The following is a 223955-nucleotide window of genomic DNA, read 5'->3' as shown; positions in this document are numbered from 1 at the left end:
AGGATCGCATCTTTACCAATCTCTACGGCCTCAAGGACAAGTCCCTGAAGGGCGTGAGGGCGCGTGGCCACTGGGATGGCACCAAGCAGATCATCGAAAAGGGTCGTGACTGGATCATCAATGAGATGAAGGCTTCCGGCCTTCGCGGTCGCGGCGGCGCAGGCTTCCCGACGGGTCTCAAGTGGTCCTTCATGCCCAAGGAAAGCGACGGCCGTCCGCATTATCTCGTGGTCAACGCCGACGAATCCGAGCCCGGCACCTGCAAGGACCGCGAAATCCTGCGCAACGATCCGCATACGCTGATCGAAGGCTGCGTTATCGCCGGTTTCGCCATGGGTGCGCACACCGCCTATATCTACGTGCGCGGCGAATATATGCGCGAACGTGAGGCGCTTCAGGCCGCCATCGACGAATGTTACGATGCGGGCCTGCTCGGCAAGAACAACAAGAACGGCTGGGATTTCGACATCTACGTCCATCACGGCGCAGGTGCCTATATCTGCGGCGAAGAGACAGCACTGCTTGAAAGCCTCGAGGGCAAGAAGGGCCAGCCGCGCCTGAAGCCGCCGTTCCCGGCCAATATGGGTCTTTACGGTTGCCCGACGACCGTCAACAACGTCGAATCCATCGCCGTTGCTCCGACCATTCTGCGCCGAGGTGCGGCATGGTTCTCGTCTATCGGCCGTCCGAACAATGTCGGCACCAAGCTGTTCATGGTCTCCGGCCATGTCGAGCGTCCATGCACCTTCGAAGATGCGCTGGGCCTGTCCTTCCGTGAACTGATCGAACACCATTGCGGTGGCATTCGCGGCGGCTGGGACAATCTGCTTGGCGTCATCCCCGGCGGCGCATCCTGCCCCATCGTGCGCGGTGAGGACATGAAGGACGCCATCATGGACTTCGACGGCATGCGCGAAGTGAAGTCGTCCTTCGGCACCGGCGGCATGATCGTCATGGACAAGTCCACCGACGTCATCAAGGCGATCGCCCGCATCGCGGCCTTCTTCAAGCATGAAAGCTGCGGCCAGTGCACGCCGTGCCGTGAAGGCACCGGCTGGATGTGGCGCGTGCTGGAACGCATGGTGAAGGGCAACGCGCAGAAGCGCGAAATCGACATGCTGTTCGAAGTGACGAAGCAGATTGAAGGCCACACCATCTGTGCTCTCGGCGACGCCGCCGCATGGCCGGTACAGGCGCTGATCCGCAATTTCCGTCCGGAGATCGAAAAGCGCATCGACCAATATACCTACAGGGCCATGGATGATGGCGCTGTTCTGGAAGCTGCCGAATAAGCTTTTCGCAGTTTGCATGCGGCGCGGGGATGATCCCGGCGCCGGAAAACCATGAAGCGCCTGACCGACGAGATCAAGTGTCGGGCGCGATTAAGGATTTGTTGCGGACCGTGTGAGAGACACGGGACGAACAGGCAACAGGACGTAAGTAGAACCATGGCAAAGCTCAAGGTTGACGGTAAAGAGATCGAGGTTCCGGATCATTTCACGCTGTTGCAGGCGTGCGAGGAGGCTGGTGCTGAAGTTCCGCGCTTTTGTTTTCATGAGCGCTTGTCGGTCGCGGGTAACTGCCGCATGTGTCTCATCGAGGTGAAGGGCGGACCGCCCAAGCCCGCCGCATCCTGCGCCATGGGCGTGCGCGACGTTCGCGGCGGCCCGAATGGCGAATTGCCTGAAGTTTTCACCAACACGCCGATGGTCAAGAAGGCCCGCGAAGGCGTGATGGAGTTCCTTCTCATCAACCACCCGCTCGATTGCCCGATCTGCGACCAGGGCGGCGAATGCGACCTGCAGGACCAGGCTATGGCCTTCGGTATCGCCGGTTCGCGTTACGCGGAAAATAAGCGTGCGGTTGAAGACAAATATATCGGTCCGCTCGTCAAGACGGTGATGAACCGCTGCATCCACTGCACGCGCTGCGTCCGTTTCACCACGGAAGTTGCTGGCATCGCCGAACTCGGCCTCATCGGCCGCGGCGAGGACGCTGAAATCACCACCTATCTCGAGCAGGCAATGACCTCCGAGCTTCAGGGCAACGTCGTCGATCTTTGCCCGGTCGGTGCGCTCACCTCCAAGCCTTTCGCTTTCACTGCCCGTCCGTGGGAACTGAACAAGACCGAAACCATCGACGTGATGGACGCTCTCGGTTCGGCAATCCGCGTCGATACCCGTGGCCGCGAAGTCATGCGCGTCATGCCGCGTGTCAACGAGGCAATCAACGAAGAGTGGATTTCCGACAAGAGCCGCTTCATCTGGGACGGCCTGAAGACGCAGCGTCTCGACCGCCCTTACGTCCGCAAGGATGGCCGCTTGCAGCCCGCAAGCTGGGGCGAAGCCTTCGGCGCTATCAAGCAGGCGGTTGCCGCAACCAGCGGCAGCAAGATCGGCTCGATTGCCGGTGACCTTGCTTCCGTCGAGGAAATGTTCGCGCTGAAGTCGCTTCTGGCGTCGCTCGGCTCGGCCAATGTCGATTGCCGTCAGGATGGCGCAGCGCTTGATCCGTCTTTGGGTCGCGCCAGCTACCTGTTCAATTCCACAATCGAAGGCATTGAGCACGCGGATGCGCTGCTGATCGTCGGCGCCAACCCGCGTTATGAAGCGGCCGTGCTCAATGCACGTATCCGCAAGCGCTGGCGTCGCGGTGGTTTCCCGATCGGCGTGATCGGCGAAGCCGGTGAGCTGCGCTACAACTACGAATATCTAGGCTCCGGCGCGGAAACGCTTTCCGATCTCGCCAATGGCTCTCACAGTTTCATTGAGAAGCTGAAGTCCGCCAACAACCCGCTGATCATCATCGGCCAGGGCGCTCTGGCACGCGCCGATGGTGCAGCCGTTCTCGCGGCCGCTGCGAAGCTTGCCGTTTCGGTTGGCGCAATCAGCGAAGAGTGGAACGGTTTCTCGGTGCTTCACACCGCCGCTGCCCGCGTAGGTGGTCTCGACATCGGCTTCGTGCCGGGCGAGGGCGGTGTTGCTGCTGCCGAAATGGTAACGTCCATGGACGTTCTCTTCCTGCTCGGCGCTGATGAAATCGACCTGTCGAACAAGGGCGCCAAGTTCACCGTCTATATCGGCAGCCACGGCGATCATGGCGCGATGAACGCCGACGTCATCCTTCCGGGTGCGGCCTATACCGAAAAATCCGGTATCTGGGTCAACACCGAAGGCCGCGTTCAGGTGGGCAACCGCGCCGGTTTCGCACCAGGCGAGGCCCGTGAAGACTGGGCGATCCTGCGTGCGCTTTCCGACGTGCTCGGCAAGAAGCTGCCGTTCGATTCGCTGTCGGCGCTGCGCGGCCAGCTTTATGTCGCGCATCCGCATCTGGCGGAAACCGATGAGATCGTTGCCGGCAACGGCGCGGATGTCGAGGCACTTGCCGCTCGCGCGGGCAGCCTCAATAAGTCTGCGTTTGCCTCGCCGGTAAAAGACTTTTATTTGACGAACCCGATTGCGCGCGCATCCGCCGTCATGGCCGAGTGTTCCGCATTGGCCCGCAACAATTTCCAGGCTGCGGCAGAGTAAGGGTAGGGGATTATGGATTCGTTTTTCTGGAGCTACGTCTGGCCCGCGCTGATCATGGTCGGCCAGTCCCTGCTGCTTCTCGTTTGCCTTCTGGTGGCCATCGCCTTCCTTCTGCTTGCCGACCGTAAGGTCTGGGCAGCCGTGCAGTTGCGCCGTGGTCCCAACGTCGTCGGCCCCTTTGGTCTGTTCCAGTCCTTCGCCGACCTTTTGAAATTCATACTGAAGGAACCCGTCATTCCGGCGGGCGCCAACAAGGCGGTCTTCCTTCTGGCGCCGCTGGTTGCCGTAACGCTGGCGCTCGCCACCTACGCGGTCATCCCCTTCGCCGATGGCTGGGTCGTTGCCAATATCAATGTCGGCATTCTCTACATTTTCGCGATTTCCTCGCTTGAAGTGTACGGCATCATCATGGGCGGCTGGGCTTCGAACTCGAAGTACCCGTTCCTCGGCGCGCTTCGTTCGGCGGCGCAGATGGTGTCATACGAAGTGTCTATTGGCCTCGTCATCGTCACCGTGCTTCTGTGCGTCGGCTCGCTCAACCTCACGGATATCGTTCTGGCGCAGCGCACCGGCCTCGGCACGATGATCGGTCTGCCGGCCTCGTTCCTCGACTGGCACTGGCTGTCGCTGTTCCCGATGTTCATCGTGTTCTTCATCTCGGGTCTTGCCGAAACCAACCGTCCGCCCTTCGACCTTCCGGAAGCGGAATCGGAACTGGTGGCCGGTCACATGGTCGAATATGGCTCGACGCCTTACATGATGTTCATGCTCGGCGAATATGCTGCGATCGTCCTGATCTGCTGCCTGACGACGATCCTGTTCCTTGGTGGCTGGCTGCCGATCGTGGATGTGTGGTTCCTGAACTGGATTCCGGGCATTGTCTGGTTCGCGCTCAAGGGCTGCATGGTTTTCTTCATGATCGCTCTGGTGAAGGCCTTCGTTCCGCGTTACCGCTATGACCAGCTCATGCGCCTTGGCTGGAAGGTATTCCTGCCGCTGTCGCTCGCCATGGTCGTTATTGTTGCATTCGTATTGAAGCTGACGGGGTGGGCCGGTTGATGTCCGTACTCCTCGCTCAGAAATCTGGAGTTTGAGATGGCAAGCCTTTCCCAAGCCGTCAATTCACTGTTCCTCAAGGAGTTCGTCGGTGCGATCTTCCTGACGATGCGCCACTTCTTCAAGCAGAAGGCCACGGTGAATTATCCTTTCGAAAAGGGCCCGGTGTCTCCGCGCTTCCGCGGCGAGCATGCGCTGCGCCGTTATCCGAACGGTGAAGAGCGCTGCATCGCCTGCAAGCTGTGTGAGGCGATCTGTCCCGCTCAGGCGATCACCATCGAAGCCGGTCCGCGCCGCAATGACGGCACCCGCCGCACGGTGCGTTACGACATCGACATGGTGAAGTGCATCTATTGCGGTTTCTGCCAGGAAGCCTGCCCGGTGGATGCCATCGTCGAAGGCCCGAACTTCGAATTCGCGACGGAAACCCGCGAGGAGCTTTATTTCGACAAGCAAAGGCTTCTCGACAATGGCGACCGCTGGGAGCGTGAAATTGCGCGCAACCTCGCACTGGATGCGCCTTACCGTTAAGGCGCAACCGTCTTTCCGGGGGAGACCCCGGGAAGCGAAGAAAGAGTAAAAGAGCCTGCACGGTTATCGCCGGCAGGGACGAAACGGGTAGAGCGCGCGATTGCGCGGTCTTTGCCCGGATGAGGACAAGAAGGCACCAACATGGGTCTGCACGCTGTATTCTTTTATATATTCGCTTTCGTCGCCGTGGCGTCTGCGTTCATGGTCATCGCATCGAAGAACCCTGTTCATTCGGTGCTGTTTCTGATTTTGACCTTCTTCAACGCAGCCGCGCTGTTCCTGCTGACGGGGGCCGAATTCCTCGCCATGATCCTGCTCGTCGTTTATGTCGGTGCGGTGGCGGTGCTCTTCCTCTTCGTCGTCATGATGCTGGACGTGGATTTTGCGGAGCTGCGCTCCGGCGTGCTGCAATATGCGCCGATCGGTGCGCTGATCGGTATCATCCTCGCGGCTGAACTGATCGTCGTGGTCGGCGGCAGCGTGCTCAACCCGCAGGCGGCCAAATCGATTACCATGCCGATCCCGTCACCGGCCGTGCGCACCAATACGGCCGCGCTGGGCGACGTGCTCTATACCAATTACGTCTACTTCTTCCAGCTTGCCGGTCTCGTGCTGCTGGTGGCCATGATCGGCGCCATCGTGCTGACGCTGCGTCACCGCACCGACATCAAGCGGCAGAACATATCCACGCAGGTCGGACGTGACCCGAAGACCGCAGTCACCACGGTCAAGGTCAAGCCGGGCCAGGGCATCTGAAGGCGCGAACGGATCCAAGGAAACAGAATATGGAAATCGGTCTTTCCCACTACCTGACGGTCAGCGCGATCCTCTTCACGATCGGCATCTTCGGTATCTTCCTCAACCGGAAGAACGTCATCGTCATCCTCATGTCGATCGAGCTCATCCTGTTGGCGGTCAACATCAACATGGTGGCGTTCTCGGCTTTCCTGAACGACATCGTCGGCCAGGTCTTCGCACTGTTCATTCTGACCGTCGCAGCCGCCGAAGCGGCCATCGGTCTTGCAATACTCGTTGTCTTCTACCGCAACCGCGGATCGATCGCTGTCGAAGACGTCAATATGATGAAGGGCTGATAAGGCTATGATCTACAAGGCTATCGTCTTTCTTCCCCTGATCGGCTTCCTGATTGCCGGCCTGTTTGGCCGGTCGATCGGCGCCAAGGCTTCGGAATATGTCACCACCGGTCTGATGATCGTGGTTGCCGTCCTGTCGTGGATCGTCTTCTTCTCCGTCGCGCTTGCCCATGGCGAGCCGGGCGAGGTGATCAAGGTCACCGTGCTGCGCTGGATCCAGTCCGGCGGCATCGACGTTGAATGGGCGTTCCGCATCGACACGCTGACGGCTGTCATGTTCGTCGTCGTCAACACCGTCTCGACTCTGGTGCACCTCTATTCGATCGGATACATGCACCACGATCCGCATCGTCCGCGCTTCTTTGCCTATCTTTCGCTGTTCACCTTCGCCATGCTGATGCTGGTGACCTCCGACAACCTGCTGCAGATGTTCTTCGGCTGGGAAGGCGTTGGTCTGGCGTCGTACCTGCTGATCGGTTTCTGGTTCAAGAAGCCTTCGGCGTCTGCTGCTGCCATGAAGGCGTTCATCGTCAACCGTGTTGGCGACTTCGGCTTCATTCTCGGCATATCAGGCGTCTTCGTGCTGTTCGGCTCGATCAATTTCGAGACCATCTTCGCTGCCGCCAGCACCTATCTGCCGGCTGAAGGTGCAGCTTCCACCGAAACCGTCATCAACCTGTTCGGCATGCAGCTGGACAAGGCCAATGCGATGACGGGCGTCTGCCTGCTGCTCTTCATGGGCGCCATGGGTAAGTCGGCGCAGTTCCTGCTGCACACCTGGCTGCCGGACGCGATGGAAGGCCCGACCCCTGTGTCCGCCCTCATTCACGCCGCAACAATGGTCACCGCCGGTGTCTTCCTGGTTGCCCGCATGTCGCCGCTGTTCGAATTGTCGCATGATGCGCTCACCGTCGTGACGCTGGTCGGCGCCATCACCGCCTTCTTCGCAGCGACCGTCGGTCTCGTGCAGAACGATATCAAGCGCGTGATTGCCTATTCGACCTGCTCGCAGCTCGGTTACATGTTCGTGGCACTTGGCGTCGGCGCTTATGGCGCGGCCGTGTTCCACCTCTTCACGCATGCCTTCTTCAAGGCACTGCTGTTCTTGTGCGCCGGTTCGGTTATCCATGCCGTCGATGGCGAGCAGGACATGCGTTACATGGGCGGCCTGCGCAAGCATATCCCCATCACCTTCTGGACGATGACCGTCGGCACGCTGGCGCTGACAGGTGTAGGCATTCCGGGCACGATGATCGGCTTTGCCGGCTTCTTCTCGAAGGACGTGATCATCGAATCCGCTTATGCGTCCCATTCGGTGCTGTCAGGTTTCGCCTTCACGCTGCTGGTCATCGCCGCGCTGTTCACCAGCTTCTATTCCTGGCGTCTGGCGTTCATGACTTTCTTCGGAAAGCCGCGCGCTTCGGCTGACGTGATGCACCATGTGCATGAATCGCCGATGGTCATGCTGATCCCGCTCTTCATCCTCACCGTCGGCGCGATTTTCGCCGGTGTTGTCTTCGAAGGTTACTTCTTCGGCCATGAATATGCCGAGTTCTGGAAGGGTGCTCTCTTCACGCTTCCGGAAAATGAAATCCTTGACGAGTTCCACCATGTTCCGCTGTGGGTCAAGTGGAGCCCGTTCTTCGCCATGGCGCTTGGTTTTGTCACCGCATGGTACATGTATATCAAGTCGCCGGAGACGCCGAAGCGTCTGGCAGCGACCCATCGCGGCCTCTATCAGTTCCTCTTGAACAAGTGGTATTTCGACGAGCTTTACGACTTCCTGTTCGTGCGTTCCGCAAAGGCGCTTGGCCGCTTCCTGTGGAAGAAGGGCGACGTGGCCGTCATCGACCACTACGGACCGAACGGCATTGCAGCGCGTGTGGTTGACGTGACCAACCGCATGGTCCGCCTGCAATCCGGTTACCTTTATCACTATGCCTTTGCGATGCTGATCGGCATCGCGGCGCTTGTCACCTGGATGATGCTCGGGAGTGCGTTTTGATGACCGATTGGCCAATTCTTTCAACGGTCACCTTTCTGCCGCTCGTCGGCGTGGTGCTCTTGCTGCTGACCAATGAGAACGGCCCTTACGGTCGCCGCAATATTCTCAACGTCTCGCTGCTGACGACCGTTTTCACCTTTCTGGTTTCGCTGTTCGTCTGGATCGGCTTCGATAATTCGAACCCCGGTTTCCAAATGGTGGAAAAACACGCATGGTTCGGCAACATCGCCGCCTATCATCTGGGCGTCGACGGCATCTCCATGCTGTTCGTCATCCTCACCACCTTCCTCATGCCTTTCTGCGTGTTGGCAAGCTGGCAGTCGGTTGAAAAGCGCATCAAGGAATACATGATCGCCTTCCTGCTTCTGGAAGTTGTCATGATCGGCGTCTTCGTGGCGCTGGATACGGTTCTTTTCTACGTCTTCTTCGAAGCAACGCTGATCCCGATGTTCATCATCATCGGCGTCTGGGGCGGCAAGGATCGCGTCTACGCATCCTACAAGTTCTTCCTCTACACGCTGCTCGGCTCGGTTCTGACCATGCTCGCCATCATGGCGATGTACTGGCAGTCCGGCACAACAGACATGACCGAACTTCTGAAATACGGCTTCCCGGCCGGCATGCAAACCTGGCTATGGCTTGCCTGTTTCGCCGCCTTCTCGGTCAAGATGCCGATGTGGCCGGTACACACCTGGCTGCCGGATGCGCACGTGCAGGCGCCGACCGCGGGTTCCGTCATTCTGGCAGGCGTCATGCTGAAGCTTGGCGGTTACGGTTTCATCCGTTTCTCGCTGTCGATGTTCCCCTTGGCGTCGGACTATTTCGCTCCCTTCGTCTTCACGCTGTCGGTTCTCGCCATCATCTACACCTCGCTGGTGGCGATGATGCAAGACGACATCAAGAAGCTGATCGCCTATTCCTCCGTCGCGCACATGGGTTACGTGACCATGGGCATCTTCGCGGCCAATGTGCAGGGCGTGCAGGGCGCAATCTTCCAGATGCTGTCGCACGGCATCGTGTCGGGCGCGCTCTTCCTCTGCGTCGGCGTCGTTTACGATCGGCTGCATACCCGTGAGATCTCTGCCTATGGCGGTCTCGTGAACAACATGCCGAAATATGCCGTCGCCTTCATGATCTTCACCATGGCCAATGTCGGTCTGCCCGGCACCTCCGGCTTCGTTGGTGAATTCCTGACGCTGATCGGCGTATTCCGCGCCAACACGCTGGTCGCGCTGTTTGCGGCAACCGGCGTCATCCTCTCGGCCGCTTACGCGCTGTGGCTCTACCGCCGCGTGATTTTCGGTGCGCTTGAGAAGGAAAGCCTGAAATCGATGCTCGATCTGTCAACCCGCGAAAAGGTCATCCTTTATCCGCTGGTTGCGCTGACGATCTTCTTCGGCGTCTATCCGGCTCCGGTTTTCGATGCGACAGCCGCTTCGGTCGATCTTCTGGTAAACAACTATACGGCTGCATTGCAGGCGGCGCAAAATGTTGCGCTTTCTATGAATTGACGACAGGACCCGTTGGACATGACCGCTGAAATTCTTTTTGCCAGTCTGCACATCGCGACGCCCGAGCTGATCCTTGCGGTCGGCGCGCTGGCGCTGCTCATGATTGGCGTCTTCTCGGGCGACAAGTCGACAACGACGGTCACGGGCCTCTCCGTGGCCCTGCTGCTCGTCGTCGGTCTCTGGATCGTCTTTGCGCCCGCTTCGGGTGTGGCTTTCGGCGGCGTTTACGTCGCCGATGCCTTCGGCAACTTCATGAAGGTGCTGGCGCTGATCGGCTCGATCACCGCCATGATCCTTTCTGTCGGCCAGAGCCGTTTTGAGCCGGTCGGCCGGTTCGAATATCCGGTGCTTCTGGTTCTGGCGACGCTCGGCATCCTGCTGATGATTTCGGCCAACAACCTGATCTCGCTCTATATGGCGCTGGAGCTGCAGTCGCTTGCACTCTACGTTGTCTGCGCCATCAACCGGGAAAGCCTGCGCTCCACCGAAGCGGGCCTGAAATATTTCGTTCTCGGTGCGCTCTCCTCGGGCATGCTGCTTTACGGCATGTCGCTGGTTTACGGCTTTACCGGCAATACCGGCTTTACCGAAATCGCCCAGGTTCTGACGGCGGAGACCCGTTCGCTCGGCCTCGTCTTCGGTCTGGTTTTCGTTCTTGCCGGTCTGGCATTCAAGATTTCCGCCGTGCCGTTCCACATGTGGACGCCGGATGTTTATGAGGGTGCGCCGACACCGGTCACGGCCTTCCTGTCTGCCGCCCCCAAGATCGGTGCCATGGCGATCTTCGTTCGCATCGTTGTTGACGCTTTCCAGCCGGTCTTTGCCGACTGGCAGCAGATCGTCGTCTTCATCTCCATCGCCTCCATGCTGCTCGGCTCGTTCGCGGCAATCGGCCAGAAGAACATCAAGCGCCTGATGGCCTATTCTTCCATCGGTCACATGGGTTACGCGCTGGTTGGTCTTGCGGCGGGCACCGAGGCGGGTATCTCGGGCGTCATTCTCTACATGACCATCTACATGGTCATGACGCTCGGCACCTTCGCCTGCATTCTCTCCATGCGTCGCAAGGAAATCGGCAATGTCGAAAATGTCGAGGATCTGGCCGGGCTTTCGTCCACCAACCCCTTCATGGCAGTTGTTCTGACGATCCTGATGTTCTCGCTTGCCGGCATTCCGCCGCTTGCCGGATTCTTCGGCAAGTACTACGTCTTCCTTGCTGCCATTGAAGCCAAACTCTATCCGCTTGCCGTCATCGGTGTGATCGGCTCGGTTGTCGGTGCGTATTATTATATCCGCGTCGTCAAGGTCATGTGGTTCGATGAAGCCAAGGGCAGCTTCGAGCGTCCGGCTGGCGAACTGAAAATCGTTTATGCGCTCTCTGGACTGTTCGTCGTCGCCTTCATCGTCTTCGGTGGTGCGCTCGGCAATGCAGTCACGGTTGCGGCAAAGACGTTCTTTTGAGCAATACGCACAAGCATACGGGCCGGATGTCCATCGATGACTTCCGGCACGAGGCGTTGGCGGAAACGCCATCGACCAACATAGAATGTTTCGCCCGGGCAAGGGCAGGCGATGGCGGCAATCTGTGGATCACCGCCATCCGCCAGACTGGCGGGCGCGGTCGCCGCGGCCGGCCTTGGGTGTCTGAACCAGGCAATCTCTACGCTTCGCTTCTTCTCATCGATCCCGCGCCAATGGACCGCATCGGTTCATTGCCGCTTGCCTTTGCGCTCGCCGTCTACCGCGCCATTCGCGCTGTGTTACCGACGGGTGGCGAACCGCTAGAGATAAAATGGCCGAATGACGTGCTGATCGGGCGCCGGAAGACCTGCGGCATTCTGATGGAAGCCGAACTTCTGCCGGATGGACGCCGCGCCATCGTCATCGGCATCGGCATCAATATCGCCCACAAGCCTGAAAATCCGCTTTATCCCGTCACCATGCTGTCCGAACACGGGGCGTCGTGCTCCCCCGACGAGCTGTTCGCGCATCTCTTCCGCGAGACAGCGGATGTGCTGCAAAGCTGGGATGAGGGCAGGGGCGTTTCCGGTGTCATGGCCGGATGGCGGGCGGCTGCCTGCGGTATCGGCGAACATATCACCGTCAATTTTCCGGATCGCTCGATCGGCGGGCGTTTCGTTGGAATTGATGATAATGGTTATCTGCTGCTGGATGAGGATGAGGGCACAAGGCGCTCCATCGCCGCCGGCGACGTGTTTTTTGGATGAGGTGGACGGCGTGTCTTCAAAGACCCGCGCCGAACCTCTTCCCACAGGTTGGAGCTTTCCTGCTGCTCATGAAAAGCAGGGTGACAGACCGGCTCCGCATCGGCCCGGTCGATCATGATGTTTCATGTCCGATGCTGTTAAACGGGCGGCTGGGCGCGGCATATTGCCGTCGCCAGCGCGCTCTCGTGAGTGGATAAGAAGAACAATGACTAAACAGGACGAACTGGTATTTCTGCCGCTTGGCGGCGTCGGTGAAATCGGCATGAATCTGGCGCTGTACGGCTACGGTCCGGAAAGCAAGCGCCAATGGATCATGGTGGATTGCGGCGTTACCTTTGCCGGTCTCGATCTGCCTGGTGTCGATCTGGTTCTGCCCGATATCAGCTATATCGCCGAGCAGAAGAAGAACCTCAAAGGCATCATCATCACCCACGCCCATGAGGATCACTACGGCGCGCTGAACGATCTGTGGCCGGGCCTCAACGTACCCGTCTATGCCTCGGGTTTCACCGCCGGCATGCTGGAGGCAAAGCGCGCCTATGAGGGCAGCCGTGCCGAAATTCCAATCACCCCGTTCAAGGCGGGTGATCGCATCAATGTCGGCCCGTTCGAAATCGAGGCCGTCGGTGTCAACCATTCGATCCCCGAGCCGATGTCGCTGGTCATCCGCACGCCGCTTGGCAATGTCATCCACACGGGCGACTGGAAGATTGACGAGGCGCCGTCTCTCGGTCCGTTGACGGATGAGGCGCGTTTCCGCGCCATCGGCGAGGAGGGCGTGCTGGCGTTGATGTGCGACAGCACCAACTCGCTGCGTGACGGCGTATCGCCTTCGGAGCACGAAGTGTCTGAGGGGCTGCGCCAGATCATTGAAAATGCCGAGGGTCGCGTGGCCATCACCACCTTCTCCTCCAATGTCGGCCGTATCCGCTCCATCGCGCAGGCTGCGGAAGCTGCCGGACGCGAAGTGCTGCTGCTCGGCTCGTCGCTGAAGCGCGTCGTCAACGTTTCGCAGGATCTCGGCATCATGGAAGGTATCAAGCCGTTCCTGGCTGAAGACGAATACGGCTATATTCCGCGCAACAAGGTGGTCGTCATTCTCACCGGTTCGCAGGGCGAGCCGCGGGCAGCCCTTGCCAAGCTTTCGCGCGATGAGATGCGTAATGTAGCGCTGGCTGCCGGTGATACGGTAGTATTTTCCTCGCGCGCCATTCCCGGCAACGAAAAGGCGATCATCGAGATCAAGAACGGCCTGATAGAGCAGGGCATCCATATCGTTACCGACAATGAGGCTTTGGTGCATGTCTCCGGCCATCCCCGCCGTAACGAACTTCTGAGGATGTACGAATGGACCAAGCCGCAAATCCTGGTGCCGGTGCATGGCGAGGCGGCGCATCTGGTGGCGCAGAAGGAACTGGCTGAACAGGCCGGCATTTCTCAGGTGCCGAAGGTTCGTAACGGCAACATTCTGCGTCTGGCGCCTGGTCCTGCGGAAGTCATCAACGACGCACCGCACGGCCGCGTCTTCAAGGACGGCAACCTCATCGGTGACCTCGACGAGATGGGGATCAGCAATCGTCGCAAGCTTTCCTTCGCCGGCCATGTCTCCGTCAATGTGCTGCTGGACAGCCGCTACGACTTCCTCGGAGATCCCGATGTCGTACCTTTCGGCCTGCCGGAATTCGATGATGAGGGCGAGGACATGGAAGATACGCTCTATGACGCCGTACTCGGCGCCGTGGAAAGCATCCCTCGGGCCCGCCGCAAGGATCTTGCGCTGCTGCGCGAGTCAGTGCGCCGCGCCGTACGCGCCGCTGCCAATCAGGCATGGGGCAAGAAGCCGATCGTGACGGTTTTCGTCACCAAGGTCTGAACCGGAAAATCCCGGGTTTTCAAACCGTCACGCCCCGTCATGTCCGGGCCATCTCGGACATGACGCAATCGCCGTCCGCGATCGTTCCTTCTCCTCTCTTGCAGCTTTTTATACATCTTGCAGGGAAGTGATTCCGGTTCGCGGATGAATGCGTTACAAGGGGCGCATCACGCAGGAGGACGTCATGCCGCTTCTTTCGGTCTTCGCCATTTATTTCATCGTCTGGTGGACGGTGCTTTTCGTTGTGCTGCCGATTGGCCTTCGCACTCAGGAGGAAGACGGCGATGTGGCGATTGGCACGGTTGCAAGCGCCCCGTCAAGGTTCAGGGGCGGGCGCATCGTGTTGTGGACAACGCTGATATCGGCTTTGATCTGCGGGCTCTGGTACGGCGTAACCTGGTGGTTCGGCGTCAGCATGGACGACCTTCCGAGAATTATCCCGGTTTTCGACTGAAGCACTTCACCCACGCGCCAGGATTAAGCGCGCCGTAGATTTGCAGCGTGGTGGGCTTCGTGATGCGATTTAAGGCAACATAAGCTGTGCTGCCGTTTTATGAACGGTCGCTACAAGATGCGCCAGTGCTGTCACATGGATGTCATATCAGTCGTGCACACACCATGAGAGTGTCTGGCGGGCAATTCGCTGTCACAATTTTACCGAAATAACCATTCGGGGTTGTGAACTTCGCCGGAATCAAAAAAAAACAAGGCATTTCAGCCTTGTTTTTCAGGTTTCGCGTGATCTGTAACCGTTACCGGGGCAGCGACAAGCGCGCCTAAGATCGAATCCTCCCAAGACTGACCGCGAAAACGGCAAGAATTTAGACTTCCTGCCTCTTTTGTGAGCTAAAGTTAGCCCAATCACCCATGCTTGTCATCTCATTTTTTGCATATTTGTTACAGTCGGCAAAAAATTCCCTGTGGTGCAATTTGTCGCACCGGATCAAGAATAATATTCCGGCCAAAGCGTTTTGACGCGAATTAGCTATCGCGAAAATGCCACGAAATCGCCTGGGCAGGTCTTTGCATGGCGGGTTTTCTTCTTGGTCAGAAACAGCTATGTACGGCGCCAATATCCCTCTATTCGGGGCGATTCCCGCGCCTTTGCGTGTTGTTGCCCATACCAATGGAAGTCGTCATGCGTCTCAGCCGTTATTTCATGCCCATCCTGAAGGAAAACCCCAAGGAAGCGGAGATTGTCTCCCATCGCCTCATGCTGCGTGCGGGCATGATCCGGCAGCAATCGGCTGGCATCTATTCCTGGCTACCGCTCGGCAAGCGCGTTCTGGACAAGGTCAACAGGATCATCCGCGAGGAGCAGGATCGCTCGGGCGCGATCGAGCTTCTGATGCCGACGCTGCAGACGGCTGAGCTGTGGCAGGAGAGCGGCCGTTATGACGATTACGGCAAGGAAATGCTGCGCATCAAGGACCGTCAGGACCGCCAGATGCTGTATGGCCCCACTAACGAGGAGATGATCACTGACATCTTCCGGTCCTATGTGAAATCCTACAAGAACCTGCCGCTGAACCTCTATCATATTCAGCTGAAGTTCCGCGACGAGGTGCGCCCCCGTTTCGGAACCATGCGCTCGCGCGAGTTTCTTATGAAGGATGCCTATTCCTTCGATCTGACCAAGGAAGACGCGATCCACTCCTATAACAAGATGTTCGTGGCTTACCTGCGCACATTCGAACGGCTTGGCCTGCGCGCCATTCCCATGCGTGCCGATACCGGCCCGATTGGCGGCAATCACAGCCACGAATTCATCATTCTGGCCGATACTGGCGAATCCGAAGTCTTCTGCCACAAGAGCTTCCTCGACCGCGCCATCCCCGCCGATGATACCAACTTCGACGATGTCGCAGCCCTTCAGGGCGTTTTCGACGAATGGACGGCCGACTATGCCGCCACCTCGGAAATGCACGACGAAGCTGCTTATGACGCCATTCCCGATGGCCAGCGCCTTTCCGCGCGCGGCATCGAAGTCGGCCACATCTTCTATTTCGGCACCAAATATTCCGAGCCGATGGGCGCCAAGGTGCAGGGTGCTGATGGCAAGGAACACCCCGTTCACATGGGGTCCTACGGCATTGGCCCGACACGCCTTGTTCCCGCCATCATTGAAGCATCGCATGACGAGAACGGAATCATCTGGCCGGCTTCGGTCGCTCCTTTCGATGTCGTGATTATCAACATGAAGGCAGGTGACGCAGCCTGTGATGCGGCGTGCGAAAAGCTGTATTACTCGCTCTCCAATGCCGGCAAGGATGTTCTTTATGACGATACGGACGACCGCGCGGGCCAGAAGTTCGCGACTGCTGACCTGATCGGCGTGCCGATGCAGATCATCGTCGGCCCACGTTCGGCAGCGAACGGTGAAGTCGAGGTGAAGGATCGCAAGACCGGCGACCGTGAAACCGTCACAATCGAAGCGGCAATGAACAGGGTGCTTGGCTAAGCGCGAAATGGTGAAAGTGACGAGCGGTTTTCGCCTGAAATCCGCTCCAGCTTTATGAGATCAAGATCAGGGGTCGGTTTTTTGTGAAAACCGGCCTTTCAAGTTCAGATCAGGGAGACGACATGGCAAAAGCCGAGGCTGACAAGGGTGCGGCTCCTTCCGCCCGGGAAAGGACCGCCCGGCCGTTTTCTGCTTTCGAGCGCATGGTGGCCTGGCGCTATCTGCGGTCGCGGCGCAAGGAAGCGTTCATATCCGTCATCGCCGGCTTTTCCTTCGTCGGCATCATGCTGGGCGTCGCGACGCTTATCATCGTCATGGCTGTCATGAACGGTTTTCGCACCGAGCTGATTTCGCGCATTCTCGGCATCAACGGCCATATGATCGTCCAGCCGATCGACCAGCCCTTCAACAATTACGATGAGCTGGCGAAGAAGTTCTCCGCCATTCCGGGCGTGACGATGGCCCTGCCGCTGGTAGAGGGGCAGACATTGGCCTCCGGTCGCGGTGGCGCCGGCTCCGGTGCGCTCGTGCGCGGCGTTCGCCAGGACGATATCGACAAGATCAAGGAAGTCGCCACCAACGTCAAAACCGGCGATCTCGTCGGCTTCATGGCGGGCGACGGGGTTCTGGTTGGCTCAAGGCTTGCCGCACAGCTTGGCGTGACGGCGGGCGACGATATCACCCTCATTTCGCCTGAAGGCGATGTGACGCCGATGGGTGTCAACCCGCGCGTCAAATCCTACAAGATTTCGGGCGTCTTCGAGATCGGCATGTCGGAATATGATGCGTCGATGATCTATATGCCGCTGTCCGAAGCCCAGCTTTATTTCAATGCCGAAGGCCTGGTGCAATCCATCGAGCTTTACGTCAGTCGCCCAGACAATGTCGACGGCATCCGCCCGCTGGTGGAGCAGGCAGCTGAGCGGCAGATCTATATCACCGACTGGAGACAGCGTAACCAGACCTTCTTTTCCGCCCTGCAGGTGGAAAGAAACGTGATGTTCATGATACTGACGCTCATCGTTCTGGTGGCGGCGCTCAACATCATTTCCGGCCTCATCATGCTGGTTAAGGACAAGGGCAGCGATATCGCCATTCTGCGCACCATGGGCGCCAGTTCCGGCGCCGTCATGCGTATCTTCTTCATGACGGGAGCTGCCATCGGCACGGTGGGCACATTCGCCGGTGTGGCACTCGGCGTCATCGTCTGCCTCAATGTGGAATCGATCCGGCAGTTCTTCTCCTGGGTATCAGGCACGGTGCTGTTTGATCCGCAGCTCTATTTCCTCAGCCAGCTTCCGGCCGAAATGGATATCAGCGAGACCATTACCGTCGTCATCATGGCGCTGACGCTTTCTTTCCTGGCAACCATCTTTCCGGCATGGCGGGCTTCCAAGCTCGATCCGGTGCAGGCCCTGCGTTACGAATAAGGACCGCTTCACAATATGGCAAAAAAATCAGTGCTGCGGCTTACCGGCGTCGAGAGGACCTATGGTCAGGGCGAGACGTCGCTCTCCATTCTGCGCAAGGCCGATTTCGAGTTGAAGAGTGGTGAGATGGTGGCGCTTGTTGCCCCCTCGGGCACCGGAAAATCCACGCTGCTGCATCTCGCCGGGCTTCTCGAGCATCCGGATGCTGGCGAGGTCTTCATCAATGACGCGCCCTGCAATGGTCTGCCGGATGAAAAGCGCACGGCGATCCGCCGCAGCGACATCGGTTTTGTCTACCAGTTCCATCATCTGCTGCCGGAGTTCACGGCGGTGGAGAATGTGATGATGCCGCAGCTCATCGCCGGTTTGACGCAGGGCGAGGCCCGCAAGCGTGCGAGCGCGCTGCTCGATTACATGCGGGTCGGCCATCGCGGCGAACATCGCCCTGCTGAGCTTTCCGGCGGTGAACAGCAACGTGTGGCGATCGCGCGTGCCGTTGCCAACGCACCGCTCCTGCTTCTCGCCGACGAGCCGACCGGCAATCTCGATCCCGAGACCGCGCATTACGTGTTCGATGCGCTGGAAGCGCTGGTGCGCCAGTCCGGCCTTGCCGCACTGATCGCCACCCATAATCACGAGCTTGCCAACCGCATGGACCGCCGCGTGACGCTTGCAGACGGCAAGATCGTAGACTTCTGATCGTGATGCAGTAAGGCGACCATAGCGCCGCCTTTGCGATCTTTTCTGCGGCTGAGTCTGTCTACGTTCAGGTTTCCCGCGAAGCCACTCGTCCTTCCACAATTGAATTTTCACGAACCCGGAGGTGTTTTTGCCTCCGGGTTTTTTTGCTTTGGAGTCAGTGGCTTGCCATTCACGAAGGTGGAACCGCAGCCGATTCTGCCGCGTTAGCAAGGAGACTATCAATAAAAGCCTGTTGACAATCGAACAAAATGAGAACAAAGTTAGAACATAACGAGTAAGGAGAGACCAATGACTGATTTCATCCGTGACGTTGCCGCTTTCGCCTCCATCGCTGTGTTCGTCGCCAGCTTTTCGGTGATCCTCACTGCCCTGTGAAGGGCACACCGGCGCAGAAGCCTGTATAGACGCCGAAAGGCGGTGGACTTTGAAGGCCGAAAATCGGAAAATCGCCCCCTCGATTCAGAATGACAGGATGACGATATGGGCGAGACGGTTACGCGTGGAGAGACCTCTGGCGAAACGCTGAAAACACCCGGTTTCGTCCATCTGCGGGTTCACTCCGCTTACTCCCTGCTTGAGGGGGCTTTACCCCTCAAGAAAATTATGTCCAAGGCCGTTGCAGACGGCCAGCCGGCCATAGCCATTACCGACACCAACAATCTTTTCGTCGCACTGGAGTTTTCCGAAAAGGCGCGTGATGAGGGCTTGCAGCCGATTATCGGCTGTCAGGTGTCGATCGACATGCAGGATGCGGTGGATGATCGCCGCAATCACAACAGCCACCTTGCCAAGCTTCCAGCCATCGTGCTGCTCGCGGCTGATGCCGGAGGGTACGAGCGGCTGGTGGACCTTATCAGCCGCGCCTATCTGGAAGGCGAAAGCGGTGGCCAGTCCGTGCATATTACCCGTGCATGGCTGGAGGAAGCCTCCAATGCCGGGCTGATTGTGCTGACGGGTGCCTCCGGTGGTCCGGTGGATATGGCTCTGAAGGAAGGGCATGCGGCGCAGGCGAGAGAACGCCTGCTGGCGCTGAAATCACTCTTCGGTGACAAGCTTTATATCGAATTGCAGCGTCAGTCCGGTTTCGACCGCGTCCATGAGCGGCGTATGATTGGACTTGCTTATGAACATGATATTCCGCTGGTCGCCACCAACGAGGCGTTCTTCCCTTCGAGGGCCGATTATGAGGCGCATGACGCATTGATGGCGGTGGCGCATAACGCCATCGTTTCGGATGACAGCCGGTTCCGCCTGACCCCCGACCATTATATGAAAAGCCGTGAGGAGATGGCGGAGCTGTTTGCCGACCTTCCGGAGGCACTGGAAAACACCGTCGAAATCGCAATGCGTTGCTCGTATGTGCTGAAGAAGCGTGGGCCGATCCTGCCGCGCTTCACCGGTGCCAGCGACGATCCCGAAGCGGCGCAACGGGCAGAGGCCGAAGAGCTTCGCCGTCAGGCCGTCGAAGGTCTTGATCTTCGCCTTGCGGCCCTCGGCATGGCACCTGGCTACACAGAGCAGGAATATCGCGACAGGCTGGATTTCGAGCTTGGCGTTATCGAACGCATGGGTTTTCCAGGTTACTTCCTGATCGTTGCGGACTTCATCAAATGGGCCAAGCAGCAGGATATTCCGGTCGGCCCCGGCCGCGGTTCGGGTGCAGGCTCGCTCGTGGCCTATGCGCTGACCATCACCGATGTCGATCCCCTGCGCTTCTCGCTGCTGTTCGAGCGCTTCCTCAATCCCGAACGCGTGTCGATGCCCGACTTCGATATCGACTTCTGCCAGGACCGCCGCGAAGAGGTGATCCGCTACGTGCAGCGCAAATATGGCCGCGAGCAGGTGGCGCAGATCATTACCTTCGGTTCGTTGCAGGCTCGCGCGGCATTGCGCGACGTCGGCCGCGTGCTGGAAATGCCCTATGGGCAGGTGGACAAGATCTGCAAGCTGGTACCCAACAACCCGGCCAATCCGACGCCGCTGTCAAAAGCGATCGAGGAAGAGCCGCGTCTGCAGGAAGAGGCGGACAAGGAACCCGTCGTTGCCCGACTTCTGGATATCGCCCAGAAGATCGAGGGGCTTTACCGTCACGCCTCCACCCATGCTGCCGGTATCGTCATCGGTGACCGGCCGCTGTCGAAGCTGGTGCCGATGTATCGCGATCCGCGCTCCGACATGCCGGTTACCCAGTTCAACATGAAGTGGGTGGAAAGCGCAGGCCTCGTCAAATTCGACTTTCTCGGTCTGAAGACGCTGACGGTGCTGAAGGTTGCCGTCGATTTCGTTGCCAAACGCGGCATCAAGGTCGATCTCGCCGCAATTCCGCTGGACGACGCCAAAACCTACGAGATGTTGTCACGCGGTGAAACTATCGGCGTGTTCCAGGTGGAAAGTGCCGGCATGCGCAAGGCGCTTATCGGCATGCGCCCGGACTGCATCGAGGACATCATTGCGCTGGTGGCGCTTTATCGTCCGGGTCCGATGGAAAACATTCCGGTCTACAATGCCCGCAAGCATGGCGAGGAGGAACTGGAGTCGATCCACCCCACCATCGACCACCTCCTGAAGGAGACGCAGGGCGTTATCGTCTATCAGGAACAGGTGATGCAGATCGCCCAGGTTCTGTCAGGTTATTCGCTCGGCGAAGCCGATCTTCTGCGCCGCGCCATGGGCAAGAAGATCAAGGAGGAGATGGACCAGCAGCGCGAGCGCTTCGTCGACGGCGCGATCAGAAACAACGTGTCGAAGCCTCAGGCCAACACCATCTTCGACCTTCTGGCGAAATTTGCCAATTACGGCTTCAACAAGAGCCACGCCGCCGCTTACGCCATCGTGTCCTATCAGACCGCCTATATGAAGGCGCATTATCCGGTGGAGTTCCTCGCTGCCTCCATGACGCTGGATATGGCCAACACGGAAAAACTCAATGATTTCCGCCAGGATGCCAGCCGTCTCGGCATAGAGGTCGTGGCACCTTCGGTGCAGACGTCCTTCCGGCAGTTCGAGACGGGTGAGAACCGCATCTATTATTCGCTGGCCGCCATCAAGGGCGTGGGCGAGGGCGCGGTGGAACACATCGTTACCGTGCGCGACGGCAAGCCATTTGCAAGCCTGGAGGATTTCTGCCTGCGCATCGATCCGAAGCAGATCAACCGGCGTGTGCTCGAAAGCCTCATCAACGCTGGCGGTTTCGATTGTTTTGGCCGCGACCGCGCCGAGATGATCGGCGGGCTGGACCGTATCATCGGTTATTCGCAACGCGCGCAGGAAAGCCGCGTTACCGGCCAGTCGGACATGTTCGGCTCCGGCGGCGCAAGCGGTCCGGAAAAGCTCATCCTGCCTGCCTTCCAGCCGTGGCTCGCCTCGGAAAAACTGCTGCGCGAATATCAGGTGCTCGGTTTTTACCTGACCGCACATCCGCTCGATACCTACCGCCCCGTATTGGAAAAGTTGCGGGTGCAGAATTTCGCCGATTTTTCCGCCGCAGTGAAACAGGGTGCGACCGCCGGGCGTCTGGCCGGCACCGTCACCGGCAAGCAGGAGCGCAAGACCCGGACCGGAAACAAGATGGGTATCGTCACCTTCTCCGATGCCTCCGGCCAATATGAGGCGGTGTTGTTTTCCGAAGGGCTTGCCCAGTTTCGCGATCTGCTCGAGGTGGGCAAATCGCTTGTTATCACCGTGCAGGCGGAAGAGCGCCCGGAAGGCATCGGTCTTCGCATCCAGACGGCGCAATCGCTCGAGGAGAAATCCGTCCAAATGCAAAAGGCGTTGCGGGTTTATGTGCGCGATTCTGGCCCGCTGAAAACCGTCGCCCGCCACCTCAATACCAAAGGTGACGGATCGGTTTATTTCATCGTCATCAAGGACGAGGGGAGCCGTGAGATCGAGGTGGAGCTGACGGAGAAATACCGTATTTCCCCTGAGATCGCCGCCGCACTTCGCTCTGCCCCCGGCGTTGTTGATGTGGAGCTGGTGTGAGGCCTCAAGCCCTCAAACCGGCCCTTCCTTTGTCACGGTAATGAAGTCCGTCCCCACCCCTGTCTCCATCTGGTGACTGAGGTCGGAAACGGTAATCGAACTGCCGGTTGAAAGCTCTTTCTCGATTCGGGAGCGAATTTCAGCCGGTATTTCGAGGCGATCGAGCACGGCGCTTAGCTGGTCAAAGCCACCGGGCGCTTCGGTAACGGTGATGCCGAGCCGCTTGCGGGCTGCGGCCGGCAGATGGTTTTCCAGTGTTACGCCATTCCATTCGGCGGTTCCGGCTGCGCGGTTGACGGCAACGGCTTCGAAGAAATGCGTTCCGAGTGCCACCTCGGGATCCTTGATGTCGATCGCAGCCTCGAATAGCGGCTTGAAATCCTGTCGCACCATGATCTGGCCATTCGGTGGATGATCTTCGCCGGCGGATGCGTAAAGCGCAGCGACGAAATCGTCGGTCAGTAGCGGCCCGGTGGTTTTCAGCCCCTTCCAGCGCTTGAACCCGTTGACGGCGCTGATCGTCATTTCTCCGGTATAGCCGTCCGGTGCGCCGGCATCGAAGCCAAGGCGCGTCAGTACCGCCTGAATATCCATCACCTTTTCGCGCTCGCCGCGCCGGGTGATGAGGATGCGCAAGGGCGAGGGCTCCTTGCCTTTGGCCATCGGTTTGATGGCTTGCGTTTTTTCATTCACGGCCACCTCAACGGTGCCCAATACGGCGTCGAAGGTCGCGGGGCGCAGCTCGACGTCGGATAAAAGCAGCTTGCCGTCATCGGCATCGTCCCGCGGCTCAAACAGGGCTGAATGTTGTACGGAGCGCAGAGAAACCGGCCGGTCGGTGATGATGACATGCACGCCATAGCGGGTCTCGCCGAACAGCGACTGCGCGAATTTCGAAGGCAGGCGCACGCAGCCATGCGAGGCCGGGTAATTCGGCACCTTGCCTTCGTGCAACGCGATGCCCGACCATGTCAGTCGCTGCATGAAAGGCATGGGCGCGGCCGAGTAGATGTTCGATTCGTGGTATTTGCGTTTTTCCAGAATCGAAAAAATGCCGCTCGGCGTCTCATGCCCGGCCTTGCCGGTTGAGACCTTGGATGTAGCAACGATCTCGCCGTTCTCGTAAAGCGCCAGCGATTGATCGCTTTTCGAAACGACGATCTGCAGGGACTTGTTGTCGGCGGCAAGCGCCGGAAAGGCAAGAATGCTGGCCGACAGCATGCCGGTCAGAAGACGGAAGCGAAGGGACATGACGCAATACACCACATGCACAAAACTTCGTTTACTCAACCACGCGAAGTTTAATGAAGTTTAAGGATAGGGCGTCTGCCACATCACTAATTTGTGTAATATCTAAAATATGGGCGGGGTGTTGCAGGCCGCAGGGTTTCACGGCGTTTGCAAGCGGCATGGCCGCTATTTGCGTGTGCCGAAAGTGTAGCCGGTCTCGACGCTGCCCTTGCCGAACTTGTCGCGCAGCTTGTCCATTGCCGCTTCCGCCGCCGCCCGCCGTTCTGCCTGCCTGTCGACGAGATCGGGAGGATCGGCAAGGTCCGCATCGCGCAGATCACTGACACCTATGCCGATCAGGCGAAACTTGGTGCCGTCGGTTTCTTTCGCAAGCAGCGAAAGGCCGGTGCGGAATATGCGGTCGGCAAGCTGGGTCGGGTCATCAAGCTTGCGGTTGCGGGTGCGGAGTTTGAAATCGGCCGTCTTCATTTTCAGTACAACCGTCTGGCCGGAAATGCCGCTCTTCTTCAGGCGCCAGGCAACTTTTTCGGAAAGCGACCGCAGGATCGGTACGAGGTCCTCGTGGCGGGAAATATCGTTGAAGAAGGTGGTCTCGGAAGACACGCTTTTCACGGGGTCGTTATTGTGCACGTGCCGTTCATCGATACCGCGCGAAAGCCGGAACAGCCGTTGTCCCATCACGCCATAGCGGCGCATCAGGTCGCCTTCCTCCATCTCCTGCAACTGCGCGATCATGCGGATGCCGTCCGCCTCCAGCGTCGCCGCAAACGCCTTTCCAACGCCCCATATCGTCGTGACGGGCCGTGCTGCCAGAAAGGAAAGCGCTTCCGCTTCGCCGATCACCGAAAAGCCGCGCGGTTTTTTAAGGTCGGACGCGACCTTGGCCAGAAATTTGCAGTAGGACAGCCCGGCCGAGACGGTCACGCCCACTTCTTTTTCCACCCGTTTCACAAATTTCGCCAGAACCCGGGCAGGTGGATCGTGATGCAGCCTCTCCGTTCCGGAAAGATCGAGAAACGCCTCGTCTATGGATAGCGGCTGCACGAGCGGCGTCAAATCCTGCATCATGGTTCGGATCTGACGGCCGACGCGGCTATATTTTTCCATGTCGGGCTTGATGACCACGGCGTCCGGACAAGCTTCCAGCGCCTTGAACATCGGCATGGCGGAGCGCACGCCCTGGATGCGGGCAATGTAGCAGGCAGTGGAAACCACGCCGCGTTTTCCGCCGCCGATGATCAACGGCTTGTCGGCAAGCTCGGGATTGTCCCGTTTTTCAACGGAGGCGTAAAAGGCGTCGCAATCGATATGGGCGATGCTGAGGTCGTAGAGTTCGTCATGGTAGACGAGGCGGGGACTGCCACAGGCGCGACAACGCCTCAGGTCCGCTGGCTGGCCGGCCAGACAGTCGCGGCAAAAACCGGGATCATAAAGATGCGACGTGGACATGGGCCGAAAACAAAACCAGAACGTCGCCAACCATACTCCGGCCGTGACGGTGGCTCAAGGGGTGGTCTGTCAATACTCACCCGAATCCAGTCCCGGGCCGGAAAAATGGTGCCAGGCAGCGGCAACCGTTTCGGGGGATGTGTCGGTCGCCGCGCAGAAGGCCATGAGGTCTGGTTCGTGGCTCATCAGAAAATCGGTGAGCCCCGCCAGAAAGCCGGGATCGTGGGCGGCATGGCGCAGCATATTGGCCTGCAATCCGCTCAGCGCCAGAAAACGCCCGAGCATTTCCGGCTCGTTTGCCAGCCAGCCAAGTATGGCGGCTGCCGTTTCTTGCGGATCTTTTCCGCCATTGTCTTTGTTTTTTGTATCTCTCAGCATTTCTCTACCGAAGTTACCTATTTTGAAACCAAATCGTTCTAGCCTTGCGCAACAAATGGACGATGGAATCGGTTCTCTGGCACCCTATATGTCTGGGAGAAGGTTTCAAAGCGAAACGGGGACTGCCCACCATGCCCAAGCAGGTCATGATAGTCGAAGACAACGAGCTGAACATGAAGCTCTTTCGTGACCTGATCGAGGCGTCTGGCTATACGACGATCCAGACGCGCAATGGCATGGAAGCGCTGGATCTTGCCCGCAAGCATCGCCCCGACCTCATTCTCATGGATATTCAGCTGCCGGAGGTTTCCGGGCTGGAGGTGACGAAATGGCTGAAGGAGGATGATGAGCTGCACGTCATTCCGGTCATCGCGGTAACCGCCTTCGCCATGAAGGGGGATGAGGAGCGCATTCGTCAGGGCGGATGCGAGGCCTATGTGTCCAAGCCGATCTCCGTTCCGAAATTCATCGAAATCATCAAGACCTATCTAGGCGATGCGTAAGGCGGTTGGGGAACTGTTATGACGGCGAGAGTTCTGGTTGTTGACGACATACCCGCAAACGTAAAGCTTCTCGAAGCCCGGCTTGTCGCGGAATATTTTGACGTCGTAACCGCCGAGGATGGTTTCAAGGCGCTTGATATCTGCGACCAGGAACAGGTCGATATCATCCTGCTGGACATCATGATGCCTGGCATGGACGGTTTCGAGGTCTGCGAACGGCTGAAGGCCAATCCGAAAACGGCGCATATTCCTGTTGTCATGGTCACCGCACTCGATCAGCCCTCGGACCGCGTGCGCGGTCTGAAAGCCGGCGCCGATGATTTTCTGACCAAGCCCGTTAACGACCTTCAATTGATCGCCCGTGTCAAAAGCCTCGTGCGCCTCAAGGCCGTCAGTGACGAATTGCGGCTGCGGGCCGAGACCGCGCGCGAGATCGGCATCGAGGAGATGCTGCGCAGCGATGGCCTCATGCAGACGCCTGGCCGCGTTCTGGTGGCGGATGGCCGCGCCAGCTCGCAGGAACGCATCGTCAGGGCGCTGAAGCCGGTTGCCGAGGTCGATGCCGTCACGGAGCCTCAGGCGGCCCTGTTGAAGGCCGCGAGCAACCCCTTCGAGCTTGTCATCGTCAATTCCAATTTTGAGGATTACGATCCGCTGAGACTGTGTTCGCAGCTTCGTTCGCTGGAGCGTACCCGGTTCCTGCCGTTGCTTCTGGTAGCGGAACAGGGGGCGGACGACATGGTGGCGCGGGCGCTCGATCTTGGCGTGAACGATTATATTCTCCGCCCGATCGATCCCAACGAACTTGTCGCCCGGTCTCTGACGCAGATCCGGCGCAAGCGCTATAACGAGCATCTGCGGCTCAATCTCCAGCACACGATGGAGCTTGCTATCGTCGATGGGCTGACTGGTCTTAACAATCGCCGTTATCTCGACAATCATCTGAAGATACTTTTCGACCGCGCCGCCGTGCGTGGCCGCCCGATTTCCATTTGCATGACCGATATCGACCGCTTCAAGCTGGTCAACGATACCTATGGCCACGATGTCGGCGATGAGGTTCTGCGCGAGTTTGCAGCCCGCATCCGCAGCACGGTGCGCGGCGCCGATCTTGCCTGCCGTTATGGCGGGGAGGAATTCGTGGTTGTGATGCCCGACACGTCGATGGAGCTTGCCACAAGCGTTGCCGAGCGCCTGCGGGCAATCATCGAGGACAAGCCGTTTCACGTTCGTTCCATCGACCGCGAGTTGAGTATCACGGCTTCGCTCGGCATCGCCACCAGCAGCGGAGCATTCGGCGCGCCGGACGAGCTTCTGAAGCAGGCCGACAGGGCGCTCTATGAGGCGAAACACACAGGACGCAACCGCGTCGTGGCGGCCGCCGCCTAGAGGCGCAGACCCATGACGCTGAAAATCCGTGCCGCCTTTTGAGACTTTCGACGTTTACCGTTATCGATAGCCGCCCAAAGACCTGGCGGCAAACTGTGGCAAGCGCCAAGTCCCTGACCTTGCCAGTATTTTATCTTCTTGCAATGAGGGGGTGAAGTCTAACAGGATTAATAGAGTTCAAGTTGAAAAATACGTTGAATTCAATCGCTCACGGAACTATAGTGTGCCAGCGTTGTATATTTAACCATGTTTTCCAGGTGATGTATCTCTGGCTTAAGAATTTGTTGATTTTTATTTTACTTCTGCGCACACTCCCAATCGAGAATAACAGTTCTTCCGGCGGTTTTTCCGTCTAGTGATGAAGAAACGATGGCGGTTTACACCGCTGATGTTTCGGTCGTCAGGGGCTGGTATTGCGTAGTTTGAATGCCCCATGATGCTCAGGTCCGCCGCATCTCCTGGATCGTGGGGTCGGTCGGCTGACGATGTCCGAATCGGTTCCTCGTGCCGTGATCACATCGTTGGCCGACCGCCTTATCTCCGAAAATATTCTGTGCTTGTGCTGCCGCTTATAGCGCAGCACATCCGGCTGCGCGCGCAGGCAGCGCGCTGTCGCAGCGGTTGGCGCATTTGGCCGATGAGACGCTGATTAGGAGAGGCGCTGGTTAGGCGAGACGGTGATAAAGAGTTTTCCCGCCGTGCCGATAGCGCCGACTGGGTTCCAAACTCAAGAACCGCAACTAGGAAGGTTGCGATTCGTTGGCCCGTGGCGGGCCTTGCGAGGGCGCTGGCGCAAAGAATGCCGTTGGCGGCAATCCCTTTCCGTACAAACAAAAAACGCGCCCGTTGGGCGCGCTTTTGCCGGAGAACCCGATCAAGAATTACTTGATCTTGGTTTCCTTAAATTCAACGTGCTTGCGTACAACCGGGTCATACTTCGTCTTCGTCATCTTGTCCGTGAACGTACGGCTGTTCTTGGTGGTGACGTAGAAGGTACCGGTGTCGGCTGTCGACAGCAGCTTGATCTTGATTGTTGTAGCTTTCGCCATGGTCGTCCTGCCTTTAAACAAAAGAGAAGCCGCAGGCGCTTCTCACCTCGGCTAAATCTGGCGCGAAACTACGTATCGCGCCTGAAAAGTCAAGTCTGTTTTGCCCTGAAAACAAAACGGAAGGCATAAAGCACCACGTAAAGCCCGAAAAACACGGCAAGCGCCCAGGCGAAACCATCGGTACCCGCAACATCCATGGAAATGCCGACGGCCTGTGGTCCGGCTATTGTGCCCATGGCGTAGCAGAAGATGAAGGCGGCGTTGGCGGCCACCAGATCGGCCCCTTTGAGACGCGATCCCAGATGGGTGAGGCCGACGGTATACATGCCGGATACGAGGCCGCCCCAGAACAGCAGCAGGGCCGCTACGAGAATCCATCTATCCACCAGCAAGGGCAGCGCCAGCGTGCCGCAAACGCCCGCAAAGGCCATCAGCGCCAGCATTGTGCGCCGGTCCTTCATTCGGTCCGAAAGCAGGCCGATCGGTATCTGGAAGACCATGTTGCCGATGCCCATCACTGTCAGCAGAAGTGCCGCCTGCGATTCGTTGAAGCCTTCGCGGGTCGCATAGATGGGAAAGAGCGACAGACCGCCCGCTTGCACGGCGCCGAACACGAAGGCCGCCGCAGAAGCCATCGGCACCAGCCATATATAACGGGCGAAATGGTGGTTCGGCCTTTCGCTCAGCTCCGGGCTTTCGCCGCGCGCAAGGAAGATCGGGATCGCGGCAAGCAGTATGATTGCCGCCCCGACCAGAAATGGCAGGATGCCATCGCTGCCGACCACGGAAAACAATAACGGGCCAACCGCGAACCCAACCGCAAGTCCGGTGGCGTAGATGCCGAGAACCATGCCGCGTTTTTTCGGTGGCGCGGTCATGTTGATCCAGTATTCGGAGAGGATGAACAGCGTGGTGGTTGCGCCATGGAAGACGATTCGCAGCGGAAACCACATCCAGAAGGCGTCGGCGAAATAGAAACAGAGCGCACTCAGGGCCGACACGACAACGGCAAATAGCATCGTTCGCGCCACGCCGAAATCATGGGCGATCTTGGTGGTCACCGGCGCTGCCATCATCGCCGCAACGCCGGCCATTGCCGAATTTACCCCGATCATGGTGGAGGAGATGCCGCGCTTCTCAAGGATGATCGACAGGAGCGGCAGGCCAAGGCCGATGGCGACACCGACCGCACTGATGGCGGAGATGGCGGCGATCAGTGAGGGCCAGTGAATGGCGTCCGCTTCGCATTTCATTTGTGACATGACGGCCTTTATACAAAGTCTCGAATGAATCGGCCGTGGCGCGTGACATAGAGCCGCGCGGGGCTTTCAAAGGGCAGTGACGGATCACCTATCATGAGTTTTGTGACATCTTCGAGAACCGTGCGTGTGATTTTCGGCATGTTCAGACTGGAAAGCGCTGTCATGTCAAGCCATTGCACATTGTGCAGCTCATCTGAATCCCTGATTAGCCGGGTATCCAGCCGCAACTCGTCGGCGTAACAGCAAAAGAATCGCGTGTCGTAACGCCTGATATTGCCGGGCGGGGTGATTGCGCGCGCCACATATCGAAAACGCGAAAGATCCGGACCATCAGCGTCCATGCCCATATCGACGCCGGTTTCCTCCACGAGCTCGCGCGCGGCGGCAAGCGCCAGCGCCCGTGCCCCGGCAGCGCTCAGGCGGCGCGCGGCAGACGTGGTGAGGCTGCGCAGCACGGCGGGGTGCAGATCGCCGGAGAAGGGCAGGGCGTGGTCGCGTGGATCGCGTTTGCCACCGGGAAACACGTAAGCGCCGGGCATGAATATGTGGGCATTACTGCGCCGGCCCATCAGCACGCGAATAGCAGGGCCGGAACGATCAAACAGGATGATTGAGGCGGCATCGCGCGGCCGCAGTGGACCGCTCGCCGCCTGGGTGTTCGAGGGAAGCTCGGACACTTGCAAATTCCCGCCCGCCGTCAGTGGGAGGAGCCGTCTATCTGCACTTTTGGCTGTTTTCCGTCGAAGCCGTGCATTCTAAGTGCCCATTGCAGGCCGATGACGCCACCCTTGATCGGTTGCAGCGTCAGAAGCGCGGCCAGAATGGTGATAGGCACCCAGATGGCGAAGTGTACCCACATGGGAACGGAAAGCACGAGATCGGTCATCATGAAGCCGCCAACGGCGATATGGCCGATGATGACGATAGAAATATAGGGCGGCAGGTCGTCGGAGCGGTGATGATGCATTTCCTCGCCGCAGGCCGCGCAATTGTCCACCGGCTTCAGGAAGGCCCGAAACAGGCGACCGCTGCCACAGGCCGGGCAGCGATTGGCCATGCCCCGCATGATCGAGCGGCCAAGCGGACGCTCCGCGCTTCCATCTCCGAAGGTAACCGTTTCCGAGCCCTGATTTGCACTCATCCTGAAGTCCTTCTCCCGTTTGTCTTAACCGCTTGACGCGGTCTTGTTACCGACGTCCTCTCGGCGGCCTTGTTCCCGGCTTGGCGGAAGGACGTGATGTCCGCCGGCCTGCCTTGTGGAACGACCGCGAGCCGACCGGCATCTTGCGCCCCGGGCTCAGCATTTCAAACCGCAGCGCACCAGCCAAGGGTACCGCTTCTGCAAGCCGCACCTGAACCGTATCGCCGAGTTGATAACCGAGACCCGTCTTTTCCCCCGTCAGAGCCTGATGGGCTTCGTCGTAGAGGAAATAGTCGGTTCCAAGTGTAGATATAGGAACAAACCCGTCGGCGCCAAACTGCGGCAGCGCGACAAATAGTCCCGCCTTGGTGACACCCGCGACGCGGCCATCGAACTCCTCACCGACGCGCTCGGAAAGATGGTGCGCGATCAGCCGGTTGATGGTGTCGCGCTCTGCGGCCATGGCGCGGCGCTCGAAGGTCGAGATTTCGGCGGCTATATCGTCCAGCGTCGCCTCTTCCTGCGGGGTGATGCCGCCTTCGCCGAGGCCTAGCGATCCGACCAGCGCCCGATGTACGATCAGATCGGCATAACGGCGGATCGGTGAGGTGAAATGCGCGTACTTCATCAGGTTGAGGCCGAAATGGCCGATATTTTCCGGGCTGTAGATCGCCTGGCTCTGACTGCGCAGCACCATCTCGTTGACCATGATCTGGTGCGGCGTGTCGAGTGCGCGCGCCAGAATGCCGTTGAAGGAATTGGCGCGCATCGCGACACCCTTGGCCATGGAAATGCCGATGGTGCCGAGGAATTCGCGCAGCACTTCCTGCTTGGTAAGTGTGGGGGCGTCATGCACGCGGTAGACCAGCCGCTGCTTTTTCTTTTCCAGGGTCTCTGCGGCGGCGACGTTCGCCTGGATCATCATTTCCTCGATCAGCTTGTGCGCATCGAGGCGTTCGGGAATGACGACCTTGTCCACCGTGCCGTCGGGCCTGAGCTGGATCTTGCGCTCCGGCATGTCGAGTTCCAGCGGCTGGCGGCGATCGCGGCCGCGCTTCATCACGGCATAGGCGTGCCACAGCGGCTTCAGGATCGGCTCCAGCAGCGTGTCGGTCTTGTCGTCCGGGCGACCGTCGATGGCGGCCTGCGCCTGCTGGTAGGAGAGCTTGGCGGCACTCTTCATCATGATGCGATGGAAAGTGTGGCTCGCCTTGCGGCCTTCCTTCGAGAAGGTCATCCGCACAGCAAGGGCAGGGCGGTCGACGCCTTCCTTCAGCGAGCAGAGGTCGTTGGAGATGCGTTCCGGCAGCATCGGCACGACACGATCAGGGAAATAGACGGAGTTACCGCGCTTCAGCGCCTCGCGGTCGAGCGGTGCGCCTGATCGCACATACCAGGACACGTCGGCGATAGCGACGGTGACGATCACTCCATCAGGATTGTCGGGCGAGGGGTCGAGTTCGGCATAGACCGCGTCGTCATGGTCCTTTGCGTCGGCCGGATCGATCGTGATCAGCGGCAGGTCGCGCCAGTCTTCACGGTGAGACATGGTCGCGGGTTTTGCGGCATCCGCCTCGGCCAGAACATTCGGCGGGAAGATGTGCGGAATACCGTGGGCATGGATCGCGATCATCGAGATCGCCTTTTCCGAGGCGACTGAGCCGACGACCGAAAGAACCTTTGCGCGTGTCAGGCCGTAACGACCGCTGTTGCGCGAGGTTTCCACCTCGATCAGGTCGCCGTCCTTGGCATCGCCCACACCCTCGGGGTCGATGACCATTTCCTCGCCGCGCCGGTCGATCGGCATCAGGCGTCCGCCGCCGCCTTCCGTTTCCTTGAACACGCCAAGCAGCGCGTTCTGACGACGGTCGATCAGCTTGACGACGCGGGCCGTGTAGGCCGGGCCGACGCTGTCCTTTGAAGGGAATATTTTTGCCAGAATGCGATCGCCGAGACCGGCGGCAGGGGCTTTCTTACTGCGATCCTGCGAGGACTGGCGGATGAGCACGGCAGGGGCCGCGCCCTGATCTTCAGGCCATTCGGCAGGCCGGCCGATCAATTCGCCGTCCTTGTCGCGGGTGGTGATGTCGAGAACCGTCACCGGCGGCAGGCCACCCGGTCGCGTCAGCGTCTTGCGGCTCTTCTGCACCATGCCGTCGGTTTCAAGCTCCTTCAGCAGTGCCTTGAGCACAACGCGGTCGTCGCCTTTCAGCCCGAAAGCCTTGGCGATTTCGCGCTTGGAGGCCTGCTGCGGATGCTCGGCGATGAATTTCAGCAGCACTTCGCGGGAAGGCACCTCGCCATGGATGATGCCTTCACCTTCATTTGCCCGCTTGCCGCGCCCGGTACGTCCGAAGCCGTCGCTGGCGGAACCCTGTCTCTGACTCGGCGCCTTGCTCACGATTCTGCCTTCTTGGGTTTAGCTGCGGCCTTCGGCTTGGCAGCCGTCTTGCTTTTCGTTGCGGCCTTGGCTTTTGTCGCCTTCGGCTTTGCGGCTGTGTCGCCATCGGCCTTCTTGGCAGCAGTTTTCTTGGCCTTGGCGGGCTTGCCGCCGGTTCCTGTCTTGGCGATACGCTCGGCAATCAGCACCAGCGATTCGTCCAGCGTCACGGAGGTCGGATCCTGCCCCTTTGGAATGGTGGCGTTAACTTTGCCCCAGTTGACGTAAGCGCCGTAACGCCCGTCGCGGACGGTGATCGGGCCGCCATCGGGGTGATCACCCAGTTCCTTCAGCGCCGCAGGCGTGCCGTTGCGGCCGCGCCCCGGTCCCTTGCTCTGCTTCTCGGCAATGACGGTAACGGCACGGTTGAGGCCGATCGAGAACACGTCTTCGATGCTTTCGAGGTTCGCATAGGAACCGTCATGCAACAGAAAGGGTCCGTAGCGGCCAAGCCCGGCGGAAATCATCTTGCCGGTTTCGGGGTGCTTGCCGATATCGCGCGGCAGGTTGATGAGCGCCAGCGCCTTTTCGTGGTCGATGTCCTCAGGCTTCCAGCCCTTGGGCAGCGAGGAGCGCTTGGCTTCCTTGCCATCGCCGCGCTGGATGTACGGGCCGAAACGGCCAGACCGAAGCGTCAACTCCTCGCCGGTCATCGGATCGGCACCCAGCGCTTTCGGCTCGTTGGATACGGAAGCTTCGGCTTCCGAGCCATCGGACGTGAGCTGGCGGGTGAAGTTGCACTCCGGATAATTGGAGCAACCGACGAAAGCGCCATATTTGCCGAGCTTCAGCGAAAGGTTGCCGGTGCCGCAAACCTGACAGATGCGCGGATCGGAACCGTCCTCACGCTTGGGGAAGACCAGCGGGGCCAGAACTTCATTGAGCGCATCCAGCACGTTGGTAACGCGCAATTCCTTGGTATCTTCGATCTGCGCGAAGAAATCCTTCCAGAAATCGCGCAGCACCTGCTTCCAGTCCAGTTCGCCCGCGGAAATGCGGTCGAGCTTTTCTTCCAGATCGGCGGTGAAGTCGTATTCGACATATTTGGCAAAGAAGCTTTCGAGGAAAGCCGTCACCAGCCGTCCGCGCGAATGGGGAATGAGCTTGCGCTTGTCGATGATGATATATTCGCGGTCGCTTAGCGTCTTCAGTGTCGCCGCATAGGTGGAAGGACGGCCGATGCCGAGTTCTTCCATCTTCTTGATGAGCGATGCTTCCGAATAACGCGGCGGCGGCTCGGTGAAGTGCCGGCTGGCGTTGATCTTCTGCTTGGCGAGGTTCTCGCGCGCATTGATCTGCGGCAGGCGGCCTTCATCGTCACCGTCGTCGCTCTGCTCGCCATCTTCTTTCTGGTCGGTATAGGCGGCAATGAAGCCGTCGAAGCGGATGACGGAACCGACGGCACGAAGCCCGGCCTTTTCACCGTCCTTGTCGGCAAGGATTTCCACCGTGGTACGTTCGATTTCGGCAGATGCCATCTGGCTCGCAATGCCGCGCTTCCAGATCAGGTCGTAAAGACGCAACTGGTCGGCATCGAGGTAACGCTTCACCTGATCCGGTGTGCGGTTAAAATCGGTCGGACGGATAGCTTCGTGCGCTTCCTGCGCGTTCTTTGCCTTGGTCGAGTATAAGCGCGCCTTTTCCGGCACATAGCGGTCGCCGAACTGCTCGCCGATGGCGCGGCGTGCGGCATCGATCGCTTCCGGCGCCATCTGCACGCCGTCGGTACGCATATAGGTGATCAAACCAACGGTTTCGCCGCCGATGTCGATACCTTCATAAAGCTTCTGGGCCACCTGCATGGTGCGCGAGGCCGAAAAGCCCATGCGCGAGGAGGCAGCCTGCTGCAGCGTCGAGGTGGTGAAGGGCGGGCCGGGATTGCGCTTGACGGGTTTCGCCTCGACCGTATCGACAATATAGGTCGCGCCTTCCAGGAGCGCCTTCAGGCGGTTGGCGTCATCTCCTGTCTTGATCGAACGGCCTTGCAGCTTCTTGCCATCGGCGGAAACCAGCTTCGCCTCGAACTCGTCACCGCGCGGTGTCTTCAACAGCGCGCTGATGTTCCAGTATTCCTCGGAGACGAAACGCTCGATCTCGGCTTCGCGGTCGCAGACGAGACGCAGCGAAACGGACTGCACGCGGCCGGCGGAACGGGCGCCCGGCAGCTTGCGCCACAAAACCGGCGACAGGTTGAAACCGACGAGATAATCCAGCGCACGGCGGGCAAGATAGGCATCGACCAGCGGCACGTCGATGTCGCGCGGGTTCGCCATCGCGTCCAGTACCGCCTTTTTGGTGATGGCGTTGAAGACCACGCGCTTCACCGGCTTGTCGCCGAGAACGCGCTTCTTCTTCAAGAGATCAAGCACATGCCAGGAAATCGCTTCACCCTCGCGATCCGGGTCGGTTGCGAGAAACAGGCCGTCGGAGGATTTCACCGCGTCGGCAATGTCCTTCATGCGCTTGGCGGATGCGCTATCGACCTCCCAGGACATTTCGAAGTCCTGGTCGGGCAGCACAGATCCGTCCTTGGCGGGAAGGTCCCGGACGTGGCCAAAGGATGCAAGAACCTTGTAGCCCGGACCAAGATACTTGTTGATCGTCTTGGCTTTGGCAGGAGATTCTACGACGACGACATTCATATTGTTTTTCTCTGGAACTGGTCCGTTAACATAGCTGGATCACGGCATAATGCCGCAATTCGCCTTCTTTATAATTCGACATGGACAGGTAATGCGCGCGGGTCAAGAGGCAAGCCCGATTTTATCGCTCCAAGGCAATTGCAACCTATGGATAATCTGTCGTTGTATTGCAATCTTTGGTAAATTTGTTATAGTGACCAACATGATTTGAATTGACGTAATGATCTTTGTTTCAGGTTGAAATTCCAGGATAGATATATGGTCCCGAACGCAACAAACAATAATGCCGATAATGAAGGGACCAGAGAGAACTTGGCTTACATTCGCCAGATGCTCGCGGAACTGAGGCTCGTCGCCAATCGCGAGGGCGCCGACATGCTGTGCTATCTGATTGAAATGGCCTATGTGGAAGTCGGCGATATCCAGAGCGGGCGGCGCAAGCTTTCAATCCGCGAGGAGCGAAACCCGCCCCCCGGCGTGCCGGTTTAACCGACCGGCAATATCGAGTTCCAGCAGCACCATGTGAACCGTAGCCGCGGAAAAACCCGTGTGGCGAATGATATCGTCCGTTTCGACGGGTGAGTGCCCGAGAGCGGCGGCAACGATGCTGCGCTCGTCATCTCCGGGCGGTGACATTTCCTCATCGGATCGTGGTTCCTCGACCTTGCGGTCATAGGGCAATTGCGGTTCCATAAGCGGTCGTAGCGCATCGAGAATATCGGCCGCCCCCGTGGTCAGCATCGCGCCTTCCTTGATCAGCCGGTTGGTGCCTTCGCAGCGCGCATCGAGTGGGGAGCCTGGCACGGCGAAAACCAGCCGGCCTGCTTCGCCGGCAAGCCGCGCCGTGATCAGCGAACCGGATCGTTCCGCCGCTTCCACTATGACGACGCCGAGCGAGACGCCTGATATCAGCCGGTTGCGGCGGGGAAAATCCCGAGCACGTGGCTCCCAGCCGAAGGGCATTTCGCTGATCGTCGCGCCGCCCTGTTCGTAGATGTCCTGCAAGAGCCCGAAATTTTCCTGAGGGTAGGGACGGTCGAGACCGCCCGCCAGCATGGCCACCGTGCCGGTTGCAAGGCTGGCCCGGTGCGCTGCCGCATCGATGCCGCGCGCCAGCCCGGATGCGATCGTATAGCCCGCACGACCGCAATCGCGCGCCAGCATCGCGGCGAATTTCGCGCCGTTGATGGAGGCGTTGCGTGATCCGACGATGCCGACGCAAGGTCTTGTTGCGGTGGATGCTGATCCCTTCATGGCGATCAGTGGCGGCGCGCCGTCGAGCTGTCGCAGGGCAGGCGGATAGTCCGGCTCACCGATGCCGACGAAGCGAGCGCCGAATCTTTCAGCCGTTTCGATTTCGCCTTCCGCTTCCGCCTGTGTGGCAATGCGCGGGCTGCGCAATGAACCGCCGCGCCTTGAAAGCTCGGGCAGGGCAGAAAGCGCTTTTTCAGCGCTGCCAAAATGATTGATGAGTTCGCGGAAGGTGACGGGGCCGATATTGTCGCTGCGGATCAGCCGAAGCCATGCGACCCGCTGCCGCGCGGAAAGCTCTATGCCCTGCCGTGTCGTTTCCTCATGCGGCATGACGTATCCCTAAAGCTGGCCTTAGCCCTTTTGCCCGATCCTGCTTTCCGTGCCGGCCAGAAGCCGTGCGATGTTTTCCCGGTGTTTCCACCAGGAAATCACGCTCAGCAACGTTACCAGAAGCGCCGTCTTTTCAGGCCCGACTATCCATAGGGCGACCGGGATCACAAGCATGGCAACCAGCGCCGACAGCGAGGAATACCGGGTGATGAACGCGGTTGCGAGCCAGATCAGCGCAAAAGCCAGCATCATCAGGGGGGCAGCGCCTAAAAGCACGCCGATATAGGTCGCCACGCCCTTGCCGCCCTTGAAACCGAGCCACACCGGAAACAGATGGCCGAGAAAGGCAAAGAAACCGGCAACCAGCGACGCCTCGTAACCCCAGAGCGCATTGGCGACGAGCACTGCGGCGGTGCCCTTCAGCGCATCGAGCAGCAATGTCGCTGCGGCGAGCTTCTTGTTGCCGGTGCGCAGCACATTGGTGGCGCCAATATTGCCGGAACCAATCTTGCGCACATCGCCCAGCCCCGCCATGCGGGTAAGAAGCAGGCCGAAGGGTATCGAGCCGAATAGGTAGCCAATCAGCGCCGCAAGCGCGAGAAGGGCAGGCGCCGTCTGCCAGTCAGTCAAAGCACTCATTCAACGTTCCCTCTCGTCGCGCGCCTGCGTGATCCCATGCCCGTGATCTTATGCCAAGGAATGAACCGCTTTGCCAGCCACATAAGTGGCGACAGCGCGGCCGCTGAAACGGGCATCCTCAAACGGCGTATTCTTGGATTTCGACACCAGTTGATCTCTCGCAACCAGCCAAGGCTCGTCCAGGTCGATCAGCGTGATATCAGCCTTCGCGCCGGCATTAAGCGTTCCCGCATCCAGTCCGAAGATTTTCGCCGGGCGGGTGGAAAGCGCATCGATCAGCCGCATCAGCGGAACCTCGCCGCTATGGTGAAGGCGAAGCGCCGCCGCCAGCATGGTTTCCAGCCCCACCGCACCGCTTGCCGCATCCGAAAAGGGCAGGCGCTTGGTGTCCACGTCCTGCGGGTCGTGCGAGGAAACGATGATGTCGATCGTGCCATCCTTCAGCGCCTCGACCATGGCCTTGCGGTCGTCTTCGGCGCGCAAGGGAGGTGAGAGCTTGAAGAAGGTACGGTATTCGCCGATATCGTTCTCGTTCAGCGTCAGATGGTTGATCGAGATGCCGCAGGTCGCCTTGACGCCCCGCTGCCGGGCAAGACGGATCGCTTCTGCCGACTCCGGCACGGAAATCTTGGCGGCGTGATAGATCGCTTGCGTCAGACCGGCAATGCGCAGGTCGCGCTCCAGCGGAATGATCTCGGCTTCCTTGGGGATTCCGGACAGACCGAGCCAGCTTGCGAAAAGCCCCTCGTTCATGTCGCCGCCGCCGATATATTTGTCGCGGGTCTCAAGTGCAATCACCGCACCCAATTCGCGCGCATAGGTCATGGCGCGGCGCAGCACCAGCGTGTCGGAAAGCGCCCTGCGGCCATTGGTGAAGGCAACCGCACCGGCTTCCTTCAGCATGCCGATCTCGGTCATTTCCTCGCCGTTGAGGCCCTTGGTCAGGGCTGCGGCGGGATGCACATTGACGAGCGCCTTGTCGCGTGCCGCCTTTTTTACATATTCGACCAGCGCAATGTCGTCGATAACGGGGTCGGTGTCCGGCATGACGATGATGCTGGTGACGCCGCCGGCCGCTGCCGCGCGCGAAGCGGATTCGATCGTTTCACGGTGTTCGCCACCCGGCTCACCGACAAAGACGCGGGCATCCACCAGACCGGGAACGGCCAGCAGCCCCTTGCAGTCGCGAACCGTCGCACCCTCGGGCACACCCTGGTTGTGTGCCTGCCCGCCGGAGGCGAGGATCGTGCCATCGGCACCGATGACGATGCTGCCCACCTCGTCCAGATTGCGGGAGGGATCAACGATGCGAAGGTTTTTGAGAACGGTCACGGCACTCATACGCGCTCACCCTGATTTTGCGAGACAAGCAGGGTTTCCATGACAGCCATGCGCACGGCAACCCCCATTTCCACCTGGCTTTCGATGACGCTCTGCGGACCATCAGCCACTTCGGATGAGATTTCCACGCCACGGTTCATCGGGCCGGGATGCATGACCAGCGCATCTTCTTTCGCTGCCTTCAACTTTTCGGCATCGAGACCGTAATAGTGGAAATATTCGCGCACCGAAGGCACGAAGGAGCCGGACATGCGCTCGCGCTGCAGGCGCAGCATCATCACCACATCGGCGTTCTTCAGGCCTTCCTTCATGTCATGGAAGACCTCGACGCTCATGTCGCGGATACCGGAGGGAAGAAGCGTCGCGGGAGCCACGACGCGCACGCGCGCGCCCATCTGGTTGAGCAGGATGATGTTGGAGCGGGCAACGCGCGAATGCAGTACGTCGCCGCAGATCGCCACCGTTATTCCCGAAAGATCACCCTTGGCGCGGCGAATGGTCAGCGCGTCGAGAAGGGCCTGCGTCGGGTGTTCATGCTGGCCGTCGCCGGCATTGACCACAGAGCAGGCAACCTTCTGCGCGAGAAGGGCTGCGGCACCGGCCGAGGAGTGACGCACGATCAGCACATCGGGGCGCATGGCGTTCAGCGTCATCGCCGTGTCGATCAGAGTTTCGCCCTTCTTCACCGAGGAATTGCTGACCGACATGTTCATCACATCGGCGCCAAGCCGTTTTCCGGCAAGTTCGAAGGAGGATTGTGTCCGGGTCGAAGCTTCGAAGAACAGGTTGATCTGCGTGAGGCCCCGAAGCGTCGAGGTTTTTTTCTCGCGCTGACGGCTGATTTTCACCGCTTCGTCGGCCTTGTCGAGAAGCAGGGTTATATCCTGATGGGAAAGCCCCTTTATGCCGAGGAGATGGCGGTGGGGAAAATAGACCATGGAAATTGTCCTCCGGGTCGCAATAGTCAACGGGTCTATAAAGACAGGTGGCTTTGCGGGCAAGCATGCGATAAGCCGGGTTTTGGCATATACACGCAATAAAGCACGAATCCCGATAGAAGGATGCGAATGACAGGCATGAACCGGACAGAAGAATCGCTCGCCGAACTAAACCAGCCTAGCCTATGGTCCGGTATCAATGCCTATCGTTCCGATCCGCTGATCGTCGACCTCACATCCGGCCTGTCACGCAATCTGAGAGACGAGTTCGACCAGCTCGGCCGTTACGTCACCTCGCACGAAGCGCAGGAACTGGCGCGCATGGCCAATCAGGGCGTGCCGCAGCTGCACACGCATGGCCCGCGCGGCGAACGTCTCGATCAGGTTGAGTTCCATCCCGCATGGCACGCACTGATGCGCCGTTCCATGTCATCGGGTCTTCATTCCAGCGTCTGGGAAAATGCGGCTGAGACGCGCGGCAATGAACACAAGGCGCGCGCCACCAAATTTTATCTGACCTCGCAGCTCGAGGCCGGGCATCTGTGCCCGTTGACCATGACCAGCGCCTCCGTTGCCGCCATCATGACCTCGTCGCGTGTGCAGAAGGAATGGGTGCCGAAGATACTGTCGCGGAAATATGATTCCTCGCAGAAGCCGGCCTTGCAGAAAACCGCCGTCACCGTCGGCATGGGCATGACGGAAAAACAGGGCGGCACGGATGTGCGCGCCAACCGCAGCACGGCGGAGCGGGTGGGCGAGGGCATCTATCGCCTGTCCGGCCACAAATGGTTCCTCTCCGCGCCGATGAGCGACGGTTTCGTCATGCTGGCGCAGATGGGCGACGGCATGGGCTGTTTCCTGGTGCCGCGTTATCTGGAAGACGGTTCTGCCAACGGCCTGCATTTCCAGCGCCTGAAGGACAAGCTCGGCAACCGCTCCAACGCCTCCGCCGAAGTCGAGTTTACCGATGCTTTCGGTTATCTTCTGGGTGAGCCGGGCAGCGGTGTGCGCACCATTCTCGACATGGTGACGCTGACGCGGCTCGACTGCGCGCTGGCATCATCAGGCATGATGCGCGCTTCGCTCGCAGAAGCCGTGCATTTCGCACGCGGCCGTTCCGTCTTCGGCAAGACGCTGGTCAGCCAGCCGATCATGACGCGCGTTCTCGCCGATATGGCGCTGGATGTCGCAGCCGCGACGGCACTTTCCTTCCGGCTGGCATCGGCATTCGATGCCGCCCGCAACAATGCCGCCGAGGCGGCCTATGCGCGGGTGATGACGCCGATTGTGAAATACTGGTGCTGCAAGATCGCGCCGGCGTTGATCTACGAGGCGATGGAGTGCCTTGGCGGCAACGGATATGTGGAAGAACGGCCGATTGCCCGCCACTACCGCGAAGCGCCGGTCAATGCCATCTGGGAAGGCTCCGGCAACGTCATGGCGCTGGATGTGCTGCGTGTTCTTCAGCGCGGCAAGGATCTGTTCGATCTCGTTTTCCAGACGCTGGAGCGCGACCTCGGACCCGCCGGAAAAAAGACCACGGATGTGCTGCGCGCCGCAATCGCGCTTGCCGAACGCGATGAGGGTGCCGCCCGCCTGCTGGTGGAGCAATTCGCACTTGCTGCCGCTGCCGCCGAGCTTTGCCGGCTCGGTGCCGGCAAGATCGCAGACGCCTTCCTCGAAACCCGTCTGGCGGGTGGTTGGCGACATACTTACGGCATGCTCGATTCTCGCTTTGATCCGAATTATATAATCGATTTATTGTATCCGCCCGCGTCCTGACGGATAAAGGGTGGAAAGCTGTTGTTGCAGTCCCTGTGGGAGGGGTATCGGATTTGAGAAAAGGCGTTGGCGTGGGGCGTATTTCTGTCTTTCAGTCGTCGGGCGCGTGCGCGCGCATGGAGATGGAGGTCGATAGCAGATGCTGACCTTCCGCTCCGCCCGTCCTGAAGATGAAGAGGCGCTCTACGCCATCAGTCTTGCCACCGGCGATGCCGGGCAGGATGCCACCCCGCTTTATCGCGATGGCCGCATGGTGGGGCATATTTATTCCGTGCCTTATCTGCATCTGTGGCCCGATGCCGTTTTTGTGGCGGAAGACGAAGAGGGTGTCTGCGGCTACATCGCCGGCGCGCTCGATACCGCCTTGCATGATGAGCGGCTGGAGCGTGAGTGGTGGCCGCATCTGCGCGTCCTTTATCCCGACCCCGTTGGCGACCAGCAAACATGGGACGCCGATCAGCGCCGTGCACATTTCATCCACCACCCGCGCCACACGCCAACCTGGCTGACCGATCCGTTTCCGGCCCATATCCACCTGAACCTTCTGCCACGCACGCAGGGCAAGGGCGGCGGCACGCGGCTTTTGTCGCGCTGGCTGGATATGGCGAGACAAAACAACGTCTACGGCATCCACCTCGGCGCCAGCGAGCGCAACGAGGCGGGTATCCGCTTTTGGGAAACCCGCGGCTTCAAACGTCTCGAAACCCACGACACACCAGGCACCGTGTGGTTTGGAATGGCGCTGGAGTGATTATTTGCGGGGTACGGGTCCTCGATCTTCATTCATCCACAGGAACCTTCTCCCCAGCCGCTGCGCTGCATTGTCCTCGTCTTCATGCTTTGTTAACCCGTTGGGTCAGGCCTTTAAAAAGACGGGTAGGGAAGCATGCTGGCGACCGCAGAGGTGATTTCAGCCGACAAGCCGGAAAAGCGCATCAAGGATCGCGCTGCGACCGAAAAGGCGATTTTTGAGGCGGCCCGGTCGCTTCTGGCCGAAGAGGGCTTTCAGGGTTTTGGCATCAATGCCGTTGCCCGCCGCGCCGGATGCGACAAGCAGCTGATCTACCGTTATTTCGGTGGTCTGGAAGGGTTGATCGAGGCGATCGGCGAGGATCTCGGATCCTGGGTGAAGGACCGTATTCCTGAAGATACCGGCGGCATGTTCCTGTTGACCTATGGCGATCTCATGGAAAAGCTGGCGCTTTATTTCATGGATGCGCTGCGCAGCGATCCTCTCGTCTGCAAGATCATTGCCTGGGAAGTGTCGGATGGCTCGCCGCAGGTCAGGCAGCTTGCCGAAGCCCGTGCCAAATCGCTTGGCAAATGGCTGGAGCGCATGCGCGGATCGCTGGCAGCACCCAAGGGCGTAGATACCGCAGCCGTCAATGCCGTGTTGTTCGCCGCCATCCAGCATCTCGTGATTTCCGCCGCCACCAGCGGCCAGTTCGCCGGCGTGCCGTTGAAGTCGGACAAGGACTGGGACAAGATTGCAACCGCCGTCAAAAGACTGGTGCGCGGCGTTTACGGCTGAGCGCGGCGTAACGAGCCGGGCGAGACGGTCGCCTTAACAAAATCGGCCGTTATTTGACGAAAAATCAACCATGTTTTCAGTGGTCCGGCAACCTTGCGGCATCGCATGCCGTTGGCTTCGTGAGGGGTGTTTTCCACAGCCGGACCGGCCACCGTTAACCATACCGACAGCTTTCATTTGCTTAGCCATGGCTACCGGTCCAGTGTGAATTAACAAAATGTTAACCATGCGCAATGACTGCGTATAAGGGAGCCGCAAGTGAGCCGCTGGACAGCTTTGGGCGTCATGATGACGTTTTTTGCTATGCTGCCGTTGGATATTGACGCGCCAGCGTTTAACCTTTGCCTGATGGCTCTGGTGCGCTGGGCGGTGCTTGCTGGCATTCCCGATACGATTTTCACGCGGGAGCAGACTGCATGAAGTGGTTTTTGATCCTCTGGGCCGGTCCCGTTGCATTGCTCGGCAGCTGGTACTGGCTATCCTATTACGACTTGAGCTTCGGCTTCTTCATGCTGACGCGCCAGACGCATGATCTGGTATTCCAGATTTACGGCAATATCCTCGGCCTGCCGCCGGAAAGCCTGCCGCCGCTGGTCGCGCGCGCCATAGCGGTCGACAGCCTGATCGTTTTTGCGATCCTTGCTTTCCGCAAGCGAAAACAGATTGCCAATTGGTGGCAGGGACGTCAGCCCGTTGCGCGGGCGAGTGCCGAAAGCCTGTCCAGCGCGCCCTGAAGAATGAAGCTTGCGGCTGCCGAATCGATGCGTTCGGCCCGTTTGGCGCGTGAGACATCCATTTCCAGAAGCACACGTTCGGCGGCGACCGTTGAAAGCCGTTCATCCCAGAAAATGAAGGGCAGGGCGGTTTTTTCCCCCATGGTACGAACGAAGGCGCGAGTTGCCTGCGCGCGTGGTCCGGCCGATCCATCCATGTTTATGGGCAGGCCGATGATGAAAGCGGATACCTTTTCCTTTTCGGCAAAGGCCAGCAGCACCTCGGCATCCCTAGTGAATTTGACCCGTTTGATGACGGGGCGCGGCGTGGCGAAGCGCCGCGACAGGTCCGACATGGCAAGGCCGATGGTTTTCGTCCCAAGGTCGAGGCCCGCAATCGCCTGTGCCGGCTGAAGCGTTTCCGCGAGCTCCTCGATGGTAAGTATCGCCATGTCGTACGCTGTCCTTTATCTTTTGCGGACGAATTCGGTGCGCAGCACCAGACCCTTAACCGTCTCGTGCCTGCAATCGATTTCTTCCGGATTTCCGGTCAGGCGGATCGATTTGATGACAGTGCCCTGCTTGATGACCGTATTGGTGCCTTTGACCTTCAGATCCTTGATCAGCGTTACCTGGTCACCATCCGCAAGCACGTTGCCTGCCGCATCGCGCACTTCGTTCGCGCGCGAAGCTTCTGCGGCCAGCTCGGACGCAGGCCGCCATTCGCCGGTCGCCTCGTCATACACGTAATCGTCATTATCTGCGGCCATTGTCGCCTCTCTGAAATATCGGTAGTGCGGTTGTTCAAGCCGTCCTATGTCATAATATACGGGCAATACAAAGGAGAACTTCCCATGAAAATCACCTGGCTCGGCCATTCCGCCTTCCGCCTTGAAAACGGCAGCGCGAAGATCCTTATCGATCCGTTTTTCACCGGCAATCCCGGTTTTGCCGGACAGGATGCGAAAAGTGCGGCTGAAGGCATCACCCATATTCTCCTGACCCACGGCCACGGCGATCATGTGGGGGATACCGTCCAGCTTGCTCGCGAAACGGGCGCGACTGTGCTTGCCAATGCCGATCTCGCCGCCTGGCTTTCCACCAAGGGCGTGGCGAAGGTCGATATGGGTAATACCGGCGGCACGGTACATTTCGACGGTTTTTCCGTAACCTTCACCAATGCACTGCATTCATCCGCCCAGATCACCGAGGATGGCGTTTCCCATTCACTCGGCAACGCCAATGGACTGATGCTGCATTTCGAAGACGGTCCGACCGTCTATCATATGGGCGATACGGATATTTTCTCCGACATGAAGCTCATCAACGAATTGCACCAGCCGGATATCGGTCTCGTGCCAATCGGCGACCGCTTCACCATGGGTGGTGCGGTGGCTGCACTCGCCTGCCAGCGCTTTTTCAAATTCGCCAACGTCATTCCCTGCCACTACGGTTCCTTCCCGATCGTTGACCAGACGCCGGAGAAGTTCGTGGCCGGCATGGAAGGATCGGATGCGCGCGTCCACACGCCGAAGCCGGGCGAAATACTGTCCTTCTGACATTTTGCTGACGCATGTCGCTACAGCAAAACCGCTACACAGTTTTACGCGACATGCTTTCTACCGTTGCGAATGGCGGACATGGTGATTATAGCGGTTAGGAAAATTCTGACCGGAGTAGAACCATGTCCGTCGATCTCGCCACCGTAAAGCGCGTTGCGCGCCTTGCCCGTATCGCTGTTACTGAAGACGAAGCACAAAATATGCTTGGCCAGTTGAACGGCATACTCGGTTTCGTGGAGCAGCTTTCGGAAGTGAATGTTGACGGCGTCGAGCCGATGACCTCCGTTACCCCCGTGGATATGAAAAAGCGTGCCGACGTCGTGAGCGACGGCAACAAGGCGGAAGACATCGTCGCCAATGCGCCTGCGACCGACCGGGACTTCTTCATGGTTCCGAAAGTGGTCGAGTAATCCGACCGCCGTTTGCCGCCCGATTTTTCCAAGATTTCGAAAGCCGTTGCCGACCATGACCGACCTGACGAGCCTGACCATTGCCGAAGCCCGCGAAAAGCTGAAGGCGAAAGAGTTTTCCGCCCTTGAGCTGACCGACGCCTATATTGCCGCCATCGACGCCGCCAACGGCGCGCTGAACGCCTATGTTGCCTTGACGCCTGAAAAGGCGCGCGACATGGCGAAAGCCTCCGATGGCCGCATCGCCGCAGGCGCGGCGGGCGAGCTGGAAGGCGTTCCGCTTGGCGTGAAAGACCTTTTCGCCACCCGTGACGTGCACACGCAGGCGTGTTCGCATGTTCTCGATGGCTTCAAGCCGAAATACGAATCGACCGTCACCCAGAACCTTTGGGACCAGGGCGCCGTCATGCTCGGCAAGCTCAACATGGACGAGTTCGCCATGGGCTCGTCCAACGAAAGCTCCTGGTACGGTCCGGCCATCAATCCCTGGCGCGCCAATGGCTCCGAGCAGAAGCTGGTGCCCGGTGGTTCCTCCGGCGGTTCGGCCGCAGCCGTTGCCGCGCATCTGTGCGCCGGCGCCACGGCAACCGACACCGGCGGCTCCATCCGCCAGCCTGCGGCCTTTACCGGCACCGTCGGCATCAAGCCCACTTATGGCCGTTGCTCGCGTTACGGCATTGTTGCTTATGCTTCCTCGCTCGATCAGGCCGGCCCGATCGCCCGTGACGTGCGCGACGCCGCTATCCTGTTGAAGACGATGGCGAGCGTTGACGCAAAGGATACGACCTCCGTCGACCTGCCGGTGCCGGATTACGAAAAGGCCATCGGCCAGTCGCTCAAGGGCCTGAAGATCGGTATCCCCAGGGAATATCGCGTCGATGGCATGCCGGAAGAAATCGAAAAGCTCTGGGCAAAGGGCGTCGAATGGCTGCGCGATGCCGGTGCCGAAGTGGTGGATATCTCGCTGCCGCACACCAAATACGCGCTTCCGGCCTATTACATCGTCGCGCCCGCGGAAGCTTCGTCCAACCTCGCTCGTTATGACGGCGTACGTTACGGCCTGCGCGTCGACGGCAAGGACATTGCCGACATGTACGAGAAGAGCCGTGCAGCCGGTTTCGGCAAGGAAGTGCAGCGCCGTATCATGGTCGGCACCTACGTGCTTTCAGCCGGTTATTACGACGCCTATTACCTGAAGGCGCAAAAGGTCCGCACGCTGATCAAGCGCGATTTCGAAAACGTCTTCCATGAGGGCGTCGACGCCATTCTGGCGCCGATTACCCCGTCTTCCGCCTTCGCTGTCGGTGATGAGGAACTCGCTTCCGATCCCGTGAAGATGTACCTGCAGGACGTCTTCACCATCACGGTCAACATGGCCGGTCTTCCCGGCCTCTCGGTGCCTGCCGGCCTGGACGGCAAGGGCCTGCCGCTCGGCTTGCAGCTCATCGGCAAGCCTTTCGAAGAAGAGACGCTCTTCAAGACGGCGCATGCCATCGAGCAGGCTGCCGGCAAGTTCACGCCTGCAAAGTGGTGGTAAGCGGCTGAAAAAAAGCTCTATAATTGTCACGGGCGGCATCAAGTGCCGCCCGTTTGTTTTTATCGATTGTCCAGCTCACCCCGTACGAGTTCCAAGCCACGCGTCGTGATGCGGTAAGGCTTGCCGCCCGAGGAGGCGATGGCTCTCTTCCGTTTCAGTTTGCGGAAGGTGAGGAGATCGAGGCCGCTGAAAATCCAGCCGTCGCGCGTATAGAGCGCGAGTTTTTCGTCTCGAACGAGTTCGATGCTGCCGCCCTGGGCGAGCAGGTGAAGAATGCGCTGTTCGGCGCGGGAAATGTCCATTGTCGGAAATCCGGTCGGCGTCTTCTAGACGCATGAAAACAAGTCCGGGTGCCGTTAAGGCATCCAGGTCGGTTTCATCATGGCCCGGCGCGCAAGAAACTTGCGGGCAGGGCCGTTACCGGGACTCCGATTGAGCGAACATAAAAGCTCCTTGTTTGCTCTTTTTGGTTAGCGGGCGAGACCTGCGCGGTCAAGTCCCACGGGCATCACCCGACCGGGCGGGCAGGGCGGTGTGGAAACCGCACTGGCCGAATCGCACCGCCGGTGCTTTACTTCGTTGGGCCATGGAGGGCGCGGCTTGATCGTCATTCGCAATGCGCAGGAGCAGGAAGCGGAGGTTCTGGCAGCCATCGGCCTCAGGGCATGGCGGCAGGCCACAACGGCGCTCGGCATTACCGCGACGCTTTACGATAACGCAGCCAGTGCCTTTTCCAATTTCACCCGCTCGTCCTGGCTTGCCATCCGCGTGGCCGAGTTCGGCGGCGCGGTTGCCGGATGGGCGGCGCGGGAACATTTCAACGAGGCGATTTCCGATTTCTGGATCGATCCGGATTTTCAGCGCAGGGGTATAGGCAGCCTCCTGCTTGCGGATATCGAACGGCAGATATTGCAACGTGATTTCGAAACCATCCGGCTTGAAACCCATGCGCAGAACGAACCGGCGGTCGCCTTTTTCCGTCATCACGGTTACAGCGTCCACTGGCTCTCCGTCTCCTATGCGCCAAAGCTTGATCGCGACGTGCAATCCGTCGGCCTGCAAAAGCAGCTGGTCGAGGTCGAGAGCGGCCTTTATGGGCCGGGGTTCTGAGAGAGCGTCTGCAGGCCGGTTACAAGCCGTATCGGCCAGTCCGGCATGATGGCAAGGGACGCGACAAGGCCCACCTGTAAAATTACGATGGATATCAGGATGCTGCGGAAGGGTTCCTTGCGGGTTTTGTGGCGCAGCAGTTGTTGAGCCGAGACTGCGCCCAAGCTGCCGCCAATGAAAGCAAGCAATAACAGAGTACTTTCCCGAATGCGCCAGCCACCCTTTCTTGCGGCCTCCTTGTCCCACCAATAGACAAGAAAGACGAAAAGATTGAAGGCCATATAGGTCATGAAGCAGAGAGCGATCATGGTCATGACGTGAATAGAAACTGAGAACCGTAAAAAACGCGTATCCGGTTTCGGCGAAAATCCGGTGCCTGGCGCGACAGGGTGCAAGATGTCTTGCGCCCGCGCTCCATTTGTTCTACCCACCAAGGCCAAAGAACCCGTATATCGTGAGCTTCATATGACCCTTGTAGACGTGCGCACCCCCGACCCGAAACGCTTCATTCCCGGCGCCACCGGCGATTGGGAAATCGTGATCGGCCTGGAGGTGCATGCGCAGGTTCTCTCCAATTCCAAGCTGTTTTCCGGCGCTTCGACCACTTTCGGCAATGCGCCGAACTCCAACGTGTCGCTGGTGGACGCCGCCATGCCCGGCATGCTTCCCGTCATCAACGAGGAATGCGTCAAGCAGGCGGTGCGCACCGGTCTCGGCCTGAAGGCCAAGATCAACAACCGTTCGATCTTCGACCGCAAGAACTATTTCTATCCGGATTTGCCGCAGGGCTACCAGATTTCGCAGTTCAAGGACCCGATCGTCGGTGAGGGCATCATCACGATTTCGCTGGGTCCGGATCGTCAGGGCAATTTCGAGGATATCGAGATCGGCATCGAGCGCCTGCATCTGGAGCAGGACGCTGGCAAGTCCATGCACGACCAGCACCCGACCATGTCCTTCGTGGACCTGAACCGTTCGGGCGTGGCGCTGATGGAAATCGTCTCCAAGCCCGACATGCGCTCGTCAGATGAGGCAAAGGCCTATCTCACCAAGCTGCGGTCCATCGTGCGTTATCTCGGCACCTGCGACGGCAACATGGACGAAGGCTCGATGCGCGCCGACGTCAACGTCTCCGTGCGCCGTCCCGGCGAAGGTTTCGGCACGCGCTGCGAGATCAAGAACGTCAACTCCATCCGCTTCGTCGGCCAGGCCATCGAATATGAGGCGCGCCGCCAGATCGCCATTCTCGAAGACGGCGGTGTCATCGATCAGGAAACTCGCCTGTTCGATCCCGGCAAGGGCGAGACGCGTTCCATGCGCTCCAAGGAAGACGCGCATGACTATCGCTATTTCCCTGATCCGGACCTGCTGCCGCTGGAATTCGACGATGCTTTCGTCGAGGCGCTGAAGGTCGATCTGCCGGAACTGCCTGATGACAAGAAAGCCCGTTTCGTCGCCGATCTTGGCCTGTCGGTCTACGACGCCTCGATCCTCGTTTCGGAAAAGGCGATCGCCGATTATTACGAGTCGGTTGCTGCCGGCCGCGACCCGAAGGCCGCCGCCAACTGGGTCATCAATGATCTTCTCGGTGCGCTGAACAAATCAGGCAAGGACATCGAGACGACGCCGGTTTCTCCCGAACAGCTGGGCGGCATTATCGATCTCATCAAGGCAGAGACCATTTCCGGCAAGATCGCCAAGGATGTGTTCGAAATCGTCTGGAACGAGGGCGGCAACCCGGCCGAAATCGTCGAGACGCGCGGCATGAAGCAGGTGACGGATACCGGCGCCATCGAAAAGGCCGTGGACGAGATCATCGCCGCCAACCCAGATCAGGTCGAGAAGGTGAAGGCGAAGCCGGCGCTTGCCGGCTGGTTCGTCGGCCAGGTCATGAAGGCGACGGGCGGCAAGGCCAACCCGCAGGCCGTGCAGGCGCTGGTGAAGGCCAAGCTCGGCATCGAGGACGAGTAAGCGGACGCTGCTTCCCGTGCCTGTACAAAGGCATTGAAGTAGCAAGTTCTCATCCGTCATTCTCGGCATAAGCCCGAGGATGACGTCGAGCACTGGGACTGACATTGATTTATGCCGGGATCACGCCCGGCATTTCTGTTTCGAGACGGAGCAAACATCATGTTTTTTATACGCACGGCAAGCCAGCGCGATATCGAGCCGGTCCGGGCGCTTCTGGCTACCACCTGGCATGCGACCTATGACGCGATCTACGGCGCAGACAAGGTGAAGGAGCTGATTGCCGCATGGCATTCGCCACAGGCCATGAAGGACCGCATCGAGAAAAAGGGCGGCGAATTTCTGGTGGCCGATAATGGCCGGCAGATCGGCGGTATGGCATATGCTTCCATGTCTGCGAAGATGAGCAAGACGGCCCTGTTGCACCAGCTTTATGTCGGGCCCGAATTCCAGCGTCAGGGGGTCGGCCGCGATCTCTTCGCCGAGCTTGAAACCTGCTTTCCGGATGCGGAAATCATGCGTCTGGAAGTGGAGCCCAAAAATACTGTCGCAATAGCCTTTTATGAAGGCGTCGGATTTACCGAGGTTGACCGAATCGAGCGCATGGCGGGTATCGATGGTTTTCCCGGTATCGTCATGGAAAAGAGCCTGAAACGATGAATGCGACATTAGATACGCTGGTAATCCGCGCGGCACGGCAAGAGGATGTTCCCGCACTCGCGGCCATCTATGCCGCTGACGAAATCGGAGGCCACGGCGATACGACCGACGAATCGGCGCTGCCGGACTATCTCGCGGCCTTCCGCGATATCGAGGCGTCCCCCACCGAGACGCTTTACGTGGCGGAACTGGACGGCGAGATCGTCGGCACTTTCCAGACGGCCATCCTGACCAAGCTTATCGGGCGCGGCGCCAAATCCATGGTGATTGAAGCGGTGCAGACGCGGCCCGACATGCGCGGCCGTGGCATCGGCGCAGTCATGATCAACTATTGCCTTGATGAAGCGCGCGCCAGGGGCATGAAAGCCGTGCAGCTCACCTCCAACGTGGCGAGGCTCGATGCCCATCGCTTTTACGAGCGGCTGGGTTTCGAGAAGCGGCATTTCGGTTTCAGGATGAAGCTGAAATAGCGCGGATATATCGGGAAATACTGGACAATCGCCGTGAGGGGCGGCATAAGCTTGTCTTGTGCCGTGCACGGAAAATCGCTGCGGCGCATTCAAGCCCGAGGAACGCATAATGAAGACTCTCCTGACGCAAATCTTCACCTGGTGGAACGGCCAGACGATCGGAACGCGGTTTCACACCTGGCGTTTCGGCAAGAAGGTCGGACAGGACGAGTTGGGCAACACCTATTACGAAGGCGGCACCACCTCCTGGGGCATGCCGCGCCGTTGGGTGATCTATAACGGTTATGCCGAAGCTTCGGCCATTCCGCCCGGCTGGCATGGCTGGATGCACTACCGCACCGACGTGCCGCCGAGCCAGGAAACATACGTTCCGCGGGAATGGCAGAAGGCGCATCAGGCCAACCTCACCGGCACATCCAAGGCCTATCGCCCACAGGGATCGCTGGCGGTCGCAGGCGAGCGTCCACGCGTAACCGGCGACTACGACGCCTGGACCCCCGGCAACTGAGCAGGGGAAAAATGAGCATTGTGATGCGCGGTGTTGTGCAAAACGCCGCGCTTGGCACACGACCTCACCGGTTTTTGCCACATTCCGCCCTTACGCGTTGATCCGGTCGTCGTCCCGACACAGGCAATTTTTTGGAGACATATCGTATGAGGATATTCACGCGGGATCGTTCTTTGCGTGCGCTGACAGTCTCGCTGTTTGCAGCGGTCTCTGCTGTCATCCTCGTATCGCCCGTCTCCGCCGCCCGTCTCGAAAACCGCGTGGCAGTGTTTTCCGGCATCGACAAGATCACCGGCCGCATTACGTCTTTCGATGTCTATATCGACGAAACGGTTCAGTTCGGCGCACTCCAGGTGACGCCTAAGGTCTGTTACTCGCGCGACCAGACGGAAGCCCAGAAGATCGATGCTTTCATCGAGGTGGATGAAATCACTCTCGACCGCAAGATCAAGCGGATTTTCACCGGCTGGATGTTCGCCGACAGCCCCGGCCTCAATGCTGTCGAACACCCGATCTATGACGTATGGCTGACGGGCTGCAAGCAGGACTCCGAAGTTCCCGCTCCCTCAACGGCAAGCAAATAACGTAACGTTATGATTTTTAGAATTGCAGGTCTGGCTGGTTGACGGCCTGATCGAGCATTTTCGCATATTGCTGCTTCGGCACGTCGATCGCGCCGAATGTCTTCAGATGCTCGGTGGTGAATTGAGTGTCGAGCAACACGAAACCGCTTGCTCTCAGCCGCTCCACCAGATGCACGAGGCAAATTTTCGAGGCGTTGGTGCGGCGGGAAAACATGCTCTCGCCGAAGAATGCGGCCCCAAGCGATACGCCGTAAAGTCCGCCGACAAGTTCCTTGCCATCCCACGCCTCGACACTATGGGCATGGCCGATCTGGTGCAGTTCGGTGTAGAGTTTGCGAATTGTGGCGTTGATCCAAGTGCTCGGCCTGTCCGGCGCTTCGGCCGCACATCCTGCCATCACCGCTTCGAAAGCGGTATTGAAGCGTATCTCGAACGGCTTCTTGCGCATCGCCTTGGCGAGGCTTTTGGAAATGTGGAAATCGTTGAGCGGAATTATGCCGCGTATTTCCGGCTCGACCCAGAAAAGCTCGGGATCATCAGCCGAATCGGCCATCGGAAACAGGCCGGCGGAATAGGCGCGCAGCAATATATCGACGGTTATGCCGTTATTTTTGCTGCGCCGCCCAACCATATCTCTTAGTGAGACGCATCACCGGCCAGGTATTTTTCCAGCCAGTGAATGTCGTAATTGCCGCTGAGGATATCTTCGTTCTGAAGAAGATCCTGGAAAAGCGGGAGCGTGGTCTTGATGCCGTCGACGACGAACTCGTCCAGTGCCCGGCGCAGACGGCGGATGCATTCGTCACGGTCGCGACCGTGAACGATAAGCTTGCCGATCATGCTGTCGTAATAAGGCGGGATCTTGTAGCCCTGATAGGCACCCGAATCGACGCGCACGCCAAGGCCGCCCGGCGTATGGAAATAGGTCAACGTGCCGGGGGAGGGAACGAATGTGCGCGGGTCTTCGGCATTGATACGGCATTCGATGGCATGGCCATGGAATTCGATATCCGCCTGCGTCACCGACAGGCCCTGTCCCGAAGCAACCCTGATCTGTTCCTGCACGAGGTCCATGCCGGTGATCGCTTCCGTCACCGGATGTTCCACCTGAAGACGCGTGTTCATTTCAATGAAATAGAACTCGCCGTTTTCGTAAAGGAACTCGATGGTGCCTGCACCGCGATATTTCAGCTTGCGCATGGCGCTTGCACAAATTTCGCCGATCTTCATGCGCTGTTCAACGGTAAGGGCCGGGGAGTTCGCCTCTTCCAGCACCTTCTGGTGACGGCGCTGCAGCGAGCAATCGCGTTCGCCAAGATGAATGGCGTTGCCTTCGCCGTCGCCGAAAACCTGCACTTCGATATGGCGCGGCTTGCCGAGGTATTTTTCCATATAAACGGCGTCGTTGCCGAAGGCAGCTGCCGCTTCGGAGCGGGCCGTCGAGACCGCCTCGTCGAGATCCGCTTCCGTCTTCGCCACCTTCATGCCGCGACCGCCGCCACCTGCCGTCGCCTTGATCAGGACCGGGAAGCCGATCGTCCGGGCGATTTCGAGCGCATTCTCGGGCTTCACTTCGCCGTCGGAGCCGGGAACCACGGGAATACCGAGTTCCTGTGCCGTCTGCTTGGCGGTGATCTTGTCGCCCATAAGGCGGATATGCTCTGCGGTCGGTCCGATGAAGGTAATGCCGTGCGCGTCGAGGATATCGGCGAACTTGGCGTTTTCCGACAGGAAGCCGTAACCGGGGTGAACGGCGTCCGCACCGGTGATTTCGCAGGCCGCAACGATCTGGTGGATGTTGAGGTAGCTGTCACGCGAAGGCGGCGGGCCGATGCACACGCTTTCGTCGGCAAGGCGCACATGCATGGCGTCCGCGTCTGCGGTGGAATGCACGGCGACTGTCGGAATGCCAAGCTCCTTGGCAGCGCGCAGGACGCGCAGCGCAATCTCGCCGCGGTTGGCTATGAGGATCTTCGAAACCATGCTGAACCGCCTTTATTCGATGACCACGAGAGCTTCACCATACTCCACGGGCTGTGAGTCGTTGACGACGATTTCCACGACCTTGCCGGACTTCGGAGCCGGGATCTGGTTCATGGTCTTCATGGCTTCGACGATGAGGATGGTCTGGCCTTCCTTGACGGTCGCGCCCACTTCGACGAACGGACGTGCGCCCGGAGCAGGCGACAGGTAAACCGTGCCGACCATTGGCGAGGTAACGGTATTGGCCGGGTTGCGGGCAGGTGCTGCGGCGACCGCAGGTGCTGCCGGAGCGGCAACTGCCGCCGCTGCAGGGGCTGGCGCCGGTGCTGCGTAACCGGTGGGCGCTGCGGCATATACCGTGGTGGGCGGAGCGGCGCGGGAAACGCGGATGCGCAGGTCTTCCTGCTCCACTTCGATTTCCGAAAGGTCGGTATCGTTGAGGATATTCGCGAGCTCGCGGATCAGTTCCTTGTCGATACCCTGTTTCTTTTCAGACATGACAAACCCTATTCTTTGTTTCTTTTTATGCCGTGATGTTCTTCAGCGCGTGAAGCGCCATGATGTAGCCATATGGTCCGAAACCGCAGACCATGCCCTTCGCGGCGGGCGATACCATCGATTTGTGACGGAACTCTTCCCGCGCGTGGATGTTGGAAATATGCACTTCCACGACGGGCGTGGAAATCGCACGAATGGCGTCATGCAGCGCGATCGAGGTGTGGCTGTAGGCGCCGGGATTGATGACGACACCTGCCGCCCTCTCTCCCGCCTCATGCAACCAGTCCACGAGCACGCCTTCGTGGTTGGACTGGCGGAATTCCACAGCGAACCCGAGATCTGCACCAGCAGCAAGACAATCATTCTCGATGTCTTTCAGCGTCTTGCCACCATAGATACCCGGTTCCCTTTTTCCCAGCATGTTGAGATTGGGGCCGTTGATGACGATGATGATGTTGCCCATTCGTGTTTCCATAAGAAAATCAGCGACACCTATAGACTGCGCAGCCTTCAAGGAAAAGCCCCCGAAAGCCGTAAACAGCCGGCAGGCCCGGCATCCACAGGGAATGCAGCGGCTTTTTGCGGAATCAGGAGCAGGTGGCTTTTCCGCAGCTGCGCATATTGGCGATTTTTTCCTTCAACGGGTCCGCACCAACAGCGCCGAAAACGGCCTCGTTGCCGACGATATAGGACGGTGTTCCTGTTATGCCGAGGCTGTTGGCGAGCTTGTAGGTTTCCTGCACCTGCGCGTCGTTGGGATTTTCTGCCATCGATTTGCGGATGTCGGCTTCCTTGAGACCGAGCGACGTCGCGACTTCCATGGCGCTGTCTTCATTCGCCCGTCCGCGGCCGCCCAGCAAGGCGCGCTGGAATTCGGGATATTTGGCAGGCGCAAGCAGCTTGACGGCGTTGGAGACCCGATGCGCGGCGACCGATTCCGGCCCGAGGATCGGGAATTCCTTGAGCACGACGCGTACTTTCTTGTCCGTCTTCAGAATATTGTCCATGTCGCCCATGGCGCGTTTGCAATAACCACAATTGTAATCGAAGAACTCGACCAGCGTGACGTCGCCGTCCGGATTGCCGAGCGCCAGATCGTATTTCGATTCGAAGATGGTCTTCTGGTTGTCGGCCACGGCTTCCGCCGCCTTGGCGTTGCGGGTCGCATATTGCTTGCGTTCAAGCGCGTCCTGAACTTCAAGCATGATCTCGGGGTTCTCAATCAGATATTGCTTGATGAACTCACCCAATTCCTTCTTCTGCTTGTCATCGAGGGCATGGGCGGGCAGAGAAGCGAAAGCCATGGAAAGGGCCGTTACGCTGGCGAGAAGGGTTGAACGGAGAAGATGCGCCATATCGGTCCTCATACTGTGCGGCCAATGCCTCATGAATGTTATGATGCAATTACCTTACTTTAAGCCAAATGCCATACGCCAAAAATAGTTGTCCGCATTATGGTCGCACGATTGTGAAGCGTGTGATTCTGGGGCAAGTCTCTGAAATACGGTTCAGGAAAGAGCATGCCCTTGATAACGATGTCGAAGCGGAGCGCAGTCGAACCCTTTCACGCCATGGATATTCTGGCGGAGGCGAACCGGCGACGGCAGGCGGGACGCCCCGTCATTTCCATGGCGGTTGGCCAGCCTTCCCATCCCGCACCGAAAGCCTCTCTGGCGGCCGCGCAGGAGGCGCTGAAGCATGGGCGGATCGGCTATACCGATGCGCTGGGCCTGCGTGAACTGCGCGAAGCGATTGCCGGCCACTACCGGCTGCGCCACCAGGTTATCGTCGATCCGGCGCGCATTGCCGTTACCACAGGGTCTTCTGCCGCTTTCAACCTCGCCTTCCTCAGCCTTTTCGATGCCGGTGATCATGTCGCGATCGCAAGGCCCGGTTATCCCGCCTATCGCAATATCTTGAAAGCGCTTGGCCTCAATGTCGTGGAAGTGCCGGTAACGGCGGAAACCGGCTATACGCTGACGCCTGCCAGCCTCGAGCGGGCGGAAACCAGGGCGGGTTGCAAGTTGAAGGGCGTGCTCCTGGCAAGCCCGGCCAACCCAACTGGCACGGTCACTGGCCGCGAAGCGCTGAAACGGCTGGCAAACTATTGTGAAAGCCGGGATATCGCCTTCATTTCCGACGAGATCTACCACGGCCTGACTTTCGTCGGCGAGGAAACGAGCGCGCTCGAACTCACCGACAATGCCGTCGTCATCAATTCCTTCTCGAAATATTATTGCATGACCGGCTGGCGCATCGGCTGGATGGTCTTGCCGGAAAAACTCGTCCGTCCGGTCGAATGTCTTGCTCAGAGCCTGTATATTTCACCGCCGGAACTATCCCAGCTGGCGGCAACCGCAGCCTTTTCGGCGGCGGAGGAACTGGACGTCTACCGGGAAAGCTACCGCACCAACCGCGATTTCCTGATGACTCGCCTTCCGGAAATCGGCCTGCCGCTGGCGTCTCCCATGGATGGCGCATTTTACGCCTATGTCGATACCAGCCGCTTTTCCAATGACAGCATGGATTTCGCCAAACGCATGCTGGCGGAAATCGACGTGGCGGCGACGCCCGGCATGGATTTCGATCCAGAGGAGGGCCACAGGGCGCTGCGCATTTCCTATGCGGGTTCGGTGTCGGATATTGCCGAGGCCGTTGGGCGCATTGCTGGTTGGCTGAAATAAGCCCTCGGTTCTTCTCCCCTTGGCGGGGATCAGGCGGGCGAGCAACCAAAGGTGCTGGCAAAGGCCTTTTCACCCTTTGTGGTGAAGGTCAGCACGCGCCCGTTTCCTTGCCGCAGCCAGTCGCGCTGCTGCATGGCTTTAAGAAGCGATGCGCCGAGCCCGCCGCCGAGGTGGTGACGACGTTCGCTCCAGTCCAGGCAATGCAGGCAAACCGGGCGCCTTGCCTTTTCCAGCGGCGAAAGATCAATGCCGAAGCTCGAGAAGAAATCCCGCCCGCTATCCGTAAGTGCGGGATCGTCGCCTGACGTTACGAGACCTTTTGCGGTGATAGTCGAAAGCAGTGCCACGCCGCTTTCTCCGGCCAGATGATCGTAACAGATGCGCGCCTCGCGAAGCGCGGTGTCCTTTGGTCCGGTACGCACGCGCACGGCCCCGGTGCGCTGCGCAAGTCCCATCAGCGCTTCAAGAACCTGCGCCACATCCGCGTCGGAAAGCCGGAAATAGCGATGCCGCCCCTGTTTTTCCGCTTTGAGCAATTGGGCGTCGGAGAGTTTTGACAGATGCCCGCTGGCGGTCTGCAGGGTCACGCCGGCGGCTTCGGCAAGCTCGCTTGCCGTCAGCGCGCGTCCGTCCATCAGCGCCGTCAATATGTTGGCGCGGGCGGGGTCGCCGATCAGGGCGGCGACATTTGCGATCAAGGGTCCGTCTTTCATAGTTCGATGATAGCCGAAGCATTGATGTGAGGCAATGGCGTAGACAGGGAAGGCAGAACACGAGGAGACTGCCGATGCTGACCTGTTTCATCCGTTACGAGATCGACCCCTTCAAGGTCGATTCTTTCGATCAATATGCCCGCAACTGGGGTGAGGCGATACCGCGCTGCGGCGCCGATCTGATCGGCTATTACGCGCCGAAAGAGGGATCGAGCACTATTGCCTACGGCGTCTATAACATCGAAAACCTTGCCGCGTACGAAGCCTACCGGGCGCGACTTGCCGCCGACCCGGCAGGGCGGGAAAATTATGAATTCGCCCGGCGCGAGCAATTCATCCGCCGTGAGGACAGGCTGTTCCTGAGGCTGGCATCTGCGCCGCACGGCGGAGCCGGACGATGATCGCCGTCATATTCGAGGTCTGGCCGGCTGAGGGCGAAAAACAGCATTATCTCGATATTGCCGCCAGCCTGCGCGCCGAGCTCGAAACCATCGACGGCTTCCTGTCCGTCGAACGCTTTCAGAGCATCAGCAATCCCGACAAGATGCTTTCGCTGTCATTCTTCAGGGATGAGGAGGCGGTGAAGGCATGGCGCAACACCGCGCCGCATCGAGCAGCACAGTCGCTGGGACGGTCCGGCGTCTTTTGCAATTACCGCCTGCGTATCGCCACCGTGATGCGGGACTATGGTTTGAAGGAGAGGGAGGAGGCCCCGACCGACAGCAGACAGGTCCATGCGGCGGATGATCAAGTGCGGCGTTGACGGGCCTTCAAATCAGTTTTTCTGCAAGCCGGTCCAAGGCTTTCTGGTTCGAATTCGCTGCCAAAACCCGCTATAGATGGAGCGGGTTATGGATGGAGAAGGGCTGCCACGCGGCGGTCCGCCCGATTGGACATGGAGAGAAGAACGATGTCGGCAGAAAAAGTGGCGATTGTGACGGCAGGCGGCAGCGGCATGGGCGCGGCCGTGGCGAAACGTCTAAGCGCTGATGGTTACAAGCTCGCGATCCTGTCGTCCTCCGGCAAGGGAGAGGCGCTGGCGAAGGAACTGGGCGGCATCGGCGTCACCGGCTCCAACCAGTCCAACGACGATCTCAATCGACTGGTGGAGCTGACGCTCGAAAAATTCGGACGTATCGACGTTCTCGTGAACAGTGCAGGCCATGGCCCGCGCGCCTCCATCCTCGATATCACCGATGAGCAATGGCACACGGGTCTCGATGTCTACCTGATGAACGTCATCCGCCCGACACGGATTGTGGCTCCATTCATGGTGAAACAGAAAGCCGGGTCGATCGTCAACATCTCGACTGCCTGGGCTTTCGAGCCGAGCAGCATGTTCCCGACTTCTGCAGTGTTCCGCGCCGGCCTTGCTTCCTACACCAAGATTTTTTCCGATACCTATGCGGTCGACAATGTGCGCATGAACAATGTTCTGCCCGGTTGGATCGATAGCCTGCCAGCCACGGAAGAGCGCCGCCAGGCTGTGCCGATGCAGCGTTACGGAACGAGCGACGAGATAGCCGCAACCGTTGCCTTCCTCGCCTCGGAAGGTGCGGGTTACATCACCGGCCAGAACATCCGCGTCGATGGTGGTCTGACACGGTCTGTTTGACGATTGGCATATCGGGCTTCCGTCACCCCGGACTTGGTCCTTTGCCAACGCAGTCAAGTCCTTGATCGCGAGAGATTTCTTTCACGGCGCAGACGCGCCGTGGCTGGATGCCGGATTGATTACGGAATGAGATAAACCTAACATCCGCCAACAAAGCAAAACGCCCGCAACATGGTTGCGGGCGTTTTTCGTTTCAGTGTCTTCTATCAAAAGAAGCCTTTGCGCTGCCACCAGCCGCCCTTGCGCGGCTTCGGCTCGTCGCCGTCAGGGTTGGCGGGCGTGCCCGACGAGGTCACGACCGGCTCCGAATTCGAGACATTGCTGCCCCGGTTCGCGCGAACCTTTTCTTCCGCCGCGGGTGCTACGGCTTCCGAACCCAGATCGGCCGAGGCTTCACCCACTTCGTCGAGGGCGACATCGACGACGGTTTCCACAACGACTGCGGGCTCGATGATCACCGGCTCGACCGTTTCAACGGTTTTGGCCGCGACTTCAGCCTGCGGTGCCGCTTCAGCCGGCGGTACGTCTTCGGTCTTGGCCTTCGCCTTGCGGGTGCGGCGCGGTTTCTTCGGGGCTTCCGCGTCCACAACGTCCGCAACCACACCTTCCACCACTTCGGCAGCGGTCGGCTCTTCGGTTACGGATGCTGCGGCGGAAACCTCTTCGCTTTCGCCTTCCGTTTCGCCTTCTTCGCCGGACTCATTGCCTGCGGCATCGAGAGCCTCGTCTTCAGCACGGTTGCGACGGCCGCCACGCTTGCCACGACGGCGACGCTTGCGCTTGCCTTCTTCATCAGAGTTTGCAGCTTCGTTCACACCGTTTTCATCAGCGTCGTCTGCGGCTTCATCGGTTTCGACGCCATCTTCGTCGTCCGCATCATCAGCGCCGGTGTCATCGCCAGCCTGCGCATCAACTGCACCGTTCTGGTCGTTCTGTCCGCCCTTGCCACGACGGCGACGACGACGCTTGCGCTTGCGCTTGCCGTCTTCACCATTGTCGCCCTGCTGCTGTTGCTGGCGCGGCTCGCTGGCCTGCGCCTTGACGATTTCTTCCTCTTCTTCGTCCTCTTCCACCTCAACAACGAAATCGTCTTCCTCTTCCACGAAGCTCGGGAGCATCTGGATAAGGCTTTCGATCTTCACCGGATTTTCAACCGCTTCACCACGATCGATGGCGAAATGCTGCGCGCCGACGCCGGCATCGGCCGCAATGATGATCGCCACACCGAAGCGGCCTTCATAATCGACAATCGTGCCGCGCTTGTGGTTGAGCAGGTAGAGAGCCGTTTCCGGCGTGCAGCGCACGGTGATGTTGTGGGTCGTGTTGCGCAGCAGATATTCCTCAACGCCGCGCAGCACGTGCAGCGCGATGGAGGATTCGGAGCGAACGTGACCCGTGCCGCCGCAATGCTGGCAGACCTGCGTGGTCGATTCCAGCACCGAAGCGCGGATGCGCTGGCGCGACATTTCCAGAAGACCGAAATGCGAGATACGGCCGACCTGGATGCGCGCCCGGTCGTTTTTCAGGCAGTCCTTGAGCTTCTTCTCGACGGAGCGGTTGTTGCGCTTTTCTTCCATGTCGATGAAGTCGATGACAACAAGACCGGCAAGGTCGCGAAGACGCAGCTGGCGAGCCACTTCTTCCGCCGCTTCCAGATTGGTCGTCAGCGCCGTTTCTTCGATAGAATGCTCGCGGGTCGAACGACCGGAGTTCACGTCGATGGCAACCAGAGCTTCCGTCTGGTTGATGATGAGGTAACCGCCCGATTTCAGCGTAACCTGCGGCTGCAGCATGCGGTCGAGCTGGGCTTCGATGCCCGAGCGCGAGAAGATCGGGTGGATGTCGCGGTAAGGCTGAACCACCTTGGCGTGGCTCGGCATCAGCATCTTCATGAAGTCTTTTGCTTCACGGTAGCCTTCTTCGCCCGAAACGATGATCTCGCTGATATCCTTGTTATAGAGATCGCGGATCGAACGCTTGATGAGCGAGCCTTCCTCGTAAACGAGGCAGGGGGCCGTGGAGTTCAATGTCAGCGTGCGGACGTTTTCCCACAGGCGCATCAGATATTCGAAGTCGCGCTTGATCTCGACGCGGGTGCGATTGGCGCCTGCAGTACGCAGAATGACGCCCATGCCCTGCGGAACTTCCAGATCGCGCGCGATTTCCTTCAGGCGCTTGCGGTCGGTCGGCTGGGTGATCTTGCGGGAAATGCCACCGCCGCGTGCGGTATTCGGCATCAGCACGGAATAACGGCCGGCAAGCGACAGATAGGTGGTGAGTGCGGCACCCTTGTTGCCGCGTTCTTCCTTGGCAACCTGCACGAGAAGGATCTGGCGGCGCTTGATGACTTCCTGAATGCGGTACTGCTTGCGCGGCTTGCGGGCAACGCGATCGGGAACCTCTTCCATGGCGTCTTCGGCGCCGACGGATTCGATCACTTCCTTTTCGTGATGATCGTCATCATCGTCGTCGTCATCATCGTCATTGCCACGGCGAAGACCCTCGACTTCCTCGGAAATCGTATCTGTATCGACCATGGCAGCCATTTCGCCACCCGTGCTGCCGTCTTCTTCGGAAGAGGCCTCAACAGTGGTGTCGGAAACGGCTTCTTCTTCCGCTACCTTCTTCTTGGCGCGGGGGCGGCGGGTACGCTTCTTCGGTGCTTCTTCCGCAACGGCCTCGACGGCCACAGCAGTCACATCTTCGGATACCTCTTCGGCAGCGGCAGCGGCAACGGTTTCGTCCACGACCACGGCGTCAGTCGTCTCGCTGACGGCAACGATGCCGACATCCGGCTGGTCCGCCTGCGACAGATCGACAGCCGGTGCGCCGGGCTCGGGGGCGTCAGCCGATTCAAAGTCGTCGCTGCGGCGATGATCCTCGGCTTCCGCCTTGAGGAGCGCCTGACGGTCGGCGAGCGGGATCTGGTAATAGTCAGGGTGGATTTCCGCAAAAGCGAGAAACCCGTGGCGATTTCCACCGTAATCGACGAAGGCCGCCTGAAGGGAGGGCTCAACCCTCGTGACCTTGGCAAGGTAGATATTGCCGCGGATCTGTTTCTTGTGCTCCGATTCGAAGTCGAATTCCTCGATCCGGTTCCCACGGACAACGACTACGCGTGTCTCCTCTTCGTGGGAGGCGTCGATAAGCATTTTGTCTGCCATGTAAGCTGTGCTCCTCGGCGCAGCCTTGTTTTATACGAGAACAGGCCCGCCACACGGACGAGCCTTTCATATGAGTGCAAGGATGTGCCGGAAATGAAGTCTCCAGCCGGGCCTCTGTAAACTGGCAGCATCCGGACCGACGGCGAGGCGCTTGGCCTGCTCCTGGTATCCGGTTCATATGAAAACTGCTGCGACATCATTGGCCAGGCGGAACGACAATAATATATAGACCCCTTGGGGTCCGATGAATTTGCTCTCCTCAGAGCAGCGGTGGCATTGCCACCGGGTAGGTCTCCGGCCACGGCCGGAATTGATCCAGTTTCAGGATAAATGTAACGACGGCAGATGATTGCCCGTTTTGCAGCGCCAGCGTCTTTTTCGATTGGCAGCCGGCGGGCATCTATCCCGTCAACACTTTTAACCCTCATCCTTGTTGTATGTTTTCTCTGTCATAATAGCAATAGGCTGGCTAAATATGCCATATTGTTGGTGGAATTTCCGGGTTAACAATTGGTTCACCAACGCCTGCGATTGTGGGGCGCAAACGCACAAACACGCGTCCGGCGTGGCCGAAATTACGACGTTCCCGGCACTTTGCCGCACCATTTATGAAAAATGACTGAAATACGGAATTTCTTGAAGACCATGAATTTCACGCGCAGCGCAGCGATATTCGATGGGGCAGGGCCGCTTGGCGCGCGAATCGCGCGGCTTGCGGGTGCCCTTGTCTTGCCGGTTGTCTTTTCGGTCGCCGCATTCGTCTCCTGCGTTCCACAGGCCTTCGCCGTGGAGCCGCTCATCGCCAATCAGGCACGCATCATAGGCGACGAGGCGCGCACGCGCATCGTTCTCGATTTTGCCGAGGAGCCGGAATTCGACATTCACTATCTCGATTCGCCCGCCCGCATCGTCGTGGACTTTCCGGCGGTGAATTTTGCGTTCCCCGCATCGGCTCTGGCGCCAACCGGCCTTTTCTCGGACATTCGCTTCGGTAGCATGGGGCAAGACAGCGCCCGCATCGTGCTGACGGCAAAAAAACCGGTTCAGGTGGCGGTTGCCGAAACCAAGAAGGGCGAGGACGGCACATCGTTCCGTTTCGTCCTGGATGCGGAGATCACCACCAAGGCCAAATTCGCCGAACTGGTGAAAGAGCAGCAATGGCGCGCGCCGGCGCCGGTCTCGACAGCGGCGATCACGCCTGACGACAAGACATCGCGGCAAACGGATTTCGTCATCGCTGTTGATGCCGGCCATGGCGGCATCGATGCCGGCGCTTCCGGCGGCGTAACCGGCACGGAGGAAAAGGTCATCACGCTGACCTTTGCCAAGGAACTTGTGGAGCGGATGAACCGGGAGCCCGGCATCAAGGCGTTCCTGACGCGTGATTCCGACACGTTTCTCGCTCTGTCCGAACGGGTCACGATCGCCCGGCAGAACAACGCCAACCTGTTCATTTCATTGCACGCCGATACACTGAAGCAGAAGGGCATCCGGGGGGCGACCGTCTATACATTGTCAGACCGCGCCTCAGACCGCAGGGCGCAGGAGCTGGCCGAGCGCGAAAACAAGTCCGACCAGATTGCCGGTGTGGCAGCCTCCAGCGAGCCGCCTGAGGTGGCCGATATCCTTCTCGATTTCACCCGGCGCGAAACGCAGGCCTTTTCGGTGACGCTGGCAGAAAATATCGTATCGTCCTTCGAGGGACAGGTCGGCCTCATCAACAATCCGCATCGTTATGCCGGTTTCATGGTGCTGCGCGCCCATGACGTGCCATCGGTGTTGCTGGAACTCGGCTTTCTCTCCAATCCGGAAGATGAAAAACTCCTTCTTGATGCGGAATGGCGCAAGAAGGTCGCCGATACGCTAGCAACTGCGGTCGGACGATACCGCACCAAGGCCATGGCGAACGGCGGCTGAAGGCCCGGGCGGGCGAGCGGCGCCCCGTTGTCGCCGTGCCCCTTGCTGCCGAAAAGCTGTTCAATTCTTGGGCCTTGCGGACGATTAGGTTGGTGAAGCCCTATTTTACTCACATTCGCCGCGTTATTGCGGAAGCGGATTCTGTGGTGATCCGCCATTGCGGCTGGAACCGCAATTGCGGCAGTCGGCCCGGTAACATATCAGCGAATGCTGTCGTTCCGGCTTGTCATCGAAGGTATGGTGTGCAAAACGGCACGCGATATGCAAGGATGCGCCCGTATCATCGGGCGTTGATGGTTACGATTCGAATTATCGGTAGCTTGGTATGATCAGACTGATTGGATATTTTTTCGGCTTGGCCAGCGTGCTCTTCCTGTGCGCCGCCGCCGCCGGTGCAATTTATTTGCACGGCGTGACGAAGGACCTGCCGGATTACGCAGTTCTGAGCACTTATGAGCCGCCGGTGACGACCCGCGTGCACGCCGGCAACGGCGCGCTCATGGCGGAATACGCCCATGAAAAGCGCCTGTTCCTGCCGATCCAGGCTATCCCGGACCGTGTGAAGGCAGCTTTCCTTTCGGCGGAAGACAAGAATTTCTACAACCATCCGGGTGTGGACATCTGGGGTCTCGGCCGTGCCGTTCTCGTCAACCTCCAGAATATCGGCTCCGGCCGTCGTCCGGTCGGCGCGTCCACAATCACCCAGCAGGTGGCAAAGAACTTCCTGCTCACCAACGACCAGACCTTTGACCGCAAGCTCAAGGAAGCGCTTCTGTCCTTCCGCATCGAGCAGACCTATTCCAAGGACAAGATCCTCGAGCTTTATCTCAACGAGATCTTTTTCGGTCTGAATTCCTACGGTATCGCCGGTGCGGCACTCACCTATTTCAACAAATCGGTCACGGAACTGACGATCGCGGAAACCGCCTATCTCGCATCGCTGCCGAAGGGTCCGGCCAACTACCATCCGATCCGCCGCGAGAAGGCGGCGCTGGAGCGCCGCAACTGGGTGATCGACCGCATGGCCGAGAACGGCTACATCACGGTCGGCGATGCAGAGGATGCAAAGAAGCAGCCGCTTGGCGTCAATCTGCGCCGTGGCGGCGCGCATATCTTCGCGTCTGACTATTTCGCCGAGGAAGTCCGCCGCCAGATCGTCGAGAAATACGGCGAGCAGGCGCTTCTTGAAGGCGGTCTTTCGGTTCGCACCTCTTTCGATCCGCAGATCCAGATGGAGGCGCGCAAGGCGCTTCAGGACGGTCTGGTGCAATATGACGAGCGTCGCGGTTTCCGCGGACCCGTCGAAAAGATCGAGACAACCGGTGACTGGACTGCGGCGCTCGCCAAGGTAAAGGGCCTTCGCGACGTTCCCGAATGGAAGATCGCGGTTGTCCTCGCCGTTGCTGCCGATGGTATCGATATTGGCGTGCAGGTCGACCCCGATGCCGAGGATGGCGACAAGCGCACACGCGGCCATATCTCCGCTGAAAACATGCGTTGGGCCTATCGCGATGCCACAGGCAAAAAGCCGACGGCTAAGTCGCCGGTTGGCGTACTGGCTGTTGGTGACGTCGTTTACGCACAGCCGCTGTCCGGTTCCGGCAACGAATATCGTCTGCGCCAGCCCCCGAAGGTGCAGGGCGGCATGATGGTGATGGATCCGCACACTGGCCGCGTTCTGGCCATGGTCGGCGGCTTCTCCTACGCGCAGTCGGAATTCAACCGCGCCACGCAGGCGATGCGCCAGCCCGGCTCCTCCTTCAAGCCGTTCATCTATGCGGCTGCACTCGACAACGGCTATACCCCGGCCTCGGTCATTCTCGACGCGCCAATCGAGGTTGTTTCGGGCGGTCAGGTCTGGAAGCCGCAGAATTACGGCGGGGGTTCCGCCGGTCCTTCGACCCTGCGTCTCGGCATCGAAAAATCCCGTAACCTCATGACAGTGCGTCTGGCGCAGGACATGGGCATGAATCTGGTGGCTGAATATGCCGAACACTTCGGCATCTACGACAAGATGCCGCCGCTTCTGGCAATGTCGCTCGGTTCGGGTGAAACAACCATCATGCGCATGGTCTCGGCCTATTCTGTGATCGCCAATGGCGGCAAGCAGATCAAGCCGACGCTGATCGACCGCATCCAGGACCGTTACGGCAAGACGATCTTCCGGCATGAGGAGCGTGCCTGCGAGGGCTGCAACGCCACCAGCTGGCAAAATCAGGACGAGCCGGTCATCGTTGATAACCGCGAGCAGGTTCTCGACCCGATGACCGCTTACCAGACGACCTCCATGCTTGAAGGTGTCGTGCAGCGCGGCACGGCGGCGGGCAAGATCAAGGTCGATCTGCCGGTTGCTGGCAAGACGGGCACCACCAACGATGAAAAGGACGCCTGGTTCGTCGGTTACACGCCGGACATGGTTGCCGGTCTTTATATCGGCTTCGATTCGCCCGCACCGCTTGGGCGCGGCGGCACCGGTGGTTCGCTGTCGGCACCGATCTTCGGCGAGTTCATCGCCGATGCGGCCAAGCACCTGGAACCGAGCAAGTTCATCGTGCCTGAAGGCATGAAGTTCATCGCCGTCAACCGCAAGACCGGCATGGCCGCTTCGGAAGGCGAACCTGATACGATCATGGAAGCCTTCAAGCCGGGCACCGGCCCGGCCGATACCTTCTCGGTGATCGGCGCGGAAGGCATGTCGCAGGAGGATATTCTGAAGACCTCGCCACAGGCCCAGCAGGCCATCACCGGCGGTGGCGGCGGTCTTTATTGATACCAGTCTTATGTTTGGCGGGGGGCGCGGGTCTTTACATCCGCGCCCCCCGCATTTATTTGAGCTACCAGTTTAAATGAAGGCGAAGAACCAGCGAAATGCGCAATGAAATTGTGAACGTAGTCGACGAAATCAAGCAGGCCATAAGCCTGCTGAGGAGGCATCTTTGACTGGGACCAGGCGATAAGACGACTGGACTGGTTGAATAACAAGGCAGAGGACCCGACCCTCTGGAACGATGCCACCGAAGCGCAGAAACTGATGCGCGAGCGCCAGCAGCTGGATGACAGCATCAATGGCGTGAAGGCGCTTGAGCAGCAGCTCAAGGACAATGTCGAGCTGATCGAACTCGGCGAGATGGAAGGCGACGACGAGATCGTCAAGGACGCCGAAGATGCGCTGAAGGCGCTGAGGAGCGAGGCGAACCGCCGTCAGGTGGAAGCCATGCTTTCCGGTGAAGCTGATAGCAACGATACATATCTCGAAGTTCATTCCGGCGCTGGCGGTACGGAAAGCCAGGACTGGGCCAACATGCTGCTGCGCATGTATACCCGCTGGGCCGACCGCGAAGGCTTCAAGGTTGAAGTGCTGGAAGTTCATGACGGCGAAGAGGCCGGCATCAAGTCCGCGACGATCCTCGTCAAGGGCCACAATGCCTTCGGCTGGCTGAAGACGGAATCGGGCGTACACCGCCTCGTCCGCATCTCGCCCTATGACAGCAATGCGCGTCGCCACACATCGTTCTCCTCCGTTTGGGTTTACCCAGTGGTCGATGATTCGATCCAGATCGACATCAACGAGAGCGATTGCCGCATCGATACCTATCGTTCGTCCGGTGCAGGCGGCCAGCACGTCAACACCACCGATTCGGCCGTGCGTATTACCCACATACCGACCGGTATTGCCGTGGCCTGCCAGCAGGAGCGTTCCCAGCACAAGAACCGCGCCAAGGCGTGGGACATGCTGCGCGCCCGCCTTTACGAGGTGGAACTGCAAAAGCGGGAAGATGCGGCAAACGCTCAGGCCGCATCCAAGACGGATATCGGCTGGGGCCACCAGATCCGCTCCTACGTTCTGCAGCCCTACCAGTTGATCAAGGACCTGCGCACCGGCGTGGAAAGCACCGCACCCGGCAACGTGCTGGATGGCGATCTGAACCAGTTCATGGAAGCGGCCCTCGCGCACCGCATCAGCGGCGGCGCAGACGTGGAAGTGGCTGATATCGACTGACGCGTCACAGCGTCGCTTGAAAAAATCACCCCTCGCAAACCCATTGCGAGGGGTTTTTCGTTGGAGGAGATGGATGAAACAGGCGCTTTACATCGTCGACGTTCAGCCGAGCTTCAATCCGCCGGCTGCGCTTGTGGCGGACATATCCGCGCTGGCCGCCACCATGCCAAGCGTTGCCAGCGTCGAGCGCCATGATGAAAGCGTCACGCCTTTCGAGCGGCAACTCGGCTGGAAGCCGGGCAGGGACGACTGCTCGCTGGTTGCGGCGGACTGGATTTTCATAAAGCACGGCTACGCTCCGCCAAGGGCGGCTATCGACCACCTCCTGTCTCTAAAGCTCGACAGGGTGCTGGTCTGCGGCATTCAGGCCGATACCTGCGTGCTGGCTGCGGGTTTTGCCCTGTTTGATGCGGGGCTTCATCCCACGCTTCTGCCATGGCTGACGGTGGGCTCCAGCCTCGATCGCAGCGGCGAACTCGGCGCCAGACTATGGAAACATCATTTCGGTGCGGTTCTGGCCGGGCCGCATGAGCTTAACGCGTAGAGAGTTTCCAGTAAAACTGCGTATAATCCAGGAGGTAGAGAACCTCCAACGATTCCGTTCAAACCGACGTTCTCTCGCCCTCAGTTCGAGGCCTTTTCGATCTTCATCTCGCCGAGTTCGTCGATCAGGATCGTCCAGCTTTCCGCTTCCCTGATCTGCGGATCGGTTTTCAGATAGACGGTCACGAACAGGCCGGGCGAGGCCGACGCACCGTTTGAGCTTTCGGGCCGAATATCCGTGACGTAGGACTTCATCTGGCTGAACTCTTCCAGCTCGATGTTTTCGAGAAGGTTCGGTCCGTTTGCGGTAGTGGCGATGCGCTGCAGATAGACTTTAGCGGTGCCATCGCCCTGGCGGATTGCAACCACCTTGTAATAACCGCGCGAGGGTGTCGCTGGCGGCGGCCGCAACTGGCCGTCAGGACCTTTCACCGGCTCAAGATTATGCTCTTCCCACATGCCGCTGCTGACAACGAAGATCGCCGATACCGGCAAGTTGTCGATGGCCTCCGTTTGCGCCCGCATGGGAAGCGCTGTGGCGGCGAAAATGAGGGCGGCAAGAAGAGGTTTTTTCAGGGGCATGGCCATCATCAGTGGTTGGCGTCAATTGTTGAATTGTTCGGCGAGTACGCGGTCTGACCATGAACGGTCTGGGTCCGAGAGAATTCTGGCCGTCCTGTCCTGCGATTGCGCAATCCGCACATGCCGTACGGATTTCACCTCCGTATGGTCGGCGACCGCGTTCACCGGACGCTTGTCGCGCTCCAGAACGTGAATATCGACCGTCACCTTGTTGGGCAAAAGTGCGCCGCGCCAACGCCTTGGCCGGAAGGCGCTGACGGGTGTGAGCGCCAGAAGCGGAGATTCCAACGGCAGGATCGGTCCATGGGCTGAGAAGTTATAAGCTGTCGATCCTGCCGGTGTCGCAACCATCATGCCGTCGCAAATCAACTCTTCAAGCCGCGTCTTGCCGTCCACCTCGACACGAAGCTTGGCGGCCTGATGCGATTGCCGGAACAGGCTGACCTCGTTCATGGCAAGTGCCGTAAATTCATCGCCGTCGGAATCCGTCGTCGTCATGCGCAGCGGATGAAAATCATTGCCGGTCGCCACCGCAATACGCTCGACCAGGCCGTCTACCCGGTAGTCGTTCATCAGAAAGCCGACTGATCCCCGGTTCATGCCATAGACCCGCTTGCCGGAATTCATCGTTTCGTTGAGAATTTGCAGCATGAAGCCATCGCCGCCGAGCGCCACGATCACTTCCGCCTCGTCGAAGGGCGTGTTGCCGTAAGCGCCTTTCAGCTCCTCCAGCGCCCTCTGCGCCTCCTCGGTTGCGGAGGCCACGAAGGATAGTGAACAGTTAGAATGCGACATTCGCTTCCCTCGGCAACGACGCATACCGGAATCGATATGCGGACGATGCTGTAACCTGTTGAAGCAGCTCACAATCTCCAAACGTCGATAAAACGGTCGATCGCAAGCCACAAGACGCATCCTTGGTACATGAAGACGGCAGCAGGCGACAAGGCCTTTCCGGCGGACAGGCGTTCGCAGCAAGCGGGTTTGCCCGCGTGCGGTCCACAGCTTCTTGGTTTCCGGCCTTCGACAAGGGTTGCGATGCGGCGCGACGTGAGGCAACTTGCGCGAAACAAGCGGAACGGCGAGTGGCAGGAGACGGGCGTGGTGCTGAATTACAATATCTACGATGTCTTTACCGAGACCAAAATGGCGGGAAATCCGCTGGCAGTCATGTATGACGCGGATGGCCTCGACCAAGTGACGATGCAGGCGATAGCCAGAGAAATGAACCTCTCCGAGACCGTTTTCGTCAACCGCTCGGGCAACCCGGCCCACGCGGCTTCGTTGCGTATCTTCACGCCTTCAGGCGAGTTGCCTTTCGCTGGCCACCCGACTGTTGGCGCAGCGATCGCTATTGCCGAGCGCAATCGCAATGAAGGTGACGACGATATCGATATGGTCTGTGTGCTGGAGGAAAAGGTGGGGCCGGTCCGCTGTGCGGTGAAAATGCGCGCCGGTGCGGTCAGCTTCGCCGAATTCGACCTCCCGCGCAAATCGTCCCGCGTCACCCTGCCGCTCGATCATGCCGCACTTGCCGATGCGCTGGGCGTGAGCGAAGGCCATCTCGGCTTTGAGAACCACGTACCGTCGATCTGGACGGCCGGTGTGCCGTTCCTGCTCGTGCCGCTGCACAATATTGCCGCTATCAGCGAAATGGATTTCGACGCCAATCTCTGGCTGCGCACCGCACCGCTGGTGGAGGGGCGCCTTACGGCGGCTTATATCTACTGTCGCGGCGGCGTCTATCACGCAGCAAAGTTCCATGCCCGCATGTTTTCCCCGGAAATGGGGATTTCGGAAGACCCCGCCACCGGTTCCGCCGCCGCCGCCCTTTCCGGTGCAATCCATCATTTCGACGGCCTGACAGACGGTCACTATCCGCTCTTGATAGAGCAGGGCGTGGAGATGGAACGTCCTTCCCACATCCATCTGCGCATGGACATCAAGGACAACGAAATCGCCCGCGCCCGCATCGGTGGCCACGCGGTTCGTGTAGCATCGGGTACGTTCGAGATCTGATTTCAACGTGAGCGACTGAACTACAGTCGATAAGCTACCTGCCGACCAAAAAGAAAAACCCCGGCCATGACCGGGGTTTTATTGTTTCTGGTCTTAACCAGAGATCAGTTGAACCGACCCGCCGCATGGGCAAGCATCGTGTAGACCTTGCCGGTATCGGAGGTGAGGTAGGACTGGGTGACTGAACGGTCACGGTCCGTGCGGGCGACATCAGCGAGCAGCTTTTCGAAATCGGTGATGTAGCGGTCCACGGCGGTGCGGAATTCGGCCTCCCGCTCGTATTTGCGCTTGATCTCGTCAAACGTCGTCTGGCCCTTCAGCGTATAGAGGCGACGGGTGAAGACGTCACGTTCGCCGCGCTGGTACCGCCGCCACAGTTCCACCGACGCATCGTGGTCGATCGCGCGCGCGATGTCGACGGACAGCGAGTTCAGCGATTCCACCATGTGACGCGGATTGCGGGTATCGGCAGCACGGGTCGGCTGCTGATCGCCGCTTGCGCGGGGTGCGGAAGCGGCGGCTGATTCCTGCGAGGCACCGCGCAGAAGATCACTGATCCAGCCACCGCCTTCTTCGCGGCGTGCGGCAGGCGCTGCAGCCGCCTGGGACGGGGCAGGCGCCTGACGGTTTTCGACCTGGCGGTTCTCAAGCGGCAAGGTGCCACGCAAGGCGGGTGCGGCTGCCGGCTGCGGCTGAGCTGCGCGTGGTGGCTGTGCCGGCGTGGCTGCTGCCGGCTGCGGACGCGCTTCGACACGGCGTTCAGCGGCAGGCTGGGTCGCTGCAATGGCGCGGGCGACGGGTTCGGAAACTTCCATCTGTTGGGTCGAGCGACCGACAAGCTGGGAAATATCCTGCAGGGCCTTGATCTGCTCGGAAACGGCGCGGCGCATCGCTGCGGCGCTTTCCTTGGCCTCTTCCGGCAGGTCGAACGCGCCGCGCTTCAGTTCGGCACGGGTCGCATCCAGCTCGCGGCGGATATCGTGGCTGGAGCGGCGGATTTCGTCCGTCGCGCCGGCAAAACGGCTGACAGCTTCCTCAACTGCCTGACGCAGCGTTTCCTTGAGGTTGGCGGCGGCGGCATTGGATTTTTCCGAGGCACTGCCGAGCAGGTTGTCGACTTCCGAAAGCGAGGATTCGACACCGCCACGCAGGCGGTTGACCAGCTCGTCGGAATATTTCTGCGCGTCGGAAAGCGTGCTCTCGATCGAACGGCTGGCATCCTGACCAGCGGCGAGGAGGGCGCCCCGCATGGTCTGTGCTGCCGAGCGGGCGCGCTGTTCCGTCTCGTCGAGCGAACGGCCGATATCGGAGAAGGATGCCTGCAGATTGTCACGCAGGTTGCCGGCGACGTTCTGCGAACGCTCCTCGGCCTCGTTGAGCGTGGTTTCCACCACGCTGACGACGCCGCGCATGGCGGTTTCGATTTCCTCGGAACGCTTGACTAGTCCGACAGACAGGCTGCGAAGTGCATCCTGACGCTCTTCCAGCGTACCGACAAGGCTCGATTGCGCGGCATTGAGCAGTTCGGACGCCTGGCTGAGAACCTTCGAATGTTCCTCGAAACGTCCGACGATGCCGGCAACCTGCGCCAGTGTCTGGCCGGAAATATTCGACAGACGATCGATCTTTCCTTCGAGCAGACGGCTGGAGCTGGACACCATGTCGGCGGCCTGCGAGGCGGATTCGGAGAAGCGGGTGGCCGATGCGTTCAACGCTTCGTCGGCCGTGCCGAATTCCTGCGCGGCGCGCTCAACCGCAGAGTTGAAGTTGTTTGCCGACTTTTCGACGATTTCGGCCATGCTGTTATGGGTCTGCGACAGCATATCCGTGCTCTGGCGCGTGGCGGCGACAAGCTTGTTTGCCACATCGCTTCCCGTGCGGGTGTATTTGTCGATACCTTCTTCGACGGCGTCGGCCATGGCCGTATGCGTCTGCGACAGCATGTCCGTGCTCTGGCGGGTTGCCGCGACAAGCTTGCTTGCTGCCTCGCTTCCGGCATTGGCATAATCGCTGATCGCCTGTTCCACCATGCCGACCATGCCGCTGTTGCTCTGCGACAGAAGTTCGGCGCTCTGCTGGGCGGCGGAGACGATCTTTTCGGCGGCTTCGCGACCGATGGTGGCGTATTCGTCGACGACAGGCTTTGCCTTCTCTTCGATCAGGCGCGACAGTTCAGCAGAACGGCTGGCCAGCATCGAGTTGAGTTCGCGGGTGCGGTTGTCCAGCGCCGAGCGGATGGATTCGCCGCGTGCATCGAGAGCAGATTCGACACCGGTCAGGGTCTCGGAAATGACGCCCACCTGCGAGCGCACGACCGCTTCGGCCTCGGCAACCTTGTTGACGATGATGTTGCCCGCCTCAGAGAAGGTCTGGGCGACGGCTGCCGCCTGGCCGGACAGGCGTGTCTGTGCATCCGAGATGCGGTTGACGATCTCGCCGGAGCGTTCTTCGATCGCCTTGGTGAAGGCGTCGTTCTGGGCCTGTACCTGTTCGGCGAATTCCGAGCCGGTTTTCGCAAGCAGGGCGGTGGAACGAACTGCTTCCTCGTCGATGCTCTGGGTGGCGGAAATGACCGCCCCACGCAGGCCGACCGCGAGCTCGCTCGCCTTGCCTTCGATGGTGCGGTTGACGTTTTCGAGGCCGATCGTCAGCGCGCGGTCCATGGTGCCGAGGCGTTCATCGATGCGGGCCGAACCGGCATCGAAGGTTTCCGCCAGACGGCTGGTGCGGCTTTCGAAGGTGTCGGCAACCCGTATCGTCTGCTCGTCCAGAATGCCGGTGATACGTTGAGCCGCATCGTCGCTGGTGCGGGCGAAGGCGGCTGTCTTGTCTTCCAGCGCGTCGGCAAAGCGACGTCCGGCATCCTCGATCGACGTGTTGACGTTGCCGAGATCGCTCGACACACGCTCCTGCAGCGCTCCGAGCGAAGTCTCGATGCGGGTGCCGGTCTCGTCGAGCCTGCCCGTGACGCTTCCGATCGAGGTTTCGATCCGCGAGGAGAGAGCATCGGTCGCACCGCCGATTTCGCGGGCGGCCTCACCGATCTTGACGGCAATATCGCCGGCGCTGTTGCGAAGACGCTGTTCCAGCGTGGCTGCACTGCCGTCTATGGCCTTCTGCAACGTCTCCTGCTGGGTTTCGAGCGAGAGTTCGAGCATGCTGGCACTGGATGCAACGGTGGTGCCGATCATCATCGCCTGTTCGGAGAGCATGTCGCCCATCTGGGTCGTGGCTGAGCTCAACGTCGCGGCGATATCCGCCTGGCGCTGCTCGAGCGCGGTACGGATGTCTTCATGCGATTGCGAGAGGTTGTTCTCGAGGCGGGAGACGCCTTCTTCCACCGTCTGCGCAAAACGGCTGCTGCCGTCTTCCACGACGCTTTCGATGCGGCTGGCCGCGCCGGAGACGCTCTGCTCGATCAGGCCGCTATTGCGCTCAAGCGAACCGGCAATGCGTTCGGCCTGCGAACCGAGCATGGTCTCCAGCCGCTCGTGGCCGCTGGCAAGTGCGTTTTCAAGCGTGAAAGCCGTCGATTCCAGTCGCTGGCCGACACCTGCGGCCGCGAGCGACAGTGATGCGGTTCTGGCATCCATCGCCTCGGAGATACGCTCCTCAACGCCGGAAATCGTTATGTCGAGCGCCATGGTGCGGCTGTCGAGCGCGTCCGCGATGCGTTCTTCCGCACTGGAGACAATGCCGGAAAGGGCGGCAGTGCGGCTGTCCAGAGCATCGGCAATACGATCTTCGACCCCGGAAACCGCCGAGTGAAGCGCAGCAGTGCGTCCGTCGAGGATGTCGGCGATCTTTTCCTCGACACCGGAGAAGCTCATGTCGAGCGCCATGGTGCGGCTGTCGAGCACGTCCGTGATCCGCTCTTCCGCGCCGGATACGACATTTTTGAGCGAAGCCGTGCGGCTGTCAAGTGCGCTGGCAATGCGGGTCTCGGCACCGGCCACCAATTCGCCAAGAACGGCGGTGCGGGTATCGAGCGCTTCGGTAATTTTTTCCTCTGCGCCGGAAAACGCCATGTCAAATGCCATGGTGCGGCTGTCGAGTGCATCCGCAATGCGTTCTTCAACGCCGGAGACGACGGCGTTAAGCGCTGCCGTGCGGCCATCGAGCGTTTCCGCGATACGGGTCTCGGCACCGGCCACCAATTCGCCAAGGACGGCGGTGCGGGTATCGAGTGCTTCGGTAATTTTTTCCTCGGCGCCGGAAAACGCCATGTCGAGCGCCATGGTGCGGCTGTCGAGTGCATCCGCAATGCGTTCTTCAGCCCCCGAAACGACGGCGTTGAGTGCTGCCGTGCGACCATCAAGCGTTTCCGCGATACGGCTCTCGGCACCGGCAACCACGTCGCCGAAGGTGGACGTGCGGCTGTCGAGTGCGCCAGCAATCCTCTCTTCGGCACTTGCCACAATGCCGGACAGAGCGGAGGTACGTTTGTCGAGCGTTTCCGACAGCCTCTCCTCGACATTGGCGAAGGTCATGTCGAGCGACAGCGTGCGGCTGTCCATCGTGTCGGCGATGCGTTCCTCGACGCCGGAAATGGCGCTGGAAAGAGCGGCCGTGCGGCCATCCAGCGTCTCGGCAATACGGTTTTCCGCACCGGATACGACGTCGTGCAGGGCAGCCGTGCGGCTTTCCAGCGTATCGGAAATGCGGTCCTCGATGCCGGAAACGGCGCCGGTGATGGCGGCGGCGCGGGTTTCGAGCGTTTCCGAAAGACGGCGCTCGACATCGGCAACGACGCTGTTGATTGCGGCTGCACGCTCCTCAAGCATCGCGGCTAGACGTTCCGCCGTGCCGGAGACCGAGCCGGTAATTGCCAGCGAACGGCTTGCAAGCGCCTCGTCGAAACGGTCCTGGCTTGCCGAAAGCGCGCCAAACAGGGCATTGCTGCGCTCCGCCAGCACGCCGTCGATCTTCTCGTGCGAATTGGCGAAGGCATCGGTGATTTCAGCGGTGCGCTGGCCGATTGCGTCGCTGAACGCGCGGGTACGGGTCTCAAGCGCGCTTTCGAGCATTTCTTGGCCGGTGCCCAGTGCGGTTGCAAGAGCAAGCGACTGGTCGGTCATGGTGTTGCCGATGCGCTCAAGTCCGCTGGTCAGCATGGTGTCGAGGGCTTCGGAGCCGCCGGCAACCGTTTCGTTGATCCGGGCGAGGCTCTCCATCAGCTTGCTGTCGAGGCTGCCGGCGCGCTGGTCGAAGGCACTGGCGAAATCCGCCACATGTTCGTCGAAGGCGGAGTTGACCTGGCCGACCGTCGCCTGCAGGCGTTCTTCATAGAGGCCGGAGCGAAGATCGAGATCCATGATCGCGTCATCAGCCGTGCTTTGCAGGCTCTGGCGGAAGGACAGGCCTTTTTCTTCAAGCGTCGTGGACAGCTTGTCGAGCACGTTATCCAGCGAGCCGCCGATGATCTGCTGGCCGCGATCGATATTGCGGTTGAGTTCGAGCGTGCGGGTGGAAAGGGTCTCGTTGAGCTGGCGGGTGCGTTCCTCGAGTGCGCTGTTGAGGCTTTCCGCGCCGCTGTCCAGCGTCGAGGCGTGGATCGCGAAGCGTTCCAGCAGCACTTCGCCGCGCTCGTCCAGCGTCGAGGTGAGGTTGTGCAGACGCATGTCGAATTCGCTCGACAGCGTTGCGCCCGAGGAATTCAGTGCCTGAAGCAGGTTTTCGGTCTTGGCGGCAATCAGGCTGCCCATCGCTTCGGTCGAGGCGCGCGATTTTTCCAGCAGCGCGGCCGAGCGTGTGTCGATCATCGAGGCGAAGGCCTCGCCGGTGGTGGAAAGCCGCATCGAAAGCTCTTCGCCGACGATTGAAAGCTCTTCCTTGATCTGTTCTTGCGCGCCGACAATGGAGGAGCGGATGCGCTCCGCATGGTTGACGATGGCGTCGCGCTCGGCGCTCAGTTCCTGCACGAGGCTGCGCACGCGCAGTTCATTGTCTGCATAGCTGCGCTCAAGCGCGTTGACTTCAGAATGGACGAGCGTTTCGAGTTCCGTCGCGCGGGCAATGGTGCGCTCGATGCCATCGTTCATGGCCGAGACTTCTCGGCGAACCGCCTGGCCGACGGACATGATCCGGTCGGAGGCGACAGTTTCGGGTTCAGCAAGACGAAGGGCGACTTCTGCCATCGACCGGGCAGCGTTGCGCAGATCGCGGGCACGCGCCATCATGATCGCGAAGGCGAAGAACAGCATGATCGGAACGACGATGCCGACGACGATCGCCATCAGCCCAGGTATTGCGGCGAGATCGGCAACCGAGCCGATGTTCCAGAGTGCACTGCCGTAGATAAGATGCGCGATGCCGAGGCCGCCGAGCGCCCAGATCACCGACATGATCGTCGCGTTTCTGAGCGCGCCGCCGATGGAGCCGCCTTCGAGCGATTTCAGGATCATGGCCGGGCTGCGCTTGGAGCCGTCGTTGGCAGCTTCCAGATTGGGGGATCTGGGTGCCTGTTCGGCAGGCGCGCGCGCGGCCTCGGGAGCAGGGGTCTGTCTGCTTGCTTCCTTCAATCTGGCCTCCGGCTGCTTTGGCGCTGTCGTCTTCCGCGATTCCGGCTTGTCTTCGAAAGCACCAAGCTGCAGGGCGTCTTCCAACGCCTGAAATGCAGTCTCGTCGACAGAGTCGCTGATCTTGTTATTCGCCATGCGGTTACGCCTCGTTACACATACGCCCGGCTTCATGCCGTTTGACCATCTGCGACCCGCAAATGGACTGCCGCCATCATGCCAGCGGAACATTATCCCGTTAAAGAGAACAATTCCGCCATTACCAATCCCGAATTGCTGGTGGTCCAGCTTTCGGGCGAAATTACATCACTGTGCCGGAATAACAAAGCTTGAGCATAAGCCTCGTCGGAACGGCAGTACCGTAGTGACACATTTAGGTGTTCGAAACAATTAATGCGGGTTTGCCGCAGCAGCGAAGTGTCGGCTTTTTAACAGTTTTTAAACCTGAGTTTCACGCTGAACGCCTTGTTTCGCATAAGTTTAACATAAATTAACCATAGCAGAAGATTTTCGCCCGCGTCACGCCGTAATTTAAGCTGATAGCACCGGCTTCAATGCGTAAATACGACACAGATGTGACACGAAACAGGAAACGGCGAGACAAAGGAATTTCAGATATGGCAGCCGTCAGTATTGCTTTCGAAGCTCCGGATAATTTTGGTGGTGCGCCGGCCGCCGCGACAAGACCAATCGATTTCGAACATCTCGCCCGCCAGACGATGGGCGACAAGGAACTTGAAATCGAGGTGCTGCAACTCTTCAGCCGTAACGCCCGTGCTGCTCTGCATGAAATGGCCGGCGCTGACGACAAGACCGTCAAGGCAACTGCTCATCGTCTGAAGGGGGCCGCGCAGGCGGTTGGTGCCTCCACCGTTTCCACGGCGGCGGCGGCAGTGGAGGACAAGGGCAACGATAGCGCGGCCGTAGCCAGACTTGCGGCAGCGATTGTCGAAGCGGAAAATTTCATCCTCAAGCTCTGCCGTTAAGGCGAATCCAGTCTGTTTTACAGGGCCGGTTGCCCTTGGCGCCTGCGAGAAGCGGGTTGCCAAGGCGAACCGGCCTTTCTATGTGTTTGTTTAGAACAGTTCTTAGACACCATTTTGGATCTCCGGCATGACAAAACTGACCATTGTTGCCTTTGACGGCACGCCCCATGAACTCGACGTAAGCAACGGTTCCACCGTCATGGAGAATGCCGTGCGCAACTCCATACCCGGCATCGATGCGGAATGCGGCGGCGCCTGTGCCTGTGCGACCTGTCATGTCTATGTGGATGACGCATGGGCGGAGCGCGTCGGCGGACCCGAGCCGATGGAAGAGGACATGCTGGACTTCGCCTTCGAAGTACGCCCGACCTCGCGTCTTTCCTGTCAGATCAAGATGAAGGACGAGCTTGACGGCCTAGTCGTTCACGTTCCCGAACGTCAGGGCTGACGGCAAGCCGAATTATATGCCACAGAAAAAGCCCCGCTCACCTGTTAGCGGGGAGCGGGGCGAGGCGGGTACGCAGCATGCAAGCGAGGGAGGAAACACCTGCGAGCCTCAAGTGCGCACCGGGAGAACCGGAGGTGGTTTCGAACGCCGGACCCCTGCGGATCACCACCGTTAAAAACCATGTGAACAAGCTACAATGAGTCTCGTCGACCGCACCATGACGAGAAGTCACGGGTGATATCGAACATGACGTAACGTCATGTTAGCGTTGCGTTTCGCGTCCAGGAGAGTATGGGCGGAAAGGCGGCTCAGCGCCGGTTCTGGCCCTGTTCGATCCGGTTCTTCAAAAGCCGGGTCATGCGCGCGTCGAAGTTTTTCGATTCCACGATATCGAACCTCAACTGATCCTTGTCGTGCTCGTCCATGACGGTCTGGGTTATCTTGCCGACCATTGCCTGTAGCGTTTCACAGTCTTTTTGCGGACGAAGCGCCGTCAGTTGCCTTTCGAGCGAGCGGGCATGGGTGCGGGCGATTTCCGCGTGCCGTTCCTCGTGGCGCTTGATATCTGCAAGCAACGTATCCCAGATGAAGGCCAGTTCCGCCGTGGTGCGGCGGCGGTTTTTCCATTGCGGCAGGAGAATACGGGTGTTCAGCAACACCTTGGTGCTTCCAACGCTGCACATGCCGTTTTTCTCGACATAGGTGAGTTCGCCGCCGAATTTGATCTCGGTGGCACCGGGATGGCGTGCGCCGGTGTTGCGCGTCAGCGGGCCATGCTTGGAAAGCTGCTTGTCGAGGTCAGCGGCGGTTTTACCGCTGATCGAAAAATAGGAATAGGTCTTGCTGACGATGGTTTCGGAAAAGGCCGATCCGGGCATGGAAAGGGCTAATGCGCCAGCGAAAACGGCGCAAAGAGCACGTGAAGATATGGTCATAACCCGGCCTTCCGGTTGAACTTGAAAAACGTTTGCTGCATAGGCGGAGCGGAACTTATAAGAATTGGCATAACACTCCGTTATTCCCGAAAGGCGCGTGTTACGTGATAACAGCCGGCAGCAATGTGTGGCAAGCGGCCCATGGTCGCTCCCTGAAACTTGATGGACGTGGCCGTATTATGGCCATCGTCAATGCGACGCCCGATTCCTTTTCGGATGGCGGCCGTTATCTTGCCGTTGATGCGGCTTTTTCCCATGCCCTGACCTGTGTTGAGGAGGGGGCGGATATCATCGATATCGGCGGCGAATCCACCCGCCCGGGCGCGGCCGAGGTGACCGAGGGTGAGGAACAGGATCGCGTGCTGCCGGTTATCGAACGGGTTCGTCGCGAGACGGATGTTCTGATTTCCGTCGACACCTACCGCGCATCCACGGCAAGGCTGGCGATCGAGGCGGGCGCCCATATCGTCAACGATGTTTTCGGCCTGCAGAAGGACGGGAACATGGCGGGCGTGGTTGCCGCCACGCGCGCGGGTGTCTGCATCATGCATACCGGGCGCGACAGGCAGAAGCGCGCCGATGTTATCGAGGATCAGTTCGAATTCCTCAATCGTTCGCTTGAGATGGCGGAAGCTGCGGGAATTGCCCGCGACGCCATCGTGCTCGATCCCGGTTTCGGTTTTGCCAAGGACGAGCGTGAAAATGTCGAGCTGATGGCGCGCTTTGGCGAACTTGCCGCGTTTGACCTGCCTGTTCTGGCCGGGACGTCGCGCAAGCGGTTCATCGGGTCGCTGACGGGCAGGGATGCGGCCCACGAACGCGATATCGGAACAGCAGCGACGACAGTGATCCTCAGGCTGGCGGGTGCCGCGATTTTTCGCGTGCACAATGTCGCCGTAACACGCGATGCGCTGGCAATTGCCGACGCGGTTCTTGCCAAAGCGTCGGCAAGGCCCGATGCATAGATCAATAGATGCCGGAGTGCCGCATGCCTTAAAAGAGGCCGGCTATTCCGGTATAACCCCGCCATGGAGGCGATGCGATGAGCCGCTACACCATTATTCTGAAAAACTGTTCCTTTTTCGCCCGTCATGGCCTTCTCGAGCAGGAGGAGGTGCTGGGCCAGCGCTTTTTCGTCGATGCCGAGATGGAGGTTGAAGCGGGTAATGCGCTCGAAACCGACGATATCGAAAATACCGTCGATTATGGCGTCGCCTTCGCCGTTATCGAAAAGATCGTCGTCGGCCAGCGCCGTTACCTGATCGAGGCCCTCGCGAACGATATCGCCAAGGCCCTGCGCGCGCGTTATCCGCAGATTGTCTGGCTGCGTATCACGGTTCGCAAGCCCTCTGCGCCGGTTCCCGGCATTCTCGACTATGCGCAGGTGAGTGTTGAACACCGTGCCTGACAGGATGACAGTTGCCGCACTAGGCCTTGGCGGGAATATCGGTGACCCTGCGGCTGCAATGGCCAGAGCCTTGCGCGAATTGGATGCGCACGGCGATTGCCGGGTGCTGTTTGTCTCCGGGCTTTATCGCACGCCGCCCTGGGGTAAGACGGACCAGGCGGATTTTTTCAATTGCTGTGCGCTGGTCGAAACCTCGCTTTCAGCACCCGCGCTGCTGCAATTGTGCCTCGATATCGAAAAGGGCATGAAACGGGTCAGAACGGAGCGCTGGGGGCCGCGCACCATCGATATCGACGTACTGACCTATGGTAATGATGTTGTCGTTACGGAAAGCATTGAAGTGCCGCATCCGCGCATGACGGAGCGTGCTTTCGTGCTGATGCCGCTAGCCGATATCGCACCCGATCTCGAAGTCCGGGGCAAGCCCGTGCGGGAATGGCTGCGGCAGGCGGATAAAACCGGCATCATCAGCGCAAACGAAAAACGGGAGTGGTGGACACTCCCGCTTGGCGATGGCTGAAAAGGTCGCGGGTTTTACGGCTTGATCGAACCGACGGCGATCTGGTCGATGTCGCGCGCGAGTGTGACGCCGATAACCGGGATCATCTGGTCGGCGACCTTGACGGAAATGGTGATGTTCATCGAATTGTCGTTCGAGACGCGGGCGACCATGGCACCGTTGAGCTTGGCGCGATTGATGCCCACAACGACCTTGTCACCGCTGACCTGCCCGGAAATGATGTCCAGTCCCTTGCCTTCGGCGCCGTCGAGGAACTTGCCCTCGTAAGAGCCGCCCTTTTGGCTGATGACCGCGGACATGGGCTGGCTGAAGACGCCGACGCGGCAGGTGCCGGCGAGCTTGATGCCCGTCTGCTTGTCGTCGAGTGGCTCGCCCATCAGGTCGCAGGTGAACTTGGTACCCTTGTACTTGCCGGCGACGATTTCGCCCGGACCTTTCCAGCTTCCGGCAACGGAACGGAAAAACACGTCGTCGCGATCGCGCGATGCGGCATGGACGTCAGACAGGCCGAAGCTGCCGCTGACGGACAATATGGCGGCAAGTCCGCCCACAAGCGAAAAGAAGCGCGAATACATGATACTTTCCCCGGCGAAGAAGCCTGTTCGATAAGCGGCAATCTACCGGCGGAATGGTTAATGCTTGGTTTATTTCGGCTCTATTTACAGCTTCGACCGTAACCTTTTGAGCCGTACAAGTCCGGCTGATCAGGCTTTTTGACCGGTTTTTCCGCCACCAAGATCGGGCGTGAGGTCAGACATGAAATCACCTATGCCGGGTCGCTTTACCGCCTTGAAGGGTAGCGGGCGGCACAGATCCATCGCCGCAATGCCGATTCGCGCCGTCATCAGACCGTTGATGACACCTTCACCCAGGCGTGCGGAGAGTTTTGAGGCAAGCCCGTGACCGAGAACCTGCTGGGCAAGCCCATCACCGACGGCGATCGAACCTGTGACCGCGAGATGGGCGACGACGTCACGCAAAAGCCTGAGCATGCCGAGCGTGCCCGGCCGGCCGCCGTAAAGTTCCGCCATGGCGCGCACCAGCCTTGTCACCTCGAACAGCACATAGGCGAGATCGACCACGGCGCGTGGGCTGACGGCGGTAACGACGGAGACGCGTTTGGAGGAGTTGAGGATCAGCGCGCGCGCCTGCCGGTCGAGCGGCACCAGCAATTCGCGTTCGGCAAGCTCGATCAGATGCGGCCCGTCGATCACGTCGTTTTCGGTGTCCTTGAGTGCGGCGCGCCCCTTGGCCGTTTCGGCGCGGTGGGAGAGAACTGCATTGAGGCGGGTAACGATGGCGCGGGCGGGTTTCGGGCTCTTGTCGAGGCTGGCCGTCTCCGCATCGGCTTTCAGCGATTGGACGGCGTTCAGCCGCATGATGCCGAACACTTCTCGTCCGACCAGAACGAGGACGGCAAAAAGCGCAACAAGGAGCGCAATGCTCGCCGTGTAACCCAGCCAGTCGGAGCGGGAAAAGAGATTGCGGATAAGCTGATCCGCCCAGAGCCCGAAGGCCAGCGAGAACAGCACGCCGAGTGCACCAAGCGCGAGCTTGCCGAAGGAGAAGCGGCTTTTCTTCGGCACGGCCACCGGCAATGCGGCGGCATCCGTCTCTTCAGGTGCTAAAAATGGATCATCCTCATCGGGCGTCAGGGAAATGTCGGTGTCGAAGCTGCGCGGTGCGCGTTTTTGCGCGACGGTTGGGCTTGCCGTTTCTTCGGTTTCGAGCGTGAAAGCCGCCGGGCGGCGTGCCTGCGGATCGTTTGGTGTGGGAGCCTTCATGCGAGCTTGTCTCCAAACAGGAACTGCATGGCGCGGTCGAGCCTTATGTGGGGAACGGAAAGCCGGATGCCGCCGCTGCCCGGTTCATCGATATTGGGGGGGCGGAAACGCACGACATTGACGTCCGGCAACGTCGCCTTGTCGCCATCCCTGTCGATGCTGCGGAAAAGCGGCTCCGGGTCTTCGGGCAGGTCGCCGGGAAAGATCGCCGTTTTACGGTTGCCGTCAAATATCTCGCCGTTGATGGTTTCACCCGCCATCGGTGTGCCGACGATGACCGGAAGCTCGTGGCCGTCCTGTCTCACGCTTGCTTCCCGCGTAGCGCGCACGGAAGCCAGTGCCATGACCTCGATACCGGCACCATTCATGCCGATGGTGGTGATGGCGCGGTCCACCAGACGGCGGGTTAGCCGTTCCAGCCGGTCGTGGCTTTCATGATGCAGGTGGTCGGCCTTGGTAGCGGCAATCAAAACCTTGTCGATGCGCCGGCCTAGCAGCGATGACAAAAGACTGTTGGTGCCAGGGCGGAAACAGGCGAGAACATCGCCCAGCGCCCGTTCCAGATCCTGCACCGCCTCCGGGCCGCGATTGACCGCCTGAAGAGTGTCGATCAGCACGATCTGCCGGTCGAGGCGGGCGAAATGTTCGCGGAAGAAGGGTTTCACCACGATTGCCTTGTAGGCGTCGTAGCGCCGCTCCATCATGGCGCGCAGCGACCCCTTTGGTGCCTTGTCGTCTGTCAGGCCCGGCAGGGGCGCAAAGGTCAGCGCCGGTGATCCTTCGAGATCCCCCGGCATCAGCAGACGGCCCGGCGGCAAGGTGGAGAGCGACCGCTCGTCGGATTTGCAGGCTTTCAGATAGGCGGCGAAGCTTTCCGCGAGGCGTCGCGCCGTCATCTCGTCGGCGGGCGCATTGATGTCGAGCGAGGAGGCTATTGCCAACCATTCCTGCGCGAGTTCGGCGCGGATGCCATTTTGCGCCAGCGCGACGGTGCTGTCGCTGAAGCTCTTGTAGTCCTGCGAAAGCAGCGGCAGGTCGAGCAGCCATTCGCCGGGATAATCGACGATATCGATGGACAGCTTGCCCGCGGAAAACCAACGGCCCCAACCGCTGGCGCTCTGGTAGTCGAGCGTGATCCGCAATTCAGAGATTGCCCGTGTCGAATCCGGCCAGAGCCTGTCGCGTACCAGAGCCTGAATATGGTCCTCATACTGAAACCGGGGAATGGCATCGTCCGGTTGCGGCTCCAGACGCACATTCGAGACGCGCCCGGAACGCATGGCCTCAAACAGCGGCAGACGACCGCCATTCAGAAGATTGTGGACGAGCGAGGAGATGAAAACCGTCTTGCCCGCCCGCGAAAGACCGGTGACGCCAAGCCGCAATGTCGGATGTGTAAGGGTGCTCGCACGGTCGGCCAGATTATCGAATGCGATGAGCGCACTGTCTGTCAGGGACGTAAGAGAAGGCGGCAATGGCAGTTTCCCAGCTATTTTTCACGGTCACAGCTGCAATATAGGAAGGGGCGGTTGCCCAAAAAAGAAGCGCGCCAATGGATTTTCAACGGGTCCGGCTTCGGCAACGCATTGGTCGCACGCTGCTGCTGCTATTTTCCGGGCGACAGAAAATCGACCAGCCGCCAGCGATTTTTACCATTCCCGGCACTGTCGTCGTGATCGAGAACCGCAAGACCGGATGTCGGAAAACCGGAGGGCAGGGCGGCATGCAGCAGGTCCTCGCCTATCATCGCCTCCAGCGTCGCCTCCATTGTGGGGTTGTGCCCGACCAGCATCACGGACTGTGCGTCCGTTTGCGCGGCGATGAGAGAAAGATAGGTTTCGCTGCGCGCATTGTACATTTCGTCGATATAGACGATGTCGATGCCCTCGTTGAAGGCCCGCTGCCAGGCCTGCGTGGTCTGCCGGCAGCGCGTGGCCGTGGAAGACAAGAGCACGTCCGGGCGGTAGCGCCGGTCTGCGGCAAGGTCGGCGATGATCTCCGCCTCGGCAAAACCGGCCTCGTTCAATCCCCGGTCGAAATCGCGTTCTCCCGGTGCCGCCCAGGCGGCCTTGGCGTGGCGCAAAAGATACACTCGGCTCGGAGAAGATGCTGTCAAGGGCGGGGACCGACGTTCGAATGGGAGGCAATGGAGGAATGCTACAGGATAGGGTTGCATGACCGCAAGTCCTCTTTCCTGTTGGTAAGTCGCGTTTAAGTGATTTAAGAAGACATCGCTTGAATACGAATAAAGGATAAAAATTAGTCATTTAGATGATTTTTGTGTCAGTTTTAAAAATGCCTGAAAACTGATCTGTAGACTTGAATCAGCCTATATCATTGGAGTATACACCGCCGCATTGAGATGTTCTTCGAGGAGAATCGCGTTGAGTGAGAAGATCGATCTTAGCAAATATGTGCTCTCGGAAGACGACGAGTTCATGAATGCAAACCAGCGTGCCTACTTCCGCGCGAAGCTGGTGGCCTGGAGAAACGACATCCTGAGAGAAGCGCGCGAGACCCTCGGACATCTCGCCGAAGAAAGCGCCAACCATCCCGACCTAGCCGATCGGGCATCTTCGGAAACTGACCGGGCGATCGAACTTCGCGCCCGTGACCGCCAGCGCAAGTTGATCTCCAAGATCGACTCTGCCCTTCAGCGGATTGATGACGGCACTTACGGTTACTGTGAAGAAACGGGTGAGCCTATTGGCCTCAAGCGCCTCGACGCACGACCGATAGCGACCCTGTCCATCGAGGCGCAGGAACGTCACGAGCGTCGTGAAAAAGTCTACCGCGACGAATAAAGCCAGCGTTGTTCCGGGCGCTTCGGCGAGCCGGCCAATGAACAGAACCAAAATGACAAAGGGCACGGATTTGTTTCCGCGCCCTTTTTTTGTTTTGAATGTCTGTCCGCCGACAGATGTGAACCTGTCAGCGGTCGCGGGTAACGGAAAGTTCGCCGAAAATACGCGCCATTTCCTTCTGCATGTCGCCATCCGGCGTTGCACCGGTAACAGGCGGCGAGACGGGTTCGGTTTTTGGCTTTTCCGCAGCAGCGGCGACTGCCTGTTCGCTATCGGCATCCTTGCTCTTGGCGATCTCCGCCTCAAGAAAGCTCTCGAAATCGCTGGTAAGGTCATCGGAAAATTTCGGCTCGGCGTTAGCGGAGACGACGGGCGGATTTTCGGGCTTTGGCGCAAAGGGCGCAGGCGCATCTTGCCCCGGTTTCAGGCCGGGTAGAACGCGTTCGCGCGCGGCATCCAGAAAATCTGCGGCATTCGTTTGGTCGATGACCGGTTCGCGCGCGGCAAAAACCGGCGGGGCAACGACCGTCGGCCGTTCTTCAGGAACCGTTGCCTGGACAGGCGGTGCGGGCGGCGCCGAGGGTAGAGGAGCTGGCGCGAAGGGATCAGGGCGGCGCTGTTCCGGTCGCTCGGCGGGCATGTCGAGTGATGCGGCGGCGAGAGGCAGAACAGCGGCGGCCGGTGCCGCAATGACCGATGCCGGTGGTGGCGCAGGACGGGTAGCATCCCTTTCCGGGGCGGCAGGTCTTATCGGTGCAACGGGCTCGCGTGCCGTCATGGGCGTGGATACCGGTTGCGGCGGCGTAGACGGACGTGGTGGCAGAGATGCGGCCGGTGCAGGGGTGGGTGCTGGACGAGCAGCCGGGGCGGGCGGTTCCGGCCGCTGCGGCTGCTTTACGGGTTCTTCCGGCAAGGAGGCTGGAGATGTCGCTGCGATTGGCTGCTGTGGCAAAGCTGGGCGGCTTTCGCGAGGGATCGGCGGTTCAGCCCTTTTAGGTTCGCTGTCCTGACGCGGCAGCGCCTTGAGTTCCGCTTCCTGCGGTTCGCGCACTTCCCTGACGATTGGGATCGCGCCGATACCACTCTCGATGACGATATCGGTTGGACCGCCTATCATGACAAGATGCTCGACATTGTCTCGGCGCACCAGCACCAGACGGCGCCTGGCGTCCACCGCCGTCGCATCGAGAACCTGCAAGCGCGGCTGCCGGTTGCGACCGCCACGGATAAACGGGGCCGCCCCGCCGCGCCTGCGCAGTATCCAGAGAACAATTGCCAGAACAAGCAGGGCTAGACCGACACCGACGACGGCGACGATGAGATTGTTTCCATAGGTGCCGATAAAATCTTCCATCATGGAGATCATCCCTTCAGATTTTTCGTGCAATTAATATTGCCGTGGTTCTTATAATGTGAACGTCAAGCAGGAAAAGACGATTTTTTTAAGCGTGATACAAGGTTTATTCATTTCGTCCCCAGGATCGCTTCATAGGATCGTCTCGTCAGCCGGCCGTGCGCCTCCAAAGCGCCATATCTCCCTTCAATGCCGGGGAGCAATGAAGGTTGCAATTCTCTTCGAAGGAGCGATTGTAAATGCTTGCGAAATTGCTGGTTGACGGGTTTCCGGTAAGAGTTTTCTTTTTTCTTGTTTTATTTGGATTGCCGGGATTTGTTTTTCCCGCTCAGGCCGCGACGGCGGATGACAAGGCGTCCGAAAATCCTGCGAACATGATTGAGTTCGTAAGAGACAATCCATCCTGTATCGATTTCACGGATGGATGCTCGGTTTGCACGGTTGCGGATGGCAATATCGTCTGCTCCGCGCCGCGCATTCAATGCCAGGTTAAAGCGCTGACCTGCAGCCGCAAAATAGGCTTCTGAGGCATTTGCGCCTCTTTAGGGCCGTTTCTCTGTGCGATTTTAAGCCTTTGTGGTGCAGCGGAGCTTTTTGACGGTCAAGCGAGTTGCTACAAGAAATTCTACTGCCCGATTCCGTTGAGGAAATAGGGCTGACCGAATGACGACCTGCAGGACTGCGAGGCCAAGATGACACGGGTGCGCGAGACAAGCGACAACGACCTTCCGCTGGTGGACAGGCGTGCCCGTTCCGGCACGGTTCTGCGGATTCTGCTGCTGGCGCTGGTGCTCATCGCCGCCGCCGCTGCTTTCGTCTATTTCAAGGATTCGCTGGAAAACGAAATCGTGCTCGGCATTCTCGGCGTGCTGGCGATGATGGGTATCTTTTTTCTGGTGTCGTCGATCATCGGTTTCATCGAGGTCATGCCGCAGTCGCAATCGGACGGGCTGGCCCGCCGTTTCCTGTCGGCGCACCCGGACGGCACGCTGATCACCGATGCCAAGGGGCATATGGTCTACGCCAACGCCACCTATTGCAGGATGAGCGGCACCACGAAGGCGAGCGATATCCAGAGCCTGGAGACGCTGCTCTCGCGCAGCCGGGAATCGACCGAGGCGCTCTATCGCCTCATCAATGTTTTGCGGGAGGGGCGTGACGGTTACGAGGAGTTCCGTCTGCTCAAGCCGCTCGGGGAGGCCACTTCCGGCGGGCCGCACTGGTACCGGCTGAAAGGTCGGGTGCTGAAGGATGCGGGCGGCGAGGCGCTGCACGTCTTCCAGATCGCCGACATCACGCCTGAGCGGGAAGATCAGGAACGCTTCTTCCGCGAATTGCAGAACGCCATCGATTATCTCGACCACGCGCCGGCCGGTTTCTTTTCCGCAGGTCGCAAGGGTGAGATCGTTTATCTGAACGCCACCCTGTCCGAATGGCTCGGCATCGATCTCGCGCAATTTTCGCCCGGTTCGATGACTGTGTCGGACATCGTCGCCGGCGAGGGTATGGCGCTGATCGAATCCGTCCATCCGCAGGGTTCAGCCAAGCGCACCGAGATTCTCGATCTCGACATGCGCCGGGTCAACGGCCAGAGCATGCCGGCCCGCCTCGTGCATCAGGTTACCTCGAAGGACGGCGCGCCCGGCGAAAGCCGGACAATTGTTCTGATGCGTCCGAAAGGGCAGGAGGATACGGAATCCTCGTCCGCCATGCGCTTCACGCGTTTCTTCAACAATACGCCGATGGCGATTGCCTCGCTCGACGGCGAAGGCCGCATTCTTCGTATCAACGCGCCATTCCTCAAGCTGTTCTCCGGCGTCGTCGGGCGTGACGATATCGATCGCGGCGTTGCCCTCGAGGCCATCATCCACGACAATGAGAAACCCAGGCTTGAGCAGGCGCTGGCCGAGGCGAAGGACCGGCAGGGCGATATCGCCCCGTTCGATTCCCGCCATCCGAGCGACGAGGGCCGCCATTTCCGTTTCTACGTCAATGCCGTCATCGATCAGGACGACGAGGCGCCCGAAGAGGTGGCAATCGTTTATGCGATCGAGGTGACGGAGCAGAAGGCGCTCGAAACCCAGATGGCGCAGACACAGAAGATGAACGCCGTCGGCACGCTGGCAGGCGGCATCGCCCACGATTTCAACAATGTGCTGACTGCGATCCTGTTGTCATCAGACCATCTGCTGTTGCAGGCCCGGCCCGCAGACCCGAGCTTCGCCGACCTGATGGAGATCAAGCGCAACGCCAACCGCGCGGCGGTGCTTGTGCGACAGCTTCTCGCTTTCTCGCGCAAACAGACGATGCGCCCGGCGATCCTCAACCTGACCGACGTTATCGGCGACCTGCGCATGCTGGTGGACCGGTTGATTTCCGGCACCAATGTCAAGTTGGAAGTGGATTACGGCCGCGATCTCTGGCCGGTGAAGACCGACCTGTCGCAATTTGAGCAGGTGCTGATCAATCTTTGCGTCAACGCGCGCGATGCCATGCCCGATGGCGGCAAGATCACCATCCGCACGCGCAATGTGGATGCGGATGAAGCCGCAGCGCTCGGTCGGCCGGAAGTCCCGGCGGAAGACATGGTCATGGTGGAGGTCGCCGATAACGGAACCGGCATTCCGCCGGAGATCATGGACAAAATCTTCGAGCCGTTCTTCACCACCAAGGATGTCGGCAAGGGCACCGGTCTCGGCCTGTCGATGGTCTATGGCATCGTGAAGCAGTCCGGCGGTTACATCTATCCCGAATCGGAAGTGGGCAAAGGCACTGCGTTCCGCATCTATTTGCCGCGCCACGTGGTGGAAGTGGTGCACGTTCCGGGCCAGCAGCCCGGTGAAGCTGCACTTGCCCCTGTGGCTCTGCCCGAACCGGTGAAGGAAGAGCCGCTGGATCTGACCGGTAACTCCGCCGTCGTGCTTCTGGTGGAGGACGAGGAGGCAGTACGGCGCGGCGGCAAGCGCATGCTGGAAACCCGTGGTTACACCGTTCATGAGGCGGGTTCGGGTGTCGAGGCGCTGGAGGTGATGGAAGAGCTGGAAGGCAAGGTCGATATCGTCGTGTCCGACGTCGTCATGCCGGAGATGGACGGTCCTTCACTCCTGAGGGAATTGCGCAAATCCTATCCCGACCTGAAATTCATCTTCGTTTCTGGTTATGCCGAGGACGCGTTTGCTAAAAACCTTCCGGCGGATGCCAAGTTCGGCTTCCTGCCAAAACCCTTCTCGCTGAAACAGCTGGCGATCGCCGTTCGCGAAATGCTCGACAACAAGGAATGACGGCGGATGGCGCGGGCGTGAGATTAGGTCCGCTGTTGCTCGCGATTCCCTTGCAGGCGCTTGGCGTCAAGGCTGAAACCACGTCAGGAAAGGCGGATAGCACCGCGCTTTCCAGCAGTGCTATGGCAAGCCCCCTGTTTTTCCCAAGGTTTGCCTCTTCGCAAACGCAATAGTGATTGCACCGTTTCACAGGGGGCTTAAAATCCGATCTTAACGACCTAGATATGTGGAGGCGAAGTTCTCCCTCCTGGTGATGACTGCCGGTTTGAGAACGGTTTGGAGAATGATGAAAGATGATCGCTGAGCCGATCTACATGCAGGGCGAGGGCGACGGGGAAGACGGCGGTACGAACCGCGGAACGTCCGTTATAACCCGCGTCAAGCCAAAGACGAAAAGACCGAATTTGTACCGTGTTCTTTTACTGAATGACGATTACACTCCAATGGAGTTCGTCATTCATATTCTGGAGCGTTTTTTCCAGAAGGATCGCGAAGCGGCTACCCGCATCATGCTGCACGTGCACCAGCACGGCGTAGGAGAATGTGGGGTGTTTACATATGAGGTCGCAGAGACGAAAGTAAGCCAGGTCATGGATTTCGCCCGACAGCACCAGCATCCGCTGCAATGCGTCATGGAAAAGAAATGAGGATCGCAACGTGCCAACTTTTTCCCCAAGTCTCGAGAAGGCGCTGCACCAGGCACTGACCTTTGCAAATGAGCGTCACCATGAATATGCGACGCTGGAACATCTCCTTCTGGCGCTGATCGACGACGCGGATGCCGCTGCCGTGATGGGCGCCTGTAATGTCGATCTCGATGCGCTGCGCAAGACTGTCAGCGATTATGTCGACAACGAACTGACCAACCTAGTGACCGGTTATGACGAGGATTCCAAGCCCACATCTGGCTTCCAGCGGGTTATCCAGCGGGCTGTCATTCATGTTCAGTCGTCCGGCCGCGAGGAAGTGACAGGAGCAAACGTGCTTGTGGCCATTTTCGCCGAGCGCGAAAGCCACGCTGCCTATTTCCTGCAGGAGCAGGAAATGACCCGTTACGATGCGGTCAATTATATCTCCCACGGCATCGGCAAGCGTCCGGGCACATCGCAGACCCGCGCTCCGCGTGGCGCAGACGAGCCGGAGGCCGACCCCAAGGCTGCACGCAGCAATCCCGAGGAAGAAGGCTCATCCGCCAAGAAACAGCAGGATGCGCTGAAGGCCTATTGCGTCAACCTCAATGAAAAGGCGAAAAACGGCAAGATCGACCCGTTGATCGGCCGTCATGAGGAAGTCAACCGCACCATCCAGATCCTCTGCCGCCGCTCCAAGAACAACCCGCTGTATGTGGGCGATCCGGGCGTGGGCAAGACGGCGATCGCCGAAGGTTTGGCCAAGCGTATCGTTGAAGGCAAGGTGCCTGAAGCGCTGGCCAATGATACGATCTTCTCGCTCGACATGGGCACGCTTCTGGCCGGAACCCGCTATCGTGGTGATTTTGAGGAACGCCTGAAGCAGGTCGTCAAGGAGCTCGAGGAATATCCCGGCGCAGTCCTGTTTATCGACGAAATCCACACCGTCATCGGTGCGGGTGCGACGTCTGGCGGCGCAATGGATGCATCGAACCTGTTGAAGCCGGCGCTGTCGTCAGGCGCGATCCGCTGCATCGGTTCGACCACCTACAAGGAATATCGCCAGTTCTTCGAAAAGGACCGCGCGCTGGTGCGTCGCTTCCAGAAGATCGACGTCAACGAGCCGTCGATCGATGATGCTATCGCGATCATGAAGGGCCTGAAGCCCTACTTCGAGGATTATCATCACCTCAGATATTCCAACGAAGCGATCAAGGCTGCTGTCGAATTGTCGGCCCGCTACATTTCCGACCGCAAGCTGCCGGACAAGGCGATCGACGTAATCGACGAGACCGGTGCGGCGCAGATGTTGCTTCCGGCGTCCAAGCGCCGCAAGCTGATCACGGAACGGGAAATCGAAGCAACCATCGCGACGATGGCCCGCATTCCGCCGAAGACCGTTTCCAAGGATGACGAGATGGTTCTCGCCAACCTCGAAAAGGAACTGCGCTCGGTCGTTTATGGTCAGGACATCGCCATCGAGGCGCTGGCCACCGCCATCAAGCTGGCACGTGCCGGTCTGCGCGAACCGAACAAGCCGATCGGCTCATATGTCTTCTCCGGCCCGACCGGCGTGGGCAAGACCGAAGTGGCCAAGCAGCTCGCCGCCTCGCTCGGTGTCGAGATGCTGCGGTTCGACATGTCGGAATATATGGAGCGCCATACCGTTTCGCGTCTGCTCGGTGCACCTCCCGGTTATGTCGGCTTCGATCAGGGCGGTCTCTTGACCGATGGCGTCGATCAGCATCCGCATTCCGTGGTGTTGCTGGACGAGATCGAGAAGGCCCATCCGGACATCTACAACATCCTGTTGCAGGTGATGGACCATGGCTCGCTGACCGACCATAACGGCAAGAAGATCGACTTCCGCAACGTCATCCTCATCATGACGACCAATGCGGGCGCTTCCGAAATGGCGAAATCGGCCATCGGTTTCGGTTCTTCGCGACGCACGGGTGAGGATGAAGAGGCGATCAATCGCCTGTTCACACCGGAATTCCGCAACCGTCTGGATGCGATCATTCCGTTCTCGCCGCTGCCGACTGCCGTTATCCACAAGGTGGTACAGAAGTTCGTCATGCAGCTCGAGACGCAGCTCTCCGAGCGGAATGTCACCTTCGATCTGCACGAAGACGCGATCTCCTGGCTGGCGGAAAAGGGTTACGACGAAAAGATGGGCGCTCGCCCGCTGTCGCGCGTGATCCAGGAACACATCAAGAAGCCGCTCGCCAACGAAATCCTCTTTGGCAAGCTCAAGAAGGGCGGTGTCGTCAGCGTCACCGTCGGCAAGAAGGACGATGGTTCCGACGGCCTCAAGCTCGAGGTTCTGCCGGAAACAGCGCCGGTAAAGCCGAAGCCGGAAGCAGAGCTCAATGCTGCCAAGTCTCCGGGCAAGGCGTCTAAGGCCAAGGCGAAGCCCGCCTCGAAGGCAGCGATTGCCAATGAGGAAGCGGATGTTCTGGTTGCCGAGGCGAGCAAGCCCGACGAGGATAGCAAGCCGCGCCGCAAGGCGAATACGGTGCCGAAGGTGCCGAAGAAGAAATGATAACGGTCTTCCGACCGACAAACGGTGCCGGGCGAAAGCCCGGCATTTTCATGCCTGAAGCGCGTCGCATTTTACCGGATTCGTGAAGCGCGCTTTATTTTTCTCATCATTCCGAAACCGCTGCGCACTTTCGGACGACATGCATTAGTGGACCAGCAATGCAATCAGCAGACAGCGATACCATCCCCCTGCGCGGCTGGTTTTTCAGGGGAATGCGGGGCATATTCTCGCTGCCCTCGCTTATTCTCATGACATCCTTCGTCGGTTTCAGCGCCTTCGCGCTGGAATCGGGCGTTCAACGTGGGGAAGCGGTGTTTATGACGCTGGTTATCTGGGCTTTGCCGGCCAAGATGATCCTGATCGGCTCGATGGTCGGCGGCGCCAATCTTGCCGCGTGTTTTCTGGCGGTGACGCTGTCATCGGTGCGAATGATGCCCATGGTTGCCTCCATCGTTCCGGAGATGCGTGGCGCAAAAACGCCGACATGGATTTTGTTGTTCCTCTCCCACTTCGTGGCGATCACCGCCTGGGTCTTCGCCACGCAAAATCTTTCCAAGATACCGCGCGAAGCACGGGCTGCGTGGTTTGCCGGTTTCGGCATTACCCTTACCGTCGTCAACGCTATCATTGTCGGCCTTTGTTACGGCGTCGTCGCGGCTTTTCCACCGCTTGTCGCAGGCGTGCTGTTTTTTCTGACGCCTGTCTATTTCATAGCGTCGATCTGGGCGACCGCCCGCCATTCCGTCGTCAAGGTCGCCTTCATCATCGGTGTGATCGCGGGGCCGGTCTTTGCGTTAATCGCGCCGGAATTCGACATTCTCTATGCCGGGATCGGTGGCGGCACGGTGGCTTATCTGATCGACCGTTTCGTCTTTCGTCGAAAGATCGTTCCCGTCTCACCGGAGAGCGAACCATGATGACCGAACAGTGGTGGGCGCCCTATCTCTTCATCGCCATTGCTGGCTGGCTGGCGACCGATCTCTGGCGCTGGCTCGGCGTGCTCGCCGGCAACCGGCTGAAGGAGGATTCCGAGGCGCTATACTGGGTGAGGGCAGTCGCCACCGCGCTCGTGATGGCCGTCACCGCCAAGCTGATCGTCTTTCCAACCGGAACGCTTGAAGCTTCACCGCTATGGCTACGCATCGGCGCGGCAGCACTCGGTTTCACAGCGTTCCTGGCCGCCGGCCAGCGTGTCATTGTCGGCGTGGCTGTGCCCATCGCACTTTTGGCAGCCGGGTTGTTTGTGCTCGGTTTTTAGTACTCTTCTTATCCGAATATTAAGGCCAATGACCTAGATTTCCGCTGAAGGCGTCTGGGGTAAATTCTATGAAGTTATTTATAGCAGAACGTTTTGTACTGAATGTAATTTTTATATTATTTATTGTCGATGTTGCATTGATTATGACGAAGGGCATTGAGGTTGACTATACCGGATATTCTCTGTGCCTGGTGGCGGGTACCGGGGTTTTTCTTCTTGGTCAGTTCTACCGGATAAGCGAGCGTGATCTTCGCATAGCGGCTGCACTTGTTTCCGCTGGGCTGTTCATCCTTTTTTCGCTGGCGGGCTCTGTGTTTAACTACATGTTCCTGCCGGTTCAGTTTCCGGCGATCGATCCCCTGTTGTTGAGCGTGGATGCCGCGCTCGGCTATAACTGGCGGGATGTTGTCATCTGGGCTGCTACCCAACCGTGGATCGGCAAAACCTTGTTTTTTGTCTATGCGACGTCGCTGCCGCAACTGCTGTTGATCGTCATCATGCTGGGTTTTACCGGCAAGGATCGGATGCTGCACCATTTTCTGGTAACGGGTGTGCTTGGCGCTCTCGCCAGCATCGTTTTTTGGATATTTTTTCCAACTTACGGCGCTAAAGCCTATCTGGATCTGCCGCAATGGGTCACCGAGACAATTCCAATGGCGGTCGATCCTGCCTATGGACAGGAACTGATGCGATTGGGGCAGGAAGGCGTAAGCTATCTCACCCCTAAAAACGTGTTGGGATTGATCGGTTTCCCGTCGTTTCACATCTTCATGGCGGCGATGTCCGTCTGGTTCGTTCCGCGTCACTGGCTGGTGATGGCGGTGATTTTGCCGCTAAATCTTTTGATGCTGCCTGCCGTTCTCGTTCAGGGCGGACATCATCTCTCGGATATTTTTGGCGGCCTCTTCGCTTTTGTTATCGTTTGCGCAGCCTCGAGCCGTCTGCTCAACTGGCTGTCGGCAAAGGAACGGGCCGGCAAGGCGGCAGCAGTTCCTGCCCAAGTCTTCGCGGCGGAATAATCGCCCCGGTTTTCGTACTCGCGCGCCTCCGCAACAAGCCGTTCCGACAGAAGCCGGGGCGATGTGGTCATCTCGTGGAGGCATCGCTACTGTGGCTGCACATCGGAGCGGCGACATTCGGTTTCATCGCATTCCTGGCGACCGGCAATCGCTTTATCGCCGGCGTGGCCGCGCCGATCTGGCTCTCGGCCGGTGGGTTGTTTATAATACTTTCCTTATATGAATATTAAGCTAAATACCCTACTGTCCCGTCGATTGGAACCGGGGCGGCTATTCCATGCGACTCTTTGCGGCAGAGCGTTTTGTACTTGGCTTTATCACCATCTTATTCGTTATCGATACGGTACTGATCGCTGTCAAAGGCATCGGGGTTGACTACGCCGGATATTTATTATGCGGATCGATGGGCGCCGGCGTTTTTATTCTCGGTCAGTTCTATCGCAAAAGCGGGCGTGATCTTCGCATAGCTGCCGCGCTAATCGCAGGCGGACTGTTCATTCTTTTTACGCTTGTCGCGTCCGTCTTTAACTACATGTTCCTGCCTGTCGCGTTCCCGGCAATCGATCATGTGCTTTTCCGTGTGGATGCAGCCTTCGGTTATAGTTGGATGGGCATCGTCACTTGGGCGGCGACACATCCGTGGATCGGAACGATCCTGTTTTTCGTTTATGCGACGTCGCTGCCGCAGCTTCTGGTGATCGTTATTACGCTTGGTTTTACAGGCAAGGAGCGGATGTTGCACCACTTCCTTGTAACGGGAGTGCTGGGCGCTTTTGCAAGTATAATCTTCTGGATATTTTTCCCGTCATTTGGGCCATCCGCCTATGTGCAACTGCCGCAATGGGCTTCTCAGACCATCCCCTTGGCGGTTGATAATGCGTACGGGCAGGAGTTGAACCGCCTGATAACGGAAGGGGTTGTTCACCTTTCGCCCAAAAACGTGCTGGGACTAATAGGTTTCCCTTCGTTTCATATCTTAATGGCGGCGATGTCTGTATGGTTCGTTCCACGTCACTGGTTGGTGATGGCGGTGATCTTGCCGATCAATATCTTGATGTTGCCCGCCGTTCTCGTTCAAGGCGGTCATCATCTGTCTGATGTTTTCGGCGGTCTCGTCGCGTTTGCAATCGTCTGTGCAGCCTCAGCCTGGCTGCTCAAGTGGCTTTCGGTAAGGGAAAGAAACGGAGAGAAGGCTCGCGCTTCGACTCAAGTCGTCGCGGCGGAGTAATCGTCCCGGTTTTCGCTCTCGCGCGCCTCATCGACAAGCCAGTCCGACAGGAGTCGGGCCGATGCGGTCATCTCTTCTGCTTCAATCAACCAGTAATATTTGTCCGCATCGGCCGCCCGATCGAAAAGCACGGTCAATTGACCGTCGGCGATTTCGTCGCGAAGAAGCGCTGTCGGGCAAAGGCCGATGCCGTGTCCCGCCTTGAGAGCGGTCACGAGCAGATTGAAGTCGGCAAAGATTGGGCCAGTGCCCTGGAACAGGGATAGGCCAGCAGTCGCCAGCCAGTCCCGCCATGCCGTCTCGGTGGCGTCATGCAGCAATTCAGCCCGCCGCAGGCTTGATACATCGTCGAAGGGACCGGACTTCGTGGCGTAAGCGGGTGCGCATGTCGGGCGCGTCTCGGCACTGAAAAGCGCCACGGCTTTTTGCGCAGGGCGTGGGCCGTGGGTGATGCTGAGATCGGGCTGCGTGGTCTCATTCCTGCCGGAATAGCTGATTGACACCTGTATGTCTGGATAGAGCGCGCGGAAACGGGGCAGGCGGGGTGTCAGAAAATGCGCAACTACTGAAGGCAGGCTGGCCAGACGAACGGTGATGCGGTTTCGGCCCCGGCTGATCCGTTCCGCACCGGAAGCGATCTGCCCCAAGCCGGACGAAACCGTCATGCCGAATTCCTGACCCGCCGGTGTCAGTCTCACGCCTCTCGCATGGCGCTCGAAAAGCGGCGCGCCGAGCCATGTTTCCAGATTGCGCACATGCTGGCTTACGGCCGTCGCCGTCATGCCGAGTTCCTGCGCGGCCAGGGAAAAACTTGTCCTTCTGGCCGCAGCTTCAAACGCGCGGAGGGTGGCGAGCGGTGGCAGTTTCATGATGCTGCGAGGCTAAGTCAGACTTGCTCTGAGCGCAAGAAAAACCCGTCTTGTCATCACGCCATTCATACCGCAATTTCGCGTCACATTTTCATCCATCCGAGGATTTCATGACCCCCGTGTCCGCCGCCGAACCCATTGATGCCGCCGCGCGCCGCGCCGTCCGTCCCGTCGTCGTTTATCCGAACGGCACACTTCAGACACCGGACCTGGCGCGTCTTGAACAGGCTAAAAAAGCCATGGTGAAGATAGACGAAGTCATCGTGCCACCGCGCGAGGGCGGCACTTTCAATGTTCCGAAGGGACACTTTTTCCGCATCGTCAGCACCGAAGGCCCGCAGGTGGGGGATTTGAACCTCTGGAATGCCCATGATCTGACGGAGCGCTTTTTCAGCGGCAAAACCCGCGCCCTGCATGCGACCCATGTTTCCGTAGGCAACCACCTGTGGAGCAATCTGCCGTCCCTGCGACCGATGGCGACCATCACCCATGATACTTTGTCATGGTATGGCTGGGATGAAGATGGCGGTGGCGTGCATGATGTGATCGGCACCCGGTGCGATCCCTACACCAACAAGCTTTTGAGCGGCGGCGACTATCACCATTGCTGCCATTCGAACCTCACCAATGCCCTCGCCGCGGCCAAAGGCCTGTCATTCGGCGAGGCGGAACCGCATGTACACGATGTTCTGAACGTCTTTATGTGCACGGGTTTCACCCGCGATACGCATCAGTATTTCATGAAGGCAAGCCCGGTGCGGCCGGGCGACTATCTGGAACTCTTCGCGGAAATTGATCTCATCGGCGCGCTCTCCGCTTGCCCCGGCGGCGATTGTGGTGCCAGCCATTCGAGCGACGCGGTCCCGTGCTATCCCCTGAAGGTGGAGATATTCCGGCCGGATATGGCGGTGCTTGAAGGCTGGCCCTGGCCGGAGAGGAATGCCTACCGTCCCGTGGAATGATGATAAGCACCACGGTCGTCATGCCGGACTAGATCCGGCAACCAGCCAAGGCGCGTCTGCGCCGAGAGGAATATTGCGCGATCAAGGACTGGATCGCGCCGCACCCCGGATAAGCTCCGGGGTGACGGTGTGCGGATGCCGCCATTCTGCCAAACGCTTGGGCGTCTTGGCAAACATCACGAGGCAAGCGCTGCCTTTATCTTTTCCGCATGGGCCTTCAGCACTTCGCCATCGGCCATAGCGCCGGAATGCGGCTTCAGCGGCTCGCCTTCCTTGCGCGGAATGACGTGGAAATGCAGGTGGAACACGGTCTGGCCAGCCGCCGGTTCGTTGAACTGGGCGATAAAGACGCCGTCCGCGTCGAAGGCTTCCTTTGCTGCGACTGCCAGTTTCTGCACCACGGCAATGGTCTTTGCCAGCACCTGCGGGTCGGCATCGAGCAGATTGCGCGAGCCGGTTTTCGGAACGACCAGAAGATGGCCGGGTGCCTGCGGCATCACATCCATGAAAGCCAGCGTATGCTCGTCTTCATAGAGCTTGTGGCTCGGAATTTCGCCGCGCAGGATTTTCGCGAAGATATTGTTGGCATCATAGGCGCTGGCGGTCATCGGTGGTCTCTCCTCGTAACGGACTAAAGCATGTCGCCTAAAAGCGTGTAGCGGTTTTGCGATAACGACATGCGACGAAACAAAGGCATAAAGCGTGGGCAGCGAATCTGAAAGATCGCGACAGCTTTATGTATCCGGCTCGTGCTCCTGTCGCTCACCCTTGCGGAAGGGCGTGTGGTCTTCCAGATAGTCGCCAATATGTTCGACCTCTTCACGCTCGCGCTGAAGATAATCGGCAATGGCGCGGCGCAGACCCGGATGAACGATGAAATGCGCTGAATGGGTGGTGACCGGCACGTAACCGCGCGCCAGCTTGTGCTCACCCTGCGCACCCGCCTCCACCCGCTTCAAACCCTTCGACAGCGCGAAATCGATCGCCTGATGGTAACAGACCTCGAAATGCAGGAAGGGATGATCCTCGATACAGCCCCAGTGTCGGCCGTAAAGCGCATCCGAGCCAATGAAATTGATTGCACCGGCGATATAGCGTCCCTCGCGTCTGGCCATGACCAGCAGAACGTCGTCAGGCATGCGCTCGCCGATCAGCGAATAGAATTCCCGCGTCAGATAGGGCCGTCCCCATTTGCGGCTGCCGGTATCCATGTAGAAGGCGAAGAACTGGTCCCAGATCTCCTCTGTCAGGTCGCTTCCGGTCAACCAGTCGATCTCGATGCCATTTTCCAGCGCTGCCCGACGTTCCTTTTTCAGCCCCTTGCGCTTGCGCGATGAAAGGGCATCGAGAAAATCGTTGTGATCGCGATAGCCGTCATTGATGAAGTGGAACTGCTGATCGGTCCTGTGCAGGAAGTCCCGGGGCAGAAGCGCGGATAGGTCGGCGTCTTCCAGAAACGTGACATGCGCGGAAGAAACGCCGATCTTTTCCGTCACCTGGACAAGGCCGGATACCAGAAGCGGTTTGAAGCGCGTCTCGTCTTCGGTTTCGGATACCAGCAGCCGCGGCCCGCTCGCCGGCGTAAACGGCACCGAACATTGCAGCTTCGGATAATAATGGCCGCCGGCTCGCTCAAAGGCATCCGCCCAGCCATGGTCGAAGACATATTCGCCCTTGCTGTGGTTCTTCAGATAGGCCGGAACGGCTCCGACGAGTTCGCCCGACGCGTTTTCGAGAAGCAGATGGTGCCCAAGCCATCCGGTCTTGGCAGTGGCGGATCCGGAATCTTCCATCGAGGATAGAAATGCGTGGGAAATGAAAGGATTGTACGGTTTTCCTGACACATTGCGTGATGTTCCGGAAAGCCGTTTCCAGCTGTCCGGATCGATATCCCTCAGGGATTGCGCAACGCGTATGGAATAGTCTTCTGTCATGCCGTGGCGGAGGGGTTCTCTCTCGGGTCGAAACCTTCGAATGTCATCTGGTCTGCATATTTATAGGTAGTCTCGCGCGCATTTTCATCCCTGACAGTCCAGGTAATCACGGGAAGCCCAAGTTTTCTTTGCGCCTCGATGAAACTATTGGGCAAATGACCCCAATGATAGGAGATGAAATCAACACCGATCTGCATCGCCTCGTCGTGTTTGAAGAAGTCTTCCGGCTTGGCGCCTTCGGCGGTAAGGCCGAGCGGCCAGGGCGAACCTGCAGCCTTCAGGTCTCTGAGGAGGTGATGGTCGAAGCTCATCAGAGCCACCTGGCCCTTGTAGCCCTCGAGATCTTCCAGCACCGCTTCGGCAAACCCGTCATCGACGCCTTCGCCCTGACGTCCTTTCAGTTCGATCACCAGCGGCACCTTGCCGGCGCATAGCGTCAGAAGCTGTTTCAGCGTCGGTATGCGGTCCTTGGTCTGACCGACCGAAAGCAGAGACAATTCACTGGCGGTATGTTCGCGCACGTCGCCCTTGATACCCGTCAGCCGGGCCATGTCGTCGTCGTGAAAAATCACCGGCACGCTATCGGCGGCCAGCTGCACGTCGCATTCGATGGCAAAACCAGCGTCGATGGCGCGCGAAAATGCGGATAGCGTGTTTTCCCAGACCGCCTTGTTCAGGTCATGATAACCGCGATGGGCGACGGGCTGGGCGGTAAGCCAGGAAAGTTTAAGGGTCATACGTCGATTTCCACGATCGCGTCGATCTCGACGGCGGCATTGAAGGGCAGGCAGGCCATGCCGACGGCGGCGCGGGCGTGCTTGCCGGCATCACCCAGAACGTTGGCGAGGAGATTGGAGGCGCCGTTAATGACGAGATGCTGTTCAACGAACTCCGGAACCGAGGCAACGAAGCCGTTCAGCTTGAGGATACGACGGATTTTCGAGAGGTCGCCGTTCAAGGCAGCCTTGACCTGTGCGAGAATGTTGACGGCGCATAATTCGGCGGCGCGCTGGGCGGTTGCAACGTCAACATCGCGGCCAACGAGGCCAGTCACCGCAATCTTGCCTGATTCCATCGGCAGTTGACCCGATACATAAAGAAGATTGCCGCTGATGGTGAACGGAACGTAGTTTGCGGCAGGTGCTGCCGCTACGGGAAGAGTAAAGCCCAGTTCCTTGAGGCGGCCTTCGATGACATCAGACATTTTCGTCTCCGGTTTTGTTGTAAATCCTTCAAGAATCCGGCATTCAGAAGATGTTGATCCAAAAGCCGGGCGGTTGCTTGTACAATATGAGCAGCGAGTCCAACAGGAGATATTGAATGTTTGTCAGGACGCTTGGTTTCGTTGCCGCCACAGGGCTCATGACCGGCCTGTCGAACGGTGCCAATGCCTTGCCCGTCACGGTTCCGGACCTCATCGCCCATCGCGCCGTCTACGATCTCGAACTCAAGGACGCGACGGATCGTTCCGGTATCGAGGGCATGACGGGCCGCATGGTCTATGAATTCACCGGCTCTGCCTGTCAGGGTTACAAGACGGATTTCCGTTTCGTAACACAGATCAACACCGGCGACGCGGTCCGCATGACCGACCAGCAGACGACGACCTTCGAGGACCTGGCGGCCAAGAAGTTCACCTTCGAGACCAAGTCCTACACCGACGACAAGCTGGACAAGGAAGTGCAGGGCGCTGCAATCGACAACAAAGAGGGTGTGAAGGTTGATCTGACCCGCCCGGACCCCCGTCAGATCGATCTCGTGGCCAGCGAATTTCCGACCGAGCACATGTTTCAGGTCATTGAAAACGCCAAGCAGGGAAAGCGCATCTTCGAATCCCGTATTTTCGACGGCTCGGATGACGGCGATGAAAGCCTGATCACTTCGACGCTTGTCGGCAAGGCGCAGATGCCGAAGGACGGCGATGCCGAGGCAGGCAAGGCGGGCGAATTCGGCAAAGCCGCGTTCTGGCCGGTGACGATCGCTTATTACAACGACAAGACCGGCACCGACGCCCTGCCGATCTACCGCATGTCGTTCAAGCTTTACGATAACGGAATCACCCGCGATCTGACGATGGATTACGGCGATTTCGTTCTGACCGGCAAGCTCGCGAAGCTTGATATCCTCAAGCCGGAAACCTGCGAAAACAAGCCGGTTCGCTAAAAGACGGACCGTTTGCGCGGTTTTTTCGCAGAAATGCTTGCTTTTTATCTGAGGCGACTGTATGCGCCTCACCATTCCACACGCGAAGCTTGGGATGTTCCGGGAGAAATCCGGTCCGTTCCGCCCGGTGGTGTCGATGAAAATCGGCGCTGTTCGCTTCGCGGGGGTTAAACCGGAAAAGGAGTAACTAGGCATGGCATTGCCCGATTTTTCTATGCGTCAGCTTCTGGAAGCTGGTGTTCACTTTGGTCACCAGACGCATCGCTGGAACCCGAAGATGAAGCCGTACATCTTCGGCGACCGTAACAACATCCACATCATCGACCTGGCTCAGACCGTTCCGATGCTGTCGCGCGCCCTTCAGGTCGTGTCCGACACCGTTGCTCGTGGCGGCCGCGTTCTGTTCGTCGGCACCAAGCGTCAGGCGTCTGAAATCATCGCCGACAGCGCAAAGCGTTCGGCCCAGTATTACGTCAACTCCCGCTGGCTCGGCGGCATGATGACCAACTGGAAGACGATCTCCAACTCGATCCAGCGTCTGCGCAAGGTTGACGAGATTCTGAACTCGGAAGGCACCGGCTATTCCAAGAAAGAGCGTCTGACCCTCGAACGCGAACGCGAAAAGCTTGAAAAGGCTCTCGGCGGTATCCGCGATATGGGCGGCGTTCCGGACCTGATGTTCATCATCGACACCAACAAGGAAAAGATCGCGATCGAAGAAGCCAAGCGTCTTGGCATTCCGGTCGTTGCGATCATCGACTCCAACTGCGATCCGGATCACATCGACTATCCGATCCCGGGTAACGACGACGCATCGCGCGCCATCTCGCTCTATTGCGACCTGATCGCCCGCGCCGCCATCGACGGCATCCTGCGTCAGCAGGGTTCGTCCGGCCGCGACATCGGCGCTTCGGAAGAAGCTCCGATCGAGCCCGCGCTCGAAGACGAGGCTGGCGCCTGATATAGGCCCTGTCTGGCGGCGATTTCGTGTCGCCGTCTCCTCGACCAGGATATGACAAGGCCGTCAAAGACCTTAAATGGGTTGACGGCCTTGTTCGTTTCAAACCGCTCCGTCGGGGCTTCGGTGAAGTCTCTGGCGTTTTGATGCGGATGAAATCCGGTGGCAGCCTTCATAACGCTGTCACACTTGAGCGGCACCCATCGTTTCGATGTATGGAGACGCCGCAGCACTTGGGAATGCGCATGCCCCTTTCCTGAAATCGTCGCGGTTTCAAAGGGTGTGCGGCCGGGTACACTCATCACCCAGAACTTCGGCACGGCGAATTCAGCCGGCTGACCGATCGAACCGATAAGAGGCAAACTATGACCGAAATCACAGCCGCAATGGTGAAGGAACTGCGCGAGAAATCCGGCGCAGGCATGATGGACTGCAAGAAGGCTCTTGCTGAAACCAATGGCGACATGGAAGCGGCGATCGACTGGCTGCGCGCCAAGGGCATCGCAAAGGCCGACAAGAAGTCTGGCCGTACGGCTGCCGAAGGTCTGATCGGCGTCGCCACCATGGGTCACAAGGCTGTTGTTGTCGAACTCAACTCCGAAACCGACTTCGTTGCTCGCAACGACGCGTTCCAGGATCTCATTCGCGGCATTGCCCAGGTAGCGCTCTCCACCGACGGCACCGTTGAAGCAGTCAGCGCCGCCACCTATCCGGCAACCGGCAAGTCCGTTTCCGACAGCATCAAGGACGCGATCGCCACTATCGGCGAGAACATGACACTGCGCCGTTCGGCAGCACTCGAAGTCGAGCACGGCGTTGTCGCGACCTACATCCACAATGCTGCCGGCGAAGGCATCGGCAAGCTTGGCGTTCTCGTTGCCCTGAAGTCGGTCGGCGACAAGGCCGTTCTGAGCTCCATCGGCCGCCAGGTCGCCATGCACATCGCTGCAACCAACCCGCTCGCCATCCGCGCCGAGGAAGTTGACGCAGCCGTGGCCGAGCGCGAACGCAACGTCTTCATCGAGCAGGCCCGTGAATCCGGCAAGCCGGAAGCCATCATCGAAAAGATGGTTGATGGCCGCATGCGCAAGTTCTTCGAAGAAGTCGCTCTTCTGTCGCAGGCTTTCGTCATCAACCCCGACATCACTGTCGGCGCTGCCGTCAAGGAAGCTGAAAAGGAAGCCGGTGCTGCCATCGAAGTGACGGGCATGGTTCGCCTGCTGCTCGGCGAAGGCGTCGAAAAGGAAGAAAGCGATTTCGCAGCAGAAGTCGCCGCAGTCGCCAAGGGCTGATTATATTTACCCAATCTTGGGAAAACGGGAGGGCATCGCGTGACAACGCGGTGCCCTTCGTGTATCCGCGTTTCGGTTACATTTCCGAGGAGTCATGATGTCTTCCAAGCCGATCTACAAACGTGTTCTTCTCAAGGCTTCCGGCGAAGCTCTTATGGGCGATCAGGGTTTCGGTATCGATGTGGCGGTTGCAGACCGTATCGCCTCCGATATTGCCGAGGCGAGGGCGATGGGCGTTGAAGTCGGCGTTGTCGTCGGCGGTGGCAATATCTTCCGCGGCGTTGCCGTGGCGTCCAAGGGCGGTGATCGCGTTACCGGCGACCATATGGGCATGCTGGCCACCGTCATCAACGCGCTGGCGCTCGCAACCTCCCTTCGCAAGCTCAGCATTGACACCGTCGTTCTGTCCGCAATTGCGATGCCGGAAATCTGTGAGAGCTTCTCCCAGCGTGCAGCGCTCCACCATCTGGCGCAGGGCCGCGTGGTGATTTTTGCCGGCGGCACGGGCAACCCCTTCTTCACCACCGATTCCGCTGCAGCGCTGCGCGCCGCGGAAATGGGCGCGGAAGCGATCTTCAAGGGCACCCAGGTGGACGGCATCTATTCCGCCGATCCGAAAAAGGACCCGACAGCCACCCGTTTCGACGAGCTGACCCACAGCGAAGTGCTCGGCAAGGGACTGGCGGTCATGGATATTGCAGCTGTCGCGCTTGCCCGCGAGAATCACATCCCGATCATTGTTTTCTCGATCCACGAGAAGGGCGGTTTTGCGCAGATATTGACCGGCGGCGGCCGCAAGACCATCGTGCACGACAAATAATCAAAAAACGATGTCGCCCCTGTGGCGTATTCCGGCCGCCACGGCCGATAGAGATGGAGTATCAAGATGAGTGGTATTGACCTCAACGATATCAAGCGCCGCATGGATGGTGCCATCAATGCATTCAAAAGCGATATCGCATCGCTGCGCACCGGCCGCGCTTCGGCCAACATTCTCGATCCGGTGACCATCGAGGCCTATGGCTCGCGCGTTCCGCTAAACCAGGTCGCAAACATCACGGTTCCGGAGCCGCGCATGCTCGGCGTCAACATCTGGGACAAGTCGATGGTGAACGCCGTCGACCGTGCCATCCGCGAATCCAATCTCGGCCTCAACCCGATCGTTGATGGTCAGAACCTGCGTATCCCGTTGCCAGAACTCAACGAGGAGCGCCGCAAATCACTCGTCAAGGTAGCTCATGACTACGCCGAGAAGTCCAAGGTGGCGATTCGTCACGTGCGTCGCGATGGCATGGATGGTCTGAAAAAAGCCGAAAAAGACGGTGATATCGGTCAGGACGAAAGCCGTGGACAGTCGGAAAAAGTGCAGAAAATCACCGACGACACGATTTCGGAAATTGAGCGCTTGCTTGGCGAGAAGGAAAAGGAAATCATGCAGGTCTAGTATCGCTTGCGATAGACCTGTATTTTATTCGTTTTAATTCCGCGCTGCCTGTTACTGGATCGATATGCCGACGACGACACGTTCCTCAATACCCGAGCACGTCGCCATCATCATGGATGGAAATGGGCGATGGGCAAAACAGCGCGGTCTTCCGCGCGTGATGGGGCATCGCCGCGGGGTCGAGGCTGTGCGCGAAACGGTGCGTGCGGCCGGCGACTGCGGTGTCCGCTACCTCACACTTTTCGCGTTCTCGTCGGAAAACTGGCGCAGGCCCGAATCCGAGGTCAGCGACCTGATGGGGCTCTTGAAGGCTTTCATTAGGCGCGACCTTGCGGAACTGCACCGCGAAAACGTGCGTGTGCGCATCATCGGCGATAGGCAGGGACTGAAAAACGATATCCGCAGTCTTCTCGAAGAAGCGGAAAACATGACGGCTGACAACACCAGGCTGACGCTGGTGATTGCCTTCAATTACGGCAGCCGCGACGAGATTGCCCGCGCGACAATGGCTATTGCCCGCGATGTCGCCGAAGGCCGGCTGGATGCAGAATCGATCACGCCGGAGATTATTTCGGCAAGACTTGATACATCAGGCATACCGGATCCTGATCTGATCATCCGCACCAGCGGCGAGGAACGGCTGTCGAACTTCCTGCTCTGGCAGGCTGCCTATTCCGAGTTCCTGTTCGTTCCCGAATATTGGCCCGACTTCGACCGTCAGCGGTTTTTTTCCGCAATCGAGCAATATGCAACGCGTGATCGCCGTTTTGGCGCTCTGGCCGAGCAGGTTGCCGTGGCAGGCGCCTGATGAGCCGTGAACTCAGACTGCGGATCATATCCGCAATCGTCATGGCGGCGGTCATTTTGGCTGCGACCTGGTATGGCGGCATTCTGTTCCGCATCGTGGCCGGTCTGCTGGCGATCCTCATCTATTATGAATGGGCGACAATCACCCGCATGTCGGAAACCAATTCCACCGGCAATGCCTGGGGCTGGTTTGCGGTTGCCGTCATCGCCGGCAACACGATTTTCGGCGAACCTTCGCTCGACCTGCCCCTGCTCTCTGGCTTCACGCTAACGGCGGCACTTTTTCCTGTCTTGCGTGGCAGAAACTGGTGGCTGGTGGGCGGCATCGTTTATGCGGGTCTGAGCGGCATATCGCTGGCCGCCATTCGCGGCGATGAGCTGACCGGTTTCGTCGCCATCCTGTTCATTTTCGCGGTCGTCTGGTCAACGGATATTCTCGCTTATTTCGTCGGGCGCGCCATCGGCGGGCCAAAGCTTGCGCCGTCGATTTCACCGGGCAAGACTTGGTCAGGCGCTATCGGCGGAGCGGTGGCCGCATTGATCGGCGGCGGCGCGGTGTCTCTTGCCTATCACGGCAGGATCAGCCTGCTGCTGCTTGGGCTCGCTCTCATTCTTTCGGTGTTCAGCCAGATAGGCGATCTCTTCGAATCCTTCGTGAAACGGCGTTTTCAGGTCAAGGATTCGAGCCATCTCATTCCCGGCCATGGCGGCTTCATGGACCGGGTTGACGGTCTTGTTTTCGCCTGCTTTACGGTATTCCTCATTGCTTTCGTGCATGCGGCGGCAACCGGCGACGTGCCCGGATCGGGCGGCGGCCTGTTGCCGGGCTTTTAAGCGGCACGCAAGGTCATGAAATAAAGGGCAGATTGTCATGAACACAGTAATGGCGGCGACCGGTTTTCTGACCGGCTATATCGTGCCCTTCGTCCTCGTACTTTCCCTGCTCGTTTTCGTCCATGAAATGGGCCACTACCTTGTCGGCCGCTGGAGCGGCATTCGCTCCACGGCCTTTTCCATCGGTTTCGGCCCGGAGCTGATCGGCTTTACCGACAGGCACGGCACGCGCTGGAAGATTTCCGCCATACCGCTCGGCGGCTACGTAAAATTCTTCGGCGACGAGGATGCGTCCAGCAAGCCGGATAGTTCCGGCCTGTCGCACATGTCGCTTGAGGAGAGGGCGCAGACGCTTTCCGGCGCTAAGCTGTGGAAAAGGGCGGCGACGGTTGCTGCCGGACCTATTGCCAACTTCATTCTCGCCATTCTCATCTTCGCGGTCCTGTTCGGTGTCTATGGCCGTATGATTGCCGATCCGGTCGTGGCGGAAGTGCGTGAAAACAGCGCGGCTGCGGCCGCCGGCGTGCACCCCGGTGACCGCCTCGTTGCGATCGACGGTGAAAAGGTCAAGACGTTCGAGGACGTACGCCGTTATGTCGGCATCCGTCCGGGTACGCCGATCACCGTGACCGTCGAAAGGGCAGGCGAGGAGCTGAAGCTGCCGATGGTTCCGACCCGCACCGAAACTACGGACCAGTTCGGCAACAAGCTGGAAATGGGCATCATCGGCATTGTCACCGACCAGAACAGCGGCAATTTCCGCCACATCGAGTATTCGCCGTCTGAGGCGCTGCTTGAGGGCGTGCGTGAAACGGGCCACGTCATCACCGGTACTTTCAACTACATCGGTAACCTCGTGACCGGGCGCATGAACGCCGATCAACTGGGCGGTCCAGTCCGCGTCGCACAAGCTTCCGGTCAGATGGCGACGCTCGGTATTTCGGCCGTCATCCAGCTTGCAGCGGTTCTTTCCGTATCGATCGGTCTTTTGAACCTGATGCCTGTGCCGGTTCTGGACGGCGGACATCTGGTGTTTTATGCAATCGAGGCCATCCGCGGCAGACCGCTTGGTGCCGGTGCGCAGGAGGTTGCGTTCCGTATCGGCATGGTAATGATTTTGGGGCTTATGGTTTTTGCAACATGGAATGATATCAGCAGCTTGATTGGCTGAGGATAGTGTTTTAACGGTTTTGTTAGTCGATTGTTTACCCTGTTTTTATCCCGAAGTGGCGAATGCGCCACTCTGGATCACGAAGTAAACAGAATTTAACGTTCTGACTTGCTTGTAGGGGAAAAGCAGGTAAAACGACGCACATGGCCGGAGTCGGGTTCCGCCCGCTGAGGGACAACGTAAAAAGGTAAGAATTGAAATGAAGGCTGGTTCAAGATTTTTGAACGCGGTGTCGGCGGTTGCGCTGTCTGCTGGTGTTTCTTCGGTTGCGGGCCTCGGCGTGCTTGCCTCTGCTGGTGTTGCGAATGCAGCCGTCATCAGCAAGATTGATGTTCGCGGCGCTGAGAGATCCGGTGCGGACTCCGTACGCTCCAACATCACCATTGCGCCGGGTAAGAACTTTTCCAATTCGGACATCGATGAATCGGTGAAGCGTCTTTACGCCACCGGTTACTTCTCGAATGTCTCCATGCGCGTTTCCGGCAGCACGCTGGTTGTAACTGTCAACGAAAACCAGCTCGTCAATCAGGTGGTTTTCAACGGCAACCGCAAGATCAAGGACGACAAGCTCGCTGGCGTCGTGCAGACCCAGCCGCTCGGCCCGTTCAATCAGGCAATCGTTACTGCCGATATCGCGCGCATCAAGGAAGCCTATTCCGCGATCGGCCGCAGCGACGTCGAAATCACCACCCAGACCGTTTCCGTTGGTCAGGGCCGTGTGAACATCGCTTTCGTCATTAACGAAGGCGAGCGCACGAAGATCGGCCGCATCGATTTTGTCGGCAACAATTCCTATAGCGACGGTCGTCTGGCCGCTGTCATCAATACCAAGAAGTCCAACATGCTGTCGTTCCTGACACGCAAGGACGTCTATAACGAGGACAAGCTGCGCGCCGACGAAGAGGCGCTGCGCCAGTTCTACTACAACCGTGGTTATGCCGACTTCCGGGTCGTGTCGTCCGACGCGGTGCTTGATGAGTCCAAGAACGAATACACCATCTCCATCACGGTCGACGAAGGCAAGAAGTACGACTTCGGCAATGTCGCAGTCGAATCGACTGTTCCGGGTATTGACGGCTCCGAGCTTCAGGGTCTCGTGGAAACCCGCCAGGGCGCTAGCTACAGCGCCAAGGAAGTCCAGCAGAGCATGGAAGCGATTTCCAAGCGCGTTGCCGGTGAGGGGTATCCTTTCGCCCGTGTAACGCCGCGCGGCGACCGCGATATGTCTGGTAACACCATCGGTGTGACCTATATCGTCGATCAGGGCGAGCGCGCCTATGTCGAGCGTATCGAAATCCGTGGCAACACGCGTACGCGTGACTACGTCATTCGCCGCGAGTTCGATATTTCCGAAGGCGATGCTTTCAACCAGACGGTCATCACGGCTGCGAAGCGCCGCCTTGAAGCGCTCGGTTATTTCTCGAAGGTCAATGTCTCGACTGCCGGCGGCAGCGCGCCTGATCGCGTCGTCATCGTTGTCGACGTGGAAGATCAGTCGACAGGTTCGTTCGGTATCGGTGCGGGTTACTCGCAGAACGACGGTGTGCTGCTTGAAGCATCGATCGAAGAGAAGAACTTCCTCGGTCGTGGCCAGTACATTCGTCTCGCCGCCGGTGCGGGTGAAGACGATGCACGCAGCTACACGCTGTCCTTCACCGAGCCGTATTTCCTTGGTTACCGTCTGGCCGCAGGTTTCGACCTGTTCAAGAGCCAGAGCCGCAGCGAAGATTATTACGATTACGACGAGCAGGGCTTCGCACTGCGCGTGACGGCGCCGATCACCGAGAACCTCTCGACGACGTTCAAGTACACCTACAAGCAGCTCAACTACGACGGTGAGGGCGATTGGGAAACCGGCAGCAATCTTGCCGAGCCCTATAAGGCTCTGATCCGTGGCGGTGACTGGACACAGTCCATCATCTCCAACACGCTGAACTACAATACGCTCGACGACCGCAACATGCCGCGCGAAGGCTGGCAGGCTGCCTTGACGAACGAATTTGCAGGCCTCGGCGGCGATTCCGAATATTACAAGATCTACGCCAAGGCGCGCTTCTACTACACGCTTTCGGACGAGTACGATGTTATCGGCTCGCTCACCGGTCAGGCGGGTCACGTCGTTCCGACGGGCGACAATCTGCTGGTGTTCGATCAGTTCAAGTTCGGTGGTCGTCAGGTTCGCGGCTTCAAGAATGATGGTATTGGCCCGCGTATCGGTTCCGACTCCATCGGCGGCACGACCTACTTCGCGGCTTCTGCTGAAGTCACGGCTCCGATGCCAGGTGTTCCGGAAGATTTCGGCCTCCGTCTCGCCGGTTTCGTCGATGCCGGTACGCTGTACGGCAACAAGGTTGCCAACAGCGCAGGCGTGAAGGATGACAACTCCATCCGCGCATCCGCCGGTATCGGCGTGATGTGGGCATCGCCCTTCGGCCCGATCCGCGTCGACTATGCGGTTCCGATCGCCAAGGAAGACTACGACGAGGAACAGCGTTTCCGGTTTGGCATGTCAAACACTTTCTGATATCGGCAGTCCAGAACTGCAACTTTGAACGTTCTGGAGTGTCCGGCTAATGGAATACAACGCGTTTTTTCCGCCCCACGAGGGACTGCGATTGAAAGACATCGCAGACCGTTTTGGGGCGGAACTGTCTGATGAGGCGGCGGGAGAACGGATCATCAGGTCCGTTGCGCCGGTCTACCGGGCAAAACCCGACCAGCTCTGCTATATTCTTTCTCGCAAAAACCGCGATGAGTTGCCGACCTGTGAGGCTGGCGCCGTCATTTGTGACGCCGCACTTGCGGATATGCTGCCGTCTCACATCCCGGCGCTGATATCGAAAAACCCGCACACGCTTTTTGCGCAGGTAGGTGCCTTGTTGCATCCCGCCGCGATGCGTCCCGGTACGATTGTGGTGATGGAAGCTGAAGTTTCCCATACCGCGCATGTCGATCCGTCTGCAAAGCTGGAAGCTGGCGTGATTGTCGAGCCGCTCGCCGTGATTGGCGCTGGTGCCCATATCGGCGCCGGTACGCGGATCGGGCCTGGTGTCATCATCGGCGCGGATGTTCAGGTGGGGCGTGATTGCACGATTGCCGGCGGCGCGAGCATTCTTGCCGCTCTCATCGGCAACAATGTGATTATTCACAACGGAGCGCGCATCGGTCAGGACGGGTTCGGTTATGCGCCCGGTCCGCGCGGCATGCTGAAGATCGTGCAGATCGGCCGGGTTATCATTCAGGATAATGTTGAGATCGGCGCTAATACGACGATCGACCGTGGCACGATGGACGATACGGTCATCGGCGAAGGTACCAAGATCGACAATCAGGTTCAGATCGGCCACAACGTCCGCATCGGCCGCCATTGCGGCATCGTCAGCAAGGTCGGCATTGCGGGCAGCACCCGCATCGGCGATGGTGTGATGATCGGCGGCGCGGCGGGCATCAACGGCCATATCACTATTGGTGACGGCGTGCAGATTGCGGCGATGAGCGGTGTTGTCGCCGACGTTCCGGCCGGCGCCCGTTATGGTGGGACGCCAGCGCGTCCGATGAAGTATTTCCTGCGCGACATGGCCGATATTCTGGCGCGCGCTGAAGGGCGTGATAAAAAAACAGGAGAAAAAAACGATGGCTGAAGAAACCAAAACGACGCTCGCCGCGGCTGACATTCTGGAAGTCATGAAGCTTTTGCCGCATCGTTACCCGTTCTTGCTCATCGACAAGATCATCGAGATCGATGGTAATAATTCGGCGATTGGCATCAAGAACGTGACGGTCAACGAACCGCATTTCACCGGTCATTTCCCGGATCGCCCGATCATGCCGGGTGTTTTGATCGTCGAGGCCATGGCCCAGACGGCAGGTGCGATCTGCGCCCGCAGCCAGGGTGAGGGCGGTTATCTCGTCTATTTCATGACAATCGACAACGCGCGCTTCCGCAGACCCGTCGTTCCCGGCGATCGTCTGGAAATTCACGTGGTCAAGCAGCGCCAGCGGGGCAATGTCTTCAAATTTCATTGCGAGGCCAAGGTCGAAGGCGCGCTGGTGGCGGAAGCTGACGTCGGCGCGATGATGATCCCCGAGGACCAGCAATGAGCACTATCGCGGCTTCGGCAAAAATTCACCCGACCGCCGTTGTCGAAGACGGCGCGGTTATCGGTGAAAATGTCGTCATCGGTGCTCTGAGCTATGTCGGCGCGAAAGTCACGCTGCAAGACGAGGTCACGCTGCACAATCATGCCGTCGTCTCCGGTCTCACCGTCATTGGCCGTGGTTCGGTCATCCATCCAATGGCCGTTATTGGCGGTACACCGCAGGCAATTCGCCACGATGGCTCGGAAACGACGCTCGAGATCGGTGCGCGCTGCATCATGCGCGAAGGCGTTACGATGAATGCGGGCAGCTCCGATGGCAGCGGCAAGACGATTGTCGGCGATGACAACCTGTTCCTCGCCAATTCGCATGTGGCGCATGATTGTCGCCTCGGCAGCCATATCATCCTGTCGAACAATGTGATGCTCGCGGGACATGTCACCATCGAGGACCGCGCCATCCTGGGCGGCGGCTGTGCCGTGCATCAGTTCACCCGAATCGGTCGTCAGGCCTTTATCGGCGGGTTGTCGGCGGTCAATTATGACGTCATTCCCTATGGCATGCTGAACGGTAATCCCGGCATTCTCGGCGGGCTGAATGTCGTTGGCATGACGCGTTCCGGTATAGACCGCGCGGATATTCACAAGGTCAGGCGCGTCTTCAAGCAGATATTCGAAGGCGAAGGCGCCATCCGCAGCAATGCGGCTGCGATTGACCGCGCAGAATATCTCGATTGCCCCCAGGTCATCGAAATCCTCGATTTCATCGGTGCGGACAGCGACCGCGCGCTTTCTTCGCCAAACCGGGGCAAGTGAGCCGTGACAGGCGGCGGGCGTCTCGCCATCGTGGCCGGCAGCGGCCAGCTGCCGCTGCATGTCGCGGCGGCTGCGCGCGAGATGGGGGAGAACCCCTTCATTGTACAGCTGCGTGATGATTCCCAGTTTGACTGGAGCGGTTTCGACAATGCGGTGATTAGCGTCGGCGATGTCGCCGGGCTTGGTCGCCTGCTGCGCGAAAACCAGGTGGACCGCGTCGTGCTTTCCGGCGCCGTGGCGCGACGCCCTGAATGGCGGGAAATCCGCCCCACGATCGGCATATTGCTGAAACTGCCATCCATCGTCCGCACCCTGCTGTCGAGCGGCGATGACGCCGTTTTGCAGATGGTCATCAAGGTCATCGGCACGCTTGGGGCAAAAGTCATTGGCGCCCACGAGATCGCACCCGGTCTGCTTGCTACGACCGGCCCTTTCGGTGCGCATAAACCTGCTGAAGACGATCTGCGCGACATACGCAAGGCCGCGCAAGCCGCACTGGCACTCGGCACGCTTGATGTCGGGCAGGGTGCAGTCGCCGTTGGCGGCCGTATCGTTGCACTGGAGGGCGTCGAGGGCACAGACGCGATGCTGGCGCGTGTCGCGGCATTGCGCGCTGAGGGCCGCATCTCGACCCGTCGCAAGGGTGTTTTGGTGAAGCTCTGCAAGCCGCAGCAGGATATCCGCGCTGACCTGCCGACTATCGGCGTGGAAACGGTGGAGAACGCGCATAAGGCCGGGCTGGCGGGGATCGCCGTTGAAGCCGGGCGCGCGCTGGTACTTGATCGCGATGAGATGTTGAAGGCGGCAGATCAGGCCGGCATATTCGTCTGCGGTATCGATACGTCACTCGGTGAAGACATGATGGGCGGAGACATGGTGGGATGACGGCAACGTTGAAGGTGGCGGTTATAGCCGGCGAGGTATCGGGCGATCTTCTGGGTGCCGATCTCATCCGGTCCCTGAAAGGCCATTACTCGGGTTCTGTCGAGTTGATGGGCGTCGGCGGTGAGGCTCTGGAGGCGCAGGGGCTGGTTTCGCTGTTCGATTATTCAGAACTCTCCATCATGGGCTTTACGCAGGTTCTGAAGAAGCTGCCGAAGCTGATTTCGCGGATCAACCAGACCGCGCAGGCAATCATTGTCGCCAAGCCGGATATTCTGCTGATCATCGACAGCCCGGATTTCACCCATCGTGTTGCAAAAAAAGTCCGCAAACAATTGCCGCATCTGCCGGTCGTCAATTATGTCTGCCCCAGCGTCTGGGCGTGGAAGGAATATCGCGCCACTGCGATGTTGTCCTATGTCGATCACGTTCTGGCCCTGCTTCCATTCGAGCCGGAGGCGATGCGGCGTCTCGGCGGCCCACCGACAACCTTTGTCGGCCATCGCCTCAGCGTCGATCAAGACGTGCTCTCCGTGCGGCAGAGGCGGGCTGAGCGGCCCCTGCCTGCCAACGGCGAACCGAAAACCATTCTGCTCCTGCCGGGGTCACGTTCCACCGAAACGACCCGGTTGATGGAGCCGTTTCAAGAAGCGGCAAAAGCATATGTCGAGCGCAACGGCCCGACGAAGTTTCTGCTGCCGACAGTGCCGCGCCAGGAAAACCGCATCCGCGAACTGGCGGCAACATGGCCTCAGGATATCAGGCCCGAAATAGGCATCGATCCCGCCTTCAAGTGGAATGCATTTGCGCGCGCCGATGCGGCGATTGCCGCGTCCGGCACCGTTATTCTCGAACTCGCGCTCGTCGGCGTACCAACCATATCGGTCTACAAGACCGACTGGATTTTCACGATGCTGAGCAAGCGGGTGAAAACCTGGACAGGTGCGCTTCCGAACCTGATTGCCGACTATGTCGTGGTGCCGGAATATTTCAACGAGGTGGTACGGGCAGGGTCGATGTTGCGTTGGGCCGAGCGGCTCTCATCCGACACCACCGAACGGCGGGCGATGCTGGACGGCTATGCTCTGGTGCAGGAGCGTTTGCATACCGAAGTGCCTCCTGGCGAAACCGGTGCCCTTATCCTTCTCGATGTGCTGAACAGCCGCAAGTAACAAGGCTGAACCGGCAGCGATCCTGTCTGCTTCCTGGGGTCGGCAGGGCAGGTTTCGCTATTCTTATCGATGATCATATCCAACAAAAAAGCCGGCGGATAAAACCCGCCGGCTTTTTTATGTTGGTTGGTTTCCCGGCTTAACGCTTGGAAACCGGAACGTAGTCACGCTTGCCGGCGCCCGTGTAGAGCTGGCGCGGACGGCCGATGCGCTGCTGCGGATCCTCGATCATTTCGTTCCACTGCGCGATCCAGCCGACGGTGCGGGCCAGTGCGAACAGCACGGTAAACATGGTCGTGGGGAAGCCAAGCGCCTTCAGCGTGATACCCGAATAGAAGTCGACGTTCGGGTACAGCTTCTTCTCGACGAAATAAGGATCGGAAAGAGCGATCTTTTCGAGTTCGAGCGCGACCTGCATGATCGGATCGTCGGAGTTGCCGGTGGCTTCCAGCACTTCGTACATCGTCTTCTGCATGATCTTGGCGCGCGGGTCGTAGTTTTTGTACACGCGGTGGCCAAAGCCCATCAGGCGGAACGGATCGTTCTTGTCCTTGGCGCGTGCAATATATTCCGGAATGCGGTCAACCGTGCCGATTTCGTTGAGCATGTTGAGCGCCGCTTCGTTGGCGCCGCCATGTGCCGGACCCCAGAGGCAGGCGATGCCCGCTGCAATACAGGCGAACGGGTTTGCACCCGACGAACCGGCAAGACGCACCGTGGAGGTGGAAGCGTTCTGCTCGTGATCCGCATGCAGGATGAAGATGCGGTCCATGGCGCGAGCCAGAACCGGATCGACCTTGTACTCTTCGCAAGGCACGGCAAAGCACATGTGCAGGAAGTTGGAAGCGTAATCGAGGTCGTTCTTCGGGTAAACGAAGGGCTGGCCGATATGGTACTTGTAGGCCATGGCGGCGATCGTCGGCATTTTCGCGATCATCCGCAGCGAAGCGACCATGCGCTGGTGCGGATCCGTAATGTCCGTCGAGTCGTGATAGAAGGCCGAGAGCGCGCCGACCGTGCCGCACATGACAGCCATCGGATGTGCGTCGCGACGGTAGCCGGTGAAAAAGCGGCTCATCTGCTCGTGCACCATGGTGTGGCGCGTGACGCGGGTGTCGAAGTCCTTCTTCTGCGCAGCCGTCGGCAATTCGCCGTAAAGCAGCAGATAGCAGGTTTCCAGGAAGTCGCCCTGTTCGGCAAGCTGCTCGATCGGGAAGCCGCGGTGCAGAAGAACGCCTTCGTCACCATCGATATAGGTGATCTTGGATTCGCAGGAGGCTGTCGAGGTGAAGCCGGGGTCGTAGGTGAAGGAGCCCGTGTGCTTGTACAGCGTGGCGATATCGACGACGCTTGGTCCAATCGTGCCTTCCCTGACCGGGAGTTCGACCTGTTTTTCGCCAAGTGTCACTGTAGCGCTTTTTTCCGTCATACTGATCCTCCGAAAACATGCGGGTGGGGGCGTTGAGATACGCCCCGCGGTTAAGCGTCTACCGATTAGCTATATGATCCTTGCGCGGATGCCAAGCTATCCAAAGGTCAAATTGTGCATTGCGGCAAACGCAATCGCGTTGCTTCAGGCTTTCCCGGCAGCAGCAATTCAATCTCGGTCAACGCATCGTTAAAGTAAAGGATTGCAATCCCCAGCGCTGGTCTGCAAACCTGTTTTTGGTGCGGCAAGGGGCGGTGGGGATTGCTCGGTCAAGGGGAAAAACAGCATTTCGAATATGCTAAAACGATGCAGGGAGACTTGCCCGGCACACGGGAAATTCTGTTTCCTCTCCGCCGAAGCAGTGATGCGACAACATATGACACTCCCGCCATTATTCCCGAGATTAACCGCAACACTACCTTGGCCGAAAAAATCGCCACGTGCCTGGCCGAGGAGCGCGCATTCGGCCACGATTTTCTTTTCATTCCCGTTTCCATCGGCTGCGGCGCGGTATTTTGGTTTTCTCTAGATGCCACGCCTTCCCCGGTCATTTTGATTGCCACATTTCTTTTTGTCGCCGTTCTGGCGCTCTTTGTGAGATATAAAGCTGGCATTGCGGCGGCGGTTTGCGGCCCTTTCGCTTTTCTATTGCTCGGCATGCTTCTGGCCGATTTAGAAACCCGACGGGCAGGGACCGTGGTGCTGGATACCCCCGTCACCACCACCATCACCGGCACCGTGGCGCGCCGGGAGGTCGATGCACGCGGCTACTGGCGATATGTCGTCGATCTGACCGCAACAGCGGACCCGACATTGTCGCGTCCGCCGCAGAGGATATCGGTGCTTTCGCGTGGCGGAGGCGAGCCGATCGCACTCGGCGCAACCCTTCGCGGCAAGGTCCGCCTCTCGCCGCCATCCGGCCCGGCCTTGCCGGGACTGAACGACTTCGCCTTCACGTCCTATTTCAAAGGCATAGGCGCGACCGGTTTCTTTTATAAATCACCGGATGCGCTTGTATCACCCGTTGGTGACGCAAGGCCTGACAAGGGTTGGTTGGAATGGGCCGATATGCGGCTTTACGGCCTTCGCAGCGCAATTGCCGAACGCATCCGCACCACCATCGGCGGTGATGCCGGAGCCTTCGCCGCCTCCATCATCACCGATGAGAGACAGGCTATATCGGCGGAGACGATGGAGGCGTTGCGGCTCTCCGGCCTTGCCCATATCGTTGCCATATCCGGGCTCAACATGGCACTGGCCTCCGGCATATTCTTTGTTGGCTTGAGACTGGCTTTCAGCCTGTTTCCCGCCTTTGCGCAGCGCTGGCCGGTCAAGAAGATCGCGGCTTTCGCGGCACTGCTGATGACGCTCGCCTATTATCTGATTTCCGGTTTCGCCGTTTCCGCCGAGCGCGCCTGGCTGATGATGTCTGTGATGCTGATTGCGGTCCTTTTCGATCAGCCATCACTCAGCCTCAGAAACGTTGCCATTTCCGCCCTGATCATTCTGGCTTTCTCGCCCTCGGAAATCATGGGTCCCAGTTTTCAGATGTCATTTGCGGCCACCATAGCGCTTGTTTCCGCCTATGCCTTCTGGAGCCGTTGGCGCACGGACCGCGAACGGCTGTTCATCGGGCGCAAGCCCGCATGGCTGAAGGTGGCGGAAATGATGGGCGCGGTCATTGGCGGCGTTATCACGACGTCGTTGATCGGGGGCCTTTCGACGGCGATCTATTCGGCCGAACATTTTCACCGTGTCACCACCTATGGACTGTTCGCCAATCTGGCTGCAATGCCGCTCATGTCACTGATCGTCATGCCATTCGCTCTTATCGCCATGCTGCTGCTGCCCTTCGGGCTCGATGCGCCGTTCCTGAAGATCATGGGTTATGGCATGGCACTCGTCATCGAGGTTGCAAACGAGGTGGCCTCCTGGGGCGGCAGCGCAGCGACGGGGCGTCCGCATGGATGGTTTATCGGTTTGGCTTCGGTGGGTTTCCTGCTGCTGACATTGCTGCGAAGCAAGCTTGCGCTTCTTGGCATCCCGTTTCTGCTCTTCGCCTTCGGCGTGTCGGCAGTTACGGCCTATCGTGATCTGCCGGATCTATTGATTCACGAGGACGGCGACTTGGTAGCACTCCTGGAGGACGGCAAGGTCTCAACCACAAAAGCCCGTCCGCAGGGCTTCGTTTACGGACAGTGGCAAAGGGCGCTGCTGCTGCCGGAAAAAACCGTGCCGCCAGATTTTATAAATGGTGAGAGCATGGCAAATAATGCTGGTTCTGACTCGAGATCGAAACTGTCGCCGGAAGACATGGCTGTGGTGGTACGCGAGATGACGGCGGCGCTCAAAGGCGCCAAAGCTGGCGTCTTCACCTGCAGGAAAGACATATGGTGCGTAGCGAGCGCCGCAAGCGGAGAGTGGGTCGTCGTTCTGAAAGATGGCCGCTTCGCCGGAAAAGCCTGCGATATTGCCGATATCGTCGTTGTTTCCCGCAGAACCTCTTTTTCGCAGTGCCGCTCGGGTGCACTCCTGCTCAGCCGTGACATCTTGCGGCGTCTCGGTTCTGTGGAAATAGATTTTGCTGACAAGAGGGAGGAGGGTGTGGTGAGCGGGCTGCGCGCCGCAATCGCCGGAACGGACAGGCCCTGGAGCCAGCACCGTTATTACGACTGGAAAAGCGGACGTTTCGACCGTGATCTGCCGCAGCCCATCATCCGGCTGCTGGCGGCGTCGCAATGACTGCCGCCAGCATGGATCATCGGGCCTTGGCGCGCAAATCTTCAGTCAATTCGCCGATCCCGCCAACTTCCTCTTCATGACCAGCGTCGCGCCAGCTCTCCTTCAAACCGGCCTCGTACCATTCTTGCATGGCAGGCAGGGCGAGCAGCAGGTCGCAATAGGCTTTCGCTGCTGGCGAAAGATCCGCGCTGCCATAGGTCTGGAAACGGAATGCAACCGGGCAGAAGAAAGCATCGACCGCCGTGAACTTTTGACCGGCAAGATATGGCCCGCCGAATTTTGTAAGACCCTCGCTCCACAACGCATCGATCCGCTTTATATCGGCCTTAAGTCCGGCATCGCCGCCCCTGGGTTTGACCCGAATGCCCACCGACATGGGATAGAGATTGCGCAGCGAGGAAAAGCCGGCATGCATCTCACTTGCGGCCGAACGCGACCAGGCCCTCGCATGCTTGTCGCTTGCCCAGACACCCTGGTGTCTTTCGGCAAGATATTCGACGATCGAAAGCGTTTCCCAAACCGTCATACCCTCGTCGACCAGGCAGGGCACCTTGCCCGTCGGCGAAAAGGAGGAGAAAGAGACGCCTTCGCCGAACGGAATGAGCTTTTCATCGAAGGCGATACCGAGCGTGCGCATCAATACCCACGGCCGCAGCGACCATGAAGAATAGTTCTTGTTGGCTATATAAAGATCGTACATGGCGTATCTCCCGGATATGACGCGTATTTCTACACCTGCCAAGCGTTCACGGAATATCGAAAATTATCCATGGCTCCCATAAACGCCGTTGATGAATGGTGATGTGGGGCCGCTGAGAGCGCGCCTTGCGATAAGTCACCCTTTGGTGACGACTAAAACTGACTGTGCAACACGACAGAACAACGTCGCTAAAAAACAGCGGATGGGATCGCTTCGACAATTACAGCGAGCAGCCCATTCGCCACCACGCCTGTAGCGAAACCGAAGCATCTTTATGGAGCAGGAACTCAGTTTAGAAAGGGCAACGCGCATAGGCTGGATGGCGCATATCCTCGTGCACCCGCAAAAGCCCGCCACGTTTGGAAAAAGCCAAACCCAATATAGGCGCCATCTTCACGATGACGCCTATTATAAAGTGAATACGTTCGGTTCGATAAGATCAATGGTAGCGGCGGATCAGCCCCACCAGTTTGCCCTGAATTTTAACCCGGTCGGGCCCGAAGATACGGGTCTCATAGGCTGGGTTTGCCGCCTCGAGCGCAATGGAGGCTCCCTTGCGGCGGAAGCGCTTCAGCGTGGCTTCCTCGTCATCCACCAGAGCCACAACGATGTCCCCGGGATTGGCGGTGTTGCCGTTGCGGATGATGACTGTGTCGCCGTCGAAAATGCCGGCCTCGATCATCGAATCACCCTTGACCTCAAGCGCGTAATGTTCGCCCGTGCCAAGCATGTCTACTGGCACTGCCACATCATGGGTGTTGTTCTGGATGGCGGAAATTGGCACGCCCGCAGCGATGCGGCCCATGACCGGCACGGTGACAGCCCCGCCCAGATCGTTGGCCGGCGTCTTGGGGGCAGGGGCCGGTTCCGGCGTTTTGGGCTTGCCAAGGCTGCCTTCGATAACGCTTGGCGAAAAGCCGCGCTGCGGCCTTGCACCCGGCGTATAAGCCTCGGGCAGCTTGATGACTTCCAGCGCCCGAGCTCTATTTGGTAGCCGACGAATGAACCCGCGCTCTTCGAGAGCGGTTATCAGGCGGTGGATGCCGGATTTCGAAGCAAGATCGAGTGCGTCCTTCATTTCATCGAAGGAGGGCGGCACGCCGGACTCTTTCATTCGTTCATGAATGAAGAGAAGCAATTCCTGCTGTTTGCGCGTGAGCATGAGGAAAACACCCTTTAGAATCGTAGTGGAAGTCGCGAAACAAATACAGAACGAACACTATATGTTCCATATGTGTTCTGCAATCCCCTAAAATTTCGTGAAGGTGCCATCTGTTGCTGTGATGATTTGCCTCATAGCACGCAATTGTGCTTTTGTGCGGTCAAAACCGTCCCGACATGCTCCGGGCGGAAGGCCAGCAGGATACATTTTCATGACGAAACCCTATAGCGTTGACCATCTCGTTTTGCCCGTGGAAGTCATAGGCGTCGCCGTGAAGCGCCTCGTCAGTCTTGGCTTTACGGTTGCGCCGGAGGCTCTGCATCCTTTCGGCACCCAAAATGCCTGCGTATTTTTCGCCGATGGCACCTATCTGGAGCCGCTCGCAATTGCTGATTCGGCTAAATATAATGCGTCAATAGAGAGGGGTGATGTGTTCACCGGCAGGGATGTGGCCTTCCGGCAACGGGACGGGCAGGAGGGTTTTTCGGCTCTTGTCGCCAGGACTGAAGACGCCTTGGTTGACCATGAGCGGTTTCGGGCAGCCGGCCTTTCGGCGGGCGATGTGTTCGAGTTTTCGCGGCCTGTTCGTATGCCGGATGGCTCGCAAGGCGAGGCGGCGTTCCGGCTGGCTTTTGCTGCAAGCGGGGCGGCCGCGGATTTCTTTTTGTTCAGTTGTCAACGGCTTCAAGCCCTTCCGGGCGATCGCACCATGCTGGAGCGCCACGCCAATGGTGTCACCGGCCTGAGTGAAATCGTCCTGTTTTCCGGCGGCAATATGAAGGTGGCGGGCCTGATCGAGACAGTGTTTGGCTGTGAAGGCAAAAGGTCTCCGGGCGGTGATATGGTTTTCGCGACCGGCAATGCCAGCATCAGATTGACCGGAAAACCGCCTTTCGGCGGGCAGACCCTGAATGCTCAGGATGGCAACGAATGCGGATTGCGCGGCGCGGGCATCGTCTTTTCGTCACACGATCTTGCCGTGACAGAGGCGGTGCTTGCTGCTAATGGCGTGTCCTGCGCAAAAGCGGACGGCCGTCTGGTGGTGCCCGCAGCACCCGGTCAGGGTGTTGCCTTCGCCTTCGAGGAAAAATGATGAGCGTTACGAACAATCTTAAAGTCACTGCCGGCGACGGCGCCAGCAAGGTTTCCTTCTCGAATACCGAGCGGTTTTCGCTGATTGCCGGTCCCTGCCAGATGGAAAGCCGCGAACATGCCTTCATGATCGCTGGCGTCCTGAAGGAGCTTTGCGACAAGCTGGGAGTAGGGCTTGTCTACAAGTCTTCTTTCGACAAGGCGAACCGCACTTCGCTTTCCGGAAAACGCGGCATCGGCCTGGATAACGCGATGCAGGTTTTTGCCGATCTCAAAAAGGAATTCGGTTTTCCTCTTCTGACCGACATCCACACGGAAGAGCAATGCGCCATCGTTTCCGAGGTAGTGGACGTGCTGCAGATTCCGGCGTTCCTCAGCCGCCAGACCGATCTTCTCGTTGCTGCCGCCAAAACCGGCCGCGTCATCAACGTCAAGAAAGGCCAGTTTCTGGCGCCCTGGGACATGAAGAACGTGCTTGCCAAGCTCAATGAGAGCGGCAATCCGAATGTGATGTTGTGCGAGCGCGGTGCGTCCTTCGGTTACAACACGCTGGTTTCCGACATGCGCTCTTTGCCGATCATGGCAGCGCTCGGCGCACCTGTCGTGTTCGATGCCACCCATTCGGTGCAGCAACCGGGCGGGCAGGGCGGCTCCACAGGTGGCCAGCGCGAATTCGTCGAGACGTTGGCGCGTGCGGCCGTTGCGGTTGGCGTGGCCGGCCTCTTCATCGAGACGCATGAGGATCCGGACAATGCGCCGTCAGACGGCCCTAACATGGTCCACCTGAAGGACATGCCGAAACTGCTCGAAAAGCTTCTGGCTTTCGACGCGATTACGAAAGCCTGATCGGCTGACCGTGACGGCGGGCACTTTTGTGCCAATCGATTTTAATGGCGGGCGGGCCGTTTCCGCTGCCCACCGTCATTGTAATTTCTTCGCCATCGTCTAAGACAGGCGACGGAAAATATCTGTTCCATTCCCAAGGGAGAGACCATGACTGCCATTACCGATATCATCGCGCGCGAAATTCTCGACAGCCGCGGCAATCCGACCGTTGAAGTCGACGTTTATCTCGAAGACGGCTCCATGGGCCGTGCCGCCGTTCCCTCCGGCGCCTCCACCGGCGCGCATGAGGCGGTTGAGCTGCGCGATGGCGGCAAGCGTTATCTCGGCAAGGGCGTGGAAAAGGCGGTCGAAGCCGTCAATACAGAAATCTTCGACGCGATTGGCGGTTTCGACGCTGAAAACCAGATCCAGATCGATCAGATGATGATCGCGCTCGACGGCACGCCGAACAAGTCGCGCATCGGCGCCAACGCCATCCTCGGCGTGTCGCTCGCCGTTGCGAAGGCTGCCGCTGAAGCCTCCGGCCTGCCGCTTTACCGTTATGTCGGCGGCCCGAACGCGCATCTGCTGCCGGTTCCGATGATGAACATCATCAACGGCGGCGCGCATGCCGATAACCCCATCGACTTCCAGGAATTCATGATCCTGCCGGTCGGTGCAGAAAACATTCGCGAAGCCGTGCGCATGGGCTCCGAAGTCTTCCATACGCTGAAAAAAGAACTGTCCGCACAGGGCCACAACACCAATGTCGGCGATGAGGGCGGTTTTGCACCGGGTCTCGAAAGCGCGCCGGCAGCACTCGATTTCATCATGAAGTCGATCGAAAAGGCTGGCTACCGTCCAGGCGACGACATGTTCATCGGTCTCGACTGTGCGGCGACCGAATTCTTCAAGAACGGCAATTACGTTTATGAAGGCGAAGGCAAGACCCGTTCGCCGATCGAGCAGGCCGAATACCTGGCCGAACTCGTCGCGAAATATCCAATCATCTCCGTTGAAGACGGCATGGCTGAAGACGACTGGGATGGCTGGAAGGCGCTGACCGATCTCATTGGCAACAAGTGCCAGCTGGTGGGCGACGATCTTTTCGTCACCAACTCCGCCCGCCTTCGCGACGGTATCAAGATGGGTGTCGCCAACTCCATCCTCGTCAAGGTCAACCAGATCGGTTCGCTTTCCGAGACGCTGGACGCAGTCGAAACGGCGCACAAGGCAGGTTACACCGCCGTCATGTCGCACCGTTCGGGCGAAACGGAAGATTCCACCATCGCCGATCTCGCGGTCGCAACCAACTGCGGTCAGATCAAGACCGGCTCGCTTGCCCGTTCCGACCGGCTCGCAAAGTACAACCAGCTTATCCGCATTGAAGAAATGCTGGGCCCGCAGGCTGCTTACGCCGGCCGTTCGATCCTGCGCGGATAATCCGCGTTCGGGTTTCGCGATATGGCCCGCCGCCTGGCGGGCCAGTCTCAGGGATGGGCGGTTTATCCGCACTGCTCACTCCCGAGTTGATCCGGGGTTCAGTCAGCCCAGGTCCCTGGGTTGAAAGGACTCTTTTCACGGCGAAGACGCGCTGTGGCTTGATGCCGGATCACGCTCGGCATAACGAACTCTCTCTGATATCGTCGTCATTATTAGCCCGCCTCTGGCGGGCTTTTTTGCGTCTATCAGTCGCCCGGAATTTAAGGTCAACGGATAGTTAAACAATCCGCATTAGTCTCGAGACTCACATTATGCGTTTTAAGGCTTCTCTCCGGCATGTGGACCAGACATCATAAAAAGAGACGATTCGGCCGTTTGATCGTTCCGGCCATTACGATCGCTTTTCTTTCCTATTTCGGGTATCATTCCATCCACGGCGACTTCGGCCTTCAGGCGACGGAGCGGCTGGAGCGGCAGCGTATTGCCAGAACGGCAGAGCTTGCCAAGCTGACGCAGGCGCGCGTTGCGCTGGAGCGGCAGGTCGAATTATTGAGCGACGGTTCTCTCGAACGTGACATGATTGACGAGATTTCCCGTTATCAGTTGAATATGTCCCGTACGGACGAAATTGTCATCATGAATACCTACTTCTAATTAACCGAAATCAAGTTAATTAATGATTTGTGATTTATTCACAGCACTTTAGCATGAATATGTGCCATGCGTTTAAAGCATTGCTGCATGGCATTTTCTTGCATATGGTACGCGCCAATCTATCCATTCAAACGACAACTCAGGGAGGGATGAATGGCGCCGCGAAAAACCGCGTCCGTATCCGGCCGAAAGACAACGGCAAAGGCTGCAGGCGAATTCACCGGTAAGAACAGCCCGGACTTTTCGAAGGAAGAAGAGCTTCACGCCTATCGTGAGATGCTTCTCATCCGTCGCTTCGAGGAAAAGGCCGGTCAGCTTTACGGCATGGGCTTCATCGGTGGTTTCTGTCACCTCTACATCGGTCAGGAAGCCGTTGTTGTCGGCATGCAGATGTCTCAGAAGGAAGGCGATCAGGTCATCACCGCTTACCGTGACCACGGCCATATGTTGGCTCTGGGCATGAGCGCGCGTGGCGTCATGGCCGAATTGACCGGTCGCAAGGGCGGCCTGTCGAAGGGCAAGGGCGGCTCGATGCACATGTTCTCCAAGGAGAAACATTTCTACGGCGGCCACGGCATCGTCGGTGCGCAGGTTTCGCTCGGAACCGGTCTTGCCTTCGCCAATAAATATCGCGGCAACGACAATGTCTCCGTGACCTATTTCGGTGACGGCGCCGCCAACCAGGGTCAGGTCTACGAGAGCTTCAACATGGCCGCTCTCTGGAAACTGCCGATCATCTATATCGTTGAAAACAACCGTTACGCCATGGGCACCTCGACCGCCCGCGCCACCGCACAGTCGAACTATTCGCTGCGCGGCCAGTCCTTCGGCATTCCCGGCATCCAGGTGGATGGCATGGATGTGCGCGCCGTAAAGGCAGCCGCCGATCAGGCGCTGGAACATTGCCGCTCCGGCAAGGGTCCGATCATTCTGGAAATGCTGACCTACCGTTACCGTGGTCACTCCATGTCCGACCCGGCGAAATACCGTTCGAAAGACGAAGTGCAGAAGATGCGCTCCGAACATGACCCGATTGAGCAGGTCAAGGCACGGCTTCTGGAGCAGGGCTGGGCAAGCGAAGACGAACTCAAGGCCATCGACAAGGATGTCCGTGATATCGTCGCCGATAGCGCAGACTTCGCCCAGAACGACCCAGAGCCGGATGTATCCGAGCTCTACACCGACATTCTGCTCTGATCGGGAAAGGGAAACCCATGCCAGTAGAAATTCTTATGCCCGCCCTTTCCCCGACCATGGAGGAAGGCACGCTTTCCAAATGGCTTAAAAAGGAAGGCGACAAGGTCACTTCCGGCGACGTGATTGCCGAGATCGAGACCGACAAGGCGACCATGGAAGTGGAAGCTGTGGATGAAGGTGTTATCGGCAAGCTGCTGATCGACGCCGGCACCGAAGGCGTCAAGGTCAACACGCCGATCGCCGTTCTCATCCAGGAAGGCGAAAGCGCTGCCGAGATCTCTTCTTCCGCCAAGAAGGAAGAGCCGAAGGCTGAAGCTGCAAATTCCGATTCGGATGCCGCAGGCGGCAAGACCCGCGAAGCATCCGAGGAGCCGAGCGCTGCCAAGGAAGCCGCAAAGGTTCCGGCAGCACCTAAGATCGAAGTCGCTGCCGATCCGGATATTCCTGAAGGCACCGAAATGGTGATGACGACGGTGCGTGAAGCGCTGCGCGACGCCATGGCCGAAGAAATGCGCGCCGACGAAAAAGTCTTCGTCATGGGTGAGGAAGTCGCCGAATATCAGGGCGCCTACAAGATTACCCAAGGCCTGTTGCAGGAATTCGGCGAGCGCCGCGTTATCGACACCCCGATCACCGAGCACGGTTTTGCCGGTATCGGCGTCGGTGCGGCAATGACGGGCCTGCGGCCCATCGTCGAATTCATGACCTTCAACTTCGCCATGCAGGCGATCGACCAGATCGTCAACTCGGCTGCGAAGACGCTTTACATGTCGGGCGGCCAGATGGGTGCGCCGATGGTGTTCCGTGGCCCCTCGGGTGCTGCTGCCCGCGTTGGCGCTCAGCACTCGCAATGTTACGCCGCATGGTACAGCCATATTCCGGGCCTCAAGGTCGTCATGCCCTACACGGCAGCGGACGCCAAGGGTCTCCTGAAGGCAGCCATCCGTGACCCGAACCCGGTCATCTTCCTTGAGAATGAAATTCTCTACGGCCAGAGCTTCGAAGTGCCGAAGCTCGACGATTTCGTGCTGCCGATCGGCAAGGCGCGCATTCACCGCAAGGGCAAGGATGCGACGATCGTTTCCTTCGGCATCGGCATGACCTACGCAATCAAGGCTGTTGCGGAACTCGAAAAGCTCGGCATCGACGTCGAACTGATCGACCTTCGCACCATCCGTCCGATGGATCTGCCCACCGTCATCGAATCGGTCAAGAAGACCGGTCGTCTGGTCACCGTCGAGGAAGGCTTCCCGCAGTCATCGGTTGGTGACTTCATCGCCAACCAGGTCATGCGTGCCGCTTTCGATTATCTCGATGCGCCGATCCTGACGATTGCCGGCAAAGACGTTCCGATGCCTTACGCGGCAAACCTCGAAAAGCTGGCTTTGCCGAACGTCGATGAAGTCGTTCAGGCTGTCAAAACCGTCTGCTACAAGTAAGGGGAGGCGTTTCGATGCCGATAAACATCACCATGCCTGCCCTTTCTCCCACCATGGAAGAGGGCAATCTGGCCAAGTGGCTGGTCAAGGAAGGCGACAAGGTCGCACCCGGTGACGTGATCGCCGAGATCGAGACCGACAAGGCAACCATGGAAGTGGAAGCCGTCGATGAGGGCACGGTCGCCAAGCTCGTGGTTCCCGCAGGCACGGAAGCGGTCAAGGTCAACGCCCTGATCGCTATCCTCGCCGCCGATGGCGAGGATGTGGCTGAGGCAGCAAAGGGCGGCAATGCTGCTCCTGCCGCGTCCCAGGCCAAAGCCGAGGCTCCGAAGCAGGAAGCTGCGAAGGCTGAAGCGCCAAAGGAAGAAGCCGCCACGGCCAAGGCTGAAAAGCCAGCTGCCGACCAGGCCTCCGCACCTTCCACCCCGGCGCCGGTTGCAAAATCCGGCGAGCGCATCTTCGCTTCGCCGCTTGCCCGTCGTCTCGCAAAGGAAGCCGGTCTCGACCTCACGGCCGTGTCCGGTTCAGGCCCGCATGGCCGTATCGTCAAGACAGACGTAGAAAAGGCCGCCGCTTCTGGTGGTGCGAAGGCAGCTCCTGCCGCCGCAGCATCCGCAGGCGCACCGGCTGCCGCACTTGCCAAGGGCCCGTCCGAAGAAGCTGTTCTCAAGCTGTTCGAACCCGGTTCTTACGAACTGGTGCCGCATGACGGCATGCGCAAGGTCATCGCCAAGCGTCTGGTCGAATCCAAGCAGACCGTTCCGCATTTCTACGTTTCCGTGGATTGCGAACTGGATACGCTTCTGGCGCTGCGCGCCCAGCTCAACGCCGCCGCTCCCGAAAAGGACGGCAAGCCCGCCTACAAGCTTTCGGTAAACGACATGGTCATCAAGGCGCTGGCTCTCGCGCTGCGCGATGTGCCTGATGCCAACGTCTCCTGGACGGAAAGCAACATGGTCAAGCACAAGCATTCGGATGTCGGCGTTGCCGTTTCCATTCCGGGTGGCCTGATCACGCCGATCATCCGCAAGGCGGAAGAGAAGTCGCTCTCCACCATCTCCAACGAGATGAAGGACTACGGCAAGCGCGCCAAGGAGCGCAAGCTGAAGCCCGAGGAGTATCAGGGCGGCACGACGGCCGTGTCCAACATGGGCATGATGGGCGTCAAGAGCTTCTCCGCCGTCATCAACCCGCCGCACGCCACCATTCTGGCAGTCGGCGCGGGTGAAGAGCGCGCTGTCGTGAAGAACGGCGAGATCAAGATCGCCAATGTCATGACGGTTACGCTCTCTACCGACCACCGTTGCGTCGATGGCGCGCTCGGAGCCGAACTGATCGGCGCCTTCAAGCGCTACATCGAAAACCCGATGGGCATGCTGGTTTGATCGGAGAGTGAGATGGTGAAGTCGGTCCTCTGCTTTGGCGATTCCCTGACATGGGGATCAGATGCGGAAACGGGTGGCCGGCACAGCCATGACGATCTTTGGCCGAGCGTCTTGCAAAAGGCGCTCGGGCCTGATGTGAAGGTGATTCACGAAGGGCTGGGTGGACGAACCACCGCCTATGATGATCATACCGCTGATTGCGATCGCAACGGCGCAAGGCTCTTGCCGACGCTTCTGCACAGCCACGCGCCGCTTGATCTGGTCATCATCATGCTCGGCACCAACGACTTGAAACCGTCGATTCATGGCTCGGCCATCGTCGCGGTGAAGGGTGTGGAGCGGCTGGTCAAACTGGTGCGCAACCATGTCTGGCAGGTGCCGGACTGGGAAGCGCCGGATGTTCTGATCGTCGCGCCGCCGCAACTGTGCGAAACGGCCAACCCCGTGATGGGCGCTATCTTTCGCGATGCGATCGATGAATCGGCGATGCTCGCGCCGGTCTACCGGGATTTGGCCGACGATCTCGATTGCGGATTTTTCGATGCGGGGTCAGTTGCCCGCACGACGCCCGTAGACGGCGTTCATCTCGATGCTGAAAACACGCGGGCCATCGGGCGCGGGCTGGAGCCCGTCGTTCGCATGATGCTCGGACTTTGACAACAATTCTCGTTTCGGAACGGCATGCCGTGACCCGATAGGACAAGGCAGGATACCTATGGCTCAATCTTATGACGTCATCATCATCGGTTCGGGACCGGGCGGTTATATTGCCGCGATTCGCGCAGCCCAGCTCGGCATGAAGGTTGCCGTGGTCGAGCGCGAGCACCTTGCAGGCATCTGCTCCAACTGGGGCTGCATTCCCACCAAGGCGCTGCTGCGCACTGCCGATGTCTTGCATACGGCTCAGCACGCCAAGGATTACGGCCTGACGCTCGAAGGCTCGATCAAGCCTGATGTCAAGGCGATCGTTGATCGTTCGCGCGGCATCGCGCACCGCATGAACAACGGCGTCGGTTTCCTGTTCAAGAAGAACAAGGTCGATATCATCTGGGGCGAGGCCAAGATCACCAAGCCCGGTGAAATCGTAGTTTCCAAGACCCAGAAGAAGCCCGTCGAACCGATGGGCCCGGTTCCGAAGAACACGCTGGGCGAGGGCACCTATACCGCCAAGCACATCATCGTCGCCACAGGCGCCCGCCCGCGCTCGCTTCCAGGCATCGAACCGGATGGCAAGCTGATCTGGACCTATTTCGAGGCGATGAAGCCGGAAGAACTGCCGAAGTCGCTGCTCGTCATGGGTTCCGGCGCCATCGGCATCGAATTCGCCAGCTTCTACCGCACCATGGGTGTCGACGTTACCGTCGTTGAAATCATGAGCCAGGTGATGCCGGTCGAAGATGCGGAGATATCTGCCTTCGCCAAGAAGCAGCTGGAGAAGCAGGGCATCAAGTTCCATCTGGAAACCAAGGTTGCCAAGGTCGAGAAGGCTGCTAATTCGGTTACTGCGACGCTCGAGAAGAAGGACGGTTCGTCCGAGAAGATCACCGCTGACCGGATGATTTCGGCTGTCGGCGTCGTCGCCAACATCGAAGGCATCGGCCTTGAGGCCGTCGGCGTGAAGACCGATCGCGGCTTCATCGTCATCGACGGTTACGGCAAGACCAACGTGCCTGGCGTCTACGCCATCGGCGATGTCGCCGGCCCGCCGCTGCTCGCCCACAAGGCCGAGCATGAGGCCGTGATCTGCGTTGAAAAGATCGCCGGTCTGCCGAATGTTCACCCGATGGACAAGCTCAAGATCCCCGGCTGCACCTATTGCAACCCACAGGTCGCCTCTGTTGGTCTCACCGAAGCCAAGGCGAAGGAACTGGGCCGCGATATTCGCGTCGGCCGCTTCTCCTTTGCGGCCAACGGCAAGGCCGTGGCACTCGGTGAAGATCAGGGCATGGTCAAGACCATCTTCGACAAGAAGACAGGCGAGTTGATCGGCGCGCACATGGTTGGTGCGGAAGTCACCGAACTCATTCAGGGCTTCGTGGTCGCCATGAACCTCGAGACCACCGAAGAGGAACTGATGCACACGATCTTCCCGCATCCGACCATTTCCGAGTCGATGAAGGAAAGCGTGCTCGACGCCTACGGACGTGTGCTGAACGCATGAGTGCCCCGTGATGCCCGGCATTGTCTAACCGTGCCGGGTGTCCCATATGTCTCAACGCTGGTTCTATAAGGGAGCGCGGGAATGGAAAATATCGGCTGGATTGCGGCAATCATCATCGGCGGTCTTGCCGGCTGGCTCGCCGGCAAACTCATGGATATGCGTTTCGGCATCTTCATGAATATCGTTCTCGGCATCGTCGGTTCGGTGGTTGCCGTTGCGGTGCTGAGAACCTTCGACGTTTTCGTGCAGGACAGCAGGCTCGGTTATTTCGTAACGTCCTTCATCGGCGCCAGCCTGTTGTTGTTCATGGCTAAGCTGGTACGGCGCTGACTAGGCTTCGTGCCCGGAAGGGGCTTACGCTTTTTCTGGAATTGTTCTAAAGCATCGCGTCAATAAATGTGATGATCGCGGCAAGCGATAGAAACAGGTTTCTTATGGTCACTATTCTCGACAGGACTTCGTCCGAAGAAAAGCGTATCCGCCACCCGGAGAAGGCCCATCGGCCCGATACCGAAGTCATGCGCAAGCCGGAATGGATCCGCGTCAAGGCGCCGACATCCAAGGGCTACCACGAAACGCGCGAACTGGTGCGCAGTCACAAGCTGGTGACGGTGTGCGAGGAAGCCGGCTGTCCAAATATCGGCGAATGCTGGGACAAGAAACACGCGACCTTCATGATCATGGGTGAGATCTGCACCCGCGCCTGCGCCTTCTGCAACGTCGCGACCGGCAAGCCCAATGCGCTTGACATGGACGAGCCGGAAAACGTCGCCAAGGCCGTCAAGCAGATGGGCCTCAGCCACGTCGTCATTACCTCGGTCGACCGCGACGATCTTGCCGATGGCGGCGCGGAGCACTTCGAAAAGGTGATCTGGGCGATCCGCGCTGCGTCTCCCAACACCACCATCGAAATTCTGACCCCGGACTTCCTGAAAAAGCCCGGCGCGCTGGAGCGTGTCGTCGCGGCGAAGCCCGATGTTTTCAACCACAATATGGAAACCGTTCCCGGCAATTACCTCACGGTTCGCCCCGGTGCGCGTTATTTCCATTCCGTGCGCCTGTTGCAGCGCGTCAAGGAACTGGACCCCACCATGTTCACCAAATCAGGCATCATGGTCGGCCTTGGCGAAGAGCGCAACGAAGTGCTGCAGCTGATGGACGATCTGCGCAGTGCTGACGTAGACTTCCTTACGATTGGCCAGTATCTGCAGCCGACACGCAAGCACCACAAGGTTGAGGCGTATGTCACGCCGGAGGAATTCAAGTCCTATGAGACGGTCGCCTATACCAAGGGCTTCCTGATGGTCTCCTCCAGCCCGCTGACGCGTTCTTCCCACCATGCGGGCGACGATTTTGCACGCCTGCGCGCAGCCCGCGAGAAGAAGCTTCTGGCCGCTGCGGAGTAAGTGGGCGGGGCGGGCAATTTCTCTCACGCGTCATCCTTGGGCTTGTCCCGAGGATGACGTTGCTGCTTTCACCTGAAGTCATGCCACAACCTTCTCCGGCCGATGCGCGCGCATGCACAGGATGACGCTCAGCACGACTGAGCAAATCGCCAGGACTTCCACGATTGTTGGCCCACGACCTTCCCAGAGGAAACCATAGAGCAAGGCAAAGAGCGTCTCGAACAGGATCATCTGTCCAACCATGGTGAGCGGCAGCAGGCGGCTCATGCGGTTCCAGAGAGCATTTCCGAGAATGGATGCGGTGAAACCGAGACCGGCGGCGATGGCCGCAAAATGCAGCCAGTCCTCGGAGCTATGGCTTTCCCCGCCGAAAGCAAAGGCCGGTATGGCGAGCGCCAGCGCCAGCCCTCCGGTCACCACACCCGTCATCATGTTCCAGTCGTCGGCGCTGACATCGTGAAGGCGTGACAGCCAGCGGGCATTGCCAACCGCAAAGGCCGTCCATGAGGCGAGCGCGCCAAGCGCACAGGCCAGCCCGATCAGGCGGGATACATCCAGCCCCGCATCGCTTTCCGTCAGCGACTGCCAGGATATGCCGATAATGCCGATTGCGCCAAAGGCGAGCGACGGCCACAGACGCTTGAGCGATACCGCGCCATGATCGCGCGTGCCGATGATGGTGACGGCAACCGGCAGGAATCCGATGATGATGGACGTGAAGGCAACGCCGCTCAGTTTCACCGCCGTTGATATGAAGACATAATAGGCGATGTTGCCGATCATGCTCAGCCAGCCGAGCGCGATCCATTCGCGCGCGCCGAAATGGGCCGATACCCGTTTCAGGCGCGGTCCGATGATGATGAGCGAAATCAGCCCGTATGTCAGGTAACGGGCCGTTGACAGTTGCAGGGCGGAAAAATCCGGTACGAGTTTCGGGGCGAGAAAGATCGCACCCCAGAGAGCGCCCGCCATCATGCCGTAGATAACACCGAGGCTTGTCTTGTTCATGTCATGTCACATCCGCATTCACGATTGCCCGCGATGTGCCACAGCCACGTACGGCTGTCTTGACAAAAACTCCTGAGAGAAGAGGTGCTGTGCTTTCAGTGAATTCCGAAGGCCCGGCGATAAGCGGCAGGCGTTTTGCCCATCGCGTTGCGCATGGCGCGCGTCAGTGCCGTCTGGTCGGAGAAGCCGGCCCGCAAGGCAATTTCCGCAATCGGCAATGTGGAGTGGCGCAGCAATGCGCAGACCTTGTCCATGCGCAGCTCTGCAAGCCAGCGGTGAGGAGGGAGGCTAAACTCTTCCAGAAACAGCGCATGCAGGCGGCTATCGCTGATCGCGGCGCAGGATGCGAGCGTCTCGATGGTCCAGGGGAAAAATGGCTCCGCTCTGACGATCTCGCCCAGCGCATGCAGGCGGTGGCGGATATCGGTCTTTTCAGTCGCAAGGCTGTCGATCAGGAGCGGTGCCCAGAGGTTGGCAATATCCTCACGCGGCCCATCCGATCCGATGACGCCGCGCATGTAAGCGATCAGCTGCCGTGTATCCCGTGCGATATCGAGAAACGGCTTGTGGACAAATCTCTCCAGCACCCGTTCGGGAACAGCAGTTTCGTCGATATCGACCACCAGCGACCGGTTGATCGTCGTCGCTTCCTGTGTGTGCGATGTGTTGGGATGAATGAAGACCGCGCGCCCGGTGGACAATTCGTCCTGTAGCCCTGCTACATCGATCCGCAGACATCCCGAGACCGGAAGAACGATCTGCACGAAGCCGTGCCGTTCCTTCGGTCTTTCCTGCGTATAGGTTCTGATATCGGCGGATGCGGCGATCATGAGATTGTCATTTCCATCGTGCAAAGAAACGGCCGCCTCGAAAAGCGGCCGGTTTCAGTCCTGATTATGACATCGTCTTGAAGATTGGGCCAGCCGGCTTTATCGAGCCGGCGTCTAACATTCTTCCTTGGCGGTCGATTCGCCGCGTTTGCGCTTGCGCAAAACCGGCTTGTTCTCTCTCGCCTCGCATTTCGCAACGTCGATGAGATAGGCAAGCATCGGCATTTCGTTCATCGATGCAAGTTGCTTGGCGGATTCGAGAAGGTTGATGATGTTGGAAAAATCGTCCATCGGCTCACTCAGTGGCTCAAAGCGGGTTATGTGGGTGTGAACCCAGGGATGAATAAGCGCGGTGAAAATGGGAGGTTCCAGCGCCGTTGCATCCCATGGGTGTAATATTAGTCGCAAATAAATAGCAATCCCTGCGAGGGGGTTGCAATAGTTAAATTTCCGTAACATCGGACGCCGCGGCCATGCCGCCGCAGAGTAATAGCCGCGCTATTTAAAAATGGCATGGTGGCGAAGACGAGGTTTATTCGATGCCGAACTATCTTGAAAACGTGGAGGACGCGGCTGCGATTATCGCATCTGCGCAGCGTATTTCGGTCGTTGGTTGCTCCGGAGGCGGAAAATCGACGCTTTCCCGGAAGCTCGTAAGACGCTTTAGATTTGAATACATTTCCATGGATCGCGATATTTTCTGGTTGCCCGGCTGGCAGGCACGCCCGCGCCAAGAACAGCGGCAGAGGATCGCCGCCATCGTCACCAAAGACCGGTGGCTGATGGACGGCAGCAATCCATCGTCTTTCGACATGCGTCTGCCGAGATCCGACATCGTCCTTTGGGTGCGCATGCCGCGCTGGCTTTGCCTTTGGGGCGCCATCACTCGGATTGCCAAGGGGTATGGCAAGGCGCGTCCTGAAATGGCTGAAGGGTGCCCCGAAAGACTGGATCTCGATTTCCTGCGCTATATCTGGAATTTCGAACGCCGCCACGCCCCGATCTTCGAGCAGAATTTCGCGCTTTATGGTCCCAACGTGCCGGTATTCCAGCTTAAAAGCCGAAAACAGCTTCGCCGCCTTCTTGATCTTCTTGTTATCGAGGATTAACTCCCGCTCATGCCACAGTTCGAAACGCATCGCCTTGTAAAACACTCGCCCGACCGCATGTACGACCTCGTCGCCGATGTGGAGAAGTATCCGCAGTTTCTGCCGCTTTGCGAAGCGCTGGTCATCCGCTCGCGCAAGGAGCGGGACGGCAAGACTCTGCTGGTGGCTGATATGACGGTGGGCTACAAGGCCATTCGCGAGACCTTCACCACGCAGGTGCTGCTGAACCCGGCAGAGCGCGCTATCGACGTGAAATATATCGACGGCCCGTTCAAATATCTCGACAATCGCTGGCGTTTTGAAGCCTCCGCAGAGGGCGGCTCGGCCATTCATTTTTTCATCGAGTATGAATTCAAGAACCGGCTGCTCGGTGCGGTCATGGGATCGATGTTCGACAGGGCCTTCCGCATGTTCGCCGAAGCCTTCGAGACCCGCGCCGATAAAATCTACGCGGACCCAGCCTGATTGAGGGTAATCAGCATCTCGAGCGCCGTTCTGATGGTTGCAAGACGGATTTCCGTGCGCCCGATCTCTCCGTAGTGCATTTCATGGTGCAGGATTTTACCGCTGCGCGCCCTGGCGGCCAGATGCACCAACCCCACCGGTTTTTCAGCCGAACCTCCGCCCGGACCGGCAATGCCGGTCACGGCTACGGCAAAATCCGCCCGGGAACGAAATAGCGCGCCATGCGCCATTTGCAGCGCGGTCTGTCGGGATACGGCGCCGAAATTCGCCAGCGTCTCAGTTCCAACCCCAAGCATGTCCATCTTGGCCTGGTTCGTGTAGGTGACGAAGCCGCGATCGACGACGGCAGAAGAGCCGGCGATTTCCGTTAGCGAACCAGCAATCAGGCCGCCCGTACAGCTTTCCGCCGTCGAGACCATGAAGCCGCCGGCGGTAAAGTCAGAAATGATCCGCCGCGCCAGTTCTTCTATATCCGCAGGAAACAGGCTCATAGCGGTCTGCCCTTGTAGACCACAGTGGCAGTGGCAATCGCAGCAATACCTTCGCGGCGGCCGACGAAGCCAATCGTCTCGTTGGTGGTCGCCTTGACCGAGCAGCGCTCCAGCGCGATGCCGAGAATGTCGGAAAGCGCCTCACGCATGGCCTGCCGATGCGGTCCGATGCGCGGCGCTTCGGCAATCAGCGAGACATCGGCATTCATGATCGTGCCGCCATTGCCGCGGACTACCTTGGCCGCGTGTTCGAGGAAGATGCGCGAAGCGGCACCCTTCCATTGCGGATCGGAAGGCGGGAAGTGATCGCCTATGTCGCCAGCGCCGCAGGTGGCGAGCAGAGCATCCGTCAGCGCATGCAGCGCCACATCGGCATCCGAATGGCCTTTGAGTTTCTGGTCGTGTTCGATGAAGACGCCGCACAGTGTCACACCGTCTCCTGCTTCCAGCTGGTGCACGTCGTAACCATTGCCGGTGCGCACGTCAGGCAGTCCGTAGGAGAGCTTTTCATCGGCCATGGCGATATCCCGCTTGAGAGTGAGTTTCACATTGTCGACCGAGCCTTCGGTCAGCGTCACAGGCAGACTTGCCCACTCGGCGATCGAGGCGTCGTCGGTAAAGTCGGTTTTTCCGGATGTGGCAGCAGCGCGATGCGCGGCGAGGATTTCGCCATAGCCAAAGCTTTGCGGTGTCTGCGCCGCATAAAGACCCTGCCTTGAAACCGTCTCCACGACGGAATCGCCTGCGCCACGCTTCAGCGTATCAGTGACGGGCAGGGCAGGCAGAACGCCGACAGCACCCGCCTTGTGCAGCGCCACGATGCGTTCCAGCATGTCCACGGCGATGAAAGGCCGCACGGCATCGTGGATCATCACATGTGTGAGGTCTTGCGCGGCCAGAGCTTCCAGACCAGCGAGCACCGATTGCTGCCGGGTTGCGCCGCCCGTGACTGTGACGATCCGCTCCCCGGCATTCAGCCGTTCAAGGATTGGTGACAGGAGTGCCGCATCGTCGGCATGGATAACGACCACGATAGGATATGTGCCTGCCCAGGCAAGAAAGGTCGACAATGTATGCTCGATCACGGCCTTGCCACCGATCGGGCGATATTGTTTCGGCCCTTCCTCGGGGGAGCCGGCTCTTTCTCCGCGTCCTGCGGCGACAACGACGATGCCGAGTTTCATAGTACTTTCCTGCATTGGTCTTATGCTTTGTGCGCAACCCTTAATGGTTGACAGTCCTGCTCTAGCGTTTCAAAACCCGAATGGCCAGCCCGATAAGCCGCCCACCCGCACCCACATGCCGCAGGATCGGTCATCCCGTTTGTTCAAACCTGCACAAATTGCCGCCGCCAGCAAAACAGGCCGGCAGGCCACGCGCAAATAAAAGGTGCAACCCTGTAAAAGTGCTTGGCAACTGCGCAAACACTGTCTAAAAATAATGCATATAACTCTTCTGCACGAAAGATCATCACTTGCCCCTTCCGGAGTTGTCAGTCCCGTTCAGCATCGGCTCAGTCGCGATCCGTAATCGCGCGGTGCTGGCGCCTATGTCGGGCGTGACAGATTTGCCTTTCCGTCAGCTCGCCTGGCGTTACGGCGCGGGCCTTGTGGTGACTGAAATGGTCGCAAGCCGGGAACTTGTCGCCAATCGTGGGGAATCCTGGGCGCGGCTGAAAAATGCAGGGATGGTTCCGCATATGGTGCAGCTCGCCGGGCGCGAAGCGCATTTTATGGCGGATGCGGCAAAAATTGCGGCTGACAATGGCGCTGGCATCATCGACATCAATATGGGTTGTCCGGCCAAGAAGGTGACGGGCGGGTACTCCGGTTCAGCCTTGATGCGGGATCCTGATCATGCGCTGTCGTTGATCGAGGCGACCGTCGGCGCGGTCGATGTGCCCGTGACGCTGAAGATGCGGCTCGGCTGGGATGAAAACACCATCAATGCACCCGAAATTGCTCGCCGCGCTCAAGCCGCTGGCGTCCAGCTCATCACCATTCACGGCCGCACCCGCATGCAGTTTTACGAAGGTCGGGCGAACTGGGATGCCATTCGCGCCGTGCGCGAGGTGATTTCCGTGCCGCTGATCGCCAATGGCGATGTCGAGACCGCCGAAGATGCGCGTGAAATCCTCAGCCGTTCCGGCGCGGATGCCGTTATGGTCGGTCGCGGTGCACAGGGTCAACCCTGGCTGCCGGCGGTACTGGCCGGACATGCAGCGCCGCAACGCGCCGATATTGCCGATATCGCCGTCGAACATTACGACATGATGCTCGAATTTTATGGAAGGGAAGCCGGTCTTCGGCATGCCCGCAAACATCTGGGCTGGTATCTCGACCGTTTCGCGACGGAGATCGCCACCACCGACAAGGCTAAAATCATGACATCGCGTGATACGGGGGAAGTGGCTGATCTGCTGCGCTCCGCCCTTTGCGACAATGCGGGCGAAGAAGCCGCAAGGAAGGCCGCATGAGCGCTGATAAACACAGCCCGGCAGATGCGAACCCGCTCGCTATGGCGGTTCTGAACGCGGTGCAGAATCCCGTTATTCTGGTGGATGCCGAAGGTTTCATCGCTTTTGCCAATTGGGAAGCAGAAGCTTTTTTCGGGGCCAGCGCCTCCCATCTCGCTCGCTACCGCGTCTCCACCTTCATTCCCTTCGGCAGTCCGCTGCTTGCGCTGATCGATCAGGTGCGGGAACGCCGCGCGCCGGTAAATGAATATCGGGTCGATCTGAGCTCCCCCCGGCTTGGACAGGACAAGCTCGTCGATCTCTATGTCGCGCCTGTTGTCAGCGAGCCGGGGTCTGTTGTCGTCGTCTTCCAGGAACGGTCGATGGCTGACAAGATCGACCGGCAATTGACCCATCGGGCTGCTGCACGATCTGTCACCGGCCTTGCCTCGATGCTGGCGCATGAGATCAAGAACCCGCTTTCGGGCATTCGTGGTGCCGCGCAGCTTCTCGAGACATCGGTTGCCGATGAGGACCGTGCGTTGACGCGGCTGATCTGCGACGAGACCGATCGTATCGTCTCGCTGGTTGACCGCATGGAAGTGTTTTCCGACGAGCGTCCGGTGGACCGCGTGCCGGTCAACATCCATTCGGTGCTCGACCATGTGAAGGCCATAGCCAAGGCTGGCTTTGCCCGCAACATCAAGATTTCCGAGAATTATGATCCATCGCTGCCGGCGGTTTATGCCAATCGCGACCAGCTGGTGCAGGTCTTTCTCAATCTGGTGAAAAACGCGGCGGAAGCCGTCGGGAATCAGTCGGAGGGCGAGATCGTGCTGACGACGGCATATCGTCCCGGCATGCGCATGTCCGTGGCCGGCAGCCGCGAACGCATCTCGCTGCCGCTTGAGTTTTGCGTGCATGACAATGGGCCGGGAGTGCCGGCCGATCTCCTGCCGCATCTCTTCGACCCCTTCATTACCACCAAGACGAATGGTTCGGGCCTGGGTCTGGCGCTTGTCGCCAAACTGATCGGCGCCCATGGCGGCATTGTCGAATGCGACAGCCAGAACCATCGCACGACTTTCCGCGTATTGATGCCCGTCTCGCCTGAAGTGGCGCTGGACGACCGCATCTTGCCGAACTCGACAGGAAATGACAGATGACAGCTACTATCCTCGTCGCCGATGATGATGCCGCGATCCGCACCGTGCTTAATCAGGCGCTCAGCCGTGCCGGTTACGATGTGCGTATCACGTCCAATGCCGCAACGCTCTGGCGCTGGGTTTCTGCCGGCGAGGGCGATCTGGTCGTTACCGATGTCGTGATGCCCGATGAAAACGCCTTCGATCTGCTTCCGCGCATCAAGAAGGCTCGCCCGGACCTGCCGGTTCTGGTGATGAGTGCCCAAAACACTTTCATGACCGCGATCAAGGCCTCGGAAAAGGGCGCTTACGATTACCTGCCCAAGCCCTTCGACCTGACAGAGCTGATTGCCATCATCGGCCGCGCACTGTCGGAGCCGAAGCGCAAGCCCGCCAAACTGGACGACGATATGCAGGACGGCATGCCGCTCGTCGGCCGCTCGGCCGCCATGCAGGAAATCTACCGGGTTCTCGCCCGCCTGATGCAGACCGACCTGACGCTGATGATTACCGGCGAATCCGGCACCGGCAAGGAACTGGTGGCGCGCGCGCTGCATGATTACGGCAAGCGCCGCAACGGCCCCTTCGTCGCCATCAACATGGCGGCAATTCCGCGTGATCTGATCGAATCGGAACTGTTCGGCCATGAGAAGGGCGCCTTCACCGGCGCGCAGAACCGCTCGACCGGCCGTTTCGAACAGGCCGAGGGCGGCACGCTGTTTCTCGACGAAATCGGCGATATGCCAATGGACGCCCAGACGCGGCTGCTGCGCGTATTGCAGCAGGGCGAATATACGACGGTGGGCGGACGCACGCCGATCAGGACCGATGTTCGCATCGTCGCCGCCACCAACAAGGACCTGAAGCAGTCGATCAACCAGGGCCTTTTCCGCGAAGACCTCTATTACCGCCTGAACGTCGTGCCGCTGCGGCTACCGCCGCTACGCGACCGCGCTGAGGATATTCCCGATCTTGTGCGCCATTTCATCCAGACGGGTGAAAAGGAGGGGCTGGAAGGAAAGCGCTTCGAGACCGAGGCGCTGGAAGTCATGAAGGCCTATGCCTGGCCCGGCAACGTGCGCGAACTCGAAAACCTGATCCGTCGCCTGATGGCGCTTTATCCGCAGGAAGTCATCACCCGCGAGATCATCGAGCAGGAATTGCAGTCGGATGTTCCAGACAGCCCGCTCGACAAGATGGCGGTCCGCACCGGCTCGTTGACCATTTCGCAGGCGGTCGAGGAAAACATGCGGGATTATTTCGCAAGTTTCGGCGAAGGCCTGCCGCCGCCGGGTCTCTACGACCGTGTTCTGCGCGAACTGGAATATCCGCTCATTCTAGCCGCCCTGACGGCGACGCGCGGTAACCAGATCAAGGCTGCCGATCTTCTTGGCCTCAACCGCAATACGCTGCGCAAAAAGATTCGCGAGCTTGGCGTTTCCGTGTATCGCAGCTCCCGCCCCAGCTGAGAATGTTGACAAGGCCGCGGTTGTCGTTGCATTTTCGCCACATTGTGTTGCTTGGAAAACACTAGGATGGAGAGAGATTCGCCGGCACGAGGCGGATTCGCCCATTTTCATGAATGTGGTGCTGGCTAGCCAGCGATTGGGAGAAATGCATGCGGAAACCCGCCGCCGAAAAAGCCGTTGCCGAAGACGCAGCGGGAATGGTGGTAGCCGATCGCAGGATGTCTTTCGCTCTGCCGGGGCTGGTGCTTGCCGGTGTCGCCCTTGTTTGCGCCATACTGACGCTTTTCGTGCTTCTGGGCGTAACACCGATTGCGCCGACATCGAATGTCGTCATCGCCTCGGTCGTCATCAATTCGGTCTTTGTGATCGGACTGATCTTTCTCATCGGTCGGGAAATCAACCGCCTGCTGAAAGCGCGGAAAAAGGGCAGGGCGGCGGCACGATTGCATGTGCGCATCGTCGTGCTGTTTTCCATCGTTGCGATTACACCGGCCGTTCTTGTCGCCATCTTCGCCAGTCTGACGCTGAATGTCGGTCTCGACCGCTGGTTTGCGCTACGTACCCAGTCGATCGTCGATTCCTCCAGCAATATCGCCCAGGCCTATATGATGGAGAATGCCGGTTATCTTCAGGGACAGACCCTGTCGATGGCCACCGACCTCGACCGCAATCGCGCGCTCTTTTATCTCGACCGCACCGGCTTCGTCGATCTCATGACCCGTCAGGCCAAGGGCCGTGGTCTTCTCGGCGCATTCCTGGTGCAGGAAGACGGCGACGCCGTCGCGCAAGCCGATATCAAGACGGAAAAGCCGCTTCCGGCCATTCCGCACGATGCGCTTGAAAAGGCCGCCGCTGGTCAGCCAACCCTTATTCCGCCTGGCATCACCAATCTCGTCGGCGCCATCATCAAGCTCGAGGGCATCAGCGGTACGTTTCTTTATACCGTGCGTGCCGTCGATCCCAAGGTGATGGGCGCGATGCGGCTGATGGAAGAGAACCGCGCCGAATACAAGGCGATGGAGGCCGGCCGTGCGCCGTTGCAGATTGCGTTTGCAATCCTTTATCTCGGTTTCGCGCTGATCGTGCTTCTGGCGGCGATCTGGACCGCGATTGCGGTGGCCGACCGTATCGTGCGTCCTATCCGTCTCCTCATCAGCGCCGCAGACAGTGTCGCCACCGGAAACATGCATGTGCTGGTTCCCGTTCGCGCCATCGATGGCGACGTTGGCCGCCTGTCGCGCACCTTCAACAAGATGGTCTCGGAACTGCGCAGCCAACAGGAACAGATCATTGAAGCGAAAGACGACATCGATGATCGCCGCCGCTTCATCGAGGCCGTATTGTCGGGCGTTACCGCCGCCGTTATCGGCATTGATGAAAATCGCAGGATCACCATCGTCAATCCTTCGGCTGAAGAATTCGTGGCGCTTTCCTCCGACCAGCTGATCGGTGCGCAACTATCTGATATCGCGCCTGAAATCGAAGAGGTCGTGACCGAGGCCAACACCTGGTCGCGCGGCAATTTCCGCAAGCAGATCAACATCATGCGGCGCGGCACCGAACGGACGCTCAATGTGCAGGTGACCCGTGAGGATGCACGCGACAGCCGCGACAGCTACGTCATCACGCTCGACGATATCACCGATCTCGTCATTGCCCAGCGCTCGACCGCCTGGTCCGACGTCGCGCGGCGTATTGCGCATGAGATCAAGAATCCTCTTACACCTATCCAGCTTTCCGCTGAGCGCATCAAACGCCGCTTCGGCAAGCAGATCGACGAGAACGATCGCGCCATCTTTGACCAATGTACGGACACCATCGTCCGGCAGGTTGGTGACATCGGCCGGATGGTGGATGAATTCTCGGCCTTTGCGCGCATGCCGAAGCCCACGAAGGAAAAGTCGGACCTCCGTTCGATCTTGAAGGACGCGGCATTCCTGCGCGAAATAAGCGCCGCAGACACGAAATTCTCGACGGAATTTGGCGATGTCCCGCTGGAGGGCATGTTCGATGCCCGCATGCTGGGACAGGCGTTCGGCAATCTCATCAAGAATGCAACGGAAGCGATCGAGGCGGTGGAAGGCGAAAAGCGGCCAGGTAAAATCCTGGTGCGCGCATCCTTCGACGAGGCCAATTCGCGGTTCGTGGCCGACATCATCGACAATGGCAGAGGCCTGCCCGTCGAAAACCGTCACCGCATTCTCGAACCCTATATGACGATGCGGGACAAGGGCACGGGCCTCGGCCTCGCCATCGTCAAGAAAATCATCGAAGAGCATGGCGGGTATCTGGAACTCCACGATGCCCCGCCGGAGTTCGACCATGGCCACGGTGCCATGATCAGAGTGCTGCTGCCCTATATCGAGGCGGTCGGCGGCAAAAATAACAAGGAAGCAGCATATGGCGTCTGATATTCTGGTCGTGGATGACGAGGCGGACATTCGCGAAATCGTAGCGGGTATTCTTTCCGATGAAGGCCACGAGACGCGTATGGCGTTCGACAGCGACAGCGCGCTGGCCGCCATTTCCGAACGCGTGCCGCGTCTCATCTTTCTCGACATCTGGATGCAGGGGTCGAAGCTCGACGGTCTGGCCCTGCTGGATGAGATCAAGAGCCGCCATCCCGATATCCCTGTTGTGATGATTTCCGGTCACGGCAACATCGAAACCGCCGTCAACGCCATCAAGCGCGGCGCGTTCGATTTCATCGAGAAACCGTTCAAGGCAGACCGCCTGATCCTGATTGCCGAACGCGCGCTGGAGAACTCCAAGCTGAAGCGGGAGGTGCAGGAACTCAAGAAGCGCACTGGCGACGCGGTTGAACTCGTCGGCGCGTCGCTTGCGGTTTCCCAACTTCGCCAGACCATTGACCGCGTGGCGCCCACCAACAGCCGCATCATGATTCTCGGCCCCTCCGGTTCCGGAAAGGAGCTGGTGGCGCGCATGGTGCACAAGAAATCCTCGCGTGCCACAGGACCTTTCGTTGCGCTGAACGCTGCGACGATCACGCCGGACCGCATGGAAATCGCCTTGTTCGGTACCGAAGGTCTGCCCGGGCAGCCGCGCAAGGTGGGCGCTCTGGAAGAAGCCCATCGCGGTGTTCTCTATCTCGATGAAGTCGGCGAGATGCCGCGCGAAACCCAGAACAAGATCCTGCGCGTGCTGGTCGATCAGCAGTTCGAGCGTGTCGGTGGCGGCAAGCGGGTAAAAGTGGATGTGCGCATCATCTCCTCAACCGCCCATCACCTCGAAAGCCTGATCGCCGAAGGCCAGTTCCGCGAAGATCTATACCATCGCCTCGCCGTGGTGCCAGTGAAGGTGCCGGCGCTGTCCGAGCGGCGTGAGGATATTCCTTTCCTCGTCGACATGTTCATGCGGCAGATTTCCGAACAGGCCGGCATCCGCCCGCGCAAGATCGGCGATGACGCCATGGCCGTTCTCCAGACGCATGACTGGCCGGGTAACATTCGCCAGCTCCGCAACAATATCGAGCGGCTGATGATTCTGGCACGCCCCGAAGGCGGTGAGGCACCAATCTCGGCAGACATGTTGCCGGCGGATATTGGCGACATGCTGCCGAAGATTTCGGCGCAAGGCGATCAGCACATCATGACCCTGCCGCTGCGCGAAGCACGTGAAATGTTCGAGCGGGACTATCTGGTTGCCCAGATCAACCGCTTCGGCGGCAATATTTCGCGAACGGCGGAATTTGTCGGCATGGAAAGATCGGCACTGCATCGCAAACTGAAATCTCTCGGCGTATAAGAGACGAAGGCCCAAGTCGTCGTAATCGATTATTCCGTCAGAGAGACAGCATGAAAGTCATCATTTGCGGCGCAGGGCAGGTGGGTTACGGCATTGCCGAACAACTGTCGCGCGAGGATAATGAGGTATCGGTCATCGATACCTCCGCGACCCTCATTACCGCCATTACCGAGACGCTGGATGTGCGCGGTTATGTCGGCCATGGCGCCCATCCCGACATGCTGGCAAAGGCGGGTGCGGACCAGGCCGACATGATCATCGCCGTGACCCTGCATGACGAGATCAATATCGTCGCCTGCGAAGTTGCGCATGCGCTGTTCAGCGTTCCGACCAAGATCGCCCGCATCCGCGACCAAAGCTATCTGAAACCGGAATATGCCGATCTGTTCAGCCGCGAAAACATGTCGATTGACGTGACGATTTCGCCTGAAGTCGAAGTCGGCAAGATGGTACTCAGGCGCATCGCCTTTCCGGGTGCCACCGATGTCGTGCGTTTCGCCGACGACACGGTCTTCATGCTGGCAATCGAGTGCATGGAGGACTGCCCGGTCATCAACACGCCGCTGCAGCAGCTTTCCAACCTCTTTCCGGACCTTATCGCAACCGTGGTGGGTATCTACCGGAACGGCATCCTCAAGGTCGCGCACTCCTCTGAGCAGCTGCGCGTCGGCGACCTCGCTTATGTCATCTGTCAGCGCCAGCACGCACGCCGCACCCTTGGCCTCTTCGGCCATGAGGAGCAGGAGGCGCAGCGCATCGTGATTGCGGGCGCCGGCAATATTGGCCACTTCGTCGCGCAGAAGATCGAGGAATTGCAGCCTAAGACGCGGGTAAAGATCATCGAGGCGGATCGCGACAGGGCTATTGCCGCATCGGAACAGCTCAGCAACACCATTGTCATGCATGGTTCGGCGCTGGACCAGAAGATTTTGCTGCAGGCCGATATTCAGGATGCGGATCTGATCGTGACGCTCACCAACAGCGATCAGACCAATATACTGGCGGCGGTGATGGCCAAGCAGCTTGGCTGCAAATCCAACCTTGCATTGTTGAACAGCTCGTCCTTTCACGAGGTTGCGGATTCACTCGGTCTCGACGCCTATATCAATCCCCGGGCCGTTACCATTTCGCGCGTGCTCCAGCACGTGCGCAAGGGCCGTATCCGGTCGGTTTATGCCGTTCAGCGCGGCTCGGCGGAGGTAATCGAGGCAGAGGCGCTGGAGACTTCGCCGCTCGTCGGCCAGTCCTTCCGTGACATCGATATGCCTGATGGCGTGCGCATCGGCGCGATCTATCGCGACGGTGTGGTGATCCGCCCGGACGGCAGCACGAAGATCAAGGCGAAGGACCGCGTCGTGCTGTTTGCATCTGCCGATGCGGTGCGCGACGTGGAACAGCTTTTCCGGGTTTCGATACAATATTTCTGACTGTTTCGAATCGAAAAAGCAGGTCAATACTCGTACTCATTCGGCTGTTTTCGCCGTTGCGGAACAGGACACGATTTGATACCAGAGTTGCAGGTCGGCCAAGCGGGGGACTAGACTCGGCCGGCTTATTATTGATTGATTATTTTCCGGTATCCCTGCCGGCAAAAAAGAAAGAAGCGGCGCCATGGCGGAACGTTCTCAAAACCTTCAGGATCTTTTCCTCAATACCGTTCGTAAGCAAAAGATTTCGCTCACGATTTTCCTGATCAACGGCGTCAAGCTGACGGGCGTTGTCACTTCCTTCGATAATTTCTGCGTGCTTCTGCGCCGTGACGGTCACTCGCAGCTTGTTTACAAGCATGCGATCTCCACCATCATGCCCGGCCAGCCGATGCAGATGTTCGAGAGCGAAGAAGGCGCAGCCTGATCAGGCTCCCTCAACGGTATCTTCGATATAAGCTGACCTGAACCGGGAACATTTCCGGTTCAATCAGGTTAATCCAGATAGTCGTCCGCACGGATGCGGTCGGCTGCAATGTCATTTCTTGATAAGGCTGAACCCATTACGACGCGCGACACCTCGAACGAATCGATCATCCCCGAACAGGAAAAGCACCGCGACGACATGCGTGCGGTGGTCATCGTGCCTGTCCTCAAGCAGCAGCGCGAAAGCCGTGATGCGGTGGCGGGTCCGGTTTCTCCTGTACGGTCTGTTGAGGCCAAGCTTGAGGAAGCAAAGGGGCTGGCGCTCGCCATTGATCTTGAGGTGACGCAAGGTCTTGTCGTGCCGGTCAACCAGCCGCGTCCTGCAACTTTGTTTGGAACCGGCAAGATCGAGGAAATCGGCCATCTTCTGGATGAAACCAATTCCGGTCTGGTGATCGTCGACCATCCTTTGACCCCGGTGCAGCAGCGCAATCTTGAAAAGCAGTGGAATGCCAAGGTCATCGACAGGACGGGCCTGATCCTCGAAATCTTCGGCCGCCGCGCCTCCACAAAGGAAGGCACGTTGCAGGTCGATCTTGCGCATCTGAACTATCAGAAGGGCCGCCTCGTCAGAAGCTGGACCCACCTTGAACGACAGCGCGGTGGCGCGGGCTTCATGGGCGGTCCGGGTGAAACGCAGATCGAGGCCGACCGTCGGCTGCTGCAGGATCGCATCGTCAAGCTCGAGCGCGAGCTGGAGCAGGTCGTGCGCACCCGCCAGCTTCACCGCGCCAAGCGCCGCAAGGTGCCGCACCCGATCGTGGCGCTGGTCGGTTATACCAATGCCGGCAAGTCCACCCTGTTCAATCGCATTACCGGTGCTGGCGTTCTGGCGGAAGACATGCTGTTCGCAACGCTCGATCCGACCTTGCGCCGCATGAAGCTGCCGCATGGCCGCACGGTTATCCTTTCCGATACCGTCGGTTTCATCTCCGATCTGCCGACGCATCTCGTCGCCGCTTTCCGCGCAACGCTGGAAGAGGTGCTGGAAGCCGATCTTATTTTGCACGTGCGCGACATGTCCGATCCGGATAATGCCGCCCAGTCGGCCGATGTGCTGCGCATTCTTGGCGATCTCGGTATTGACGAGAAGGAAGCCGAAAAGCGCATCATCGAGGTTTGGAACAAGGTCGATCGTCTCGAACCAGAAGCGCATGACGCCATCATTGAACGTGCCGAGGGCCGCTCCGATATTCGTGCCGTTTCGGCGGTCACGGGCGAGGGCGTCGATGCCCTGATGGACGAGATTTCCGGCCGTCTGTCAGGTGTCCTGACGGAAACGACCGTAGTCCTCTCCGTCGAGCAATTGCCGCTGATCTCCTGGGTCTATAGCAACTCCATCGTGGATAGCCGTGAAGACAATGAGGACGGTTCGGTTTCGCTTGATGTTCGCCTTTCGGAAGCGCAGGCCACCGAGCTGGAACGGAAGCTTGGAAAGTCGACCATCCGCGAGCGGGAAGACTGGGAGCAGTAAACGCTCCCAGAACGATTGCGGTATATTCCCTTATACTCAACGTCATCCTTGGGCTTGTCCCAAGGATCTAGACACACAGATACAATCAGGACGTCGCAGATGCTCGGGGCAGGCCAGAGCGTGACGCAGGAGAGGTCTAGATTTTCGTCACCACTGTCGAAAGCACCGGGCGCTCTGAATTTTTCGGCATATCTGGGTTATCAGGACGAAACCATATCCAGCGAGCGTTCGATGCGTTTTGCCGCCTGCCACAGGTCTTCCATTCTCTCAAGGCTCGCTTCCTGAAGCGTTTCGCCATTTTCGGTGAGCGACGTCTCGATGTGATTGAAACGCCTGCGGAATTTCGTGTTGGTGCCGCGCAGCGCGTCTTCCGGATCGACCTTGACGTGACGGCCGATATTGACCAGCGCGAAGATGAGATCGCCAAGTTCATCAGAGACCTTCTCCGGCTTTCCCTCCGCCAGCGCCTCACGCAGTTCGGCGATTTCCTCCTCGATCTTGTCGAGAATGGGGGCTGGATCCGACCAATCGAAACCGACACGCGCAGCCTGTTCCTGCAACTTCAGAGCCTCGGTCAGAGCCGGCTGGCTACGCTGCACACCGCCTAAAAAGCCGGCCTTGAAATCCTCGGTGATACCGCGGCGTTCCGCGCGCTCGCGCTTTTCCTCGGCTTTAATCTGGTCCCATTGCAGCTTGACGCTGTCAGGCGTATTGGCGGCGGAAACGGCAAAGACGTGCGGATGGCGGCGGATCATTTTGGATGTCACGGCCTCAACCACGTCGCCAAAGGCGAATTCGCCCCGTTCCTCGGCGATGCGGGCATGGAAAACCACCTGCAGCAACAGGTCGCCCAGTTCTTCGCAAAGATCATCCATATCCTTGCGCTCGATGGCGTCGGCAACCTCATAAGCCTCTTCGATGGTGTAAGGCTTGATCGTCTCGAAGGTCTGGACGACATCCCAGGGGCAGCCGGTTTCCGGCTGGCGCAGGGCTTCCATGATCTCGATCAGGCGGGAAATATCCTTCGAGGCTTCCATAGTCTTTCAAACCTTCGTTCTTTATTTTCATACATATCCAGGCGGACAACCGTCTAGAAATGCTCTAGTTCAGCGGAATATCGTTGCCGCTCTTCGATGACTGATAGCTGGTGGAAAGCTCGTCATAGGCAGCCTTGATGCGGGCCGTCTGCGCCTTCAGCTCGGTCTTCAGCGGATCGTCTTCGCTCTCCACCAGATCCGCAATGAAGAAAGAGTTCCAGAAGGCGTTGCTGCGGCGATACCCGCCCGGCTCCAGCCCGAAAACTTCCTTGAGGATTTTCAGGTCGTGCGGGATGGCGAAAGCGTCGCGCGAATCCTCGTGGCTGAAAAAGGAGTAGAAATTGTCGAAGCCGGCCCAGGTGATGGCGGACATGCACATGGTGCAGGGTTCATGGGTGGAAAGGAAAATCAATTCCTTGGTGTTCGGCTTCTCACCCAGCTCGTAAAACCGCTTCAGCGCGTGCACTTCGCCATGCCAGAGCGGGTTTTCCAGCTCGTTATTCGTCTCCGCGATCACCAGCGACAGGTCGGATTTACGCAGGATCGCCGCACCGAAAACCTTGTTGCCGAGGCTGACGCCGCGTGCCGTCAGGGGCAGGATATCGTGTTCGATGACATCGAGAAGACGGGCGGCAATTGTCGAGCTGGTCAAGGGTCTTATCCTTCGTGCCGCCTCAGGGCGAAGCGGTTTTTGCATGGAGATATCGACGAAAATAGTCCCTTCTTGTTCGGCGCGAGGGCCTGGTTTGTCAAGGGATTCTCATGGGATTTAGAGGCGTTCGACAGGGTTGATAAAGGTGCGCCGGTTAGTTTTCCTCAAAAACAGGGGTGTTCGAGAAATAAAAATCCAGGTGTCGGAAAGGCTTGAATTTCTGTTTCTTCAATCTTGCGCCGCAATGCGGGATAAATGCCCGATGCACAACGAACATGATTTTTCCGCTTCTGGCGATCGCCTTTCGACCTTCCCCGCGTTCTTCCGGGTTGAGGGACGGGAGGTCGCTGTTTTCGGCAATGGCGACGAGGCCTTTGCGAAGGTAAGGCTGCTTGCCAATACCAATGCACATATCATTGCTTATGCCGACGAGCCGGAAGCAGATTTTGCGCGCTATATCAGCGAAAACGGCATCGATCATCGGGCTTTGGGTTTCGCAAGCCAGCTGATTGAAGGCGCGACGCTGGTTTTTGCCGCCACTGGAGACGAGGCACTGGACCGTGAGATCGTTTTGGCTGCGCGCGCCAAGAAAATCCCCGCCAATGCGGTGGATCAGCCGGAGTTCTGCGATTTCTTCACGCCCGCACTCGTCGCCCGCGCACCCGTCGCGATCGCCATTGGCACCGAAGGCGCCGGCCCGGTTCTTGCCCAGATGATCCGTGCACGCATCGACCAGATGCTGTCTCCGTCGCTGGGCAAGCTTGCGCGCCTCGCCGTGCAATATCGTGACGCCGCCGAGCAGAATGTTCCCAAGGGCGCGTTGCGGCGCAATTTCTGGCGCCGGTTCTTTTCCGGTGCTGTCGCAGATGCCGTCGCTCTCGGCGATACATCTTCCGCCCGCCATGCCGCTGACCGTTTGCTGCAATCGCCCGAGCGCAGCGAAGGCCGCGTCTGGCTTGTCGGCGCTGGTCCCGGTGCTGAAGATTTGCTGACGCTGCGCGCGCAGCGCGTGCTGATGGAAGCGGATGTGATCGTCTACGATGCGCTAGTGCCGCAGGCAATCGTTGACATGGGGCGCCGCGACGCCGAGCGGCTGTCCGTCGGCAAACGCAAGGGCTGCCACAGCAAGTCGCAGGATGAGATCAACCGCCTGCTGGTGCGTCTTGGTAAAGACGGCAAGCGCGTCGTGCGCCTCAAATCCGGTGATCCGCTGGTCTATGGCCGGGCGGGAGAGGAAATGGCGGCGCTGCGCGATGCCGGTATAGGTTACGAGATTGTTCCGGGCATTACCTCCGCCTTCGCCGCTGCTGCGGATTTCGAATTGCCCTTGACGCTGCGCGGTGTCGCTTCGTCGCTGATTTTCACCACCGGCCACGATCTGACCGGCGATGTCCTGCCGGACTGGGCGCGGCTTGCCGTCTCCGGCGCTACCATTGCTGTCTATATGGGCCGCAGCGTTGCCGCGTCGGTCGCGACGAGGCTGATAGAGGCAGGTCTCGGCGTGGAAACGACCGTAGCCGTCATCGAAAATGCCAGCCGCGCGGATCGCCGCCTGCTGCATGGCACTTTGAACGATCTGCCCGACCTCGAACATCGCGACGAACTGACCGGTCCGGTCATGGTCATCATCGGCGATGCGGTGGCGGGCGCCAATTTTGACAGGTCCGAGGCGCTGGCGCTTGTTGCGCGGCCAGCGAACCTTAAAAGGGAGTATGCAAATGGCTGACAAGGTTTTGACCGCCAACCGCTTGGGCGATGGGATCGCTGTATGGCTCGATGCCAATGGCGAATGGACGGAGAACCTGCAGGACGCAATCGTCGCCCGCCACGCAGAGGCCGTCGCTTCGTTCGAGGAAATCGGCAAGCGGGATTTTTCCGCCAACAAGGTCGTTGACGTGAATGTCATCGACGTGGTGGAGGAGAATGGCAAGCTTTGGCCGACGCGGCTTCGTGAGCGAATTCGCGCCGCTGGCCCGACCATGCACTATGCCAACGGCTTCAAGCCGGCCGATGCAGCATTCATCGCAGTCTGAGGAAGAATATGTACCGTTACGACGAGTTCGATCATGCATTTGTTGAAGGCCGCGTGGCACAGTTTCGCGATCAGGTCGAGCGCCGGTTGTCCGGCGAGCTTGCCGAGGACGCGTTCAAGCCGCTGCGCCTTATGAACGGTGTCTATCTCCAGCTCCATGCCTATATGCTGCGCGTCGCCATTCCCTACGGCACGCTGAATTCGCAGCAGATGCGGATGCTGGCCCATATCGCCCGCAAATATGACCGGGGTTACGGCCACTTCACCACCCGCCAGAACATTCAGTACAACTGGCCGCGCCTGTCCGACACGCCCGATATCCTCTCCGAACTGGCAAGCGTGGAAATGCATGCGCTGCAGACCTCGGGTAACTGCATTCGCAACGTGACCGCCGACCATTTCGCGGGCGCCGCCGCAGACGAGGTCGCCGATCCGCGTCCTTATGCGGAAATCTTGCGTCAATGGTCTTCCGTGCATCCGGAGTTCTCGTTCCTGCCGCGCAAGTTCAAGATCGCTGTAACGGGCGCCGAGCGCGACCGCGCCGCGATTCAGGTTCACGATATCGGCCTGCATCTGAAAAAGAACGACAAGGGCGAGATCGGTTTTGCCGTCTATGTCGGCGGCGGGCAGGGCCGTACGCCGATGATCGCCAAGAAGATCCGCGACTTCCTGCCGGAAGAAGACCTGCTGTCCTATACCACGGCCGTCATGCGCGTTTACAACCTGCACGGCCGCCGCGACAACAAGTACAAGGCGCGGATCAAGATCCTCGTGCATGAAACCGGCGCAGAAGAACTGGCCCGCCAGGTCGAGGTTGAATTCGCGGAGCTGAAAAACACGGAATTGAAGCTGCCGGATGCCGATATTGCGGCCATCACCGCCTATTTCGCACCGCCGGCACTTAAGGACCGTCCTGAAGGCTGGGAGAGCCTGGCACGCTGGAAGCGGGCGGATGAGGGTTTTGCCCGTTTTGTCGAGCAGAACGTCCAGCCGCATAAGCATCCGGACTACGGCATGGTGACGATTTCCCTGAAGCCGATTGGCGGCATTCCCGGCGATGCGACCGACGAGCAGATGGAACTCGTCGCCGATATCGCCGCCGAATACGCGTTTGACGAAATCCGCATCAGCCACGAGCAGAACATCATCCTGCCGCATGTGGCACTGGCCGATCTCGAGCCGGTCTATCGCGCACTTGTAGGAGCCGGACTGGCGACTGCCAATGCCGGGCTGATTACCGATATCATTGCCTGTCCCGGGCTGGACTATTGCGCGCTTGCCAATGCGCGCTCCATTCCGGTGGCGCAGGAAATCTCTACCCGTTTTGGCGCGCCGGAACGTCAGGCGGAAATCGGCGAGCTTAAGATCAAGATTTCCGGCTGCATCAATGCCTGCGGCCACCACCATGTCGGCCATATCGGTCTTCTGGGTGTTGAGAAGAAGGGTGCGGAACTCTACCAGATCACGCTTGGCGGATCGGGTGATGAAAACACCTCGATTGGTGAGATCATTGGCCGCGGTTTCGAGCCGGAAAAAGTGACCGACGCGGTGGAAACCATCGTCGACACCTACCTGGGCTTGCGTCTTTCGAAGGAAGAAACCTTCCTCGAAGCCTATCGCCGCGTCGGACCGCAGCCGTTCAAGGATGCGCTCTACGGTTCCGCCGCTGAAGCCGCCTGAGGAGATTGCCATGACGAAAATCTGGAACCGCGACGGCTTCGTGGAAAACGATCCCTGGGTGATCGAAACGGAAGAAGTGAAGGCAACTGCCGAGCAGAAACCGGTGCTGTCGCTTGCTGATTTCCTTGTCCGTGCGGCTGAAAGCAATGATGTCGGCCTCGGCGTTCTGATTGCGCCTGCCGACGATGTCACCCGGCTCGAGCCCTATCTCGACCGTATCGACCTTGTCGCCGTCAGCTTCCCGGCCTTCAATGACGGGCGTGGTTTCAGCCATGCCTCGTTGCTGCGCAGCCGTCTTGATTTTGCCGGCGAGGTGAGGGCGGTTGGCGATGTTTTGATCGACCAGGTGCCGCTGATGCTGCGCACCGGCTTTACCAGCTTTGCGGTGACGAACGAGACGGCGATCCGCCGCCTGTCCGAAAATCGCCTGCCGGAAATCCCGGTCTATTACCAGCCGACGGCCCTTTCGGCCAAAGGTGGAGAGGCCTATAGCTGGCGCCGCCGTGCGGCCCAATGACGCGTTGCGCGGAAATATGAGTTTTAGATGCATATTTTCTGCGCGCATGGCAGTATTGATATTCTCATGCCTTCAAACCGCGGCAAAAATGGTATAATTGCCCGGTCGAAGAATGTCGCTTATCGAATGAATGGACGGAACCTGAAATGAACGCGCCAGCCAAGACGGAAGATTTCGCGATCAAGATACCTGATGGTGTTTACGCCGAGACAGTTTTGTCGGTGGAGCACTATACGGATCACCTGTTCCGTTTCCGCATGACGCGTCCGGCCGGCTTCCGCTTCCGTTCGGGCGAATTCGCCATGATCGGCCTGATGGTCGGCGAAAAGCCGATCTACCGCGCCTATTCCATCGCCAGCCCTGCCTGGGACGAGGAACTCGAATTTTTCTCGATCAAGGTTCCGGATGGCCCGTTGACCTCGCATCTTCAGGCGATCAAGCCCGGCGATACCGTGCTTATGCGCAAGAAGCCGACAGGCACTCTGGTTCTGGATGCGCTGACACCAGGCAGACGGCTCTATATGTTCTCGACCGGCACCGGCATTGCACCTTTCGCAAGCCTGATCCGCGATCCCGAGACCTATGAAAAGTTTGAAGAGGTCATCCTCACCCATACCTGCCGCGATGTGGCCGAACTGAAATACGGTTTCGATCTGGTCGAGGAAATCAGGAACCATGAATTCCTGAACGAGATCGTCGGCGACAAGCTCAAGCATTATGCGACTGTCACGCGCGAGGATTATCCCTTCAAGGGCCGCATCACCTCGCTGATTGAGAACGGCAAGCTGTTTGCGGATCTGGGTGTTCCCGCACTCGATCCCGCGATCGATCGCGGCATGATCTGCGGTTCTTCGGCCATGCTGAAGGACACGAAGGAGCTTCTTGAAAAGGCCGGGCTTAACGAGGGTGCGAACAACAAGCCTGCCGAGTTCGTCATCGAGCGCGCTTTCGTCGGATAACCGACATTTGCGCAAGTTGGATGAAGGAGGCCCCGAGGCCTCCTTTTTTATTTGTACGGTTTACTGAGGCAGCGCTTCGTCGGCCTGCTTCGGGGCGATCTCGTTTCGGTAGATGAAGAAGAGAGCGATGGCGATGGCCGATATCCCGCCGCCGACCAAGTGCGAAAGGGCGTAACCGCCTTTGGTGACCAGCCAGCCGGCAACGACGTTGCTGAGGGACGCACCAATGCCCTGCACCATCATGACGCTTGCAAGGCCGACATTGAACCGGCCTGTTCCCTTGAGAATGCGTTCGGCGGCCACAGGCGTCACGATGCCCAGAAGGCCGGCACCGATACCGTCAAGCAACTGTACCGGAAAGATTACCCAGAAATCGGTGAAGGCGGAAGCCAGCAGACCGCGGATCGGCAGGGCCGCAAGCGCGATCAGGAACACCGTCGCAAGACCGAAGCGACGGATCAGCCACGGCGCCAGGGCCGCAACGAAGATCATGGCAAATTGCGCGACGCCAGTAATGATCGCTGTCGTGCGGAATGGTGTCTGCAGTTCGATGGCAAAATTCTGCGCGATAAGCCGCCCCATCGGCGCGTTGCCGAAGTGGAAGATAAGAAGAATGATCGCGAGGAATATCAGACCGCGTTCGTGAAGCAGCACATTGATGCCTGAGGGTCCCGGTTCGCCCTTGTCTTCGCCAAGGCCTCGCGCCACCTTGTGGTCGATCCTGTCGGGGTCGATGGCGGCGGCGGCAACAAGTGCGCCGGCAGCCGTCAAAAGCATCAGCCCGATGACGCCATGCAAGCCGAAGAAGGAAACAGCAACGTAAGTGGCGAAGAGCGATGCGAAATTGCCGCCATGGTTCCAGAATTCGTTTCGCGATATCTGACGGGAGAACAGGCGTTCACCGACCAGACCAAGCGTCAGTCCGGCCAGAGCCGGTCCCACGACGGCGCCGACAACCGCAGTCATGATCTGGCCGGTCCAGACGATCCACGCATCGGGAAAAATCAGCGTAATCAGCGCACCGACGGTCACGAGAACGACGGGGATGGCAATCAACGTTCTTTTCCACGTCGTGCCGTCCACCAAGGCGCCGCAGAGCGGTGTGGCAAGCAGACCGACGAGGCCGCCGACCGTGGCAATCATCCCCAGAGAAAGCGAAGACCAGCCCTGTGTCGCCAAAAATGCGTCCAGGAACGGCCCTAGCCCGTCGCGGGCATCGGCCAGAAAGAAATTAAGCGCCGCAAGGGCAAAAAGCGTGCGGTCTGACATACCACCGCTGCGAGGCAGACCGCCGGAGGGGAGGCTGCCGCGCGGTGCCAAAACGCCGATCGTCGTCATGAAATATGCTCCGAAAAATATGCGGTAGTGATCAGAAATTGATCGACGCTGGCGAGAAACATCTATGCCTGCATTTGGTTGCATCGGCACGATAGAAACATGAGCCTCTCGAATTTTTTGATAGTTGCTAAATAAACGGGAGGAACGTTTGACGGTGCAAGCGAGTTAGTCTTCGTGAAAAATTGGATACGCGCCATGAAAACGACGGCTATCACGAGTTTATTTTTTGCAGGGCTGCTCGGTGTGCAGCCGGCATTAGCGGACGAACGCGAATTCCTCTCGTCGCTGAAAGGTACATGGGCGGGCAAGGGAACCGTGATCACCCGGATTGGCACGCCGCCAATCAACGTCAATTGTACGCTGAATTCCAAAGCGGGGACCTCGTCGCTCAATATGTCCGGCACATGCCGTGGCCTTCTGGTGGTCAGGCGCGCAATTGCGGCCGACCTGTCGGAGAAAGGTGGACGTTACAGCGGCGCTTACACCGGACCCTCCGGCCGACCGTCTGCCCTTTCCGGTACGCGGCAGGGAAATGCAATCAATCTGACGGTTCGCTGGAACCGCGACATCAACGGTGACCGCGTCGCAGCCATGACAATCGAAAAAGTCGGGCAAAACGGCCTGCGGCTTCGCACCACCGACAAGGACGGCAGGACCGGCAAGACGGTGGTGACGAGCGATATCCGGCTCGTGCGCTGACCAAGCCGCGACGTGAGGCAATGACCGGTAATGCGGCTTAAGCCTCTAGCTGAATTCGATCAGCAAAGGGCAATGATCCGAGACTTCTGGCTGTCTCACCACATCAAAGTGATCGACCTGCACAACCGGGTTGACAAGCATGTAATCTGCAAAACGGTTTTGTTTGGCATAGTGCGAGGTGCGCGTGTCTGTGAAACCACGTGTTGTGACGAGTTCGATGAGATCCAGTTCCTTCAATACCGTGAAGGTGTCGCTCTCAGGCAGAATATTAAAATCGCCGCAGACGATGATCCGGTCACCATACTCCGCGATGTCTTTGACGAGTTTCACGAGGCGTTTTGCCTGCACCAGACGGGCGGGAATATCGTGTTTACCGTTGGGGTCACGCAGCCCATGCATATGGGCGATGACGGCTGGCTGCCCGGTCGTGAAGTCGAAAACCCTGACAGCATGGCCCGTGCGCGAACGCGGGTGATCTCCGTACCCATTCGCAGAAAAGCAGCCGTGCACAAAACCTTGAGCCTGCGCAACAATCGCGATGGATTTACGCACGAAAGTCGCCAGCCCCCATTGTGAGGGATATCGTGTCTCCCCGTGCCAGAGGTCACCCTGTGACGCCGGGCTAAAGATTGCCAGATGATCGGGTAGGGCTTCTTCGACATCGCGAAGGAAGTTCGCCCTTTGCGGCAGGTCCATACCGTCATCGCGATAGCTCAGCCAGTCCTCTTCGGCTGCCGGTGTATGCACCACTTCCTGCAAACATAGAATGTCGGGATCGGACGCGGAGATATAGGGAACAAGCTCGTCATGGAGCTTTCCGCCCCAACCATTCAGGCAAATCAAACGCATTCAAACTCCATCACCGCTTAAATTGCAGCATCCGGTTTAGCATGGAACGGGTTGCGATCAATCGCATGTGACGTGGTCGCCCGGTCTTGGGGCTTGTGTCCGGAACGAAAAAGGCCCGGATCGCTCCGGGCCTTCATAAGTTCGTTCGTACCGATGCCTTTATTCGGCGGCCTCGGCATAAGCCTCCATCGGCGGGCAGGTGCAGATGAGGTTGCGGTCGCCATAGACATTGTCAATGCGGTTTACCGGCGACCAGTATTTGTCGATGCGGAAGGCGCCGGGCGGGAAGCAACCCTGTTCGCGGCTGTAGGGACGATCCCACTCGCCGACGAGATCTTCTACCGTGTGCGGCGCGTTTTTCAGCGGATTGTTGGTCTTGTCCGCACGGCCTTCCTCGATGTCGCGGGCTTCCTCGCGGATCGCCAGCATGGCATCGCAGAAACGGTCGATTTCCGCCTTGGTCTCGGATTCCGTCGGCTCGATCATCAGCGTGCCGGCAACCGGCCAGCTCATGGTCGGCGCATGGAAACCGCAGTCGACGAGACGCTTTGCAACGTCGTCCACCGTCACGCCGCAGCTGTCTGCCAGCGGCCGGGTGTCGATGATGCACTCATGCGCCACACGTCCCGTTTCGGACTTGTAGAGCACGTCGTATGCGCCCTTCAGCCGTTCGGCGATGTAGTTGGCGTTGAGGATCGCAACCTTGGTCGCCTGCGTCAGCCCTTCGCCGCCCATCATCAGGCAGTAGCTCCAGGAAATCGGCAGGATCGACGGTGAGCCGAAGGGGGCAGCCGAAACCGCACCTTCACGACCGTCCGTCGTTGGATGGCCGGGAAGATAGGGAGCAAGATGCGCCTTGACGCCGATCGGCCCCATGCCCGGACCACCGCCGCCATGCGGGATGCAGAAGGTCTTGTGCAGGTTGAGGTGGCTGACGTCGGAACCGATATCGCCGGGACGGGCAAGACCGACCATGGCGTTCATGTTGGCGCCGTCAAGATAGACCTGACCACCGTGTTTATGGGTGATCTCGCAAATCTCGCGAACCGTCTCCTCAAACACGCCATGGGTGGACGGATAGGTGATCATGCAGCACGAGAGGTTTTCCGCATACTGCTCTGCTTTTGCTCGGAAATCGTCGATATCAATATCGCCATTTTCCCGCACTTTCACCGGCACCACTTTCATGCCGACCATCTGCGCGGAGGCTGGATTGGTGCCATGCGCCGAGGTTGGAATGAGGCAAACGTCGCGATGTGCGCCGCCATTGGCGATGTGGTAGTTGCGGATGGTCAGGAGCCCCGCATATTCACCCTGCGCGCCGGAATTCGGCTGCATGGAGAAGGCGTCGTAACCGGTGACCGAGCACAGCTTTTCCGAGAGGTCATCGATCATCTCCTTGTAGCCGAGCGCCTGATTGGCCGGCACGAAGGGATGGATGTCGGAAAATTCCGGCCACGTTATGGGCAGCATTTCCGCAGTTGCGTTCAGTTTCATGGTGCAGGAACCGAGCGGGATCATCGAGCGGTCGAGCGCGAGATCACGGTCCGAAAGACGGCGGATGTAACGGGTCATCTCGCTTTCGGCACGGTTCATGTGGAAGATCGGATGCGTCATGTACTGGCTGGTGCGCAGCAGTTCCTTCGGCAGGCGATATTCCAACTCGAAATCCGAGATCGAGAAATTGCCGCCGAAAGCGCGCCAGACCGCCTCAAGCGTCGCGGGACGCGTGCGCTCGTCAAGGCTCATGCCGATCTTGGTCGCGCCGACCTTGCGCAGGTTCACACCTTCCGCAACGGCCGAGCGCAGGATGACGCCCTGCATATGGCCGACTTCGACGGTGATGGTGTCGAAGAAGGTTTCCGGCTCGATGACGTAGCCTAGTTTCTCCAGGCCCTTGGCCATCAAAACGGCTTTCTGGTGGGTCTGCTGGGCAATCGCCTTGATGCCCTGCGGGCCATGGAAAACGCCATACATCGACGCCATGACTGCAAGCAGCACCTGCGCGGTGCAAATGTTGGAGGTAGCCTTCTCGCGGCGGATATGCTGCTCGCGGGTCTGCAGCGACAGGCGATAGGCGCGATTGCCGCGCGCATCGACTGAGACGCCGACCAGACGGCCAGGCATGGAGCGCTTATGTGCATCCTTGACGGACATGTAAGCCGCATGCGGACCACCATAGCCGACCGGAACGCCGAAACGCTGCGAGGTGCCGATGGCGATATCCGCACCCATTTCACCGGGTGACTTCAACAGCGTCAGCGCCAGAAGATCGGCGGCAACGGCAGCGATGGCACCCGTCTGGTGCAGGCGGGAAATCAGGCCCGAGAAATCGCTGACATGACCGTGGGTGCCCGGATACTGGAAGATCGCGCCAAATACGTCGACAGGATCGAGATCGGTAAAGGGATTGCCAACGATAACCTTCCAGCCGAGTGGCGCCGCACGTGTCTCGATCAGCGCGATGGTCTGCGGATGGCAATTGGCATCGACGAAGAAGGCGGTTGCCTTGGACTTCGCGACGCGCTGGCACATCGCCATGGCTTCGGCAGCGGCGGTCGCTTCATCGAGCAGCGATGCATTGGCGACATCGAGGCCGGTCAGATCGCAGACCATGGTCTGGTAGTTCAGCAGCGCCTCAAGACGGCCCTGGCTGATTTCTGGCTGGTAAGGCGTATAGGCGGTGTACCAGGCCGGGTTTTCCAGAATGTTGCGCTGGATCACCGGCGGGGTGATTGTACCGTAATACCCCTGGCCGATCAGCGAGGTCAGCACCTGGTTCTTGTTGGCCGTTTCGCGCAGGCGGTCGAGCGCCTCGCGTTCGGTCAGCGCTGCACCCCAGGTCAGCGGCACCTTCTGGCGGATGGAGGAGGGAACGGTGGCGTCGATCAGGGCATCGAGGCTCTTGTAGCCAATGACCTTCAGCATCTCCGCCATTTCCGACGGCGACGGCCCGATGTGACGCCGGTTGGCGAAATCATAGGGCTGATAGTCGGTGAAATGGAATTCCGTGGGCGTCGTCATTACGCGATCAGCTCCTTGTAGGCTGCCTCGTCGAGCAGCGTATCGGCATCCGCGGCGTTGGAGAGCTTCAGCTTGAAGAACCAGCCGGCACCCTGCGGATCGGAATTGACCAGCGAGGGATCGTCGACGATGGCCTGGTTGATTTCCACCACTTCGCCATCCAGCGGACAATAGACATCGGAAGCCGCCTTGACGGATTCAACGGTCGCCGCGTCGCCATTCTTGGAGAAGGTGGCGCCCACTTCCGGCAATTCGACGAAGACGAGGTCGCCAAGCTGTTCAGCGGCGTGGCTGGTAATGCCAACGGTGGCGATATCGCCTTCGAACTTCAGCCATTCGTGTTCTGCGGTAAATTTCAGCATCGTATTCTCTCCGGAGATGGGATGAAGATTATCGTTTGTAGGTAGGCTTGATGATGGGCAGGGCAGCGACGGTGACGGGCAGATATTTTCCGCGCACTTCCGCAAAGATCGCCGTGCCGGGAGCAGTATAGGCCGCAGGGACGTAACCCATGGCAACGGGACCTTCGACCGACGGACCGAAGCCGCCGGAAGTCACTTCGCCGATTTCCGTCTTGCCTTCGGCATCCGCGAAAAGCTTGGAATGACCGCGCACCGGTGCCTTGCCCTCTGGCTTCAGGCCGACGCGACGGCGCGATGTGCCGTCCTTGAGTTCACCGAGAATACGCTTCGCCCCAGGGAAACCGCCTTCGCGATCACCGCCGGCGCGGCGCGCCTTCTGGATCGCCCATTCAAGCGAGGCTTCGATGGGGGAGGTCGTTGTATCGATATCGTTGCCGTAGAGACAAAGGCCAGCTTCAAGACGCAGGCTGTCGCGTGCTCCAAGCCCGATCGGCTCGCAATCAGGGTGCTCAAGCAGGGCCTTGGCGATCTCTTCCGCCTTTTCGGCAGGCACGGAGATTTCAAAACCATCCTCGCCGGAATAACCGGAACGGGAAACGATGCAGGGAACGTCGTGCAGCGGAACTTCCAGCACGTCCATGAACTTCATTTCGGAAACACCGGCCCAAAGCTCGGCCAGAACCGCTTCCGCGCGTGGTCCCTGAAGCGCAATCAGCGCCCGATCATCGAGAAGGGTAATGTCGCAAGTGTCAGAAAGATGCGCTTTCATATGGGCGACATCAGCGTCCTTGCACGCCGCGTTGACGACGACGAAAAGGTGATCGCCGCGATTGGTGATCATCAGATCATCGAGGATGAAGCCGTTTTCATCGGTGAAGAAACCGTAACGCTGGCGGCCTTCCTTTAGGCCCAGAATGTCAACCGGCACCAGTTTTTCAAGCGCGATTGCAGCGTCGGCATTGTTGCCCGACTTCGCCTTCACGATAACCTGGCCCATGTGGGACACGTCGAAGAGGCCAGCAGAGGTACGGGTCTGAAGATGTTCCTTCAGCACGCCCGCCGGATATTGCACCGGCATGTCGTAACCGGCGAAAGGCACCATGCGGGCGCCAAGGGAAACATGCAGGGAATGGAGCGGCGTGATTTTAAGCTCGGCGGTATCGTCCAAGGACGCCTCCAGGGTTGCGCGAAAGATCGCGCGGGCTCAGGTCATGACGCGAAAAACGCGCCGGGTTCAAGAGCCCCCTCTGTCCTTGTCGCCTGAGATTGTTATCCCTTCGGCGAGCCGTCCTTATCAAAGGTGGCTTCTCTCCAGAGTTCCGTCGTCACCGGTGGTCCTTTTGCCTGAGAGTTTCCGGGGCGGTTGCTCCTTCGGCACCGCAATGAAGCGGTTTCTCCCAACGATGATGCGAGGCTCATTATCTTCGAAGCCCGGTCATTGGCAAGGACGAAATGACGCATCTGAACAGATTTTTGCTCCATCTGCGCCATCGCTGGCAGGATAAACGGCGAGTTCCTTGTATGAGGCGTGCCGTCAGTCTGATTTTTTCTCCGGCAGACCCTTGCGCTTTGTCGACGCAAGTTCATCAAGTTCCTTTTCTGTCATGGACTTCTCCATGCTTTTTGAAGCACCTTGTAAACTGGATTTCTTGACTTCACCACGTTTGGCGGCCAGCGCCGCACCTGCGGCTTTCTGCTGGGCTTTCGATTTGGCTGGCATGTCGGTACTCCTTCCGAAACGATCCGTATTGGAAAGGAAATGCCGCCCTGTATCGATTGTTCCGTTGAGCGGTTGGGCCTGCGGCAAATTTCCCCTTTGAAATCGGAAAGAAAGAGGGGTATCGCCAGAAGATGGACGCAAATCGAAAACGACCGCTGACAAGGGTGGAGAAAATGCTTCGCATTTTCTGTGCGCTTTTGATGTTGTCGCTTGGTTTTGCCCACAAGCCCGCGCTCGCCGCGGCACCTGCCGTTCGTCTGGATGAGAGTTACCGGCTGCCGGACGGCACCTTTGCCGAAATCTGCCTAGGCCACAGCGGCGGGGTAAATGCCTCGCACCCCAATGACGGCCCCGCCCATTCAAGCGATGCGATCCTGTTTTGCGAGGCCTGCCTGCTGGCCTCGTCCATTCTCTTGCCGGTGCCCGATGCGGCCGGCTGGCTGAGGACGGAGTTCGCCTGGCTCGACAATCGCCTGACCGCGGAATGGGGCTTTCACTCGGTCCAGACGATCCGCAAACCGTCCGCACGCGGCCCGCCAACCCTGTCCGCCTGATCTCTTCGTTTCACAGGATCATCGCCGCCGGGTGGCGGCACGGAGCAGCTGCCCGGGCCAATGGCGCCGCAGTCGCAAGGACAAACAAATGAAAACCACCAAGATTATCACCTGCACCCTGTTCGTCGCCTCCGTCTCCACGGCGCAGGCCTTCGCCCATACGACCTTCGTTGACGGTTCGGCCGAACAGGAAAGCACAATCGTTGCCGCGCTTCAGGTGCCGCATGGCTGCGATGGCGGACTTGCCACCACGGAAGTGCAGATCAAGCTGCCGGAAGGCTTCATCACTGCCAAGCCGCAGCCCAAGGCCGGTTGGAACCTTGAGGTCATCAAGGGCGACTATCAGAAAGCCTACAAGAACCACGGGAAGGACATCAAAAGCGGTGCGGTCGAAATCCGCTGGAAGGGCGGCAATCTGCCGGATGAATTCTATGACACCTTTGCCGTTCAGGGAAAAATCTCCGGCATAGAGGCCGGGCAGGAGCTTCCCTTCAAGGTAACGCAGCTTTGCGGCGACAAAGGCAAGGTTTCCTGGGACGAGGTGGCGGCCGCAGGCGTCGATCCGCATTCGCTGAAAAGCCCGGCGCCGACCATCCGCGTTACCGCAAAAGCCCATGCCGGCGGGCATGATCATTCCGCTATGGCCATGGATATGGATATGGACGTGGTGAAGGCTGGCAGTCTCGAGCTTTCGGCTGGCGCGACAAAGGCCATGCTGCCCGGTCAGCCCGTGGGCGGCGGTTATGTGACGATCAAGAATACCGGTTCCAGCGACGACAAGCTGATCGGCGTCGAATCCTCCGCCGCCGGTCGTGCGGAAATTCACGAAATGGCCGTGGTCAACGACGTCATGAAAATGCGCAAGCTGGATGACGGCATCGTCATTCCCGCCGGTGAGACAGTGGAACTGAAGCCCGGCGGCCTACACATGATGTTCTTCAACGTGAAGAAGCCGTTTGCCGAAGGCGACAAGGTGCCGGTGACGCTGATCTTTGAAAAGGCTGGCAAGGTCGAGATTGTGCTTTCCGCAGGCTCGGCCAAGGGTGGTGACGACAAGAACGCTCACCAGCACAACTGACGCAAAAAAGAGGCTGCCGGAACGCAATACTCATCCGGCAGCCTCAGCTTGTTCGACCAATATTATTTTGTAACAGTCAGCTTGGCCTGCATACCCGCTTCGTAGTGACCTTTTATGTTGCATAAGAGGAGATATGTGCCGGGCGTAAGCTTTGCCTTGAGCTGACCATCGCCGCCCGGCTTCAGGTCGGCCACTTCGCCAAGACTTTTAAGCTGTTTTTCATCGACACGGTGTTTCGCGGTATTGAGCGGTATTTTTTCGTCTACAGACTTCAGCTTGACGAGCACCATTTCGTGCTGCTCGCTCATGGCATCGTTATGCACATGAAACACGGCTTCACCGGCTTTGACCGTCGTCTGGTCCATCACGAGTGTCATTGGTCCGCCACCTTCACCGCCTTCGGTGACCTTGATGGTCGTGGCCGCGAAAGCCGGCGCCGAAACAAGGAGCGCGATCGTGGTGGCTGTGACGTGACGAGCAATAAAAATCATGATCTTCCTCCAGTTGGTACCGAAGGACTAAAATTTGAATCTGACAACAACCTGAACGGGCGAAATGTGCACTAAAAAACTTATAAATCGATTTAATAAGTATGGATATCAAATTGATATTATAAGTTTTTATTGGATTGGTTTTCCTCGTAGGCCTGCACGGCCTGATCGAGTGTTGTCTGGGGGGCGTTGCGATGGCTGGCGCTTGTCAGGAAATAGAGGGTCAAGGCCGGCGGCTTGATGGCGGTGAGCAAGGCTCTCAACTGGAAATCGTCTCCCTGTTCGGCCTTGCGCGCCAATTCGTGAATGGCTTCCTCAACCTCGCTTCTGCGCGATACACGCTGCGACGGCTTCACGGCCTCCAGTGCGTAGGCCGCAGTGTTTGCAGAAACGGAAAGAACCTGTGTCATCCAACCTCCGGCCATCCTTCGCCGACCCGTAAAACCGCAGATTAGCAGCTGCGTCTTGTTGGAAGCCTAAATCGCGGACGTGCAATTTAATCGAGTTTTAATCGAAAAAAGGTCGGGACGAGGGGGTTTCACCACCCGTGGCTATGTTCTAGAAAACGTCTTCAACAGACGCGTCGGGTATTTCTCCGGAGACATTCCCCAAATGCTGAATATCGCTCTTGTCGCAGCAGGCGGCGCAATCGGTTCGGTTTTCCGCTATCTCGTCGGTCTGTTGAGTGTGCGCCTTGTGGGTATGACTTTCCCTTGGGGAACGCTGGCGGTGAATGTGGTCGGATCCTTTCTCATCGGTTTCCTGGTTGAGCTTGTTGCAAGGCGGCTGAACGCGTCCATGGAGATGCGTCTGTTTCTGGTCACCGGCGTTCTCGGTGGCTTCACCACCTTTTCGTCCTTCTCGCTGGATGCGGTAGCGCTTTTCGAACGCGGCGCGCTCGGTCTTTCGGCGGTTTACATCACGGCAAGCCTGGTGGTTTCCATCGCGGCGGTTTTCGCCGGGCTGGCCTTGGGCCGCAGTTTGTTCTAAAGGCTTGCTCCAAACGGTGCGCCGGATAACAGGGCGCGCGATCAAGACAGAGAGACTGGAAATTTCATGGCAGGTATCGAGCATATCAAGGTCGAGGCCGACGAGGCCGGTATGCGCCTCGATCGCTGGTTCAAGATTCACTATCCGGGTCTGGGGTTCGGGCAGCTGCAAAAGCTTCTGCGCTCCGGACAGGTGCGTGTGGACGGCGGCCGGGTGAAGACGGACGCACGGGTGCAGCCGGGGCAGATGGTGCGTGTGCCGCCTGTTGATTCCGACCTCAAGGTCAAAAGCGGACCAATCGGATCCAGGGACCTCAAACATTCGGCAGACGGCGAACTTCTGGCGCGCATGCTGCTGCATGAGGACGACAAGGTTCTGGTGTTCAATAAGCCGGCCGGCATTGCCGTGCAGGGCGGCTCGGGCGTCAACCGTCACATCGACGGGCTTCTGGAAGCGTGGACCAGCCCGAAGGGCGAAAAGCCGCGTCTGGTGCACCGTCTGGACCGTGACACGTCGGGCGTGCTGGTAGTGGCCCGCACCCGAGGTGCTGCACAGAAGCTGACGGCCGCTTTCCGCGAGCGCGATACCAAGAAGACCTATTGGGCGCTGGTTCGCGGCGTACCGCGCAAGCATCAGGACAAGATTTCCACCTGGCTGGTTAAGGAGCAGACCCCCGACGGCGACCGCATGCGCATTGCCAAGCACGGCGAGGAGGGGGCAGATCACGCCATTTCCTATTACCGTGTCATCGATACCGCTGCGCAGAACCTCGCCTGGCTGGAAATGGAGCCCTATACCGGCCGTACCCACCAGCTGCGCGTTCACGCACTGCATATGGGGCACCCGATCATCGGCGATCCGAAATATTACATCGATGATCCGAACTGGGATTTTCCGGGCGGTGTACAAAAGCGTCTGCACCTGCATGCACGCCATATCGACATTCCGCACCCGAATGGCGGCCGGCTTCGCGTCAGCGCGCCTTTGCCACCGCATATGGTACAGACTTGGAACCTGCTCGGCCTCGACGTGGCCGATGGCGACAGGGAAGGCTGATATCAGATGAAACTCGTTCTTTTCGATTGTGACGGCACGCTGGTCGACAGCGCCGGCCTTATCCATGCCGTCATGGTCGATACCTTCGCCGATTTCGGAAAGCCACGGCCTGATATTGCACAGACCAAGGCAATTATCGGCCTGACGCTCGACATCGCCATCGCCCGCATGCTCGGTAAGGCGCATGTGGATGACGAGGTGCGCGCGATGACTGAGCGCTATCGGGAAATCTATCACCCGATCCGCGCCCGACCTGGCATGATCGAGCCGCTGTTCGACGGTATCGCGCCCTTGATCGACACGCTCGCCAGGCGGGATGAGGTGCTGATCGGCGCGGTCACCGGCAAGGGCCGTCGCGGGTTGACCCATATTCTCGAAACGCATGGTTTTGCCGAGCATTTCATCGTGTCGCGCACGGCGGATGATTGCCCTTCCAAGCCGCATCCGGCCATGGTGATGGAATGTTGCCATGAAACCGGCATGGTTCCGGCCGACACTGTCGTCATCGGCGATGCTATCTATGACATGCAGATGGCAAAGGCCGCCGGCGCAAAGGCCATCGGCGTTGCCTGGGGCTACGCCTCGGTCGATGATCTCTGGAAGGCAGGCGCAGACGCCGTCGTCAGCCATCCGAGCGAAATTCCGGCCCATGTTCCCGCCGATATTCTTGAATGATCCTTTCTATTCGACTGATGAGGACGTGCCATGCGTGATCTCCTGAACGACCTTTCGGAAGGCCTCAGCCACCCCGATCCGATCCTTCGCGCCCAAATCCAGATGCAGCGGCCCCTGCCGAAACGTTTCTATAAGGACGTTACCGTTGCTGACGTGGAAGACGGCGGCTTCACCATCCATCTCGATGGCAAACCTTTGCGAACGCCCGCCAAGAAGCCGCTTGTCTTGCCCTCGAAGGCGCTTGCGGATCTGCTTCGCGATGAATGGGATGCGCAGAAAGAAGTGGTGAACCCGGTCGTCATGCCGGTCTCGCGGCATGTGAACACCGCCATCGACGGCATCGCCAGCGACACCCAGGCGGTTTTCGAGGACATACTGCGCTTCTCCTCTTCCGATCTCCTGTGCTACCGCGCAGGTCAACCGGAAGCGCTTGTGGCGCGGCAGGCGGACCATTGGGATCCGGTGATCGACTGGGCGGCCAATGTTCTCGGCGCACGCTTCATTCTCGTTGAAGGCGTCATGCATCGCGATCAGCCTCGGGAAGCGGTTGCAGCCTTTGCCGTGACGCTCAAAAAATACGATACGCCGATCGCGCTTGCCGCCCTGCACACCATGACGTCGCTGACCGGCTCCGCCATTCTGGCGCTGGCACTGGCGGAAGGGCAGCTGACGCTGGAGGAAACCTGGGCGCTGGCCCATCTTGACGAGGACTGGACCGCCGAACATTGGGGCGAGGACGAGGAGGCGCTGGAGCGCCGCGCCACTAGGCTCATCGACATGCGTGCAGCACTCAGCGTTCTGGAGGCGTTGAAGATCGCGCCTTAACGCTTTTCTAACCCTGATGACCGAATATGCGGTTACCTCACGTTAGGGGAGCCGCAGATCATGAACACTCGATTGAAACGCCTTGGCATTGTTGTGCTGGCGTGTTTCACGCTCATGTCTTTCAGGCTGGAACCGGAGGCGACCAATGCCGACCGGCTGCTTTATGATGTGCGCGGCGCCTTTGTAGCGGCACGGCCGGATGTAGCGCCGGCATTGATGCAATCCATTCATGCGCAACTACAGAATGCCATCAAAACGACGGCACGCGGCGAAATCAGACCGCGCGTTGTGCTGACCATTCGCCTCGCATCCGTCACCCGCGGCCCCTTCCTGTTTGGAGAACGGGCATCGGCCCGTGTCATCGTTCGTGCGGCCGCCGTGGCGACGGGCGAGGTGATCGCCGAGGCCAAATTCACAGCCACCGTCGTCAGCTTCGACAATCAGTCGATCGAGCAGGATCTCGCTTACGGCGTCGCGGAGCGCGTGATCCGCGAGTTCCGGCTGAGCCGACCCGGACCGACAACGCTGGCGACGGCGTTGTTTCCGTGAACAAGTATGGTTTCCAGATAGAGTTTAAACTGGTTTCACAAGAAGGCCGGTGGCCATGGACTGGAAAGCCTCGACAGCCTTCGGCAGCACCCTCACGGGATCGTCACTGGCGGCGATCCATAGCGCAGCATTAAGTGCAGCGCCGCTTAGAAGCCGGGCAGCAGCTTCCGCATCGACTGACTTGATGACCCCCTGTTCGATGAGGCTCTGAACCGTTCCCTTGGTCGTCTGCAGACAACTGCTCTGGCTAGGCCACTGCGACGGATCACCCAACACCGCAGGCCCGTCGAGCAGAACGATGCGTTGTACTTCCGGATCAAGCGCCATTTCGATATAGGCGGCGCCCTCGGCGAGCAAACCTTGCCAATCGTCCTCGGCCAATGCCCCGATCTCTTGAGCGCGAGACGCCATTTCAGAATCGATCTGATCGACCACCGCCGCCAGCAGCCCACGCTTATCTCCGAAATTGTGATAAAGCGCCCCACGCGTCAGACCAACCTGAGCGGTCAACTCGTCCATTGATGCGGAAGAGTATCCCTTTTCGGCGAAAATCTTTCGTGCAGCCGCGATCAGTTTTACGCGATTTTCCTCCATCGTTTCCGCGCGTCGTTTCGCCATACTCTCCTCAATTTTACATACGTGACGTATACGGGTTGACATACGGAACGTATGCCACCAAATTCAAATACGCACCGTATATCAAATAAGGCGTTGTGTGAAGCGCTCGAAGCGTAACGTTCCGCCCAGAGAGTGCACTTGATTACAAAGAAGAGAGATTTAAAAATGGCGAAGCGCGAAGCAATCTTTCCCGCAAACAGACATGCTCTTTACGAGGAGCACGGCTATTCGGCGGCTATCCGATCCGGGGACCTTCTGTTCGTTTCCGGGCAGGTGGGCAGCCTTTCCGATGGAACGCCAGAACCCGATTTTGAACGTCAGGTACAATTGGCTTTCGAAAATCTCAAAGCCACGCTGCATGCAGCGGGCTGTACATTTGATGATATTGTCGACGTGACGACATTCCATACGGACCCCGAAAAACAGTTCGAAACCATCATGGCCGTCAAGCAGCAGATTTTCAGCACGAAGCCTTACCCGAACTGGACTGCAATAGGCGTGAACTGGCTCGCGGGCTTCGATTTCGAGACCAAGGTCATCGCCCGCATTCCTTTGGATGCATAAATCTCCGAAAGCCATAGCGAAGACGGCGTACTAAAAACGCCGTCACGTCGCTGTTCAAGATGTCGGACGAATCCAAACCGCGCAGGTTAAGCTTCCCCTTTCGCAGCCTTAGCCAAGTCGCTCGGCATGCCATTTCAGATGGTCATCCATGAAGCTGGAGATGAAATAATAGGAGTGGTCGTAACGCTCGTGCATGCGCAGCGTCAGGCCGATATCGGTTCCTTTGATCGCCTCTTCGAACAGCCAGGGACGCAGGCCTTTTTCGAGGAAACTGTCGGCCTTTCCCTGGTCGATCAGGAATTCCGGAAAACGGGCGCCGTCTTCGACCAGCGAGCAGGCATCGTATTGCCGCCATGCGGCACGATCCGTTCCGAGATATTTTTCCAGCGCCGGTTCGGACCAGTCGGCAGAGGAGGGGGCGACGATTGGGGCGAAGGCGGAGCAGCTCTTGAAGCGGTCTGGGTTCTTAAGCGCAATCGTCATGGCGCCATGGCCGCCCATCGAATGGCCGAAAATGCCCTGACGGCTCAAATCCGCGCGGAAATGCTGGCCAATGAAGGCTGGCAGCTCTTCCGTCACGTAGCTGTACATATGGTAGTGCTCCGACCAAGGCTCCTGCGTGGCGTCGAGATAAAAGCCCGCGCCCTTGCCCATCTGCCAGTTGGTCACTTCATCAGGCACATCGTTGCCACGCGGGCTGGTATCCGGGCAAACGATGATCAGCCCGAGTTCGGACGCTATGCGGCGATATTCGCCTTTTTCCATGACATTGGCGTGGGTACAGGTGAGGCCGGAAAGATACCACAGAACCGGGCACGGCTCGTTGATCGCCTTCGGCGGCACATAGACTGCAAAGGTCATCTCGCATTTCAGGGTTTCGGACGGGTGCGAAAATACGCCCTGCATGCCGCCAAAGGCCGTATTTTGCGAGATGATATTCATGAAGCCATTCCTTTATGAAGAGTTTTTTCCGGTTCAGCCCGCAAGCGCGACCGCAGCATTGACCGCCGCTGCTACCAGAACCGTGTTGAAGAAGAAGGAGACGATGGAGTGCAACAGCGTGACCTTGCGCATCGGTGTCGTGGTTACAGCAACATCCGAGGTCTGCGCCGTCATACCGATGACAACAGCGAAATAGAGGAAGTCGTAACCGCAGGGTTCCTTCGTTGCCGGGAAATCCATGCCGCCGCGATGCTTGCGTTTGCCATCAACGGTTTCCGGACGCCAGTAAAGATGGGCATAGTGCAAGGCGGTCATGGTGTGGATTGTCAGCCACCCGAAAATCACGGAGCCGAAGGCGAGCAGCAGCGTCCAGACGGTTTCGCCGGAATGGTTGAGTGCCTGGAAAAGTGAAACGACGGCGACGGTGGCAGCGATCAGCGTAATGGCGATGATGGCCATTGCCGGCAGGTCATCACTATCGGCATGCGCTTTCAGGTGCTGGGCCGTTAATTTCGGAAGCCGAAAGGCCACCAGCCCGAGATAGGTCAGGAAAAACAGAATGGCTGCAATTTCGATGGCGAGCGGCCGTGCGAATGCCAGCGCCAAGCCGAGGCCGAAGGCGCCAACAAAAAGAGCGACGAAGAAAGGCTTATGGCGGCTGTAGGTGTTGCTCTGCGGATTGGCCGGGGTCATGGGCTGCGCCTTCCTGTTTACGCGGTCATTTTTTGACACGGCGGCAGAAACGGTCAAGCGTCTCCAGAAAAGCAGACCGGTCGCGCGGCGAGAAAGCCGCGTTATATCCCTTGCTCTCACCGGTTTCGCGCAGGTGTGCGCCAAGGTCGCGCATCGCAGTTGCCATGCCGATGTTGGTTTGGTCGAAAACGCGGCCGGTCGGTCCCGTCACCAGCGCGCCCCTGGCAACGCAACGCCCGGCGAGCGGCACATCGGCGGTAATGACGATATCATTTTCGCCCGCACGCTCCGCAATCCAGTCATCCGCCGCATCGAAACCGGCCGATACGATCACGTTTTTCACCATCGGATCGCGCGACGGGCGCAAACCGGAATTGGCAACGAATGTCACCTCCAGCCCATGCCGTTCCGCCACCTTGAGAATCTCGGGTTTCACGGGGCAGGCGTCGGCATCGACATAGATTTGCGGGGTCTGCGACATGGGCACTCTTCGAGGATCATTTATGCATCGCTTTTAAGGGCAAACGCTGCGATTACCAAGCCCGCCATCTGTGAAAATATGGCGACAGGCAGGGTAAGGAATACGCTTGCGACCTTCACACAACTCCAGTATGTTCACTTTATGTTCCTGATATGAGGTATTCCCGATGGTGGAAGAATTCATCGTGCAGGCCAAGTCCGCCACTTATGTGGGCGGCGGCAACAAATCCTCGACACCCACCCGCATCGGCTCACACGACCTCGGCTTTCGAAGTGGCGACTGGAACTACATCGATAGCTATTTCGGCGGAACCGACTTCATCGGTCAGGAGGTCGTCTGGCATCAGGGAATTCCACTTTGGGCCATGAATTATTACGGCCGCATCATCCGCCCTGAGCTAATCGACGGCACGGTGGCGGGCAGGGTGATCCAGCGATCGCTTTCCACGCTATACAGGGAAGGGCGCTTCCTCGGCGGCTTCACCCACGAGGTCGAAGACATGATCTATGTCGATACCAATGAGGGCGAATTCCGGTCTTTTACCGGCGTGGAGCGCATATATCGGGACAGCGTTGAGGTGTACCGGCTCGACTACCACGGCGGCGTGATAAAGCCGTAGCTGCGCCGCGAGTAAGATTAAACAGGGACGATGGAGATCCATCGCCCCTTTTATCGATTTCAAATCAGCCGGGCTGCTTCGTCTTGCGCAGGTATGGAAGAACTGTGTCATAGGAGCCGAAACGGGCAATCGCATCCTCGTTGGAGACGGCGGCGGTGATAATGACGTCTTCGCCCTGTTTCCAGTTTGCCGGTGTCGCCACCTGATGTTTAGAAGTCAGCTGGATGGAATCGATCGCGCGAAGAATTTCGTCGAAGTTGCGCCCGGTGGTCATCGGGTAGGTGAGGACCAGCTTGATCTTCTTGTCGGGACCGACAACGAAGACGGAGCGCACGGTGGCGTTGTCGGCCGGCGTGCGGCCTTCGGAGCTTTCGCCAGCGCCCGCCGGCAGCATGTCATAGAGCTTCGCGACTTTCAGGTCCTTGTCGCCGATCAGCGGATAATCGACATTAAAGCCGGTCGCGGTGCGGATGTCGTTTTTCCATTTCTCATGGCTTTCGACCGGATCGACCGAAATGCCGATGATCTTGACGCCGCGCTTTTCGAATTCCGGCTGCAGGCCACCCATCGCGCCGAGTTCCGTGGTGCAGACCGGCGTGAAATTCTTCGGATGCGAAAACAGGACCGCCCAGCCGTCGCCGATCCATTCGTGAAAGCTCACCGGACCGTGTGTAGTGTCGGCGGTGAAATCGGGTGCGATGTCGTTTATACGCAGGCTCATCTGATAGTTTCTCCCTAATGATTTAAATTGAAATCCTGAAGGTTTTGGCAATCCGCGTCCGGCGCAGGAGCTTAGAGTTTTTGCGTGAAATGGCCAGCCCTTTCCACGGCAAACGGCACGCTAATGACCTGTCATTGAAACGTACAAGGATTGTTTTCGTTCTGGCAAACGCCTATTCTGACGCGCTGCCTTTTCCGGCCGGTGCAAAAAGCTGATGCTCGACCACAATGAGCCAATAGTCTCCAAACAGACGCGATGGGGAACAGCAATGACGATCACGATTACCGCTTTTGAACGCTCGCCCGATGGCGGCAAGGGTCTGGCCCGCGACATGCGCGTCCGCTGGGCGCTGGAGGAAGCTGGACTGTCTTACGATGTTCGCCTTCTCTCCTTCAAGGCGATGCGGGAACCTGCGCATCTGGCACTTCAGCCGTTTGGACAAATCCCGACCTATGAGGAGGGCGACCTCGTACTGTTCGAATCCGGCGCGATCATTTTCCACATCGCGGAGCGCAATGCCGGCCTGTTGCCGCGGGATGTGAATGCGCGGGCACGGGCGATAACCTGGATGTTCGCCGCGCTCAACACGGTGGAGCCGCCAATCGTTGACCGCTCGATTGCCCGGTTTCTGGAGGGCGACAAGAGCTGGTACGAAGAGCGCTTAGCGATGATCGATAAAAATATCAGCAAGCGGCTCGGCGAACTCTCCCGCTCCCTCGGTGACGACGACTGGCTCGACGGTGCGTTCAGCGCTGGAGATCTGTTGATGATATCGGTGCTGCAAAGGATAAAAAGCTCAGGCATCCTCGACGAATATCCAAACCTTTCAGCCTATGTGGCTCGCGGTGAGGCGCGTCCGGCCTATCAACGCGCCTTTGCCGACCAGCTTGCCGTCTTCAAGGCCGCTTCGACCGGCTGAACGTCGGTGAATAGCGAGGGCCTTAAGGTAAGAACAAACTACACGGTCTGTACAGGATTGCCCGCCCTCAAAGGCTCCCGCAGCCGTTTCGGTGATTGTTGTGCCTCTATCGGCGCCGGTTCTACTTCTTGATTGAAATTGAAATCTGCGATAGTGCTAATATTGAGGTACGTACCTCAAACTTAGAAGCAGCTCAAATGCGGACAGAGAAGAACAATCGATATGTCAGCAATATCCAGGCGTTTTCGTCTGGTGAAGCTGATGGGAACAACGGGGCAACGTCACAAGGGTGAGGATGATGACGGCGTTTGAACTTGATCCGGAATTTGCAATAACAGATGAGCCATCGCTTCGAGGATTGTTCGAGGCGACCCACGCGCTGGCGATATTGAAGTGTCAGGACACCATTGGCGAGCATGCGCGGGAATTTATCAGACGCTCTCCGTTTCTGTGCATAGGAACGCAGAATCTGGCGGGAAGTGCTGACGTAAGCCCTCGTGGCGACCCTGCGGGGTTCGTCAAGATTCTTGATGAACGCACACTCGCGATACCGGATCGGCCGGGTAACAATCGTCTGGATACGTTGACCAATATCATTGCCAATCCAAGCGTCGGGCTATTGTTTGTCATACCGGGATTTGACGACACGTTGCGTGTGAACGGGCAGGCAAAGCTCGCAACCGACCCGGAACTTCTGAGATGCATGAGCATCAATGATCGTGCGCCCAAACTCGCGATTGTCGTCAGGGTGAGTGAGGTTTTCATGCATTGCGCCAAGGCGTTTCGGCGGTCTCATTTGTGGAGCCCGGATCATTTTCAGGATCGCTCCGAGATGCCGTCGCTCATCAAAATCATCCTTGACGAAACGACGGGGGCGCCCAGCAACAAGGATGAGATGCGGAAATTGGATGACGATCTGGAAAAGGACTACCAGAGAACACTTTATTAGCTATTTTCGAGGGGAGGCGGTGCGGCCCATGTTATCAGCAGCAGCCCTGAAAGGGATCATGCGCCGAAGCGTTGGATCTTTGCGGACGAAATGGTGCCACAGCGCTGCTGCCACATGAAGAACGACGATAACTGCGGCAAGATAGGCCAGAGTGGCGTGAACCTCAGTCCAGAAGGCCTCGGCTTGGTCGGAGATCGCCATGGGTAGTCCCGGCACGACGACAAGATCGAAGACATAACTGGGGATCTGCAGAGGAGACGTCGACGCGACGGCCCAACCGGCAAGGGGAACGGCAAGAGTAAGGAACAGCAGCGCGGCGTGAGCCGACCGTGCGGCCGACCTCGAAGCCATCCCTTCACCATCCAGAGCCCGCGGTTTCCTGCTGAAAACCGACCAGATGAAGCGGGGGGCGGCAAGGGCCAGAACCAGAAACCCAATCGACTTGTGATACTGAAAAAGATTGAACTGAAGCACCGGATCGATGTCGCGGCTCATAAAATATCCCAGCGCAAGCTGCGCGAGGAATAGGAGCGCGATCGTCCAATGGAAAACGATCGCCACCAAACCAAAGGAGGCGGGCGTGTTTCGCCATCTCCTTACGCCGCTCGTCGCTCTATCGGAATGACCCTTGAGATATTGCATCGGCTAACTCAGCTGTTGATAGGTGTCTTTGGCAATAGCGTCCATGCGGTCAGACGGCAGGCTGCCGACCAGAGCGCAGCGGATTGTTTCGTCATCCCAGGACACTGTTTCCAGCGCGTCGACATTGGAGCGCCGCATGGCGGTATCGCTCGTTTCAGCCGCAGCCACGATGTAAAGAGTGACACGCTGCCCACTTTTGTCTTCGTACATCAGCTGAGCTGCGGCGCCTTCGGAACTGGGCAGCACCCGGCCGCCGACAAGGGACAAGCCATGGCGGGTGAGGTCCGGCACGTTCAGTTTACGGTCCAGCCGTTTTGACAGCCATTTCGGCAGGCTGGAAGCGTTCTCGGCATCAGCCCGAACTTCGACCGGGTGCAGAACCTCGCTAGCAAACAACTTATGCGCCTGCGTCGCATCCGCCACGATGGAATGGGCAGGTGCCTCGACCTCCGACACAAGTCCGCGCCCGAACCAGCCACCTGTCAGTCCAACTGCCAGAACGAGAACGGATGCCGCTGCCAGATTGCGCCAATTTGCACGCTCCGATCGCAAGCGCCGCTCCATCCGATAAACATCGAGGCGCTCGGGTAAAACATCGACATCAGCAGGGCGATAGAGAGCCGTAAGTGTCGCATTCTGCCGCTGCCATATCTCGACCTTGCGCGCATCGGCTGGATTGGAGGCGAGGTGGGAGCGAACGGCATCACGTCGCTGGTCTTCGAGCTGCCCGTCGACATAGGATATCAGATCGGCTTCGGTTATCTGCGGCTCGTTGCCAGTCATTTTATCACCTTGAGATTTGGCTGGTCTTCCTGGGTCATACGGGCCAAGGCTGTTCGGGCGCGCCCCAGACGGGACATCAAAGTGCCCAACGGAATTTCCAGAACCTTTGCCGCTTCCGCATAACTCAGACCTTCGACGACGACGAGGAGGAGGGCCTCACGGTGCTCGCCTGACAGTTTTTCGATGGCACGGGCCATTTCGGCAAGCGCGATCCGGCCCGTCTGCGGCGCCGGCACAAACATCTGTTCGGCAACATCATCAATCGGGATTTGCGAGGGCCGGCGGTTTCTGCCGCGCAGATTGTTGCGGTAAATGTTGACCAGCACACGGTACAACCATGGACGTAACGGCCCCTGCGGCCGCCACAGCGCCTTTTTGCGGATGGCTCTTTCCAGACAGTCCTGAACGAGATCGTCAGCCGTGTCACGGTCGTGCGTGAGCGCATTCGCGTAACGTCGAAGCGCCGGTATGCAACTTGTGATCTCGTCAAGAAAATCAGGCATAGGTGCTATTCCTTGGCAACGTGCCAGACGCCACCAACACCATCACCCGTGACATCGCCGGGCTTCTTGTCCATCTGCCAATGATATAGCGGCTTTCCATCATGCGACCACTGCATCGTGCCATCCCTGCGGGCGAGTGGTCTGTAGTCGCCATCCGCCTTGTCGGTTTTGGCAGCCGCAAGCGGCGGCCATTTCTTCGCGCAGCCGTCATAGCAGGCTGACGAGCCATTGCCATCATTGTCGAACGTATAAAGGGTCATGCCCTTGGCGTCAGTCAGGATCGTGCCCTTTGCCGTCGCCGTTTCAACCACCGCGCCACCGGCGTATGGTTCGGCAAGCGCGGCAGTGGAGGCGAGCGCGAGAGCGCCTGCCAGAATGAAATGATGTTCACGCATGAGATCGTCCTTTGAGAGGTAACGGTGCGGACACCATGTCCGATACAAGACAGAACACCGGCCAGCGACAATTAATCCCGTCCCACCGTTTTTTTGACGTTCCGTCGTTTTTATCTGACGCCCTTCAAATCTATGTCGAAGGCAACCGTGTTCGAATAGAGCGGCACGCCAACGCCCATGCCATAGGGCAGGCGGGGGATATTTCCGGTGACATGGAAGGTAACAGAACCCTTTTGCTGCTCAACGAATGTTGCGTGAAACGTCTCGGCTCTGGAGACGCCTCGGGCCGTGAGCACGCCTTCAACGACCGCGCTGCGCGGCCCGTCCTGCGTAACGCGGTTGGAGCGAAACACGATCTGCGGATAGGCGGCGATGTTGAAAACCGCGCTGGACCGCAGGAAATTTTCCACCCGTTCCTGGCCTGTCTTCACGCTGGAAGGGTTCAAACTGATTTCCACATAGGACTTGGACGGTTGGTCCGGATCGATATCGAAGCGGCCGGATATATCGGGAATAGTGCCGTTAATGCCCGGACCGGCAACCTGTGCAATCGAAAATCCGATGCGCGAGGCGGGATCGATACGGTAACGTCCGGCGGCGGACGAAAACGGGCTTGCAGATACAGGCATGCAGGCCAATGTGGCAATAACGAGTGTGATGGAGTAAAGGTGCTTCACGGCGCAGGCTCCTTCATGAGTACGTGGTCGTACCCGTGAGAACACCGCTGGCGACTATTTAATCCCTATCAGTTCCGACAGATCATCAAAATCTTTGCCGCATCAGCCAATGCATGGGCATTTCGTCAGCAATGTCTTTCATGGGTTCAAAGCCCACTCACGGAAGATTTTCTTGGCGGTGATGGCATTTTCTGGAGCACTGCTTCACCTTGGCTCGAAAAATAAAGGATAGGTGCTTTCTCTAAATCCTTTGCTCGCTATGGTGCTCAAGCGATGTACAGAGTGTCTAGGCGGCGCTGATGAAGGTGAGGCGCTCAAGACCATAGAAAGCTTCATCTGGCTGCTACATACGATGTCAAAGCTGGTTAGAGGCGCGACTTCGCCAGCTGTTTAGAAACGCGACACAGGCACCGACGGTCAGCCCCCGATCCGACCGGCTGGGCCGGGTTGCAAGGAAGGAGCGGGGGCGGGTGAGGGAATGCCTATTCGGCTTTAGCTTCCTCAGCAGGGTGCATAATCTGCCTTGGCAATCAACAGGCATTCCGGGTATGAGATCAAACCCTAAGTGCAGGATAATCCCACTATGACTGCAAACGGCGACGGGCCTCTTTTACAAGGTCAAGGTAGTCTGCCCTGAAGGGTGCAACCAGCTGCTTTTCGAGACCGGCAAGCAGTCCGTGCAGCACAGCGCATTCGGCAGGGCTCTCGAAACAGGACGCGCTTGGCGTGGGAGCGCTGCTCTCTTTGCACCAACGAGAAAGAAGCTCAAAAAGAACCAGAGCTTCGTCTGGAGCAAGGTGGATTTGTGTATGATCGGAAGAAGTTTGTTGTTCGTCTTTCATAACGCGAAACTCGCATGCGCCGCTGACGTCTGCAATAGACCGCTGGCATTCAACGTCGCCAGTTCATTCCGCCGCTTCCATCCGCGCCAGCGCCTTCTGCCTTTTGGCAATCACCTCCTGGTCGTTCATGAAGTCCGTCCGCCGGTCGGGCTTGCGGCCGCGCTTCCGTGCTGTAGTAGCCGTCATAATCTGGCAGTTCACGGTCATGAAACGTGTTGCGCTTGATCTCACGGTAAATGGTCGAGCGATGACGGCCAAGCTGACGCGCCATCTCGTTGACGGGAACCTTTGCCGCCACCAGATGATGAAGACGGCGGCGATCGGCAAGGGTGATCTGCGTATAGCATCGGGACATGCCAAAATCTCCAAAGTGAAGCCATTGAAATCATTGGCATGTCGCACTTGAAAATAGAATGTACCCGGCTACATACGATAATCGCATAAGATAGATTATGGAACTTATGCTGATTGAAATGTCTTGCGTTTTCAGTCCAAATGACCGTTTGGGCAACCTTTAGAACTTGTTTTGAACCTTATCTGGTTGTTGCGTTATCACGCTGAGTCGAAGCGTAACGCATCCTTTCGCTCTAAACAAAACACCACTCAATTTCCGCCTCACATTATTGCCTCAAGCGATACTGATGGAGGTCGCTCTTGCTGCGAGTATGCCTTGTCAGTCGATAAGCAGGCCATGATCTTCAACCACATCTACATTGTACGGTTGATCAGTATTGAGCTTGCTGACGTCAATCGGCGCGGTGCACGTCGCCGTTTCCTTCAACAGCGAGAATGGCAACAGCAAAACCCATATCTATGACCCAGAACGCCAAAGCGGTCCGCTATTAGAAGAGCCGGTAAGGCGGCGTGACGACGCAACCTTCTCTGAGAAGACGGCGTCACCCTCGCCCGTTTCTCGACCTTCCACCAGGTGACGTCAGACCCGGGCCCTTCGCGGCGAGATACACGATTGTGAACCCTAAGGCGTTTTCCAGGTCTTCAACAGCATTTCCACGAATTTCTCCGCGGCGGGAGATAAGGCGCTGCTTCTTCTTTGCACGATACCGATGGTTCGGGAGACCACGGGATTAACGATCGGCCGCGTAACAAGGAAAGGATGGTCATCCTGTGGGGTAGCCAGTCGCGGCAACACGGAAATCCCCAACCCAGCCTCCACCAGGCCAAGCGACGTATTGAGATGGGTCACCTCGTAGAACCAATTCAGCTTTAGATTGTGCCGCGCGAGTGCGCCATCCAGAAGCGTTCTATTGCCGCTGGAGCGATCGACGACAACCAGCGGGTAAGGCTCCAGTTGATTCCATTGGATAGTTTCGAAAGCCGCCAGAGGGTGGTCTTTCCGCATCGCCAGCACAAATGGGTCATCGATAAGAGGTTCGAATGCCAGGTCTGGATCAGAATTACCCATGAGGTTTATCCCGAACTCCACCTCGCCCCGCGCAACCGCCTGCAGTCCCTCGTTTGCCGTAAGGTCTCTGATACGCAGCCTAATATGCGGATATTGCTTGCTAAATGTTTTGATCACGGTGGGCAGAAAATAAAACGCTGCGGTTGGAACACAGGCCATCGTGATGAGGCCGCGCCGATGTGCTCCATCTTTCATCGCAAAAAGCGATCCGTCGAACTCCTCCAGCATGCGTCGGACAAGCGGCATTACCTCCTGACCCATCGCTGTCGGGGCAACGTGGCGTGTGGTCCTCTCCAGGAGTGGCGCGCCAATGGCCTGTTCCAGTTTCTGGATGCGCCGGGTAAGCGCCGGTTGCGAAATATGCAACGCGTCGGCAGCCCTATGAAAACTCTCAAGCTCAACTACTGCTTGAAATGCTCTTAGATCCAGAATTTCGCAATTGATGCTCATATCGCAATAATACCTCCGAACATTGCATTTAACAGATTAGATTCTTTTGCTCATATTGCAACAACAAGGCGGATTGATCCACCAAATGCAAGATTGAGGCGATAAATGAACGACCTGCTTAAGATACCCTGTGTGCTGATGCGCGGCGGAACATCTCGTGGACCGTTCTTCCTGGCGTCTGACCTTCCGCGTAATCGAGCGGAACGGGATGCGGCACTTTTGTCCATCATGGGTTCCGGTCATCCGCTGCAGATAGACGGGATAGGAGGCGGCAATCCGGTCACCTCGAAAGTGGCGATCATAGGTCCTTCCACCGTCGAAGGCGCAGACATCGACTATCTCTTCGCCCAGGTTCGTACCGACAGGCAGTATGTCGACTATTCACCCAATTGCGGAAATATGCTGGCCGCGGTCGGTCCCTTTGCGATCGAAGCTGGACTTGTCGAGGCTCGGGGAAGCGATACCGTGGTTCGCATCCACAACGTGAACACCGGAAAATTGATCGAGGCAAAGGTGCCGACGCGTGGTCGCGAAGTAATTTATCTCGGAGACGCATCCATCGACGGCGTTCCGGGTCTGGCTGCACCGATCGCCCTGACTTTCGTGGATGCGGCGGGTGCGAAAACCGGAAAACTGTTGCCGACCGGAAACCCTGTCGACACGGTTGAGGGAATAGATGTGACGGCGATAGACTGCGCAATTCCGATGGTCCTCATGCGTGCGGGAGACCTCGGCGTCACGGGATATGAAGATCCGCAGACCCTGACTTCCAATAGCGATCTCATCGAACGATTGACCCGCATACGCATTCAGGCAGGCAAATTGATGGGGATGGGGGATGTAACGGATATGGTCATACCAAAACCCGTGATCGTAGCGCCGGCCCGCAAGGGAGGCACTCTGTCTGTCCGATACTTCATGCCCAATGAGTGCCACCCTGCCCTGGCAACGACCGGCGCCGTTGGCATAGCAACCGCAGCGATCACGGAAGGCTCCGTGGTATTTGAACAAGCGGGAAATCGATCTGTTCCGACCCAGATCTGCATCGAGCATCCCGCCGGTCGGCTGGACGTGCAACTTGAGATGCGGAATGGAGCAATAACAGCCGGGCTTGTGAGAACGGCCCGCAGACTTTTCGAAGGCTTTGCCTTCGCCAAGCCAAACGCTGCGATTGAAGACGCAGCCTAGACAAAGCCATACTGGCTCAAAACATAGCAAAACTGGGAGGAGACCCTCATGCGTAAATACTTGCTTGCAACAGCGGCGCTCTGTGCGCTGGCAGCGTCGGCAAATGCAGAATCTGTCAGAATGAGTGTTGGTTCGTACAACCTCAACAACCTGCCTTTTCCGGTGGCGGCCAGCCTCGGCTTCTACAAGGACGAGGGCCTTGAGGTGACGACCGAGAACTTTGCCCAAGGCGGTTCGAAAGTCCTGCAGGCGCTCGTCGCAGGGTCCACGGATGTAGCCGTCGGTTTCTACGATCACACGATCCAGATGCAGTCCCAGAACAAGCACGTGGTTGGCTTCGTTCAGCTCGCCCGCAATTCCGGGCTGGTTCTCGCAGGAAAGAACGATACAGACTTCGATCCGGCAAAACCTGAAACCATCAAGGGCAAAAAGGTCGGGATCACCTCGCCCGGGTCTTCGTCCGATTTCTTCATTCGTTATTACATGAAGCAGCACAATCTGAGCGACAATGACATCGCCATCATCGGCGTTGGCTCTGGCGCTGCTGCTGTTGCCGCTCTGCAGCAAGGCAAGATTGACCTGTTGGTCAATTACGATCCGGCTGCGACGATCGTGGTTGAGCGTGGTCTTGGCAAGATTTTGATCGATGCCCGCAGCGATCAGGGAGCCAAGGACGTCTACGGCGGGATCTACCCCACCTCCGTCTTGTATGCGACGCAGGAATACATCGATGCACATCCCGAGGTGATCCAGAAGGTTACCAATGCCACGGTAAAGGCGCTGCATTGGATGAAGGAGCATTCGGCCGAGGAAATCGTTGCAAAGCTTCCCGATGATTTCGTGTCCGGCGACAAGCAGACCTACATCAAGGCGGTCGAAGCCGCCAAGGCGATCTTCTCCGAAGATGGAACCTTCAACCAGGCCGATCTGGAAACCCCGTTGGCGGTTTTGAAAAGCTTCAACGACGCAGTCGCGAAGGCCACGATCGATCTCAACACGACCTACACCAACAAGTTCGTCGAGGCTGCGGCTTCGAAGGGCGTAAACTGAGGGTCTTCAATGTCTTTGCCAATTAGAAAGTTAGAACCCGTGGCGGAACTCAATCTTCAGCCAATGGTGGCAATCGAGAACGTAACAATGGCCTTTGGCGCGTTCGTTGCGGTCCAGGATGTGAACCTGAAAGTTGGAGATGGTGAGTTTCTCTCGATTGTCGGCCCAACCGGATGCGGCAAGTCCACCATTCTCAATGCCATCGCGGGTTTGCTGAAACCGGCGCAGGGAAAGGTCTCCATCGATGGTTCTCCCGTGCAGGGCGTGCAGAACAACATCGGATATCTCTTCCAGCAGGATGCGCTGCTTCCCTGGAAAACGGCCTATCAGAATGTCGAGCTTGGCCTGCTGTTCCGCGGCGTATCCGAACACGAGCGCCGTACCAAAGTTCTGGCCTGGCTGGAAAAAGTTGGCCTGAAGGGGTTTGAAGAGCGCTTTCCGCATCAACTTTCAGGCGGACAGCGCAAACGTGTCCAGATGGCGCAGGCGCTTATAACCGAGCCGAAGGTCATCCTGATGGACGAGCCCTTCTCCGCACTCGACATTCACACGCGCCACCTCATGCAGAATGAACTCCTGAGATTGTGGCAAGAAGATCGCCGTGCAGTGGTCATGATCACGCACGATCTCGAAGAGGCGATTGCACTCGGCGACCGGGTTGTCGTCCTTGCTGCCGGCCCCAAGAGCCGGGTTATCGAGAGCTTCCCGGTTGATCTGGAACGGCCCCGCAACGTGGCCGAAATCAAGCTCGATCCGAAATTCATGACCCTATATCGTGATATATGGGCGTCTTTGCGCGGCGAAGTGGAGAAAAGCTATGCAAGCCGTTAATGTTCGCATCATCCAGATCGTGCTTCTGGTCGTGCTCCTGGGTGGGTGGCAACTCGGGGTAAGCTCCGGGGCGATCGACCGCTTCTTCTTCCCGGCACCCATCGACATCGTCAAGCAGGTCATCACCTGGGTTGCCGATGCCGGCTTTTACAAACATGTCGGTATCACCTTGAGTGAAACGGTTCTCGGTTACCTCATCGGTACAGGTCTCGGCGTCGGCGCCGGTGTCTGGCTGGGCCTCAGTCCCTTTGTGGCCCGTGTGTTGGACCCGTTCATCAAGGCCGTGAATGCCATCCCGCGTGTGGTCCTCGCGCCAATTTTCGTACTTTGGCTGGGGCTTGGCCTCTGGTCAAAGGTCGCTCTTGCGGTCACCCTCGTCTTCTTCGTGACGTTCTTCAACGCCATGCAAGGTGTTCGCGAAGTAAACCCCGTCGTGCTTTCCAACACGCGCATTCTCGGTGCAAAGCGCTCTGATCTCTTGCGTCATGTATATTTTCCGGCGGCAGCTAGCTGGATTCTGTCGTCGCTGCGCACATCCGTCGGATTTGCGGTGGTTGGCGCGATCATCGGCGAATATCTCGGGTCTTCCGCAGGCCTCGGTTACCTGATCGCCCGTTCGGAAGGTAACTTCGACGCGGTCGGCGTTTTCGCCGGTATCATCATTCTCGCCATTTTTGTTCTCGTCATCGATCTCATTCTCGATGTCGCCGAGAGAAAGCTGATCACCTGGAGGCCGAACGCGGGCGAAGAGCGGCCTGCTTGAGGTTTCGACCCAGTCTCATATCAAGCGGGGCGGCCAGTTGGTCGCCCCGTTTTTGTTCTACTGACGTCATCAGGCCGATCTCTCGGCTATCGGACGCCGGCAGACCTGCTCACGGAAAATATGCAAAAAGATCGTGGATCCCCTACCCTGTAAAACAGGAATAATTCACTTTGTCGTTGGAACCAAATTCCCATTCAAACATTTTAGGGAACCGTTACCTTCAGGACCTTGCATGAAAGATAATGATCTCCTCCGGCAGGATGCTCAAGACGCTGGAGAGCGTCTAGTATCTGGCCACGCTTCTGAAGATCCGTTTGCGGCAGCCTTCAAGGCCACCCGCATGCCCATGATCATCACAAATCCACTCCTCAACGACAATCCAATCATCTTCTGCAATGCTGCTTTCAGCAGATTGACGGGCTATTCCGCCGAAGAGCTGGTTGGTCAAAATTGTCGTCTGCTCCAGGGTCCAGACACGGATCCTGGTTCAGTTACGAAACTGCGTGAGGCAATCGCAGCCGAGCAGGATTTGGCGATCGACATCCTTAATTATCGCAAGGACGGATCAGAGTTTTGGAATGCTCTCTTCGTAAGTCCTGTTCGCGATGCTGCCGGAACCGTCATCTATTTTTTCGCCTCGCAACTCGACTTCACCGATATCAAGAGCAAGGAAGCCGAACTCGCTCGCGCCCGCCACATCGCGGAGGGAGAGGTGGCGCTGCGAACGGCGGATTTGACAGAGGCATTGCGGGCAAAAACAACCCTCGTCCACGAAGTTGATCATCGCGTAAAAAACAACCTCCTGACGATCGCCTCAATCGTGAAGCTTCAGGCGCGAATGACTGATAACGATGTTGTGGAGCGGACATTGATGTCTGTGCTGAACAGGGTCGAAGCACTCAGCACCGTCCAGCGCAAGCTTCTGAACGATGAAGATGTAGGGCATTTCGATGTCGCGGATTTTGCCAATACATTGATGCTCGACAAGATCGGCGCCTTGAAGCGAACCGACATCATCCTCACCACCGATCTTCACGAGGTTGTGGTTCCGGCGACCAAGGCCTCTCCCCTTGCGTTGATCATCAACGAACTCATCGGCGACGCCATTCGCAGAGGATTGAAGGACCGTGGCGGGCAATTGCACCTGGAGGTCAAGCGCCTCAACGGCCACTTCCTTGTGAGGGTTGCCGATACCGTCACGCCGGGCGAAGTGGACAAGGAAGAAGCAGCCTTTAGCAAAAAGATGCTTGAAGCGTGCGTAAAACAATTGCGTGCTACGATAGTTCGGACGGTTGAAGGTTGCCTCTCGGATGTTCGTGTCACGCTTTCTGTAAAAGACTGAAAGGATCTCCTGTGAAAATCTTGATCGTAGAGGACGAAGCTCTGCTGGCGATGGAACTTGAAAGCGAAGTGGAAGATGCCGGACACGAGATTGTGGGGATCGCTGCCGACAGCAAGGAAGCTATCGAGCTTGCCAATAAGGCACTGCCGCAATTCGCATTTGTAGACATTCAATTGCTGGATGGTCCAACGGGCATAGAAGTCGGCCGATATCTTTCCTCGAGCTCCATCCCCTATGTTTTTGTTTCGGGTAACCTGAAGAGAATACCTGAGGACTTTGCAGGCGCACTTGGAGCGATCGAGAAACCCTACACGATGAACGGTTTGCAAAATGCCTTGCAGTTCATTGAAGGCATCGTTATTGGCGCAGAGCGCTCCGCTACCCCTCCTCCCAGCCTTGTTGTTTCGCCCAAACTGCTTGCCGCCTTGTCGGCTTGACCAACGCCGCCCCTGTGCGGATAAGGATTGACCTTGAATTCACCGTCGGAACGCATTGACGCAGTTCGAAACTCTGGGCTGCTTGATGTCCAGAGCCCACCCGAATTCCAGGATATTATCGAGGTCGTCAAAACCGGCCTGAAATGCCCAGTGGCTTTGATCTCCATTCTGGACGAGCACCGGCAGGTTTTCATCGCTCATGTCGGGTTGCCACCCAAATGGGCTGAAGCAGCGGAAACGCCACTCACGCATTCATTCTGTCAGCATGTGGTTCGCGACAGACAGCCTTTGATCATCGGGGATGCGACGGTTCATGATCTCGTTAGAAATAATCTGGCCATAACCGATCTGGGCGTGATCTCCTACATGGGAGTGCCTGTAACCCTCCCTGATGGCATGGTGATCGGCGCGCTCGCAGCAATCGATGGCGAACCACGCACATGGACGGAAAGCGAGCTGCAGTTACTGAACCAGATCGGAAGGGTCGCCTCGAACCAGATTGCGACCTTCCTTTCCGAGCGACGCTGGGGTGCGCTTTTCCAGCAATTGGAGGAAGGCATCGTCGTAGGCTCGGTGATCCGTGACGTCAACGGAACGATTGTCGATTGGCGGTACGAGACGGTCAATCCCGCATGGAGCACTCTTCTTGGATTGCCAGGCGATGATGTGCCTGGTCGAACCATGCGCGAACTCTTTCCAGAATTCGAGAATGAGTGGGTTTCCGATGTGGTGGAGGCCGTCGAGACCCAACAAAGCAAGCGTTTCACCCGCAAGATCGGATCGATGGACCGGTGGTTTGACGGCTATGTTCAAGCCACTGGTGAAGACGCGTTCGTCATCATGTTTGTTGAAGTCACTGACCGTATGCAAGCCCAGGAGGCTTTACGCGACAGCGAAACGAAGCTTCGCCTGATCGTCGAAGGCGCCAAAGACTATATTATCATGACGATCGATGAAGACCAGCGCATTACAAGCTGGTTCGGTGGAGCGCAGGAGACATTTGGCTGGTCGGAAGCCGAGATGCTCGGACGGCCGTTTGAGTCGATTTTTACTGAGGAGGACCGGGCAGCCGGCGTTCCTGCGGCTGAAGTGAGCAGAGCCACGTCCGAAGGGGTTGCACCCGACCGCCGATGGCACCTCGCTGCTGATGGCTCCAGCATCTTTCTGGACGGCACGATCCGGCCGATGGCCAACCATTCGTCGCCCAAGGTCCCGGGATATATCAAGGTCGCACGCAACGCTACCGCTCAAAAACTGTCGGAGGACAGGCAGCTTGCATTCCTGGAACTCGGCGAAAAGATCCGCGAGCTGGATACTGTTGCGGAAGTGGCATTTGCCGCCGCCGAGATTTTGGCAGGGAGTCTGAGAGGCGCGACGCGGGCGGGCTACGGCATCGTTGACCCTATCGCCGAGACGGTGCAGATGCTTCCCGACTGGTGTGCGGAGGGAATGTTCACTGTCGCGGGGCTCCATCATTTCAGGAATTACGGATCCTACATCCAGGATTTGAAGCGCGGCGAGACGGTCATCATACCCGATGTGGCGACAGATCCGAGAACCTCCGCTTCAGCCGAGCTTCTACACTCATTAGGCATCTCCGTCCTCGTGAATGTGCCAATCATCGAAAGAGGTGCATTCGCGGGGGTCATGTTCGTACACTACGACAAGCCGCATGAATTCTCGTCCGAGGAGCGTGATTTTGTGCGTGCGATAGCGGACCGCACGCGTGAGGCGATCTCCAGGATTCGGGCCGAGCAGGAACAGCAGGTTCTCAATCACGAAATCAGCCACCGGCTCAAAAACACGATGGCCATGGTTCAGGCGATTGCGACACAGACGCTTCGCCCTGTTACCGACAGAGCCCCTGTCGAAGCCTTCACGAGCAGATTGCGCGCGCTTTCCAATGCGCATGAGGTTCTCCTGAACCAGGACTGGTCGTCGGCGCGCATGGTGGCAGTGATCGATTCCGTGCTTCGCCAACTTTCTCTTCCCGAGCGATACCGCATATCGGGCACCGACATGGAAATCGGGCCCAGGACTGCACTGTCGCTGGCTCTCCTGATGCACGAGCTTGGCACAAACGCCTTGAAATATGGAGCCTGGTCTTCTGATGCCGGAACCGTCGTTATTTCATGGACGATAGAAGATGCAGGCGGCGAGAACGCGCTTGTTCTGGAATGGAAGGAGCAGGACGGCCCGCCGGTGACCGCTCCATCGGGTAAAGGTTTCGGATCGAAGCTCATCCAGCTTGGTCTGATGGGTACAGGCGGTGTCGAGGTCAATTTTGATCCTGACGGCCTGCGGGTAACGATGCAGGGACTGGTTTCCCATTTGAGACAGTCATGATGACCGTGACCTCGAATGCTGCCGATGTGGCAACCATACTCGTCGTCGAGGATGAGCCGCTGCTACGCCTTGCCGCCGTGGATCTGGTTGAAACCGCAGGATACACAGCAATTGCTGCGGCAGATGCTACGGAGGCGGTCAATATCCTTGAGGCACGCGCAGACATACGAATTGTCTTCACTGATATCGATATGCCACGCGGCGTCGACGGCCTGCAACTGGCAGCCATTGTTCGTGACAGGTGGCCCCCTATCAAAGTTATCCTGGTTTCCGGCCATCTCGCAGATCCCGGTCATATGATCGCGGCAGATACGGCTTTCTTTACGAAACCCTACTGCGAAGAGCAGATCGTTGAGACGATAAGACAGATGCTGCGGTAGCCGAGAATTTTTGAGGCTACCGGGATTCACCGCTCCGCTTGAAATTTGGAGATGGTGACAGAGTCGGATAAGGCTTGGCAGTCGATCTGCAGACTGATTGCCGCTGGTCCCTGAGGTTGGAATTGACGGATAAATTACCTGCTGAACTTCATGGTTTGCATCGCAACACCTTTGAATATTTCTGGTCCGGGAGCCACCCGGAGAGTGGCCTACCGCGGGATCGTATGCGATCCGATGGTCTCTCGATCCATGAAATCGCGTCGGTCTCCGGTATCGGGTTTGGTTTTCTTTCGCTCATCGTTGGTGTCCGCCGTTCTTGGATAACCGAACAGGAAGCCATCGCGCGGGCGAGCCGGATGTTGAGATCGCTGGCAAGTGTGAAGCGTTTTCATGGCGCCTTCCCTCACTTCATCGATGCGTCCAGTGGAAGAACGATACCCTTCGCGAAATTCGACGACGGCGGAGATCTCGTTGAAACCGCTCTTCTGGTTCAGGCGCTGATCTGCGTCAGACAGTTTTTTGGCGCGCAGACATCCTCCGAAATCGATTTACGCCGGTCCATAAATGAAATCGTCGAGACGGTGGAGTGGGGCTGGTTTACCAGGGGAAAGCCCGGGCCGCTGTTCTGGCATTGGAGCCGTCGGTATGCCTGGGCGAAAAACTTGCCGATTGTGGGCTGGAACGAGGCCCTCGTCTGTTATGTGCTCGCGGCGGGTTCAACGACGCATGCAATCAGCGCCGAGTCTTATCATTCCGGATGGGCAAGCGATGGCGAAATCCGGAACGGATCGATGTATCTCGGTGTTCGGCTGCCGCTTGGCCAGCCGTATGGAGGACCGCTTTTCCTGTCGCACTATTCCTTCTGCACACTCGATCCGCGCGGTCTCGGCGATGTTTATTGTCACGACTATCTGGAGCAGGTTCACGCGCATTGCATGATCAATTACCGCTACTGCCGCACGCGCTACCCAAGTGAGGCCGGGTGGGGTCTGTCTGCGTGTGATGGGCCAAAGGGCTATGTCGTAAACTCTCCGACCGACGATGACGGCATCATTGCGACAACGGCAGCCCTCTCTAGCATGCCCTTCTTTTCTCATCGCTCACGCGAGGCGGCGTTGCGTTTTCTGCAATGGAACAATGGTGCACTCATCGGCCGCTTTGGCCTCATGGATTCATTCCAGCCCTCAACCGGCTGGGTGTCCGGAACGCATCTTGCGATCAATCAAGGGCCTGTTGTTGCGATGATGGAAAACTATCGCAGCGGCCTGATCTGGGATTTATTCATGAACGCGCCGGAGGTGAAAAACGGCTTGGCCAAACTGGGCTTCCATCAGGACAAGTCGTTCGAAAAGTCGAGCCTGCAGGAAGGACGGACCGACCCCTGAGAACCGGTGTTTGAGTAGCGCAAATGCATCCTTGAAGACAACGCCGGAAGGCCTTGGCAATTCCTTGGCAAGGCCTTCGGCGCGCAGGATATGCTGGGGTAAAGTCGTGGTCATCGTCTCAAAACTGCGGGAGTTTTGATGTTCGATAAACGGCGTGCTGTCATTCGGCTGGTTTCGAAGACGCGCTTTCGATGTAGGCGATAAGATTATCCAGTTCTTCCGGTTTGCTGATGCCCGCCAAGGCCATCTTGTTTCCGGGGATTTTCTTCTTGGGAGCGCTGAGAAAGTCTCGCAGTTCCTCCGGTGTCCACACCAGCCCTTCCCCGCCTGCTTTTTTCATCGCATTCGAGTAATTATAGTCCGGATCGCCACCCGCAGTGCGGCCGATGATCCCGTTAAGCTGCGGGCCGACCTTGTTTTTCGCGCCCTCGCCGATGGCGTGACAGGCGGAACAGCGCTTGAAGGCCGCCTCCCCCTTGGCAACATCGCCCTCTGAAAAAGCGGGAATGGCGCTTGCTGCCAGCATTGCCGCCGTGATGATCATTCTCTTGCGCATCGTGTCATCCTTGTTCTGCCGTATGAACGCGCCCGCCTGCGAATGCAGGCGGGCGGCTTGTTCTCAATTCAGGTCGTGCCCCAGGCGGGCGTACCCTTCTTGTAGGGAACGCAGGTCTCAAAGCCGCCGGGGATTTCGTCGTAAACGAGAACCTCGGTGGCGCCGATCTTCGAGGTGAAAAAACCGAGCAGCGTCAGCTGCTTGACGAGTGTGAAGGGATGCGGTGCGGTCGGTGTCTGTTCCGCCCGAGCCTGTTTGTCCAGTGCAGAAATCAGCGTCTGCCGCTCCTGCGACGTCAGCTCCAGAAACGCCTTCTTGTATTCCGTTCGGCTGCGGTTTTCGATGTCAGCCATCGCGGAGAGGAAGAGTTTCCGCTGTTCGCCCGTGTAACAATCGGCCGCATAGACTGCCATGAATGCGCCAACGGCAGCGTCCTTCGCACCCGGGGTGGATGTGCGAGGGATGATCGTTTCAGCCACCTCGTCCAGAAGCCGGATTTCCTCCGGGCTGAACACGTGGACGTCGCCGGAGGGCTTGGCGGCGTTTTCCGCCGCATTGACCACGTCAGCGCCGATCAGCGGAAGACCGGAGGCAATGGCTATCAGTTTCAGCAGTTCACGTCTGTTCATCACAGGTTCCCCTTCTTGCGTTCGGAAACGGCAAATTCCGCGGCACGCGCCGTCAGCGCCATGTAGGTGAGCGACGGGTTGACGCAGGAGGCCGAAGTCATGCAGGCACCGTCAGTGACAAAGACGTTCGGCGCATCCCAGACCTGGTTGTTGCCATTAAGCACGGAAGTTTTGGGGTCGCGTCCCATGCGGGCCGTACCCATTTCATGGATGCCCATGCCCGGCGCATAGCTGCCCCTCGACGGTTTGACGTTCTTGATGCCGACCGCTTCGAACATCTCGACTGCGTCATTGACCATGTCTTCGCGCATATCGAGTTCGTTCTGCTTCATCTCGACATTCATCGACAGGACCGGCAGGCCCCATTTGTCCTTCTTGTCGTGGTCCAGCTTCACGCGGTTCTCGTGATAAGGCAGCATTTCACCGAAGGCGGTCATGCCGATAGTCCAGGCGCCCGGCTGGGTCAGCGCTTCCTTGTAGTCGGCTCCGATGTTGAGTTCGGCGATTTCCCGCTCCCAGCGCGAACGGCTGGCGGATCCCTGATAACCGAAACCGCGCAGATAGTTCCGCTTGTCGTCGCCGGTGTTGCGGAAACGGGGAATATAAAATCCCGCCGGGCGGCGGCCCTTGAAATAAAACTCTTCGAAACCTTCCACCTCGCCGGTGGCGCCCATGCGGAAATGGTGGTCCATCACATTGTGGCCGAGTTCGCCCGAGCTGCTGCCGAGCCCTCCCTCCCACACGTCTGTGGCCGAGTTCATCAGAACCCAGGTAGAGTTGAGCGTCGAAGCGTTGAGGAAGATCACATCGGCGGTGTATTCATAGGTCAGGTTCGTTTCGGCATCGATGATCTCGACACCGCGAGCCTTCTTCTTGTCCTTGTCGTAAAGGATTTCCTTGACGATGGAGAAAGGCCTGAGCGTAAGATTTCCGGTGGCGACTGCCGCCGGCAGGGTCGATGACTGCGTGCTGAAATAGCCCCCGAAAGGACAGCCCAACCGGCACTTGTTGCGGAACTGGCAGCGCGTGCGCTCCTGATCGGGAAGTTCCTGGGTGATGTTGGCGCAGCGCGAATTGATGAGGTGGCGCGTGCCTTTAAAGGCGGTTTTCAACCGGCGTGCCACATCCTCTTCAACGCAATTCAGCGGAATAGGCGGCAGGAATTCACCATCAGGAAGAATGTCCAGCCCCTCGCGGCTGCCGGAAATGCCGGCGAAACGCTCGACATAATCATACCAGGGAGCAATGTCCTGATAACGGATCGGCCAGTCAACGGCGATCCCTTCTTTGGCATTGGCCTCGAAATCGGTCTGCGACCAGCGGTAGGTCTGGCGTCCCCACAGCAGCGAACGGCCGCCGACGTGATAACCACGGAACCAGTCGAAACGCTTTTCTTCGACATAGGGCGTTTCCTGCTCGTCGGCCCACATGCCGAGCGTCGCCTCTTCCAGCAGATAGTCGCGGCTGAGAACCGGATACTTCGCCTTCATCTCCTGCGTGGCGCGGTTGCGATGGGGATAGTCCCAGGCTTCCTTGTCGGCATTCTGATAATCGGTAATGTGCTCGATGTTTCTGCCGCGCTCCAGCAGCAGAACCTTCAGGCCTTTTTCCGTGAGTTCCTTTGCAGCCCAGCCTCCACTTATGCCTGAACCGACAACAATCGCATCATAATGATTGTCCGCCATGATAACTCCTCCGATTGGTACTTGGGTAAAAAGTCGACGAGACAATGCGCTCCCCGTCGCAACGCGGCGGAAACCTCATCATGCGTCTGTCGAACCTTATGCACCCCGGCGAAACCGGCCGCCGGGGTGCGGTTCTGGTTTTACTGGCAGTGTTTACTGAATGGTCGGCAGGCGCTCGCTCAGGAACGCGTTGCCCTTGGTCACGACCGCCTCGGCATCGAGCGGAAGGTCGTGTTCAAGAATGAACCACTGTGCGCCGGCATGTTTGGCCGCGGGCAGGATCGTCTTCCAGTCGAGAACGCCGGTACCAATCGTTGCAAAGCCGCGCTCGTTTTCGGCCGTGCCGGCCGGTGCATTGTCCTTGGCGTGGATTGCAAAAACCCGACCGTTCAGAGTGCCGAGGAACTCAGCCGGATCATTGCCGCTGCGCGCCACCCAGGCGACGTCGAGTTCGCTCTGCAGTTTCGGACCTGCGGCGTCGAGCAGCAGTTCAAGCGCCGTCTTGCCGTCGAACTTGACCATTTCAAAATCATGGTTGTGATAGGCCATGGAGAGGCCAGCCGCGGAAAGCTTGTCGGCATATCCGCCAAGTTCCTTGCCGAAGGCTGTCCAGCCTGCGGCGTCCTTAGGGCGGTCTTCGGGCTTGAGGAACGGCACGGTCACGACCGGATTGCCGACAGCCTTCTGCTCGGTGATGACCTCGTCGAGGTTGCCGCGAAGCTTGTCGATCGGCACATGCGAGGAAATGACTTTGATCTTGTGCTTTTCCAGAAGCGCGTTCAGCTCGCTGGCACTGACCTTCTGCATATCCACCGTTTCCACGGCGGAAACGCCCGCGCGGTTGAGGATGGCAAGCTGCTCTTCAAGCGTTCCGGCGTTGCGCAGTGTGTACATCTGCGCGGCAATCGGCAGCGTCTTGCTGTCATCGGCAAAAACCGGATTTGCGATACCGGCCGCCAGTCCGACGACGAATGCCATCTTTGCGAATTTTGACTTGAACGTTTTCAAACGCGTAACTCCCTTTCCGTTTGATCAATATGACGACACGCCTGCCCGTGCTCTTCCGAACAATTAGGTAATGCTGAGCACAACCTCCGATGCCCTGCGTCGTCAGTCCCCGATATCCAGTGATCTAGATGTCGATCTCTACCCAGGACGAGGTCAGGCTGGACCGCACGGCCGCATCGATGAATGCGAGACCCGCAAGGCCGTCCTCTATGCCGGGATAAATCACATCCCCGGCGGCTGCTTTTCCCTCCCTTTTTGCGATGATTGCGTCTGCGGCTTCACGGTAGATCGTCGCAAAACCCTCGAGATATCCCTCCGGATGCCCTGATGGCACACGGCTGACGCGGTTTGCGGCAGCGCCTGCGCCCGCGCCATTGCGCGTAATCAGCCGCTTGGGCTCGCCGTAAGGTGTGAACCACAGCTCGTCCGGCACGCGGTGGTGCCATTCAAGGCCGCCCTTATCGCCATAGACCCTGAGCGACAGGGCGTTTTCATTGCCGACAGCGATCTGGCTTGCCCAGAGCATGCCCTTCGCGCCGCTTTCGTAACGCAGCAGAATATTGGCGCTGTCATCCAGCTGCCTGCCCGGAACGAAGGAAGTGAGATCTGCGTAGAGGCTCGCGGGAATTTCACCGGTCACGAAGGCGGCGGCGTTGAAAGCGTGGGTGCCGATGTCGCCGATTGCCCCGCCCGCGCCAGAGCGGCTCGGATCGGTGCGCCATTCCGCTCCCTTTGCGCCGGTCTTTTCGACCGCTTCGGTCAGCCAGTCCTGCGCATATTCGGCCTGGACATGGCGCAGCTTGCCGATGGCGCCGTTGGCCACCATCTCCCGCATCTGCCGCAACATGGCATAGCCGGTGTAATTATGCGTGAGGATGAACAGCCTGTCGGATGCCCTCACGATATTCGCCAGCTCCTTGGCCTCCTCCAGCGTCGCCGTGACGGGCTTGTCGCAGATGACGTGGATGCCAGATTCGAGGAAGACCTTGGACGGGGCGAAATGCAGGTGATTGGGGGTGACGATGGCGACCGCCTCGATACCGTCTTCACGACCGGCCTCGGCCGACGCCATCTCCTCAAACGAAGCGTAGGACCGCTCGGGCGCAATGCCTAGCAGGGTTGCCGAAGCGCTGGCGCGTGCCGGGTCGGAGGAAAGCGCACCGGCGACCAATTCGTAACGGTCGTCGAGCCGCGCGGCGATACGATGCACCGCGCCGATAAAGGCACCCTGACCGCCACCCACCATGCCGAGACGAATGCGGCGGCTATTAAATCTTGCTGTTGCGGAGGACATGTCTATCCCTTTCAAAGCCCGAGAAGGCGACGGTTGGCGGCATCATCGACGCCGCTTTTGGCGAAATCGTCGAAAGCCCGCTCAGTCACGCGGATGATGTGATTTTCGATGAAGCCGGCACCTTCACGCGCCCCGTCCTCCGGGTGTTTCAGCGCGCATTCCCATTCCAGCACGGCCCATCCTTCGAAGTCGTATTGGGTGAGCTTGGAAAACACCGCGCCGAAATCGACATGCCCGTCGCCGAGTGAGCGAAAGCGCCCCGGCCGGTCGACCCAGCCTTGATAACCGCCATAGACGCCGGACCGCCCGGTCGGATTGAACTCGGCATCCTTGACGTGGAAGGCCCGGATGCGCTCGTGGTAGATATCGATGAAATCAAGATAATCCATCGCCTGAAGTACGAAGTGCGAGGGATCATAAAGGATGTTGGCGCGGGAATGATTGCCGGTCGCCTCCAGAAAACGCTCGAAGGTAATGCCGTCATGCAGGTCTTCGCCGGGATGCAGCTCGTAGCAGAGATCGACGCCATTCTCCTCGAATGTATCGAGAATGGGCGTCCAGCGCTTGCCGAGTTCAGCAAAGGCCATTTCGACAAGACCTGCGGGGCGCTGCGGCCAGGGATAAATGAAAGGCCACGCCAGCGCGCCGGAAAAACTCGCATGGCTCTTGAGGCCCAGATGCTGCGAGGCTTTCGCCGCGCACTTCAGCTGGTTGACCGCCCATTCCTGACGCGCCTGCGGTTTCCCGCGCAGTTCGGCGGGCGCAAAACCGTCGAACATCTCGTCATAGGCAGGATGAACAGCGACGAGCTGGCCCTGAATATGGGTTGAAAGCTCGGTGATCTCGACGCCTGTCTCGGCCAGACGTCCCTTGATATCATCGCAATAAGCCTTGGAAGCGGCAGCTTTCTCGAGATCGAAGAGCTTGGGATCGGTCGGCACCTGAATGCCCTTGTACCCAAGGGAAGCCGCCCATTGGCCGAGATTGTCGAGCGTGTCGAAGGGTGCCTTGTCCCCGACAAATTGCGCGAGGAAAATCGCCGGGCCTTTGATCGTCTTCATGTCCTTACACTCCTTGCATTCACAGTCTGGCCGCTACCGGTGCGGCGAACGGCAGGGCGCGACCGAGCCGCGCACCACCAGTTCCGTATCCAGCACGATGGTTTCGGCCGTGCGTTTGCCATTAAGCCGGTCGACCATCAGCGCCATGGCTTTGCGGCCCATTTCCTGCCGGGGCTGGCGCACTGTCGTTAGCGGTGGTTCGAAGGCATTGGCGAAAATTATATCGTCGAAGCCAATGACCGAGACATCGGTCGGCACGGACAGCCCGCGCCCGCGCAGCTCGCTGATCGCGCCAATCGCCATCTGGTCGCTCGAGGCGAAGATGGCGGTGAAGGAAATGCCGTTTTCGAGAAGTCCGGCAATCGCCTGTCTACCGGCTTCGATGCTGTAATCGCCTGTCACGACGAGTTCATCCGCGTAACCGATACCCGCTTCCTCAAGCGCGTCGCGGTAGCCCTCGAAACGCTCCTGTGCCAGACTTTCCGGAAAAGGTCCGGCGAGATGTGCGATCTTCGTGTGCCCTGCTTCGATCAGATGATGCACGGCGTTTTTGGACGCGGCGCGGTTATCGACCTTGACGGTGGGCAGCGCGATGCCTGGCACGGTTTCCGAAGCGATGACGATCGGCGGCAGCGCGTCACCCTGACCGAGAAGCTCTGAAGGAAACTGGCCGGTCATCAGGATGAGGCCGTCAGCATGTTTCTGCCTGACCATGTCGATATGTGTCGCCACGCGGTTTTCGTCGTTACGGGCGTCGCCCATGAGCACCTTGAAGCCCGCCTCCCCCGCCGCTTCCTCCACGCCCTTGTAGATCTCGAGATAAAACGGGTTGCCGATATCGCGAACGAGAAGAATGACGGTATTGTTGGATTGACGCCTGAAGCTTGCGGCCTGGGCGTTGGGAACAAAGTTCGCCTGCCTGACGGCATCGAAAACCTTCTTCCTCGTTTCCGGGCGGACTTTGTCGGGTTGTTGCAGCGCCCGTGACACGGTCGCGATCGAAACGCCCGCGAGAGCTGCAACTTCCCTGATATTCGAACCTTGGTCTTTGCTCATCTGTCACACACGCAACTGCTTTTGGCGGCCATAAAGCAGCATCAGCGCAAGTAACGTGACACCGAATATGATCTGCCGGGCCCATACATCGAGGTTGAGCGTTATCAGTACGCTTTGCAGAATGGTGAGCGCAACTGCCCCGGCCATGGTTCCGATATATCCGCCCGCACCACCGGCAAGCGAAGTGCCGCCGATGACAACAGCGATGATCGATGGAAGGACATATTGGTCGCCGACAGAAATGAAGGAGGTGCCGGTATAACCGATCACGCAGACCCCGGTCAGACCGGCAAACAGGCCGGACAGGCCGTAAAGCAGCGTGCGGATCAAAGACACGGGCAATCCGACCAACGTCGCCGCCCGCTCGTTGGAGCCGATGGCGTAAATGGAGAAGCCGAAGGCCGTGCGGCGCAGCACGAACAGCATGATCGCGGCAATGCCAAGCCAGACGAAGAGGACGCCGGGAATACCGAAAACGAGAGGCCGGTTGATGAAACCCGCCAGGAGGGGCGCCGCCGCACCTGATGGAACGCCCTGCGAATAGACCACAAGCCCGCCCTGGATCACCGCTGTCATGCCGAGTGTCATGACCAGCGGCGGAATGCGCACGAAGGTGATGCCGAGGCCATTGATGAGGCCGATCAGGAAGGGAATGCCACCTGCGACCAGTATGGCGAGCGGTATTCCGACATTCTGTCCGTTCATCATGTTACCGGCAAGGACCGCGCCGAGCGAGATCATCGCGCCGACGGACAGATCGATGCCTTCGCGTCCGCCGAGGATCACAAGATTTTGGCCCGCCGCGACGATGCCGAGAATGGCGGCGATCGTCAGCAGCCGCACGATCTGCGACCCCTGTGCGAAGCCGGGCGACAACAGTTCGCCGACCAGCAGCAGGAAGACTGACGCGCCAATCGCAATGGTCAGCGGATCGGTGATGATGGATTTGATTTTCAAACCGGAATTTGTCATCTCAACGCCTCGTCACCAGAACGCCACCGGCAAGTGCCGTCAGCACGATCAACCCCTGCACCAATGTCTGGTACTCGAAGGGCAAGCCCGCAAAGAAAATCACATTGCCGATCATGCCCAGCACCAGCGCGCCGGCGATCGATCCTGTCGAGCTGCCGAACCCGCCGGAAAGTGCTGTGCCGCCAAGAACGACCGCCGAAATGGAGGAGAGCGCCAGGCTTGCACCGAGCAAGGGGTCGCCGGAGGCGGTCTCGCCCGTCAGGCACAGCGCTGCGAGCGCCGAAAACAGACCGGAAATCATGTAGGCGCCAATGCGAATGCCGGAGAGGCGCAGGCCCGTCTGGAAAGCGCCCGTGCGATTGCCGCCCACGGCCAACAAATGCACGTGAAACGGAATGCGCGACACAACGAGCGTAAAGGCAATACCAGCCAACAGCATCCACAGCACGAAAGGCAAACCGATGAAACTACCGGAATAGGTCTGCCAATAGGCTTCCGGCACGGGAAGACCGGCCTGCGGCAGAACCCAGATCGCCAGACCGGCAAAGATGATGCCCGTCGCGAATGTGGTGACGATGGGCTGGAAACGCAGGCCGGATATGAACAGGCCGTTGACCAGCCCACAGATCAGTCCAACCGCAACTCCCGCTCCCATACCTGCGAAGACGGCACCTGCCGTTCCGCCAAGTGCAGCGATGACGCTGACGGTAACGACATTGGCGAGCGCTACGATGCTTCCGACCGACAGATCTATATCCCCCGCCAGAATGACATAGGTCTGACCGATGGCGACCAGGATAAGGGGAAGAAATGTCGTCAGGTTCGACTGCAATACGGCCGGCTGCACGAAAGACGGCTGCAGAAACGTGTTGACGCCGATGAGAACGGCCAGAACCACAAGAGTTATGATCCAGGGTTGCTTACGCATAAAACCGAGGGAATTCATGCGGCGTCTCCATAGGCGGCGCGGGTCATGTTGACGGATGTCATGTCGGCTCCGGTCAGCTCCGCAGAAATGCGTCCGCCGTTGAAGACGAGAATGCGGTCGGCATATTCGAGGATTTCCGCATCTTCCGAGGAATAGAGAAGAATGGTCGCGCCCGCGTCAGCCTGCTGGCGCATAAGCGCGAAGAGATCGGCCTTGGCGCCAAGATCGATACCCTTGGTCGGATCATCGAGCAGCAGCAGTTTCGGTGCGGTGGCAAGCCAGCGGGAAATGAAGATTTTCTGCTGGTTGCCGCCTGAGAGCGTGCCTATCGGCATATCCATGCCAGCAAACTTCGTCTTCATGTCGTCCGCGACCTTCTGCACACGCGGCTTCAGCGTCGCGGGCCGGACCAGTCTCATCTTTTCGCGCACCATCAGAGCTGCAACAAGATTTTCGAAGATCGACCGGCCCTGAAGCGAGGCATCACGTCCGCGGTCGCCCGACACATAGGCAAAACCGTTATGAACCGCCTGCGAAGGCTTGCCGATGGCGACATCACGGCCCTCGAACTGGATTTGCCCGGCGGCAAAGGGGCTTGCGCCGAACAGGCCCTTCAGCAAGGCCGACTGGCCCTGCCCCTGCAATCCCGCCAAACCGACGATTTCACCCGGATAGGCTTCAAGACTGACACCGCGAACACCCTCGCCCGCAACGTCCGTCACCTTCAGGCTGGGCGCTGAACCTGCGCGTCCCTGCTGGCGGGCAGGCGCGGCGCGGACATCGCCGACCATGTCATGCACCACGGCCTCGCGGGTGGTAGCGGCGGTGTCGAGTTCCGAAATGGTCGCACCGTTACGCATGACGGTGATGCGGTCGCAGACAGCAAAAACCTCATCGAGCCGGTGGGAAATCATGATGGTGGAGATACCGTCCGCCTTCTTGGCTCTGAGTATCTCAAAAAAACGCTCAGACTGGCGGCCATCGAGGGCCGCTGTCGCCTCATCCATGATCATGAGTCTGGCATTCTGGGCGAAAACTTTCAGGATTTCGACGAGCTGGCGCTGATCGGGCGGCAGATTGCCGACGATCGCATCCGGCTCCAGACCGGTGCCGGCAACACCGTCAAACAGCGCGATCAGCCTGCACGCCTCGGCTTTCAGGGCCTTGCTGTCGACAAAAACGCCGCGCTTCGGTTCGCGACCGAGAAAAATATTGTCAGCGACGGAAAGCTGCGGAATGAGGCTTAGCTCCTGATAAAACAGCGCAATGCCGGCATTTTCGGCGTCACGCGGGCTTTTGAAGCGCACGTTTTCGCCGTTGAACCGGATGGTGCCGCTGGTCGGCGCGACCGCACCTGCAACGATCTTGCAGAGCGTGCTCTTGCCGCAACCATTCGCACCGAGCAACGCGTGAATTTCACCGCGACCAACGGTCAGCCTGCCGTCGGAAAGCGCACGCACGGCGCCAAAATTCTTCTGTATGCCGGCCGCTTCCAGAGCGTTCGCCATCGCATGTCCCCGAATTTTACTTGTCATTGTGCTTCGTCACTGGCGGACGCGCGCAATACGCGGTCCACATTCGAATTTCAGGTTTCGGGCTGGCGTTTGCGGCCAGCCCGAGACTGATCTTACTTGAAGAACTCGCCAGCCTGTTCCGGCGTCACGGTTGCCGTGACAGACCAATAGCCCGGCTTACCTTCGGCGGACTTGATGTTGTCCGCGAGGTTGTCGTTGCTCACGAAGGGTATCGGAATATAGATGGCGTTGCCGTAGGTACCGCCGAAAATGCCGTCCTTGAATTCCTTGCCCTGCAGCTTCAGAACCGCAACGTTGAGCGCGCTGGCCATGACACCCGGAGGATTGACGGAGGCGCCGGAGTTGAACTTTTCCTTCTCCCAGCGCGTCATGAAGTCCTTGCGGATTTCACCTGTCGCGGCGATGTTCTTGGTCTTGCCGGCGGCTTCGATTGCGCGCCATGCGCCATCGGCCATGCCGTCCTGCACCCACACACCGCTGATATCGGGATAGGTGGCGAGAAGGTTTTGCATTGCCTGCTGACCCTGCGCCTGATCCCAGCTCGCATTGGCTTCGTTCAGCACCTTGATATCAGGATATTTCTTGAACACTTCGCGGTAACCGGCGACGCGGGCTTCGTTGGCGGGATTGCCGGCGATACCGTTGATCGCGACGACGCTTCCCTTGCCCTTCAGCGAATCCGCAAGCCACTGTGCGGACTGTGCCGCCCAGGCCTTCTGGTCGATGCCGACATAGATCGCGTCCTTAGAGGACACTTCCGCGTCGGTTGCGATGACGAGAATGTTGCGTGCCTTCGCCTGAGCGAAGATCGGATCAAAGGCAGTCGGGCTGCCGGGATTGATGAGGATCGCATCAACGCCCTGGTTCATGAAATTGCGGATATGGCCGATCTGCCCCTGCACATCGACATTACCGCTCTGAACGACGACTTCGACCTTCACGCCCTTTTCGCCCCACGCCTTTGCGGCAGCCTGGGCTTCCTCGATCATCTGCGTGCGCCACTCGCTGCCGACGAAAGAATTGGAAAGACCGATCTTGAAGCTCTGTTCCTGAGCATGCACGGACGTGCCCGCCGCCAGCACCATAGCGGCAGCAGCCATCAAATGTTTAAACATGAAAATTTGCTCCTCCAAGCACGGTTTTTAACCGATGAAACCGTTTACATGAGGGAATGTAACCGGTTTCATAAATGAGTCAACCCAGCTGGGATTTTTTATGCACCCGTTGCCACAGCAAATTGCAGACCCTTGGCGGAGAGATGGGACGGCAATTTAAGGAGGAACAGCGGCATCATACTGGCGTGGATTTCAGGGCCGACAGCGCCCCAATTTTGTTCATGTGCGGACAGCTTGAGGCTCCGCTACTTCAACAAGAACAAGCTGCTGGCGTGTGTCTATAGACCGGGTGGCGTGAGACTAATTGCCCCCATCCACCATCTTGGTACGGGCCAAAGCATCCGCGAGATCGTTCCCGGCTATACCGGAATGTCCCTTGCACCACGCTATCTCGACGTTCGGATTACAAAGGAGCAAACGATCCACATTCTGCCACAGACCGCCATCTGGTATCTGTCGTTTGCGTTTTCGCGAATCTGGATTGATGCGTTTCCACCCGTTGCTCCGCCAGATTTCGCGCCAGCGATGGCAACCTTCCATCACGTGAGCGGAGTCTGTCCAGAGCTTGGCTGGCCGGCCTGGAGCCTGTGCATCGAGCCATAAAAGTGCATTCATGACCGCCATGACTTCAAACGAATTGTTCGTAAGTCCGATTTCCGTTCCTCGCGCAGCATGGATCTGCCGCTCGGTTTCAAACACGATGAATGCCCAGCTTCCCGATAATGCAACGGGGTCGTATGAACCATCCGCGTAGATGACGAGTGGAGCAGTCATGTAGCTCGTTTCCTTGCGTCAAAGGCGTTTGGAAAGACTGACAGCGCTTTCGGGTGTTTTCTGTAGATAGCTTGTACAATCATCTTATTCGAGTCAGATTCACGTCCAGGGATGAAACATGATCTTCAAACGCATCGTCGCAGGAATAGTCGATCTCATCTTGCTCATCAGTGTGGCGTTTGCACCGACATTCATCGCCGCAGAGTGGCTACCGCAGTATATGGACGCTCCAGCGGGGCAACCGCCGACACCTCTGATGGGTATAACGCTTTTATGGCTGGCATCCGTGTTGTTTTGCTATTTCCCGGCCTTCGAAAGCAGCGCCTTCATGGCAACTCCCGGAAAACTGCTAATGCGACTAAAGGTCGTCCGGCGCACCGGCGAAAGACTGACCTTTACGCAAGCGCTCTATCGCATGGTCTTCGGCCCGCTCGCAATATGGTTTCTGCCCTGGTACCGCGACCATTTCTCGGGTGGTGCGATTGTAAAGGACCGCTGAGTTTGTGGTTGTGTGATTTCACACTCAACCCCTCACCTTTCCCGTTTCCCATTACCAGTCCCGTTTCAAGGACGGCGGCAGGTCAGGATGAAACGACGGTAGACGAAAGTTCGCAGCCTGTTGCGCAGGTTGGTGTTTTTCCGCTGCGCTCTCGCAATCGGGGCATGTGAGTGCAGTTCGATGCCGGTAAAGCCGGCGGCGATCAGGAGCGGCTTCAGCATCTGCGGGCGCAACCCCTGCCCGAACGGAAGCGCCTTCATGATTGCGGCATGATGGCTGCTTTGGGCACCATCGTAATTCTTGTCGGCCCCCACCGAAAGATCGATGAGCCGGATCAAAAGGCTGGCGAGACGCCCTGCCGGTTTTGGCGTTGCCCAGTCACCATCGAAAAACAAGAGCCGACCGCCCGGACGAAGCAGCCTGAACCACTCGCGGAAGGTCTCCTCAGGCTGCGTCAGTGTCCAGACCAGATGCCTGCAAATGATCGCATCATAGGACGCATCCGGCTCCATGGTGTTTTCGGCATCCGCCATCACGAAACGTAGCCTTGGTTTTCCCGCATGTTTGGCGCGCGCTACGGATAACATCGCTTCTGAAAAGTCGAGTGCCGTGACCTCGTGGCCGAGATCATGAATAAGCCGCGTCACCTCGCCGGTGCCACAGGCCAGTTCAAGGATATGTTTCGGCTCAGGTCCCATCAGGTCGCGGATCGGCTTCTGCCATGCATTGGCCTCGGCGCCAGCTGCTATCTTGTGTCCAAAGGCCAGATCGAAAGTCTCTGATCTTTTCGACCAATAATCGCGGATTTCCTCCTTGAGATCGAAGTTGCCGCCATCCATGGTCTATTCCTTTGAGTACTCAAATCGCATCCGCTGCGGCGAATGACAGCTTGCTTCACAATGTGATGCCAAGTTAGCCCATGCGACATCGCTGGAAAATCAGAAGTCTGTGGCCCCGAGATATAGATCATAATAAACCTATATATTTCAAGATATAAGTGCAGTTTCCTGATGTGATTTATAACTCTCCTGACGCCTCCCGGCGCCTTTGCTCGAGCTCTTCGCTATACCGCCTCAGCGTATGGCTTTCCGTCAGCAGGCCCACGGGTCGGTTTTCGATCTTGTCGTTGACGACAACCAGAGCTTCGCTTTCGGTAGCATCGAAGGCTGCCGCCGCCTGACGTGCGTTCATCGCCGGCAGCAGCACGTCGTTCTTGTAATTGAGGTAGGTCTCGAGGCTGATCTTGGAGGGATCGCGATCCATCGGATCGGCGTAGATTTCCGGCACGAGGACCATGCCGGCATAACGCCCGTCATCGTGTGTCATGATAACCCGCTGCGTAGAGCCTAGCGGAAACTTCTCCTTGAAGGCCGGAAGTCCCATGCTGACATTGGCCTTGCGAATATCGGCGCGCATCATCTTGCCCACCGTCAGGTCGCGGATCCAGCCGATATCGTGGGCGCTGCGGATGCTTTCGCCCCGCAGGTGAAAACGCCAGGTGGCGAAGGAGTAACCGAAGGTGGTGCGTACCACGAGCGATGTCGTGACGACGGCCGCCAGCACCAAAGCCGTGATCTGGAAGTCTCCGGTCAGTTCCAGCGCCAGAAACGTCATCGTCAGAGGACCGCCGATAATGGCGGCGGCAAAAGCACTCATGCCGACCACGGCGTAGACCACGGGTGCTGTCGAGCCATAGCCGATATAGGGTGCGCAGAGTGCGAAAATCTTGCCGACCAGCGACCCCATGAACAGCGAGGCAAAAAACAGGCCGCCGCGGAAATTCGAGCCGATGGAAATCGCGCTCGCCGCAGCCTTCAGCAGGAAAAGCCCGGCCAGCCCGTATATCGTCAGATCGGCATCGATGTTGAGATGGAGCGCACCGTGGCCGCTCGACAGGACCTGCGGTGAAATCAGCGCAAGTGCGCCCACCGCCACGCCACCGATTGTTGGACGCAGCCAGCCGGGAATGGCGCTTTTGCGGGCGGTTTCCTCGATAAGGGAGACCGTCTGCATCAGCACGATGCCGATAAACGCACATACCACGCCGAGAAAGATGGCCGGTACATAATCCGGAGGCGTCACACGGCTGGCATCGTAGATATCGATGGACAAGCCATGTCCGCCGATAAGCCCTGCCACGATGCTGGCAACCAGCGCAGAGACAATGAGCGGCGCGAGTGTCACGACGGTATAGGTGCCGATGATGAGTTCTATGGCATAGAATGCCCCGGTTAGAGGCGCGTTGAAGGCAGCGGCAATGGCACCAGCAGCACCACAGCCGACGAGGATGCGCATGTCTCCTCGTCTCAGCTTTAGCTTGATGCCGATCTTGGAGGCCACACCGCTGGCGATCTGCGTATAGCCTGCCTCAAGCCCGACAGATGCGCCGAAACCGTTTGAGACGATGTTCTGCACGCAGACGATGATGCTGTCCGTCAGCGAAAGGCGTCCGCCATGCAGCGCATTCGCCTCGATGGGGTCGACCATCGGCTTTTTGCGGGTTTTCGAAAGAATGAAGAGGATCAGGCCGAGTACGATGCCGCCAATGACCGGCCCGGCAAGCACGATCCAGCCGGAGAGTTCACTGCTGCTCAGCCGCTCGACACCGAAGACCAGCACATGAAGGGCCGTACTCAATCCGCCGATCAGCGCCACCAGAAGGCCGGCCGCAATGCCGATGAGGACGGCGAGAGCCACCAGCCCCAGCTCGCCGCGCCGGAACATCGCCCGCAGGCGACTGGAGCGCAGATTGTCGAAGAAGCTCGCCATACTGGGTGCACGGAAAGGCCGGGTCGACATGCTGTTCCTTTTCAGGCGGTATTAGGGCGCTTCAATCTCGAGTTCGACTTCGAAACGCATCTGGTCGTAAGCCGGTTCAACATGATCAGGCGTTTCGCGCATCACCGTGTCATAATCGAGCGGAATGTGCATATGGGTCAAGATCGCCCTTTTGGGTGCAAATCTATCGATCCAGCCGAGCGCCTGTTCGAGCGAGAGATGGCTGGGGTGATAACGGTGCTGCAGCGCATCGATGACGAGGACGTCGAGACCGGCAAGCTTGGGCACGCTTTCGACCGGAAAATCGCTGACATCGGTGCAATAGGCGACATTGCCAATCCGAAAGCCGAGCGAGTGCACGTCACCATGCTGCTGCATGTGGACGTTGAAAGGTATCGACCCGCCTGCCCCGTCGATGATCAGGGTCGCGTCGATATCGGCGATGATCCGCGGCTCGACGATCGGCGGATAATTGCTGCCCGGAGGCGTTTCCAGGCAATAGGCAAAACCATCCCAGATGCGCGCCATGGTGACTGGATCGGCATAGATGGGAATGCGGCTCTGCTGAATGGCGAAATAGATGCGCAGATCGTCAATACCGTGCAAATGGTCGGCATGGGCATGAGTGTATAGAACCGCATCGACTGCCTCCACTTTGGCGGCAATCATCTGCTCGCGAAAATCAGGCCCGGTGTCGATGACGACGGTGGTCTTACCGCCATCGGGTCCGATCTGCTCCACCATGAAGGCCGCACGAGTACGCCGATTCCTGGGGTTTTCAGGATCGCAGGCGCCCCAGTCGCCGTTGATGCGCGGTACGCCGGGAGACGACGCACATCCGAGAACCGTAAAGCGGCGACGGTAGATTGCCACGCCTACACCCTTGTCATCTTCGAAAAGCAGCGGAAAGCATTCTCGGTGGTGATTTCGGCCATGCGCTCGAACGAGATGCCATGTACCTCGGCCAGCACTTCCGCCGTGTTCACCACATAAGAAGGCTCATTGCGCTTGCCGCGCCAACGCTTGGGCGCGAGATAAGGCGCATCCGTTTCCACCAAGAGACGGTTGAGCGGCACGGTGGCTGCAATATCGCGGATATCCTGCGATTTCGGGAACGTCAGAATGCCGGAAAAGGATACGTAACCGCCAAGTTCGACGCCGGTTTTGGCGAGATCGGGACCTGCGGAAAAGCAGTGCAGGATAAAGGGAAAAGCACCCTTGTCGCTTTCTTCACGCAGAATCGCAGCCATGTCCTCATCAGCGCTGCGGCTGTGGATGACGAGCGGAAGCTTGGTTCTCCGCGCCGCCTCGATGTGGCGAACGAGGCCGGTCTTCTGGTCTTCCGGCTTTTGCGTGTCGTAGAAATAATCCAGCCCCGCCTCGCCGATCGCCACGATCTTGTCATGGCTCTCGGCAAGCCGCACAAGCTCGTCGGCCGAAATGTCGAGTTCTTCGTCGGCATTGTTTGGATGCGTGCCGACCGAGCAGAAAACCGACGGATATTTTTCCGCAATCTTCAGAAGCTCGGGCAGACGGCGCACCCGGGTCGAGATCGTCACCATCTGGGCAACGCCGGAAGCATGGGCGCGGGCGATGATATCGTCGCGCTCAGCCTCGAAATCGGGAAAATCCAGATGGCAATGCGTATCGATCAGCATGGTCGTCGCCTTCACGCTTCCGGTGCGACGTAACGCGGGAAGACCGGCTTCGGTGCCTCAAGCGGCGTTCCCGGAACCAGACGTCCGGCTTCGCCGAGTGCGGCAAAATCCCGTTTGTCGGCAGGGGCAGCAACCAGATCGAGCAGCTTCTCGCAGGATCCCGGCATGAAGGGCTGCAACAGAATGCCGATCTGGCGGACGACTTCCGCCGTCACGTAAAGCACGGTGCCCATGCGTTCTGGGTCGGTCTTCTTCAAAGCCCACGGCTCCTGCGACGCGAAATAGCGGTCGGTTTCCGAAACGACGGCGATGATGGCTGCAAGCGCGCGATGGATGAGCTGCTTGCCCATTTCCTCACGGCAGAGTGCCAGAAGCCCATCGGCGGAGGCGAGCATCGCCTTGTCTTCATCGGTCAACGGCCCGGGCGTCGGGATCTGTCCGTCACAATTCTTGACGATCATCGACAGCGAGCGGCTGGCCAGATTGCCGATGCCATTGGCAAGATCTGCGTTGATGCGGGTGGCGATGCCCTCTTCGCTATAGCTGCCGTCCTGGCCGAATGAGACTTCGCGCATGAAGAAATAGCGGACCTGATCGAGACCGAAATGGTTGACCAGATTGACCGGATCGACGACGTTACCAAGCGACTTCGACATCTTCTCGCCCTTGTTGAGCAGGAAGCCGTGCGCATAAACCCGCTTGGGCAGCGGCAGCTTGGCGCTCATCAGGAAAGCCGGCCAATAGACCGCGTGGAAGCGAATGATGTCCTTGCCGATGATATGCACGTCGGCCGGCCAATATTTTGCGCGCGGACCGTTCTTGTCTTCGATGTAACCCGTAGCGGTAATGTAGTTGGTCAGCGCATCGACCCAGACATACATGACGTGCTTCGGGTCATCAGGAACCTTGATGCCCCAGTCGAATGTCGTGCGGGAAATCGACAGGTCCTTGAGGCCGGATTTGACGAAGGAGATGATCTCGTTTCGACGCTCAGCGGGACCGATGAAATCCGGGTTCTCCTCGTAGAGCTTCAGCAGCTTGTCCTGATATTCCGAGAGCTTGAAGAAATAGCTCTCCTCCTCGACCCATTCGACGGGCGTGCCCTGCGGCCCATAGCGAACGCCGTCGGCGCGCACTTCCGTCTCGTCCTCGCCGTAATAGGCCTCGTCGCGCACGGAATACCAGCCGGCATAGCTGTCCTTATAGATGTCGCCGCTGTCGGCCATCAGGTTCCAGATATTGCGCGAGGTCTCGTGATGACGTTCTTCCGTGGTGCGGATGAAATCGTCGTTCGAGGCGTTAAGGAGCTTGCCCATCTCGCGGAACTGGTCGGAATTGCGCTGCGCCAGCTCTTCCGGCGAAATGCCTTCCGCCCGCGCTGTCTGCTGCATCTTCTGGCCGTGTTCGTCGGTGCCGGTCAGGAAGAAAACATCCATTCCGTCCAGGCGCTGAAAGCGTGCCATGGCATCCGTCGCAATCAGCTCGTAGGCATGGCCGATATGCGGCTTGCCGTTAGGATAGGAGATTGCGGTGGTGATGTAGAAGGGTGTCTTGTCTGTCATGACGGTCTATCGACTTTACAGGCTGTTTTTTGGATAGACCGCTCTTAAACGATTGTTCGCAACAGCGAAAGCAAAAGCGTACGTTCCGTACGATCTCTTGGGTCTCACACGCGGCGAACATCTTCCAGAATGGAAAGCACCATCTGCTTCTTGTCGAGATTATAGGCCTGCGCCACGGTAATGCGTTCCGAAAGCGTCGACGAAAGGCGCGCATGTTTCTCTGCCGCCGAGATATCACCGGCCATCGCCGCCGCTCTCGCACGCGCCATCAACTCCTCCGTCACGTGCTCCATGAAGAAGCCGAGAACAATATCGCCGTCCTTCTGTGCCAGAACTTCGGCAAGCTTGTGCATCTGCTTGCGTGCACCGGGCCCTTCGGCCGTCATGACGGAGGCGAGCGCCTCCACAATGTCAGAGCCGCCGTAATTCATCAGTTTTAACGCCTGCGCGACGCTGCCCTTGGAGGCGGAAAGCAGCGCATCCCGCTTTTCGCCAGCCGGGCTGATACCGAGATGATCGAGCGACTGCACCATATCCGCATCCGAAAGCGGCAGCAGCCGGAGCGGCATGCAGCGCGAGCGGATTGTCGGCAGCAATTTGCCCGGCGCATGCGACAAAACGAGGAACATCGCCCGCTTTGGCGGCTCTTCGAGTATTTTCAGAATGGCGTTTGCGGCATTGCGATTGAGATCGTCAGCCGGATCGATGATGACGATACGCCAATTGCCGGTGCCCGAGGTCTGCGAGAAGAAGTGCCCTGCCCGCCGCACCTCATCCACCGTGATGGCGGATTTCACGCGGCCGGTCTTTTCATCCGCCGGGCGGGTCAGATGCAGCAGATTATGCGACGCACCGGAGGTGATCTGCCGGCTGACAAGCGATTCCGTATCGGGATCGGCCAGGAAATCCGGTGCTGTGGCTGGATCGGGATGGGTAAGTACGTGGTTGGCGAAACGGAAAGCGAGTGTTGCCTTACCAATGCCTTCAGGGCCTTCGATCAGGATCGCATGGTGGCCCTTGCCGGAGCGATAGGACTGCGCAAGAAACGCCTCCGCTTCGCCATGGCCGAAAAGCTTCGTGTTCTGCTGCGGCGCAATTGCGCCGTCGAGAACGCCCTGAACCTCACTCATGCGCCGTGCCCGCCGCAGTCTCCAGCCGCTCGAGCAAAGGCTCGACAAATGACATGACGTCTTCCGTCACTTTTTCTTCCGGCTGATCGGCATTGACGATCCGACAACGACGCGGCTCGGCAAGCGCAATATCCAGATAGGCTTCACGCCGCTTCTCGTGGGTCTCGATTTCCTCTTTTTCGAAACGGTCCGGTGCGGCACCCTCATCCGCACGCTTTCTGGCCCGGGCAAGGCCCTTTTCGGCGGCGATATCGAAGATCAACGTCAGTTCCGGTACGACGCCATCAATAGCAACGCGTTGCAGCGTCTCGATGAAATCCGGCTCAAGATTGCCGGTCGTACCCTGATAGACACGTGAGGAATCAAGAAACCGGTCACAAAGCACGATTGCGCCACGTTCCAGTGCCGGGCGAATGACCTCCTCGACATGGTCGTTGCGCGCTGCCGCAAACAGGATTGCCTCCATGCGCACGCCGAAGGATTCGGCAGCACCCGACAGCAGAACATGGCGAACAGCCTCCGCCCCCGGCGAACCGCCCGGCTCACGGGTTACGATCACATCGAAACCACGGCCGCGAAGCGCCTCGGCAAGCGTGCGAATCTGCGTCGACTTGCCAGCGCCTTCGCCGCCCTCGAAGCTGATGAACAATCCGGTCTTTTCGGCCAATGTCACGTCCTGTGAGGAATTCTCAGAAATATCGAAATGCCTGTTTACAGCATCGAACCGAAAAGTGTGAAGCGCTTTTCAGAAAATCCGATGTCTGAACAAAAGCATAGGGAAAGTTGCGGATTGCGGGATAGGCATCAGAGCCAGAACAGCAGCAATTCCTTGAGCGCCCCAGCAGCATTCTGGGTCAACGTGCCCTTGCCGACTGCCGTTCTCGTATAAAGCGGCACTTCCCGCAACAGCCTTTCGCCCGAAAAAACCTTGAGTGTTCCGACATTCGCACCAGTGTCGAGCGGCGCATTGAGCGGCCAGCGATAGACGATCCGCCCGGAAATACGCTCGGGATTATTGACCGGTACCAGCACGCTGACATCTTCCCGGGGCGACAGGTCTATATGCGAGACATCGCCACCGTAGACGCTGACTGAACCGACGGCTTCGTCCTTTGCAAAAAGATGGCGTTTTTCGAAGGCCGTCAGCCCCCAGTCAACCACCCGGCGTGCTTCGTCCTGCCGCGTCTTGTCGTCAGCGATGCCGCCAAGCGCCAGATAGACCCGGCGCCCTTCCCGCTCTGCCGAAACGACTGCCGCGAAACCGCTGCCTTCCGCAAAACCAAGCCCGAGACCGTCTATGCCGTTACCCAGCAGCGAGTTCTTGTTGCGCTGGAAAATCCGGTTCCATTCGAAATCCGGCTTGGTGAAAAGCCCATAGCGATCGGGATAGGTATCGCGCAGATGCTGGGCGAGAAGCACCATATCCTTCGCGGTCGTCTGGTTGCCCGGATCGGGAAGACCCGTCGAATTGGCAAAGACACTGCGGTTCATGCCGAGTTCGCCGGCTCTCACCGTCATGCGCTTGGCGAAAGCGGAGTCGGACCCTGCCATGCCTTCGGCGACAATGATGCAGCCATCATTGGCGTTCTGCACAATAATTCCCGTCAGAAGATCGTTGACGCTGACGGAGGATTTCAGCGCTGCAAACATGGTCGAGGTCCGCGACGGCGCACCACCCGTGCGCCAGGCATATTCAGAAACGGGATAAGCTGTCTCGGGCGTTACCTGCCCTTTGGCCAGCGCATCCAGCACCACCTCAACAGTCATCAGCTTGGCAAGCGAAGCGGGCGGAAAGGATTGATTTTCATTCTGGGAAAGCAGCACCGTGCCGGTTTCGGCATCGATCATATAGGCCTGTTCGGCCTTGGCGATGAAAGGTGCTGTTTGCGTTTGCGCCTGCGCCGGACCGTTACCGAAAAACGCAAATGCGAGCGCTGCCGCGACCGGGAAAAAAGAACGATGAATGGCCTTGTGCATGAAACCGCCCAGCTTTCCCTGCCGCAACCCGCCGCTCGCGACGAAAACGCAAGTCAGCCATAAACTCTTCAACCCGTCAGCGCGTCTTCGCCTGCTGACGCTTCACATGGGCAAGTATGGAATCCTCGTTAAGCGCTCCGCGATCGACGAGCACGCTGTCGAACGCACGTGAGGTTTTCGAAACCGCAGAGGATTCCTCGGAATAAGCCGCTGCATATTTGGACGACGGCGTTGGCACGCGCAGATAGTTGCCGCCAGGTGCTGCCGGCTCACGCGTGAAATTGCCTTCCGGGCGTTCCGCCAGGAACGGACCGATTTCCGGCAGGATTGCAAATTGTTCGAAGGCCGGTGCGGGGCCGTTGACCAGCGGCATGGCCTGGAGCGCTGCATTCTTTTTGGTACCAACCAGCGCCGTCTGCGTCGAAGCACCGTAATTCGGGTTTGATGTCGGGGCCGGCACGAAATTCGGCGAAGCCGAAGCCACCATGACACCAGTCGCGATCTGCCCTTCCGGCGCAACACCCGGAGAACGAGAGCCCTTCGGAACATAGGACGCCATCAGATAAGGCATGTCGTGCCCATCAAGCGGCGCGCGGCCTGCATATTGCACCCGCACATTCGCCGTTCCAGTGCCCTTCATGTCGAGAAGATCTGCGGTCTTGCTGGAAACGTCGATCAGGCGACCTTCATGGAAGGGTCCGCGATCGTTGACGCGCACCAGAACCGATGCACCGTTTTCCATATTGGTGATGCGCGCATAGCTCGGCAGGGGAAATGTCGGATGCGCAGCGGAAAGATGTTCCTTGTCATAGACCTCGCCATTTGCCGTCAGGCGGCCGTGGAAGGCGGAACCATACCAGGAGGCAAGACCGGTCTTGTTGTAACCCGGCTCTTCCTTCGGAAAATAACGTCGGCCCTTGACGGTATAGGCATTGCCGAGAAGCTCGCGCCCGCCGCCCTTGGGAATGTTCTGGCCGTCGGCCACGCGCGGGCTGGCTTTGACGCCATATTCCGATTCGGAGAAATATTCCTTGCTGCGCTTCTGCTTCGGTTTGGTCTCAGAGGTGGTGGAACACGAGGCTGTCGCGGCGCAAAGCACGGAAATTGCAAGCCACTTCACGCCCGATCTGGCGTTGATGCCGAGTTTCTTGACCGTAGATTTCAAATCGTCTGCCCCACGCTGCTTGCAGGCTCGAAGAACCGCACCCTCATTTGCCTCGATGCATGCCCCTGCCATCGAAGCACCTAACAGTCGCTTAATCTTGTGCATAACGTGGCAAAAATGCGAACGACTTCTGCAAATTCGATAAAATTGTAATGAACGTGGTTAACGATTTATGTCTTTTCCGCAGCGCGGGAAGCCCGACGCGCCTGTAAACGCGCAGTCTCGAGATGTCTCCTGCTCAAGGAACAAACGAAGCCCGACCGCGTTTTCCCCTCGCAAACACACGAGCTTCCGCCGGTTTTCGGCTGAGTGAGGGAACATGATCAAGTCAATAAAAACCGCCGGCCTGGCACTAGGCATCGCGCTGGTGTCCATTGCCGCTCCTATTCACGCAAGTGCGCAGGACATGGAGCTGCGGATCGGCCCCGACGGCGTTCGCCCGGTTATACGTGATCGCGACCGCGACATGGACCGACGAGGACCTCCGCGCATGCGTGGCTGCGGCGAACGCGAAGCCCGCGCCGCCGCCCGCGAGGCAGGCCTGCGCGACCCCGAAATCGTGCGCGTCACCCCCGGTCGCGTCGTCGTCCAGGGCTTCACCCGCCGAGGACCGGAGCGCATCACATTCGCGAACGAACGCGGCTGTCCTGAACTCTAATACATTAATCAAAGGAACCCGCCGACAGGCGGGTTTCTTCATTTCGGTGATACAAGAAATTTCCAAGCTAAAGTACACCGCGTCGCTAACGCTGCCGGTCCTGTTGATTTCAAACTGTCTGTTTGGAATTTTATGGCAGATGGGGTGTTTGTCACGTTTAAGCACCTACCGCGTTGAAATCGTCCATGCGAAGAATATTGCGATGCGATCGAGCGCCTAGTGAAAGATGTTGACCCGTAAGAAAATGCTGATTTAATATATTACTTATATTTGAGGTAATTATTATGTCAGCACTTAGATTTTTGGTCTCATTGTATATTGTTGTCTATCACATGCTGGTGGTTTCACCGTGGGATTTGCGGGTGGTCTCTCCAATTTTCCACAAAGGCTGGATCGGAACCGACTTCTTTATAATCTTGTCGGGTTTCATCATAGCAATCGCATATAAAGAAAAACTCCAATCGAAAAAACTTTCTCCCGGTGATTTCATGAGGGGTCGATTACTTCGCTTGTGGCCACCACACGCAATAATCATGATGCTTTTTCTATGTTACTTTCTGCTCACAAAGGCGGCTGGATTTACAACTAACGACCCTTCATTTTTTGCGCCCTCCGCATTCGTGTCGCAACTATTACTGACTAATAGTTTTATTTTTACGGATCAGGCTTGGAACGTACCCACGTGGACGCTGTCTGCACTCTTGGTCTGCTACGCGATCTATGCCTTTTCCATTCCCTATTTCCCAAAGGTTGGCAGTCCGCACCATATCTTGGTGGGAGCTACTTTTTGGTTGTCTGCAGCGGCGATCGTCGTTTTTGTTTTATTAGGAAAGTCGATTGCGCACTTACATGAGCACTTGGCTCTTGTTCGCGCCATACCGCTTTTTTTCTACGGGGCGATATTAGGCCATTTTTCACTGGCGATTGGATCGTTGCACATAAAAAATCGGGGCACGCGCGCCATTTTCTTGGTAATCTTTGCGTTAATCGTCGCGCATTCATCGTCAGGAGCCATAGCAGACACTATCATCTTGCTGCTGACGTCGGGGCTAGTGTTACTATGTTCTGATCTACGCAGTGGGAGGCTCATGCATGCCCTCGGGCGTCTATCTTTCGCAATCTATTTGCTGCACGTTCCGATGATCTATGTCTATTTCCCAATCATCAGAAGAATTGCTGGTCTAGATAGGACGGATGGCGCGTACATAACGCTTTGGCTGACTTTCCCCCTGATAGTCGTTGCCGCGGCTTATGTCTTTGAGAGATTTGTCGAGCGACCTTTGGCCAAGCGTCTCAAGCCGGCGGCACAGGAGCATCGGACAATAAGTGCCACCGCTTAGGCCACACGTAGGGATGCCGATCGACAACGGGTGGAACTGTGAGAATATCGCGAAATGAGCATGCCATCTCAGACCGCAAGCAGTCCCTTCGGCGGCAATCCCTCAGTGATAAGCACGCGCTGGACGATAAGAGGATCGTGGTCGCAGGGTTTGGAACCTGCTGCGACGGGAGCCGCGCAAGGGCCAATGAGAACATATGCAAAACGAAAGTGGCAGATGGGGTGGGATTCGAACCCACGGTACGCTCTCACGCACGCCGGTTTTCAAGACCGGTTCCTTAAACCACTCGGACACCCATCCATCGGTGGTGAGGCTTTATAGCGTTTTGAAAAAGGCCGTCAATCCCGATGGCGCACGCGCGCACAGCCTCTTCGCATCCGTCAGCACCTCATTGTCCTTGTGTCGTTGCAGGCGGCAGCAGAGACCCCTCGCCCGAAGGAAGTGCCGGACTTTGCTGAGGCGAGTGGAATAGCGCCAGACTCAGCACGATTGCCACAAGCACCAATAAAAGCGCCACGAAGAAGATTCCGGATTTATCCATGCGTCTGCTCATGTCCCATTATGTTAGGCGCGAATATGTGCAATTCGAGGCAATCGAAGAATAAAACGACCTCCTGTCAAGTTGCCTGACAGATTTGGACAGTTGATATTCCTAAATTCTTTCTGCTTGAGCAAATTTTATGTGTCGGCGTACTGTTTGGGACGGAAGTGGCCTATCGCGTCAGTAATATTGTCATTTATATAGCCGCATCGCTCCCGGGCATTGCCCAACTTTCCCCGAGCGATCAACCTGCCCCGCCCGTTTGCGGGGCTTTTTTCTTTTATGCTACCGAAAAACTGCGACCGGCGGATAAAAGCTGGGTGTGCGTTACCTGCTTTACGGTTCAGACACCGATGCTCGGTCCGCCATCGCCGTGCCGAAAACCGCCCCGGAAAATATCCTCGAAAAGGTTCAGCAGCGCCGGCGGTAACGTGTCGGACAGCTCTAGTATGATCTCGTTGGCGCGATTGTAGGAATAGATGGCGCAAAGTGTCAGCACCAGCAGCACTATCCACGGCCAGATTGGCTTGCGCCTAGGCGGCGCCCCATTGAGTTGTTGCGGTACAGTCATCCCGGTACCTTCCGTTCAGGCCTTGACGCGCGGTTCGCCTCCCGGCGCATAGGCGGTTTTTTGCAGGAAACGGAATATGTTACCGCACTGACCGCAGCGGATCATGAATTCCGTTGGATCGACCGAGGCACGCTCGGTGCGGAAGCCACGCGGCATTTCATCAACGCGAAAATCAAGGTTACGGCGGTCTTTCTCATCCGATTCTGACACCTCGGCAAAACCCTGATGACCGCATTTGGAACATTCGAGTTTCCGGGAATATCTGTCGCGCGCTGCCATATGCCGTCCTTTACTTGCACCCTATCAGGTAGCAGCGGCAAAACAGCATTTCAATGGCGATCGCCGCAGGTTAAAGCTTTGCCCGTCTGTTTTCAGTGTGGAAAACGCGTCCAGTGGCAAGAACAAGTCGGAAGCTCATGCACAACGAAGCCCCCCTGCTTTCATCCTCCCTGATACGGCGCGCCGTCATCATTGCCGTCATTATTATATGCTTTGTTGCTGCCCTCAATATCGGCGTTAAATGGTACGGCGAGCGGATCCTTCAGGCGGGCCATACAACAGCAACCGATGCGGTGGAGATCACAATCGGCAATGACCGGCTGAAACTTGCGAAAAACACGCTGCGTGTACCTTCCGACCGCCATGATGGAGAGCGAGAGCGGGCCGATCTTTATCTCACCTGGCCGGATCTCAAGGGATATGAAGACTCCAATCGCGCTGTTTTCGATGATCCGGCGCAGGCAGCAGGGCTTATTTTCATCCAGCTATCGCAAAGCACGATGTCTGAGGACATGTCCGGCCGTTTCGGGCCGATCTATGCCCGGTTGACGGAAGGAGAGCCTGTGCCGCTGAAACACGGCCTCACACTGCACCGCCTGCGTTCCGACGCAGGTTACGGCAAGGAAGTCATATTGACCGGGCAGCGCGTAGGCGAAAGCGACTATGTCGTGCGCTGCCTTCTGCCGCAAACCCAGCAGGAGTCGACGGGCAGCGACTGCCAGAGGGACATCCACGCCGGCCAGGACCTCAGCCTGTTCTACCGATTCTCCGCAACCTTGCTACCGCAATGGAAAGAACTCGACGCAGGCGTGAAACGCTACATCGAGCAGCGCCTCGTAAAAGACTGAAATCCGTGAAAAGGCGTGAGACAGATTGCGCCCGAAAAGTCGCATTTTATGGAGCGTGGATACCTTTCATAAACCACTTGGTAACGCCATCCCGATAAAGTTTCTTCCCGGAGCACTCGGGCGGGGCGCGTCCGAGCGGAACAGAAATATGCGATTGAAGAGTTCAGCAGTGTTGAAAAGTCTATTTGGGGCAGATTCGCGCAAAGCGGGTGCGACGTCTTTGGTGAGGTTCGTTGCGTTGACCCTTGCTGCGGCGTTCATAACCGCAACATCCGTTGGCACCGCACAGGCGGACCCGAAATATGCGGGCATCGTCATTGATGCCAAGACCGGCAAGGTTCTCTACGGCGAAGATCCGGATGGCCTGCGCTATCCTGCCTCGCTGACGAAGATGATGACGCTTTATCTTACGTTCGAGGCGCTCAATTCCGGGCGCATTTCGCTCGATTCCAAGGTGCCGGTTTCGGC

215 protein-coding genes, 1 tRNA gene, 1 pseudogene and 1 riboswitch (2 of these 218 only partly in view) are annotated in these 223955 nt (G+C 58.6%); of the genes and pseudogenes, 125 read left to right on the top strand and 92 right to left on the bottom strand.

What is annotated here, in order from left to right; genetic code table 11:
* The 16 genes from nuoF to dnaE form a co-directional block, all read left to right on the top strand.
* Positions 1-1292, top strand: the 3' portion of a protein-coding gene (gene nuoF, locus ACQZ45_RS02755) for an NADH-quinone oxidoreductase subunit NuoF (RefSeq protein WP_003512673.1). It extends 13 nt beyond the left edge of the window; 1292 of the gene's 1305 nt are visible here — the last part of the coding sequence; its start codon lies off the left edge, out of view; the stop codon is at positions 1290-1292.
* A gap of 156 nt (positions 1293-1448) precedes the next feature.
* A complete protein-coding gene (nuoG, locus tag ACQZ45_RS02750) occupies positions 1449-3530 on the top strand; it encodes an NADH-quinone oxidoreductase subunit NuoG (RefSeq protein ID WP_003512675.1) in 2082 nt (693 codons plus the stop codon).
* Positions 3531-3542: 12 nt separating this feature from the next.
* The gene (gene nuoH, locus ACQZ45_RS02745; RefSeq protein WP_003512677.1) at positions 3543-4589 is read left to right on the top strand and encodes an NADH-quinone oxidoreductase subunit NuoH; all 1047 of its coding nucleotides are present in this window, start codon (positions 3543-3545) and stop codon (positions 4587-4589) included.
* Positions 4590-4625: 36 nt separating this feature from the next.
* Complete coding sequence (nuoI, locus tag ACQZ45_RS02740) at positions 4626-5117, top strand: NADH-quinone oxidoreductase subunit NuoI (RefSeq protein ID WP_003512679.1); 492 nt, start codon at positions 4626-4628, stop codon at positions 5115-5117.
* A gap of 141 nt (positions 5118-5258) precedes the next feature.
* Complete coding sequence (locus tag ACQZ45_RS02735; RefSeq protein WP_003512680.1) at positions 5259-5873, top strand: NADH-quinone oxidoreductase subunit J; 615 nt, start codon at positions 5259-5261, stop codon at positions 5871-5873.
* A 29-nt stretch (positions 5874-5902) separates the two neighbouring features.
* Complete coding sequence (gene nuoK / locus ACQZ45_RS02730; RefSeq protein ID WP_003496445.1) at positions 5903-6211, top strand: NADH-quinone oxidoreductase subunit NuoK; 309 nt, start codon at positions 5903-5905, stop codon at positions 6209-6211.
* Positions 6212-6218: 7 nt separating this feature from the next.
* Positions 6219-8216, top strand: a complete 1998-nt coding sequence (nuoL, locus tag ACQZ45_RS02725) for an NADH-quinone oxidoreductase subunit L (RefSeq protein ID WP_013635952.1) — start codon at positions 6219-6221, stop codon at positions 8214-8216.
* Positions 8216-9727 (top strand): NADH-quinone oxidoreductase subunit M, encoded by a 1512-nt coding sequence (locus tag ACQZ45_RS02720; protein ID WP_013635953.1) that lies wholly within the window; start codon positions 8216-8218, stop codon positions 9725-9727. The genes nuoL and ACQZ45_RS02720 overlap by 1 nt, the downstream gene beginning before the upstream one ends.
* 18 nt (positions 9728-9745) lie before the next feature.
* Positions 9746-11188: an NADH-quinone oxidoreductase subunit NuoN gene (gene nuoN, locus ACQZ45_RS02715; protein ID WP_003512691.1), complete on the top strand. Its 1443-nt coding sequence runs from the start codon at positions 9746-9748 to the stop codon at positions 11186-11188.
* A 26-nt stretch (positions 11189-11214) separates the two neighbouring features.
* A complete protein-coding gene (locus ACQZ45_RS02710) occupies positions 11215-11955 on the top strand; it encodes a biotin--[acetyl-CoA-carboxylase] ligase (RefSeq protein WP_026330818.1) in 741 nt (246 codons plus the stop codon).
* A gap of 205 nt (positions 11956-12160) precedes the next feature.
* Entirely contained in the window at positions 12161-13828 is a 1668-nt protein-coding gene (locus ACQZ45_RS02705) for a ribonuclease J (RefSeq protein ID WP_003512693.1), read from the top strand.
* A gap of 148 nt (positions 13829-13976) precedes the next feature.
* Positions 13977-14282: a DUF1467 family protein gene (locus tag ACQZ45_RS02700; RefSeq protein WP_003512694.1), complete on the top strand. Its 306-nt coding sequence runs from the start codon at positions 13977-13979 to the stop codon at positions 14280-14282.
* Between the two features lie 684 nt (positions 14283-14966).
* Positions 14967-16289: a proline--tRNA ligase gene (gene proS, locus ACQZ45_RS02695; RefSeq protein WP_003512695.1), complete on the top strand. Its 1323-nt coding sequence runs from the start codon at positions 14967-14969 to the stop codon at positions 16287-16289.
* A 122-nt stretch (positions 16290-16411) separates the two neighbouring features.
* A complete protein-coding gene (locus ACQZ45_RS02690; RefSeq protein ID WP_003512696.1) occupies positions 16412-17719 on the top strand; it encodes a lipoprotein-releasing ABC transporter permease subunit in 1308 nt (435 codons plus the stop codon).
* Positions 17720-17734: 15 nt separating this feature from the next.
* Positions 17735-18418: an ABC transporter ATP-binding protein gene (locus ACQZ45_RS02685; RefSeq protein WP_013635957.1), complete on the top strand. Its 684-nt coding sequence runs from the start codon at positions 17735-17737 to the stop codon at positions 18416-18418.
* A 483-nt stretch (positions 18419-18901) separates the two neighbouring features.
* Entirely contained in the window at positions 18902-22402 is a 3501-nt protein-coding gene (dnaE, locus tag ACQZ45_RS02680) for a DNA polymerase III subunit alpha (protein WP_003512700.1), read from the top strand.
* Between the two features lie 12 nt (positions 22403-22414).
* Here the strand turns inward: dnaE and ACQZ45_RS02675 are convergent, their stop codons facing one another.
* The 3 genes from ACQZ45_RS02675 to ACQZ45_RS02665 all read right to left on the bottom strand — a co-directional run bounded on the left by ACQZ45_RS02675 (position 22415) and on the right by ACQZ45_RS02665 (position 25480).
* Entirely contained in the window at positions 22415-23653 is a 1239-nt protein-coding gene (locus tag ACQZ45_RS02675; protein ID WP_003512703.1) for a L,D-transpeptidase family protein, read from the bottom strand.
* A 165-nt stretch (positions 23654-23818) separates the two neighbouring features.
* Entirely contained in the window at positions 23819-25102 is a 1284-nt protein-coding gene (locus ACQZ45_RS02670; protein WP_025593266.1) for a DNA polymerase IV, read from the bottom strand.
* A 69-nt stretch (positions 25103-25171) separates the two neighbouring features.
* Positions 25172-25480, bottom strand: a complete 309-nt coding sequence (locus tag ACQZ45_RS02665) for a DUF3572 domain-containing protein (RefSeq protein WP_003512709.1) — start codon at positions 25478-25480, stop codon at positions 25172-25174.
* 131 nt (positions 25481-25611) lie between these two features.
* On the opposite strand from ACQZ45_RS02665, the gene ACQZ45_RS02660 reads away from it, so the two are divergent.
* Together ACQZ45_RS02660 and ACQZ45_RS02655 are read left to right on the top strand one after the other, a co-directional pair.
* Entirely contained in the window at positions 25612-25983 is a 372-nt protein-coding gene (locus tag ACQZ45_RS02660; protein WP_003496409.1) for a response regulator, read from the top strand.
* 18 nt (positions 25984-26001) lie between these two features.
* Positions 26002-27372, top strand: coding sequence for a PleD family two-component system response regulator (locus ACQZ45_RS02655; RefSeq protein WP_003512711.1), 1371 nt, complete (start codon positions 26002-26004; stop codon positions 27370-27372).
* Positions 27373-28253: 881 nt separating this feature from the next.
* Here the strand turns inward: ACQZ45_RS02655 and rpmG are convergent.
* From rpmG to topA, 6 genes are all read right to left on the bottom strand, one after another.
* Entirely contained in the window at positions 28254-28421 is a 168-nt protein-coding gene (gene rpmG / locus ACQZ45_RS02650; RefSeq protein ID WP_003496403.1) for a 50S ribosomal protein L33, read from the bottom strand.
* Positions 28422-28510: 89 nt separating this feature from the next.
* A complete protein-coding gene (locus ACQZ45_RS02645) occupies positions 28511-29674 on the bottom strand; it encodes an MFS transporter (protein WP_019565488.1) in 1164 nt (387 codons plus the stop codon).
* Between the two features lie 17 nt (positions 29675-29691).
* A complete protein-coding gene (locus ACQZ45_RS02640; protein WP_003512714.1) occupies positions 29692-30360 on the bottom strand; it encodes an NUDIX domain-containing protein in 669 nt (222 codons plus the stop codon).
* Between the two features lie 20 nt (positions 30361-30380).
* On the bottom strand, positions 30381-30824 hold the full coding sequence (locus tag ACQZ45_RS02635) for a DUF983 domain-containing protein (RefSeq protein WP_003512717.1): 444 nt from the start codon (positions 30822-30824) through the stop codon (positions 30381-30383).
* A gap of 46 nt (positions 30825-30870) precedes the next feature.
* A complete protein-coding gene (gene rnr, locus ACQZ45_RS02630; protein ID WP_448742132.1) occupies positions 30871-33225 on the bottom strand; it encodes a ribonuclease R in 2355 nt (784 codons plus the stop codon).
* On the bottom strand, positions 33222-35906 hold the full coding sequence (topA, locus tag ACQZ45_RS02625) for a type I DNA topoisomerase (RefSeq protein ID WP_448742131.1): 2685 nt from the start codon (positions 35904-35906) through the stop codon (positions 33222-33224). The genes rnr and topA overlap by 4 nt, the downstream gene beginning before the upstream one ends.
* 258 nt (positions 35907-36164) lie before the next feature.
* Here topA and ACQZ45_RS02620 point away from each other — a divergent pair, with 258 nt between their 5' ends.
* Positions 36165-36395, top strand: a complete 231-nt coding sequence (locus ACQZ45_RS02620) for a hypothetical protein (RefSeq protein WP_019565491.1) — start codon at positions 36165-36167, stop codon at positions 36393-36395.
* On the opposite strand, the gene dprA is transcribed toward ACQZ45_RS02620, so the two are convergent.
* The 4 genes from dprA to ACQZ45_RS02600 are packed head-to-tail and all read right to left on the bottom strand — an operon-like array spanning position 36351 to position 40408.
* Positions 36351-37490: a DNA-processing protein DprA gene (gene dprA, locus ACQZ45_RS02615; protein WP_065704684.1), complete on the bottom strand. Its 1140-nt coding sequence runs from the start codon at positions 37488-37490 to the stop codon at positions 36351-36353. The two genes, ACQZ45_RS02620 and dprA, sit on opposite strands and share 45 nt — an antisense overlap.
* Positions 37491-37511: 21 nt before the next feature.
* Entirely contained in the window at positions 37512-38129 is a 618-nt protein-coding gene (gene plsY / locus ACQZ45_RS02610; protein WP_003512722.1) for a glycerol-3-phosphate 1-O-acyltransferase PlsY, read from the bottom strand.
* A gap of 48 nt (positions 38130-38177) precedes the next feature.
* Positions 38178-39470 (bottom strand): dihydroorotase, encoded by a 1293-nt coding sequence (locus ACQZ45_RS02605; protein WP_003512723.1) that lies wholly within the window; start codon positions 39468-39470, stop codon positions 38178-38180.
* Positions 39467-40408: an aspartate carbamoyltransferase catalytic subunit gene (locus tag ACQZ45_RS02600; protein WP_003512724.1), complete on the bottom strand. Its 942-nt coding sequence runs from the start codon at positions 40406-40408 to the stop codon at positions 39467-39469. Before ACQZ45_RS02600 ends, ACQZ45_RS02605 begins: the two co-directional genes overlap by 4 nt.
* Before the next feature lie 129 nt (positions 40409-40537).
* Here ACQZ45_RS02600 and ACQZ45_RS02595 point away from each other — a divergent pair, with 129 nt between their 5' ends.
* From ACQZ45_RS02595 to ACQZ45_RS02575, 5 genes are all read left to right on the top strand, one after another.
* Entirely contained in the window at positions 40538-42190 is a 1653-nt protein-coding gene (locus ACQZ45_RS02595) for an acyl-CoA dehydrogenase family protein (protein WP_025593276.1), read from the top strand.
* Positions 42191-42329: 139 nt separating this feature from the next.
* Positions 42330-42941: a GNAT family N-acetyltransferase gene (locus ACQZ45_RS02590; RefSeq protein WP_025593279.1), complete on the top strand. Its 612-nt coding sequence runs from the start codon at positions 42330-42332 to the stop codon at positions 42939-42941.
* A gap of 135 nt (positions 42942-43076) precedes the next feature.
* Entirely contained in the window at positions 43077-43721 is a 645-nt protein-coding gene (locus ACQZ45_RS02585) for a TetR/AcrR family transcriptional regulator (protein ID WP_003512728.1), read from the top strand.
* Positions 43722-43979: 258 nt separating this feature from the next.
* Positions 43980-44141 (top strand): hypothetical protein, encoded by a 162-nt coding sequence (locus tag ACQZ45_RS02580; RefSeq protein ID WP_013635969.1) that lies wholly within the window; start codon positions 43980-43982, stop codon positions 44139-44141.
* Positions 44138-44455 carry a DUF6105 family protein gene (locus ACQZ45_RS02575; RefSeq protein ID WP_003512730.1) on the top strand — a complete coding sequence of 106 codons (318 nt, stop codon included), beginning with the start codon at positions 44138-44140 and terminating at the stop codon, positions 44453-44455. The genes ACQZ45_RS02580 and ACQZ45_RS02575 overlap by 4 nt, the downstream gene beginning before the upstream one ends.
* On the opposite strand, the gene ruvX is transcribed toward ACQZ45_RS02575, so the two are convergent.
* Complete coding sequence (gene ruvX, locus ACQZ45_RS02570) at positions 44407-44886, bottom strand: Holliday junction resolvase RuvX (RefSeq protein WP_003512731.1); 480 nt, start codon at positions 44884-44886, stop codon at positions 44407-44409. The two genes, ACQZ45_RS02575 and ruvX, sit on opposite strands and share 49 nt — an antisense overlap.
* Before the next feature lie 15 nt (positions 44887-44901).
* Entirely contained in the window at positions 44902-45204 is a 303-nt protein-coding gene (locus ACQZ45_RS02565) for an alkylphosphonate utilization protein (RefSeq protein ID WP_025593281.1), read from the bottom strand.
* Positions 45205-45288: 84 nt separating this feature from the next.
* Between ACQZ45_RS02565 and ACQZ45_RS02560 the strand changes: the two genes are divergently transcribed.
* The 3 genes from ACQZ45_RS02560 to gatA all read left to right on the top strand — a co-directional run bounded on the left by ACQZ45_RS02560 (position 45289) and on the right by gatA (position 47943).
* Entirely contained in the window at positions 45289-45993 is a 705-nt protein-coding gene (locus ACQZ45_RS02560; RefSeq protein ID WP_025593283.1) for a metal-dependent hydrolase, read from the top strand.
* Positions 45994-46118: 125 nt separating this feature from the next.
* Positions 46119-46406 (top strand): Asp-tRNA(Asn)/Glu-tRNA(Gln) amidotransferase subunit GatC, encoded by a 288-nt coding sequence (gene gatC, locus ACQZ45_RS02555; protein WP_025593285.1) that lies wholly within the window; start codon positions 46119-46121, stop codon positions 46404-46406.
* Positions 46407-46461: 55 nt separating this feature from the next.
* On the top strand, positions 46462-47943 hold the full coding sequence (gatA, locus tag ACQZ45_RS02550; protein WP_003512742.1) for an Asp-tRNA(Asn)/Glu-tRNA(Gln) amidotransferase subunit GatA: 1482 nt from the start codon (positions 46462-46464) through the stop codon (positions 47941-47943).
* 59 nt (positions 47944-48002) lie between these two features.
* Here gatA and ACQZ45_RS02545 read toward each other — a convergent pair whose 3' ends face one another.
* Positions 48003-48245 carry a YjhX family toxin gene (locus ACQZ45_RS02545; RefSeq protein ID WP_113291487.1) on the bottom strand — a complete coding sequence of 81 codons (243 nt, stop codon included), beginning with the start codon at positions 48243-48245 and terminating at the stop codon, positions 48003-48005.
* 298 nt (positions 48246-48543) lie between these two features.
* Here ACQZ45_RS02545 and ACQZ45_RS02540 point away from each other — a divergent pair, with 298 nt between their 5' ends.
* Positions 48544-49053 (top strand): GNAT family N-acetyltransferase, encoded by a 510-nt coding sequence (locus tag ACQZ45_RS02540; protein WP_003512748.1) that lies wholly within the window; start codon positions 48544-48546, stop codon positions 49051-49053.
* Here the strand turns inward: ACQZ45_RS02540 and ACQZ45_RS02535 are convergent.
* On the bottom strand, positions 49035-49367 hold the full coding sequence (locus tag ACQZ45_RS02535; protein WP_025593287.1) for a DUF1294 domain-containing protein: 333 nt from the start codon (positions 49365-49367) through the stop codon (positions 49035-49037). The genes ACQZ45_RS02540 and ACQZ45_RS02535 overlap by 19 nt on opposite strands.
* Positions 49368-49518: 151 nt before the next feature.
* Here ACQZ45_RS02535 and gatB point away from each other — a divergent pair, with 151 nt between their 5' ends.
* The 5 genes from gatB (at position 49519) to ACQZ45_RS02510 (ending at position 53243) form a co-directional block, all read left to right on the top strand.
* Positions 49519-51024 carry an Asp-tRNA(Asn)/Glu-tRNA(Gln) amidotransferase subunit GatB gene (gene gatB, locus ACQZ45_RS02530; protein WP_003512750.1) on the top strand — a complete coding sequence of 502 codons (1506 nt, stop codon included), beginning with the start codon at positions 49519-49521 and terminating at the stop codon, positions 51022-51024.
* A 159-nt stretch (positions 51025-51183) separates the two neighbouring features.
* Entirely contained in the window at positions 51184-51681 is a 498-nt protein-coding gene (locus ACQZ45_RS02525; RefSeq protein WP_003512751.1) for a GNAT family N-acetyltransferase, read from the top strand.
* Positions 51678-52151 (top strand): GNAT family N-acetyltransferase, encoded by a 474-nt coding sequence (locus ACQZ45_RS02520; RefSeq protein WP_113157638.1) that lies wholly within the window; start codon positions 51678-51680, stop codon positions 52149-52151. The genes ACQZ45_RS02525 and ACQZ45_RS02520 overlap by 4 nt, the downstream gene beginning before the upstream one ends.
* A 109-nt stretch (positions 52152-52260) precedes the next feature.
* Positions 52261-52659, top strand: a complete 399-nt coding sequence (locus tag ACQZ45_RS02515; RefSeq protein WP_013635978.1) for an NADH:ubiquinone oxidoreductase subunit NDUFA12 — start codon at positions 52261-52263, stop codon at positions 52657-52659.
* 146 nt (positions 52660-52805) lie between these two features.
* Entirely contained in the window at positions 52806-53243 is a 438-nt protein-coding gene (locus ACQZ45_RS02510; protein WP_013635979.1) for a DUF2155 domain-containing protein, read from the top strand.
* A gap of 16 nt (positions 53244-53259) precedes the next feature.
* Here ACQZ45_RS02510 and aat read toward each other — a convergent pair whose 3' ends face one another.
* From aat to ACQZ45_RS02485, 5 genes are all read right to left on the bottom strand, one after another.
* Positions 53260-53874 carry a leucyl/phenylalanyl-tRNA--protein transferase gene (aat, locus tag ACQZ45_RS02505; RefSeq protein WP_003512757.1) on the bottom strand — a complete coding sequence of 205 codons (615 nt, stop codon included), beginning with the start codon at positions 53872-53874 and terminating at the stop codon, positions 53260-53262.
* A 5-nt stretch (positions 53875-53879) separates the two neighbouring features.
* Positions 53880-55226: an acetyl-CoA carboxylase biotin carboxylase subunit gene (gene accC / locus ACQZ45_RS02500; protein ID WP_013635980.1), complete on the bottom strand. Its 1347-nt coding sequence runs from the start codon at positions 55224-55226 to the stop codon at positions 53880-53882.
* Between the two features lie 12 nt (positions 55227-55238).
* Entirely contained in the window at positions 55239-55724 is a 486-nt protein-coding gene (accB, locus tag ACQZ45_RS02495; RefSeq protein ID WP_003512759.1) for an acetyl-CoA carboxylase biotin carboxyl carrier protein, read from the bottom strand.
* 25 nt (positions 55725-55749) lie between these two features.
* Positions 55750-56187, bottom strand: a complete 438-nt coding sequence (gene aroQ, locus ACQZ45_RS02490) for a type II 3-dehydroquinate dehydratase (RefSeq protein WP_019565501.1) — start codon at positions 56185-56187, stop codon at positions 55750-55752.
* 124 nt (positions 56188-56311) lie between these two features.
* Positions 56312-57079 (bottom strand): DsbA family protein, encoded by a 768-nt coding sequence (locus tag ACQZ45_RS02485; protein ID WP_038490779.1) that lies wholly within the window; start codon positions 57077-57079, stop codon positions 56312-56314.
* Positions 57080-57250: 171 nt separating this feature from the next.
* Between ACQZ45_RS02485 and ACQZ45_RS02480 the strand changes: the two genes are divergently transcribed.
* Positions 57251-58408, top strand: coding sequence for a pyridoxal phosphate-dependent aminotransferase (locus ACQZ45_RS02480; protein WP_041694532.1), 1158 nt, complete (start codon positions 57251-57253; stop codon positions 58406-58408).
* A 29-nt stretch (positions 58409-58437) separates the two neighbouring features.
* On the opposite strand, the gene ACQZ45_RS02475 is transcribed toward ACQZ45_RS02480, so the two are convergent.
* Positions 58438-59121 (bottom strand): ArsR/SmtB family transcription factor, encoded by a 684-nt coding sequence (locus ACQZ45_RS02475; protein ID WP_038490782.1) that lies wholly within the window; start codon positions 59119-59121, stop codon positions 58438-58440.
* A gap of 74 nt (positions 59122-59195) precedes the next feature.
* On the opposite strand from ACQZ45_RS02475, the gene ACQZ45_RS02470 reads away from it, so the two are divergent.
* From ACQZ45_RS02470 to ACQZ45_RS02460, 3 genes are all read left to right on the top strand, one after another.
* The gene (locus ACQZ45_RS02470) at positions 59196-59522 is read left to right on the top strand and encodes an NIPSNAP family protein (RefSeq protein WP_111799027.1); all 327 of its coding nucleotides are present in this window, start codon (positions 59196-59198) and stop codon (positions 59520-59522) included.
* Positions 59519-59884: an antibiotic biosynthesis monooxygenase family protein gene (locus ACQZ45_RS02465; RefSeq protein WP_097171845.1), complete on the top strand. Its 366-nt coding sequence runs from the start codon at positions 59519-59521 to the stop codon at positions 59882-59884. The genes ACQZ45_RS02470 and ACQZ45_RS02465 overlap by 4 nt, the downstream gene beginning before the upstream one ends.
* Positions 59885-60031: 147 nt before the next feature.
* Complete coding sequence (locus ACQZ45_RS02460) at positions 60032-60736, top strand: SDR family oxidoreductase (RefSeq protein WP_113291488.1); 705 nt, start codon at positions 60032-60034, stop codon at positions 60734-60736.
* Positions 60737-60942: 206 nt separating this feature from the next.
* Here the strand turns inward: ACQZ45_RS02460 and ACQZ45_RS02455 are convergent, their stop codons facing one another.
* Positions 60943-63900 (bottom strand): ribonuclease E/G, encoded by a 2958-nt coding sequence (locus tag ACQZ45_RS02455; protein ID WP_113291489.1) that lies wholly within the window; start codon positions 63898-63900, stop codon positions 60943-60945.
* Between the two features lie 645 nt (positions 63901-64545).
* Here ACQZ45_RS02455 and ACQZ45_RS02450 point away from each other — a divergent pair.
* The 4 genes from ACQZ45_RS02450 to ACQZ45_RS02435 all read left to right on the top strand — a co-directional run bounded on the left by ACQZ45_RS02450 (position 64546) and on the right by ACQZ45_RS02435 (position 70361).
* On the top strand, positions 64546-65817 hold the full coding sequence (locus ACQZ45_RS02450) for an N-acetylmuramoyl-L-alanine amidase (RefSeq protein ID WP_025593308.1): 1272 nt from the start codon (positions 64546-64548) through the stop codon (positions 65815-65817).
* A 325-nt stretch (positions 65818-66142) separates the two neighbouring features.
* Complete coding sequence (locus ACQZ45_RS02445; protein WP_448742130.1) at positions 66143-68587, top strand: penicillin-binding protein 1A; 2445 nt, start codon at positions 66143-66145, stop codon at positions 68585-68587.
* 98 nt (positions 68588-68685) lie between these two features.
* Positions 68686-69817, top strand: a protein-coding gene (gene prfB, locus ACQZ45_RS02440; RefSeq protein ID WP_097102382.1) for a peptide chain release factor 2 whose coding sequence is annotated in 2 segments (ribosomal slippage) — positions 68686-68754 and positions 68756-69817 — 1131 coding nt in all. Because the reading frame shifts where the segments join, the coding sequence is not laid out codon by codon here.
* 73 nt (positions 69818-69890) lie between these two features.
* Complete coding sequence (locus ACQZ45_RS02435; RefSeq protein WP_003512771.1) at positions 69891-70361, top strand: cysteine hydrolase family protein; 471 nt, start codon at positions 69891-69893, stop codon at positions 70359-70361.
* A gap of 80 nt (positions 70362-70441) precedes the next feature.
* On the opposite strand, the gene ACQZ45_RS02430 is transcribed toward ACQZ45_RS02435, so the two are convergent.
* Both ACQZ45_RS02430 and ACQZ45_RS02425 read right to left on the bottom strand, forming a co-directional pair.
* Positions 70442-70942, bottom strand: a complete 501-nt coding sequence (locus ACQZ45_RS02430) for a hypothetical protein (RefSeq protein WP_003512773.1) — start codon at positions 70940-70942, stop codon at positions 70442-70444.
* Between the two features lie 21 nt (positions 70943-70963).
* Positions 70964-71737 (bottom strand): NAD kinase, encoded by a 774-nt coding sequence (locus tag ACQZ45_RS02425; RefSeq protein ID WP_003512774.1) that lies wholly within the window; start codon positions 71735-71737, stop codon positions 70964-70966.
* A 306-nt stretch (positions 71738-72043) separates the two neighbouring features.
* On the opposite strand from ACQZ45_RS02425, the gene ACQZ45_RS02420 reads away from it, so the two are divergent.
* Positions 72044-72961 (top strand): PhzF family phenazine biosynthesis protein, encoded by a 918-nt coding sequence (locus ACQZ45_RS02420; RefSeq protein WP_112959264.1) that lies wholly within the window; start codon positions 72044-72046, stop codon positions 72959-72961.
* A 104-nt stretch (positions 72962-73065) separates the two neighbouring features.
* Here ACQZ45_RS02420 and ACQZ45_RS02415 read toward each other — a convergent pair whose 3' ends face one another.
* Complete coding sequence (locus ACQZ45_RS02415; protein ID WP_448742129.1) at positions 73066-79617, bottom strand: apolipoprotein A-IV repeat region-like domain-containing protein; 6552 nt, start codon at positions 79615-79617, stop codon at positions 73066-73068.
* A gap of 479 nt (positions 79618-80096) precedes the next feature.
* Between ACQZ45_RS02415 and ACQZ45_RS02410 the strand changes: the two genes are divergently transcribed.
* Positions 80097-80465, top strand: coding sequence for an Hpt domain-containing protein (locus ACQZ45_RS02410; RefSeq protein ID WP_003512780.1), 369 nt, complete (start codon positions 80097-80099; stop codon positions 80463-80465).
* A gap of 127 nt (positions 80466-80592) precedes the next feature.
* The gene (locus ACQZ45_RS02405; RefSeq protein ID WP_003512782.1) at positions 80593-80913 is read left to right on the top strand and encodes a 2Fe-2S iron-sulfur cluster-binding protein; all 321 of its coding nucleotides are present in this window, start codon (positions 80593-80595) and stop codon (positions 80911-80913) included.
* Between the two features lie 308 nt (positions 80914-81221).
* Here ACQZ45_RS02405 and ACQZ45_RS02400 read toward each other — a convergent pair whose 3' ends face one another.
* Complete coding sequence (locus tag ACQZ45_RS02400; RefSeq protein WP_003512784.1) at positions 81222-81848, bottom strand: DUF922 domain-containing Zn-dependent protease; 627 nt, start codon at positions 81846-81848, stop codon at positions 81222-81224.
* A gap of 179 nt (positions 81849-82027) precedes the next feature.
* On the opposite strand from ACQZ45_RS02400, the gene folP reads away from it, so the two are divergent.
* The 3 genes from folP (at position 82028) to folK (ending at position 83776) form a co-directional block, all read left to right on the top strand.
* Positions 82028-82813, top strand: coding sequence for a dihydropteroate synthase (folP, locus tag ACQZ45_RS02395; protein WP_113291491.1), 786 nt, complete (start codon positions 82028-82030; stop codon positions 82811-82813).
* A gap of 77 nt (positions 82814-82890) precedes the next feature.
* Entirely contained in the window at positions 82891-83256 is a 366-nt protein-coding gene (folB, locus tag ACQZ45_RS02390; RefSeq protein ID WP_013636000.1) for a dihydroneopterin aldolase, read from the top strand.
* Positions 83257-83260: 4 nt separating this feature from the next.
* Complete coding sequence (gene folK / locus ACQZ45_RS02385) at positions 83261-83776, top strand: 2-amino-4-hydroxy-6-hydroxymethyldihydropteridine diphosphokinase (protein ID WP_113291492.1); 516 nt, start codon at positions 83261-83263, stop codon at positions 83774-83776.
* A 14-nt stretch (positions 83777-83790) separates the two neighbouring features.
* Here folK and ACQZ45_RS02380 read toward each other — a convergent pair whose 3' ends face one another.
* The 4 genes from ACQZ45_RS02380 to ACQZ45_RS02365 all read right to left on the bottom strand — a co-directional run bounded on the left by ACQZ45_RS02380 (position 83791) and on the right by ACQZ45_RS02365 (position 87676).
* Complete coding sequence (locus tag ACQZ45_RS02380) at positions 83791-84351, bottom strand: hypothetical protein (RefSeq protein WP_113291493.1); 561 nt, start codon at positions 84349-84351, stop codon at positions 83791-83793.
* A gap of 129 nt (positions 84352-84480) precedes the next feature.
* On the bottom strand, positions 84481-85560 hold the full coding sequence (locus ACQZ45_RS02375; protein WP_113291494.1) for a YcjF family protein: 1080 nt from the start codon (positions 85558-85560) through the stop codon (positions 84481-84483).
* Positions 85557-87035, bottom strand: coding sequence for a YcjX family GTP-binding protein (locus tag ACQZ45_RS02370; RefSeq protein WP_097171856.1), 1479 nt, complete (start codon positions 87033-87035; stop codon positions 85557-85559). Before ACQZ45_RS02370 ends, ACQZ45_RS02375 begins: the two co-directional genes overlap by 4 nt.
* Positions 87036-87166: 131 nt before the next feature.
* Positions 87167-87676: a SixA phosphatase family protein gene (locus ACQZ45_RS02365; RefSeq protein WP_035198195.1), complete on the bottom strand. Its 510-nt coding sequence runs from the start codon at positions 87674-87676 to the stop codon at positions 87167-87169.
* Between the two features lie 268 nt (positions 87677-87944).
* Here ACQZ45_RS02365 and dksA point away from each other — a divergent pair, with 268 nt between their 5' ends.
* Positions 87945-88364 carry an RNA polymerase-binding protein DksA gene (gene dksA, locus ACQZ45_RS02360; protein ID WP_003512796.1) on the top strand — a complete coding sequence of 140 codons (420 nt, stop codon included), beginning with the start codon at positions 87945-87947 and terminating at the stop codon, positions 88362-88364.
* Between the two features lie 127 nt (positions 88365-88491).
* Here dksA and ACQZ45_RS02355 read toward each other — a convergent pair whose 3' ends face one another.
* Positions 88492-89730 carry a flagellar biosynthetic protein FliO gene (locus ACQZ45_RS02355; RefSeq protein WP_162693173.1) on the bottom strand — a complete coding sequence of 413 codons (1239 nt, stop codon included), beginning with the start codon at positions 89728-89730 and terminating at the stop codon, positions 88492-88494.
* Positions 89731-89957: 227 nt separating this feature from the next.
* Between ACQZ45_RS02355 and ACQZ45_RS02350 the strand changes: the two genes are divergently transcribed.
* From ACQZ45_RS02350 to ACQZ45_RS02315, 8 genes are all read left to right on the top strand, one after another.
* Positions 89958-90245: a hypothetical protein gene (locus tag ACQZ45_RS02350; RefSeq protein WP_113291496.1), complete on the top strand. Its 288-nt coding sequence runs from the start codon at positions 89958-89960 to the stop codon at positions 90243-90245.
* Between the two features lie 165 nt (positions 90246-90410).
* On the top strand, positions 90411-92999 hold the full coding sequence (gene cckA / locus ACQZ45_RS02345; RefSeq protein WP_003512808.1) for a cell cycle histidine kinase CckA: 2589 nt from the start codon (positions 90411-90413) through the stop codon (positions 92997-92999).
* Between the two features lie 293 nt (positions 93000-93292).
* Positions 93293-93646, top strand: coding sequence for an ATP-dependent Clp protease adapter ClpS (gene clpS, locus ACQZ45_RS02340; protein ID WP_003512812.1), 354 nt, complete (start codon positions 93293-93295; stop codon positions 93644-93646).
* Between the two features lie 10 nt (positions 93647-93656).
* Positions 93657-96173: an ATP-dependent Clp protease ATP-binding subunit ClpA gene (gene clpA, locus ACQZ45_RS02335; protein ID WP_003512815.1), complete on the top strand. Its 2517-nt coding sequence runs from the start codon at positions 93657-93659 to the stop codon at positions 96171-96173.
* Positions 96174-96331: 158 nt separating this feature from the next.
* Positions 96332-97090, top strand: a complete 759-nt coding sequence (locus ACQZ45_RS02330; protein WP_003512817.1) for an AzlC family ABC transporter permease — start codon at positions 96332-96334, stop codon at positions 97088-97090.
* The gene (locus ACQZ45_RS02325) at positions 97087-97431 is read left to right on the top strand and encodes an AzlD domain-containing protein (RefSeq protein WP_003512818.1); all 345 of its coding nucleotides are present in this window, start codon (positions 97087-97089) and stop codon (positions 97429-97431) included. The genes ACQZ45_RS02330 and ACQZ45_RS02325 overlap by 4 nt, the downstream gene beginning before the upstream one ends.
* Positions 97432-97499: 68 nt before the next feature.
* Positions 97500-98450, top strand: coding sequence for a phosphatase PAP2 family protein (locus ACQZ45_RS02320; protein ID WP_013636012.1), 951 nt, complete (start codon positions 97500-97502; stop codon positions 98448-98450).
* Between the two features lie 277 nt (positions 98451-98727).
* On the top strand, positions 98728-99678 hold the full coding sequence (locus tag ACQZ45_RS02315) for a phosphatase PAP2 family protein (RefSeq protein ID WP_003512821.1): 951 nt from the start codon (positions 98728-98730) through the stop codon (positions 99676-99678).
* On the opposite strand, the gene ACQZ45_RS02310 is transcribed toward ACQZ45_RS02315, so the two are convergent.
* The gene (locus ACQZ45_RS02310; protein WP_113291497.1) at positions 99657-100547 is read right to left on the bottom strand and encodes a LysR family transcriptional regulator; all 891 of its coding nucleotides are present in this window, start codon (positions 100545-100547) and stop codon (positions 99657-99659) included. The two genes, ACQZ45_RS02315 and ACQZ45_RS02310, sit on opposite strands and share 22 nt — an antisense overlap.
* A 110-nt stretch (positions 100548-100657) precedes the next feature.
* Between ACQZ45_RS02310 and ACQZ45_RS02305 the strand changes: the two genes are divergently transcribed.
* Complete coding sequence (locus tag ACQZ45_RS02305) at positions 100658-101509, top strand: urea carboxylase-associated family protein (protein ID WP_065688261.1); 852 nt, start codon at positions 100658-100660, stop codon at positions 101507-101509.
* Between the two features lie 176 nt (positions 101510-101685).
* Here the strand turns inward: ACQZ45_RS02305 and ACQZ45_RS02300 are convergent, their stop codons facing one another.
* The 4 genes from ACQZ45_RS02300 to ACQZ45_RS02285 form a co-directional block, all read right to left on the bottom strand.
* The gene (locus ACQZ45_RS02300; RefSeq protein WP_112752822.1) at positions 101686-102117 is read right to left on the bottom strand and encodes an HIT family protein; all 432 of its coding nucleotides are present in this window, start codon (positions 102115-102117) and stop codon (positions 101686-101688) included.
* Positions 102118-102243: 126 nt separating this feature from the next.
* Complete coding sequence (locus ACQZ45_RS02295; RefSeq protein ID WP_065688262.1) at positions 102244-103443, bottom strand: GNAT family N-acetyltransferase; 1200 nt, start codon at positions 103441-103443, stop codon at positions 102244-102246.
* A complete protein-coding gene (locus ACQZ45_RS02290; RefSeq protein WP_019565532.1) occupies positions 103440-104180 on the bottom strand; it encodes a glycerophosphodiester phosphodiesterase in 741 nt (246 codons plus the stop codon). The genes ACQZ45_RS02295 and ACQZ45_RS02290 overlap by 4 nt, the downstream gene beginning before the upstream one ends.
* The gene (locus tag ACQZ45_RS02285; RefSeq protein WP_003512829.1) at positions 104177-104647 is read right to left on the bottom strand and encodes a RidA family protein; all 471 of its coding nucleotides are present in this window, start codon (positions 104645-104647) and stop codon (positions 104177-104179) included. Before ACQZ45_RS02285 ends, ACQZ45_RS02290 begins: the two co-directional genes overlap by 4 nt.
* Positions 104648-104763: 116 nt before the next feature.
* On the opposite strand from ACQZ45_RS02285, the gene ACQZ45_RS02280 reads away from it, so the two are divergent.
* The 15 genes from ACQZ45_RS02280 (at position 104764) to lpxB (ending at position 119079) form a co-directional block, all read left to right on the top strand.
* A complete protein-coding gene (locus ACQZ45_RS02280; protein ID WP_003512831.1) occupies positions 104764-105606 on the top strand; it encodes a cell envelope integrity EipB family protein in 843 nt (280 codons plus the stop codon).
* Positions 105607-105667: 61 nt separating this feature from the next.
* Complete coding sequence (locus tag ACQZ45_RS02275) at positions 105668-105793, top strand: hypothetical protein (protein WP_003512833.1); 126 nt, start codon at positions 105668-105670, stop codon at positions 105791-105793.
* A 6-nt stretch (positions 105794-105799) separates the two neighbouring features.
* Positions 105800-106567, top strand: coding sequence for a 30S ribosomal protein S2 (rpsB, locus tag ACQZ45_RS02270; RefSeq protein WP_003512836.1), 768 nt, complete (start codon positions 105800-105802; stop codon positions 106565-106567).
* Positions 106568-106929: 362 nt separating this feature from the next.
* The gene (gene tsf / locus ACQZ45_RS02265) at positions 106930-107856 is read left to right on the top strand and encodes a translation elongation factor Ts (protein WP_003512838.1); all 927 of its coding nucleotides are present in this window, start codon (positions 106930-106932) and stop codon (positions 107854-107856) included.
* 97 nt (positions 107857-107953) lie between these two features.
* A complete protein-coding gene (gene pyrH / locus ACQZ45_RS02260) occupies positions 107954-108676 on the top strand; it encodes a UMP kinase (RefSeq protein ID WP_003502561.1) in 723 nt (240 codons plus the stop codon).
* Positions 108677-108742: 66 nt separating this feature from the next.
* Positions 108743-109300 (top strand): ribosome recycling factor, encoded by a 558-nt coding sequence (frr, locus tag ACQZ45_RS02255; RefSeq protein ID WP_003512840.1) that lies wholly within the window; start codon positions 108743-108745, stop codon positions 109298-109300.
* 64 nt (positions 109301-109364) lie between these two features.
* Positions 109365-110108, top strand: a complete 744-nt coding sequence (locus ACQZ45_RS02250) for an isoprenyl transferase (RefSeq protein ID WP_113291498.1) — start codon at positions 109365-109367, stop codon at positions 110106-110108.
* Complete coding sequence (locus tag ACQZ45_RS02245) at positions 110108-110941, top strand: phosphatidate cytidylyltransferase (protein WP_003512845.1); 834 nt, start codon at positions 110108-110110, stop codon at positions 110939-110941. Before ACQZ45_RS02250 ends, ACQZ45_RS02245 begins: the two co-directional genes overlap by 1 nt.
* A 49-nt stretch (positions 110942-110990) precedes the next feature.
* On the top strand, positions 110991-112112 hold the full coding sequence (gene rseP, locus ACQZ45_RS02240) for an RIP metalloprotease RseP (RefSeq protein ID WP_162736174.1): 1122 nt from the start codon (positions 110991-110993) through the stop codon (positions 112110-112112).
* 199 nt (positions 112113-112311) lie between these two features.
* Complete coding sequence (gene bamA / locus ACQZ45_RS02235; protein WP_019565536.1) at positions 112312-114636, top strand: outer membrane protein assembly factor BamA; 2325 nt, start codon at positions 112312-112314, stop codon at positions 114634-114636.
* Positions 114637-114685: 49 nt separating this feature from the next.
* The gene (gene lpxD / locus ACQZ45_RS02230) at positions 114686-115753 is read left to right on the top strand and encodes a UDP-3-O-(3-hydroxymyristoyl)glucosamine N-acyltransferase (protein WP_003512851.1); all 1068 of its coding nucleotides are present in this window, start codon (positions 114686-114688) and stop codon (positions 115751-115753) included.
* Entirely contained in the window at positions 115746-116213 is a 468-nt protein-coding gene (fabZ, locus tag ACQZ45_RS02225) for a 3-hydroxyacyl-ACP dehydratase FabZ (RefSeq protein ID WP_111803668.1), read from the top strand. The genes lpxD and fabZ overlap by 8 nt, the downstream gene beginning before the upstream one ends.
* The gene (gene lpxA / locus ACQZ45_RS02220; RefSeq protein WP_013636021.1) at positions 116210-117025 is read left to right on the top strand and encodes an acyl-ACP--UDP-N-acetylglucosamine O-acyltransferase; all 816 of its coding nucleotides are present in this window, start codon (positions 116210-116212) and stop codon (positions 117023-117025) included. The genes fabZ and lpxA overlap by 4 nt, the downstream gene beginning before the upstream one ends.
* 3 nt (positions 117026-117028) lie before the next feature.
* The gene (locus ACQZ45_RS02215) at positions 117029-117910 is read left to right on the top strand and encodes an LpxI family protein (RefSeq protein ID WP_003512855.1); all 882 of its coding nucleotides are present in this window, start codon (positions 117029-117031) and stop codon (positions 117908-117910) included.
* Positions 117907-119079, top strand: a complete 1173-nt coding sequence (gene lpxB / locus ACQZ45_RS02210; protein WP_038490868.1) for a lipid-A-disaccharide synthase — start codon at positions 117907-117909, stop codon at positions 119077-119079. Before ACQZ45_RS02215 ends, lpxB begins: the two co-directional genes overlap by 4 nt.
* A gap of 139 nt (positions 119080-119218) precedes the next feature.
* Here lpxB and gltA read toward each other — a convergent pair whose 3' ends face one another.
* Positions 119219-120508, bottom strand: a complete 1290-nt coding sequence (gene gltA, locus ACQZ45_RS02205) for a citrate synthase (RefSeq protein WP_003496202.1) — start codon at positions 120506-120508, stop codon at positions 119219-119221.
* Positions 120509-120814: 306 nt separating this feature from the next.
* On the opposite strand from gltA, the gene ACQZ45_RS02200 reads away from it, so the two are divergent.
* Positions 120815-123250, top strand: coding sequence for a ComEC/Rec2 family competence protein (locus ACQZ45_RS02200; RefSeq protein WP_035251723.1), 2436 nt, complete (start codon positions 120815-120817; stop codon positions 123248-123250).
* A gap of 16 nt (positions 123251-123266) precedes the next feature.
* On the opposite strand, the gene ACQZ45_RS02195 is transcribed toward ACQZ45_RS02200, so the two are convergent.
* Both ACQZ45_RS02195 and lexA read right to left on the bottom strand, forming a co-directional pair.
* A complete protein-coding gene (locus ACQZ45_RS02195) occupies positions 123267-123950 on the bottom strand; it encodes a glutathione S-transferase family protein (RefSeq protein WP_003512858.1) in 684 nt (227 codons plus the stop codon).
* 439 nt (positions 123951-124389) lie between these two features.
* Complete coding sequence (gene lexA / locus ACQZ45_RS02190) at positions 124390-125112, bottom strand: transcriptional repressor LexA (protein ID WP_003512859.1); 723 nt, start codon at positions 125110-125112, stop codon at positions 124390-124392.
* A 211-nt stretch (positions 125113-125323) separates the two neighbouring features.
* Here lexA and ACQZ45_RS02185 point away from each other — a divergent pair, with 211 nt between their 5' ends.
* The 11 genes from ACQZ45_RS02185 (at position 125324) to lipA (ending at position 136714) form a co-directional block, all read left to right on the top strand.
* Positions 125324-126205 (top strand): VOC family protein, encoded by an 882-nt coding sequence (locus tag ACQZ45_RS02185; protein ID WP_113291500.1) that lies wholly within the window; start codon positions 125324-125326, stop codon positions 126203-126205.
* Entirely contained in the window at positions 126205-127050 is an 846-nt protein-coding gene (gene kdsA, locus ACQZ45_RS02180; RefSeq protein ID WP_113291501.1) for a 3-deoxy-8-phosphooctulonate synthase, read from the top strand. Before ACQZ45_RS02185 ends, kdsA begins: the two co-directional genes overlap by 1 nt.
* A gap of 147 nt (positions 127051-127197) precedes the next feature.
* On the top strand, positions 127198-128472 hold the full coding sequence (eno, locus tag ACQZ45_RS02175) for a phosphopyruvate hydratase (RefSeq protein ID WP_003512870.1): 1275 nt from the start codon (positions 127198-127200) through the stop codon (positions 128470-128472).
* 336 nt (positions 128473-128808) lie between these two features.
* Positions 128809-129126, top strand: coding sequence for an FtsB family cell division protein (locus ACQZ45_RS02170; RefSeq protein ID WP_003512872.1), 318 nt, complete (start codon positions 128809-128811; stop codon positions 129124-129126).
* A 153-nt stretch (positions 129127-129279) separates the two neighbouring features.
* The gene (pdhA, locus tag ACQZ45_RS02165) at positions 129280-130323 is read left to right on the top strand and encodes a pyruvate dehydrogenase (acetyl-transferring) E1 component subunit alpha (protein ID WP_003512874.1); all 1044 of its coding nucleotides are present in this window, start codon (positions 129280-129282) and stop codon (positions 130321-130323) included.
* 17 nt (positions 130324-130340) lie between these two features.
* Positions 130341-131762: a pyruvate dehydrogenase complex E1 component subunit beta gene (locus ACQZ45_RS02160; RefSeq protein ID WP_113291503.1), complete on the top strand. Its 1422-nt coding sequence runs from the start codon at positions 130341-130343 to the stop codon at positions 131760-131762.
* Positions 131763-131776: 14 nt separating this feature from the next.
* A complete protein-coding gene (locus ACQZ45_RS02155; protein WP_065688268.1) occupies positions 131777-133147 on the top strand; it encodes a pyruvate dehydrogenase complex dihydrolipoamide acetyltransferase in 1371 nt (456 codons plus the stop codon).
* A 12-nt stretch (positions 133148-133159) separates the two neighbouring features.
* Positions 133160-133804, top strand: coding sequence for an SGNH/GDSL hydrolase family protein (locus ACQZ45_RS02150; RefSeq protein WP_113291504.1), 645 nt, complete (start codon positions 133160-133162; stop codon positions 133802-133804).
* A 58-nt stretch (positions 133805-133862) separates the two neighbouring features.
* Positions 133863-135308, top strand: a complete 1446-nt coding sequence (lpdA, locus tag ACQZ45_RS02145) for a dihydrolipoyl dehydrogenase (RefSeq protein WP_065657945.1) — start codon at positions 133863-133865, stop codon at positions 135306-135308.
* An 81-nt stretch (positions 135309-135389) separates the two neighbouring features.
* Positions 135390-135638: a GlsB/YeaQ/YmgE family stress response membrane protein gene (locus ACQZ45_RS02140; protein WP_003512885.1), complete on the top strand. Its 249-nt coding sequence runs from the start codon at positions 135390-135392 to the stop codon at positions 135636-135638.
* 104 nt (positions 135639-135742) lie between these two features.
* The gene (gene lipA / locus ACQZ45_RS02135) at positions 135743-136714 is read left to right on the top strand and encodes a lipoyl synthase (protein WP_003512887.1); all 972 of its coding nucleotides are present in this window, start codon (positions 135743-135745) and stop codon (positions 136712-136714) included.
* 78 nt (positions 136715-136792) lie between these two features.
* Here the strand turns inward: lipA and ACQZ45_RS02130 are convergent, their stop codons facing one another.
* The 3 genes from ACQZ45_RS02130 to ACQZ45_RS02120 all read right to left on the bottom strand — a co-directional run bounded on the left by ACQZ45_RS02130 (position 136793) and on the right by ACQZ45_RS02120 (position 138843).
* Positions 136793-137722 (bottom strand): DMT family transporter, encoded by a 930-nt coding sequence (locus ACQZ45_RS02130; RefSeq protein WP_003512889.1) that lies wholly within the window; start codon positions 137720-137722, stop codon positions 136793-136795.
* A gap of 95 nt (positions 137723-137817) precedes the next feature.
* On the bottom strand, positions 137818-138552 hold the full coding sequence (locus tag ACQZ45_RS02125; RefSeq protein WP_003512891.1) for a helix-turn-helix transcriptional regulator: 735 nt from the start codon (positions 138550-138552) through the stop codon (positions 137818-137820).
* A 114-nt stretch (positions 138553-138666) separates the two neighbouring features.
* Positions 138667-138843 (bottom strand): hypothetical protein, encoded by a 177-nt coding sequence (locus tag ACQZ45_RS02120; protein WP_003512893.1) that lies wholly within the window; start codon positions 138841-138843, stop codon positions 138667-138669.
* Positions 138844-139091: 248 nt separating this feature from the next.
* On the opposite strand from ACQZ45_RS02120, the gene ACQZ45_RS02115 reads away from it, so the two are divergent.
* Both ACQZ45_RS02115 and ACQZ45_RS02110 read left to right on the top strand, forming a co-directional pair.
* Positions 139092-139661: a P-loop NTPase family protein gene (locus tag ACQZ45_RS02115; RefSeq protein ID WP_003512895.1), complete on the top strand. Its 570-nt coding sequence runs from the start codon at positions 139092-139094 to the stop codon at positions 139659-139661.
* 9 nt (positions 139662-139670) lie between these two features.
* On the top strand, positions 139671-140126 hold the full coding sequence (locus tag ACQZ45_RS02110; RefSeq protein WP_003512897.1) for a type II toxin-antitoxin system RatA family toxin: 456 nt from the start codon (positions 139671-139673) through the stop codon (positions 140124-140126).
* Here ACQZ45_RS02110 and ACQZ45_RS02105 read toward each other — a convergent pair.
* Positions 140108-140617, bottom strand: coding sequence for a CinA family protein (locus ACQZ45_RS02105; protein ID WP_038490894.1), 510 nt, complete (start codon positions 140615-140617; stop codon positions 140108-140110). The two genes, ACQZ45_RS02110 and ACQZ45_RS02105, sit on opposite strands and share 19 nt — an antisense overlap.
* Positions 140614-141801 carry a bifunctional 2-C-methyl-D-erythritol 4-phosphate cytidylyltransferase/2-C-methyl-D-erythritol 2,4-cyclodiphosphate synthase gene (locus ACQZ45_RS02100; protein ID WP_113291505.1) on the bottom strand — a complete coding sequence of 396 codons (1188 nt, stop codon included), beginning with the start codon at positions 141799-141801 and terminating at the stop codon, positions 140614-140616. Before ACQZ45_RS02100 ends, ACQZ45_RS02105 begins: the two co-directional genes overlap by 4 nt.
* A gap of 305 nt (positions 141802-142106) precedes the next feature.
* Between ACQZ45_RS02100 and dusB the strand changes: the two genes are divergently transcribed.
* The 8 genes from dusB (at position 142107) to hflX (ending at position 152838) form a co-directional block, all read left to right on the top strand.
* Positions 142107-143093, top strand: a complete 987-nt coding sequence (gene dusB, locus ACQZ45_RS02095; RefSeq protein WP_448742228.1) for a tRNA dihydrouridine synthase DusB — start codon at positions 142107-142109, stop codon at positions 143091-143093.
* Positions 143090-144238, top strand: coding sequence for a two-component system sensor histidine kinase NtrB (locus ACQZ45_RS02090; protein ID WP_003512904.1), 1149 nt, complete (start codon positions 143090-143092; stop codon positions 144236-144238). The genes dusB and ACQZ45_RS02090 overlap by 4 nt, the downstream gene beginning before the upstream one ends.
* A complete protein-coding gene (ntrC, locus tag ACQZ45_RS02085; RefSeq protein WP_003512914.1) occupies positions 144235-145686 on the top strand; it encodes a nitrogen regulation protein NR(I) in 1452 nt (483 codons plus the stop codon). Before ACQZ45_RS02090 ends, ntrC begins: the two co-directional genes overlap by 4 nt.
* Positions 145687-145835: 149 nt before the next feature.
* A complete protein-coding gene (locus ACQZ45_RS02080) occupies positions 145836-148097 on the top strand; it encodes a sensor histidine kinase NtrY-like (RefSeq protein ID WP_003512916.1) in 2262 nt (753 codons plus the stop codon).
* Entirely contained in the window at positions 148087-149451 is a 1365-nt protein-coding gene (gene ntrX / locus ACQZ45_RS02075; RefSeq protein WP_003512918.1) for a nitrogen assimilation response regulator NtrX, read from the top strand. The genes ACQZ45_RS02080 and ntrX overlap by 11 nt, the downstream gene beginning before the upstream one ends.
* Positions 149452-149501: 50 nt before the next feature.
* Positions 149502-150878 carry a Trk system potassium transporter TrkA gene (trkA, locus tag ACQZ45_RS02070; protein WP_111795846.1) on the top strand — a complete coding sequence of 459 codons (1377 nt, stop codon included), beginning with the start codon at positions 149502-149504 and terminating at the stop codon, positions 150876-150878.
* Positions 150879-151062: 184 nt separating this feature from the next.
* Entirely contained in the window at positions 151063-151305 is a 243-nt protein-coding gene (gene hfq, locus ACQZ45_RS02065; RefSeq protein WP_003496145.1) for an RNA chaperone Hfq, read from the top strand.
* Between the two features lie 108 nt (positions 151306-151413).
* Positions 151414-152838 (top strand): GTPase HflX, encoded by a 1425-nt coding sequence (gene hflX, locus ACQZ45_RS02060; RefSeq protein ID WP_174042493.1) that lies wholly within the window; start codon positions 151414-151416, stop codon positions 152836-152838.
* Positions 152839-153038: 200 nt separating this feature from the next.
* Here hflX and mazG read toward each other — a convergent pair whose 3' ends face one another.
* Both mazG and ACQZ45_RS02050 read right to left on the bottom strand, forming a co-directional pair.
* Positions 153039-153875 (bottom strand): nucleoside triphosphate pyrophosphohydrolase, encoded by an 837-nt coding sequence (gene mazG / locus ACQZ45_RS02055; protein ID WP_448742128.1) that lies wholly within the window; start codon positions 153873-153875, stop codon positions 153039-153041.
* 64 nt (positions 153876-153939) lie between these two features.
* Positions 153940-154527 carry a deaminase gene (locus tag ACQZ45_RS02050; protein ID WP_038490910.1) on the bottom strand — a complete coding sequence of 196 codons (588 nt, stop codon included), beginning with the start codon at positions 154525-154527 and terminating at the stop codon, positions 153940-153942.
* 262 nt (positions 154528-154789) lie between these two features.
* On the opposite strand from ACQZ45_RS02050, the gene cysG reads away from it, so the two are divergent.
* From cysG to ACQZ45_RS02025, 5 genes are all read left to right on the top strand, one after another.
* Positions 154790-156253: a siroheme synthase CysG gene (gene cysG, locus ACQZ45_RS02045; RefSeq protein WP_038490913.1), complete on the top strand. Its 1464-nt coding sequence runs from the start codon at positions 154790-154792 to the stop codon at positions 156251-156253.
* Positions 156246-156560 (top strand): DUF2849 domain-containing protein, encoded by a 315-nt coding sequence (locus ACQZ45_RS02040; protein WP_003512933.1) that lies wholly within the window; start codon positions 156246-156248, stop codon positions 156558-156560. The genes cysG and ACQZ45_RS02040 overlap by 8 nt, the downstream gene beginning before the upstream one ends.
* Before the next feature lie 8 nt (positions 156561-156568).
* A complete protein-coding gene (locus tag ACQZ45_RS02035; protein ID WP_003512935.1) occupies positions 156569-158239 on the top strand; it encodes a nitrite/sulfite reductase in 1671 nt (556 codons plus the stop codon).
* Positions 158240-158249: 10 nt separating this feature from the next.
* Positions 158250-158756: a DUF934 domain-containing protein gene (locus ACQZ45_RS02030; protein WP_003502665.1), complete on the top strand. Its 507-nt coding sequence runs from the start codon at positions 158250-158252 to the stop codon at positions 158754-158756.
* 146 nt (positions 158757-158902) lie between these two features.
* Positions 158903-159715, top strand: coding sequence for a ferredoxin--NADP reductase (locus ACQZ45_RS02025; RefSeq protein ID WP_003512938.1), 813 nt, complete (start codon positions 158903-158905; stop codon positions 159713-159715).
* A 60-nt stretch (positions 159716-159775) separates the two neighbouring features.
* Here ACQZ45_RS02025 and ACQZ45_RS02020 read toward each other — a convergent pair whose 3' ends face one another.
* A complete protein-coding gene (locus ACQZ45_RS02020; protein ID WP_013636045.1) occupies positions 159776-161053 on the bottom strand; it encodes an MFS transporter in 1278 nt (425 codons plus the stop codon).
* A gap of 195 nt (positions 161054-161248) precedes the next feature.
* Here ACQZ45_RS02020 and ACQZ45_RS02015 point away from each other — a divergent pair, with 195 nt between their 5' ends.
* Positions 161249-161752 (top strand): hypothetical protein, encoded by a 504-nt coding sequence (locus ACQZ45_RS02015; RefSeq protein WP_013636046.1) that lies wholly within the window; start codon positions 161249-161251, stop codon positions 161750-161752.
* A gap of 45 nt (positions 161753-161797) precedes the next feature.
* On the opposite strand, the gene ACQZ45_RS02010 is transcribed toward ACQZ45_RS02015, so the two are convergent.
* The 5 genes from ACQZ45_RS02010 to ACQZ45_RS01990 all read right to left on the bottom strand — a co-directional run bounded on the left by ACQZ45_RS02010 (position 161798) and on the right by ACQZ45_RS01990 (position 167707).
* Positions 161798-162601, bottom strand: a complete 804-nt coding sequence (locus ACQZ45_RS02010) for an endonuclease/exonuclease/phosphatase family protein (RefSeq protein WP_421414927.1) — start codon at positions 162599-162601, stop codon at positions 161798-161800.
* Positions 162602-162760: 159 nt separating this feature from the next.
* Positions 162761-165625 (bottom strand): aminomethyl-transferring glycine dehydrogenase, encoded by a 2865-nt coding sequence (gene gcvP, locus ACQZ45_RS02005; protein ID WP_003512945.1) that lies wholly within the window; start codon positions 165623-165625, stop codon positions 162761-162763.
* Positions 165625-165987: a glycine cleavage system protein GcvH gene (gene gcvH / locus ACQZ45_RS02000; RefSeq protein WP_003512948.1), complete on the bottom strand. Its 363-nt coding sequence runs from the start codon at positions 165985-165987 to the stop codon at positions 165625-165627. The genes gcvP and gcvH overlap by 1 nt, the downstream gene beginning before the upstream one ends.
* A 28-nt stretch (positions 165988-166015) precedes the next feature.
* Positions 166016-167155 carry a glycine cleavage system aminomethyltransferase GcvT gene (gene gcvT / locus ACQZ45_RS01995; protein WP_448742127.1) on the bottom strand — a complete coding sequence of 380 codons (1140 nt, stop codon included), beginning with the start codon at positions 167153-167155 and terminating at the stop codon, positions 166016-166018.
* A 154-nt stretch (positions 167156-167309) separates the two neighbouring features.
* Positions 167310-167397: riboswitch (glycine riboswitch) on the bottom strand.
* Positions 167398-167521: 124 nt separating this feature from the next.
* The gene (locus tag ACQZ45_RS01990) at positions 167522-167707 is read right to left on the bottom strand and encodes a DUF3008 family protein (protein WP_003496099.1); all 186 of its coding nucleotides are present in this window, start codon (positions 167705-167707) and stop codon (positions 167522-167524) included.
* Positions 167708-167880: 173 nt separating this feature from the next.
* Between ACQZ45_RS01990 and ACQZ45_RS01985 the strand changes: the two genes are divergently transcribed.
* A complete protein-coding gene (locus tag ACQZ45_RS01985) occupies positions 167881-168261 on the top strand; it encodes a hypothetical protein (protein ID WP_113291509.1) in 381 nt (126 codons plus the stop codon).
* An 88-nt stretch (positions 168262-168349) separates the two neighbouring features.
* Positions 168350-169339: a copper chaperone PCu(A)C gene (locus ACQZ45_RS01980; RefSeq protein WP_113291510.1), complete on the top strand. Its 990-nt coding sequence runs from the start codon at positions 168350-168352 to the stop codon at positions 169337-169339.
* Between the two features lie 62 nt (positions 169340-169401).
* Here the strand turns inward: ACQZ45_RS01980 and ACQZ45_RS01975 are convergent, their stop codons facing one another.
* Together ACQZ45_RS01975 and ACQZ45_RS01970 are read right to left on the bottom strand one after the other, a co-directional pair.
* A complete protein-coding gene (locus ACQZ45_RS01975; RefSeq protein WP_113291511.1) occupies positions 169402-169830 on the bottom strand; it encodes a plastocyanin/azurin family copper-binding protein in 429 nt (142 codons plus the stop codon).
* Between the two features lie 119 nt (positions 169831-169949).
* Positions 169950-170240 carry a hypothetical protein gene (locus ACQZ45_RS01970; RefSeq protein ID WP_065658277.1) on the bottom strand — a complete coding sequence of 97 codons (291 nt, stop codon included), beginning with the start codon at positions 170238-170240 and terminating at the stop codon, positions 169950-169952.
* A 202-nt stretch (positions 170241-170442) separates the two neighbouring features.
* Between ACQZ45_RS01970 and crcB the strand changes: the two genes are divergently transcribed.
* The 5 genes from crcB to ACQZ45_RS01945 all read left to right on the top strand — a co-directional run bounded on the left by crcB (position 170443) and on the right by ACQZ45_RS01945 (position 173925).
* The gene (gene crcB, locus ACQZ45_RS01965; RefSeq protein WP_013636055.1) at positions 170443-170820 is read left to right on the top strand and encodes a fluoride efflux transporter CrcB; all 378 of its coding nucleotides are present in this window, start codon (positions 170443-170445) and stop codon (positions 170818-170820) included.
* A 66-nt stretch (positions 170821-170886) separates the two neighbouring features.
* Entirely contained in the window at positions 170887-171876 is a 990-nt protein-coding gene (locus tag ACQZ45_RS01960; RefSeq protein ID WP_003512960.1) for an RluA family pseudouridine synthase, read from the top strand.
* Between the two features lie 6 nt (positions 171877-171882).
* Entirely contained in the window at positions 171883-172551 is a 669-nt protein-coding gene (locus tag ACQZ45_RS01955) for an HAD family hydrolase (RefSeq protein WP_013636056.1), read from the top strand.
* A 30-nt stretch (positions 172552-172581) separates the two neighbouring features.
* Positions 172582-173376: an ATP12 family chaperone protein gene (locus ACQZ45_RS01950; RefSeq protein ID WP_038490935.1), complete on the top strand. Its 795-nt coding sequence runs from the start codon at positions 172582-172584 to the stop codon at positions 173374-173376.
* Between the two features lie 60 nt (positions 173377-173436).
* Positions 173437-173925 carry a hypothetical protein gene (locus ACQZ45_RS01945; protein WP_013636057.1) on the top strand — a complete coding sequence of 163 codons (489 nt, stop codon included), beginning with the start codon at positions 173437-173439 and terminating at the stop codon, positions 173923-173925.
* Between the two features lie 24 nt (positions 173926-173949).
* Here the strand turns inward: ACQZ45_RS01945 and ACQZ45_RS01940 are convergent, their stop codons facing one another.
* Positions 173950-174543 (bottom strand): TetR/AcrR family transcriptional regulator, encoded by a 594-nt coding sequence (locus ACQZ45_RS01940; RefSeq protein WP_013636058.1) that lies wholly within the window; start codon positions 174541-174543, stop codon positions 173950-173952.
* A gap of 165 nt (positions 174544-174708) precedes the next feature.
* Between ACQZ45_RS01940 and ACQZ45_RS01935 the strand changes: the two genes are divergently transcribed.
* Positions 174709-175107: a RidA family protein gene (locus tag ACQZ45_RS01935; RefSeq protein WP_113291512.1), complete on the top strand. Its 399-nt coding sequence runs from the start codon at positions 174709-174711 to the stop codon at positions 175105-175107.
* 108 nt (positions 175108-175215) lie between these two features.
* Here the strand turns inward: ACQZ45_RS01935 and fghA are convergent, their stop codons facing one another.
* The 3 genes from fghA to ACQZ45_RS01920 are packed head-to-tail and all read right to left on the bottom strand — an operon-like array spanning position 175216 to position 177223.
* Positions 175216-176049, bottom strand: coding sequence for an S-formylglutathione hydrolase (gene fghA / locus ACQZ45_RS01930; RefSeq protein ID WP_113291513.1), 834 nt, complete (start codon positions 176047-176049; stop codon positions 175216-175218).
* A 33-nt stretch (positions 176050-176082) separates the two neighbouring features.
* Positions 176083-176742: a DUF1345 domain-containing protein gene (locus ACQZ45_RS01925; RefSeq protein ID WP_013636061.1), complete on the bottom strand. Its 660-nt coding sequence runs from the start codon at positions 176740-176742 to the stop codon at positions 176083-176085.
* Between the two features lie 25 nt (positions 176743-176767).
* Positions 176768-177223: a YaiI/YqxD family protein gene (locus ACQZ45_RS01920; RefSeq protein WP_003512976.1), complete on the bottom strand. Its 456-nt coding sequence runs from the start codon at positions 177221-177223 to the stop codon at positions 176768-176770.
* Between the two features lie 166 nt (positions 177224-177389).
* On the opposite strand from ACQZ45_RS01920, the gene ACQZ45_RS01915 reads away from it, so the two are divergent.
* Positions 177390-177842, top strand: coding sequence for a DUF5680 domain-containing protein (locus ACQZ45_RS01915; protein ID WP_113291514.1), 453 nt, complete (start codon positions 177390-177392; stop codon positions 177840-177842).
* Positions 177843-177906: 64 nt separating this feature from the next.
* Here ACQZ45_RS01915 and ACQZ45_RS01910 read toward each other — a convergent pair whose 3' ends face one another.
* Positions 177907-178563 (bottom strand): peroxiredoxin, encoded by a 657-nt coding sequence (locus ACQZ45_RS01910; RefSeq protein ID WP_013636063.1) that lies wholly within the window; start codon positions 178561-178563, stop codon positions 177907-177909.
* A 268-nt stretch (positions 178564-178831) separates the two neighbouring features.
* On the opposite strand from ACQZ45_RS01910, the gene ACQZ45_RS01905 reads away from it, so the two are divergent.
* Together ACQZ45_RS01905 and ACQZ45_RS01900 are read left to right on the top strand one after the other, a co-directional pair.
* The gene (locus ACQZ45_RS01905) at positions 178832-179482 is read left to right on the top strand and encodes a glutathione S-transferase family protein (RefSeq protein ID WP_113291515.1); all 651 of its coding nucleotides are present in this window, start codon (positions 178832-178834) and stop codon (positions 179480-179482) included.
* A 298-nt stretch (positions 179483-179780) separates the two neighbouring features.
* Positions 179781-180431 (top strand): pyridoxamine 5'-phosphate oxidase family protein, encoded by a 651-nt coding sequence (locus ACQZ45_RS01900; RefSeq protein ID WP_025593402.1) that lies wholly within the window; start codon positions 179781-179783, stop codon positions 180429-180431.
* Here ACQZ45_RS01900 and ACQZ45_RS01895 read toward each other — a convergent pair whose 3' ends face one another.
* The 7 genes and pseudogenes from ACQZ45_RS01895 to ACQZ45_RS01865 form a co-directional block, all read right to left on the bottom strand.
* A complete protein-coding gene (locus ACQZ45_RS01895) occupies positions 180432-181073 on the bottom strand; it encodes a cytochrome b (RefSeq protein WP_113291516.1) in 642 nt (213 codons plus the stop codon).
* 3 nt (positions 181074-181076) lie between these two features.
* Entirely contained in the window at positions 181077-181856 is a 780-nt protein-coding gene (locus tag ACQZ45_RS01890; RefSeq protein ID WP_113291517.1) for an anti-sigma factor family protein, read from the bottom strand.
* Positions 181853-182359, bottom strand: a complete 507-nt coding sequence (locus tag ACQZ45_RS01885; protein WP_025593404.1) for a sigma-70 family RNA polymerase sigma factor — start codon at positions 182357-182359, stop codon at positions 181853-181855. The genes ACQZ45_RS01890 and ACQZ45_RS01885 overlap by 4 nt, the downstream gene beginning before the upstream one ends.
* A 5-nt stretch (positions 182360-182364) precedes the next feature.
* Entirely contained in the window at positions 182365-182754 is a 390-nt protein-coding gene (locus ACQZ45_RS01880) for a COG4315 family predicted lipoprotein (RefSeq protein WP_003513000.1), read from the bottom strand.
* Between the two features lie 110 nt (positions 182755-182864).
* Positions 182865-183431: a YceI family protein gene (locus ACQZ45_RS01875; RefSeq protein WP_003513002.1), complete on the bottom strand. Its 567-nt coding sequence runs from the start codon at positions 183429-183431 to the stop codon at positions 182865-182867.
* A 987-nt stretch (positions 183432-184418) separates the two neighbouring features.
* Positions 184419-184628: pseudogene (locus tag ACQZ45_RS01870) on the bottom strand (helix-turn-helix domain-containing protein); the annotation flags it as partial.
* 621 nt (positions 184629-185249) lie between these two features.
* Positions 185250-186146, bottom strand: a complete 897-nt coding sequence (locus ACQZ45_RS01865; RefSeq protein WP_003515217.1) for a LysR family transcriptional regulator — start codon at positions 186144-186146, stop codon at positions 185250-185252.
* A 105-nt stretch (positions 186147-186251) separates the two neighbouring features.
* Here ACQZ45_RS01865 and ACQZ45_RS01860 point away from each other — a divergent pair, with 105 nt between their 5' ends.
* The 9 genes from ACQZ45_RS01860 to ACQZ45_RS01820 all read left to right on the top strand — a co-directional run bounded on the left by ACQZ45_RS01860 (position 186252) and on the right by ACQZ45_RS01820 (position 195868).
* On the top strand, positions 186252-187334 hold the full coding sequence (locus tag ACQZ45_RS01860) for a 4-oxalomesaconate tautomerase (RefSeq protein WP_113291725.1): 1083 nt from the start codon (positions 186252-186254) through the stop codon (positions 187332-187334).
* A gap of 48 nt (positions 187335-187382) precedes the next feature.
* Complete coding sequence (locus tag ACQZ45_RS01855; RefSeq protein ID WP_003515219.1) at positions 187383-188384, top strand: ABC transporter substrate-binding protein; 1002 nt, start codon at positions 187383-187385, stop codon at positions 188382-188384.
* A 63-nt stretch (positions 188385-188447) separates the two neighbouring features.
* Positions 188448-189215 (top strand): ABC transporter ATP-binding protein, encoded by a 768-nt coding sequence (locus tag ACQZ45_RS01850; protein WP_003515220.1) that lies wholly within the window; start codon positions 188448-188450, stop codon positions 189213-189215.
* Positions 189202-189978: an ABC transporter permease gene (locus ACQZ45_RS01845; protein ID WP_003515221.1), complete on the top strand. Its 777-nt coding sequence runs from the start codon at positions 189202-189204 to the stop codon at positions 189976-189978. The genes ACQZ45_RS01850 and ACQZ45_RS01845 overlap by 14 nt, the downstream gene beginning before the upstream one ends.
* Positions 189979-190210: 232 nt before the next feature.
* Complete coding sequence (locus ACQZ45_RS01840; protein ID WP_003515223.1) at positions 190211-191320, top strand: PAS domain-containing protein; 1110 nt, start codon at positions 190211-190213, stop codon at positions 191318-191320.
* Between the two features lie 11 nt (positions 191321-191331).
* Entirely contained in the window at positions 191332-191757 is a 426-nt protein-coding gene (locus ACQZ45_RS01835; RefSeq protein WP_003515224.1) for a response regulator, read from the top strand.
* 27 nt (positions 191758-191784) lie between these two features.
* Positions 191785-194103 carry a GAF domain-containing protein gene (locus ACQZ45_RS01830; RefSeq protein WP_323687682.1) on the top strand — a complete coding sequence of 773 codons (2319 nt, stop codon included), beginning with the start codon at positions 191785-191787 and terminating at the stop codon, positions 194101-194103.
* Positions 194100-194483, top strand: a complete 384-nt coding sequence (locus tag ACQZ45_RS01825) for a response regulator (protein WP_003515226.1) — start codon at positions 194100-194102, stop codon at positions 194481-194483. Before ACQZ45_RS01830 ends, ACQZ45_RS01825 begins: the two co-directional genes overlap by 4 nt.
* A 224-nt stretch (positions 194484-194707) precedes the next feature.
* Positions 194708-195868, top strand: coding sequence for a glucoamylase family protein (locus ACQZ45_RS01820; protein ID WP_003515227.1), 1161 nt, complete (start codon positions 194708-194710; stop codon positions 195866-195868).
* Positions 195869-196028: 160 nt separating this feature from the next.
* Here the strand turns inward: ACQZ45_RS01820 and ACQZ45_RS01815 are convergent, their stop codons facing one another.
* The 12 genes from ACQZ45_RS01815 to ACQZ45_RS01760 form a co-directional block, all read right to left on the bottom strand.
* Positions 196029-196424 (bottom strand): c-type cytochrome, encoded by a 396-nt coding sequence (locus tag ACQZ45_RS01815; RefSeq protein ID WP_003515228.1) that lies wholly within the window; start codon positions 196422-196424, stop codon positions 196029-196031.
* A 68-nt stretch (positions 196425-196492) separates the two neighbouring features.
* Complete coding sequence (locus ACQZ45_RS01810; protein ID WP_003515229.1) at positions 196493-197053, bottom strand: gluconate 2-dehydrogenase subunit 3 family protein; 561 nt, start codon at positions 197051-197053, stop codon at positions 196493-196495.
* Positions 197053-198738, bottom strand: coding sequence for a GMC oxidoreductase (locus tag ACQZ45_RS01805; RefSeq protein WP_003515231.1), 1686 nt, complete (start codon positions 198736-198738; stop codon positions 197053-197055). Before ACQZ45_RS01805 ends, ACQZ45_RS01810 begins: the two co-directional genes overlap by 1 nt.
* A 153-nt stretch (positions 198739-198891) precedes the next feature.
* Positions 198892-199746, bottom strand: a complete 855-nt coding sequence (locus ACQZ45_RS01800) for a sugar phosphate isomerase/epimerase family protein (RefSeq protein ID WP_003515232.1) — start codon at positions 199744-199746, stop codon at positions 198892-198894.
* Positions 199747-199870: 124 nt separating this feature from the next.
* Entirely contained in the window at positions 199871-201040 is a 1170-nt protein-coding gene (locus ACQZ45_RS01795) for a Gfo/Idh/MocA family protein (protein ID WP_065702520.1), read from the bottom strand.
* A gap of 11 nt (positions 201041-201051) precedes the next feature.
* Positions 201052-202101 carry a sugar phosphate isomerase/epimerase family protein gene (locus tag ACQZ45_RS01790; RefSeq protein ID WP_019566280.1) on the bottom strand — a complete coding sequence of 350 codons (1050 nt, stop codon included), beginning with the start codon at positions 202099-202101 and terminating at the stop codon, positions 201052-201054.
* Between the two features lie 33 nt (positions 202102-202134).
* The gene (locus ACQZ45_RS01785; protein WP_003515235.1) at positions 202135-203157 is read right to left on the bottom strand and encodes a LacI family DNA-binding transcriptional regulator; all 1023 of its coding nucleotides are present in this window, start codon (positions 203155-203157) and stop codon (positions 202135-202137) included.
* A 3-nt stretch (positions 203158-203160) separates the two neighbouring features.
* Entirely contained in the window at positions 203161-204129 is a 969-nt protein-coding gene (locus tag ACQZ45_RS01780; protein ID WP_003515236.1) for an ABC transporter permease, read from the bottom strand.
* Position 204130: 1 nt separating this feature from the next.
* Positions 204131-205075 carry an ABC transporter permease gene (locus ACQZ45_RS01775; RefSeq protein ID WP_003515237.1) on the bottom strand — a complete coding sequence of 315 codons (945 nt, stop codon included), beginning with the start codon at positions 205073-205075 and terminating at the stop codon, positions 204131-204133.
* A complete protein-coding gene (locus tag ACQZ45_RS01770; RefSeq protein ID WP_113291724.1) occupies positions 205072-206565 on the bottom strand; it encodes a sugar ABC transporter ATP-binding protein in 1494 nt (497 codons plus the stop codon). Before ACQZ45_RS01770 ends, ACQZ45_RS01775 begins: the two co-directional genes overlap by 4 nt.
* A gap of 119 nt (positions 206566-206684) precedes the next feature.
* Positions 206685-207707, bottom strand: coding sequence for a substrate-binding domain-containing protein (locus ACQZ45_RS01765; RefSeq protein ID WP_113291723.1), 1023 nt, complete (start codon positions 207705-207707; stop codon positions 206685-206687).
* A gap of 300 nt (positions 207708-208007) precedes the next feature.
* On the bottom strand, positions 208008-208481 hold the full coding sequence (locus tag ACQZ45_RS01760) for a ribonuclease H family protein (protein ID WP_013636090.1): 474 nt from the start codon (positions 208479-208481) through the stop codon (positions 208008-208010).
* Between the two features lie 118 nt (positions 208482-208599).
* Here ACQZ45_RS01760 and ACQZ45_RS01755 point away from each other — a divergent pair, with 118 nt between their 5' ends.
* Complete coding sequence (locus ACQZ45_RS01755; RefSeq protein WP_111789223.1) at positions 208600-208980, top strand: RDD family protein; 381 nt, start codon at positions 208600-208602, stop codon at positions 208978-208980.
* A gap of 65 nt (positions 208981-209045) precedes the next feature.
* Here ACQZ45_RS01755 and ACQZ45_RS01750 read toward each other — a convergent pair whose 3' ends face one another.
* From ACQZ45_RS01750 to ACQZ45_RS01710, 9 genes are all read right to left on the bottom strand, one after another.
* Positions 209046-209819 carry a class I SAM-dependent methyltransferase gene (locus ACQZ45_RS01750; RefSeq protein WP_025593436.1) on the bottom strand — a complete coding sequence of 258 codons (774 nt, stop codon included), beginning with the start codon at positions 209817-209819 and terminating at the stop codon, positions 209046-209048.
* 178 nt (positions 209820-209997) lie between these two features.
* A complete protein-coding gene (locus ACQZ45_RS01745; RefSeq protein WP_113291722.1) occupies positions 209998-211779 on the bottom strand; it encodes a chloride channel protein in 1782 nt (593 codons plus the stop codon).
* A 21-nt stretch (positions 211780-211800) separates the two neighbouring features.
* Positions 211801-212631: an MBL fold metallo-hydrolase gene (locus tag ACQZ45_RS01740; protein ID WP_038490991.1), complete on the bottom strand. Its 831-nt coding sequence runs from the start codon at positions 212629-212631 to the stop codon at positions 211801-211803.
* Positions 212632-212633: 2 nt separating this feature from the next.
* Complete coding sequence (locus ACQZ45_RS01735; RefSeq protein ID WP_003515245.1) at positions 212634-213416, bottom strand: TatD family hydrolase; 783 nt, start codon at positions 213414-213416, stop codon at positions 212634-212636.
* Positions 213417-213427: 11 nt separating this feature from the next.
* Complete coding sequence (gene metG / locus ACQZ45_RS01730) at positions 213428-214978, bottom strand: methionine--tRNA ligase (RefSeq protein ID WP_003515246.1); 1551 nt, start codon at positions 214976-214978, stop codon at positions 213428-213430.
* Positions 214979-215082: 104 nt separating this feature from the next.
* Positions 215083-216108, bottom strand: coding sequence for a DNA polymerase III subunit delta' (locus ACQZ45_RS01725; protein ID WP_448742126.1), 1026 nt, complete (start codon positions 216106-216108; stop codon positions 215083-215085).
* Positions 216101-216775, bottom strand: a complete 675-nt coding sequence (gene tmk / locus ACQZ45_RS01720) for a dTMP kinase (protein ID WP_111796420.1) — start codon at positions 216773-216775, stop codon at positions 216101-216103. The genes ACQZ45_RS01725 and tmk overlap by 8 nt, the downstream gene beginning before the upstream one ends.
* Positions 216776-216912: 137 nt before the next feature.
* Complete coding sequence (locus tag ACQZ45_RS01715) at positions 216913-218085, bottom strand: D-alanyl-D-alanine carboxypeptidase family protein (RefSeq protein ID WP_113291721.1); 1173 nt, start codon at positions 218083-218085, stop codon at positions 216913-216915.
* A gap of 76 nt (positions 218086-218161) precedes the next feature.
* Positions 218162-219250 carry a septal ring lytic transglycosylase RlpA family protein gene (locus ACQZ45_RS01710; RefSeq protein WP_113291729.1) on the bottom strand — a complete coding sequence of 363 codons (1089 nt, stop codon included), beginning with the start codon at positions 219248-219250 and terminating at the stop codon, positions 218162-218164.
* Positions 219251-219569: 319 nt separating this feature from the next.
* Here ACQZ45_RS01710 and ACQZ45_RS01705 point away from each other — a divergent pair, with 319 nt between their 5' ends.
* Both ACQZ45_RS01705 and ACQZ45_RS01700 read left to right on the top strand, forming a co-directional pair.
* The gene (locus tag ACQZ45_RS01705; RefSeq protein WP_003515252.1) at positions 219570-219908 is read left to right on the top strand and encodes a hypothetical protein; all 339 of its coding nucleotides are present in this window, start codon (positions 219570-219572) and stop codon (positions 219906-219908) included.
* Positions 219909-220192: 284 nt separating this feature from the next.
* On the top strand, positions 220193-221248 hold the full coding sequence (locus ACQZ45_RS01700; protein ID WP_003515253.1) for an acyltransferase family protein: 1056 nt from the start codon (positions 220193-220195) through the stop codon (positions 221246-221248).
* Positions 221249-221458: 210 nt separating this feature from the next.
* Here ACQZ45_RS01700 and ACQZ45_RS01695 read toward each other — a convergent pair.
* The 3 genes from ACQZ45_RS01695 to ACQZ45_RS01685 form a co-directional block, all read right to left on the bottom strand.
* Positions 221459-221548 (bottom strand) — tRNA-Ser (locus ACQZ45_RS01695).
* A 584-nt stretch (positions 221549-222132) separates the two neighbouring features.
* Complete coding sequence (locus ACQZ45_RS01690; protein WP_113291671.1) at positions 222133-222360, bottom strand: hypothetical protein; 228 nt, start codon at positions 222358-222360, stop codon at positions 222133-222135.
* 15 nt (positions 222361-222375) lie between these two features.
* Positions 222376-222639, bottom strand: coding sequence for a hypothetical protein (locus tag ACQZ45_RS01685; RefSeq protein WP_003515255.1), 264 nt, complete (start codon positions 222637-222639; stop codon positions 222376-222378).
* 137 nt (positions 222640-222776) lie between these two features.
* Between ACQZ45_RS01685 and ACQZ45_RS01680 the strand changes: the two genes are divergently transcribed.
* Together ACQZ45_RS01680 and ACQZ45_RS01675 are read left to right on the top strand one after the other, a co-directional pair.
* Positions 222777-223487: a hypothetical protein gene (locus ACQZ45_RS01680; RefSeq protein ID WP_003515256.1), complete on the top strand. Its 711-nt coding sequence runs from the start codon at positions 222777-222779 to the stop codon at positions 223485-223487.
* A 148-nt stretch (positions 223488-223635) separates the two neighbouring features.
* Positions 223636-223955, top strand: partial view of a D-alanyl-D-alanine carboxypeptidase family protein gene (locus ACQZ45_RS01675; RefSeq protein ID WP_003515257.1) — the 5' portion only. The gene runs 1195 nt beyond the window's last position; 320 of the gene's 1515 nt are visible here — the first part of the coding sequence; it begins with the start codon at positions 223636-223638; its stop codon lies beyond the right edge, outside the window.

It is taken from the genome of Agrobacterium sp. 16-2014-1-2a (assembly GCF_053522705.1).
This window is presented reverse-complemented; position numbering and strand designations above follow the sequence as displayed.

Excerpts from the sequence above, each read along its gene's own strand:
- nuoG (WP_003512675.1), top strand. The coding sequence starts at position 1,449 with ATGGCAAAGCTCAAGGTTGACGGTAAAGAGATCGAGGTTCCGGATCAT.
- nuoH (WP_003512677.1), top strand. The coding sequence starts at position 3,543 with ATGGATTCGTTTTTCTGGAGCTACGTCTGGCCCGCGCTGATCATGGTC.
- nuoI (WP_003512679.1), top strand. The coding sequence starts at position 4,626 with ATGGCAAGCCTTTCCCAAGCCGTCAATTCACTGTTCCTCAAGGAGTTC.
- ACQZ45_RS02735 (WP_003512680.1), top strand. The coding sequence starts at position 5,259 with ATGGGTCTGCACGCTGTATTCTTTTATATATTCGCTTTCGTCGCCGTG.
- nuoK (WP_003496445.1), top strand. The coding sequence starts at position 5,903 with ATGGAAATCGGTCTTTCCCACTACCTGACGGTCAGCGCGATCCTCTTC.
- nuoL (WP_013635952.1), top strand. The coding sequence starts at position 6,219 with ATGATCTACAAGGCTATCGTCTTTCTTCCCCTGATCGGCTTCCTGATT.
- ACQZ45_RS02720 (WP_013635953.1), top strand. The coding sequence starts at position 8,216 with ATGACCGATTGGCCAATTCTTTCAACGGTCACCTTTCTGCCGCTCGTC.
- nuoN (WP_003512691.1), top strand. The coding sequence starts at position 9,746 with ATGACCGCTGAAATTCTTTTTGCCAGTCTGCACATCGCGACGCCCGAG.
- ACQZ45_RS02710 (WP_026330818.1), top strand. The coding sequence starts at position 11,215 with ATGTCCATCGATGACTTCCGGCACGAGGCGTTGGCGGAAACGCCATCG.
- ACQZ45_RS02705 (WP_003512693.1), top strand. The coding sequence starts at position 12,161 with ATGACTAAACAGGACGAACTGGTATTTCTGCCGCTTGGCGGCGTCGGT.
- ACQZ45_RS02700 (WP_003512694.1), top strand. The coding sequence starts at position 13,977 with ATGCGTTACAAGGGGCGCATCACGCAGGAGGACGTCATGCCGCTTCTT.
- proS (WP_003512695.1), top strand. The coding sequence starts at position 14,967 with ATGCGTCTCAGCCGTTATTTCATGCCCATCCTGAAGGAAAACCCCAAG.
- ACQZ45_RS02690 (WP_003512696.1), top strand. The coding sequence starts at position 16,412 with ATGGCAAAAGCCGAGGCTGACAAGGGTGCGGCTCCTTCCGCCCGGGAA.
- ACQZ45_RS02685 (WP_013635957.1), top strand. The coding sequence starts at position 17,735 with ATGGCAAAAAAATCAGTGCTGCGGCTTACCGGCGTCGAGAGGACCTAT.
- dnaE (WP_003512700.1), top strand. The coding sequence starts at position 18,902 with ATGGGCGAGACGGTTACGCGTGGAGAGACCTCTGGCGAAACGCTGAAA.
- ACQZ45_RS02675 (WP_003512703.1), bottom strand. The coding sequence starts at position 23,653 with ATGTCCCTTCGCTTCCGTCTTCTGACCGGCATGCTGTCGGCCAGCATT.
- ACQZ45_RS02670 (WP_025593266.1), bottom strand. The coding sequence starts at position 25,102 with ATGTCCACGTCGCATCTTTATGATCCCGGTTTTTGCCGCGACTGTCTG.
- ACQZ45_RS02665 (WP_003512709.1), bottom strand. The coding sequence starts at position 25,480 with ATGCTGAGAGATACAAAAAACAAAGACAATGGCGGAAAAGATCCGCAA.
- ACQZ45_RS02660 (WP_003496409.1), top strand. The coding sequence starts at position 25,612 with ATGCCCAAGCAGGTCATGATAGTCGAAGACAACGAGCTGAACATGAAG.
- ACQZ45_RS02655 (WP_003512711.1), top strand. The coding sequence starts at position 26,002 with ATGACGGCGAGAGTTCTGGTTGTTGACGACATACCCGCAAACGTAAAG.
- rpmG (WP_003496403.1), bottom strand. The coding sequence starts at position 28,421 with ATGGCGAAAGCTACAACAATCAAGATCAAGCTGCTGTCGACAGCCGAC.
- ACQZ45_RS02645 (WP_019565488.1), bottom strand. The coding sequence starts at position 29,674 with ATGAAATGCGAAGCGGACGCCATTCACTGGCCCTCACTGATCGCCGCC.
- ACQZ45_RS02635 (WP_003512717.1), bottom strand. The coding sequence starts at position 30,824 with ATGAGTGCAAATCAGGGCTCGGAAACGGTTACCTTCGGAGATGGAAGC.
- topA (WP_448742131.1), bottom strand. The coding sequence starts at position 35,906 with ATGAATGTCGTCGTCGTAGAATCTCCTGCCAAAGCCAAGACGATCAAC.
- ACQZ45_RS02620 (WP_019565491.1), top strand. The coding sequence starts at position 36,165 with ATGGTCCCGAACGCAACAAACAATAATGCCGATAATGAAGGGACCAGA.
- dprA (WP_065704684.1), bottom strand. The coding sequence starts at position 37,490 with ATGCCGCATGAGGAAACGACACGGCAGGGCATAGAGCTTTCCGCGCGG.
- plsY (WP_003512722.1), bottom strand. The coding sequence starts at position 38,129 with ATGAGTGCTTTGACTGACTGGCAGACGGCGCCTGCCCTTCTCGCGCTT.
- ACQZ45_RS02605 (WP_003512723.1), bottom strand. The coding sequence starts at position 39,470 with ATGAGTGCCGTGACCGTTCTCAAAAACCTTCGCATCGTTGATCCCTCC.
- ACQZ45_RS02600 (WP_003512724.1), bottom strand. The coding sequence starts at position 40,408 with ATGGTCTATTTTCCCCACCGCCATCTCCTCGGCATAAAGGGGCTTTCC.
- ACQZ45_RS02595 (WP_025593276.1), top strand. The coding sequence starts at position 40,538 with ATGACAGGCATGAACCGGACAGAAGAATCGCTCGCCGAACTAAACCAG.
- ACQZ45_RS02590 (WP_025593279.1), top strand. The coding sequence starts at position 42,330 with ATGCTGACCTTCCGCTCCGCCCGTCCTGAAGATGAAGAGGCGCTCTAC.
- ACQZ45_RS02585 (WP_003512728.1), top strand. The coding sequence starts at position 43,077 with ATGCTGGCGACCGCAGAGGTGATTTCAGCCGACAAGCCGGAAAAGCGC.
- ACQZ45_RS02575 (WP_003512730.1), top strand. The coding sequence starts at position 44,138 with ATGAAGTGGTTTTTGATCCTCTGGGCCGGTCCCGTTGCATTGCTCGGC.
- ruvX (WP_003512731.1), bottom strand. The coding sequence starts at position 44,886 with ATGGCGATACTTACCATCGAGGAGCTCGCGGAAACGCTTCAGCCGGCA.
- ACQZ45_RS02565 (WP_025593281.1), bottom strand. The coding sequence starts at position 45,204 with ATGGCCGCAGATAATGACGATTACGTGTATGACGAGGCGACCGGCGAA.
- ACQZ45_RS02560 (WP_025593283.1), top strand. The coding sequence starts at position 45,289 with ATGAAAATCACCTGGCTCGGCCATTCCGCCTTCCGCCTTGAAAACGGC.
- gatC (WP_025593285.1), top strand. The coding sequence starts at position 46,119 with ATGTCCGTCGATCTCGCCACCGTAAAGCGCGTTGCGCGCCTTGCCCGT.
- gatA (WP_003512742.1), top strand. The coding sequence starts at position 46,462 with ATGACCGACCTGACGAGCCTGACCATTGCCGAAGCCCGCGAAAAGCTG.
- ACQZ45_RS02545 (WP_113291487.1), bottom strand. The coding sequence starts at position 48,245 with ATGGACATTTCCCGCGCCGAACAGCGCATTCTTCACCTGCTCGCCCAG.
- ACQZ45_RS02535 (WP_025593287.1), bottom strand. The coding sequence starts at position 49,367 with ATGACCATGATCGCTCTCTGCTTCATGACCTATATGGCCTTCAATCTT.
- gatB (WP_003512750.1), top strand. The coding sequence starts at position 49,519 with ATGACCCTTGTAGACGTGCGCACCCCCGACCCGAAACGCTTCATTCCC.
- ACQZ45_RS02525 (WP_003512751.1), top strand. The coding sequence starts at position 51,184 with ATGTTTTTTATACGCACGGCAAGCCAGCGCGATATCGAGCCGGTCCGG.
- ACQZ45_RS02520 (WP_113157638.1), top strand. The coding sequence starts at position 51,678 with ATGAATGCGACATTAGATACGCTGGTAATCCGCGCGGCACGGCAAGAG.
- ACQZ45_RS02515 (WP_013635978.1), top strand. The coding sequence starts at position 52,261 with ATGAAGACTCTCCTGACGCAAATCTTCACCTGGTGGAACGGCCAGACG.
- ACQZ45_RS02510 (WP_013635979.1), top strand. The coding sequence starts at position 52,806 with ATGAGGATATTCACGCGGGATCGTTCTTTGCGTGCGCTGACAGTCTCG.
- aat (WP_003512757.1), bottom strand. The coding sequence starts at position 53,874 with ATGGTTGGGCGGCGCAGCAAAAATAACGGCATAACCGTCGATATATTG.
- accC (WP_013635980.1), bottom strand. The coding sequence starts at position 55,226 with ATGGTTTCGAAGATCCTCATAGCCAACCGCGGCGAGATTGCGCTGCGC.
- accB (WP_003512759.1), bottom strand. The coding sequence starts at position 55,724 with ATGTCTGAAAAGAAACAGGGTATCGACAAGGAACTGATCCGCGAGCTC.
- aroQ (WP_019565501.1), bottom strand. The coding sequence starts at position 56,187 with ATGGGCAACATCATCATCGTCATCAACGGCCCCAATCTCAACATGCTG.
- ACQZ45_RS02485 (WP_038490779.1), bottom strand. The coding sequence starts at position 57,079 with ATGGCGCATCTTCTCCGTTCAACCCTTCTCGCCAGCGTAACGGCCCTT.
- ACQZ45_RS02475 (WP_038490782.1), bottom strand. The coding sequence starts at position 59,121 with ATGAAAGACGGACCCTTGATCGCAAATGTCGCCGCCCTGATCGGCGAC.
- ACQZ45_RS02470 (WP_111799027.1), top strand. The coding sequence starts at position 59,196 with ATGCTGACCTGTTTCATCCGTTACGAGATCGACCCCTTCAAGGTCGAT.
- ACQZ45_RS02465 (WP_097171845.1), top strand. The coding sequence starts at position 59,519 with ATGATCGCCGTCATATTCGAGGTCTGGCCGGCTGAGGGCGAAAAACAG.
- ACQZ45_RS02460 (WP_113291488.1), top strand. The coding sequence starts at position 60,032 with ATGTCGGCAGAAAAAGTGGCGATTGTGACGGCAGGCGGCAGCGGCATG.
- ACQZ45_RS02455 (WP_113291489.1), bottom strand. The coding sequence starts at position 63,900 with ATGGCAGACAAAATGCTTATCGACGCCTCCCACGAAGAGGAGACACGC.
- ACQZ45_RS02450 (WP_025593308.1), top strand. The coding sequence starts at position 64,546 with ATGAATTTCACGCGCAGCGCAGCGATATTCGATGGGGCAGGGCCGCTT.
- ACQZ45_RS02445 (WP_448742130.1), top strand. The coding sequence starts at position 66,143 with ATGATCAGACTGATTGGATATTTTTTCGGCTTGGCCAGCGTGCTCTTC.
- ACQZ45_RS02435 (WP_003512771.1), top strand. The coding sequence starts at position 69,891 with ATGAAACAGGCGCTTTACATCGTCGACGTTCAGCCGAGCTTCAATCCG.
- ACQZ45_RS02430 (WP_003512773.1), bottom strand. The coding sequence starts at position 70,942 with ATGCCCCTGAAAAAACCTCTTCTTGCCGCCCTCATTTTCGCCGCCACA.
- ACQZ45_RS02425 (WP_003512774.1), bottom strand. The coding sequence starts at position 71,737 with ATGTCGCATTCTAACTGTTCACTATCCTTCGTGGCCTCCGCAACCGAG.
- ACQZ45_RS02415 (WP_448742129.1), bottom strand. The coding sequence starts at position 79,617 with ATGGCGAATAACAAGATCAGCGACTCTGTCGACGAGACTGCATTTCAG.
- ACQZ45_RS02410 (WP_003512780.1), top strand. The coding sequence starts at position 80,097 with ATGGCAGCCGTCAGTATTGCTTTCGAAGCTCCGGATAATTTTGGTGGT.
- ACQZ45_RS02405 (WP_003512782.1), top strand. The coding sequence starts at position 80,593 with ATGACAAAACTGACCATTGTTGCCTTTGACGGCACGCCCCATGAACTC.
- ACQZ45_RS02400 (WP_003512784.1), bottom strand. The coding sequence starts at position 81,848 with ATGACCATATCTTCACGTGCTCTTTGCGCCGTTTTCGCTGGCGCATTA.
- folP (WP_113291491.1), top strand. The coding sequence starts at position 82,028 with ATGGCCATCGTCAATGCGACGCCCGATTCCTTTTCGGATGGCGGCCGT.
- folB (WP_013636000.1), top strand. The coding sequence starts at position 82,891 with ATGAGCCGCTACACCATTATTCTGAAAAACTGTTCCTTTTTCGCCCGT.
- folK (WP_113291492.1), top strand. The coding sequence starts at position 83,261 with ATGACAGTTGCCGCACTAGGCCTTGGCGGGAATATCGGTGACCCTGCG.
- ACQZ45_RS02380 (WP_113291493.1), bottom strand. The coding sequence starts at position 84,351 with ATGTATTCGCGCTTCTTTTCGCTTGTGGGCGGACTTGCCGCCATATTG.
- ACQZ45_RS02375 (WP_113291494.1), bottom strand. The coding sequence starts at position 85,560 with ATGAAGGCTCCCACACCAAACGATCCGCAGGCACGCCGCCCGGCGGCT.
- ACQZ45_RS02355 (WP_162693173.1), bottom strand. The coding sequence starts at position 89,730 with ATGATCTCCATGATGGAAGATTTTATCGGCACCTATGGAAACAATCTC.
- ACQZ45_RS02350 (WP_113291496.1), top strand. The coding sequence starts at position 89,958 with ATGCTTGCGAAATTGCTGGTTGACGGGTTTCCGGTAAGAGTTTTCTTT.
- cckA (WP_003512808.1), top strand. The coding sequence starts at position 90,411 with ATGACACGGGTGCGCGAGACAAGCGACAACGACCTTCCGCTGGTGGAC.
- clpS (WP_003512812.1), top strand. The coding sequence starts at position 93,293 with ATGATCGCTGAGCCGATCTACATGCAGGGCGAGGGCGACGGGGAAGAC.
- ACQZ45_RS02330 (WP_003512817.1), top strand. The coding sequence starts at position 96,332 with ATGCAATCAGCAGACAGCGATACCATCCCCCTGCGCGGCTGGTTTTTC.
- ACQZ45_RS02325 (WP_003512818.1), top strand. The coding sequence starts at position 97,087 with ATGATGACCGAACAGTGGTGGGCGCCCTATCTCTTCATCGCCATTGCT.
- ACQZ45_RS02320 (WP_013636012.1), top strand. The coding sequence starts at position 97,500 with ATGAAGTTATTTATAGCAGAACGTTTTGTACTGAATGTAATTTTTATA.
- ACQZ45_RS02315 (WP_003512821.1), top strand. The coding sequence starts at position 98,728 with ATGCGACTCTTTGCGGCAGAGCGTTTTGTACTTGGCTTTATCACCATC.
- ACQZ45_RS02310 (WP_113291497.1), bottom strand. The coding sequence starts at position 100,547 with ATGAAACTGCCACCGCTCGCCACCCTCCGCGCGTTTGAAGCTGCGGCC.
- ACQZ45_RS02305 (WP_065688261.1), top strand. The coding sequence starts at position 100,658 with ATGACCCCCGTGTCCGCCGCCGAACCCATTGATGCCGCCGCGCGCCGC.
- ACQZ45_RS02300 (WP_112752822.1), bottom strand. The coding sequence starts at position 102,117 with ATGACCGCCAGCGCCTATGATGCCAACAATATCTTCGCGAAAATCCTG.
- ACQZ45_RS02295 (WP_065688262.1), bottom strand. The coding sequence starts at position 103,443 with ATGACAGAAGACTATTCCATACGCGTTGCGCAATCCCTGAGGGATATC.
- ACQZ45_RS02290 (WP_019565532.1), bottom strand. The coding sequence starts at position 104,180 with ATGACCCTTAAACTTTCCTGGCTTACCGCCCAGCCCGTCGCCCATCGC.
- ACQZ45_RS02285 (WP_003512829.1), bottom strand. The coding sequence starts at position 104,647 with ATGTCTGATGTCATCGAAGGCCGCCTCAAGGAACTGGGCTTTACTCTT.
- ACQZ45_RS02280 (WP_003512831.1), top strand. The coding sequence starts at position 104,764 with ATGTTTGTCAGGACGCTTGGTTTCGTTGCCGCCACAGGGCTCATGACC.
- ACQZ45_RS02275 (WP_003512833.1), top strand. The coding sequence starts at position 105,668 with ATGCGCCTCACCATTCCACACGCGAAGCTTGGGATGTTCCGGGAGAAA.
- rpsB (WP_003512836.1), top strand. The coding sequence starts at position 105,800 with ATGGCATTGCCCGATTTTTCTATGCGTCAGCTTCTGGAAGCTGGTGTT.
- tsf (WP_003512838.1), top strand. The coding sequence starts at position 106,930 with ATGACCGAAATCACAGCCGCAATGGTGAAGGAACTGCGCGAGAAATCC.
- pyrH (WP_003502561.1), top strand. The coding sequence starts at position 107,954 with ATGTCTTCCAAGCCGATCTACAAACGTGTTCTTCTCAAGGCTTCCGGC.
- frr (WP_003512840.1), top strand. The coding sequence starts at position 108,743 with ATGAGTGGTATTGACCTCAACGATATCAAGCGCCGCATGGATGGTGCC.
- ACQZ45_RS02250 (WP_113291498.1), top strand. The coding sequence starts at position 109,365 with ATGCCGACGACGACACGTTCCTCAATACCCGAGCACGTCGCCATCATC.
- ACQZ45_RS02245 (WP_003512845.1), top strand. The coding sequence starts at position 110,108 with ATGAGCCGTGAACTCAGACTGCGGATCATATCCGCAATCGTCATGGCG.
- rseP (WP_162736174.1), top strand. The coding sequence starts at position 110,991 with ATGGCGGCGACCGGTTTTCTGACCGGCTATATCGTGCCCTTCGTCCTC.
- bamA (WP_019565536.1), top strand. The coding sequence starts at position 112,312 with ATGAAGGCTGGTTCAAGATTTTTGAACGCGGTGTCGGCGGTTGCGCTG.
- lpxD (WP_003512851.1), top strand. The coding sequence starts at position 114,686 with ATGGAATACAACGCGTTTTTTCCGCCCCACGAGGGACTGCGATTGAAA.
- fabZ (WP_111803668.1), top strand. The coding sequence starts at position 115,746 with ATGGCTGAAGAAACCAAAACGACGCTCGCCGCGGCTGACATTCTGGAA.
- lpxA (WP_013636021.1), top strand. The coding sequence starts at position 116,210 with ATGAGCACTATCGCGGCTTCGGCAAAAATTCACCCGACCGCCGTTGTC.
- lpxB (WP_038490868.1), top strand. The coding sequence starts at position 117,907 with ATGACGGCAACGTTGAAGGTGGCGGTTATAGCCGGCGAGGTATCGGGC.
- gltA (WP_003496202.1), bottom strand. The coding sequence starts at position 120,508 with ATGACGGAAAAAAGCGCTACAGTGACACTTGGCGAAAAACAGGTCGAA.
- ACQZ45_RS02200 (WP_035251723.1), top strand. The coding sequence starts at position 120,815 with ATGCAGGGAGACTTGCCCGGCACACGGGAAATTCTGTTTCCTCTCCGC.
- ACQZ45_RS02195 (WP_003512858.1), bottom strand. The coding sequence starts at position 123,950 with ATGTACGATCTTTATATAGCCAACAAGAACTATTCTTCATGGTCGCTG.
- lexA (WP_003512859.1), bottom strand. The coding sequence starts at position 125,112 with ATGCTCACGCGCAAACAGCAGGAATTGCTTCTCTTCATTCATGAACGA.
- ACQZ45_RS02185 (WP_113291500.1), top strand. The coding sequence starts at position 125,324 with ATGACGAAACCCTATAGCGTTGACCATCTCGTTTTGCCCGTGGAAGTC.
- kdsA (WP_113291501.1), top strand. The coding sequence starts at position 126,205 with ATGAGCGTTACGAACAATCTTAAAGTCACTGCCGGCGACGGCGCCAGC.
- eno (WP_003512870.1), top strand. The coding sequence starts at position 127,198 with ATGACTGCCATTACCGATATCATCGCGCGCGAAATTCTCGACAGCCGC.
- ACQZ45_RS02170 (WP_003512872.1), top strand. The coding sequence starts at position 128,809 with ATGTGGACCAGACATCATAAAAAGAGACGATTCGGCCGTTTGATCGTT.
- pdhA (WP_003512874.1), top strand. The coding sequence starts at position 129,280 with ATGGCGCCGCGAAAAACCGCGTCCGTATCCGGCCGAAAGACAACGGCA.
- ACQZ45_RS02160 (WP_113291503.1), top strand. The coding sequence starts at position 130,341 with ATGCCAGTAGAAATTCTTATGCCCGCCCTTTCCCCGACCATGGAGGAA.
- ACQZ45_RS02155 (WP_065688268.1), top strand. The coding sequence starts at position 131,777 with ATGCCGATAAACATCACCATGCCTGCCCTTTCTCCCACCATGGAAGAG.
- ACQZ45_RS02150 (WP_113291504.1), top strand. The coding sequence starts at position 133,160 with ATGGTGAAGTCGGTCCTCTGCTTTGGCGATTCCCTGACATGGGGATCA.
- lpdA (WP_065657945.1), top strand. The coding sequence starts at position 133,863 with ATGGCTCAATCTTATGACGTCATCATCATCGGTTCGGGACCGGGCGGT.
- ACQZ45_RS02140 (WP_003512885.1), top strand. The coding sequence starts at position 135,390 with ATGGAAAATATCGGCTGGATTGCGGCAATCATCATCGGCGGTCTTGCC.
- lipA (WP_003512887.1), top strand. The coding sequence starts at position 135,743 with ATGGTCACTATTCTCGACAGGACTTCGTCCGAAGAAAAGCGTATCCGC.
- ACQZ45_RS02130 (WP_003512889.1), bottom strand. The coding sequence starts at position 137,722 with ATGAACAAGACAAGCCTCGGTGTTATCTACGGCATGATGGCGGGCGCT.
- ACQZ45_RS02125 (WP_003512891.1), bottom strand. The coding sequence starts at position 138,552 with ATGATCGCCGCATCCGCCGATATCAGAACCTATACGCAGGAAAGACCG.
- ACQZ45_RS02120 (WP_003512893.1), bottom strand. The coding sequence starts at position 138,843 with ATGGACGATTTTTCCAACATCATCAACCTTCTCGAATCCGCCAAGCAA.
- ACQZ45_RS02115 (WP_003512895.1), top strand. The coding sequence starts at position 139,092 with ATGCCGAACTATCTTGAAAACGTGGAGGACGCGGCTGCGATTATCGCA.
- ACQZ45_RS02110 (WP_003512897.1), top strand. The coding sequence starts at position 139,671 with ATGCCACAGTTCGAAACGCATCGCCTTGTAAAACACTCGCCCGACCGC.
- ACQZ45_RS02105 (WP_038490894.1), bottom strand. The coding sequence starts at position 140,617 with ATGAGCCTGTTTCCTGCGGATATAGAAGAACTGGCGCGGCGGATCATT.
- ACQZ45_RS02100 (WP_113291505.1), bottom strand. The coding sequence starts at position 141,801 with ATGAAACTCGGCATCGTCGTTGTCGCCGCAGGACGCGGAGAAAGAGCC.
- ACQZ45_RS02090 (WP_003512904.1), top strand. The coding sequence starts at position 143,090 with ATGAGCGCTGATAAACACAGCCCGGCAGATGCGAACCCGCTCGCTATG.
- ntrC (WP_003512914.1), top strand. The coding sequence starts at position 144,235 with ATGACAGCTACTATCCTCGTCGCCGATGATGATGCCGCGATCCGCACC.
- ACQZ45_RS02080 (WP_003512916.1), top strand. The coding sequence starts at position 145,836 with ATGCGGAAACCCGCCGCCGAAAAAGCCGTTGCCGAAGACGCAGCGGGA.
- ntrX (WP_003512918.1), top strand. The coding sequence starts at position 148,087 with ATGGCGTCTGATATTCTGGTCGTGGATGACGAGGCGGACATTCGCGAA.
- trkA (WP_111795846.1), top strand. The coding sequence starts at position 149,502 with ATGAAAGTCATCATTTGCGGCGCAGGGCAGGTGGGTTACGGCATTGCC.
- hfq (WP_003496145.1), top strand. The coding sequence starts at position 151,063 with ATGGCGGAACGTTCTCAAAACCTTCAGGATCTTTTCCTCAATACCGTT.
- hflX (WP_174042493.1), top strand. The coding sequence starts at position 151,414 with ATGTCATTTCTTGATAAGGCTGAACCCATTACGACGCGCGACACCTCG.
- mazG (WP_448742128.1), bottom strand. The coding sequence starts at position 153,875 with ATGGAAGCCTCGAAGGATATTTCCCGCCTGATCGAGATCATGGAAGCC.
- cysG (WP_038490913.1), top strand. The coding sequence starts at position 154,790 with ATGCACAACGAACATGATTTTTCCGCTTCTGGCGATCGCCTTTCGACC.
- ACQZ45_RS02040 (WP_003512933.1), top strand. The coding sequence starts at position 156,246 with ATGGCTGACAAGGTTTTGACCGCCAACCGCTTGGGCGATGGGATCGCT.
- ACQZ45_RS02035 (WP_003512935.1), top strand. The coding sequence starts at position 156,569 with ATGTACCGTTACGACGAGTTCGATCATGCATTTGTTGAAGGCCGCGTG.
- ACQZ45_RS02030 (WP_003502665.1), top strand. The coding sequence starts at position 158,250 with ATGACGAAAATCTGGAACCGCGACGGCTTCGTGGAAAACGATCCCTGG.
- ACQZ45_RS02025 (WP_003512938.1), top strand. The coding sequence starts at position 158,903 with ATGAACGCGCCAGCCAAGACGGAAGATTTCGCGATCAAGATACCTGAT.
- ACQZ45_RS02020 (WP_013636045.1), bottom strand. The coding sequence starts at position 161,053 with ATGACGACGATCGGCGTTTTGGCACCGCGCGGCAGCCTCCCCTCCGGC.
- ACQZ45_RS02015 (WP_013636046.1), top strand. The coding sequence starts at position 161,249 with ATGAAAACGACGGCTATCACGAGTTTATTTTTTGCAGGGCTGCTCGGT.
- ACQZ45_RS02010 (WP_421414927.1), bottom strand. The coding sequence starts at position 162,601 with ATGCGTTTGATTTGCCTGAATGGTTGGGGCGGAAAGCTCCATGACGAG.
- gcvP (WP_003512945.1), bottom strand. The coding sequence starts at position 165,625 with ATGACGACGCCCACGGAATTCCATTTCACCGACTATCAGCCCTATGAT.
- gcvH (WP_003512948.1), bottom strand. The coding sequence starts at position 165,987 with ATGCTGAAATTTACCGCAGAACACGAATGGCTGAAGTTCGAAGGCGAT.
- ACQZ45_RS01990 (WP_003496099.1), bottom strand. The coding sequence starts at position 167,707 with ATGCCAGCCAAATCGAAAGCCCAGCAGAAAGCCGCAGGTGCGGCGCTG.
- ACQZ45_RS01985 (WP_113291509.1), top strand. The coding sequence starts at position 167,881 with ATGCTTCGCATTTTCTGTGCGCTTTTGATGTTGTCGCTTGGTTTTGCC.
- ACQZ45_RS01980 (WP_113291510.1), top strand. The coding sequence starts at position 168,350 with ATGAAAACCACCAAGATTATCACCTGCACCCTGTTCGTCGCCTCCGTC.
- ACQZ45_RS01975 (WP_113291511.1), bottom strand. The coding sequence starts at position 169,830 with ATGATTTTTATTGCTCGTCACGTCACAGCCACCACGATCGCGCTCCTT.
- ACQZ45_RS01970 (WP_065658277.1), bottom strand. The coding sequence starts at position 170,240 with ATGACACAGGTTCTTTCCGTTTCTGCAAACACTGCGGCCTACGCACTG.
- crcB (WP_013636055.1), top strand. The coding sequence starts at position 170,443 with ATGCTGAATATCGCTCTTGTCGCAGCAGGCGGCGCAATCGGTTCGGTT.
- ACQZ45_RS01960 (WP_003512960.1), top strand. The coding sequence starts at position 170,887 with ATGGCAGGTATCGAGCATATCAAGGTCGAGGCCGACGAGGCCGGTATG.
- ACQZ45_RS01955 (WP_013636056.1), top strand. The coding sequence starts at position 171,883 with ATGAAACTCGTTCTTTTCGATTGTGACGGCACGCTGGTCGACAGCGCC.
- ACQZ45_RS01950 (WP_038490935.1), top strand. The coding sequence starts at position 172,582 with ATGCGTGATCTCCTGAACGACCTTTCGGAAGGCCTCAGCCACCCCGAT.
- ACQZ45_RS01945 (WP_013636057.1), top strand. The coding sequence starts at position 173,437 with ATGAACACTCGATTGAAACGCCTTGGCATTGTTGTGCTGGCGTGTTTC.
- ACQZ45_RS01940 (WP_013636058.1), bottom strand. The coding sequence starts at position 174,543 with ATGGCGAAACGACGCGCGGAAACGATGGAGGAAAATCGCGTAAAACTG.
- ACQZ45_RS01935 (WP_113291512.1), top strand. The coding sequence starts at position 174,709 with ATGGCGAAGCGCGAAGCAATCTTTCCCGCAAACAGACATGCTCTTTAC.
- fghA (WP_113291513.1), bottom strand. The coding sequence starts at position 176,049 with ATGAATATCATCTCGCAAAATACGGCCTTTGGCGGCATGCAGGGCGTA.
- ACQZ45_RS01925 (WP_013636061.1), bottom strand. The coding sequence starts at position 176,742 with ATGACCCCGGCCAATCCGCAGAGCAACACCTACAGCCGCCATAAGCCT.
- ACQZ45_RS01920 (WP_003512976.1), bottom strand. The coding sequence starts at position 177,223 with ATGTCGCAGACCCCGCAAATCTATGTCGATGCCGACGCCTGCCCCGTG.
- ACQZ45_RS01915 (WP_113291514.1), top strand. The coding sequence starts at position 177,390 with ATGGTGGAAGAATTCATCGTGCAGGCCAAGTCCGCCACTTATGTGGGC.
- ACQZ45_RS01910 (WP_013636063.1), bottom strand. The coding sequence starts at position 178,563 with ATGAGCCTGCGTATAAACGACATCGCACCCGATTTCACCGCCGACACT.
- ACQZ45_RS01905 (WP_113291515.1), top strand. The coding sequence starts at position 178,832 with ATGACGATCACGATTACCGCTTTTGAACGCTCGCCCGATGGCGGCAAG.
- ACQZ45_RS01900 (WP_025593402.1), top strand. The coding sequence starts at position 179,781 with ATGACGGCGTTTGAACTTGATCCGGAATTTGCAATAACAGATGAGCCA.
- ACQZ45_RS01895 (WP_113291516.1), bottom strand. The coding sequence starts at position 181,073 with ATGCAATATCTCAAGGGTCATTCCGATAGAGCGACGAGCGGCGTAAGG.
- ACQZ45_RS01890 (WP_113291517.1), bottom strand. The coding sequence starts at position 181,856 with ATGACTGGCAACGAGCCGCAGATAACCGAAGCCGATCTGATATCCTAT.
- ACQZ45_RS01885 (WP_025593404.1), bottom strand. The coding sequence starts at position 182,359 with ATGCCTGATTTTCTTGACGAGATCACAAGTTGCATACCGGCGCTTCGA.
- ACQZ45_RS01880 (WP_003513000.1), bottom strand. The coding sequence starts at position 182,754 with ATGCGTGAACATCATTTCATTCTGGCAGGCGCTCTCGCGCTCGCCTCC.
- ACQZ45_RS01865 (WP_003515217.1), bottom strand. The coding sequence starts at position 186,146 with ATGAGCATCAATTGCGAAATTCTGGATCTAAGAGCATTTCAAGCAGTA.
- ACQZ45_RS01860 (WP_113291725.1), top strand. The coding sequence starts at position 186,252 with ATGAACGACCTGCTTAAGATACCCTGTGTGCTGATGCGCGGCGGAACA.
- ACQZ45_RS01855 (WP_003515219.1), top strand. The coding sequence starts at position 187,383 with ATGCGTAAATACTTGCTTGCAACAGCGGCGCTCTGTGCGCTGGCAGCG.
- ACQZ45_RS01850 (WP_003515220.1), top strand. The coding sequence starts at position 188,448 with ATGGTGGCAATCGAGAACGTAACAATGGCCTTTGGCGCGTTCGTTGCG.
- ACQZ45_RS01845 (WP_003515221.1), top strand. The coding sequence starts at position 189,202 with ATGCAAGCCGTTAATGTTCGCATCATCCAGATCGTGCTTCTGGTCGTG.
- ACQZ45_RS01840 (WP_003515223.1), top strand. The coding sequence starts at position 190,211 with ATGAAAGATAATGATCTCCTCCGGCAGGATGCTCAAGACGCTGGAGAG.
- ACQZ45_RS01825 (WP_003515226.1), top strand. The coding sequence starts at position 194,100 with ATGATGACCGTGACCTCGAATGCTGCCGATGTGGCAACCATACTCGTC.
- ACQZ45_RS01820 (WP_003515227.1), top strand. The coding sequence starts at position 194,708 with ATGCGATCCGATGGTCTCTCGATCCATGAAATCGCGTCGGTCTCCGGT.
- ACQZ45_RS01815 (WP_003515228.1), bottom strand. The coding sequence starts at position 196,424 with ATGCGCAAGAGAATGATCATCACGGCGGCAATGCTGGCAGCAAGCGCC.
- ACQZ45_RS01810 (WP_003515229.1), bottom strand. The coding sequence starts at position 197,053 with ATGAACAGACGTGAACTGCTGAAACTGATAGCCATTGCCTCCGGTCTT.
- ACQZ45_RS01805 (WP_003515231.1), bottom strand. The coding sequence starts at position 198,738 with ATGGCGGACAATCATTATGATGCGATTGTTGTCGGTTCAGGCATAAGT.
- ACQZ45_RS01795 (WP_065702520.1), bottom strand. The coding sequence starts at position 201,040 with ATGTCCTCCGCAACAGCAAGATTTAATAGCCGCCGCATTCGTCTCGGC.
- ACQZ45_RS01790 (WP_019566280.1), bottom strand. The coding sequence starts at position 202,101 with ATGAAGACGATCAAAGGCCCGGCGATTTTCCTCGCGCAATTTGTCGGG.
- ACQZ45_RS01785 (WP_003515235.1), bottom strand. The coding sequence starts at position 203,157 with ATGAGCAAAGACCAAGGTTCGAATATCAGGGAAGTTGCAGCTCTCGCG.
- ACQZ45_RS01780 (WP_003515236.1), bottom strand. The coding sequence starts at position 204,129 with ATGACAAATTCCGGTTTGAAAATCAAATCCATCATCACCGATCCGCTG.
- ACQZ45_RS01775 (WP_003515237.1), bottom strand. The coding sequence starts at position 205,075 with ATGAATTCCCTCGGTTTTATGCGTAAGCAACCCTGGATCATAACTCTT.
- ACQZ45_RS01770 (WP_113291724.1), bottom strand. The coding sequence starts at position 206,565 with ATGGCGAACGCTCTGGAAGCGGCCGGCATACAGAAGAATTTTGGCGCC.
- ACQZ45_RS01765 (WP_113291723.1), bottom strand. The coding sequence starts at position 207,707 with ATGTTTAAACATTTGATGGCTGCTGCCGCTATGGTGCTGGCGGCGGGC.
- ACQZ45_RS01760 (WP_013636090.1), bottom strand. The coding sequence starts at position 208,481 with ATGACTGCTCCACTCGTCATCTACGCGGATGGTTCATACGACCCCGTT.
- ACQZ45_RS01755 (WP_111789223.1), top strand. The coding sequence starts at position 208,600 with ATGATCTTCAAACGCATCGTCGCAGGAATAGTCGATCTCATCTTGCTC.
- ACQZ45_RS01750 (WP_025593436.1), bottom strand. The coding sequence starts at position 209,819 with ATGGATGGCGGCAACTTCGATCTCAAGGAGGAAATCCGCGATTATTGG.
- ACQZ45_RS01745 (WP_113291722.1), bottom strand. The coding sequence starts at position 211,779 with ATGTCGACCCGGCCTTTCCGTGCACCCAGTATGGCGAGCTTCTTCGAC.
- ACQZ45_RS01735 (WP_003515245.1), bottom strand. The coding sequence starts at position 213,416 with ATGCTGATCGATACGCATTGCCATCTGGATTTTCCCGATTTCGAGGCT.
- metG (WP_003515246.1), bottom strand. The coding sequence starts at position 214,978 with ATGACAGACAAGACACCCTTCTACATCACCACCGCAATCTCCTATCCT.
- ACQZ45_RS01725 (WP_448742126.1), bottom strand. The coding sequence starts at position 216,108 with ATGAGTGAGGTTCAGGGCGTTCTCGACGGCGCAATTGCGCCGCAGCAG.
- ACQZ45_RS01715 (WP_113291721.1), bottom strand. The coding sequence starts at position 218,085 with ATGCACAAGGCCATTCATCGTTCTTTTTTCCCGGTCGCGGCAGCGCTC.
- ACQZ45_RS01705 (WP_003515252.1), top strand. The coding sequence starts at position 219,570 with ATGATCAAGTCAATAAAAACCGCCGGCCTGGCACTAGGCATCGCGCTG.
- ACQZ45_RS01700 (WP_003515253.1), top strand. The coding sequence starts at position 220,193 with ATGTCAGCACTTAGATTTTTGGTCTCATTGTATATTGTTGTCTATCAC.
- ACQZ45_RS01690 (WP_113291671.1), bottom strand. The coding sequence starts at position 222,360 with ATGACTGTACCGCAACAACTCAATGGGGCGCCGCCTAGGCGCAAGCCA.
- ACQZ45_RS01685 (WP_003515255.1), bottom strand. The coding sequence starts at position 222,639 with ATGGCAGCGCGCGACAGATATTCCCGGAAACTCGAATGTTCCAAATGC.
- ACQZ45_RS01680 (WP_003515256.1), top strand. The coding sequence starts at position 222,777 with ATGCACAACGAAGCCCCCCTGCTTTCATCCTCCCTGATACGGCGCGCC.